213 protein-coding genes and 5 tRNA genes (2 of these 218 only partly in view) are annotated in these 222,723 nt (G+C 67.6%); 95 read left to right on the top strand and 123 right to left on the bottom strand.

From position 1 onward, the window contains the following. Nucleotide 1, bottom strand: a 1-nt sliver of a protein-coding gene (locus tag FB547_RS06020) for a LysR family transcriptional regulator (RefSeq protein ID WP_145740405.1). Its footprint begins 938 nt before the window's first position; a 1-nt sliver of its 939-nt coding sequence is all that appears in the window; only part of the start codon is in view: it crosses the left edge, with 1 base visible at nt 1; the stop codon falls past the left edge of the window. 121 nt (nt 2-122) lie between these two features. Here FB547_RS06020 and FB547_RS06015 point away from each other — a divergent pair, with 121 nt between their 5' ends. From FB547_RS06015 to FB547_RS05995, 5 genes are all read left to right on the top strand, one after another. Then, nucleotides 123-827 (top strand): type 1 glutamine amidotransferase domain-containing protein, encoded by a 705-nt coding sequence (locus FB547_RS06015; RefSeq protein ID WP_145740403.1) that lies wholly within the window; start codon nt 123-125, stop codon nt 825-827. A 70-nt stretch (nt 828-897) separates the two neighbouring features. Continuing rightward, nucleotides 898-1,692: an SDR family NAD(P)-dependent oxidoreductase gene (locus tag FB547_RS06010; RefSeq protein WP_145740401.1), complete on the top strand. Its 795-nt coding sequence runs from the start codon at nt 898-900 to the stop codon at nt 1,690-1,692. Nucleotides 1,693-1,706: 14 nt separating this feature from the next. Beyond that, a complete protein-coding gene (locus tag FB547_RS06005; RefSeq protein ID WP_410000791.1) occupies nt 1,707-2,930 on the top strand; it encodes an L-dopachrome tautomerase-related protein in 1,224 nt (407 codons plus the stop codon). Nucleotides 2,931-3,069: 139 nt separating this feature from the next. Next, nucleotides 3,070-3,516, top strand: a complete 447-nt coding sequence (locus FB547_RS06000; protein ID WP_145740399.1) for a universal stress protein — start codon at nt 3,070-3,072, stop codon at nt 3,514-3,516. Nucleotides 3,517-3,694: 178 nt separating this feature from the next. After that, nucleotides 3,695-5,701 carry an AsmA family protein gene (locus FB547_RS05995; protein ID WP_145740397.1) on the top strand — a complete coding sequence of 669 codons (2,007 nt, stop codon included), beginning with the start codon at nt 3,695-3,697 and terminating at the stop codon, nt 5,699-5,701. Between the two features lie 33 nt (nt 5,702-5,734). Here FB547_RS05995 and FB547_RS05990 read toward each other — a convergent pair whose 3' ends face one another. From FB547_RS05990 to FB547_RS33270, 4 genes are all read right to left on the bottom strand, one after another. Continuing rightward, nucleotides 5,735-6,001, bottom strand: coding sequence for a general secretion pathway protein GspL (locus tag FB547_RS05990; RefSeq protein ID WP_261380225.1), 267 nt, complete (start codon nt 5,999-6,001; stop codon nt 5,735-5,737). Nucleotides 6,002-6,021: 20 nt separating this feature from the next. Further along, nucleotides 6,022-6,267 (bottom strand): hypothetical protein, encoded by a 246-nt coding sequence (locus FB547_RS05985; protein ID WP_145740395.1) that lies wholly within the window; start codon nt 6,265-6,267, stop codon nt 6,022-6,024. After that, nucleotides 6,260-6,667, bottom strand: coding sequence for a hypothetical protein (locus FB547_RS05980; RefSeq protein WP_145740393.1), 408 nt, complete (start codon nt 6,665-6,667; stop codon nt 6,260-6,262). Before FB547_RS05980 ends, FB547_RS05985 begins: the two co-directional genes overlap by 8 nt. Nucleotides 6,668-6,767: 100 nt before the next feature. Further along, entirely contained in the window at nt 6,768-6,914 is a 147-nt protein-coding gene (locus tag FB547_RS33270) for a hypothetical protein (RefSeq protein ID WP_185738382.1), read from the bottom strand. Nucleotides 6,915-7,231: 317 nt separating this feature from the next. On the opposite strand from FB547_RS33270, the gene FB547_RS05975 reads away from it, so the two are divergent. Continuing rightward, on the top strand, nt 7,232-7,513 hold the full coding sequence (locus FB547_RS05975) for an HU family DNA-binding protein (protein WP_015867040.1): 282 nt from the start codon (nt 7,232-7,234) through the stop codon (nt 7,511-7,513). A gap of 17 nt (nt 7,514-7,530) precedes the next feature. On the opposite strand, the gene FB547_RS05970 is transcribed toward FB547_RS05975, so the two are convergent. From FB547_RS05970 to FB547_RS05875, 20 genes are all read right to left on the bottom strand, one after another. Then, complete coding sequence (locus tag FB547_RS05970) at nt 7,531-10,938, bottom strand: efflux transporter outer membrane subunit (protein WP_145740391.1); 3,408 nt, start codon at nt 10,936-10,938, stop codon at nt 7,531-7,533. Beyond that, entirely contained in the window at nt 10,926-12,263 is a 1,338-nt protein-coding gene (locus FB547_RS05965) for a hypothetical protein (protein WP_145740390.1), read from the bottom strand. Before FB547_RS05965 ends, FB547_RS05970 begins: the two co-directional genes overlap by 13 nt. 42 nt (nt 12,264-12,305) lie before the next feature. Further along, the gene (locus FB547_RS05960; RefSeq protein WP_225612651.1) at nt 12,306-13,544 is read right to left on the bottom strand and encodes an HlyD family secretion protein; all 1,239 of its coding nucleotides are present in this window, start codon (nt 13,542-13,544) and stop codon (nt 12,306-12,308) included. A gap of 553 nt (nt 13,545-14,097) precedes the next feature. After that, complete coding sequence (locus FB547_RS05955) at nt 14,098-15,039, bottom strand: class I SAM-dependent methyltransferase (RefSeq protein WP_225612650.1); 942 nt, start codon at nt 15,037-15,039, stop codon at nt 14,098-14,100. Between the two features lie 138 nt (nt 15,040-15,177). Further along, nucleotides 15,178-15,936 carry an enoyl-CoA hydratase gene (locus FB547_RS05950; RefSeq protein WP_145740385.1) on the bottom strand — a complete coding sequence of 253 codons (759 nt, stop codon included), beginning with the start codon at nt 15,934-15,936 and terminating at the stop codon, nt 15,178-15,180. After that, nucleotides 15,933-17,114 (bottom strand): CaiB/BaiF CoA transferase family protein, encoded by a 1,182-nt coding sequence (locus tag FB547_RS05945; protein ID WP_145740383.1) that lies wholly within the window; start codon nt 17,112-17,114, stop codon nt 15,933-15,935. Before FB547_RS05945 ends, FB547_RS05950 begins: the two co-directional genes overlap by 4 nt. Before the next feature lie 4 nt (nt 17,115-17,118). Continuing rightward, on the bottom strand, nt 17,119-18,093 hold the full coding sequence (locus FB547_RS05940; protein ID WP_145740382.1) for a Bug family tripartite tricarboxylate transporter substrate binding protein: 975 nt from the start codon (nt 18,091-18,093) through the stop codon (nt 17,119-17,121). 131 nt (nt 18,094-18,224) lie between these two features. Continuing rightward, nucleotides 18,225-19,115 carry a LysR family transcriptional regulator gene (locus FB547_RS05935; protein WP_145740380.1) on the bottom strand — a complete coding sequence of 297 codons (891 nt, stop codon included), beginning with the start codon at nt 19,113-19,115 and terminating at the stop codon, nt 18,225-18,227. A gap of 19 nt (nt 19,116-19,134) precedes the next feature. After that, complete coding sequence (locus FB547_RS05930; RefSeq protein ID WP_145740378.1) at nt 19,135-19,842, bottom strand: GntR family transcriptional regulator; 708 nt, start codon at nt 19,840-19,842, stop codon at nt 19,135-19,137. Nucleotides 19,843-19,905: 63 nt separating this feature from the next. Continuing rightward, entirely contained in the window at nt 19,906-20,661 is a 756-nt protein-coding gene (locus FB547_RS05925) for an aspartate/glutamate racemase family protein (protein ID WP_145740376.1), read from the bottom strand. A 27-nt stretch (nt 20,662-20,688) separates the two neighbouring features. After that, entirely contained in the window at nt 20,689-22,116 is a 1,428-nt protein-coding gene (gene hydA, locus FB547_RS05920) for a dihydropyrimidinase (protein ID WP_145740374.1), read from the bottom strand. Nucleotides 22,117-22,170: 54 nt separating this feature from the next. Next, nucleotides 22,171-22,899, bottom strand: a complete 729-nt coding sequence (locus FB547_RS05915; RefSeq protein WP_145740373.1) for an aspartate/glutamate racemase family protein — start codon at nt 22,897-22,899, stop codon at nt 22,171-22,173. A gap of 8 nt (nt 22,900-22,907) precedes the next feature. Then, the gene (locus FB547_RS05910; protein WP_145740371.1) at nt 22,908-24,110 is read right to left on the bottom strand and encodes a serine hydrolase domain-containing protein; all 1,203 of its coding nucleotides are present in this window, start codon (nt 24,108-24,110) and stop codon (nt 22,908-22,910) included. A 29-nt stretch (nt 24,111-24,139) separates the two neighbouring features. Continuing rightward, nucleotides 24,140-25,459, bottom strand: a complete 1,320-nt coding sequence (locus tag FB547_RS05905; protein ID WP_145740369.1) for an MFS transporter — start codon at nt 25,457-25,459, stop codon at nt 24,140-24,142. Between the two features lie 678 nt (nt 25,460-26,137). Then, a tRNA-Ser gene (locus tag FB547_RS05900) sits at nt 26,138-26,225 on the bottom strand. 32 nt (nt 26,226-26,257) lie between these two features. Next, nucleotides 26,258-27,517: a radical SAM family heme chaperone HemW gene (hemW, locus tag FB547_RS05895; protein WP_145740368.1), complete on the bottom strand. Its 1,260-nt coding sequence runs from the start codon at nt 27,515-27,517 to the stop codon at nt 26,258-26,260. A gap of 3 nt (nt 27,518-27,520) precedes the next feature. Next, on the bottom strand, nt 27,521-28,120 hold the full coding sequence (rdgB, locus tag FB547_RS05890) for an RdgB/HAM1 family non-canonical purine NTP pyrophosphatase (RefSeq protein ID WP_145740587.1): 600 nt from the start codon (nt 28,118-28,120) through the stop codon (nt 27,521-27,523). Nucleotides 28,121-28,133: 13 nt separating this feature from the next. Beyond that, nucleotides 28,134-28,865: a ribonuclease PH gene (rph, locus tag FB547_RS05885; RefSeq protein WP_025569633.1), complete on the bottom strand. Its 732-nt coding sequence runs from the start codon at nt 28,863-28,865 to the stop codon at nt 28,134-28,136. Nucleotides 28,866-28,929: 64 nt separating this feature from the next. Then, complete coding sequence (locus FB547_RS05880) at nt 28,930-29,844, bottom strand: PP2C family protein-serine/threonine phosphatase (RefSeq protein WP_145740366.1); 915 nt, start codon at nt 29,842-29,844, stop codon at nt 28,930-28,932. Next, nucleotides 29,841-30,848: a serine/threonine protein kinase gene (locus tag FB547_RS05875; RefSeq protein ID WP_015867097.1), complete on the bottom strand. Its 1,008-nt coding sequence runs from the start codon at nt 30,846-30,848 to the stop codon at nt 29,841-29,843. The genes FB547_RS05880 and FB547_RS05875 overlap by 4 nt, the downstream gene beginning before the upstream one ends. Nucleotides 30,849-30,939: 91 nt before the next feature. On the opposite strand from FB547_RS05875, the gene FB547_RS05870 reads away from it, so the two are divergent. The 4 genes from FB547_RS05870 to FB547_RS05855 all read left to right on the top strand — a co-directional run bounded on the left by FB547_RS05870 (nt 30,940) and on the right by FB547_RS05855 (nt 35,076). Next, the gene (locus FB547_RS05870) at nt 30,940-31,854 is read left to right on the top strand and encodes a YicC/YloC family endoribonuclease (protein ID WP_025569636.1); all 915 of its coding nucleotides are present in this window, start codon (nt 30,940-30,942) and stop codon (nt 31,852-31,854) included. Nucleotides 31,855-31,862: 8 nt separating this feature from the next. Continuing rightward, a complete protein-coding gene (gene gmk, locus FB547_RS05865) occupies nt 31,863-32,483 on the top strand; it encodes a guanylate kinase (RefSeq protein ID WP_015867099.1) in 621 nt (206 codons plus the stop codon). 30 nt (nt 32,484-32,513) lie between these two features. After that, nucleotides 32,514-32,717: a DNA-directed RNA polymerase subunit omega gene (gene rpoZ / locus FB547_RS05860; RefSeq protein WP_015867100.1), complete on the top strand. Its 204-nt coding sequence runs from the start codon at nt 32,514-32,516 to the stop codon at nt 32,715-32,717. A 100-nt stretch (nt 32,718-32,817) separates the two neighbouring features. Continuing rightward, nucleotides 32,818-35,076: a RelA/SpoT family protein gene (locus tag FB547_RS05855; protein ID WP_145740364.1), complete on the top strand. Its 2,259-nt coding sequence runs from the start codon at nt 32,818-32,820 to the stop codon at nt 35,074-35,076. Between the two features lie 16 nt (nt 35,077-35,092). Here the strand turns inward: FB547_RS05855 and greB are convergent, their stop codons facing one another. From greB to hrcA, 5 genes are all read right to left on the bottom strand, one after another. After that, nucleotides 35,093-35,674: a transcription elongation factor GreB gene (gene greB, locus FB547_RS05850; RefSeq protein WP_145740363.1), complete on the bottom strand. Its 582-nt coding sequence runs from the start codon at nt 35,672-35,674 to the stop codon at nt 35,093-35,095. Nucleotides 35,675-35,725: 51 nt separating this feature from the next. Beyond that, entirely contained in the window at nt 35,726-36,172 is a 447-nt protein-coding gene (locus tag FB547_RS05845) for a hypothetical protein (protein ID WP_145740361.1), read from the bottom strand. Between the two features lie 187 nt (nt 36,173-36,359). Then, nucleotides 36,360-36,436, bottom strand: a tRNA-Arg gene (locus FB547_RS05840). Nucleotides 36,437-36,500: 64 nt separating this feature from the next. Beyond that, nucleotides 36,501-36,577, bottom strand: a tRNA-Ile gene (locus tag FB547_RS05835). A gap of 32 nt (nt 36,578-36,609) precedes the next feature. Next, a complete protein-coding gene (gene hrcA, locus FB547_RS05830; RefSeq protein WP_145740359.1) occupies nt 36,610-37,617 on the bottom strand; it encodes a heat-inducible transcriptional repressor HrcA in 1,008 nt (335 codons plus the stop codon). Between the two features lie 28 nt (nt 37,618-37,645). On the opposite strand from hrcA, the gene FB547_RS05825 reads away from it, so the two are divergent. Genes FB547_RS05825 through rapZ form a run of 3 tightly spaced genes read left to right on the top strand, consistent with a single transcriptional unit; the run spans nt 37,646 to nt 41,116 of the window. Then, entirely contained in the window at nt 37,646-38,557 is a 912-nt protein-coding gene (locus FB547_RS05825; RefSeq protein ID WP_145740358.1) for an NAD kinase, read from the top strand. 1 nt (nt 38,558) lies between these two features. Further along, a complete protein-coding gene (gene recN, locus FB547_RS05820) occupies nt 38,559-40,238 on the top strand; it encodes a DNA repair protein RecN (RefSeq protein WP_145740356.1) in 1,680 nt (559 codons plus the stop codon). Next, nucleotides 40,238-41,116 (top strand): RNase adapter RapZ, encoded by an 879-nt coding sequence (gene rapZ, locus FB547_RS05815; RefSeq protein ID WP_145740354.1) that lies wholly within the window; start codon nt 40,238-40,240, stop codon nt 41,114-41,116. The genes recN and rapZ overlap by 1 nt, the downstream gene beginning before the upstream one ends. 15 nt (nt 41,117-41,131) lie before the next feature. On the opposite strand, the gene mutY is transcribed toward rapZ, so the two are convergent. The 3 genes from mutY to mutM all read right to left on the bottom strand — a co-directional run bounded on the left by mutY (nt 41,132) and on the right by mutM (nt 45,067). Continuing rightward, on the bottom strand, nt 41,132-42,193 hold the full coding sequence (mutY, locus tag FB547_RS05810; protein WP_145740353.1) for an A/G-specific adenine glycosylase: 1,062 nt from the start codon (nt 42,191-42,193) through the stop codon (nt 41,132-41,134). A 7-nt stretch (nt 42,194-42,200) separates the two neighbouring features. Further along, nucleotides 42,201-44,165 carry a dynamin family protein gene (locus FB547_RS05805; RefSeq protein ID WP_145740352.1) on the bottom strand — a complete coding sequence of 655 codons (1,965 nt, stop codon included), beginning with the start codon at nt 44,163-44,165 and terminating at the stop codon, nt 42,201-42,203. A gap of 89 nt (nt 44,166-44,254) precedes the next feature. After that, entirely contained in the window at nt 44,255-45,067 is an 813-nt protein-coding gene (mutM, locus tag FB547_RS05800) for a bifunctional DNA-formamidopyrimidine glycosylase/DNA-(apurinic or apyrimidinic site) lyase (RefSeq protein ID WP_145740350.1), read from the bottom strand. Nucleotides 45,068-45,138: 71 nt separating this feature from the next. Here mutM and FB547_RS05795 point away from each other — a divergent pair, with 71 nt between their 5' ends. The 8 genes from FB547_RS05795 to FB547_RS05760 all read left to right on the top strand — a co-directional run bounded on the left by FB547_RS05795 (nt 45,139) and on the right by FB547_RS05760 (nt 51,682). Next, complete coding sequence (locus FB547_RS05795) at nt 45,139-46,995, top strand: tetratricopeptide repeat protein (protein WP_145740348.1); 1,857 nt, start codon at nt 45,139-45,141, stop codon at nt 46,993-46,995. Continuing rightward, nucleotides 46,992-47,519 carry a lipoprotein insertase outer membrane protein LolB gene (locus FB547_RS05790; RefSeq protein WP_145740346.1) on the top strand — a complete coding sequence of 176 codons (528 nt, stop codon included), beginning with the start codon at nt 46,992-46,994 and terminating at the stop codon, nt 47,517-47,519. The genes FB547_RS05795 and FB547_RS05790 overlap by 4 nt, the downstream gene beginning before the upstream one ends. Next, complete coding sequence (gene ispE, locus FB547_RS05785; protein WP_145740344.1) at nt 47,516-48,406, top strand: 4-(cytidine 5'-diphospho)-2-C-methyl-D-erythritol kinase; 891 nt, start codon at nt 47,516-47,518, stop codon at nt 48,404-48,406. Before FB547_RS05790 ends, ispE begins: the two co-directional genes overlap by 4 nt. A 66-nt stretch (nt 48,407-48,472) precedes the next feature. After that, nucleotides 48,473-48,549 (top strand) — tRNA-Gln (locus FB547_RS05780). 140 nt (nt 48,550-48,689) lie between these two features. After that, nucleotides 48,690-49,661 (top strand): ribose-phosphate pyrophosphokinase, encoded by a 972-nt coding sequence (locus FB547_RS05775; RefSeq protein WP_145740342.1) that lies wholly within the window; start codon nt 48,690-48,692, stop codon nt 49,659-49,661. Nucleotides 49,662-49,758: 97 nt separating this feature from the next. After that, nucleotides 49,759-50,427, top strand: coding sequence for a 50S ribosomal protein L25/general stress protein Ctc (locus FB547_RS05770; protein WP_145740340.1), 669 nt, complete (start codon nt 49,759-49,761; stop codon nt 50,425-50,427). Between the two features lie 74 nt (nt 50,428-50,501). After that, a complete protein-coding gene (gene pth, locus FB547_RS05765) occupies nt 50,502-51,134 on the top strand; it encodes an aminoacyl-tRNA hydrolase (RefSeq protein WP_145740337.1) in 633 nt (210 codons plus the stop codon). An 83-nt stretch (nt 51,135-51,217) separates the two neighbouring features. After that, a complete protein-coding gene (locus tag FB547_RS05760) occupies nt 51,218-51,682 on the top strand; it encodes a hypothetical protein (RefSeq protein ID WP_261380223.1) in 465 nt (154 codons plus the stop codon). Here FB547_RS05760 and FB547_RS05755 read toward each other — a convergent pair. Beyond that, a complete protein-coding gene (locus FB547_RS05755; protein ID WP_145740335.1) occupies nt 51,668-51,967 on the bottom strand; it encodes a YfhL family 4Fe-4S dicluster ferredoxin in 300 nt (99 codons plus the stop codon). The two genes, FB547_RS05760 and FB547_RS05755, sit on opposite strands and share 15 nt — an antisense overlap. Nucleotides 51,968-52,030: 63 nt before the next feature. On the opposite strand from FB547_RS05755, the gene FB547_RS05750 reads away from it, so the two are divergent. The 7 genes from FB547_RS05750 (at nt 52,031) to FB547_RS05720 (ending at nt 60,409) form a co-directional block, all read left to right on the top strand. Then, on the top strand, nt 52,031-52,981 hold the full coding sequence (locus FB547_RS05750) for an ABC transporter permease (RefSeq protein WP_145740334.1): 951 nt from the start codon (nt 52,031-52,033) through the stop codon (nt 52,979-52,981). Continuing rightward, a complete protein-coding gene (locus FB547_RS05745; RefSeq protein WP_145740333.1) occupies nt 52,978-53,853 on the top strand; it encodes an ABC transporter permease in 876 nt (291 codons plus the stop codon). The genes FB547_RS05750 and FB547_RS05745 overlap by 4 nt, the downstream gene beginning before the upstream one ends. Before the next feature lie 5 nt (nt 53,854-53,858). Further along, the gene (locus tag FB547_RS05740) at nt 53,859-54,848 is read left to right on the top strand and encodes an ABC transporter ATP-binding protein (protein WP_145740332.1); all 990 of its coding nucleotides are present in this window, start codon (nt 53,859-53,861) and stop codon (nt 54,846-54,848) included. Further along, a complete protein-coding gene (locus FB547_RS05735; protein ID WP_145740331.1) occupies nt 54,845-55,675 on the top strand; it encodes an ATP-binding cassette domain-containing protein in 831 nt (276 codons plus the stop codon). Before FB547_RS05740 ends, FB547_RS05735 begins: the two co-directional genes overlap by 4 nt. Nucleotides 55,676-55,810: 135 nt before the next feature. Then, nucleotides 55,811-57,304, top strand: coding sequence for an ABC transporter substrate-binding protein (locus FB547_RS05730; RefSeq protein ID WP_145740329.1), 1,494 nt, complete (start codon nt 55,811-55,813; stop codon nt 57,302-57,304). A 205-nt stretch (nt 57,305-57,509) separates the two neighbouring features. Further along, nucleotides 57,510-58,997, top strand: a complete 1,488-nt coding sequence (locus FB547_RS05725; RefSeq protein WP_145740327.1) for an ABC transporter substrate-binding protein — start codon at nt 57,510-57,512, stop codon at nt 58,995-58,997. Continuing rightward, nucleotides 58,994-60,409 (top strand): amidase, encoded by a 1,416-nt coding sequence (locus FB547_RS05720; RefSeq protein ID WP_145740325.1) that lies wholly within the window; start codon nt 58,994-58,996, stop codon nt 60,407-60,409. Before FB547_RS05725 ends, FB547_RS05720 begins: the two co-directional genes overlap by 4 nt. 36 nt (nt 60,410-60,445) lie before the next feature. On the opposite strand, the gene FB547_RS05715 is transcribed toward FB547_RS05720, so the two are convergent. Both FB547_RS05715 and FB547_RS05710 read right to left on the bottom strand, forming a co-directional pair. Beyond that, nucleotides 60,446-61,072: a YitT family protein gene (locus FB547_RS05715; RefSeq protein WP_145740323.1), complete on the bottom strand. Its 627-nt coding sequence runs from the start codon at nt 61,070-61,072 to the stop codon at nt 60,446-60,448. Between the two features lie 37 nt (nt 61,073-61,109). After that, nucleotides 61,110-61,979 carry a LysR family transcriptional regulator gene (locus FB547_RS05710; protein ID WP_145740322.1) on the bottom strand — a complete coding sequence of 290 codons (870 nt, stop codon included), beginning with the start codon at nt 61,977-61,979 and terminating at the stop codon, nt 61,110-61,112. A gap of 112 nt (nt 61,980-62,091) precedes the next feature. Here FB547_RS05710 and FB547_RS05705 point away from each other — a divergent pair, with 112 nt between their 5' ends. The 3 genes from FB547_RS05705 (at nt 62,092) to FB547_RS05695 (ending at nt 65,589) form a co-directional block, all read left to right on the top strand. After that, complete coding sequence (locus FB547_RS05705; protein WP_145740320.1) at nt 62,092-62,490, top strand: tautomerase family protein; 399 nt, start codon at nt 62,092-62,094, stop codon at nt 62,488-62,490. A 31-nt stretch (nt 62,491-62,521) separates the two neighbouring features. Beyond that, nucleotides 62,522-63,880 (top strand): tetratricopeptide repeat protein, encoded by a 1,359-nt coding sequence (locus tag FB547_RS05700; protein ID WP_145740318.1) that lies wholly within the window; start codon nt 62,522-62,524, stop codon nt 63,878-63,880. A 113-nt stretch (nt 63,881-63,993) separates the two neighbouring features. Next, nucleotides 63,994-65,589: an N-acyl-D-amino-acid deacylase family protein gene (locus tag FB547_RS05695; RefSeq protein WP_145740316.1), complete on the top strand. Its 1,596-nt coding sequence runs from the start codon at nt 63,994-63,996 to the stop codon at nt 65,587-65,589. A gap of 6 nt (nt 65,590-65,595) precedes the next feature. Here FB547_RS05695 and FB547_RS05690 read toward each other — a convergent pair whose 3' ends face one another. Continuing rightward, nucleotides 65,596-66,288, bottom strand: a complete 693-nt coding sequence (locus tag FB547_RS05690) for a histidine phosphatase family protein (RefSeq protein ID WP_145740314.1) — start codon at nt 66,286-66,288, stop codon at nt 65,596-65,598. Nucleotides 66,289-66,414: 126 nt separating this feature from the next. Here FB547_RS05690 and FB547_RS05685 point away from each other — a divergent pair, with 126 nt between their 5' ends. Further along, nucleotides 66,415-67,116 carry an alpha/beta fold hydrolase gene (locus FB547_RS05685; protein ID WP_261380222.1) on the top strand — a complete coding sequence of 234 codons (702 nt, stop codon included), beginning with the start codon at nt 66,415-66,417 and terminating at the stop codon, nt 67,114-67,116. Here FB547_RS05685 and pcp read toward each other — a convergent pair. The 7 genes from pcp to FB547_RS05650 form a co-directional block, all read right to left on the bottom strand. Beyond that, nucleotides 67,104-67,763, bottom strand: coding sequence for a pyroglutamyl-peptidase I (gene pcp, locus FB547_RS05680; RefSeq protein ID WP_145740311.1), 660 nt, complete (start codon nt 67,761-67,763; stop codon nt 67,104-67,106). The two genes, FB547_RS05685 and pcp, sit on opposite strands and share 13 nt — an antisense overlap. A gap of 16 nt (nt 67,764-67,779) precedes the next feature. Beyond that, the gene (pxpA, locus tag FB547_RS05675; protein ID WP_145740309.1) at nt 67,780-68,520 is read right to left on the bottom strand and encodes a 5-oxoprolinase subunit PxpA; all 741 of its coding nucleotides are present in this window, start codon (nt 68,518-68,520) and stop codon (nt 67,780-67,782) included. A 71-nt stretch (nt 68,521-68,591) separates the two neighbouring features. Further along, nucleotides 68,592-69,590 carry a biotin-dependent carboxyltransferase family protein gene (locus FB547_RS05670; RefSeq protein WP_145740308.1) on the bottom strand — a complete coding sequence of 333 codons (999 nt, stop codon included), beginning with the start codon at nt 69,588-69,590 and terminating at the stop codon, nt 68,592-68,594. Further along, complete coding sequence (gene pxpB, locus FB547_RS05665) at nt 69,587-70,234, bottom strand: 5-oxoprolinase subunit PxpB (RefSeq protein ID WP_145740584.1); 648 nt, start codon at nt 70,232-70,234, stop codon at nt 69,587-69,589. Before pxpB ends, FB547_RS05670 begins: the two co-directional genes overlap by 4 nt. A 10-nt stretch (nt 70,235-70,244) precedes the next feature. Beyond that, nucleotides 70,245-70,748: a pantetheine-phosphate adenylyltransferase gene (coaD, locus tag FB547_RS05660; protein WP_015867138.1), complete on the bottom strand. Its 504-nt coding sequence runs from the start codon at nt 70,746-70,748 to the stop codon at nt 70,245-70,247. 43 nt (nt 70,749-70,791) lie between these two features. After that, a complete protein-coding gene (locus tag FB547_RS05655) occupies nt 70,792-71,460 on the bottom strand; it encodes an RsmD family RNA methyltransferase (protein ID WP_145740306.1) in 669 nt (222 codons plus the stop codon). Between the two features lie 30 nt (nt 71,461-71,490). Further along, complete coding sequence (locus FB547_RS05650) at nt 71,491-72,126, bottom strand: LysE/ArgO family amino acid transporter (protein WP_145740304.1); 636 nt, start codon at nt 72,124-72,126, stop codon at nt 71,491-71,493. Nucleotides 72,127-72,207: 81 nt separating this feature from the next. On the opposite strand from FB547_RS05650, the gene FB547_RS05645 reads away from it, so the two are divergent. Continuing rightward, nucleotides 72,208-73,125, top strand: a complete 918-nt coding sequence (locus FB547_RS05645; protein WP_145740302.1) for a LysR family transcriptional regulator ArgP — start codon at nt 72,208-72,210, stop codon at nt 73,123-73,125. 12 nt (nt 73,126-73,137) lie between these two features. Here the strand turns inward: FB547_RS05645 and FB547_RS05640 are convergent, their stop codons facing one another. Together FB547_RS05640 and FB547_RS05635 are read right to left on the bottom strand one after the other, a co-directional pair. Next, on the bottom strand, nt 73,138-74,484 hold the full coding sequence (locus tag FB547_RS05640) for a M16 family metallopeptidase (RefSeq protein WP_145740300.1): 1,347 nt from the start codon (nt 74,482-74,484) through the stop codon (nt 73,138-73,140). A 17-nt stretch (nt 74,485-74,501) separates the two neighbouring features. Beyond that, nucleotides 74,502-75,953 carry a M16 family metallopeptidase gene (locus tag FB547_RS05635; RefSeq protein ID WP_261380221.1) on the bottom strand — a complete coding sequence of 484 codons (1,452 nt, stop codon included), beginning with the start codon at nt 75,951-75,953 and terminating at the stop codon, nt 74,502-74,504. A gap of 29 nt (nt 75,954-75,982) precedes the next feature. Here FB547_RS05635 and ftsY point away from each other — a divergent pair, with 29 nt between their 5' ends. After that, nucleotides 75,983-77,227 (top strand): signal recognition particle-docking protein FtsY, encoded by a 1,245-nt coding sequence (ftsY, locus tag FB547_RS05630; protein WP_145740298.1) that lies wholly within the window; start codon nt 75,983-75,985, stop codon nt 77,225-77,227. Nucleotides 77,228-77,251: 24 nt separating this feature from the next. On the opposite strand, the gene FB547_RS05625 is transcribed toward ftsY, so the two are convergent. The 3 genes from FB547_RS05625 to FB547_RS05615 all read right to left on the bottom strand — a co-directional run bounded on the left by FB547_RS05625 (nt 77,252) and on the right by FB547_RS05615 (nt 80,921). Beyond that, a complete protein-coding gene (locus FB547_RS05625; protein ID WP_145740297.1) occupies nt 77,252-78,295 on the bottom strand; it encodes a hypothetical protein in 1,044 nt (347 codons plus the stop codon). 108 nt (nt 78,296-78,403) lie between these two features. After that, nucleotides 78,404-80,197 carry a hybrid sensor histidine kinase/response regulator gene (locus tag FB547_RS05620; RefSeq protein WP_145740295.1) on the bottom strand — a complete coding sequence of 598 codons (1,794 nt, stop codon included), beginning with the start codon at nt 80,195-80,197 and terminating at the stop codon, nt 78,404-78,406. Between the two features lie 10 nt (nt 80,198-80,207). Then, the gene (locus FB547_RS05615; protein ID WP_145740294.1) at nt 80,208-80,921 is read right to left on the bottom strand and encodes a response regulator; all 714 of its coding nucleotides are present in this window, start codon (nt 80,919-80,921) and stop codon (nt 80,208-80,210) included. 165 nt (nt 80,922-81,086) lie between these two features. Here FB547_RS05615 and FB547_RS05610 point away from each other — a divergent pair, with 165 nt between their 5' ends. Then, nucleotides 81,087-81,551, top strand: a complete 465-nt coding sequence (locus FB547_RS05610) for a DUF962 domain-containing protein (protein ID WP_145740292.1) — start codon at nt 81,087-81,089, stop codon at nt 81,549-81,551. Between the two features lie 146 nt (nt 81,552-81,697). Continuing rightward, nucleotides 81,698-82,639 carry an RNA polymerase sigma factor RpoH gene (gene rpoH / locus FB547_RS05605; protein WP_145740290.1) on the top strand — a complete coding sequence of 314 codons (942 nt, stop codon included), beginning with the start codon at nt 81,698-81,700 and terminating at the stop codon, nt 82,637-82,639. A 52-nt stretch (nt 82,640-82,691) separates the two neighbouring features. Here the strand turns inward: rpoH and FB547_RS05600 are convergent, their stop codons facing one another. From FB547_RS05600 to FB547_RS05575, 6 genes are read right to left on the bottom strand one after another with little or no spacing between them, the layout of a single operon-like run. Continuing rightward, nucleotides 82,692-83,531, bottom strand: coding sequence for a DNA alkylation repair protein (locus FB547_RS05600; protein ID WP_145740289.1), 840 nt, complete (start codon nt 83,529-83,531; stop codon nt 82,692-82,694). A 25-nt stretch (nt 83,532-83,556) separates the two neighbouring features. Next, nucleotides 83,557-84,174, bottom strand: coding sequence for an SCO family protein (locus FB547_RS05595; protein ID WP_145740287.1), 618 nt, complete (start codon nt 84,172-84,174; stop codon nt 83,557-83,559). Between the two features lie 24 nt (nt 84,175-84,198). Further along, nucleotides 84,199-85,104: a heme o synthase gene (gene cyoE / locus FB547_RS05590; protein ID WP_145740285.1), complete on the bottom strand. Its 906-nt coding sequence runs from the start codon at nt 85,102-85,104 to the stop codon at nt 84,199-84,201. Then, nucleotides 85,101-86,321 (bottom strand): COX15/CtaA family protein, encoded by a 1,221-nt coding sequence (locus FB547_RS05585; RefSeq protein WP_145740283.1) that lies wholly within the window; start codon nt 86,319-86,321, stop codon nt 85,101-85,103. The genes cyoE and FB547_RS05585 overlap by 4 nt, the downstream gene beginning before the upstream one ends. Nucleotides 86,322-86,327: 6 nt before the next feature. Continuing rightward, the gene (locus tag FB547_RS05580) at nt 86,328-87,011 is read right to left on the bottom strand and encodes a hypothetical protein (protein WP_145740281.1); all 684 of its coding nucleotides are present in this window, start codon (nt 87,009-87,011) and stop codon (nt 86,328-86,330) included. Then, nucleotides 86,995-87,804 carry an SURF1 family protein gene (locus FB547_RS05575; protein ID WP_145740279.1) on the bottom strand — a complete coding sequence of 270 codons (810 nt, stop codon included), beginning with the start codon at nt 87,802-87,804 and terminating at the stop codon, nt 86,995-86,997. Before FB547_RS05575 ends, FB547_RS05580 begins: the two co-directional genes overlap by 17 nt. Nucleotides 87,805-87,840: 36 nt before the next feature. On the opposite strand from FB547_RS05575, the gene FB547_RS05570 reads away from it, so the two are divergent. Beyond that, nucleotides 87,841-88,062: a twin transmembrane helix small protein gene (locus FB547_RS05570; RefSeq protein WP_015867156.1), complete on the top strand. Its 222-nt coding sequence runs from the start codon at nt 87,841-87,843 to the stop codon at nt 88,060-88,062. Between the two features lie 74 nt (nt 88,063-88,136). On the opposite strand, the gene FB547_RS05565 is transcribed toward FB547_RS05570, so the two are convergent. From FB547_RS05565 to FB547_RS05535, 8 genes are all read right to left on the bottom strand, one after another. Next, nucleotides 88,137-89,018: a cytochrome c oxidase subunit 3 gene (locus FB547_RS05565; RefSeq protein WP_145740277.1), complete on the bottom strand. Its 882-nt coding sequence runs from the start codon at nt 89,016-89,018 to the stop codon at nt 88,137-88,139. A 70-nt stretch (nt 89,019-89,088) separates the two neighbouring features. Then, a complete protein-coding gene (locus FB547_RS05560) occupies nt 89,089-89,298 on the bottom strand; it encodes a DUF2970 domain-containing protein (protein ID WP_145740275.1) in 210 nt (69 codons plus the stop codon). Beyond that, nucleotides 89,295-89,921: a cytochrome c oxidase assembly protein gene (locus FB547_RS05555; protein ID WP_145740273.1), complete on the bottom strand. Its 627-nt coding sequence runs from the start codon at nt 89,919-89,921 to the stop codon at nt 89,295-89,297. Before FB547_RS05555 ends, FB547_RS05560 begins: the two co-directional genes overlap by 4 nt. A 28-nt stretch (nt 89,922-89,949) precedes the next feature. Next, entirely contained in the window at nt 89,950-90,075 is a 126-nt protein-coding gene (locus FB547_RS33475) for a cytochrome oxidase small assembly protein (protein ID WP_370878952.1), read from the bottom strand. Between the two features lie 23 nt (nt 90,076-90,098). Next, nucleotides 90,099-91,730 carry a cytochrome c oxidase subunit I gene (ctaD, locus tag FB547_RS05550; RefSeq protein WP_015867161.1) on the bottom strand — a complete coding sequence of 544 codons (1,632 nt, stop codon included), beginning with the start codon at nt 91,728-91,730 and terminating at the stop codon, nt 90,099-90,101. Nucleotides 91,731-91,776: 46 nt separating this feature from the next. Continuing rightward, nucleotides 91,777-92,955 (bottom strand): cytochrome c oxidase subunit II, encoded by a 1,179-nt coding sequence (gene coxB, locus FB547_RS05545; protein WP_145740272.1) that lies wholly within the window; start codon nt 92,953-92,955, stop codon nt 91,777-91,779. Between the two features lie 60 nt (nt 92,956-93,015). Further along, on the bottom strand, nt 93,016-93,492 hold the full coding sequence (locus FB547_RS05540) for a DUF2244 domain-containing protein (RefSeq protein ID WP_015867163.1): 477 nt from the start codon (nt 93,490-93,492) through the stop codon (nt 93,016-93,018). A 168-nt stretch (nt 93,493-93,660) separates the two neighbouring features. After that, nucleotides 93,661-94,575, bottom strand: a complete 915-nt coding sequence (locus FB547_RS05535; protein ID WP_145740270.1) for a class I SAM-dependent methyltransferase — start codon at nt 94,573-94,575, stop codon at nt 93,661-93,663. Nucleotides 94,576-94,598: 23 nt separating this feature from the next. On the opposite strand from FB547_RS05535, the gene FB547_RS05530 reads away from it, so the two are divergent. After that, complete coding sequence (locus FB547_RS05530) at nt 94,599-95,315, top strand: ComF family protein (protein ID WP_145740268.1); 717 nt, start codon at nt 94,599-94,601, stop codon at nt 95,313-95,315. Nucleotides 95,316-95,334: 19 nt separating this feature from the next. Continuing rightward, nucleotides 95,335-95,796 carry a tRNA (uridine(34)/cytosine(34)/5-carboxymethylaminomethyluridine(34)-2'-O)-methyltransferase TrmL gene (gene trmL / locus FB547_RS05525; RefSeq protein ID WP_015867166.1) on the top strand — a complete coding sequence of 154 codons (462 nt, stop codon included), beginning with the start codon at nt 95,335-95,337 and terminating at the stop codon, nt 95,794-95,796. 8 nt (nt 95,797-95,804) lie between these two features. On the opposite strand, the gene FB547_RS05520 is transcribed toward trmL, so the two are convergent. Together FB547_RS05520 and FB547_RS05515 are read right to left on the bottom strand one after the other, a co-directional pair. After that, nucleotides 95,805-96,275: a MaoC family dehydratase gene (locus FB547_RS05520; RefSeq protein ID WP_145740266.1), complete on the bottom strand. Its 471-nt coding sequence runs from the start codon at nt 96,273-96,275 to the stop codon at nt 95,805-95,807. 52 nt (nt 96,276-96,327) lie between these two features. Further along, nucleotides 96,328-96,948 carry a ParA family protein gene (locus FB547_RS05515; protein ID WP_145740264.1) on the bottom strand — a complete coding sequence of 207 codons (621 nt, stop codon included), beginning with the start codon at nt 96,946-96,948 and terminating at the stop codon, nt 96,328-96,330. A 92-nt stretch (nt 96,949-97,040) separates the two neighbouring features. Here FB547_RS05515 and FB547_RS05510 point away from each other — a divergent pair, with 92 nt between their 5' ends. Beyond that, entirely contained in the window at nt 97,041-97,703 is a 663-nt protein-coding gene (locus tag FB547_RS05510) for an NAD(P)H-dependent oxidoreductase (RefSeq protein ID WP_145740262.1), read from the top strand. Nucleotides 97,704-97,705: 2 nt separating this feature from the next. Then, nucleotides 97,706-99,556 carry a glutathione-regulated potassium-efflux system protein KefC gene (gene kefC, locus FB547_RS05505; RefSeq protein WP_145740261.1) on the top strand — a complete coding sequence of 617 codons (1,851 nt, stop codon included), beginning with the start codon at nt 97,706-97,708 and terminating at the stop codon, nt 99,554-99,556. Between the two features lie 28 nt (nt 99,557-99,584). On the opposite strand, the gene FB547_RS05500 is transcribed toward kefC, so the two are convergent. Then, nucleotides 99,585-100,451 (bottom strand): amidohydrolase family protein, encoded by an 867-nt coding sequence (locus FB547_RS05500; protein ID WP_145740259.1) that lies wholly within the window; start codon nt 100,449-100,451, stop codon nt 99,585-99,587. Between the two features lie 104 nt (nt 100,452-100,555). Between FB547_RS05500 and FB547_RS05495 the strand changes: the two genes are divergently transcribed. Genes FB547_RS05495 through FB547_RS05470 form a run of 6 tightly spaced genes read left to right on the top strand, consistent with a single transcriptional unit; the run spans nt 100,556 to nt 107,302 of the window. After that, complete coding sequence (locus FB547_RS05495; protein ID WP_145740257.1) at nt 100,556-101,329, top strand: crotonase/enoyl-CoA hydratase family protein; 774 nt, start codon at nt 100,556-100,558, stop codon at nt 101,327-101,329. Continuing rightward, a complete protein-coding gene (locus FB547_RS05490) occupies nt 101,326-103,179 on the top strand; it encodes a feruloyl-CoA synthase (RefSeq protein ID WP_145740254.1) in 1,854 nt (617 codons plus the stop codon). The genes FB547_RS05495 and FB547_RS05490 overlap by 4 nt, the downstream gene beginning before the upstream one ends. Before the next feature lie 25 nt (nt 103,180-103,204). Continuing rightward, nucleotides 103,205-103,969 (top strand): SDR family NAD(P)-dependent oxidoreductase, encoded by a 765-nt coding sequence (locus tag FB547_RS05485; protein WP_145740252.1) that lies wholly within the window; start codon nt 103,205-103,207, stop codon nt 103,967-103,969. A 46-nt stretch (nt 103,970-104,015) separates the two neighbouring features. Beyond that, nucleotides 104,016-105,005, top strand: a complete 990-nt coding sequence (locus FB547_RS05480; protein WP_145740250.1) for a Bug family tripartite tricarboxylate transporter substrate binding protein — start codon at nt 104,016-104,018, stop codon at nt 105,003-105,005. Between the two features lie 7 nt (nt 105,006-105,012). Continuing rightward, nucleotides 105,013-106,770, top strand: a complete 1,758-nt coding sequence (locus FB547_RS05475; RefSeq protein ID WP_145740249.1) for an acyl-CoA dehydrogenase family protein — start codon at nt 105,013-105,015, stop codon at nt 106,768-106,770. Nucleotides 106,771-106,810: 40 nt separating this feature from the next. After that, nucleotides 106,811-107,302 (top strand): MarR family winged helix-turn-helix transcriptional regulator, encoded by a 492-nt coding sequence (locus tag FB547_RS05470; protein WP_145740247.1) that lies wholly within the window; start codon nt 106,811-106,813, stop codon nt 107,300-107,302. A gap of 15 nt (nt 107,303-107,317) precedes the next feature. Here the strand turns inward: FB547_RS05470 and FB547_RS05465 are convergent, their stop codons facing one another. Next, nucleotides 107,318-107,980 (bottom strand): TetR/AcrR family transcriptional regulator, encoded by a 663-nt coding sequence (locus FB547_RS05465; RefSeq protein WP_145740244.1) that lies wholly within the window; start codon nt 107,978-107,980, stop codon nt 107,318-107,320. Nucleotides 107,981-108,110: 130 nt separating this feature from the next. Between FB547_RS05465 and FB547_RS05460 the strand changes: the two genes are divergently transcribed. The 4 genes from FB547_RS05460 (at nt 108,111) to FB547_RS05445 (ending at nt 110,964) form a co-directional block, all read left to right on the top strand. After that, nucleotides 108,111-108,554 (top strand): VOC family protein, encoded by a 444-nt coding sequence (locus tag FB547_RS05460; RefSeq protein WP_145740242.1) that lies wholly within the window; start codon nt 108,111-108,113, stop codon nt 108,552-108,554. Between the two features lie 38 nt (nt 108,555-108,592). Further along, entirely contained in the window at nt 108,593-109,012 is a 420-nt protein-coding gene (locus FB547_RS05455; RefSeq protein ID WP_145740241.1) for a VOC family protein, read from the top strand. Between the two features lie 40 nt (nt 109,013-109,052). Next, nucleotides 109,053-110,540 (top strand): DHA2 family efflux MFS transporter permease subunit, encoded by a 1,488-nt coding sequence (locus FB547_RS05450; RefSeq protein WP_145740239.1) that lies wholly within the window; start codon nt 109,053-109,055, stop codon nt 110,538-110,540. A gap of 64 nt (nt 110,541-110,604) precedes the next feature. After that, complete coding sequence (locus FB547_RS05445; RefSeq protein WP_145740238.1) at nt 110,605-110,964, top strand: DUF1428 domain-containing protein; 360 nt, start codon at nt 110,605-110,607, stop codon at nt 110,962-110,964. Nucleotides 110,965-110,979: 15 nt separating this feature from the next. On the opposite strand, the gene FB547_RS05440 is transcribed toward FB547_RS05445, so the two are convergent. After that, entirely contained in the window at nt 110,980-111,738 is a 759-nt protein-coding gene (locus FB547_RS05440; protein ID WP_145740236.1) for a sulfite exporter TauE/SafE family protein, read from the bottom strand. Between the two features lie 227 nt (nt 111,739-111,965). On the opposite strand from FB547_RS05440, the gene FB547_RS05435 reads away from it, so the two are divergent. Beyond that, nucleotides 111,966-112,445: a DoxX family protein gene (locus FB547_RS05435; protein ID WP_145740234.1), complete on the top strand. Its 480-nt coding sequence runs from the start codon at nt 111,966-111,968 to the stop codon at nt 112,443-112,445. A gap of 6 nt (nt 112,446-112,451) precedes the next feature. Here FB547_RS05435 and FB547_RS05430 read toward each other — a convergent pair whose 3' ends face one another. Further along, nucleotides 112,452-113,195: a Crp/Fnr family transcriptional regulator gene (locus tag FB547_RS05430; RefSeq protein ID WP_145740580.1), complete on the bottom strand. Its 744-nt coding sequence runs from the start codon at nt 113,193-113,195 to the stop codon at nt 112,452-112,454. A 28-nt stretch (nt 113,196-113,223) separates the two neighbouring features. Between FB547_RS05430 and FB547_RS05425 the strand changes: the two genes are divergently transcribed. Continuing rightward, nucleotides 113,224-114,867, top strand: a complete 1,644-nt coding sequence (locus tag FB547_RS05425; protein ID WP_145740232.1) for an adenylate/guanylate cyclase domain-containing protein — start codon at nt 113,224-113,226, stop codon at nt 114,865-114,867. A 28-nt stretch (nt 114,868-114,895) separates the two neighbouring features. Here the strand turns inward: FB547_RS05425 and rtcA are convergent, their stop codons facing one another. Genes rtcA through FB547_RS05400 form a run of 5 tightly spaced genes read right to left on the bottom strand, consistent with a single transcriptional unit; the run spans nt 114,896 to nt 119,581 of the window. After that, on the bottom strand, nt 114,896-115,933 hold the full coding sequence (gene rtcA, locus FB547_RS05420) for an RNA 3'-terminal phosphate cyclase (protein WP_145740230.1): 1,038 nt from the start codon (nt 115,931-115,933) through the stop codon (nt 114,896-114,898). Next, nucleotides 115,930-116,775, bottom strand: coding sequence for a nucleotidyltransferase domain-containing protein (locus FB547_RS05415; RefSeq protein WP_145740229.1), 846 nt, complete (start codon nt 116,773-116,775; stop codon nt 115,930-115,932). The genes rtcA and FB547_RS05415 overlap by 4 nt, the downstream gene beginning before the upstream one ends. 41 nt (nt 116,776-116,816) lie before the next feature. Then, on the bottom strand, nt 116,817-117,164 hold the full coding sequence (locus FB547_RS05410; RefSeq protein WP_145740227.1) for a zinc-ribbon domain containing protein: 348 nt from the start codon (nt 117,162-117,164) through the stop codon (nt 116,817-116,819). Between the two features lie 3 nt (nt 117,165-117,167). After that, nucleotides 117,168-118,391, bottom strand: coding sequence for an RtcB family protein (locus FB547_RS05405; RefSeq protein ID WP_145740224.1), 1,224 nt, complete (start codon nt 118,389-118,391; stop codon nt 117,168-117,170). Between the two features lie 38 nt (nt 118,392-118,429). Further along, nucleotides 118,430-119,581, bottom strand: a complete 1,152-nt coding sequence (locus FB547_RS05400; protein WP_145740222.1) for a slipin family protein — start codon at nt 119,579-119,581, stop codon at nt 118,430-118,432. 703 nt (nt 119,582-120,284) lie between these two features. On the opposite strand from FB547_RS05400, the gene rtcR reads away from it, so the two are divergent. The 5 genes from rtcR (at nt 120,285) to FB547_RS05375 (ending at nt 124,514) form a co-directional block, all read left to right on the top strand. Further along, nucleotides 120,285-121,895 (top strand): RNA repair transcriptional activator RtcR, encoded by a 1,611-nt coding sequence (gene rtcR, locus FB547_RS05395; RefSeq protein WP_145740220.1) that lies wholly within the window; start codon nt 120,285-120,287, stop codon nt 121,893-121,895. A gap of 52 nt (nt 121,896-121,947) precedes the next feature. Beyond that, nucleotides 121,948-122,286, top strand: a complete 339-nt coding sequence (locus FB547_RS05390; protein WP_145740218.1) for a VOC family protein — start codon at nt 121,948-121,950, stop codon at nt 122,284-122,286. 54 nt (nt 122,287-122,340) lie between these two features. After that, a complete protein-coding gene (locus FB547_RS05385; protein ID WP_145740216.1) occupies nt 122,341-123,177 on the top strand; it encodes an alpha/beta hydrolase in 837 nt (278 codons plus the stop codon). Next, complete coding sequence (locus FB547_RS05380; protein ID WP_145740214.1) at nt 123,174-124,121, top strand: ornithine cyclodeaminase family protein; 948 nt, start codon at nt 123,174-123,176, stop codon at nt 124,119-124,121. Before FB547_RS05385 ends, FB547_RS05380 begins: the two co-directional genes overlap by 4 nt. A gap of 141 nt (nt 124,122-124,262) precedes the next feature. Next, nucleotides 124,263-124,514: a hypothetical protein gene (locus tag FB547_RS05375; RefSeq protein WP_145740213.1), complete on the top strand. Its 252-nt coding sequence runs from the start codon at nt 124,263-124,265 to the stop codon at nt 124,512-124,514. 44 nt (nt 124,515-124,558) lie between these two features. On the opposite strand, the gene FB547_RS05370 is transcribed toward FB547_RS05375, so the two are convergent. From FB547_RS05370 to FB547_RS05360, 3 genes are read right to left on the bottom strand one after another with little or no spacing between them, the layout of a single operon-like run. Next, nucleotides 124,559-126,349 (bottom strand): cytochrome c biogenesis protein DipZ, encoded by a 1,791-nt coding sequence (locus FB547_RS05370; RefSeq protein ID WP_145740211.1) that lies wholly within the window; start codon nt 126,347-126,349, stop codon nt 124,559-124,561. A gap of 26 nt (nt 126,350-126,375) precedes the next feature. Continuing rightward, entirely contained in the window at nt 126,376-127,755 is a 1,380-nt protein-coding gene (locus FB547_RS05365; RefSeq protein WP_145740210.1) for an ATP-binding protein, read from the bottom strand. Nucleotides 127,756-127,802: 47 nt separating this feature from the next. After that, nucleotides 127,803-128,222: an organic hydroperoxide resistance protein gene (locus FB547_RS05360; protein ID WP_015867198.1), complete on the bottom strand. Its 420-nt coding sequence runs from the start codon at nt 128,220-128,222 to the stop codon at nt 127,803-127,805. Nucleotides 128,223-128,424: 202 nt separating this feature from the next. Here FB547_RS05360 and FB547_RS05355 point away from each other — a divergent pair, with 202 nt between their 5' ends. Both FB547_RS05355 and FB547_RS05350 read left to right on the top strand, forming a co-directional pair. After that, on the top strand, nt 128,425-129,165 hold the full coding sequence (locus FB547_RS05355; RefSeq protein WP_145740209.1) for a response regulator: 741 nt from the start codon (nt 128,425-128,427) through the stop codon (nt 129,163-129,165). Nucleotides 129,166-129,229: 64 nt separating this feature from the next. Then, a complete protein-coding gene (locus tag FB547_RS05350) occupies nt 129,230-129,481 on the top strand; it encodes a hypothetical protein (RefSeq protein WP_145740578.1) in 252 nt (83 codons plus the stop codon). On the opposite strand, the gene soxR is transcribed toward FB547_RS05350, so the two are convergent. Genes soxR through FB547_RS05325 form a run of 5 tightly spaced genes read right to left on the bottom strand, consistent with a single transcriptional unit; the run spans nt 129,462 to nt 133,555 of the window. Beyond that, nucleotides 129,462-129,944, bottom strand: coding sequence for a redox-sensitive transcriptional activator SoxR (gene soxR / locus FB547_RS05345; protein WP_145740208.1), 483 nt, complete (start codon nt 129,942-129,944; stop codon nt 129,462-129,464). The genes FB547_RS05350 and soxR overlap by 20 nt on opposite strands. A 47-nt stretch (nt 129,945-129,991) precedes the next feature. Next, nucleotides 129,992-130,966, bottom strand: coding sequence for a Bug family tripartite tricarboxylate transporter substrate binding protein (locus FB547_RS05340; RefSeq protein ID WP_145740206.1), 975 nt, complete (start codon nt 130,964-130,966; stop codon nt 129,992-129,994). Further along, nucleotides 130,966-132,171: a 3-oxoadipyl-CoA thiolase gene (gene pcaF / locus FB547_RS05335; protein ID WP_145740205.1), complete on the bottom strand. Its 1,206-nt coding sequence runs from the start codon at nt 132,169-132,171 to the stop codon at nt 130,966-130,968. Before pcaF ends, FB547_RS05340 begins: the two co-directional genes overlap by 1 nt. 35 nt (nt 132,172-132,206) lie before the next feature. After that, nucleotides 132,207-132,857: a 3-oxoacid CoA-transferase subunit B gene (locus FB547_RS05330; protein ID WP_145740203.1), complete on the bottom strand. Its 651-nt coding sequence runs from the start codon at nt 132,855-132,857 to the stop codon at nt 132,207-132,209. After that, entirely contained in the window at nt 132,854-133,555 is a 702-nt protein-coding gene (locus tag FB547_RS05325) for a 3-oxoacid CoA-transferase subunit A (protein ID WP_015867205.1), read from the bottom strand. The genes FB547_RS05330 and FB547_RS05325 overlap by 4 nt, the downstream gene beginning before the upstream one ends. A 158-nt stretch (nt 133,556-133,713) precedes the next feature. Here FB547_RS05325 and FB547_RS05320 point away from each other — a divergent pair, with 158 nt between their 5' ends. Further along, nucleotides 133,714-134,499, top strand: coding sequence for an IclR family transcriptional regulator C-terminal domain-containing protein (locus tag FB547_RS05320; RefSeq protein ID WP_145740201.1), 786 nt, complete (start codon nt 133,714-133,716; stop codon nt 134,497-134,499). Between the two features lie 94 nt (nt 134,500-134,593). Then, nucleotides 134,594-136,066: an esterase-like activity of phytase family protein gene (locus FB547_RS05315; RefSeq protein ID WP_145740199.1), complete on the top strand. Its 1,473-nt coding sequence runs from the start codon at nt 134,594-134,596 to the stop codon at nt 136,064-136,066. Between the two features lie 30 nt (nt 136,067-136,096). Here FB547_RS05315 and FB547_RS05310 read toward each other — a convergent pair whose 3' ends face one another. Together FB547_RS05310 and FB547_RS05305 are read right to left on the bottom strand one after the other, a co-directional pair. Next, complete coding sequence (locus FB547_RS05310; RefSeq protein ID WP_145740198.1) at nt 136,097-137,113, bottom strand: Bug family tripartite tricarboxylate transporter substrate binding protein; 1,017 nt, start codon at nt 137,111-137,113, stop codon at nt 136,097-136,099. 148 nt (nt 137,114-137,261) lie between these two features. Beyond that, nucleotides 137,262-137,975 carry a helix-turn-helix transcriptional regulator gene (locus FB547_RS05305; RefSeq protein WP_261380219.1) on the bottom strand — a complete coding sequence of 238 codons (714 nt, stop codon included), beginning with the start codon at nt 137,973-137,975 and terminating at the stop codon, nt 137,262-137,264. Between the two features lie 361 nt (nt 137,976-138,336). Here FB547_RS05305 and FB547_RS05300 point away from each other — a divergent pair, with 361 nt between their 5' ends. The 16 genes from FB547_RS05300 (at nt 138,337) to FB547_RS05225 (ending at nt 154,939) form a co-directional block, all read left to right on the top strand. Continuing rightward, nucleotides 138,337-139,521 carry a tetratricopeptide repeat protein gene (locus FB547_RS05300; protein ID WP_145740196.1) on the top strand — a complete coding sequence of 395 codons (1,185 nt, stop codon included), beginning with the start codon at nt 138,337-138,339 and terminating at the stop codon, nt 139,519-139,521. Next, entirely contained in the window at nt 139,521-140,948 is a 1,428-nt protein-coding gene (locus FB547_RS05295) for a murein L,D-transpeptidase family protein (protein WP_145740195.1), read from the top strand. Before FB547_RS05300 ends, FB547_RS05295 begins: the two co-directional genes overlap by 1 nt. Before the next feature lie 414 nt (nt 140,949-141,362). After that, on the top strand, nt 141,363-141,557 hold the full coding sequence (locus FB547_RS05290; RefSeq protein WP_145740193.1) for a Flp family type IVb pilin: 195 nt from the start codon (nt 141,363-141,365) through the stop codon (nt 141,555-141,557). Nucleotides 141,558-141,570: 13 nt separating this feature from the next. Next, nucleotides 141,571-142,068, top strand: coding sequence for a prepilin peptidase (locus FB547_RS05285; protein WP_145740192.1), 498 nt, complete (start codon nt 141,571-141,573; stop codon nt 142,066-142,068). A gap of 66 nt (nt 142,069-142,134) precedes the next feature. Next, complete coding sequence (cpaB, locus tag FB547_RS05280) at nt 142,135-143,118, top strand: Flp pilus assembly protein CpaB (RefSeq protein WP_145740190.1); 984 nt, start codon at nt 142,135-142,137, stop codon at nt 143,116-143,118. 49 nt (nt 143,119-143,167) lie between these two features. Beyond that, complete coding sequence (locus FB547_RS05275) at nt 143,168-144,535, top strand: type II and III secretion system protein family protein (RefSeq protein ID WP_261380218.1); 1,368 nt, start codon at nt 143,168-143,170, stop codon at nt 144,533-144,535. 35 nt (nt 144,536-144,570) lie between these two features. Beyond that, nucleotides 144,571-145,854, top strand: coding sequence for a CpaE family protein (locus tag FB547_RS05270; RefSeq protein WP_145740573.1), 1,284 nt, complete (start codon nt 144,571-144,573; stop codon nt 145,852-145,854). 9 nt (nt 145,855-145,863) lie between these two features. Then, nucleotides 145,864-147,180, top strand: coding sequence for a CpaF family protein (locus FB547_RS05265; protein ID WP_145740188.1), 1,317 nt, complete (start codon nt 145,864-145,866; stop codon nt 147,178-147,180). Further along, on the top strand, nt 147,173-148,153 hold the full coding sequence (locus tag FB547_RS05260) for a type II secretion system F family protein (RefSeq protein WP_145740186.1): 981 nt from the start codon (nt 147,173-147,175) through the stop codon (nt 148,151-148,153). Before FB547_RS05265 ends, FB547_RS05260 begins: the two co-directional genes overlap by 8 nt. Continuing rightward, nucleotides 148,150-149,115, top strand: coding sequence for a type II secretion system F family protein (locus FB547_RS05255; protein ID WP_145740184.1), 966 nt, complete (start codon nt 148,150-148,152; stop codon nt 149,113-149,115). The genes FB547_RS05260 and FB547_RS05255 overlap by 4 nt, the downstream gene beginning before the upstream one ends. Next, a complete protein-coding gene (locus tag FB547_RS05250; protein ID WP_145740182.1) occupies nt 149,112-150,044 on the top strand; it encodes a hypothetical protein in 933 nt (310 codons plus the stop codon). The genes FB547_RS05255 and FB547_RS05250 overlap by 4 nt, the downstream gene beginning before the upstream one ends. Continuing rightward, nucleotides 150,041-150,463 carry a DUF3613 domain-containing protein gene (locus tag FB547_RS05245; protein ID WP_145740180.1) on the top strand — a complete coding sequence of 141 codons (423 nt, stop codon included), beginning with the start codon at nt 150,041-150,043 and terminating at the stop codon, nt 150,461-150,463. The genes FB547_RS05250 and FB547_RS05245 overlap by 4 nt, the downstream gene beginning before the upstream one ends. A gap of 30 nt (nt 150,464-150,493) precedes the next feature. After that, nucleotides 150,494-150,964, top strand: a complete 471-nt coding sequence (locus FB547_RS05240; protein ID WP_145740178.1) for a TadE/TadG family type IV pilus assembly protein — start codon at nt 150,494-150,496, stop codon at nt 150,962-150,964. Nucleotides 150,965-150,969: 5 nt separating this feature from the next. Further along, a complete protein-coding gene (locus tag FB547_RS05235; RefSeq protein ID WP_186454110.1) occupies nt 150,970-151,461 on the top strand; it encodes a TadE/TadG family type IV pilus assembly protein in 492 nt (163 codons plus the stop codon). 13 nt (nt 151,462-151,474) lie between these two features. Continuing rightward, the gene (locus FB547_RS05230) at nt 151,475-153,484 is read left to right on the top strand and encodes a TadG family pilus assembly protein (RefSeq protein WP_145740174.1); all 2,010 of its coding nucleotides are present in this window, start codon (nt 151,475-151,477) and stop codon (nt 153,482-153,484) included. Nucleotides 153,485-153,502: 18 nt separating this feature from the next. Next, nucleotides 153,503-154,939 carry a sigma 54-interacting transcriptional regulator gene (locus tag FB547_RS05225; protein WP_145740172.1) on the top strand — a complete coding sequence of 479 codons (1,437 nt, stop codon included), beginning with the start codon at nt 153,503-153,505 and terminating at the stop codon, nt 154,937-154,939. A gap of 27 nt (nt 154,940-154,966) precedes the next feature. Here FB547_RS05225 and FB547_RS05220 read toward each other — a convergent pair whose 3' ends face one another. The 7 genes from FB547_RS05220 to FB547_RS05190 form a co-directional block, all read right to left on the bottom strand. Continuing rightward, nucleotides 154,967-156,520, bottom strand: a complete 1,554-nt coding sequence (locus FB547_RS05220; protein ID WP_145740170.1) for a TolC family protein — start codon at nt 156,518-156,520, stop codon at nt 154,967-154,969. After that, nucleotides 156,517-157,833, bottom strand: coding sequence for an HlyD family type I secretion periplasmic adaptor subunit (locus FB547_RS05215; protein WP_145740168.1), 1,317 nt, complete (start codon nt 157,831-157,833; stop codon nt 156,517-156,519). The genes FB547_RS05220 and FB547_RS05215 overlap by 4 nt, the downstream gene beginning before the upstream one ends. 37 nt (nt 157,834-157,870) lie before the next feature. Further along, a complete protein-coding gene (locus FB547_RS05210; RefSeq protein WP_145740166.1) occupies nt 157,871-159,715 on the bottom strand; it encodes a peptidase domain-containing ABC transporter in 1,845 nt (614 codons plus the stop codon). Between the two features lie 80 nt (nt 159,716-159,795). Then, nucleotides 159,796-160,092 (bottom strand): hypothetical protein, encoded by a 297-nt coding sequence (locus tag FB547_RS05205; RefSeq protein ID WP_145740164.1) that lies wholly within the window; start codon nt 160,090-160,092, stop codon nt 159,796-159,798. Further along, nucleotides 160,089-163,163, bottom strand: coding sequence for a glutamate ligase domain-containing protein (locus FB547_RS05200; protein ID WP_145740162.1), 3,075 nt, complete (start codon nt 163,161-163,163; stop codon nt 160,089-160,091). Before FB547_RS05200 ends, FB547_RS05205 begins: the two co-directional genes overlap by 4 nt. Before the next feature lie 78 nt (nt 163,164-163,241). Next, nucleotides 163,242-163,745: a peptidoglycan-associated lipoprotein Pal gene (gene pal, locus FB547_RS05195; protein ID WP_145740160.1), complete on the bottom strand. Its 504-nt coding sequence runs from the start codon at nt 163,743-163,745 to the stop codon at nt 163,242-163,244. 84 nt (nt 163,746-163,829) lie between these two features. Continuing rightward, nucleotides 163,830-166,949: a hypothetical protein gene (locus FB547_RS05190; RefSeq protein ID WP_145740159.1), complete on the bottom strand. Its 3,120-nt coding sequence runs from the start codon at nt 166,947-166,949 to the stop codon at nt 163,830-163,832. Nucleotides 166,950-167,234: 285 nt separating this feature from the next. On the opposite strand from FB547_RS05190, the gene FB547_RS05185 reads away from it, so the two are divergent. Continuing rightward, the gene (locus FB547_RS05185) at nt 167,235-167,669 is read left to right on the top strand and encodes a DUF1841 family protein (RefSeq protein ID WP_018906845.1); all 435 of its coding nucleotides are present in this window, start codon (nt 167,235-167,237) and stop codon (nt 167,667-167,669) included. On the opposite strand, the gene FB547_RS05180 is transcribed toward FB547_RS05185, so the two are convergent. Then, nucleotides 167,666-168,652: a LysR substrate-binding domain-containing protein gene (locus FB547_RS05180; protein WP_145740157.1), complete on the bottom strand. Its 987-nt coding sequence runs from the start codon at nt 168,650-168,652 to the stop codon at nt 167,666-167,668. The two genes, FB547_RS05185 and FB547_RS05180, sit on opposite strands and share 4 nt — an antisense overlap. A 107-nt stretch (nt 168,653-168,759) precedes the next feature. On the opposite strand from FB547_RS05180, the gene pcaH reads away from it, so the two are divergent. Then, on the top strand, nt 168,760-169,485 hold the full coding sequence (gene pcaH, locus FB547_RS05175; protein ID WP_145740155.1) for a protocatechuate 3,4-dioxygenase subunit beta: 726 nt from the start codon (nt 168,760-168,762) through the stop codon (nt 169,483-169,485). A gap of 20 nt (nt 169,486-169,505) precedes the next feature. Next, nucleotides 169,506-170,114: a protocatechuate 3,4-dioxygenase subunit alpha gene (pcaG, locus tag FB547_RS05170; RefSeq protein ID WP_145740154.1), complete on the top strand. Its 609-nt coding sequence runs from the start codon at nt 169,506-169,508 to the stop codon at nt 170,112-170,114. A 67-nt stretch (nt 170,115-170,181) separates the two neighbouring features. Here the strand turns inward: pcaG and FB547_RS05165 are convergent, their stop codons facing one another. Next, entirely contained in the window at nt 170,182-170,874 is a 693-nt protein-coding gene (locus FB547_RS05165; protein ID WP_145740152.1) for a c-type cytochrome, read from the bottom strand. A 162-nt stretch (nt 170,875-171,036) separates the two neighbouring features. Here FB547_RS05165 and FB547_RS05160 point away from each other — a divergent pair, with 162 nt between their 5' ends. The 7 genes from FB547_RS05160 to FB547_RS05130 all read left to right on the top strand — a co-directional run bounded on the left by FB547_RS05160 (nt 171,037) and on the right by FB547_RS05130 (nt 180,433). Further along, nucleotides 171,037-171,891 (top strand): AAA family ATPase, encoded by an 855-nt coding sequence (locus FB547_RS05160; RefSeq protein ID WP_145740151.1) that lies wholly within the window; start codon nt 171,037-171,039, stop codon nt 171,889-171,891. Next, nucleotides 171,888-172,139 (top strand): hypothetical protein, encoded by a 252-nt coding sequence (locus FB547_RS05155; RefSeq protein WP_145740149.1) that lies wholly within the window; start codon nt 171,888-171,890, stop codon nt 172,137-172,139. Before FB547_RS05160 ends, FB547_RS05155 begins: the two co-directional genes overlap by 4 nt. 25 nt (nt 172,140-172,164) lie before the next feature. Then, the gene (locus FB547_RS05150) at nt 172,165-172,761 is read left to right on the top strand and encodes a GNAT family N-acetyltransferase (protein WP_145740147.1); all 597 of its coding nucleotides are present in this window, start codon (nt 172,165-172,167) and stop codon (nt 172,759-172,761) included. Nucleotides 172,762-172,786: 25 nt separating this feature from the next. After that, complete coding sequence (locus FB547_RS05145; protein WP_015867239.1) at nt 172,787-173,974, top strand: vWA domain-containing protein; 1,188 nt, start codon at nt 172,787-172,789, stop codon at nt 173,972-173,974. Nucleotides 173,975-174,046: 72 nt separating this feature from the next. Next, nucleotides 174,047-175,966, top strand: a complete 1,920-nt coding sequence (locus tag FB547_RS05140) for an autotransporter assembly complex protein TamA (protein ID WP_145740145.1) — start codon at nt 174,047-174,049, stop codon at nt 175,964-175,966. Between the two features lie 14 nt (nt 175,967-175,980). Beyond that, nucleotides 175,981-180,054, top strand: coding sequence for a translocation/assembly module TamB domain-containing protein (locus FB547_RS05135; RefSeq protein WP_145740143.1), 4,074 nt, complete (start codon nt 175,981-175,983; stop codon nt 180,052-180,054). 76 nt (nt 180,055-180,130) lie between these two features. Then, nucleotides 180,131-180,433: a hypothetical protein gene (locus FB547_RS05130; protein WP_145740142.1), complete on the top strand. Its 303-nt coding sequence runs from the start codon at nt 180,131-180,133 to the stop codon at nt 180,431-180,433. On the opposite strand, the gene FB547_RS05125 is transcribed toward FB547_RS05130, so the two are convergent. Beyond that, nucleotides 180,430-181,284 (bottom strand): LysR family transcriptional regulator, encoded by an 855-nt coding sequence (locus FB547_RS05125; protein WP_145740140.1) that lies wholly within the window; start codon nt 181,282-181,284, stop codon nt 180,430-180,432. The two genes, FB547_RS05130 and FB547_RS05125, sit on opposite strands and share 4 nt — an antisense overlap. Before the next feature lie 114 nt (nt 181,285-181,398). On the opposite strand from FB547_RS05125, the gene FB547_RS05120 reads away from it, so the two are divergent. Then, complete coding sequence (locus tag FB547_RS05120; protein WP_145740139.1) at nt 181,399-181,635, top strand: hypothetical protein; 237 nt, start codon at nt 181,399-181,401, stop codon at nt 181,633-181,635. Between the two features lie 48 nt (nt 181,636-181,683). On the opposite strand, the gene oxlT is transcribed toward FB547_RS05120, so the two are convergent. Then, nucleotides 181,684-183,009: an oxalate/formate MFS antiporter gene (gene oxlT / locus FB547_RS05115; protein ID WP_145740137.1), complete on the bottom strand. Its 1,326-nt coding sequence runs from the start codon at nt 183,007-183,009 to the stop codon at nt 181,684-181,686. Nucleotides 183,010-183,514: 505 nt separating this feature from the next. On the opposite strand from oxlT, the gene FB547_RS33265 reads away from it, so the two are divergent. Continuing rightward, a complete protein-coding gene (locus FB547_RS33265; RefSeq protein ID WP_186454109.1) occupies nt 183,515-183,679 on the top strand; it encodes a hypothetical protein in 165 nt (54 codons plus the stop codon). Between the two features lie 42 nt (nt 183,680-183,721). Here the strand turns inward: FB547_RS33265 and FB547_RS05110 are convergent, their stop codons facing one another. The 11 genes from FB547_RS05110 to oxc all read right to left on the bottom strand — a co-directional run bounded on the left by FB547_RS05110 (nt 183,722) and on the right by oxc (nt 195,938). Beyond that, a complete protein-coding gene (locus FB547_RS05110; RefSeq protein WP_145740136.1) occupies nt 183,722-184,669 on the bottom strand; it encodes a LysR family transcriptional regulator in 948 nt (315 codons plus the stop codon). 68 nt (nt 184,670-184,737) lie between these two features. Next, nucleotides 184,738-186,153, bottom strand: coding sequence for a pyruvate kinase (gene pyk / locus FB547_RS05105; RefSeq protein WP_145740134.1), 1,416 nt, complete (start codon nt 186,151-186,153; stop codon nt 184,738-184,740). 78 nt (nt 186,154-186,231) lie between these two features. Further along, nucleotides 186,232-187,245, bottom strand: a complete 1,014-nt coding sequence (locus FB547_RS05100) for a 2-dehydropantoate 2-reductase (protein ID WP_145740132.1) — start codon at nt 187,243-187,245, stop codon at nt 186,232-186,234. A 38-nt stretch (nt 187,246-187,283) separates the two neighbouring features. Then, entirely contained in the window at nt 187,284-188,069 is a 786-nt protein-coding gene (locus FB547_RS05095; RefSeq protein ID WP_145740130.1) for a fumarylacetoacetate hydrolase family protein, read from the bottom strand. A gap of 40 nt (nt 188,070-188,109) precedes the next feature. Further along, nucleotides 188,110-189,009 (bottom strand): succinate--CoA ligase subunit alpha, encoded by a 900-nt coding sequence (gene sucD, locus FB547_RS05090; RefSeq protein WP_145740128.1) that lies wholly within the window; start codon nt 189,007-189,009, stop codon nt 188,110-188,112. Between the two features lie 315 nt (nt 189,010-189,324). Beyond that, nucleotides 189,325-190,503, bottom strand: coding sequence for an ADP-forming succinate--CoA ligase subunit beta (gene sucC / locus FB547_RS05085; protein WP_145740126.1), 1,179 nt, complete (start codon nt 190,501-190,503; stop codon nt 189,325-189,327). An 8-nt stretch (nt 190,504-190,511) separates the two neighbouring features. After that, nucleotides 190,512-190,895 carry a hypothetical protein gene (locus FB547_RS05080; protein WP_374710065.1) on the bottom strand — a complete coding sequence of 128 codons (384 nt, stop codon included), beginning with the start codon at nt 190,893-190,895 and terminating at the stop codon, nt 190,512-190,514. A 153-nt stretch (nt 190,896-191,048) separates the two neighbouring features. Next, nucleotides 191,049-192,299, bottom strand: a complete 1,251-nt coding sequence (gene frc / locus FB547_RS05075) for a formyl-CoA transferase (protein WP_025569425.1) — start codon at nt 192,297-192,299, stop codon at nt 191,049-191,051. Then, nucleotides 192,299-192,736 (bottom strand): PAS domain-containing protein, encoded by a 438-nt coding sequence (locus FB547_RS05070; protein WP_025569426.1) that lies wholly within the window; start codon nt 192,734-192,736, stop codon nt 192,299-192,301. Before FB547_RS05070 ends, frc (FB547_RS05075) begins: the two co-directional genes overlap by 1 nt. 73 nt (nt 192,737-192,809) lie before the next feature. Then, complete coding sequence (frc, locus tag FB547_RS05065) at nt 192,810-194,087, bottom strand: formyl-CoA transferase (protein ID WP_025569427.1); 1,278 nt, start codon at nt 194,085-194,087, stop codon at nt 192,810-192,812. 30 nt (nt 194,088-194,117) lie between these two features. Continuing rightward, complete coding sequence (gene oxc, locus FB547_RS05060) at nt 194,118-195,938, bottom strand: oxalyl-CoA decarboxylase (protein ID WP_145740124.1); 1,821 nt, start codon at nt 195,936-195,938, stop codon at nt 194,118-194,120. Between the two features lie 156 nt (nt 195,939-196,094). Between oxc and FB547_RS05055 the strand changes: the two genes are divergently transcribed. Then, a complete protein-coding gene (locus FB547_RS05055; RefSeq protein ID WP_025569429.1) occupies nt 196,095-196,703 on the top strand; it encodes a Crp/Fnr family transcriptional regulator in 609 nt (202 codons plus the stop codon). 15 nt (nt 196,704-196,718) lie between these two features. On the opposite strand, the gene FB547_RS05050 is transcribed toward FB547_RS05055, so the two are convergent. The 4 genes from FB547_RS05050 to FB547_RS05035 all read right to left on the bottom strand — a co-directional run bounded on the left by FB547_RS05050 (nt 196,719) and on the right by FB547_RS05035 (nt 200,787). Beyond that, entirely contained in the window at nt 196,719-197,555 is an 837-nt protein-coding gene (locus tag FB547_RS05050; protein WP_145740122.1) for a cytidylate kinase family protein, read from the bottom strand. Nucleotides 197,556-197,570: 15 nt separating this feature from the next. Continuing rightward, nucleotides 197,571-199,100, bottom strand: coding sequence for a tripartite tricarboxylate transporter permease (locus FB547_RS05045; protein ID WP_025569431.1), 1,530 nt, complete (start codon nt 199,098-199,100; stop codon nt 197,571-197,573). Between the two features lie 21 nt (nt 199,101-199,121). Continuing rightward, a complete protein-coding gene (locus FB547_RS05040) occupies nt 199,122-199,646 on the bottom strand; it encodes a tripartite tricarboxylate transporter TctB family protein (protein ID WP_145740120.1) in 525 nt (174 codons plus the stop codon). 115 nt (nt 199,647-199,761) lie between these two features. Further along, nucleotides 199,762-200,787, bottom strand: a complete 1,026-nt coding sequence (locus FB547_RS05035) for a Bug family tripartite tricarboxylate transporter substrate binding protein (protein WP_145740118.1) — start codon at nt 200,785-200,787, stop codon at nt 199,762-199,764. 314 nt (nt 200,788-201,101) lie between these two features. On the opposite strand from FB547_RS05035, the gene FB547_RS05030 reads away from it, so the two are divergent. The 3 genes from FB547_RS05030 to FB547_RS05020 all read left to right on the top strand — a co-directional run bounded on the left by FB547_RS05030 (nt 201,102) and on the right by FB547_RS05020 (nt 202,870). Continuing rightward, nucleotides 201,102-201,338 carry a hypothetical protein gene (locus tag FB547_RS05030; RefSeq protein WP_025569434.1) on the top strand — a complete coding sequence of 79 codons (237 nt, stop codon included), beginning with the start codon at nt 201,102-201,104 and terminating at the stop codon, nt 201,336-201,338. A gap of 52 nt (nt 201,339-201,390) precedes the next feature. After that, nucleotides 201,391-201,465: transfer RNA gene (locus FB547_RS05025), tRNA-Arg, on the top strand. A 175-nt stretch (nt 201,466-201,640) separates the two neighbouring features. Next, nucleotides 201,641-202,870 carry a tyrosine-type recombinase/integrase gene (locus FB547_RS05020; RefSeq protein ID WP_145740117.1) on the top strand — a complete coding sequence of 410 codons (1,230 nt, stop codon included), beginning with the start codon at nt 201,641-201,643 and terminating at the stop codon, nt 202,868-202,870. Nucleotides 202,871-202,898: 28 nt separating this feature from the next. On the opposite strand, the gene FB547_RS05015 is transcribed toward FB547_RS05020, so the two are convergent. From FB547_RS05015 to FB547_RS04970, 10 genes are all read right to left on the bottom strand, one after another. After that, a complete protein-coding gene (locus FB547_RS05015; protein ID WP_261380216.1) occupies nt 202,899-203,447 on the bottom strand; it encodes a PIN domain-containing protein in 549 nt (182 codons plus the stop codon). Nucleotides 203,448-203,474: 27 nt separating this feature from the next. Further along, the gene (locus FB547_RS05010; protein WP_145740113.1) at nt 203,475-203,939 is read right to left on the bottom strand and encodes a helix-turn-helix domain-containing protein; all 465 of its coding nucleotides are present in this window, start codon (nt 203,937-203,939) and stop codon (nt 203,475-203,477) included. A gap of 232 nt (nt 203,940-204,171) precedes the next feature. Continuing rightward, nucleotides 204,172-206,748 carry a DUF5682 family protein gene (locus FB547_RS05005; protein ID WP_261380215.1) on the bottom strand — a complete coding sequence of 859 codons (2,577 nt, stop codon included), beginning with the start codon at nt 206,746-206,748 and terminating at the stop codon, nt 204,172-204,174. Further along, nucleotides 206,739-207,860 (bottom strand): ATP-binding protein, encoded by a 1,122-nt coding sequence (locus FB547_RS05000; protein ID WP_145740112.1) that lies wholly within the window; start codon nt 207,858-207,860, stop codon nt 206,739-206,741. Before FB547_RS05000 ends, FB547_RS05005 begins: the two co-directional genes overlap by 10 nt. Nucleotides 207,861-207,903: 43 nt before the next feature. After that, nucleotides 207,904-209,841, bottom strand: coding sequence for a DUF4132 domain-containing protein (locus tag FB547_RS33840; protein WP_410000793.1), 1,938 nt, complete (start codon nt 209,839-209,841; stop codon nt 207,904-207,906). After that, complete coding sequence (locus tag FB547_RS33555; protein ID WP_261380214.1) at nt 209,753-211,732, bottom strand: hypothetical protein; 1,980 nt, start codon at nt 211,730-211,732, stop codon at nt 209,753-209,755. Before FB547_RS33555 ends, FB547_RS33840 begins: the two co-directional genes overlap by 89 nt. A 94-nt stretch (nt 211,733-211,826) precedes the next feature. Further along, nucleotides 211,827-213,920: an SWIM zinc finger domain-containing protein gene (locus FB547_RS04990; protein ID WP_261380213.1), complete on the bottom strand. Its 2,094-nt coding sequence runs from the start codon at nt 213,918-213,920 to the stop codon at nt 211,827-211,829. Further along, nucleotides 213,896-215,023 (bottom strand): VWA domain-containing protein, encoded by a 1,128-nt coding sequence (locus tag FB547_RS04985; protein WP_145740108.1) that lies wholly within the window; start codon nt 215,021-215,023, stop codon nt 213,896-213,898. Before FB547_RS04985 ends, FB547_RS04990 begins: the two co-directional genes overlap by 25 nt. 1,024 nt (nt 215,024-216,047) lie before the next feature. Continuing rightward, on the bottom strand, nt 216,048-218,363 hold the full coding sequence (locus tag FB547_RS04980; protein ID WP_145740106.1) for a TonB-dependent receptor: 2,316 nt from the start codon (nt 218,361-218,363) through the stop codon (nt 216,048-216,050). 451 nt (nt 218,364-218,814) lie between these two features. Then, a complete protein-coding gene (locus tag FB547_RS04970) occupies nt 218,815-219,828 on the bottom strand; it encodes an AraC family transcriptional regulator (protein ID WP_145740104.1) in 1,014 nt (337 codons plus the stop codon). A gap of 134 nt (nt 219,829-219,962) precedes the next feature. On the opposite strand from FB547_RS04970, the gene FB547_RS04965 reads away from it, so the two are divergent. Next, nucleotides 219,963-220,235, top strand: coding sequence for a DUF4242 domain-containing protein (locus tag FB547_RS04965; protein WP_145740102.1), 273 nt, complete (start codon nt 219,963-219,965; stop codon nt 220,233-220,235). A 56-nt stretch (nt 220,236-220,291) separates the two neighbouring features. Here FB547_RS04965 and FB547_RS04960 read toward each other — a convergent pair whose 3' ends face one another. The 3 genes from FB547_RS04960 to FB547_RS04950 all read right to left on the bottom strand — a co-directional run. Then, a complete protein-coding gene (locus FB547_RS04960) occupies nt 220,292-220,525 on the bottom strand; it encodes a hypothetical protein (protein WP_145740100.1) in 234 nt (77 codons plus the stop codon). A 581-nt stretch (nt 220,526-221,106) separates the two neighbouring features. Beyond that, entirely contained in the window at nt 221,107-221,853 is a 747-nt protein-coding gene (locus FB547_RS04955; RefSeq protein WP_145740099.1) for a lysophospholipid acyltransferase family protein, read from the bottom strand. Between the two features lie 16 nt (nt 221,854-221,869). Next, nucleotides 221,870-222,723, bottom strand: partial view of a dihydroorotase gene (locus FB547_RS04950; RefSeq protein ID WP_145740097.1) — the 3' portion only. The gene runs 433 nt beyond the window's last position; the window shows 854 of its 1,287 coding nt (coding positions 434-1,287); its start codon lies off the right edge, out of view; the stop codon is at nt 221,870-221,872.

Raw genomic sequence — 222,723 nt, 5'->3', positions numbered from 1 at the left:
TTCTGACTTTTGAAGAACAAATGTTTTCCCTGAAGGCCAGTTTATCTCCTTAACAGCCATCAATACAGTCAAGCCATCCATCGGGCGATCCGGCCCGCGTTTTTTTCTTCAAGGAGCACACGATGACTTCAACCGCCGTATCCGGGCCAGTCCGCCCCGTCCTGATGGTGCTCACCAGCCACGGCACCAAGGGCACCACCGGCGAGCCGACCGGCTTCTATCTGGGCGAACTGACCCACCCGCTGGCCGAACTCGAGGCCGCCGGCATTCCGTTCGAGCTCGCCTCCATCCAGGGCGGCGAGCCGCCGGTCGACGGCCTGGACCTCGATGACGCAGTCAACGCGCGCTACTGGAACGACGGCGCGTTCCGCCAGGCTTTGCGCCACACGCGGCGCCTGGACGATGTCGACAGCTCGAAGTACGCCGCAATCTTCTTTGCCGGTGGCCACGGCGCGATGTGGGACTTCCCGGCAAGCCCTGCGGTGGCCCGCGTGACGCGCGAAATCCACGAGGCAGGCGGCGTGGTCGGCGCGGTATGCCATGGCCCCGCGGCGCTGGTCAACGTGACGCTTGGCAACGGCGCCTACCTGGTCGCGGGCAAGAACCTCAGCGCCTTCACCGACGACGAGGAACGCGCAGTCCAACTCGACAAGGTCGTGCCTTTCCTGCTCGCCAGCACGCTCACGCGGCGCGGCGCACATCACCATCCGGCGCCCGACTGGACGGCCAAGGTCGTCGTCGACGGCCGGCTCGTCACGGGGCAGAACCCGCAGTCGGCCGCAGGCGTCGGCGCCGCGATGCGCGAACTGCTGCTGCGCCAGGACTGAACGCGACGCGTCTTCAGCGTGGGCCTCGAGCTGCTCGAGCGCCTGAAATAAATCTATCAAGGAACCCATCATGGATCTGCAACTCAAGGGCAAGACTGCCATCGTCACCGGCGCGACGGCCGGCATCGGACTGGCCATCGCCAGCACCCTGGCGCGCGAAGGCGTGTCGGTCACGATCACCGGGCGCAGCCGCGACAAACTGGATGCCGCGGCGGGCCGGATCGCGGCCGCCGCGCCGGGCAGCAAGGTGACGGTCGTGGTCGCCGACCCGAGCACCACACACGGCGCGGCGCAGCTGATCGAGGCGCAGCCGGACACGGACATCCTCGTGAACAACCTGGGCTTCTACGAAGCCAAGCCCTTCGCCGAAATCACCGACGAAGACTGGCTTCGCATGATCGACGTCAACGTGATGTCGGGCGTGCGCCTGTCGCGCCACTATTTCCCGCGCATGCTGCAGAGAAACTGGGGACGGGTGATCTTCATGTCGAGCGAGGTCGGTGCATTCACACCGCCGGACATGGTGCACTACGGTGTCAGCAAGTCGGCGCAGCTCGCGGTGTCGCGCGGCATGGCCGAGTTGACCAAGGGCACCGGCGTCACCGTCAACAGCGTGCTGCCTGCCGCCACCCGCTCCGAAGGCATCGTGGACTACCTGCGGCAGACGGCGCCACGCGCCGGCATGAACGATGCCGAAATCGAAACCCATTTCTTCCAGACCTACCGGCCCAGTTCGCTGATTGCCCGCATGATCGAACCAGACGAGATCGCGGCCATGGTGGCGCTGCTGGCCAGCCCCCTGGGCGCTGCGTCCAACGGCGCCGCCGTGCGTGTCGAAGGCGGCACCTTCCGTTCAATCCTCTGACCCGGAGATTCACCGTGTCATCTCCTCTCGTTGTGCCCAAACTCGCTTCCATCGCGCTGGCCGTCCTGGCCATCCTCTCCACCACCACGGGTCACGCCACCGATACCGCGCCGCTCGAACGCTGGCGCAGCTACGCCGGCGTGAGTTGGGAAAAGCCGAGGGACGGCGCAGACCCGGCACCGTTCGCCGCATCGGTCGACGCACCGATCGCCGGGCTGCACTTCGATGCTCAAGGCACGGCCTACGTCAGCACGCCGCGCCTGGTGTCCGCTGGCGCGCTGGCAACGCTCAGCACACTGGACACCCGGGCGCAAAGCGGACCGGCGCGACTGACGGCATTTCCTTCGACCGCCGGCAACGCCGTGACGGGAGCGCCCGACCGGAGCCTGCGCAACGTGCTGGGCTTCCACGTCGACCGCAAGAACGGCTGGCTGTGGGCCCTTGACATGGGCTTCGTCGCCGGCGAGTCCGAGGCACCGGCGGGCGCGCAGAAGGTGCTGGTGCTCGACCTGCAAACCGGGCGAACAGTGAAGCGCATTGCGCTGGACGGCGTGGCGGACCGCAGTGGCAGCTTCCTCAACGACATTGCGGTGGACGAGCGACGCCGCGTCGCCTACATCTCCGACAGCGGCATGCGCAGCGCGCCGAACAACATGGTGGGCCTGATCGTGGTGGACTTCGCCTCGGGCCAGGCGCGACGCGTGCTGGACAAGCATCCGGCCCTGCAGATCGAACCTGGTGTGAAGGTCATGTCCCACGGCACCGAGGTGTGGCCTGGCAATCCGTTGCTGCTCGGCATCAACGGCATCGCGCTGTCGCCGGACGGCCTCACGCTGTACTGGACGGTGACAACGGGGACCCACGTCCGGTCGCTTCGGACCGCGATCCTGCGCAAGGCCGATGCAAGCGATCAACAGATCGCTGCCGCAATCCGCGACCTCGGCGCGGTGGGCGGCAACACCGACGGCATCGTGACCGACGCGAGGGGCCGCCTCTACATCACCGACGTGACGCGCAACGGCATCGTGCGCTACGACCCGCGCACGCAGGCGATGTCGCTGATCGCATCGGACGACGGCGTACGCTGGCCTGACACGCCCGCCATTCATCCGGACGGCGCCCTGGTCTTCACCTCGAGCGCGTTGAACGAACATTTCGCGAGTTCGGTCAAGAACGGGCAGGAGCGCTACGAACTCTGGCGCCTTCCACTCGGCGGCCGGAAGCTGAAAGCAAACTGATCGGGACATTGCGGCACAGGCCGCTCCCGTCGTTTGCGATTAGGGGCGGGAGCCCAGCTTCTTTGCTTGTAGCGCCCATGCCCGGGAACTAGACTGAAATGCGAAGGCACCCGCAGTGCCGGGGGCCAAGGAGCCGGCCATGTACAAGCGCATCCTCGTCCCCACCGATGGCTCTTCGCTCTCCGAGCAGGCGGTCGCCACTGCCATCGACCTGGCGCTGCTGGCGGGTGCCGAACTGGTGAGCGTCACCGTCGCGCACCTCCAGCCTTATGGCTATTTCGAAGGCTCGATGGTGCTGAACCAGCGCGAAATCGAAGCCTCGCAGGAACAGGTGGAGCAGTCCGCACAGCGCCTGGTCGATGCGGTCAGGAACGCCGCGGTCGCCAGAGGCGTGCGCAGTGCGCAGGCCATCGTCATGAAGTCCAACCAGGTGGCGGAAGCCATCATCGCCACGGCCAAGAACCAGGAGTGCGACCTGATCGTGATGGCCTCGCACGGCCGGCGCAGCCTGGCGCGGCTGCTGATGGGCAGCGAGACACTGCATGTGCTGACCCACTCGCACATTCCGGTGCTGGTGCTGCGGTAGAAGCCCGATCGAAGTGAAATTTTTCACGATCGGGCGCAGGCATCGGCCGCCCCTCGTGAACGCGCCGCTCCCGGGGCGACTCACCCCCTGACTGCCATTCGCAGCCCGCGCAGGGCTGCGGAAGGTACAGTGCCCTGCAATGGCTGCATTGCGCAAGGGCCGTTTCAAGGGAGTGAAAATGAAATCATCGATGTTTTCCCGCGCCGTGGGCTGGGGCCTGCTTCTGCTGTCGGCCCTGGCGGCGCTGTGCATCGCGGCCCTCCTGAGCTTCCACTGGAACCGCGCCAGGCCATGGATCAACCAGCGCGTGAGCGAAGCGACGGGCCGCCCGTTCGCGATCCGCGGCGACCTGGTCCTGCAATGGTCGAGCCCCGAAGCCGAAACAGGCTGGCGCCGCTGGGTGCCCTGGCCGAGGCTGAGCGCACAGGACATCACGCTGGGCAATGCCGATTGGGGCAAGACCGGCCCGCACCTGGCCGAGATCAGGCAGCTGAGCTTCTCGCTGAACCCGCTGCCCCTGTTGAACCACACGATCCGCATTCCCACGCTCGAGCTCGCCGGCCCCGTTCTTTCGCTCGAACGTACCGCGGACGGCAAGAACAACTGGACGCTGGCAGCCGGCGGCGCGGAGCCCTCGCCATGGAAGCTCGACCTGCAGCGGCTGGTGCTGAGCCACGGCACGGTGAAGCTTGCCGATGCAACCGCAAGGCTCGATCTCAAGGTCGACATCGACAGCCTGCCCGCGGAAAGCGCCGAGGGCTATGGCATCGGCTGGAAGCTCGGCGGGACCTTCCGCCAGGCGCCTGTGAAGGGAAGCGGCAAGGCCGGCGCGGTGCTCTCGCTGCAGCAGGACACGAAGCCCTATCCGTTGCAGGCCGGCGTGCAGGTGGGTGCCACGCGCATCGACATCGCCGGCACGCTGACCAAGCCCGACGCGCTGGCGGCACTGGACCTTCGGCTCAAGCTTTCGGGCGCGAGCATGGCGCATCTGTATCCCATCACCGGCATCACGCTGCCCAACACGCCGCCGTTCAGCACCGAAGGCCATCTGGTCGGCAAGCTCGACAAGGCCGGCGGGCGCTGGCTGTACGAGAACTTCAAGGGCCGCGTGGGTGCCAGCGACATTGCGGGCACGCTGGAATACGTCGCGCAGCAGCCGCGGCCGCTGCTGCGCGGCCAGGTGCAGTCCAACCAGCTGCGGCTGGAAGACCTGGCGCCGCTGATCGGCGCCGATTCGAACGCGAGCAAGGCCAAGCGGGGCGCCCCGGCCGTCCAGCCGGCGGGCAAGGTGCTGCCGGTGGAGAAGTTCGACACCGCAAGCTGGGGCAGCATCGATGCGGACGTCAAGTTTGCCGGCCGCAAGATCCTCCATGCGAAGGACCTGCCCATCGACAGCCTGGTGGCGGATCTTCATCTGAAGGACAGCGTGCTCTCGCTCACGCCATTGAGCTTTGGCGTGGCGGGCGGCACCCTGGCCGCCACGGTCAGGCTCGACGGCAGCCAGGACCCGATCCGCGCCAACCTGCAGCTGTCGGCGCGCCGGCTCAGGATCAAGGAACTCTTTCCAACGCTCGACACCTTGCAGGCCAGCCTGGGCGAAGTCGGCGGCGACGCAGCGCTTTCCGCCTCCGGCAACTCCGTCGCGGCCTTGCTGGGCACGTCCGACGGCGAGGTGAAGGCGCTGGTGAGCAAGGGCACGGTGAGCAAGTTCCTGCTCGAGGCCATGGGGCTGAACATCGGCAGCGTGGTGGCAACCCAGCTGTTCGGCGACAGGCAGGTCCAGCTGAACTGCCTTGCGAGCGACTTCAAGGTGACGCAGGGCGTCATGCAGGCGCGCTCCTTCGTGCTGGACACGGACGAATCGGTGGTCAACGTGACCGGGCTCATCGATCTTTCCAGGGAACAGCTCGCGCTGGAGATCCAGCCGCGGAACAAGGCGCTGCGCGTGCTGTCGCTGCGCTCGCCGCTGTACGTCAAGGGCACGTTCAAGAACCCCGACGTCGGCGTCGACAAGGGCGCCGTGGCGCTCAAGCTGGGCTCGGCGATTGCGCTGGGCGCGGTGGCGCCCGCTGCCGCGCTGCTGCCGCTGTTGAACATGGGCTCGCAGGAGTTCGCGCAATGCGCGCCGCTGGAGGCTGCCGCGCGCCAGAAGCCGAAGGCCGGCAGGCAGCCCAAGGCACGCTAGGGCGCCGCGGACCTGCGGACCTCAAGGCACTTTCTATTTTGCGAGATTGGCCTGGACCGCACGCTGCGCCAGGCAGGCCTGCGTGGCGCGATGCATTGCGAGTCCGAAGCAGTGCGCCTCGGCCCGGCGGGCAAGCGCCTCGAGCGAGCGGCGCTCCTGCGCCGCCGAAACCTGGAATTCGACCAGCCACTTCATGACCACGGCCATCACGATCAGGAGGCCGACCAGGGCGGCAATCAAGGTTCCGCGCCAGTCCTGGATGCGGAAGATCGACGGTTCGGGCTTCTTGATCGTTGTCATTGCGAAGCGGCAGAAGAACACTAGCGCGGAAGCTCCGGGAAGAGCCACAGGCTCAAGCCGAGCATGAGGCCCGCCCCGAGCGACACGATGGCCGCGGTCACGAACAGGGCCGCGGCAACGATGTTCGGCACACGCATGGCCAGGGCCAGGAAGCAAATGGCCGCCAGAACGTACAGGAGCACGGGCAGCAAGGCCAGCCAGACCGGCCGCTCGGGCGGTGGAGGCGGCTCGTCCGGACTCAGGTCTCCGAGGAACGGACTACGCATGAAATCCCTTGCCATGAAAGACGGCGCGCAATTCGGCATCGCTCGCAGGGGAAAGAATCACCTGCGAACGCCATCCGCTGACAGCCGAGCGCGAAAGCGCCTCCCGCACGTGGGGCAGTTCGGTCGGATGCGCCATGAAAAACACGTGAACACGCTGGCCGAGCGCGCTCCACACGTCGGCAATGAGCGCCACGACCGGCGCTGCATCCGCGTGCAGTCCAAGAAGAATCGCATCGAAGCGCCGCCCTTCACGGGCGGCGTCGATCAGGCCATGAAGATGCTCGAAGGAGGCGTGGTCGATGCCGATGGCTTTCAGCGAACTGCCGGTGCACAGGCGCTGCAGGGCGTCGGAGTCCACGAGCGCGATCCGGTTCTGGCGGAGCGTGTATGCAGAAGTCATGAGGTGGCGGCTTCGTGTTCCCGGCCCGGATCGGGCTTTCGATTCAGGCAGGCCTGGCGCGCGGCACTGCCGCCCGCGCAGGCTGCACAAGAACACCGGGTCAGCAGTTGCCCTTCTTGGCTTGCCCAGGAGGGCAGAAACCGCCCTTGCCCGGCCCTGGCCCCGGATCCACCACGGGGTAGACGCAAGCGCTCAGGAGCAAGGTCATCGCAAACGAGAAGATCACGGTGGCGGCTGTTTTTTTCATGCGGACTCCTTGGTTGAAATTGTCTGGCGCTGCTTGGGATGGGCGCCCTGGCCGTCAGCGAGGCCAGAAGATATGTGAATTACTAACATTTAGACAGGAAATGCTTCACGATCAGCTTTGGTTTACGTGAGAAACAGTAACCAGCCTCCTGTTCTGCCCAGTACTTCACGAATGCGCGAAGCGGACATCCGTCACAGGTCCGCAGATTTAGAAGCACATCTGCAGGCCGAGGCGGGAATCCGGCCGCCGCATTCGGTCAAACTCGGGTACGACCCTCCGTGGTTTTCACAAATGTTCTATCGAAAGGAATTCCTGTTTTGAACAAGACCGAACTCATCGCCGCCATCGCAGAAGACACCAACCTCAGCAAGGCCGACGCTGGCCGCGCCTTCGACTCGGCGCTCGAACAACTCTCGCGCGCCCTGGTGCGCGGCGAAACCGTGCAGCTGATCGGCTTTGGCACCTTCAGCGTGGCCGACCGTGCAGAGCGCACCGGCCGCAATCCGTCGACCGGCGAGCAGATCACGATCAAGGCGAGCAAGAGCGCGAAATTCGCGGCCGGCAAGGCGCTGAAGGACGCCATCAACCAGGTGGGCTGATCATCCCTGGGGGCGGCTCAGGCCTGTGCGCCCTGCCACCCTCCGCCTAGCGCCTTGTAGAGGTTGACCATGTTCACGGCCTCCTTGAGCTGCAGCTCGATCAGCTGCTGCTGCTCGGCATAGAGCTCGCGCTGGGCATCCTGGCTCGCGAAGTAGTCTTCCAGGCCGCTGCGAAAGCGCGTGCGCGCAATGTTCGCCACCTTCTCCAGCGCCTGCACGCGGGCCTGCTGCGCCTCCAGCTGCGGGCGCAGGTGGTCATCGGCAATCAGGGCGTTGGCGGTTTCGCGGAATGCCATCTGCGCTGCGTGCTCATAGGACGCCATGGCCGCTGCCAGCCGCTCCTCGTTGGCCGTGATGTTGGCCGAACGGCGGCCCCAGTCGAACAGCGGCAGCGACACCCCCAGCACCCCGGCCCAGCTGCTGTTGCCGCTCGCCAGCAGCGTCGACAGCTCCCGGCTCACGCCGCCCGCGAGCGCCGTGAGCGAGATGGTCGGCAGCATTGCGGCCTTGGCCGCGCCCACGCCCGAATTGGCGGCTTCGACACGCGAATAGGCCGCCAGCAGATCGGGCCGGCGCTGCAGCAGGCTGGACGGCAGGCCCGCCGCCACCTGCGCGGTGGAGCGCTGCGGCCAGGGCCGGGCGCTGCCCGTGTCGGGCGAGACCGGCTGGCCGACCAGCACGTTCAGCCACTGAAGATCCTGCGCGACACGCATGCGGAATTCCTCCTGCTTCACGCGGGCGTTCTGCAGCAGCGACTGCGCGCGGTAGACGTCCAGCTGCGCCGCGCCGCCCACCGCCTTGGCGCGCCCGATCATGTCGGCATTGGCGGCCAGGCCCGATTCGTTGGCATTGGCCAGGGCGAGCAGGGCGCGGTCGGCGCGCAGCGTGAGGTAGGCATTCGACACCTCTCCCACCAGGTTCATGTGCGCAGCCGCAAAGTCCTTGTTGCCCGCCTCGGCCAGCGCACCGGTCTGCTGGGTCGCGCTCTGCTGGCGGCCGAAGAAGTCGAGCTCGTACGAGGTGACGCCAGCCTGGATGTCGAAACTGCTGGAAGCCCGGCCGTCGGTCGGCACGTTGCCCAGCGGGCTGAGCGAACCCTGCGTGGTGGTCTGCGCCCGTTGCGCATGGCCCGACAGGCCGATCTGCGGAAACAGCGAGGCGCGGCTGCCGGCATACACGGCCCGGGCTTCGCGGGCACGGGCGGCATAGACGCGCAGGTCGCGGTTCTGCGCGAGGGCGGTGGTGATGAGCCCGCGCAATTCGTCGTCCTGCACAAAGCTGCGCCAGTCGACGGGTTCCGCATTCGGCGCCGTCGTGCCGGCCGGCCACTGCGAGGGCACCGTCAGGTCGGGCTGCTTGAGCGGCGGCGTCAGATTGCATCCGCTCACCACCAGCACCACGCAGGTCGCCAGCACCAGCAGCAGCAGCCGCAGGGCCAGCCGCACGAAGCCCGCGCCGGGAGATCCGAAGCCCGCGCTCGCCAGCAATGCCGACGCGGCCTTCCATGGCCGCACCTGGACCGCGACGTGGCTCGGCGGCACGTTGAAGACGTGGCTCACCAATTGCTCGCGCTGGGCCTCGGTGCCGGCGAAGCGCAACTCGGCGCCCGCGGAGCTTCTGGCGGCCAGGCGGGCCGGCAGCCATCCCACCGGTTCGACGTAGACCTCCAGCGGCTGTCCCACGCGCAGGCGCTTCAGCGGGGCCTTGGCTTCCAGCAGCGCGCCGTCGGCCGCGATGTTGACGAAGCGTGATTCGCCCTCGCCCGCCGCGGTGCGCACCCGGGTGCGCGCACGCCAGGGAAAGCGCTCCTCCTGCTCCGGCCGCGGCAGGTCGACGCAGGCCATGAGCGCAGCCAGGCAGAGCAGCAGTGCGATGCCGGTCCACACCAGGTTGAGCTCGTCGCCCGGCGTGAGCGCCTCGCCGCTCAAGGCGACCGACGCGCCGCCGAGCTGCAGCGCCACCAGGAGCCCGCCGAACATGGCGACCAGCTTCCAATGCACGACCGTCTTCGAGCGGTCGAGCCCCTTGTTCGTCACCTTGAAAGGCCGGCCGAAAGGCCGCAGCACGGCGCTCGCGAGCGTGCTGGTGACGGCCATGGCCGCCACCAGCTGGCTCACCTCGCTGAACACGGGCAGGCAGCGCCGCCCGCTGATCCAGTAGCTGTAGGCCCAGAACATGACGAGCGGCGGCAGTCCGAAGGAAGCAAAGGCCTGCGGCGTGGCATGGAACACCGAGACCCCGGCATACCAGTAGAGCGCGGGCGCCAGCATGACCATCGCCATGAACGGCTTGCCGAGCCAGTGCAGCAGCCCGTGCAGGAAGTGCATCCGCGCCGGGAAGCTGAAGCCCCGGCCGCGCAGCGGGCCGTCGGGCAGCAGCGCGAGCTGCACCGTGCCCAGGCACCAGCGGCTGCGCTGGTTGATGTAGTCGACGATGCTCTCGGCCGACAGGCCGTTCGACAGCCGCTCGCCGAGCCAGCGCGTGATGTGGCCGTGCCGCAGCAGCAGGTAGGTGGTGTGGATGTCTTCGCACACGCTGCCGACCGGAAAGCCGCCCGCGGCGGTGATCAGGTCGCGCCGCACGATGAAGGAGGTGCCCACGCAGAAGGCCGAATCGACGGCATCCTTGGCGGGCTGCAGCACGTCGAAGAACACGCGCTGCTCGTCCACCCAGCTGTCGGTGGCGCGCAGGTTGTGCTGGATGGGGTCGGCGTTGTAATAGAACTGCGGCGTCTGCACCAGTCCGACCTTGCGGTCCGCGAACAGGCCCAGCATGCGGTAGACGATCTGGCGCTGCGGCGCGAAGTCGGCGTCGAGCACCAGGATGTAGGGCGCATTGGTCACGCCCGCCGACAGCCGCAGGCCGTTGTTGAGGTTGCCGGCCTTGGCATGGCTGTTGTCGGGCCGGCGCGCGTAGTGCACGCCCTTGCGTTCGCAATACTCGCGCAGCCAGTCGCGCCGGGTGTCGTCGAGCACCCACACGTTCAGGTTCGGATAGTCGATGGCCTGCGCGGCGATGATGGTCTTCTCCAGCACCGCCAGCTCTTCGTTGTACGTGCAGATGAAGACGTCCACCGCCGGCACCTGCGCGCCGCGGCCGCGCAGCAGCGCCTCGCCGCGGTCGGCCAGCTGGTGGTTGTCGCGCCGCCGGACCAACATGTGGATGGACATCAGCGTGTAGACGATGGCCGTCAGCTCGAAGCACAGGAACACCCAGGCGAACAGGGTCTCGAAGCCCAGGTCCGAAGGCGGCATGGTCGCAACCACGCGCCAGACGGCATAGCGCATCAGCAGCAGCGCGGTCAGCGCGCCGAACAGCGCGCGGTGGGAGATGCGGTCGATCCGCCCCCACGTCATCAGGAGGAGGGCCAGGCCCGCAACGAGTGCGTTGAGCTGGAACTCCGGTGTGGCGATCAGGTGGGACATGGTGACGTAGCTCCTGTTGCGGCGGTCTTGCCGGTGAAGGGGTTGAACCCCGTGGCGGCCAGCGCGATCCAGGCAGTCGCGCCCAAGTGTGGCCAGCGGTAGTAGAAGAAGTCGGCCCCGGCCGAGTCCGGGCCGATGGCCAGCCCGGTCGATATGCGGGCACTGGGAGTGGCGTAGTAAAGGCCGTTGCCGGCGCGCTGCGACGCCAGCAGCTGCCACAGGGCCTCGGGCGCCGCGCCCTTGCGCGCCACCAGCGTGGCGGCCGCCTGGGCACTGCCCTCGGTCCAGATGCCGTCGGGGCTGCGCGAGAAGCCGTAGCCTTCGCCGAAGCGATGGTGCTTCTCCACCCAGTCGAGCCCCCTCATCCAGGGGCAGGAACCTTCGGGCGCCGCCAGCAGCGGCCACAGCTGGGCGTCGAGGCCGGAGCCATCCGTTGCGATGGTGGCGCCGTCTTCCTTGGTGCCGATGTTGAAGCGCTGCTCCGATGCGTTCCACATGCGGTTGACGAAGTCGAGCGCGGTGCGCGCCTGCTGGCGTTCGGCTTCGGCCTGCCCACCTGCGCTCTTCGCCGCCCAGGCGGCCGCCACCGCGATGTCGATGTTGTGCTCGGTGGATTTCCAGGTCTGGGCGCGCTGCGCGTTGTCCCAGCCGTACCAGCCGCCGTTGTAGCCGTCGGGTGCATTCCTGGCGCGGGTGCGCTGTTCGATCCAGCCGAGCAGCCGGCGCGCGCCCGCGAGGTAGGCGGGCGACGGTTCGGCCTCGTTCAGGTTCAGCAGCAGCAAGGCGGCCCAGGCCACGTTGCCGGTGGCCGTGCTCACCTGGTAGGCGTCGGCGATCCACTGGTTCCTGGCCGCATCCCAGCGCCCCGGCAGCGCGGCCTTTTCCTCGGTCATCGGGCCGGCGCGGTAGGCGTTGCGCACACGCCCGTCGGCCGTGTTCGGGTCGCGCTCCATGGCGCGCACCACGGCATCGCCGATGCGCCGGGCCGAGGCCGCGTCGCCGCAGGCCAGCAGCGCGATGCCCGCGAGCGCGTTGTCATAAGTGAAGGCGGCGCCCGCCAATGCAGGCTCCAGCGGCGCACCCTGCTTCGGGTCGGCGACGCGGTAGCTGGCCAGGAACAGCGGGCCGGAAGCCGCGCCCTTCTGGTCCTCGGCAACCGCGCGCCGCAGCCCCTCGCAGCTTTGCCGCGCCAGCGCTTGCTGCGTGGCGCTGGCGGCCTGCCGGCCCGGAGATGGCTGGGCAAGGGCAGCGGACATCGGCAAGGCCAGTGCCATCGATGCGGCAAGGCAGGACGCCAGGGGCCGGGAAAACGGGAAGACCGACATGGTTCTGTTCCGATGCGGACGGGGTTGCCTTTGCGCCTGCGCTCAGGACCTGAGGCTGGCCGACACCACCTTGCCGGGCGCGCACATGTTGCCGCCGCCGTCCGGCGGAGCCTCCTGCGGCTCCTTGCCTTCGATGCGGGCCACGGCGTAGATGGAACCCTGCTCGGCAAACGGGAACGGCACGCTGTAGGTGCTCTGCAGCGCGTCCGAGGCCACGGGCAGCAATTGCTCCACGCGCGCCGGCACGGGCCTCGCGGATTCAGCGAGCTTCACGTCGAGCACGGAGCCGATACCCAGCCGCTTGGCCACCCGCGCCGGAAACACCGCCACCACGCCGAGCCGGCTGCAGTCGGTCACCCGCACCAGCGAGGCACCCGCCGTGACATACGCGCCTTCGGGTGCGAGCACGGAATGGACCTGCCCCGCCTGCGACGCCTTGATTTCGTAGAAGGAGAGCTTTTCGACCCGGCGGCGCTCCTCTTCCTCGAGGTCCCTGACCTCCTTGAGCTGCTTGAAGATGGCGGCGGCGTCCTGCTGGGCGCGGCCGACGCTGTTGCGCAGCGCCTCGCGGCGGCTGGCGAGCGTCTGGAACAGGTTGCTGCCGCCGGTGCCCACGAAGGCGCCCTGCCCGGCGCTCGCCACCGTCTGGGCCTGGCCGGCAAAGGACTGTTCCGCCACCGCGGCATTGGCGCGCGCCGTGTTCAGTTGCGCCATGGAGGCGTTCATCACCTGCTCGCTGATCGCGCCCTGCTCCAGCAGTGCCTGGTTGGTGCGGACCTTGTTCTCCTGCTCTTCCACCACGCTGTGCGCCACGTCGCGCTGGCGCCGCGCGATCTGCCAGGCCTCCCAGGCCTGGGCCAGCGAGGCTTCGCGGTGAACGCCGGCTTCCTGGCCGACGGACCGCATCTCCTGGTTGTCGGACTTGTACTGGTTGCCGAGCTGGGCCAGCTGGCTTTGCAGCGAAAGACGCTGCGACCTCAGGGTGGTGAGGATTTCCTGGCTCACCGTCGGGTTGCGCACCGTGGCCACGATGGTGCCGGGCTCCACCTTGTCGCGCGCATGCACCACCATCTGCGACACCACGCCGTTGATCGGCGAAGTGATCAGGCCCACCGGCGCCTGCAGGACGGCGCGGGTGGCCTGCGAAGACAACAGCGGCTGGACCAGCGTGGCAACCATCAGCCACAGCACGAAGGCCAGCAGCGCATAGGCCGCGAGCTTGGGAACGAAGGCGCCCGATTGCCGGCGCCGGCAACCAGCGCCGGAAACGCGGCCGCCCATGGCACCAGCGATGCGCCGCTGGCACTGAGGAAAGAGAACCGAACCCGGTTTTGACACACGCATAGCCACCTCTCGTGAAAACCAAATCGCGCCGCATGAAGCGGCGCGATATCAAATTGAAGGACCTGCCCGCAGCACACGGACGCCGAGCCACGAACTCGCGTCCGCATGTTGCGGTGCAATATCAAGGTACGTCCAAACCCTGGTCAGGACTGCTTCGGTGCGAAACAAGATGTGCTGAATTCACATTCCGGCAACACCGAAGGTCGAGAAAAAGTCCTACATTGCTGTCGGATTGCGCGCAATTGACCACCAAAGGCCGCATTGGGCATGCAGAGCGGCGCAAGGGCCGGGTTTTCCCTCGGAGAGGCCGGGGCGAAAGATGCCGCAAGCCGGCACGGCGGGGCACCTCGTCATTTGACCGCGAAGCCGCGGAAATGTGGCTGCGGGGAAGATTCAGTAACGATACCGATCGTGTCCGGGGCTGTTCAGGCCGCCTGGCGCAGCCATCGCAACAGGGATGCAGCCGGAAACGGCCCGGCCGGATGCGAGGTCATCCTGGTGTTCGCTGTTCCGGCACGGCCGCCGCAACCGATGCGGGCTCGCCGCGGCGCCGAGCCACGCACATCAGCGACAGCGCGCTCGTAGGCGACGAGGGCCGCCGGCCGGACAGCATGTTGCCCAGGCGGTATTTCCATTGCGCCGGCCCCACCACGCCGCGCAGCGCATCGGCGCCGATCTGGTGGTTGTGCGGGTAGACGCGCACCTCGAAACCCAGCGGCTCCAGCGTCGAATGGAAGAATTCCTTCGTGACCCCGTCGCCCGGCTGGTGATGGACCTCGGTCCGCAGCCCCCACGACTGCTGGCTGCCGGTCTTGTGGAAGCCATGCCCGATCGCCCGGTAGACCCACAGCCGCGCATCCCACATCAGCCTGGCGAGGCCCCTGTAATCCCAGGCGGTGAGCTGCGGATCATGATCGGTGACCAAAAGTCCATGCGGCTTCACCAGCCGCGCCCCCTCCCGCAGCACCGCGGCCATGTCGTCGCAATGGTGCAGCGACGCATTGATGGCGACGATGTCCGCCACCTGCGAGCGGAAAGGCGTGTAGGCCGCATCGGCCAGCACCGCCGTATAGCCCAGCTTGGCCGCCAGCTCCAGCGAGCCGGGCGCGACGTCCACGCCGATCAGGAGCCGCGGCTTTCCACCGAGGGTGGCAAAGATGTTGCCCGGCCCGCAGCCCAGGTCGATGACCACCTTGTCGGTCCAGTCGCCGGCGGCCGCGAGCCACCGGCTCTTGAAATGCGCATCGCGGTGGCAGAAATCCAGGTATTCCTGGGCCCACTGCGCGTTTCCAAAATAGGTGGCATTGGCGGTAATGGCGTCGGTTTTGCGTTCGAGTCCCGATTCGAAGTAAGCCCCCGAGCGTTTCAAGCTCGCATGCGGCAATAAGATGTCTCCAATCATCTTGAATCCTTCAAAAAACCGGGCCGGCATTGAGACAAGTTATGCTTAAGAATTACATGACTTTGGATTCCGCTGTCAGTATTTTTAATACGTTTACAAGCTGCGCGATTTAAAAACTGACCTGTTGGTTACCTCATTTGGGTCATCTCAGGCATCGATATTCGCCTGTCATCGGCCAATGAAAGCGGCCACCCCGTCGCGGAATGCCTGGCTGCCATACACCTCGTCGATCAGGTCATCGTCGTCCAGCCGCTGCTCGGCGACGATGCGGCGGATGCTCTCCTTCACGGCCTTGTGCGTGACCGGCGACAGCGCCATGAGCCGCCCTGCCAGCGCATGGGCTGCGGCATCCAGCTCGCCCGCCGCACAGGCCGCATGCACATAGCCGCAGGTCAGCGCTTCCTGTGCCGTCAGGTGGTCGGCGAGCAGCAGCATCCGCTTGACCCGCGGCACGCCCAGGGCGGCCTGCAGCCGCGCGATGTTGCGCGACGACAAGGTGTTGGACAGCGTCCTGGCAATTGGCGCACCAAAACGCGATGCGTCGCTGCAGACCCGGAAATCGCAGGCCGTGGCCAGCGCCAGGCCACCGCCAACGGCCCAGCCGTCGACCACGGCCACGGTGGGCAAGGGCATGCGCTCGACCGCATCGATGACGCGCTCCACGAAAGCCTCGTAGGCAATGCCGTCGCGGCCGCTTTGGAAGTCCTTGAAATGGGCGATGTCCGTACCCGAGATGAAAGACTTGCCGCCCGCCCCCTTGAACAGCACGCTGCGCACCGCCGGGTTGCGCGCGCACGTGCCGATGTGCTCCAGCAGCGCCTCGTACATCTCCCGCGTCATCGCGTTGTGGCGTTCGGGGCGATGGATCACGATCTCGGCCACGCCCGACGCATGGACGCCGAGCTGCACGCATTCAGCAGGACTCATGAGGCCACCGCCGCGCCGGCCGGCGCGTTGATCTCGGCCAGGATTTCCTCGTTGTGCTCGCCCAGCAATGGCGGGTGCCGGCGCACCTGCTGCGGCGTACCCAGCAGCTTGACGGGAAAGCCGATGTTCCTGACCTTGCCCTCGATCGGGTGGTCGATCTCCATGCACATGCGGCGGTGCGTGCCGTGCTCGCCCTCGAAGGCCTCCGGATACGACAGGATGGGCCCGGCCGGGATGCCGGCGGCCAGCATGGCGTCGATCCAGTCGGCGCTGTCGCGCCGGCCGAACTCCCGTTCCAGCACCTCGATCAGCGCCTCGCGGTTCTTCAGGCGCAGCGAGACGCTGGCGTAGTCCGGGTGCGCGGCGAGGTCCGCCCGCTGCAGCAGCTCGCACAGCCGGGTCCAGAGCTTCTGGTTGGTCGCGCCCATCACGAAGTAGCCGTCGCGCGCCTTGACCGCCTGGTAGGGCGCGCTCATCTTGTTGCTGGTGCCCAGCGGTGCCGGCGGCACGCCCGTGCCCCAGTACTCGGACATGTCCCAGACCGAGAAGGCCATGGCCGCGTCGAACAGCGAGGCGTCGATGTGCTGCCCCACGCCCGACTTCTGTGCGCCGATGTAGGCCGCGAGCAGCGCGTAGGTGGCAAACAGCGCGCAGCCGATGTCGGCCACCGGCACGCCGGCCTTGACCGGTTTCTCGCCGGGGTAGCCGGTCACGCTCATCACGCCGGACATGGCCTGCGCCATCAGGTCGAAGCCCGGCCGCTCGGCCCACGGGCCGCTCTGGCCGAAGCCGGAGATGCTGACGTACACGATCTTCGGATGGATCTTTTTGATCGACTCGTAGTCGATGCCCAGGCGCTGCACCGCGCCGGGACGGTAGTTCTCGACGATCACGTCGGCGGTCCGGGCCAGCCTGTAGAAGGCCGCGCGGTCCTCCTCGCTCTTGAGGTCCAGCGTCAGCGAGCGCTTGTTGCGGTTCATGTTCAGGAAGCCCATGCTGTCCGGCCCCTTCATCTTGAAGCCCATGGCACCGCGGGTCTGGTCGCCGCCCGGCGGCTCGACCTTGATCACATCGGCCCCGAGGTCGGCCAGCAGCATGCAGGCGAACGGCCCGGCCATGACCTGGCTCACGTCCAGCACCCGGATGCCCTGCAGCGGCAGTTGTCTTGCCTGGTTCATTTTTTCAGCCCTCCTCGGTGACCTTGGCGGTGCGCACCACCTCGCCCCATTTCCTGAACTCGGCGGCCATGAAGGCCGCGAACTTGTCGACCGATCCGCCGCCGTCCTCCACGCCATAGCCGTCGAAGCGCGCAACCACATCCGGCAGTGCCAGCACCTTGTTGATGTCGGCGTTGATCTGCAGAGCCAGGTCCCTGGACATGTCCTTGGGACCGACCACGCCATACCAGCTGGAAACGTCGAAGCCCTTGAAGCCCTGTTCGTCCATGGTCGGCATGTCGGGAAAGCCCTTGGCCCGCTGCAGGCGCGTCTGCACGATGCCCGCCATGCGCCCGGCCTTGACCTGCGCCGTGGCCGCCGTCATGGTGTCGAAGCTGTAGTCGATCTGCCCGCCGATCAGGTCCGTCTGCATCGGACCCGAGCCCTTGTAGGGCACGTGGATGCTCTTGACCTCGGCGGCCATGTTGAACATCGCGGCCGCCAGGTGCTGCACCGATCCCGTGCCGGAGGAGCCGAAGCTGATCTTCCCCGGGCTTTGCCTGCATTGCTCGACCACCTCCTTGACCGAGCCCGCGGAGTTCTTCGCGCGGGTCACGAGGATGTGCGGCGTGGCGCCGACCATGGCAACGGGCGCGAAGTCCTTCAGCGGGTCGTAGCTGATGCTCTTGAAGATGTGCGGCGAGATGGCATGGGTGTTGACGTGGGCCATCAGCAGGTTCACGCCCTCGGTGAAGCGGGTGCGCGCAAAGAAGTCCGCGGCCAGCGCGCCGGTGGCGCCGGGCTTGTTCTCGACCACCACCGAGCGGCCCCACAGCTGCGAGAGCTGCTGGCCCACGATGCGGGCGAACACGTCGGTGCCGCCGCCGGGCGCCCAGCCCACGTAGATCTTGACGATGCCCTTGGGCAGCTCGGTGGCTCCCAGGGCCCAGGGTGCGGTCAGCGCGCCGGCGCTGGCCGCGATGAAGTCTCGGCGTTTCATGTCGTGCGTCCTTTGTCTCTGCTGTAGTCGTGCCGCTACTCTCCCGTAGCGCAGAGGACGTCGCAAGAACGTGGAAGGCATGCCTGGCTTCGTGATCCGCGAAGCCGTGGCCGCAGGAGCGCTGCTTTCTTCTAGGTGCTGGCGCCGATCAACTGGGCCACCACGTTGCGCAGCGTCTGCGCCTGCGCATGGCCTTCGACACAAGACAGCACATAGGCGCGCTGGTGCCAGTCGCCCTCGATCTCGGCCGAACCCAGGTCGTCTTCGGGGTGGAAGCTGCGCAGCACCTCGGGCGGCATCAGGCCCACGCCCAGGCCGTGGCGCACCAGCGCGAGCATGGTGTCGAAGCCGCTGGTCGAGAAGTTGTTCGGAAACGATCGGCCGCGGCTGCGGTAGGCCCCCTGCAGGGCGGACAGGATCGCCGAGCCCTTGCCGAGGCTCACGACCGGCAAGTCCAGGAAGTCGTCGATGCCAACAGCCGCATCCGCAAACCGGAAATGCCGGCGGCTGTACACGAGCACCAGCCGGTCCTGCCGGTAGTCGAACTTCGGCAGGTCCAGGAATCCGCTCTTCTTCTCGTAGATGCCGACGTCGATCACCTTGTCGCGCAGCAGCTGCTGCACGATCTTGCTGTTCTCCTCCAGGATCTTCAGCGTGATCTGCGGATAGGCGTCACGCAGCCGGGCGATGTCATTCGCAAGGAACTGGATGATGGCCGCCTTCGGCGCGCCGATGAGGATGCGCCCGTCCTGGCCGCGGCCCAGCGCCTGGGCATCGCCTTCGAGCCGGCCGATGAGGTTGTCGATCTGCCGGATGTGCGCCATCAGCCGGCTGCCGGCCTCGGTGATCAAGACGCCGTGCGGCACCCGCTTGAACAGCCTGGCGCCCAGCTGCGCCTCCAGGTCCGTCACGCGCTTGGAGGCAGCCGCCACCGCCAGGTTCAGCTTGTCGGCGGCCCGCGAGATGCTGCCTTCCTCGGCGATGCAGAGGACCAGCTGGACGGTGGTGGAGTCGAGCTTCATGGCGCCGCTCGCCGCACCATCAGCTGAACACGCTCTCCAGATCGGCTTCTTCCGCGCTGCTGTCCAGCTTCAGGCTCTGCTCGATGTGGTCGAGGTGATGGAGCATCAGCTTCTCGGCGCGCTGGACGTCGCCGCGGTTCACCGCGGCGACGATTTCCTCATGCTCGTCCGCGCGGCAGCTGGTGGCGGTGGGCGCGTCGTACAGCGAGATGATCAGGCAGGTCAGCGCCGAGAGCTCGCGCATCGAGCGGGCCAGCGCGGAGTTGCCGGCGAGCTCGGCCAGCAGCACGTGGAATTCGCCCGAGAGGCGCACGATGGCACGCTTGTCGTCGCGGCTGCGCGCGTCAGCCTCCAGGTCGATGTGGCGGCGCAGGCGCTGGCGCTTCACGTCGTCGAGCGTGCGGACGAGCCGGCGCAGAACGCCCGGTTCGATCAGCCGGCGCGCCTCGAACACGTCCTGCGCCTGCTCGATGGTCGGCTTGGCAACGAAAGCACCCTTCTGCGGGACCAGCTCGACGATCTGCTCGTGCGCCAGCCGGGCCAGCACTTCGCGCACCTTCGCGCGGCTGGTGGCAAAGATCGCGGCCAGCCTGTCCTCGCCGAGCTTGGTGCCCGGCGCAAGCCGGTGCTCGAGGATCGCCGCCGAGATCTTCTCGGCAATCTCGTCGACGCTGTGCTCGCGGGAGTTGGCGGCACTGGCCTTGCGTACTGAAGCTTTGGTGGACATCGCAGCCGATTCTATCGACGAGCCCTCCCCGCGGCCGGGTGGCGCGCGGCGTCCGCTGCGGCCTCAGGCGCGGGCGGCATCGCGGGCCAGCAGGCGCGCCAGCGCATCGGGCAGCCCCTGGTTCGGCTTGAGCGGCGGCGGCGCGAAACTGCCCAGGCGTGCCGGCGCGGGTGCCAGCGATGCGAGCGTCTGCGCATGGCAGACCGCGCTGGACACGCCGTCCACCACGGGCACCGGGATCCGGTCCTTGATCGAGCGCGCAAGGCCCGCCAGCGGCGCGCCGGCGATGATGATCACGTCCGCGCCGTCATCCTCGACGGCCGACATGGCGAGCGCCTGCAGACGCTCGCCATGGTCGTCCTGCACGCGCCCGATATCCTTGAGCGGCCCCTCCAGGCTGCGGATGCTCGCGAGCCGCTCCAAAAGGCCATTGGCCTGCACGCACTCGCGGTACCAGGCCGTGATGCGGCGCGAGATCGCGATGATGGAGAAGCGCTTGCCGAGCAGGCAGGCGCTCATGAGCGCCGCCTCGGTGAGGCCGACCACCGGAATGTCGAGCGCCTCGCGCAGGCCGTCGATGCCGGGGTCGCCGAAGGCCGCAACCACGATCGCATCGTGCCGCGCGTGATGCTCCGCGGCCAGCGTGGCGGCCGCATAGGCGCCGATCAGCGACTCGAACCGGGTCTCGATGTAGGCCACGCCGAAGGGCGCCGTCAGCACCTCGATGCGTGTGTCGCTCGCGGCGGCGCGCCGGGCCTCGGCCGCGATCAGGTCCGAGACGCTTTGCGAGGTGTTGGGGTTGATCAGCAGCAGGTTCATGGCGGGGGCCTCCAGGGCGTTCGGGTTTCAGTGGGTCCGGCGTGCCGGCAGCAGCGTCGGTTGCGCACGGCGCAGGAACTCGCCGCGCCCGGCGCGCGGATGGAAGCGCTCGCCGTCCCACACGACTTCGCCGCGCGCCAATGTCAGCGCGGGCCATGCCTTGACCTCGATGCCTTCGTAGGGCGTGTAGTCGACCGCATGATGCAGGTCGGCATTGCGGACCGGCCGCGGCGTGGTGCCCCAGACCACGAGGTCGGCGTCGGCGCCGACGGCGATCGTGCCCTTGCGCGGATGCAGCCCGTAGGCCTTGGCGGGATTGGTGGAGGTGAGCTCGACGAAGCGGTTGATCGTGATGCGCCCGTCGAGCACGCCGTGCGAGAACAGCAGCGGCAGCCGCGTCTCGATGCCCGGAATGCCGTTGGGAATGTGGCGGAAGGCCACCTCTTCGCCGCCGGGCTTCTTGCCCTCGGGCGCGTCGTAGCGAAACGGCGCGTGATCGGACGAGAAGATGGTGAACAGGCCATCGGACAGGCCGTTCCAGATCACCTGCTGGTTCTCGCGGTTGCGCGGCGGCGGGCTGCAGACGCAGCGCGCGCCCTGGTAGCTGTCGTCTAGCCCCAAGTCCTCGGCCGTCAGGAACAGGTACTGCGGGCAGGTCTCGGCAAACACGCTCAGGCCGTGCGCACGTGCCCAGCGGATCTGCTCGACGGCCTCGCGGCCCGACACGTGCACGATCATGATCGGCACGTCGACCAGCTCCGACAGCGCGATCGCGCGGTGGGTCGCCTCGCGTTCCACCAGCATCGGCCGCGCATGCGCATGGAAGCGCGGTGCGGTGCGGCCGCTGGCTTCGAGCCGCCTGGTCAGCCATTCGATGCAGTCGGCGTTCTCGGCATGGATCATGGCCATTGCGCCGTGCTCCCTGGCCACCGCCAGCACGTCGAGGATCTGGCCGTCGTCGAGCTTCAGGTCGTCGTAGGTCATGTAGATCTTGAAGGAGGTGTAGCCCTCGGCGATCAGCTGCGGCAGTTCGTGCTTCAGCACCTCCTCGGTCGGGTCGCTGACGATCAGGTGGAAGGCGTGGTCGACGTGGGCACGGCCTTCGGCGCGCTGGTGGTAGTCCTGCACGGCGGCGCGCAGCGACTGGCCCTTGTGCTGCGCTGCGAACGGGATCACCGTGGTGGTGCCGCCGCAGGCCGCGGCGCGGGTGCCGGTGTCGAAGTCGTCGGCCATGCGCACCGGCGGCTCCATCGGCTGGTCGAGGTGGCAATGGGCGTCGACGCCGCCCGGCGTTACGTAGCGGCCGGCGGCGTCGATCTCGCGCCGCCCGGCGGGCAGCGCGAGGCCCAGCTGCACGATGCGGCCGTCGCGAATGCCGATGTCCGAATCGAAGGTGTCGCTGGCGGTGGCAACGCGGGCGTTGCGCACCACGAGGTCGAGGTCGCGGAAGGTCATGTTCTTTCTCTGTGGGTCTGTCGGTGTCTTGTCTGCGCGGCTGCGCGAAGGCGCTCAGGCCGGCGGCCCGAACAGCCGGCCCCAGCCCCGCACGGCGCCGGGATCGATGCCGACGGTTTTCAGCGCCCGCCACACCACGGTGGCGACGGAGTCGTAGATCGGAATGCCGAGCTCGCGCTCCATCTCTTCCACCAGCTGCGCGCCGTGCAGGTTGGTGCACATGATGGTGATCGCGTCGGGCCGCTGCTGCGCCACCTCGCGCAGCATGCGGCGCAGCGTGTCGGGCTCGACCTCGCTGAATGCGAAGTTCACCGTCAGGCCGAGGTGCCGTTCGGCCACGCAGTCGATGCCGATGCCCGCGTAGTTGGCGACGATGCGCTGCTGCACGTCCTCGACATAGGGCGACACCAGGCCGAGCGTGCGCGCGCCCTGCGCGGCCAGCAGCTCGTTGAGCGCCAGCACCGAGGTGCTGGCCGCAATGCCGGTGGCCTCGGTGATGCGCGCGCACAGCGCCTCGTCCTTCTCGAAGCCGAGCCAGCTGGCCGAGGTGCCGCTCCAGCAGATGGTGTCGACGCGCGCGTCGGCCAGCAGCCGCGCGGCCTCGAGGATCTTGCTGTCGTCGAACTGGCTGAGCGAAGCGTCGCGCATCGAGATCTCGGTGACGGTGAAGCGCGAGAAGTGCGCCGAGACGCCGGGCACGCCGCTGACCATCGCGCTGGTCAGCGGCTCGAGCGCGGTGTTCGAGGAGGGCGTGAGCACGCCGATGAGTTTGCGTGGGGTCATGGTCGTCTTCAGAGGCGAGGGGTGTCGGTCGGGTCGGCCGGTGCGCCGGGCTTTCCCTGGTGGCGAGAGGCCAGGTCGAGCTCGTGCGCCAGGGCCTTGCGGCGGGCGGGCGTCGGCGCGGCGTGCGAGGGATTGTCGAGCGCTGGCAGCACGAAGTCCTTGACCATCTTGCGGATCGCCAGCACGTTCTTCGACTCGCGCAGGCCGCCTTCGATGGGCAGCATGCTGGTCATCACGACCACCGCGTTGCGCTCCGGCAACGCCACGATGAACTGGCCCTTGAAGCCCATGGCATGCACCTCGGGCTCGGTGGCGACGATGTCGTTGATCCACCAGAACTGCCCGTACCACGGCGCCGACGACGGCGCGGTCATGGTCCGCATCCAGGCCTGCGACACGATCTGCCGGCCGTTCCAGCGGCCGCCCGAGAGCACCAGCATGCCGAGCTTGGCCATGTCGACGGCACGCAGCCGCAGACCCCAGCCGGCCGACACCAGCCCCTTGCCGTCGGCGCGCTCCCAGGCGTAGTGCGTCATGCCCATCGGCTTGAAGATCTTCTGCTCGGCAAGGGCCTGCAGCGGCATGCCGGCATCGGCGCCCAGCGTCGCGCTCGCAAGAATCGGGTTGACGTCGGTGTAGTCGAAGGCTTCGCCGGGCGGGCGCCTGGGCGTGGTCTCGGCGGCGAGCTTCAGGCGATCGGGCGCGCCGTAATAGATCGGATCGTCGGTTGGCTTGAAGTCGTAGAACAGGCCGGTCGACATCGACATCACATGCCGCAGTTCGATGGCCTGCTTGTCCGCGAGCGCCGCCTGCAGGTCCGGGCGCGCCTTGGCCAGCACGGGCGCCACCTTCTCGTCGAGGCGGCTTCGGCCTTCGTCGATCAGCACGCCGGCGGCCAGCGCGGTGACGTTCTTGGTGATCGAGTACAGCTCGTAGTTGTGGTCGCGGCCGAGCCCCCGGCTGTAGCGCTCGAAGACCAGCTTGCCGTCCTTGACCACGAGGAAGCTGCGCACGTCGAGATCTTCCTTGCGGATCCACTCGGACAGCCGCACGAGCGGGCGCGAATCGACGCCGGCGGCCTCGGGCATTGCGGCGGCGATCGCGGGCCGGGCGTCGTCGGCCGGGGCCACGGACTGGGCCAGCGCGCTGCCGGCCAGGGCCAGATGCAAGGCCAGCGCGATGGCCGCAGGGCGGACATGGAACATGGACATGGTTGTCTTCTCCTGGAGGGTTGCGTGCCTCAGACCGGCAGCTTCCTGCTGTAGTCGATCAGCATCGTCGAGCAGACGAACAGGCCCGCGCCCGCGGCCGTGAACAGCATCAGCGCCATGAAGTACGAGCCGGTCGCCTGCACGATCAGGCCCACCACGATCGGCACGCCGATGCCCGCCACGTTGCCGCCCAGGTTCATCGTGCCGCCCAGGAAGCCGACCCGGGCGCGCGTGCCGAGGATCGAGGGCACGCACCAGAACAGGCCGCACCAGCGCAGGAAGAACAGCGTCACCGACAGCAGCACGACCACCGCAACCGGATCCTTGATCTGCGTCACCATGAAGATGGCGATGGTGGCGATGATCGACGAGATGCCGAACAGCGTACGCAGCACCTTGCTCTGCGAGGCGCCGGCCGCCTGCCATTTGTCGGCCAGCCAGCCGCCGAACATCTCGCCCACGAAGCCCGAGAAGAACATGATGAACACCGCACCGCCCATCTGCTTGATGTCGAAGCCGTGCACCTTCGACAGATAGTTCGGCATCCAGGTGAGCAGGCCGTAGAACAGCGCGTTGAAGCACATCCAGCCGAAGAACATGCCCCACACCGAGCGGAAGCGGAAGAAGTCGAGCACCCGTCCGCTCGCGTCCGCCGATTCCTTTGCGGCGTCGGCTGCATGGCTGGCCTCGATGTAGCGCGCCTCGGCCTCGTTCACGCCGGGATGCTGGCGCGGATGATTGCGGATGTAGCGCCAGGCGAAGTAGCCGGCCAGCACGGTCCCGCCTCCGGCAATGGCGAACGCCATGCGCCAGGAGCCGAGCACGGCGATCAGCCCCGAGATCAGGATCGCGCCGAGCGCGGCGCCCAGCGGCGCGCCGCCATCGAGCAAGGTGGCGCCGCGGCCCCGTTCGGTCTGGGTCATCCAGATGCCGTTGAGCTTGCCGCCCGCCGGGTAGATCGGCGCCTCGGCCGCCCCCAGGCCCAGGCGGGTCAGCAGCAGCGGAACCCAGCCGGTGCAGGCGGCGGCAATCGCCTGGAAGAAGCCCCAGCCCAGCGTCGCGCCGGCAATCACCACGCGCGGGCCATAGCGGTCGGCCAGCATGCCGCCGGGAATCTGCATCAGCGCATAGGTCCAGAAGAAGGAACTGAGCAGCAGGCCCTGCACCGCGGGCCCGATGTCGAACTCCTTGGCAATCAGCGGCATGGCCACCGACAGCGAGGCGCGATCGATGTAGTTGATCGAGATCAGGAACAACATCATCAGGAAGATCTTCCAGCGCACCTTCGTGGGCTGGTGGGCTGGGTTGGCGGACGCCGCGGGCGCCGATACCGTCGTTGTCGATTGCATTGGTTGTCTCCTTGAAGGCGCACTGCCGCAGGGCCCGGAGCCCGGCGCAAAGGCGCACCCCCATCGCATGGTTGAAGCACGGCAGGCCGCTGTGCAAGGAACGCCCGTGCGCTCTTCGGCGCATCCGGCTTCCGCGGCCCATCGGCGGGAATGCAGCCTGCGTCGCTGCCGTTCTTCAGCAATCGACCGCAGGCTGTGGAGCGAATCTAAGTTTCGTCGACATCATTGTCAACAATGATGTTGATATTTTTATCGACACTATCGTAAACACTTAATTGCGAGCAGCCAGGTGCTTCAAGACCAATGCGCGGTCTGCGGGACAGAAAAGCGGCCTGAGCTGCAGCCTCCAAACACACCGCAGTTAGTTATGGTCGATATGTACTACCAAATGTGTACAACCTCGCCGGGGGCCGCCCTCGATTGGGCCATTCATCGAGGGAAAGTTCTCCACCATTGCGGTGGATAAGACGGTGGAGAACCACGCTCGAATCGCCGCCGAGCGTTGCTACGCCTGCGTAGCGACGCTACGCCTGTAAAAGCGGCACCCGCCGAGATCCCTGAAACTTCTGATGGTGCTTCCCCGGGGCCGAGCAGCGGGAATAGGGATGCCTCCCCCCAATGAAAAAGTCCCGTCGCATGAACTGCGCGGGACTTCAAGAAACTGCCAAAGATCGATTCTGGCGGAGAGTGTGAGATTCGAACTCACGGACGGTTGCCCGTCGGCAGTTTTCAAGACTGCTGGTTTAAACCACTCACCCAACTCTCCGGAACCGTCGATTTTATGCTGGCCCCGGCCGCTCACTCCTCGGGCAGGAAGAGCGACTGCAGGTCGCTCAGAAAATCGAGTCCGCGCTCGGTGGGCCACACGCGATAGAGGTCGCGCGCGACGAGGCCCTTGCGCTCGGCTTCCTTCAGCCCCTTTTGAATGCTGGTCATGGCAAGCCCGGTGCGCTCGCTGAACTGGGGCAGCGTGAAGCCTTCCTTCAGGCGCAGCGCATTGAGCATGAACTCGAACGGCAGGTCGGCCAGCGCCACTTCGTCGCTTTGCGCCACGGCGGCGCCGGCGCGGGCGTTGTTCATGTACAGGCGCGGCTCTCGAAATCGCACCTGGCGCACGATGCGGTGCGCGAAGCTCAGCTTGCTGTGCGCGCCCGCGCCAATGCCCAGGTAGTCGCCGAACTGCCAATAGTTGAGGTTGTGCGCACAGGTGTGGCCGCTGCGCGCATAGGCCGACACCTCGTAGCGCGACATGCCGCTGGCGGCGGTTCGCTCGGTGATGCGGTCGAGCATGGCGTAGGCCAGGTCGTCTTCGGGCAGGGCCGGCGGAAACTTGGCGAACCAGGTGTTGGGCTCGATGGTCAGGTGGTACACCGAGATGTGCGGCGGCGCGAGCGCCAGCGCCTGGGTCAGGTCGGCGTCCAGCCCCTCGAGCGTCTGGCCCGGCAGCGCATACATCAGGTCGAGGTTGAAGGTGTCGAACGCGCTCGCGGCTTCTTCCAGGGCGGCAATGGCCTGGGCACGGTCGTGCACGCGGCCCAGCGCCTTCAGGTGCTCGTCATTGAAGCTCTGCACGCCCACCGAAAGCCGCGTGACGCCCGCGCTGCGGTAGGCGCGGAAGCGGTTGCGCTCGAAGGTGCCGGGATTGGCTTCGAGCGTGATCTCGCACTCGGGCGCCAGCTTGAGGCGGGCGCGCACGTCGCTGAGCAGGCGGTCGATGGCCTGCGGCGAAAAAAGGCTCGGCGTTCCGCCGCCGATGAAGATGGTGTGGACGGTGCGGCCCCAGATGAGCGGCAGCGCGGCGTCCAGGTCGGCAACGAGCGCGTCGACGTACGCCGCCTCGGGAATGCCCTCAGCCTCGGCCTCGCTGGTGGCGCGCCACTCGTGCGAGTTGAAGTCGCAGTACGGGCACTTGCGCAGGCACCAGGGCAGATGGATGTAGAGCGACAGCGGCGGCAGCGCCGCCAGCTGCAGCGGGCCGGGCCGCATCCAGTGCAGCACGTCGTTGGCCTGCGGTGCGCCGGCGGGCTGCGCAGGCTGGATCGGAACGACAGAGGCCATCGCTCAGAACCAGCGTTCGCGCATCAGGGCCAGCATGACCTTGGCCGCCTGGCCCCGGTGGCTGTTGGCGTTTTTCACCTCGGGCGGCAGCTGGGCAAAGGTCTTGCCGAAGTTGGGCAGGTACATGACGGGATCGAAGCCGAAGCCGTTGTCGCCGATGGGCGCGTGCGTGATTTCACCGACCACGCGACCGACTGCGATGAGCGGCTCGGGGTCATCGTGCCCGCGCAGCGCAACCAGCGTGCTGACGAGCGCGGCGCGCCGGTTGGCGACGCCGTCGAGCTGCTCGAGCAGCGCCTTGACGTTGTTGGCATCGCCTTTGGCATAGCCGAACTGCGTGGCATAGAACGCGGTGTCCACGCCCGGCAGCCCGCCGAAGGCGTCGACGCAAAGCCCCGCATCGTCCGCAATGGCCGGAAGCCCCGTCGCGGCGCTGGCATGGCGCGCCTTGGCCAGCGCGTTTTCGACGAAGGTGCGAAACGGCTCCTCGGCCTCGCCCACGCCCAATGCCGACTGGGGCACGAGCGTCACGGCCAGCTCCGCAAACAGCTGCTGAAGTTCGGCAAGCTTGCCGGCGTTGTTGGAGGCCAGGACCAGTTTCATCGCCATCGACCGATCACTTCGAAAGGAGGGACTGCTGCTGCAGCACGATCAGTTCGCCAATGCCTTTCTCGGCCAGGCCGAGCAGGAGGTTCATCTCTTCGCGCGAGAAGGCCGCGCCCTCGGCGGTGCCCTGCACTTCGACGAAGTGGCCGGCACCGGTCATCACGACGTTCATGTCGGTATCGCAGGCGGAGTCTTCGGTGTATTCGAGATCGAGCAGCGGCGTGCCGGCAACGATGCCGACGGAAATGGCGGCCACGTGGCCCCTGATGGGCGACGCGGGGATCGTGCCGGCGGCCAGCAGCTTGTTGACGGCGTCCTGCGCGGCAACGAAGGCGCCGGTGATCGCGGCGGTGCGGGTGCCGCCATCGGCCTGCAGCACGTCGCAGTCGAGGTGGATGGTGCGCTCGCCCAGCGCAGCCAGGTCGAACACGGCGCGCATCGAGCGGCCGATGAGGCGCTGGATTTCCTGCGTGCGGCCGCTTTGCTTGCCGCGGGCGGCCTCGCGGTCGCTGCGCGTGTGGGTGGCACGCGGCAGCATGCCGTATTCGGCCGTGACCCAGCCTTCACCGCTGCCGCGCTTGTGCGGCGGCACGCGCTCTTCGACCGAGGCGGTGCACAGCACGCGGGTCTGGCCGAATTCGATGAGCACCGAACCCTCGGCGTGGATGGTGAAGCCGCGGGTGATGCGCACCGGGCGCAGCTGGTCGGCGGCACGGCCGCCGCTTCGTGTGAAAGCAGTCATTTTTTATGAGAGGTATGTGGAACAAAAAGCGCAGACGGCTACGCAAGCCGAAGCAGCCTGGGGATCAGGTTTTCTTGGCGGCAGAGCGGCGAATGGCTTCGTTGATTTCGGCAATCGAGCGCTCGATGGCGTCTTCGTCGAGGTCGTCGAGCGCATCAATCTCGCCGTCCGCGGGCATGCCGGCCTGGATGGTGGAGGCAAAGACGCCGTCGTCGATGGTCTCGGTGGAAACGCCGCGGTCTTCACCCGTCGAATCGGGCATCTCCCATTCGAGGGCGATGAGCGTGACGTTGTCGCTGTGCGCGCCACCCTTGCGCAATGCCATTTCGGCCAGGTCGGGCGCGGCATCGGACACCGGCTTGTCGGAGGACAGCGTGTGCACGATGACGGCGTCGTCGAGCACGCCCCAGACGCCGTCGGAGCACAGCATGATGCGGTCGCCGCGCTGCAGCTGCAGCGGGGCCGAAATATCGAACAGCGGCGTGGTCGGCGAGCCCAGGCAGGTGAGCAGCAGGTTGCGGTTGACCGGCATGTCCGCGCCATGCGGACGCGGGCGCTCGGCATGCGAATGGTCGCGCGTGCGGGTCAGCAGGCGGCCGTCGCGCACCACGTAGAGGCGCGAGTCGCCGCAGTGCATCCAGGTGGCCGTGGTGCCCTGGAGCAGCGCCGCGACGACGGTGGTGCGCGGCGTGTCGAGCATGGCCTTGTGGCTGGCATAGCGCATGATCTGCTGGTGCGCCGCCATGGCCGATTCGGCCAGGAAGGCCTTGACGTCCTTGACGGTGGGGCGCGCTTCGCGCTGGTAGAGGGCCGCAATGGTCTGCAGCGCCAACTGGGCCGCAACCTCGCCCTCGGGGTGGCCGCCCATGCCGTCGGCCAGCACGAAAAGGCCCGATTCCCGCGTGTAGCAGTAGCCCATGCGGTCTTCGTTCTTGAGACGGCCGCCCTTGCGGCTGACCTGGAATACCGAGAATTTCATGCCGGGCGCGTGGTAGGTGCCGCCGCCCTGGGCAGGGCCTTCTTGTCGAAGGAGCGGATGTTGTCGAATGAAAGCCGCACCTTTTCGCCGACGGTGAGCTTGGTGTAGCGGCGCTCGCCTTCGCGGCTGAGTTCCTTTTGCAGCGCAAAGACCGACTGCGGGCGCGAGAGCGGGTCGAGCGACATGCACCATTCGACCACCTCGATGAGGTTGTCGGAGTACACGCCGCGCAGGCGCGACAGCGACAGGCTGAGCCGGTCTTTCTCGATGCGGCGCGGGGCGTCGTTGGGCGGGTAGCCCTGCATGCAGGCGTAGATGCAGGCGCCAATGGCGTAGATGTCGGTCCAGGGGCCCATCGACGAGTCGCGCCGGTACATCTCGGGTGCGGCAAAGCCGGGGGTGTACATGGGGCGGATGAAGATGCCCTCCTTGCTGAGCACCTCGCGCGCGGCGCCGAAGTCGATCAGCACCGCCCGGTCGTCGTCGGTGACGAAGATGTTGGCGGGCTTGATGTCCAGGTGCAGCATCTTGTACTGGTGCACGATGCGAAGGCCGCGCAGGATCTCGTCGAACAGCGAGCGGATCGTCGATTCGCGGAAGACCTTGGGCCTTTTCAGGTCGCGCGCGGTCACCACGAAGTCCTGCAGGGTGGCGCCCTCCAGGTAGTTCATGACCATGTAGACGGTTTCGTTCTCGCGAAAGAAGTTGAGAACGCTGACCACCGAGGCATGCGAAATCTGCGCGAGCGAGCGCCCTTCCTCGAAAAAGCTCTTGAGGCCGAGCCGATAGAGCGAGAGCTTTTCGGGCGCGACTTCAGGCGTGAGCTCGCCCGGCCCGCGCGTGGCCAGCGAAGATGGCAGGTATTCCTTGATGGCAACCTGCTGTCCGCTGGGGTCGATGGCGAGGTAGACAACGCCAAAACCGCCTGCGGAAAGCCGGCGAACGATGCGGTAACCGCCAATGACCGTATCGGGCAGCAGGGGCGAAGGCTTGACCTTTGACATAATCCGGGAGTTTCGCCCGAAGGCGATGGTGCGGCAAGCGAACGCCATGCCGACGCCTCGGTGCTTGCAAGCAAAACCATAGTGAGGCGCAATGCCAGTTTACAGCATGACCGGCTATGCCAGTGGCCAGAACGGGCCCGCCGGCAGCCACTCCGAAGCCGAAGCACGGCCTGCCGCCGCGGGCCGCCTCGGGGTCGAAATCCGCTCGGTCAACAGCCGCTTCCTCGACCTCACCTTCAAGTTGCCGGAGGAACTGCGCCAGCATGAAACCGCGCTGCGCGAGCTGCTCACGGGCAAGCTCAAGCGCGGCAAGGTCGAGGTGCGCGCCGCCATCGAGAACACCGCCCAGGCGGGCGTCGTCGAGCCCTCCGTCAAGCTGCTGCAGCGGCTCAACGGCGTGCAGGACGGCATCAAGGCCTGGCTGCCCGGCGCCCGCGAACTGAGCGTGGCCGACGTGCTGCGCCTGGCCGGCGGCGACAGCGCCATGCGCGGCGACTGGGGCAGCGACCTGCTCGAGGTGGCCGGCAAGGCGCTGGATGCGCTGATGTCGGCCCGCCAGCGCGAAGGCGCGCGGCTCGCCAAGATGCTGGAGGCCCACCTGGCCCAGTTGCGCACCCTGGTCGAACAGGCCGGTCCGCTGATCCCGCAGCTGGTCGAGCAGCAGCGCGCTCGTTTCCTGGAGCGCTGGCAGGAAGCCATGGGCCTGACCGGCGGCACCCTGCCCGAGGCGGCCCAGGACCGCGCGCTGACCGAGGCAACCGCCTTCGCCATCCGCATCGACGTGGCGGAAGAACTCACGCGCCTGAATTCGCACCTCGACGAGATCGAGCGGCTGCTCAAGAAGGGCGGCGAAATCGGCAAGCGGCTGGACTTCCTGATCCAGGAGCTGCATCGCGAGGCCAATACACTGGGCTCCAAGTCGGCGGCGCTCGAGCTCACCCGCATCGGCGTGGACATGAAAGTGCTGATCGAGCAGATGCGCGAACAGGTACAGAACATCGAATGAGCGAGCGAATGGACTATCCAGGCAACATCTTTGTCGTGGCGGCACCGAGCGGTGCCGGCAAATCGAGCCTGGTCAAGGCGCTCATGGAGCTGGACACGGCCGTCCAGCCCTCGGTTTCCCACACCACCCGGCCGCCGCGCGGGCAGGAAAAGCACGGCCGGGAGTACTTCTTTACCTCGCCCTCCGAATTCGACGCCATGATCGCGGCGGACGGCTTCGTGGAATGGGCCCACGTGCACGGGCACCGGTATGGCACCTCCAAGAAGGCCATCGAGGAGCGCATTGCCCAGGGGGCCGACGTCATCCTGGAAATCGACTTCCAGGGCGCCATCCAGATCCGCAAGACCTTCGCCAATGCGGTCATGATCTTCATCCTGCCGCCCAGCTGGGAAGAACTGCGCTCCCGGCTGGAGCGGCGCGGCGAAGACAGCGCGGCCGTCATCGAGCTGCGCCTCAAGAACGCCGCCGAAGAAATGGCCCGGGCGGGGGAATTCGACTTCGTTATAATCAACGAGTTATTTGAGCGCGCGCTTTTCGATCTCAAGGCGATCGTCCACGCTCAGCGGCTTCGGTATTCTGCACAGCGCCGCGCACGTGCCGACACATTCGCCGCCCTGAACATCCCCTGATTTCCTGCTCACCGACCGAAAGATTCCATCATGGCCCGCATCACCGTCGAAGATTGCCTGCTTCAGATCCCCAACCGCTTCCAGCTGGTCCTGGCCGCCACCTACCGTGCGCGCATGCTGAGCCAGGGCCATGCACCCAAGATCGAGAGCAAGAACAAGCCCGCCGTCACGGCCCTGCGCGAAATCGCCGAAGGCAAGATCGGCCTCGAAATGCTCAAGAAGGTGCCGGGCTGATCGTTGTTCTGACGCAGCCCTGCAACGAAAAGGCACCGCCGAGCGGTGCTTTTTTTACGTCTGGACGCGTCCATAGAGCGGTCACGCTAAAGTGGTAGCCATGAGCGCGGTTGCCAAACATCAGTCCCATGCCCCCGCGGGGGGCACGCCCAAGCCGAGTCCGGCGGCGCTGAATGCGGCTGCCGCGAGCTTTGCCGCGCTGACCGCCAGGCTCGACTACCTGAGCCCCGAAGACACCGAGCTGGTCCGCCGCGCCTACCGCTTTGCCGACGAAGCCCACCTGGGCCAGCTGCGCAACAGCGGCGAGCCCTACATCACCCACCCCATCGCCGTGGCGGCGCAGTGCGCCGAATGGAAGCTCGACGCCCAGGCGCTGATGGCCGCCCTGCTGCACGATGCCATCGAGGACTGCGGGGTCACCAAGCCCGAACTGATCGAGCGCTTCGGCGCGCCGGTGGCCGAACTGGTCGACGGGCTCACCAAGCTGGACAAGCTGCAGTTCAATACCCGCGAGGAAAACCAGGCCGAATCATTCCGCAAGATGCTGCTGGCCATGGCGCGCGACGTGCGGGTCATCCTGGTCAAGCTGGCCGACCGCACGCACAACATGCGCACGCTCGACGATGCGCCGCGCGAGAAATGGGCCCGGATCTCGCGCGAAACGCTCGAGATCTACGCGCCCATCGCGCACCGGCTGGGCCTGAACCAGACCTACCGCGAACTGCAGGAGCTGTCGTTCCGCCACCTGAAACCCTGGCGCTACGCCACCCTGTCCAAGGCCGTGGCCAAGGCGCGCGGGCGCCGCCGCGACCTGATCCAGAAGGTGCAGCGCGAGGTCGAGACCGCCTTTGCCAACGCCAACATGACGCTGCGCATTGCCGGACGCGAAAAAACGCTCTATTCGATCTACCGCAAGATGGAGGAGAAGCACCTGAGCTTCGCCCAGGTGACCGACATCTACGGCTTTCGCCTGATCGTGCCGAACGTGATCGCCTGCTACACGGGCCTGGGCATCCTGCACCAGATGTACAAGCCGCTGCCGGGCAAGTTCAAGGACCACATCGCGATCGCCAAGCTCAACGGCTACCAGTCGCTGCACACCACGCTGGTGGGCCCGGCCGGCGTGAACGTGGAATTCCAGCTGCGCACCGAGGCCATGCACGTGGTGGCCGAATCGGGCGTGGCGGCGCACTGGCTCTACAAGGCGGCCGAGCCGAATGCGGCCAGCAACGACCGGCTCGGCACCAAGTGGCTGCAGTCGCTGCTCGACATCCAGGACGAAACCCGCGATGCCGCCGAGTTCTGGGACCACGTCAAGGTCGACCTGTTTCCGGACGCGGTCTACGTCTTCACGCCGAAGAGCCAGATCCTGGCACTGCCGCGCGGCGCCACGGTGGTCGACTTTGCCTACGCCATCCACAGCAACATCGGCGACCACACCTCCGCGGCACGCATCAACGGCGACCAGGTGCCGCTGCGCACGGAGCTCAAGAACGGGGACGTGGTCGAGGTCATTACCGCGCCCGTGTCCACGCCCAATCCCGCGTGGCTCGGCTTCGTGCGAACCGGCCGGGCGCGCTCCAAGATCCGCCACTACCTGAAGACCCTGGCCCATGCCGAATCCGAAGGCCTGGGCGAGAAGCTGCTGGCCCAGGCGCTGCGCGCCGAAGGCCTCAGCAAGCTGCCGGCCGAGGACGCCGAGCACCAGGCGCTGTGGGAAAAGCTGCTGCGCTTCACGGGCAACCGCACGCGCGCCGAGCTGCTGACCGACATCGGCCTGGGCAAGCGGATTGCCAGCATCGTGGCAAAGCGGCTGGTGGCCATGCTGTCCGAACTCGGCGAGCGGCCCGATGCGCTGCTGCTGAGCCGCGAGCGCTTCATCTCGCACGAAACCATTTCCCAGGGCGCCGTCACGCTGGACGGCAGCGAGAACTCGTCGGTGCGCTTTGCACTGTGCTGCCGGCCGATTCCGGGCGACGAGATCATCGGCTACCTCGGCCATGGCGAAGGGCTGGTCGTGCACACCGAGTCCTGCGGCGTGGGCCAGCGCCTGCGCCACAAGGACAGCGAGCGCTTTTTCGCGGTCGAATGGGCGGACGAACCGACCCGCACCTTCGAAACCGGCGTGGTCATCACGGTGCGCAACGACAAGGGCGTGCTCGCGCGCGTGGCCGCGACCCTGGCGGACGCCGAAGCCGACATCACGCACGTCGAAATGGCCGACGAGACGCCGCAGGATTCGACCGACCTGCGCTTCGTGATTGCCGTGCGCGACCGCACCCACCTCGACAGCGTGCTGCGCGCCGCGCGGCGCACGGCCTCGGTGCTGACCGCCGCAAGAACGGTTCCCGCGCCCTGACCGGCGGGCAGGAAGGCTAGCGCGCCGTGCCCGCGCCCGGTGGCGCCGGATAGCTGACCGACAACAGCTCGACCTCATGGGCACCGCCCGGCGTCACGAGCTTCACCACGTCGCCTTCACGCGACTTGAGCAGCGCGCGGGCGATCGGGGAAATCCAGCTGACCTGCGACTGCGCGCTGTCCGCCTCGTCGATGCCCAGGATCGTCACGCTGCGCTCGTCGCCGGTCTCGTCGACATAGCGCACCGTTGCGCCAAAGAACACCTGGTCGCTGCCATGATGGACCGAGGGATCGGTCACTTCGGCAATTTCGAGCCGCTTGGTGAGAAAACGGATGCGCCGATCGATCTCCCGCAGCCGCTTCTTGCCGTAGAGATAGTCGCCATTCTCGGAGCGGTCGCCGTTCTTGGCGGCCCAGTGCACCGCCTCGACAACCTTCGGCCGCTCTTCGTCCATCAGCTGAAGCAGTTCGTCGCGCAGCCGGGCATAGCCGGCCGGCGTCATGTAGTTCTTGCTGCCGCTCGGCAGCGCGGGCGCGGTGCTTTCGCCGCCGTCGTCGTCACCGTCGCTCTCGGTTTCCTTGGTGAATGCTTTGCTCAAGGCAGAACCCCTGAATTTAGAAAGGCTCGCAACGCCAGACTCCCATTTTCTTCAACCCATGTCCGAACGCTTGCAGTCGAAGACCACACCTTGCTCGACGGCTCGCACGGCAGGCACCTTGTTCACGAAGGCTACATCGGCACTCATCAGACGCCACTCGGCTGCCTTGAACAATTTGAAAAGACTCGTGACTTCAACGCCTGCTGCCGGGATGGAATTGAAGACATAGACGGGCTCTCCGGACTGACTGTCCTCCATGCTCACCAGATCCGCTCGCAGCTTGCCCATGGTTTCCGTGTCCTTTGTCCTGAAGCGCACGACGTCCATGTTGACGGTGCGAGAGTGCTCGTCGATCGCAATCCTGCGGACCCGGTTGAAAGGCGCTGCGGCCCCACTGCCTGCGGCCGGGACACAGGTAATGGTCCCTGCCGATGCAGAGCCAGCTGCCAGGGACAGCAAGAGGAGCTGGAATACAAGCCGCTTTACCCGAATACCCATGGTCGCTGCGCCGTTTGATGATGGCCGAGCCCGGACTCTAGCGCCAAGCGGCTGGGCCCGCATTCCACAGGCCACAGCCGTCATTGAGGAACACGAAGAACAAGAAGCGCGCTGCAGGCAGGTCTGACCCGACTCTCCAAAAGAAAATGGCCTAGAAGGGATAAACCTTCTAGGCCATTCAAGAGAGTGGTGCGGCTGGCAGGAATTGAACCCACGACCCCTTGGTTCGTAGCCAAGTACTCTATCCAACTGAGCTACAGCCGCACAGCTATCGATTATAGCATCCATTTTTGGCCCTTGGCGGACCAAGCTCAGAAATGAATGCAGGTGGTAGGCCGTGATGGGCTTGAACCATCGACCAACGGATTATGAGTCCGCTGCTCTAACCAGCTGAGCTAACGGCCCACGAGAGGCCACGATTCTATTCGCGGCGCCGCTCACTTGCGGTGGCTCAGCGCATTGCTGACCAGCCGCGAGGTGATGTCGACGATCTGGATCATGCGCTCATAAGGCATGCGGGTCGGGCCGATCACGCCCAGCGTGCCCACCACCTGCCCGTCGACCTCGTAGTTGGCGCTGACGATGGAAAGCTCCTCGATCGGCACCACCTGGCTCTCGCCGCCGATGAAGATGCGCACACCCTCGGCCTTGCTCGACACATCGAGCAGACGCATGAGCTGCGCCTTCTGCTCGAAGAGCTCGAAGGCACGGCGCAGCTGCCCCATGTCGCTCGAAAAATCGGTGACGGAAAGCAGGTTGCGCTCGCCGGATATCACCACGTCGTCTTCCTGCGCCTCGGTGAGCACTTCAGAACTGACCTTGACCGCCGCCTGCATCAGCGCGGCAATCTCGCCACGCAGTTTTTCGACTTCGGACTGCAGGCGGTCGCGCACCTGCTCGATGGTCAGGCCCGCGTAGTGAGCATTGATGTAGTTGGATGCTTCCACCAGCTGCGACTGCGTGTAATCGGCCTCCGGAAAGATCACGCGGTTCTGCACGTCGCCGTCGGGCGAAACGATGATCACCAGCAGCCGCCGGTCCGAAAGCCGCAGGAACTCGATCTGCTTGAAGACCGAAGCCCGCCGCGGCGCCATGACGACGCCGACGAACTGCGACAGGTTGGACAGCAGGTTGGCCGCGTTGGCAATCACCTTCTGCGGCTGGTCGGGCGCAAGGCTTGGTGTGTTCATCTGCTCGCGCTGCGCCGTGAGCATGGTGTCGACGAACAGCCGGTAGCCGCGCGCGGTGGGAATGCGTCCGGCCGAAGTGTGCGGGCTCGCGATCAGCCCCAGCGACTCCAGGTCGGACATGACGTTGCGGATGGTCGCAGGAGACAGGTCAAGGCCCGGGGCGCGCGACAAAGTCCGCGACCCGACCGGTTGGCCTTCGGCGATATAACGCTCGACCAGCGTCTTGAGGAGCAACTTGGCACGGTCGTCCAGCATTGCAAGATTTTAGTGTTGTAATTTGTAGATGACTTCCCGCTTTCGTCACGTCGCGCTGATCGGCAAATACCAGGCTTCAGGCGCCCGGGCGCAGGCCGATGCCCGCGACGGCGTGATGGAAGATATCGGCGCCTTCCTGGAATCGCAAGGGTGCGAGGTGTTCGTCGAAAAATCGGCGGCCGAGGAGGCCGATGCACACGCCAGCGTCGGCGGCCGCTACCAGCCGCTGAGCGTCGAGGAAATCGGCCAGCGCTGCGATCTGGGCCTGGTGGTGGGAGGCGACGGAACCATGCTGGGCATCGGCCGGCAGCTTGCCTGCTACGGAATCCCGCTGATCGGCATCAACCGCGGCCGGCTCGGGTTCATCACCGACATTCCGCTGGACAACTACCAGGCCACGCTGATTCCCATGCTGGCCGGCGAATACGAGGAAGACCACCGCAGCCTCATGCATGCGCAGGTGATGCGCGACGGCGCCTCGGTGTTCGATGCGCTGGCCATGAACGACGTGGTGGTCAACCGCGGCGCCACCTCGGGCATGGTCGAGCTGCGCGTTTCGGTGGGCCGGCATTTCGTGGCCAACCAGCGCGCCGACGGCCTGATCATCGCGTCGCCCACGGGTTCGACGGCCTATGCGCTCTCGGCCGGCGGGCCGCTGCTGCATCCGGCGGTGCCGGGCTGGGTGCTGGTGCCCATTGCGCCGCACACGCTGTCGAACCGCCCGGTGCTGCTGCCCGACGCCGACGAGATCGTGATCGAACTGGTGGCGGGGCGCGACGCCAGCGCCAATTTCGATATGCAGTCCTTGGCATCGCTCGCGATCGGCGATCGCGTGGTGGTGCGCCGCTCCGACTTCCGCGTGCGCTTCCTGCACCCGCGCGGGTGGAGCTATTTCGACACGCTGCGCAAGAAACTTCACTGGAACGAAGGGGGCTCCTGACATGGCGCTGCGACGCATCGCATTGCGCGACTTCGTGATCGTGCGATCACTCGAACTCGACCTGTCGGCAGGCTTCACGGTATTGACCGGCGAGACCGGCGCGGGCAAGTCGATATTGATCGATGCGCTCCAGCTGGCGCTCGGCAACCGGGCCGACGCGGGCGCGGTGCGCGAAGGCGCCGAACGGCTCGACGTCAGCGCCGAATTCGACGCCGACCCGGCGCTTGCGGCCTGGCTCGATGAGGGCGGATTCGAAAACGGCGACGCCCTGCTGCTGCGCCGCACCGTCGACCTGCAGGGCCGCAGCCGCGGCTGGATCAACGGCAGCCCGGCCACCGCCACCCAGCTGCGCGAGCTCGGCGACCGCCTGCTCGACATCCATGGCCAGCATGCATGGCAAAGCCTGACGCGCCCCGAAGCCGTGCGCGGCCTGCTCGACGCCTATGCCGGCGTGCGCACCGATGCGCTCGATGCCACCTGGCAGAGCTGGCGCCAGGCACTTTCCGCGCTCGACCACGCGCGCTCGGCCCAAGACTCGCTGCTGCGCGAACGCGAGCGGCTGCAATGGCAGATCGCCGAAGTCATGAAGCTGGCGCCGGCCGAAGGCGAGTGGGAAGAGCTTTCGACCCAGCACGCGCGCGTCTCCAATGCACAGGCGCTGATCGACGCGGCGCAGGGCGCGAGCCAGGCGCTCGAAGACGACGACAACGGCGCCCTCGCCGCGCTGTCGCGCGCCGTCACGCTGCTGCAGAACTGCGAGCACATCGAGCCCGAATTCCGCGCCCTCGGCGAGGTGCTGGCCTCCAGCGTCGCCCAGGCTTCCGATGCCGCCCACACGCTGCACAGCTACCTGCGCGACGCCGAGGCCGATCCCAACCAGCTGGCCGAACTCGACGAGCGCATGGGACTGTGGATGTCGCTCGCGCGCCGCTACAAGCGCACGCCGGACGACCTGCCGGCGCTCCTGGCCGGCTGGCAGGCCGAGCTGCAGGCGCTCGACGCGCAGAGCGATCTCGCAGGCCTGGAGCGTGCCGAACAAGGCGCGCAGCAGGCTTACATGAAGGAAGCCAAGGCGCTCGCCAAGGCGCGCAAGCTGGCCGCCCCGCGGCTGGCCGACGCTGTCACGCAGGCGATGCAGGGGCTTGGCATGCAGGGCGGGCGCTTCGAGGTCGAGCTGCAGCCGCTGGCACAGCCGGGCCGCGCGGGTCTCGAAGACGTTGCCTTTCTCGTGAGCGGCCATCCCGGGAGCACGCCGCGCCCCATCGGCAAGGTGGCTTCGGGCGGCGAACTCTCGCGCATCGCCCTGGCCATCGCGGTCACGACCAGCCAGCTCGGCGCCGCGCAGACGCTGATCTTCGACGAGGTCGATGCCGGCGTCGGCGGGGCCGTGGCCGAGACCGTGGGCCGCCTCATGAAGCAGCTCGGGCGCGATCGCCAGGTGCTGGCGGTCACCCATCTGCCGCAGGTCGCCGCCTGCGCCGACCACCACCTCGTGGTGGCCAAGCGCCAGACCACGGCCATCGGCCAGGACGGCCCGCGCACCGAAAGCGGCGTCTCGCGGCTCGACGACGACACCCGCGCCCGTGAAATCGCCCGCATGCTCGGCGGCGAGAAACTTTCCCAGACCTCGCTGGCGCATGCCCGTGAAATGCTGGGCCACAAGACTTCGGCGGCGCTGTGATGGACCTCGACCTCGTGCTCATCACCGGCATGTCGGGCTCGGGCAAGTCGGTGGCGCTGCATGCGCTGGAAGACGCCGGCTACTACTGCGTCGACAACCTGCCGCCCGAGCTGCTGACGGCCTTTATCGCACTGCAGCACGAACAGCAGGCCACGCGCGTGGCCATTGCCATGGATGTGCGCAGCGGCGTGTCGCTGCCGATCGTCCCGCAGCAGCTCGAGGCCTTGCGGCAGGACGGCGTGTCGCTGCGCTCGCTTTTTCTCGACGCGACCACCGACGCACTGCTGCGGCGCTATTCAGAAACCCGCCGGCGCCATCCGCTGTCGCGCCAGGAGGGCCGCAACGACGTGCCCGAACAGGAGCGCGTGCTGGTGCAGGCCATCGAACTCGAGCGCGAGTTGCTGGCCGACCTGCGCGACGGCGCCGACGTGATCGACACCAGCCTGATCCGGCCGGCCCAGCTGCAGAGCTACATCAAGGCGCTGATCTCTGCGCCGCAGAGCAGCGCATTGACGCTGGTGTTCGAATCCTTCGCCTTCAAGCGCGGCGTGCCGCTGGATGCCGACTACGTGTTCGACGTGCGCATGCTGCCCAATCCGCACTACGTGCCCGCGCTGCGGCCGCTCACGGGGCGCGATGCGCCGGTGGTCGAATGGCTGCGCGAGCACGACGACGTCGCGCGCATGTACGACGACATCGAGCAGTTCCTCTCGCGCTGGCTCGATGCGCTGGCGCGGGACCATCGCAGCTACGTGACCGTGGCCATCGGCTGCACCGGCGGCCAGCACCGCTCGGTGTTCCTGGTCGAGCAGCTCGCGCGGGCCTTCGGAGCCCGCTGGGTCGCCCTCAAGCGGCACCGCGAACTCGACGCGGGCTGAGCCCGTGTCCGCCGGCTAGTCCGCGCTGCTCTCGAGCAGCTTGCGCATCGGCGCCGGCAGCCCCAGCCGGCCCCACTCCTGGGCATCCACCCAGCGTGCGGCATCGCCTTGCGGCTGGCTGTCCTGAAGCAGCACCGGGTGCAGGTGCAGGTCCTTGTGGGTCAGCACATGCACGAAAGGGGGCAGGTCCCGGGCGCCCGCCAGCGCCGCCGGCGGCAGCGCGGCCAGCAGCGCTTCGCGGCTCTCGAACACGGGCGGGCAGTAGAGCCCGGCCCAGATGCCCTTGGCCGGCCGCTTCTCCAGCCAGACCCGGCCTTGCGCATCGCGCGCGAGCAGCGCCCAGAGCGACTGGGCGCTGCGCTTGAGCTTGCGCGTCTTGACCGGGTAGCGCTCCGGCTGGCCTTCGCGCAGCCCCACGCATGTCTTGTTCAGCGGACAGATCATGCAGCTTGGCTTGCGCGGCAGGCAGACCGTGGCGCCCAGGTCCATCACGCCCTGCGTGTAGCTCGCGATCGCTTCCTTCTGTTCGGCCGGCGGCAGCAGCTGGGTGGCCCGGTCCCACAGTGCGCGTTCCTGCGCCGACGAAGACATGTCGCCGCCGAAGCCGAGCACGCGCGTCAGCACGCGCTTGACGTTGCCGTCGAGAATCGCGACCCGCTCGCCGAAGCAGAAGGCCGCGATCGCCGCGGAAGTGGAGCGGCCGATGCCGGGCAGGGTCTCGAGCTCGGCGGCCGTGCGCGGAAATTCGCCGCCGAAGCGCGCCACCACCTCCTGCGCACAGCGGTGCATGTTGCGGGCACGGCTGTAGTAGCCCAGGCCGCTCCAGAGCCCGAAGACCTCGTCCTCGGTGCCTTCGGCCAGCGCCCGCACGGTCGGAAAGCGTTCGAGAAAGCGCGCGAAGTACCCGAGCACGGTCGAGACCTGGGTCTGCTGGAGCATGACCTCCGACAGCCACACGCGGTAGGGATCCCGCGTGTTCTGCCAAGGCAGCGCGCTGCGCCCGTGGCTGCGCTGCCAGGCCACGACGCGCTCGGCAAAATCGGCCGGCGCCTGCGACTGCACGGCCGCAGCCGGCACCGGACGATCAGGCCGCCGCACGCAGCTCGCCGACGGCGGCAGCGGCTGCCGGCCTTCCCTGTTGCGCAATGGCCGAGGTGAATTCATGGAGCCGAAGCTGCAGCTCGGCCAGGCTGCTTTCTTGCTGGGCCAGTTCGAGCAGGCGTTCGTCGAGGTTGCCGGCCGCATTCTGGATGCGCTCGATCGCCTCGATGCGCTTGCTGAAATTGCGGCGGCGCTCCTTCAGCTGCGCATCGATCTGGGCGCTGGCGCCCTTGCTCCAGCGCTCGACCTCGGTCATGGCTGCTTCGTTGACCAGCCGCAGGCGACTCGCGAGTGCCCGCACCAGCTTGTCGCAGAAGTCCGCCTGCGCGAGCTTCAGCAGATTGCCGACGCCCAGGTAATGGATGTGGCTGCGCTCGATCTGGCTGAGCTCCTGCTCGAAGCTCGTCAGGTCGGGCTCGGCGGGCGCCTGCAGGGTAAAGCCCTGCTCCGCGTTGAGCTGGCGGAAGGTGGCGTGCAGCATCGACTGGATCTCGGCCGTCGTCGCCTGCACTTCGCGCAGGTTGTTGCGCAGCGAGTCGAAGGTCTCGCCGTACACCTTGCGCACGTTGAACTTGACGCCCGGGCGCTTGAGCGCAGCCGAAAGCCGCACCATGTCTTCCTTCAGCGCAGTACGGCCGAGCACGGCGTACACCTCGCGCAGCAGCTTGCCCTGCACGGAACGCAGCGCAAGGATGCGCGTGTTGCTGCCCTCGAACTCGGTCTGTTCCTGGTCGATGCGCGCGCGCATGTGCCGGATGACCGACACGTTCTTGCCGCGCAATCCCTGCAGCTCGAGCGCCTGCTCCGACAGGTCGCGCTGGCGCACTTTCAGGATGCGCTCGGCCTCGGTCCGCAATGCCACCATGCCGGCATCCACCGCGAGCCGCAGCATGGTTTCGCGCTTGCCGAGCACGCCTTCCGCGAGCAGCGCCTCGAAGGCCGGCAGCCGGCTCGCGTCGAGCAGCCGCGCATCGCGCTGGATCTTTGCCTGCAGGCCCTTCTGCGCCGACACCGGCAGCACCTGCACCAGCGGCACCTCGAGGAACTTGGCCGCGACCTCGCGCTGGCGTTCGATCTGCAGTTCGATCTGCGCGGGCGTGCTCAGCGAGTCCCACATCGTGTCGATCTTGTTGAGCACCACGAAGCGCGTGTCGCTGCCTTCGCTTTCGGTAACCAGGTGCTCGCGCCAGATCGACAGGTCGGAGCGCGTGACGCCGGTTTCGGCGCCCAGGATGAAGACCACGGCATGCGCCTGCGGGATTAGGCTCACCGTGAGTTCGGGCTCGGCGCCGATGGCGTTCAGGCCCGGGGTGTCGAGAATCACCAGCCCCTGCTCCAGCAGCGGATGCGGCATGTTCAGGATGGCATGGCGCCAGCGCGGAATCTCGACCCGGCCCTCGGCGTCCTGCACGGGGTTGTCGTCCGGCGTCTCCTCGTTCCAGAAGCCCAGCGCGTGCGCCTCGTCCTTGCTGACCCAGCGCACCTCGGCCACCTTGCTCATGGCCTGGGCCAGCTGGTCGGCATTGGCCACGTCGATCGCGATTTCGGTCCAGCGCGCGGCCTTTTCGCGCCAATGCGTGAGCGAATGGGGCTCCAGGCGGGTCTCTATCGGCAGCAGCCGCAGCTTGGGCGACAGCGCGGCGTCGTAGCCCAGCTCGGTCGGGCACATCGTGGTGCGCCCGGCGCTGGCCGGCATGATGCGGCGACCGTAGGCCGCGAAGAAGATCGCGTTGATGAGTTCCGACTTGCCGCGCGAGAACTCCGCCACGAAGGCCACCATGACCTTGCTGGTGCGGATCTGCAGCTCGAGGCCGCGCAGGCGCTCGGCCACCGCCTGGTCGAGCAGCTCGTTCTCGGTCAGCCAGCGGGACAGCCACTGCAGGCGGTGCGCGAAATTGCTTCGCCAGGCACCGTGCTGATCGAGTTGTTGATTGAAAGAGCGGCTCAAGGGGAATATGTAAGAAATAACTTACAAATATAGCATTGCAAACTGGGAAGCAGGCGATTGCAGGATATGCCAACCTGGCGGCTAAGACACTATTTTTGACAATTCGGACAATAGTAAGTGGAACGCTGCCCTTGTCGCAGCAGCCGGATCGGCGTTGCGCAGACCCGACAGGGCTCGCCGGCCCGCCCGTAGACGGTGGCCTCGAGCTGGAAATAGCCGTTCTGCCCGTCCACATTGGAAAAGTCGCGCAGCGTGCTGCCGCCTTTCTCGACCGCCCTGGCCAGGATTTCGCGCACGGCCGCATGGAGCCGGGCCGCCCTCGGCCGGCTGATGCGCGCAGCCGAAAGCGTGGGCCGGATGCCGGCCTGGAACAAGGCCTCCGACGCGTAGATGTTTCCAACGCCCACCACCACGTCGCCCGCGAGCAGCACCTGTTTCACCGCGGCCTTGCGCTTGCGAAGGCCTGCGTGGAACGCGTCCAGGTCGAAAGCGTCGCCCAGCGGCTCCATGCCGAGGCCGCCGAGCAGCTTGATGGCCCATGGCGCGGCCTCGTCCTCCACGTAGACCACGGCGCCGAAGCGGCGCGGATCGTTCAGCCGCAGCGTGCCGAGTTCGGTCACCAGATCGAAGTGATCGTGAACGCCCGGCGGAGGCAGCGCCGCATCGAAGCGCAGGCTGCCCGACATGCCCAGGTGCAGCAGCAGCAGGCCGCGGTCCAGGTCGATCAGCAGGTACTTTCCGCGCCGGCGCACCTGCAGCACGCGGCGCCCGACCAGCGCCTCGGGCACCACCATCAGCGCCCAGCGCAAGGGCTTGCCGATGCGGACCGCAGCTATGCGTGCACCGGCGATGCGTTCGGCAAAACCGCGCCGCGTCACTTCGACTTCAGGAAGCTCAGGCATGAAATAAAAACTCCGGGCTGCGACGAAGCCCCACGCGGTGCTCGCTCAAAAGCTTGGATTATTATGGTTCGATGATTCCATCGCTCCGCCGACACCGCCTTGCGGCGGCCGCGTCTTTCGTCGTGTTGCTGGCTTGTGCCGCCCAGGCACAAAGCTCCGATCCCGCCACGCCCAAGAGCCCGACGCCCGCCATCGAACGGCCGGCACCATCCCGCCCCGGGACCAGGCCGGCGCCGGCCGCAGCCGCAGCCGCAGCCGCCGCGAAGCCGGCCGGCGACCCCGAGGCCCAGCCCTCCGCACTGACGGCCGAGCTGTTCTACGAAATCCTGATGGGCGAGATGACCGCGCGCTCCGGCGATCCCGGATCGGGCTACGCACTGGTGCTCGACGCGGCCCGGCGGCTGCGCGACGGCAAGCTGTTCCAGCGCGCGGTCGAGATCGCGCTGCAGTCGCGCTCCGGCGACGCGGCGCTCGCGGCCGCTCGTGCCTGGCAGGAGACGCTGCCCAACTCGCGCGATGCACGGCGCATCGAGCTGCAGATACTGATCGCGCTCAACCGCATCGGCGAAACGGTGGAGCCGCTGCGGGCCGAGATCGCCGCCACGCCGCAGATCGAGAAGCCGATGCTGATGGCGGTGATCGCGCGCAACTACTCGCGCGCCTCCGACAAGAAGCAGGCCGCCTCGGTGGTCGAGCAGGCGCTGTCCGACGAACTCAAGAGCCCGGCCACCGGCGCGCTGGCCTGGGCCACCATCGGCCGCATGCGCCTGAATGCCGGCGACACCTCCGGCGCCCTGGACGCCGCGTTCAAGGGCCAGCAGATGGACCCCGCCTCCGATGCACCGGCCGCGCTCGCGCTCGAGATGATCGACCCCGGCCAGCCGCTCGCGGAGCCGATCGTCACGCGCTACCTGGCCAACAACCCCAAGGCGCCACCCGACCTGCGCATCGCCTACGCGCGCGTGTTGGTCGAGAACCGGCGCTATGCGGATTCCACCGCGCAGCTGCAGGCGCTCACCGCGGCGCGGCCCGAACTGGCCGAGCCCTGGCTGCTGCTCGGCAGCCTGCAGGCGCAGGCCCGTCAGGACGCGGCGGCCGAAACATCGCTCAAGCGCTACATCGAGCTGGCGGCCAACCAGAAAGACCCGGACGACCGCCAGCGCGGCACCACGCAGGCCTACCTCGTCCTATCGCAGCTGGCGGAGCGCCGCAAGGACTTCACGGCCGCGGAGCGCTGGCTCGCACGCGTCGACAGCACCGACGACCTCGTGGTCGCGCAGACGCGCCGCGCGGGCCTGCTGGCGCGCCAGGGCAAGCTGCCGCAGGCGCGCGAACTCGTGCGCGGCCTGCCCGAGCGCACGCCCGAAGACAAGAAGCAGAAATTCCTCGCCGAAGTACAGCTGCTGCGCGATGCCAAGCAGTACCAGGCGGCCTACGACATGCTGGCGCAGGCTTCCGCCGCCGCCCCGAACGACAGCGACCTCGTCTACGACCAGGCCATGGTGGCCGAAAAGCTCAACCGCCTCGACGAGATGGAGCGGCTGCTGCGCAAGCTGATCGAGCTCAAGCCCGAGAACCAGAACGCCTACAACGCGCTCGGCTACTCCTTTGCCGATCGCAAGATCCGCCTCGACGAGGCCCGCACGCTGATCCAGAAGGCCGTGCAGCTGGCGCCTGAAGACCCGTTCATCGCGGACAGCCTGGGCTGGGTGGAATTCCGGCTGGGCAACACGACCGAGGCCATTCGCATCCTCGAGACAGCCTACAAGACCCGGCCCGACCCGGAAATCGGCGCGCATTTCGGCGAGGTGCTCTGGGCCACCGGCCAGAAGGACCGTGCGGTCACGATCTGGAAGGAAGCCCTGCTGAGCGATGCCGAGAACGAGACCCTGCAGGAAACGCTCAAGCGCCTGCGGGTCAAGCCGTGAGCGTGCCCGCCCCCCGCCGCCTTGCCGACGGGGGCCGCCGCGCCCTCCTGCTCGCGGGCGGGGCCGCGCTGCTCTCGATCGCCGGCTGCGCCCAGCTGGCAGGCGGCTCCTCCGCACCCCGAAGCGCGGACAGCTGGAGCGGCCGCATGTCGCTGCGCATCGACAGCCAGCCGGTACAGACCTTCTCGGCATTGTTCGAATTGCGCGGCTCCCCCGAGGCGGGCGAGCTCTCGCTCACGAGCCCGATCGGCAGCACCCTGGCCCAGCTGCACTGGTCGCCCGGCGAAGCCCTGCTCAAGAACGGCAGCGAGATCCGGCGCTTCGACTCGGTCGATGCACTGATCGAGGCCGCCACCGGCGCGGCCATACCGGTCGGTGCGCTGTTCGGCTGGCTCGCGGGCCGCGACGAGCGCGTGCCGGGCTGGCGCCCCGACCTCGCGCAGGTTGCGAACGGCCGCCTGCAGGCCACCCGCGAGTCTCCCGGGCCCACGGCGGACCTGCGCATCGTCTTCGAGCGGTCATGAAGGCGATCTACGACCTTCCCGCACCGGCCAAGCTCAACCTCTTCCTGCACATCACCGGCCGGCGCGAAGACGGCTACCACCTGCTGCAGTCGGTCTTCATGCTGATCGACTGGTGCGACACGCTCCACGTCGAACTCCGCAGCGACGGCCAGCTCAGCCGCGAAGACCTCACGACCGAACTGCCGCCCGACGACCTTGTGCTGCGCGCGGCGCGGGCGCTGCAGGCGCATGCGGCGCCCGGCCAGGGCGCCCACATCGGCGTTGCCAAGCAGGTGCCGGCGCAGGCCGGCATGGGCGGCGGCTCCTCGGACGCCGCCACCTGCCTCTTGGCGCTGAACCGCCTGTGGGGGCTGAACCTGCCGCTCTCGCGCCTGGCCGAGATCGGCGTGAAACTCGGTGCCGACGTGCCCTTCTTCCTGGGCGGGCGCAATGCCTGGGTCGAGGGAATCGGCGAGAAAATCAGGCCCGTGGACATCCCTTCCGCACGGTTCGTGGTGGCCAAGCCACCCCAGGGACTCGACACAAAGCTAATTTTTTCTGCGCCCGACCTTCAACGTGCCACTCCTGTTGCTATAATCTCGGGCTTTGCTGCAGATAGCGAACAGCTTGAAGCTCCAAACCCCGAAAGCAGCGCTTTCAAGGTTTTCGACTTCGGCCACAACGACCTGCAGCCGGTTGCCCAGCGGCTTTGCCCCGCGGTCACCGACGCCATCGAATGGCTCGGCGCCCAAGGATTGAAAGCCCGGATGACCGGCTCGGGAAGTTCGGTTTTCGCGAAAATGCCGCAAGCGCCGCAGGAAGCGGAACTGGCAAAAGCCCCACCGGGCTGGCAGGTTCGCCAATGCAGCAACCTGGCCGTTCATCCACTTTGGGGATGGGCGACCTGAAGATAGTCGGACTCTCATGGGTCCGATGCGACATATCGGTTTGTGGCGAAAGCCATCGACCCGTGTAGGGGAGTCGCCAAGCTGGTTAAGGCACTGGATTTTGATTCCAGCATGCAAAGGTTCGAATCCTTTCTCCCCTGCCAAACTCTTCAAACTGCGGCCCACCGGCCGCAGTGCTTCTTTTGCAGCATGCCCGCTGCAATAATCGGTGGCCCTCGGGCTGCCACGACTCGAACTCTTTGGCGGCTTCCTAAAAGCCAATTCGCACTGCCGGGACGCGCTCATGCAGGCTAATCACCCTGATTTCATGGTTTTCACCGGCAACGCCAATCCTGGCCTCGCCGCAGAAATCGCGCAGAACCTCGGTACCTCGCTGGGTGCCGCGCGCGTTGGACGTTTCTCCGACGGCGAAGTCACCGTCGAGATCAATCAGAACGTCCGGGCGCGCGATGTGTTCGTGGTGCAGTCGACCTGCGCTCCGACCAACGAGAACCTGATGGAACTGCTGATCATGGTCGACGCGCTCAAGCGCGCCTCGGCCGAGCGGATCAGCGCGGTGATTCCCTACTACGGCTATGCCCGCCAGGACCGCCGCCCGCGTTCGAGCCGCGTGCCGATCTCGGCCAAGGTGGTGGCCAACCTGCTCGAAACCGTGGGCGTCGAGCGCGTGCTCACGATGGACCTGCACGCCGACCAGATCCAGGGCTTCTTCGACATCCCGGTCGACAACATCTATGCCTCGCCGGTGCTGCTGGGCGACCTGCGCCAGAAGAACTACGAAGACCTGATCGTGGTCTCGCCCGACGTCGGCGGCGTGGTGCGCGCCCGCGCGCTGGCCAAGCAACTGAACTGCGACCTCGCCATCATCGACAAGCGCCGCCCGAAGGCCAACGTGAGCGAGGTGATGAACGTGATCGGCGAAATCGACGGCCGCAACTGCGTGATCATGGACGACATGATCGACACCGCCGGCACGCTCGTGAAGGCGGCCGAAGTGCTCAAGGAGCGCGGCGCGAAAAGCGTCTACGCCTATTGCACGCACCCGATCTTCTCGGGCCCGGCCATCGAGCGCATCACCCACTCCGCACTCGACGAAGTGGTCGTGACCAACACCATTCCCCTCTCCGACAGCGCCCTGGCGTGCGGAAAGGTCCGCCAGCTCTCGGTGGCACCGCTGATCGCCGAGACGATCCAGCGCATTGCCAAGGGCGAGTCGGTCATGAGTTTGTTCTCGGACCAGGACAACCTGTTCTGATCCAGGCAAAAAGCGGGCGCCGCCTTCCTTTTTTCGGAATGGCGCCCTTGTTGAACCGGAGTCGCACTGGTCGCGGTGGACTCCTACAGGAGTAGTTATGAAATTCGTCGCTTTTGAGCGCGCCAAGCAGGGCACGGGTGCGAGCCGCCGTCTCCGCATCTCGGGCAAGACGCCCGGTATCGTCTACGGTGGTGAAGGCAAGCCCCAGCTGATCGAGCTCGATCACAACGCGCTGTGGCACGCCCTCAAGAAGGAAGCCTTCCACTCGTCGATCCTCGAAATGGAACTCGGCGGCGCCACCAGCAAGGTGCTGCTGCGCGACGTGCAGTACCACCCGTTCCGCCAGCTGGTGCAGCACATCGACTTCCAGCGCGTCGACGCCAAGACCCGCATGCACATGAAGGTGCCGCTTCACTACAAGGGTGAAGAAGAGTCCGACGCCGTCAAGCTCGACCACAACCTCGTGACCCACGTCATGAACGAACTCGAAGTCAGCTGCCTGCCGGCCGACCTCCCCGAGTTCATCGAGGTGGACCTCTCGAGCCTCAAGAAGAACGCCACGCTGCACGTGAGCGACATCAAGCTGCCCAAGGGCGTGAAGTTCGTGAGCCACGGCAAGCTGAACCCCGTCATCGTGTCGGCCGTGCCGCCGCTGGTCTCCGAAGAGCCGGCCCCCGCCGCCGAAGGTGCAGCACCTGCCGAAGGCGCAGCAGCAGCCGGTGGCAAGCCTGCCGCCAAGACGGCAAAGCCCGCCGCGAAGAAGTAATTTCTCTCGCGTCCCTGCAGAAGGCCCGCCTCGTGCGGGCCTTCTGCTTTTTGGGCGGCGAGATAATTCCCCTCATGATCAAGCTGTTTGTCGGCCTCGGGAATCCGGGGCCTGAATACGAAGCCACCCGGCACAACGCCGGCTTCTGGTGGATCGACGCCCTGGCGCGCGACTGGAAGCTCAACCTCGTGCCCGAGCGCAGCTACCACGGCCTTGCAGCGCGCGCGAACATCGACGGGCAAAGCGTCTGGCTGCTGGAGCCGCAGACCTTCATGAACCTGTCGGGCAAATCGGTGGGCGCGCTTGCGCGCTTCTTCAAGATCGCGCCCGAGGAAATCCTCGTGGTGCACGACGAGCTCGACGTGGTGCCCGGCCAGGCCAAGCTCAAGTTCGGCGGCAGCCATGCGGGCCACAACGGCCTGCGCGACATCCATGCGCAGTTGGGCACCGGCGACTACTGGCGCCTGCGCCTGGGCATCGGACACCCCGGCGTGAAGTCGGAGGTCATCAACTGGGTGCTCAAGAAGCCGCTCAAGGAACAGCGCGAAGCCATCGAGGACGCGATCGTGCGCACGCTGCACGCGGCGCCCGCGCTGGTGGCGGGCGAAATGGAAAAAGCCACCTTGATCATCCACACGAGCAAACCGCCCCGGCCCAAACCGCCGCGGCGGGAGCCCGGCGACGGAGGCACACCCGCTACAGCCTAGTCAGCCGGCCAAGAGAGCGCGGGAGAGCAAAGAAAAAAGGGAGAGAAAAAGAAATGACAAATAAAACCAGGGCCAGGAAAGCAATGGGTGCCGCCTTGCTTTTGGCGGCCTGCGGCACTTTCTGGATGCCCGCCGCGGCGCAGGGAAGGTCCGAGACCTACCGCTGCGGCAACACCTACACGGACCGTCCCTGCGAAGGCGGAAAGCAGCTGGCGCTGGACGACGCGCGCACCGAGGCGGACCGCCGCGCGGCCGATGCCGCCACGCGCCGCGCCGAGCAGCGCGCCGACCAGCTCGAGCGCATCCGCCTGTCGCAGGAAAAAGAGGCCTACGAGCGCAGCCGCCGCTCGGCGCACGATGCCCGGCAGGCCGCCATGGCCGAACGCCGGCTCGCGTCTTCCGAACAGCTGGCGCGCGCACGGGCCCAGAGACTCGGCGCGGAACCCCGCAAATCGAGCCCGCGCTTCAGCGGTGCGGCCAACGACAGGCCTGCCGCCGCGCAAGGCAACAGCCGCAGGAAAAAGCGGAATGATTCAGGTGCCGGCTGAGGGCGCCTGAGGCGGCTCGGCGGCCGCGGCCTTTGCCTTGGCCGCGGCGAGCCGCTCGAACTTCTGCCAGAGCGTTTCGCGGCTTTCCACGTGCGCCGGGTTGATCGGAATGCACGCCACCGGGCAGACCTGCACGCACTGCGGCTCGTCGAAGTGGCCGACGCATTCGGTGCACTTGTGCGGGTCGATCTCGTAGAACTCCGCGCCCATGAAGATCGCATCGTTCGGGCACTCGGGCTCGCAGACATCGCAGTTGATGCATTCGTCGGTGATCATGAGAGCCATGCCCCGATTATCGCGAACAAGGCACGGTTGTTGCACGAGTCGGGTTATGCTGCGCCCCGCCCCATGAGCCTGTTCATTTTCAAGCGCCTCGCCACGCTGATCGGTACGCTGATCGGCGCCTCGGTCATCGTCTTCCTCGTCCTGGAGATCCTGCCCGGCAATGCCGCGCAGATGCTCATGGGGCCCGACGCCGCGCCCGAAGCGGTCGCCGCCCTGGCCACCAAGCTCGGGCTCGACCAGCCGGCCTGGACGCGCTACTGGCACTGGATCGCGGGCCTCCTGACCGGCAACCTGGGCGACAGCTACGCCTACAGCTCGCCGGTGCTCGACCTCATCCTCGAACGCCTCGCGCTGACCGTGCCGCTCGCGCTGCTCGCGATGGCCTTCACCACGGTGCTCGCGCTGCTGGTGGGCGTGACCGCCGCCGCGCGCCACAACAAGCTCGGCGACGTGGGCCTGATGGGGCTCACGCAGGTGGGCATCGCCATTCCCAATTTCTGGTTCGCGATCCTGCTGATCCTGGTGTTCTCGGTTCAGCTGCAGTGGTTCTCGGCCGGCGGCTTCGAGGGCTGGGGCGAAGGCATCTTCGCGGGCCTCAAGTCGCTGCTGCTGCCGGCGCTGTCGCTGGCGGTGGTGCAGGCCGCGATCCTCGCGCGCATCACGCGCTCGGCGGTGCTCGAGGTGATGCGCGAAGACTTCGTGCGCACGGCGCGGGCCAAGGGCGTTTCGCAACGCGCGGTGCTCTGGACCCATGTGCTGCGCAACGCGATGATCCCGGTGGTCACCGTCATGGGCATGCAGTTCTCCGAACTGCTGGCCGGCACCATCGTGGTGGAGAACGTGTTCTACCTGCCAGGCCTGGGCCGGCTGATCTTCCAGGCCATCAGCAACCGCGACCTGATCGTGGTGCGCAACTGCGTGATGCTGCTCGCGGCCCTGGTGGTCATCGTGAACTTCGTGGTCGACGTGCTCTATGCCGTGATCGATCCGCGCATCAAGGCGAGCGACATATGACCGCGATAACCGCTCCGAGCGCAGCGGCGCTCAAGGTGCCGGGCTTCTGGCGCCGCGCGCTCAGGCACCGCAGCTTCGTGCTCGGCGGCGTGCTCACGCTGCTCCTGCTGCTGGCCGCCGCCGTCTCGCTGGTGTGGACGCCCTGGTCGCCCTACGAGATGGACATGGCCAGCAAGCTCAAGCCGCCCTCGGGCGCGCACTGGCTGGGCACCGATACCTTCGGGCGCGACGTGGCTTCGCTGCTGCTGGTGGGAGCGCGCGCATCCATCCTCGTGGGCGTGATCGCGGTGGGCATCGGCCTCGTCGTGGGCACCGCGCTGGGCCTGCTGGCCGCGGCGCGGCGCGGCTGGGTCGAGGAAGCGATCATGCGGCTCACCGATTTCTCGCTCGCGTTTCCGGCCATCCTGTCGGCCATCATGATGACGGCGGTGTTCGGCGCCGGCATCGTCAACGCGATCATCGCGATCGGCATCTACAACATCCCGACCTTTGCGCGCATCACGCGCGCCTCGGCCAATGCCATCTGGTCGCGCGAATACGTGGCGGCCGCGCGAGCCTGCGGCAAGGGCTCGTTCGCCATCACGATGCAGCATGTGCTGCCCAACATCTCGGCCGTGCTGATCGTGCAGATCACGATCCGCTTCGCGATCGCCATCCTGGCCGAGGCCGCCCTTTCCTACCTCGGTCTGGGCACGCAGCCGCCGCAGCCCTCGTGGGGCCGCATGCTCAGCGAGGCGCAGACGATGATGTTCCAGTCGCCGCTGCTCGCGGTGTTCCCCGGCATGGCCATTGCCATGGCGGTGCTCGGTCTCAACCTGCTCGGCGACGGGCTGCGCGACCTGCTCGATCCGCGCCTTGCGCGCGCCCGCTAAGCGATATGCCTCTTCTCGAAGTCCAGGACCTGCATGTCGAACTGCAAACGCAGCGCGGCCCCGCCGAGGCCGTGCGCGGCATCGGCTTCACGCTCGAGCGCGGCGAAACGCTGGGCATCGTGGGCGAGTCGGGCTGCGGCAAGTCGATCACGGTGATGTCGCTGATGGGCCTGTTGCCGTCGACCGCCAAGGTCAGCGGCAGCATCCGCTTCGACGGCACCGAGCTCGTGGGCCGCGATGAAAAAGCCATGTGCCAGATCCGCGGCAACCGCATCGGCATGATCTTCCAGGAGCCGATGACGGCGCTGAACCCGGTGCACACCATTGCGCGCCAGGTCGGCGAGCCGCTGCGGCTGCACCGCGGGCTCACGGGCGCCGCAGCGCGCAAGGAAGTGCTGGCGCTGCTCGAGCGCGTGGGCATTCCCGATGCGGCTTCGCGGCTCGATGCCTATCCGCACCAGTTCTCGGGCGGGCAGCGCCAGCGCATCGGCATCGCCATGGCGCTGGCCTGCGGCCCCGACCTGCTGATTGCCGACGAGCCCACCACGGCGCTGGACGTCACCATCCAGAAGCAGATCCTCGAACTGATCCAGGGCCTGGTCGCGGAGCGCGGCATGGCACTGATCCTGATCTCGCACGACCTGGGCGTGATTGCGCAGAGCGTCTCGAAGATGCTGGTGATGTACGGCGGCAGCGTGGTCGAGAGCGGTCCGACCGAAACCGTGTTTGCCGAGCGCGCGCATCCCTATACGCAGGGCCTGTTCGCGGCGCGGCCGGCGCTCGGCGCGCCGCGCGGCATTCGCCTGGCCACCATCCGGGGCAGCGTGCCCGAACTGGTCGACCTGCCGCCGGGCTGCCCTTTTGCGGGCCGCTGCAAGTACACGGTCGATGCCTGCCACACGATGCGGCCGCCACCCACCGTGCTGCGGCACGCGCACGCGGTGCGCTGCATCCGGCTCGAGGAAATTGCCGCGGAAGGCGCGCTCGAATCATGAATCAACCCGCCAGCACGCAGCCCCTGCTCGAGGTGACCGACCTTGTGCGCCACTACGCCCTGCCGCGCGAAAAGCTCTTCGGGCCGCCGCCGCTGGTGAAGGCGCTCAACGGCGTCAGCTTCAGCGTCGCGGCCGGCCGCAGCCTGGGCATCGTGGGCGAATCGGGCTCGGGCAAGTCGACCATCGCACGCCTGGTGATGGCGCTCGACACGCCCACCTCGGGCAGCGTGCGCATGCTGGGCCGCGACCTGCACAGGCTGCCCAGGGGCGAGCTGCGCACGGCGCGGCGCGACTTCCAGATGGTGTTCCAGGACCCCTACGGCTCGCTCGATCCGCGCCAGACCGTGGCGCGCATCGTCGCCGAGCCACTCGAAGCGCTGGCCGAATCCAGCCGCGCCGAGCAGCGCGAGCGCGCCTCCGAGGCGCTGGCCGCCGTGGGCCTGCGCACCACCGACATGGACAAGTACCCGCACGAATTCTCGGGCGGGCAGCGCCAGCGCATCGCGATTGCGCGCGCGCTCATCACGCGGCCCAAGCTCATCGTGGCCGACGAGCCCGTGAGCGCGCTCGACGTGTCGGTGCAGGCCCAGGTGCTCAACCTCATGCAGGACCTGCAGCAGCAGTTCGGCGTGAGCTACCTGCTCATCAGCCACGACCTTGCGGTGGTGAACCATCTGTGCGACGAGGTCTGCGTGGTGTGGAAAGGCAAGATCGTCGAGCAGGGCCCGCCCGGCGAGCTGTTCCGCCATGCGCAGCATCCGTACACGCGCACGCTGCTCGAGGCGGTGCCGCGCACGCCCGCCGGCGGCACGCTGCTGGCCGCCTGAACACTCCGCCGGGCGGTGGCCTGACATCGAAGCTTCGCGCGCCGACTCTAGGATGAGTGGGTCATAAGCATCTGGTTGCGCGGCCGCCCTCTCTCGCGCAAGATGCCTGCCCCCTTGTTCCGAGGACACCGCTTCATGCTCAAACGACGCACCCTGCTGGCCACCGGGGCCGCAGCCCTGGCCCCTCTCGCGCTGCTGACGACCGCCTTCGCGCAGAGAAAAAAGGACGCGCTGGTGCTGGCGCTCACGCTGGAGCCCACCGGGCTCGACCCCACGGCCAAGGCCGGTGCCGAGATTGCAGAGGTGGTTCTCTACAATGTCTTCGAGACGCTCACGAAGATCAATTCCGACGGCAGCGTTTCGCCCCTGCTGGCCGAGCGCTGGGAAGTCTCGCCCGACCTCAAGACCTGCACCTTCCAGCTGCGGCGCGGCGTGAAGTTCCACAACGGCGAGCCCTTCGACGCGAACACCGTCAAGTTCTCGTTCGACCGCGCCGCTGCGGCCAACAGCACCAACAAGGACAAGCGCACCTTCACCAACATCGCCACGCAGGTGGTCGACCAGCACACGGTGGTGCTGATCAGCAAGGAGATCGAGCCCGAGCTGCTCTTCCTGCTGGGCCAGGCCTCGGCCATCATGGTCGAGCCCAAGACGGTGGAGACGAACGCCGTCAAGCCCGTGGGCACCGGCCCCTACCGGCTCGACGGCTGGGCCAAGGGCTCGGCCATCGTGCTCGCCAAGTGGGAGGGGTACCGCAACGCCGACGCGGTGCAGATCCGCAAGGCGAGCTTCCGCTTCATTTCCGAGCCGGCCGCACAGGCGACGGCATTGCTCTCGGGCGACGTCGACCTGTTCCCGCACGCCTCGGTCTCGCGCAGCCTGCCGCAGTTCCAGAACGACAAGCGCTTCCAGGTGCTGTTCAATGCCTCGCGCGGCAAGACCATCCTGGCCATCAACAACAGGCGCAAGCCGCTCGACGACGTGCGCGTGCGCCGCGCGATTGCCGCGGCCATCGACCGCAAGGCGGTGATCGAGGCCGCCGCGGACGGCCGCGGCGTGCCCATCGGCAGCCACTACGTGCCGGGCGCGCCGGGCTACGTCGACACCACGGGCATCAACCCCTACAACGTCGAGAAGGCGAAGCAGCTCCTGGCCGAGGCAGGCGTGAAGACGCCGTTCGAACTCGAGCTGGTGCTGCCGCCCCCGCCCTATGCGCGGCAGGGCGGCGAGCTCATTGCCGCGCAGCTGGCCAAGGTGGGCATCGTCGCCAGGATCCAGAACGTCGAGTGGGCGCAGTGGATCAGCGGCACCTACGGCAACAAGAACTACGACCTCTCGCTGATCCTGCACGTGGAACCCTTCGACCTCGTGAACTACACCAAGCCCGAGTACTACTGGGGCTACCAGTCGGCCAGGTTCAACGAGGTGTTCGACAAGGCGCGCAACAGCGCGCGCACCGCCGACCGGCTGCGCTACCTGGGCGATGCGCAGCGCCTGCTGGCCGAGGACGCGGCCAATGTCTTCCTCTACCAGCCGCAGTTCATCACGGTGGCGGCGCGCGGCCTGCGCGGGCTCTGGAAGGACACGCCGATCTTCGTCAACGACATCGCCGCGCTCTCCTGGAGCTGAGGTTCGGCATCCGGGAACGTCCCGAGGAAAAAGCCCCTGCGCGGCCCAGCGCCAAAGCCTGCGCTGCGAGAGAATGGCTCGCTGCCCGCGCGTGGCATCTTTCGTGCTGCGTGTCCTTCCTTCGTGCCGCCGCGCCTCCAATCGGGGCGCGCCGCGCATGGGAAGCAGCCATTCGCACCCATCGTTTTTCCGGAGATCACAACGTATGTTGAACCGTCGCACCCTCCTTGCCACCGCTGGCGCCACCGTGGCGCTGGCCTCTCCCATCGCCGGCATGGCGCAGGGGCGGAAGGACGCCATCGTGATCGGCATGGCGCTCGAGCCGCCGGGGCTCGATCCGACCGCCGGCGCCGCAGCCGCCATCGCGGAGGTGGTGCACTACAACATCCTGGAGACGCTCACCAAGATCAACGCCGACGGCAGCGTCGCGCCGCTGCTGGCCGAGAGCTGGGAAGTCTCGCCCGACCTGAAGACCTACACCTTCAAGCTCCGCCGCGGCGTCAAGTACCAGAACGGCGAGCCCTTCAATGCCGCCACCGTGAAGTTCTCCTTCGACCGCGCCGGCGGCGAGAAGAGCACCAACAAGGACAAGCGCACCTTCGCGAACCTGAGCACGCAGGTGGTGGACGACTACACGGTGGTGGTCATCAACAAGGAAATCGACCCCGACCTGCCCTTCGTGCTGGGCCAGGCCACGGCCGTGATCGTCGAGCCCAAGAGCGCCGACGGCAACGCCACCAAGCCGGTCGGCACCGGCCCCTACAAGCTCGACAGCTGGGCCAAGGGCTCGTCGATCACGCTGAGCAAGTGGGAGGGCTTCCGCAGCCCGGCCACGGCCAAGATCAACAAGGTCACCTTCCGCTTCATATCCGACACGGCCGCGCAGGCCGCCGCGCTGATGGCCGGCGACGTCGACGTGTTCACGCGCATCGGCACCCGCGCGGTGCCGCAGTTCAAGATGAATCCGCAGTTCCAGGTGATCCTGGCCGGCTCGCGCGCGAAGACCATCCTGTCGATCAACAACAAGAAGAAGCCGCTCGACGACGTGCGCGTACGCCGCGCCATCCTCGCGGCCATCGACCGCAAGGCCGTGATCGAAGGCGCGGCCGACGGCTTCGGCGTGCCGATCGGCAGCCACTACGTGCCGGGTGCCGCAGGCTATGTCGACACCACGGGCCTCAACCCCTTCGACGTCGAGAAGGCCAAGAAGCTGATGGCCGAGGCCGGCGTGAAGACGCCGCTCGAACTCACCATGACGCTGCCGCCGCCTCCCTACGCGCGCCAGGGCGGCGAGGTGATCGTGGCGCAGCTCGCCAAGATCGGCATCACGGTCAAGGTGCAGAACGTCGAGTGGGCGCAGTGGCTCAGCGGCACCTACGGCAACAAGGACTACGACCTGTCGATCGTTTCGCACGTCGAGCCCTTCGACCTCGGCAACTATGCCAAGCCCGACTACTACTGGGGCTACCAGTCGAAGGCCTTCAACGCGCTGTTCGACAAGATCAAGACCACGGCCAATGCCGCCGAGCGCAACAAGCTGCTCGGCGAAGCGCAGAAGATGCTGGCGGTCGACGCGGCCAACGGCTTCCTCTACCAGCCGCAGTTCCCCACCATCGCGAAGAAGAACGTGAAGGGCCTGTGGAAGGAGAACCCGATCTTCGTGAACGACCTCTCGGCGCTGTCATGGGGATGAGTGCCGACGTGTCGTCTTCTTCACTGAACGAGCTTTCCGCCCAGGAACTCTCCGCCGCCTACCGCGACAGGCGCCTGTCCCCTGTCGAGGTCACGCAGGCCGTCATCGCGCAGATCGAGCGCTGCGAGCCCAAGCTGCAGGCCACCTGGCTTTTCAGGCCCGAAGCCGCGCTCGAGCAGGCGCGCGCTTCGGAAGCGCGCTGGCAGCGCGGCGATGCGCTCGGTCCGCTCGACGGCGTGCCGGCCACCATCAAGGAGAACATCGCGACCCGCGGCGATCCGATGCCGGCCGGTACGGCCGCCGTCGACCTGAAGCCCGCGCCCGCCGATGCACCGCCCGCCGCGCGCCTGAAGGAAGCCGGCGCGGTGATCGTGAGCAAGACCACCATGCCGGACTACGGCATGCTGTCCTCGGGGCTCTCGAGCTTTCACACGCTGGCGCGCAACCCCTGGGACCTGAGCCGGACCCCCGGCGGCTCGAGCGCCGGCGCCGGTGCGGCGGCCGCCGCGGGCTATGGCCCGCTGCACATCGGCACCGACATCGGCGGGTCGCTCCGGCTGCCCGCGAGCTGGTGCGGCATCTTCACGCTCAAGCCGAGCCTGGGCCGCATCCCGATCGATCCGCCCTACATGGGCCGCGCGGCCGGGCCGATGACGCGCAGCGTGGGCGATGCCGCGCTGATGATGCAGGTGCTTTCGAAGCCCGATGCGCGCGACAGCATGAGCCTGCCGCCGCAGGACATCGCCTGGGAGAGCTTCGACGTATCGCCCGACCACCTGCGCGGACTGCGCATCGGGCTGCTGCTGGACGCGGGCTGCGGCCTCGCGGTCGAGCCCGAGATCCAGGCGGCGGTCGAACATGCGGCGCGCCTGTTCGAAAAGGCGGGCGCCATCGTCGAACTCATGCAGCCATTCATGTCGCAAGCCATGCTCGACGGCATGGACCACCTGTGGCGCATGCGCTCGCTGGTGGACATGAAGGCGCTGCGCCCCGACCAGCGCGCCAAGGTGCTGCCCTACATCCGCGAGTGGGCCGAGAGCGCGGCCGAATTCAGCGGCGAGCATGTGTTCCGCGGCTTCAGCCAGTTCCATGCGACGCGCGTGGCCACGGTACAGGCCTGCGCGCGCTTCGACTACGTGCTCTCGCCGGTGTCGCCGAACATGCCCGCGGCCGCGGAGGCGCCTTCGCCCACCAACGATCCGCTGCGGCCCCTGGAGCACATCGGCTTCACGGTGCCGTTCAACATGTCGGAGCAGCCGGCTTCGTCGGTGAACTGCGGGTACTCGGCGGGCGGATTGCCGATCGGGCTGCAGATCGCAGGGCAGCGCTTCGACGACCTTGGCGTGCTGCGCGTGTCGCGTGCGTTCGAGCAGATACGGGAGCCGCAGCGGCCCTGGCCTGTGGCGCCTTGAACAACGGCGCCTGAACAAAACAGCAGCGCCAGAAAATCAAGTCGCGGCGTAGCGCCCCGGCTTGTGGTTGATCCACAGAAAAAGCCCCATCACCACCGCAGCCAGCACCGACCAGCCCACGCGCTGCGGCGGAATCACGAACAGCGCGAGCAGCACCACCGTGCAGTCGATGCCGATCTGCACCTTGCCGGCGGGCCAGCCGCGCTTTTCCTGCAGGTACAGCGTCAGCACCGTCGCGCCGCCCAGGCTCGCGCGATGGCGCGCGAGGAACAGGCAGCCGGTGCCCAACAGCAGGCCGCCGAGCACCGCTGCGAAAGCCGGGTGCAGCGAATCGATCGAGATGTAGCGCGGCGCCCAGTCGGTCATCACCGACAACAGCGCAATCGCCGAGAAGGTCTTGACCGTGAAGGCCCTTCCCATGTGGCGCCATGCGAACCAGTAGAACGGCAGGTTCACCAGGAAGAACACCTTGCCGAAGCTCACGCCCGTGGCGTAGTGCAAGAGGAATGCGACACCGGCCGTGCCGCCCGTGAGCAGCCCCGCCTGGCCGAACAACATCATGGCAATGGCAACGAACAGCGTGCCCGAAAAGATGGCCTGCGCGTCGTCGAAGCGGGAGTGACGCAGCAGTTCGGGCCGCGTGGTGGGTTGTGGCGCATCCATGGCGGACCTGACGCAAATCCCGCGCCACCCGGCGGCCTCAGACCAGGTGGGTTGCCAGCATCTCCCGCGCGCGCGTCACGAATTCGGTCTCTCCGCGGCGGGCGGGCAGGAACTGGAACGCGACCCGGGGCAGGGCCGGCAGGCCGTGCGGCGGCGCGAGCCGGGCGACCCCTTCGCACACCGCCGATTCGTTGAGGCAGGCCACCCCCAGCCCCGCGGCCAGCGCCGACTGCAAGCCCGCCACGCCCGAAGCCACGTGTGCCAGCACATACGGCACCCGGCGCCGCCGCAGCAGCGCCACGGTGTACTGATGCAATGAGCAGGTGTCCGGCAAGGCGAGCAGCCGGACCGGCTCGCCGCGCGCGAGCCGCATGCCGGCCGCGCCGAGCCACGCGAGCGATTCGCGCCGGATCACCGGTGCCTTCGCACCCTGCTCGGGCGATGGCGATGACCCGGCAATGTTCATCGCCAGCCCCACGTCGAAATCGCCGTGCGCATAGGCGGCCCGCAGCGCGTCGCTCTTCATGATGCTCACGTTCAGCCGCACCTGCGGATAGCTCTCGCCAAGGCGCCCCAGCAGCCGCGTGAGATCGCCGGGACGAAAGTAGTCGGTCACGGCGAGCCGCAGTTCGCCCTGCAGTGTCTCGCCATGCAGGTCGCGGAATGCCTCGTCGCTGAGCGCGAGGATGCGGCGCGCATAGGCCAGGAGCCGCGTGCCGGCCTCGGTCGGCGCCACGCCGGCCTTGCTGCGCGTGAGCAGAGACTGCCCCGCCCGCTCCTCCAGCTTGCGTATCTGCTCGCTGACCGACGACTGCGACAGGAAGACGCGCGGCGCCGCGGCCGTGAGGCTGCCGGCATCGATCACCGCGGCCAGGGTGCGAAGCTGTTCCAGGTGGAAGGTCTGCATGGCTTATCAATCCGTATTTCCGATGAATCTCATCATATCTTCCTGCTTTTCCGATGCCATAGGAATCCCCACAATAGCCCCATCGTTCACTCATTCCTTCAAGGAGTTCCAAATGCCGCACATCGTTGTCCACCTCTCGGGCGAACCCGACGCCCAGCTCACGCGCAAGACCGTCGACGCGGTCGCCGAACTGACCCAGAGCGTGCTCGGCAAGCAATTGCCGGTGATCGCCATCACGGTGCAGTACATCGCCGCCGACACATGGTTCATCGGCGGACAGTCGCTGGCCTCGCTCGGCAAGTCGGCCTTCCACCTCGACATCAGCATTACCGACGAAACCAACACCAAGGCCGAAAAGGCACGCTACCTGCGCGAGGTGCATGCCGCCATGGCGCGGCTGCGGCCCGATCTGCACGAGGTGTCGTACATCCATGTGATCGACGCCCGCGGCGCGGCCTACGGCTACGGCGGAAAGACGCAGGAGTACCGCCACCAGCAAGCGGGCGTTTGAAGCCTGTGGCGGGGCATGGCACCATCCGGCCATGCCCTCCGCCACCCTGCACGCCGACAGCTTCGGCAACCCGCTCACGCTCGACGATGCGGCCAGCCTGCCGCTGGTCGAGGACTTCGTCATGGGCTTCGTGTCGACCGAGGCGCGCGCGGTCAACCTGCTGGCCCTCGCCGGGCGCGACGCGAGCCCCATGGTGCAGGCCTACTGCGCAACGCTGCACCTCTTTGCGGAATCGCGCGACGCCGCAGCCAATGCACGCCCCTTCCTCACAAGGGCCCGCGCCGCGTCCGGGCGCGCCACGCCGCGCGAGCGGCGCTACATCGCAGCCATCGAGGCCTGGGCCGAGGGCGACATCGCCAAGGCCATCGCCCTGCACACCGAGCAGGCGCGGGAATACCCACGCGACCTGGTGTCGGTGAAGCTGGGGCAATACCACTGCTTCAACACCGGCGACTGCCCGGGCATGCTCCGGCTCGCGCTCGCCGCGCTGCCGGCCGCGTCCGAGGTGCCCTATGTGCACGGCATGGCCGCCTTCGGCTACGAGCAGTGCCACCTGATGCGTGAGGCCGAGGCCAGCGCGCGCCGCGCCATCGGCATGTGCCGCAAGGAGCCTTGGGCGCACCATGCGCTGGCGCATGTGATGCTTACCGAAGGCCGGCTCCGCGAAGGGCTGGCCTTCATGCAGGGCGTGAGCGACACCTGGAGCGGTCTCAATTCGTTCATGGTCACGCACAACTGGTGGCACGTGGCGCTGTTCCTGATCGAGCTCGGCCGCGACGAGGAGGCGCTCGCGCTGTACGACCGCGAGGTGTGGGGCGTGGTGAAGGACTATTCGCAGGACCAGATCGGCGCCGTCTCGCTGCTCGCGCGCTTCGAGCTTGCGGGCATCGACGTCGGCACACGGTGGGACGACGTGGCGAACCACCTGCTGCAGCGCACCGCCGACCATGTGCTGCCCTTCCTCGACCTGCAGTACCTGTATGGCCTGGCGCGCGCCGGGCGCCCTGAAGCCGATGCGTTGCTGCGCAACATCGAGGCCCATGCGCCGCGCGCGCCGCTCTCGACGCGCGCCGCCTGGCAGAGCGTGTGCGTGCCGGCCGCGCGCGGGCTCGCGGCCCATGCGCGCGGCGATTTCGCCTCCGCCGTCGAAGGACTCGGCAGCGCCCTGCCGCGCCTGGTCGAGATCGGCGGCAGCCATGCGCAGCGCGACCTGTTCGAGCAGGTGTACCTCGATGCGCTCATGCGCATCGGCAGCGAGGCCGCGCTCGCAGGCGCCCAGGACATCCTGCAGCAGCAGCTCAACGGCCAGCCCGAATCGCTGCGCCTGCGGCGCCAGGCCGGCGAGGTGTATGCGCGGCTCGGCCTCGGGCAGCTCGCTCCCCGTCCCTGAGGCACGGGCAAGGACCATGCATTCCGGTCATGGGAGGTGGCGCAAAAGGAATTAACGGACACGCGGGGGCGACTTCTAAACTGCCCGCTCCACATCGCTCCGGGCTCCCTCCCATGCAGAAATCAGTCGTCGTGCTCGCCATCTCCGCGGCTTTGGCAAGCCTCTCATCCGCAGCCCCCGGCGCAACCGATGCCCTCGTCGAGCTCGACCTGCTGCTGCGCGGAGGCACCGTCTACACCGGCGATTCGGACAAACCCGTGGTGGGCGACGTCGGCATCGCGGGCGACCGCATCGTCTTCGCTGGCCGGAAGGCGCCGCCACAGTTCAGCGCGCGGCGAACCATCGACGCGGCCGGCCTGGTCGTGGCGCCGGGCTTCATCGATGCGCACACCCACGCCGATGCCGACCTGCATTCCACCGATCCGCACAAGCGCCTGAACATTCCCTTTCTCACCCAGGGCGTGACCACCGCGGTCATCGGCAACGACGGCTTCGGCGGCTTCGACATCGCCGCGCAGACGCAGCGCCTGCGATCGGCGCCCGTTGGAACCAACGTCGCCATGTACGTGGGCTTCGGCCCCGTGCGCATCGACCAGCTCGGCGAAGCCAACCGTACACCCACGCCCGAGCAGCTCGACGCCATGCGCCGGCACGTGAGCCGCGCCATGTGCGACGGCGCGCTGGGGCTTTCGACCGGGCTTTTCTATCCGCCGCAGAATTTCTCGAAGACCGAGGAAGTGATCGAGCTCGCGAAGGTCGCGGCCCGCCACGGCGGGCTCTACGACAGCCACATCCGCGACGAGTCGATGTACAACATCGGGCTCAAGGGCGCCATCGAGGAAGTGATCCGCATCGGCCACGAAGCCCGCCTGCCGGTGCATGTGGCGCACATCAAGGCACTGGGCGTGGACGTGCAGGGCCAGAGCGGCGACATCATCCGCCGCATCGAGAAGGAGCGCGCTGCCGGCCTCGACATCACGGCCGACCACTATCCGTGGACGGCATCGAGCACGCGTTTCTCGGCCGCGCTCGTGCCGCCCTGGGCGGTCGATGGCGGGCGCGCGGCAATGCTCAAGCGCTTCGACGACCCGGCCGTCCAGGAGCGCCTGCGCACCGGCATGCGCGAGAACCTGCGCCTGCGCGGCGGTCCGGAGACCATCCTGTTCTCGGCCGGCAGCACCAGGTACGTGGGCAAGACGCTGGCCGACGTGGCCAAGGCCTCGAATGCCGATCCGGTGGATGCCGCCATCGCCGTGCTGCGCGACGGCGACCTGATGATCGCCTCGTTCAACCAGAGCGACGACGACGTGCGCGCGTTCATGAAGCGGCCGTGGGTCATGACCTCGTCCGACTCCTCGCTGGGCCATCCGCGCGCCTACGGCACCTTCGCGCGCAAGTACGACCAGTACGTGGTGAAGGAACACACGATCTCGATGGGCCAGTTCATCCGCAGCAGCTCGTCGCTGACCGCGGACACGCTGGGACTCCGACAGCGCGGGCACCTGCGGCCGGGCTACTACGCCGACGTGGTCGTGTTCGACCCCGCACGCTATGCCGCCAGGGCCACCTACACGCAGCCGGCACTGCTGTCGGAAGGCGTGGTCGCGGTGCTGGTGAACGGCCGCCTGGCGGTGGATGCCGGCAAGCCCACGGGCGTGGGCGCGGGCCAGCCGCTGCTGCGCACGCCGAAGGCCGGCAGCTGCACCTGAGGCGGCTCAGCTCTTCTTCAGATGCCGCCGCTGGTCGTAGGTCGGCTGCGGCGGCAGGTCGGCCAGGTGCCGCGTGTCGGCCCAGTCGAGAATTTCGATGGCATCGGGCATGGCGGGATCGGCAATGCGGATGCGGTTGAAGCCCGCGTTGGGAATGTCGCTCTGGCGCGGCCCGCTCAAACTGAGCCCGCGCGCGGTGCGCCACACCATGTCGAGCACGCCGCCGTGCGTGACGACCACCAGCCGCTGCCCCCGGTGCGCAGCAGCCAGTGCGCCGATGGCCGCGACGATGCGGGTGTGGAATTCGCGCGCCGTCTCGCCTTCGGGCATGGCGTGGTCCTCGCGGAACTCCAGCCATTGCTCCCAGGCACGCGGATGCAGCGCCTGGATCTCGTCGGCCCGCATGCCTTCGACGATGCCGAAGTACTGCTCGCGCAAGCCCGCCGACGTGACCACCGGCAGCGACAGCTGCAGCGCGGCCGGCGCGGCGGTCTGCTGCGCGCGCATGAGGTCGCTGCTGATGATGTGCTGCGCGGTTTCGCCCGCCAGGCGCAGTCCGAGGCGGCGCGCCTGCTCGTGGCCGATGTCGTTGAGCGGCACGTCGGCATGCCCCTGGAAGCGCAGCTCGCGGTTCCAGGCGGTCTCGCCGTGGCGGATCAGGATGAGTTCGGTCGCGGAGTCGGGTGGAGGCATGGGCATGGAGTGCCCATTCTCCACTGCGCGCGTGACGCTCGGGACCTGGGTGGCTGCATCTGTTGCAGGGCCGCCACCTGCAGCGCGAACGGCGCCGCGCTCGACGCGCCGGCGATGGCGCAAAATCCGGCCATGCCCCACCTTGTCCTGCTGCCCGGCCTTGCCTGCGACGAGCGCATCTGGGAGGCCCAGATTCCCGCGCTCGCGCCCCTGTTCGAAACGCGCGTGAGCGACGCCCACATGCGGCACGACACCATCGAAGCCATGGCCGCGGCCGTGCTGCGCGAGAACCCCGGCCCGCTGCTGCTCTGCGGCGCGTCGATGGGTGGCATGGTGGCAATGGAAGCCGCGCGGCAGGCGCCGGATCGCATCGCGGGGCTCGCACTGCTGGGCACCAACGCACGGCCCGAGGCGCCCGAGATGTACGAACTGCGCGAAAGCGCGATCGAACTGTTCGAGCGCGGCGAGCTGCGCGACGTGATCGAGCCCAACGTCGTGTTTGCGTTCCACCCGGCACAGGCCGCCGATGAGGCGCTGGTGCAGCGCTACGTCGACATCGTGCTGGATGCCGGGACGCAGCAGCTCATCGTCCAGAACCGCGCCGTGATGCGGCGTCCCGATGCGCGCATCCACCTGCCCTCCTTGCGCGCACCGGTGCTGCTGGTCTGCGGCGACACGGACCGGCTGACTCCGCCCGACTGCACGCGCGAGATCGCGGCACTGGTGCCGCATGCCGAGGTGGTGTGGGTGGCGCAATGCGGCCACATGCTGACGATGGAGAAGCCCGCTTTCGTGAATGCGGCGCTGCTCGGCTGGCTCACTCAGTGGAGCTGACCGCCGGTTTCGGCGACGTCCTTTTCAACGGCCAGCGCGGTCGCAACCGCAATGCGCAGCGCCTCGACCATGGTGGCCAGCGACATGCTCGGCGCGCCGGGAAAACGCGCCGCCTGCTCGGGCAGGTAGGGAATGTGGATGAAGCCGCCGCGCAGCCCGGCCGCCGGATGCGTGGCGATGCGATGCATCAGGCCGTAGAAGAGATGGTTGCAGACGAAGGTGCCGGCCGTGTTCGAGACCGACGCCGGAATGCCGGCCGCGCGCAGGTCGCGCACCATGGCCTTGATCGGCAGCGTCGAGAAATACGCGGCGGGCGCGCCGGGCACCACGGGCACGTCGATCGGCTGGCGGCCCGCGTTGTCGGCGATGCGGCCGTCGTCGATGTTGATGGCCACGCGCTCGGGCGTGATCTCGGCGCGGCCGCCGGCCTGGCCGATGCACAGCACCAGCCGGGGCTGCAGTTCGTCCATCGCACCCGCGAGCGCCTCGATGGCCTGGCCGAAGACGCAGGGCATCCGGCGCGCGTGCACGGTGGCGTGGCCGCACTGCCAGCCGTCGAGTGCGCGCACGGCCTCCCATGAGGGGTTGAGGGCTTCGCGTTCGAACGGATCGAATCCGGTCAGCAGGACATCGGTTCGCTGTGCCACGGCTTGACCCGGGCGCTCAGGCCGTCGCGCGAACCACGATGCCCTCTTGCTCCAGGCGCTCGCGAATGCGCCGCGCAAAGGCCAGCGCGTGGGCACCATCGCCATGCAGGCAGACGGTCTGGGCATTGACCGGCACGATGCTGCCGTCGATGGCCCTGACCTTGCGGTCGCGCACCAGCGAGAGCGTCTGGGCGAGCGACTGCTCCTCGTCCTCGATCAGCGCGCCGGGCTGGCTGCGCGGCACCAGGCTGCCGTCGGGCATGTAGCCGCGGTCGGCAAACACCTCTTCGACCGGCGTGAGCCCGGCGCGGCGCGCGGCATCGATCATGCCGCTGCCCGCAAGGCCGAAGAACCGCAGCGAAGGGTCGAAACGCCGCACCGCCTCGCAGAGCGCGTCGGCGAGTTCGGGCTCCTTCACCGCCTGGTTGTAGAGCTGGCCGTGCGCCTTCACGTGCGAGAGCTGGCCGCCCTCGGCCTTGGCGATCGCGGCCAGCGCGCCGACCTGGTAGAGCACGTTGGCCACGATCTCGTCGGGCGGCAGGTGCATGGTGCTGCGGCCGAAGTTCTCGCGGTCCGGGAAGCTCGGATGGGCGCCGATGGCCACGCCGCGCTCGATGGCCCAGCGCACGCATTGCCGCATGGTCCTGGCGTCGCCCGCATGCCAGCCGCATGCGATGTTGGCCGAGCTCACGAGGCCGAGCAGTGCTTCGTCGCTGCCGGCGCCTTCGCCGAGGTCGGCATTCAGGTCGATTTGCATGGGGTTGATTCCTTCTTCAAGACGGGCCGGCACGTCGGGGCGAGCCGGCGCGCCTGCGCTGTTTGCACAGTCTATGCCGGTCTCGTCCAGCCCGCTGCCGCCAGTCCTTGCGCGACCTGCGCGAGATAGCGCTGCTGCTCGGCCCAGGCCTCGAGCGCGGCGGCCATGTCGACCTGCACCAGCCGCAGCCGGCCATCCAGCGGCGCCTGCGCGAGCTTCCACAGGTCGGCGCGGATCACCACGCCGATGCGCGGATAGCCGCCGGTGGTCTGCGCGTCGCCCATCAGGATGATCGGCTGGCCCGAGGGCGGCACCTGGATCGTGCCGGGAATGACGCCCGACGAGAGCATGTCGGCGCTGCGCCTGCGCTTGAGCTCGGCGCCCGCGAGCCGGCTTCCCATGCGGTTGCTCTGCGCGGTGATGCGCCAGCGCTCGCTCCAGAGCAGCGCGTGCGAAGCCACGGTGAACTGGTCGAACTCGGGGCCGGGCAGGACGCGCAGGGCGATGGCCGAATCGCTTTCCTCGGGGCCCCAGTCCGGACCGCGCAGGCCGAACGGGCGCCGGGCGAGCTGGGCGGCATCGAGCGGCGTGGCGCCCAGCGGGAGCCGGTCGCCCTTGCGCAGCGCGCGCCCCTGATGGCCGCCAAAGCCGGCCTTCAGGTCGGTGCTGCGCGAGCCGAGCACCGGCGGCACGTCGATGCCGCCCGCCACCGCGAGCCAGCTGCGCAAGCCGGCCTTCTTGGCGCCGGCTGCGTTGGCGCCCGCGAGCTTGAGCGTTTGCCCGGCAGCGACAGGCATGCTCCAGCAGGGCCAGAGCGGCGCGCCGTCGAGCCGCGCGCCGAAGCCGTCGCCCACCAGCGCGATCCGGGTGGCGGTCTCGAAGCGGATCTCGCTACCGCCCATGGTGAGCTCGAGGCCGGCCGCGCCGTCGGCATTGCCGACCAGCCGGTTCGCCAGCGTGAGCGCCAGCACGTCGAGCGCGCCGCCGGGACAGATGCCGAGCTGGCGGTGCCCATGCCGCCCCAGGTCCTGCACCGAGGCCAGCATGCCGGGCTTCTGCACCAGCATCATGCCTGCACGCTTTCGACGACGAAGCGGACGTGGTCGCCCGGCCGCAGCAGGGTGGGCGGCTCGGCCGACGGATCGAAGAGTTCGAGCGAGGTGCGGCCGATCAGCTGCCAGCCGCCCGGCGACACCAGCGGATAGATGCCGGTCTGCTCGCCGCCGATGCCGACCGAGCGCGCGGGCACCGCCGTGCGCGGCTCGGCGCGGCGCGGCGTGGCAAGCTCGGGCGGCAGCCCGCCCATGAAGGCGAAGCCGGGCAGGAAGCCCAGCAGGTAGACCACGTAGTCGGCCCCGCTGTGGCGCCGCACCACCTCGGCCGGCGTGAGCCCGGTGTGGGCCGCGACATCGGCCAGGTCAGGGCCGTGCTCGCCGCCATAGGCCACCGGAATCTCCACCCTCCGGCCCTCGATGGCCGTGGCCGCGAGCCGCGGCCAGGCCTCGTTCACGCGCGCCATCAGCGCCTCGATCTCGATCGAGGTCGGATCGAAGGTCAGCGTGAGGTTGTTCATGCCCGGCAGCACCTCGCCCACGCCGGCCCATTGCTGCACCTCGGCGCCCAGCGCCCAGATCTGCTGCTGCTGCGCCAGCGTGGCAGGCGGCGGCAGCTCGCAAAGCAGCGCCGCATCGCCGAGCGGATGCAGGCGCGGCAAGGGAAACCGGCTACTCACGGCCCAGGCTGCGCACCTTGGCCGCGAGCTGCTTCTCCACGTCGGGCGAAACGAACTTGTGGACCTCGCCGCCGAGCATGGCGATCTCGCGCACGAAGGTGCTCGAGATGAACTGGTACTTGTCGCTGGGCGTGAGAAACACGGTTTCGACGTCGGGCATCAGCGAGCGGTTCATGCCCGCGAGCTGGAACTCGTAGTCGAAGTCGGTCACGGCGCGCAGGCCGCGCACCATGGCCTTGCCGCCGCGCGCCACCACGAAGTCGCGCAGCAGGCCCGAAAAGCTCTCGACCGTGACCTGGTCGCTGTAGGGCTTCACGGCCTCGCGCGCCATCTCGATGCGCTCCTGCAGGCTGAACAGCGCCTTCTTGTGATGGCCCGCCGCCACCGCGACGATGACCTTGGAGAAAAGCTGGGTTGCACGCCGCACCACGTCCTCGTGGCCGAGGGTGATGGGATCGAAAGTGCCGGGATAAACCGCGATCACGTTGCTGGCCATGGTTGCTTCTTCCTCATGCAGCCGGTGCGGCTTGTTCGGCGGATTATGCAGTCCCGTTTGCGGCCTGCCTCAGCAAGTGCGCATGCACGGCCCCGGCCTTGAGGTAACGAAAACCTACAAGGCCGAGCGTGGCCAGCTCCTCGTCGCTCCAGCGACGCGGTGCCTCCAGGTAGATCGCGCCCCCGGCTTTCACGGCACGCGCGGCGGCGCGCAGCGCGGGTTCGTAGAGGGCGGGGCTGTCGAAAGGCGGGTCGAGAAAGACCGCATCCAGGCTGCCCGCGGGCGCGCGCTCGAGCGCGGTGAGCCCGTTGCCGCGCTCGATGCGCACGGCCTCGGCCGAAAGCTTGGCCTTGGCGGCCTGCAGCTGGGCCGCCAGCGCGGCGTCCTGCTCGCAGAGCAGCACGCTCGCGGCACCGCGCGACGCGGCCTCCAGGCCGAGCGCGCCGGTGCCCGCGAAAGCATCGACGCAATGCCAGCCCGGCAGCTCGCCGCCGCCGGCGCCCGCGATGCTCGCGAGCCAGTTGAACAGCGTCTCGCGTACGCGGTCGGGCGTGGGGCGCAGGCCCGGCTTGTCGGCCACGGAAAGGCGGCTGCGCTTCCACAGGCCGCCGATGATGCGCACCTCGCGCGGCAGCGATTTCGATCTTGGTGATGGCGACGGCGACGGCGTCGAGGGGGAACGCCTGGCGGCTGCGGCTTTCTTCTGGGGCATGCGGCAAGCTTAACGCCGCCGCATGCGAGCTCAGGTGCCAAGCAAGGCCCGCCGCGCCAGCAGCGCGGCAAGCAGCAGCATCGTGCCGCCAATCAGCGCGTCGAGCATCTGCCAGGCGCGCGGCCGCGCAAACACCGGTGCCAGCCAGCGCGCACCGAAGCCCAGCGCCGAGAACCACAGCGCGCTCGCCATCGCCGAACCGGCGACGAACCAGGCCTTGAGCGCGCCGCCGTACTGGGCGCCGGTGCTGCCCACGAGCAGCACGGTGTCGAGGTAGACATGCGGATTCAGCAGGGTGAAGCCCGCCGCCTGCGCCAGCACCGCGGTGCGCGAGAGCGATGCGCCCTGGGCCTTTGCGTGCAGCGCGCCGGGCTGCCGGGCACGCCACAGCGCGCGCAGCCCGTAGGCCCCCAGGAACAGCGCACCGAGGCCGGCGAGTGCGGTGGCGAATGCGGGCCGCCCTTTCAGCGCCTGCGCCATGCCAGCCACGCCTGCCGTGATCAGGATGGCATCGCTGGCCGCACAGAACAGCACCACGGCGCTCACATGCTCGCGCCGCAGCCCCTGGCGCAGCACATAGGCGTTCTGCGCGCCGATGGCGACGATGAGCACCAGGCTCATGAGAAACCCGTTGACGAATGCGGTGGAGATTTGTTCGATGACCATGGCGTCAGCTTGCCGCTTCAGTTCTATTAACTCAAACTAAACTTCCTAAGCCATATTCAGTTTTTCTAATTCCCGCGAACCATGCTCGACTACGCCGCCCTGAATGCATTGGCCGCCGTGGTGCGCGAAGGCAGCTTCGAGCGCGCGGCCCGCGCACTGAACGTCACGCCGTCGGCCGTCTCGCAGCGCGTGAAGCTGCTCGAGGAGCGCACGGGCGGCGCGCTGCTGGTGCGGGGCCAGCCTTGCGTGGCGACGGAAGCCGGGGAGCAGCTCTGCCGGCACTTCGAGCGCGTGGGCATGCTGGAGCACGAGCTGCGCGAGGCGCTGCCCGCGCTCGGCACGGGCGGCAGGAATGGCAAGAGGGTAGAGCGCGTCACGGTGCGGGTGGCGGTGAACGCCGACAGCCTGGCCAGCTGGTTCATGGCCGCCGCCGCGGCCTTTGCAAGGCAGGAGGAATCCGCCCTGCTCGACCTGACCGTGGACGACCAGGACCATACCGCCGAGCGCCTGCGCAGCGGCGCGGTGCTGGCGGCCGTCACCGCGCTGGCTCAACCCGTGGCCGGCTGCAACAGCGAGGCGCTGGGCAGCATGCACTACGTGGCCGCCGCGAGCCCGGAGTTCGTCGAGCGTTACTTCGCCAGGGGCGTGGGCGCGCGCACATTGGCCCATGCGCCGAGCCTGGTGTTCGACCGCAAGGACCGGCTGCAGGCACGCTGGGTGCGACGCATCTGCCATCGCAGCATCGAGACGCCGCGGCACTGGCTGCCCTCGGCCCAGGGCTTCGTCGACGCGGCGCGCGCCGGCATGGGCTGGGGGATGCTGCCGGCCAGCATGGCGGCCGAGGCGATGCGCACGGGTGCGCTGGTGGAATTGGTGCCCGGATCGGGGCTGCAGGTGCCGCTCTACTGGCAGCAGGCGCGCGCGGCGCCGCAACTGCTCGAACGCCTCAAGGCGGCGGTGCACGCAGCCGCCGGAAGCGGCGCACACGCCCTGCGCTGAAAGCGCTGCCTGCTACTTGCCGCCCACCACCACAGTCACCATGCGTTCGGGCTGCAGCTTGCGCGCATAAGCGGCCCGGATGTCGGCCGCGGTGACAGCGTTCATGCGCGCGGTCCAGGTGTCGAGATAGTCGAGCGGCAGGTCGTGCCAGGCGATGTTGGCCACGTTGCCGATGAGCTTGCGGTTGCTGTCCAGCAAGAGCGGAAAGCCGCCGATCAGGTTGTCCTTCGCGGCCTTGAGCTCGGCGGCGGTCGGGCCTTCGGCCACGAACCTGGCGAGCACGTCGCGCGAGACCTTCACCGCTTCTTCGGCCTGGTCGGGACGCGTCTGGAAGCCCACGCGGAACGCCCCGGCGTCCAGGCCCGGCGCAAAGCCGCTGTAGACGCTGTAGGCCAAGCCGCGCTTCTCGCGCACTTCGTTGGTCAGCCGCGAGACGAAGCCGCCGCCGCCCAGCACGTAGTTGCCGAGCGTGAGCGCGAAATGGTCGGGATCCTTGCGCGGGTAACCGGGCTGGCCGATCAGCACGTGGGCCTGGGCCGAGGCGAACGGAATGCGCTCGTCCTTGGGCGCGGTGAGCGCGGCCACCGGTGCGATCGCCGGGAGCGGCGTGCACGCCTCGGGCCCGGGCAGCCGGGAGAGCAGCGCGGTGGCCATGGCTTCGGCCTCGGCGCGGGTCACGGCGCCCACGATGCTGAGCTTGGCCCGGCACGGCACGATCAGCTCCTGGTAGCGCTGCCGCATCGCGGCGGTGTCGATCCGCGCGAGCGTGGCTTCGGTGACTTCCTGCCCGTAGGGATGGCTGCCGTAGACGGCCTTCGCGAAGGCACGGCCCGCGATGGTCGCCGGCTTGGTGTTGGCCTCTTTCAGCGAGGCATTGATGCGCTCCCGCTCGCGCTGCCAGACGTCGTCGGGAAAGGCCGGCTCGCCGATCTCGCGCGAGGCCAGCGCCACCACCTTGGCCAGCAGCGCCGGATCGGACAGGGTGCGCAGCGAGTAGCTGGCGCGGTCGGTGCCGGCGCTGGTGCCGAACTCGGCGCCCAGGTCGGCCCAGGCTTCGCCGAGCGCGTTTTCGTCGAGCGCGAGCTCGCCGTTCCTGCCGGCGCGCACGCCCTTCTCGACCATGGTCGCGGTCGCGCTGGCCAGGCCGGCCTGGCCTGCCGGATCGCGCCGGCTGCCGGCGTCGAAATCGATCTGCACGTCGACGATGGGCAGCGCCTGGGTCGACACCAGGTAGATCTTGGCGCCGCTCGCGAGCGTCCAGTGCTCGATCGGCAGCGCAGCCTGTGCGGCGTTCAGGCCTGCGAAGGCCGTGGCGGCCGCGAACAGCGCGGAGCGCAGGATTTTTGTCATGGGGGTCATTGAAGAATCCGGGCCTTTCAGCGCAGCTCGCCCTGCGGGGCGGCAAAACCGCGGCCGCGCGGCCTGGCTTCGAGCGGCAGGGGGCGCAGGGTGGCCACGGTGAGCTGGTCGTCGCCGAAGTACTTGCCGGCCATGGCCTGCACCTGGGCCGGGGTCACGGCCTGCAGCTTCGCGACGATGCGCGCGCTGGTGTCCAGCGGCAGCCCCTGCACCCAGTTGCTGCCGAGCTCGCGGGCCTGCGCCATCACGGAGTCGCGCTTGTAGGTCTGGCTGGCCACCCACTGCGTCTTGACGCGCGCGAGTTCGGCTTCGCTCACGCCTTCCTTCGCCACGCGCGCCACCTGGGCGCGAAGCGCCGCCTCCACCGCTTCGGCGCTCTTGCCGTGGGCCGGCACGCCCACCAGCGTGAACAGCTGAGGCCCGCGGCCGGCCAGGCCGGAATAGGCACCGACCGAATCGGCCACGCGGTCGGGGCCCTGGGTCAGGGCACGGTCGAGCCGTGCGCCCGTGTAGCCGTCGAGCACGGCCGACAGCACCTCGAGCGCCCACACGTCGCTGTCCGCGGCATCGATGCTCTCCAGCTGCGGAATGCGGAAGGCGAGCGACACGTAGGCCTGCTCGGCCGGCGCCTTGAATTCGATGCGGCGGATGCCGCGCTGCGCGGGCTCGGTGCGCGGCTTGCGCGCCGGCACGGCGCGCGCGGGAATGCGGCCGTAGTACTTCTCGGCCAGCGCGCGCACCTGGGCCACGTCGACGTCGCCCACCACCACCACGGCGGCATTGGCGGGCACGTACCAGCGGCGGAAGAAGGCGCGCGCGTCGTCGGGTGTCATGGCGTCGAGGTCGCTCATCCACCCGACCACCGGGCGGTGGTAGGGCGAGGCCATGAACACGACCGCGTTCTGCTGCTCGCCGAGCAGCGCGCGCGGCTGGTCTTCGGTGCGCAGGCGGCGCTCTTCCTTGACCACCTCGATCTCGCGCCTGAACTCGTCGTCGGACCACTGGTTGTTGGCGAAGCGGTCCGATTCGAGCTTCATGACCTGCTCCAGGCTGCCCACGGGAATCTGCTGGTAGTAGCCGGTGTAGTCGCGCGTGGTGAAGGCGTTCTCCTGGCCGCCCAGCGCCGCCACGCGGCGCGAGAACTCGCCGGGCTTGATGTCCTTGGTGCCCTTGAACATCATGTGCTCGAGCACGTGGGCCACGCCCGAAGTGCCGTCGACCTCGTCGACCGAGCCCACGCGAACCCAGAGCATCTGCACTGCGGTGGGCGCGCGCCTGTCGGGCTGCACCAGCAGCGTCATGCCGTTGGCGAGGGTGAATTGCTGGGGTGCGGATGCGGCCGCGGCAGTGTCGGATGGAGCGGCGGAAACCGGTGTGGACTGGGCCTGCGCAGGCATGGCCCACGGCGCGCAAAGCGCCATTGCCAGCACCGCACCGGACGCAGCACGGCGTGGCGAGGGGTGTTTCATAGAATGGGTCGGATTGTAAAAAGCTCCCGATGTTCAGTTTCTTCAAGAAAAAACCGCCTGCCGAATCCCCGGCCGCGCCGGCGCCCTCACGGGCCGTCGAGCCGGTACCTGCACCCGAGCCCGCGCCTGCGCCCGCTGCCGCACCGGCGCGCTCGGTGTTCTCTCCGTCGAGCTGGTTCGGCTCCAAGCCTGCCGCAGAGGAAGCGGCGCCGCCGCCTGCAGCGCCAGACCCGGCGCCCCCGGTCGCGCCCCCTCCGGCGCCAGCCGCGGCGCCGAACCTCGCCCCCGTGCCTGCTGCACCGGTACCCACGCCGGCCGTTCCGACCGTACCCCCGCCCCCGCCCACCCTCGCCACCGAGGCCGCCATGCCGGCCGAGCGCAAGGGCTGGTTCGACAAGCTCAAGACCGGCCTGCGCAAGACCGGAACCGGCATCCAGGCGGTGTTCGTCAACGCTCAGATCGACGAAGCGCTGTACGAGGAACTCGAATCGGCCCTGCTGATGGCCGATGCCGGCGTCAAGGCCACCGAGTACCTGCTCGAGGACCTGCGCGGCCGCGTCAAGCGCCAGATGGCCACCGACGCGGCGCAAGTGAAGCGGCTGCTGGCCGATGCCATCACCGACCTGCTCCAGCCGCTCGAAAAGCCGCTGGTGATCGGCCAGTTCACGCCGACGGTGATCATGGTGGCGGGCGTCAACGGCGCCGGCAAGACCACCTCGATCGGCAAGCTCACCAAGCACCTGGCCAGCGAGGGTGCCTCGGTGCTGCTGGCGGCGGCCGACACCTTCCGGGCGGCGGCGCGCGAGCAGCTGCTGGTCTGGGCCGACCGCAACACGGTCGAGATCGTGAGCCAGGAAGGCGGCGACCCGTCGGCCGTGAGCTTCGACGCCGTCACGGCCGGCAAGGCGCGCGGCAAGGACGTGGTGCTGGTCGACACCGCAGGCCGACTGCCGACGCAGCTGCACCTGATGGACGAGCTCAAGAAGATCAAGCGCGTCGTCACCAAGGCCGACGCCAGCGCGCCGCACGAGGTGCTGCTGGTGATCGACGGCAACACCGGGCAGAACGCCCTGGCGCAGGTCAGGGCCTTCGACGAGACCCTGGGCCTCACTGGCCTGGTGGTGACCAAGCTCGACGGCACCGCCAAGGGGGGTGTGCTCTGCGCGATTGCGCGCGAGCGGCCGATTCCGGTCTACTTCATCGGCGTGGGCGAGAAGCTCGAAGACCTCGAGACCTTCAACGCACGCGAGTTCGCCATGGCGCTGCTGGGCTGACGCGCCAGCAGCAGAACGCGCCGCTCAAAAGCCGAAGAGCGAGCGGGTATCGCAGAAAAAGCCGCTGCAGTTGGCGGGCCGGACGTAGAGGGTCCTGATCTGGCCACCCGGCAGCATGTAGTCGCCCACCAGGGCGTTGCCCTTGGCACCTTCGGCATTCGCCTGCGCGATGTAGCCCGCGCTGTTGGCCGCGGGCTGCAGGTTCTGGTAGCTGAACGTGGCCGATTGCGACAGATCTTTCTCGTAGAGCAGCTTCGTGCCGTCCGAAAAGACATAACCGGTCTTGAACCGGAAGCCCTGGGCGCCCTTCGCCTCGAGCTGCGCCAGGAAATCGGCGTCGCTGCCGGGCTGGTCCAGCGCTTCATAGCCGTAGGTGGCGCTGCCTTGCGCGTCCTTTTGAAAGACCAGCACCGTGGCTCCGCCAACCATGTAAGCACCGCCGACGCTGTAGTAGCCGTTGCCGCCCTGCGCATTGATCTGGGCCAGATAGGCGGCGCTGTCGGTGGGTGCCGCCAGCACGGCATAGGTGTAGGTCGATGCCGAGCTGTTGTCCTTGCGGTAGAGCGTTCGGATCTGGCCGCCGACCACATAGGGCCCGCCCCACTTGAAACCTCGGGCGCCCTGGGCGTTGAGCTGGGCCTGCAGGTCCGCCACGGAGCCGGTGTCTGGCAGCAGCTCGAAGGCATAGGTGGTTCCGGCGTCCTTCACGTAGGCCTCGACGACTTCCGCACCGGTCGGGCTGGTGGGGAAGGCCAGGCCGCTGAAGAAGCGGAAGGCCCTGGCGCCCTGTGCATTGAGCTGATCGAGAAACGCCGCAGCGTCGGCGGCAGGCGGCAAGGCCTCGTACATGAAGGTGCGGGTGGCCGGGGCGGGCGCCGGTGCTGGTGCGGGCGCTGGGGCCGGTGCGGGCGCCGGAGCCGGCGCGGGTGCGGGAGGCGGCGGAACGCCGTTGCCCCAGCCGATCGGCAATGCGGCACCCCCTCCGCCTCCGCCTCCCCCGCCACCGCAGGCCGCGAGGGCCAGTGTGGCGGCCACTGCGGCCGCAACCGCTGCAAGCTTGAAACGCATTTGGAATCCTCCCTGATCGATGTGTGCGACCCATGGAAGGTATGTCGGGGGGCCTGAGGGCCACCAGTGCCAAAAGTCATGACATTGCCGGCAACGAGCTCAAAAGTACTAAATCCTGCGGCGTTCCGAGCTTGCCGCTGTGACCATCATCCGGAACAGCGAATCGGTGGCCACGGGCTTGAACAGCACGGGAACGCCCGATTCCCGGACACGCTGCAGCCTGTCGGGCGAGGTCTCGCCTGTGATCAGCAGCAACGGGGTCGCGGGCCCGCCTTGTCCTCGGCCGCTCAGGCGCAGGCCGACATCCAGCCCATCGACACCATCGGCCAGGCGGTAGTCGCACATCAACAGGTCGAAGGCCCGCCCTTCTCTGCTCGCCTGCTGCAAGGCCGCGGCGGCGGCGGCTTCATCCGCGACGGCGAGCGCGTCGATCGAATGCGAGCGCAGCAGGCCCGTCATGGCTTCCCGGATTTCCGATTCATCGTCCAGCAGCAGCACCCGCGCGGGCAGTGCCGGCGCCGCTCGCCCGGGCCGCTTTTCCTGCCGTGGCGCCGCAGCGTCGGGCGGGAAGTGTCCGGCCAGCGCGCCGGCCTTCGGCGCAACGGCCGGCAGCACCACGCGGAAGTGGGTGCCGCGACCCAGCCGCGAATGCATTTGCACCGGATGGCCCAGCAGTTGCGAGAGCCGCTGCACGATCGACAGGCCGATGCCCAGCCCGCGCGAGCGGTCGCGCCCCGGATTGTCGATCTGATAGAACTCCTCGAAGATCCGGCTCGACTGCTCGGGCGCAATGCCGATGCCGGTGTCCCGCACCTCGATCCACACGAACTCCCCTCGTTCGCGGGCCGTCACCGTCACTCCGCCGCGCGCGGTGTACTTGAGGGCGTTGTCCAGCAGGTTGGACAGCATCCGATGCAGCAGCTGGGGGTCGCTGCGCACCCACAAGCCGCTGGCGCGCACGCGCAACTGCAACTGCTTTTGCTCGGCCTGGGCCGAGAAGGTGTGATTGAGCGGCAGGAACAGGGCATCGAGCTGAACGGCCTGAAGCACGGGCGTGACCACGCCGGCATCCAGCCGGGAGATGTCGAGCATGATGTCGAGCGAGGCGCCCAGCGCATTGACGGCGCGCATCAGGCGCTGCGCATTCACTTCCTCCGGCCGGCCGCGCAGCTCGTTCTCGAGCGCGGCGCCGAACAGCGCGATGGCATGCAGCGGCTGGCGCAGGTCATGGCTGGCGCTGGCCAGGAAGCGGGTCTTTTCCTGGCTGGCGCGCTCGGTGGCGGCAATCTGCTCCTCCAGCCGCACGGCCAGGGCTTCCTTTTCGAAGCGCAGGACCAGCGAGTCCGCCAGCAGCCTGTGCTCCTGCACGCCGACGCGCAGCATGAGAAAAAGGTAGATCGAGGCGAAGGCCGCGAGAAAGAGATGGATGGAATCGCGCTGCCACGCCAGCGCAACGATCAGCCCGCCCATCATGGGCAGCGTGTGGCCGAACAGCGCCGCCTTCAGCGGCCGCAGGGACTGCACGGCCCGGGCGCAGTTGCCCATCATCACCACCATCAGCGCGGCGGTGACCGGCAGGTTGCCCGCGGGCACGAAGATCCACGGCGCCAGCGCATCGGCAAACCCGAGCAGGGTCACGATGCGGGTGATCCTGCGCGCCCACCAGGCACTGTCCGCCGCCGGGACCGACGGATTCCAGCGCGGCGTGAAGTACATGCACAGATACAGCGTCAGGTGCAGCACGACGAAGGGCAGCACCATCGGGTCGCCCAGCTGCAGGTACATGAACGCACCGAGCACCAGCACGAAGACGACGCGGGCCAGGAAGGTGGCGTTGTAGTTGAAATAGACCGACGCCACGTGCTCGCGCAGCACGCGCTGGTTCAGCGGCGTGTCGGCCATGCGCGGCGGCTCAACGCAGGCTGCTGATCAGCTGCGCACGCGAACGCACGCCGAACAGCAGCAGGATGGTCGATACATGGTTCTTCACCGTGCCTTCGCTCAGGTTCGCGAGCTGGGCGATCTCCTTGTTTGCCTTGCCGTCGAGCACCCATTGCAGCACCTGCATCTGGCGCGGCGTGAGCTCCTGCCAGGCGCTGGCCTGGGCCGATTCGGCATAGCTGCCGGGCGCCTTCGGCACGGTGGCGGGAGGGGGAGCTTTAGACGCGCCGGGCTCGAGCAGGCCGCAGGCGCGGATGAATCCCACCACCTCCTTCAGGTCCGCCGACTTCGGAAGAAAGGCGCTCGCGCCCAGTGCCACCGCTCCCTGTGCCAGGGAGGTGTTGCCAGTGCCCGACAGCACCACGATGCGGGCGGACGGGTGGCGCAGGCGAAATTCCGCGAGGCCGCTCAGGCCGTGGGTATCGGGCAGCGCCAGATCCAGCAGCACGAGGCGGATCGATTCGCGGTGCTTTTCGTAGAGCGCCAGCGCATCGGCCGCGCTGGCGGCCTCGAAGACCTCGATGCCCGCCCCCGACGCAGCGGTCTGCGCCTCGATCAGCGCGCGCACGCCGAGCCGCAGCAGGTCGTGGTCGTCCACCACCAGGATCGCGCCGGGCGGATGCGCGGGGATGCCGCCCTCCAGGGTCGGCGGCAGCGGGTTGGAGGGAGATTCGAGCGAAGCCACGCGGTCGATCTTAGCGACGCGCCCGGCGCGCAACAGTGCACTAAGTCATGGGGTAGCCGCCGTTTCGGGGCAGCGCTTGCTCTTCTTTTCATAGCACTTGCCATCCACTGCGCGCGGGAGCACCATGCGCTACCCGCCGCATCGAACGGCGTTTTGGAGACAAGCATGATGCACACCGCCGATGTCCCGCTGGCAGCGGGCGAGCGCAAGGTCGACCGGCTGCTGGCCCACTATGGCGAAAGCCACCGCCATCCGACCAACGAGCTGATTCACTTCGCCGCGATCCCGGCCATCATGCTGAGCCTCGTCGGCCTGCTGTATGCGCTGCATCCCTGGGCCGCCTACGTCTTCGTGGCCGCGAGCCTGGTCTACTACGCCACCCTGCGCTCCCCTGCCTTCCTGGCCGCCATGCTGGCCGGCACGGCCCTCGTGCTGGCGCTGGTTCATGCCATGGGAAGCCTTGTACTGCCTATTTCCGCCGCCATCTTCGTGGTGGCCTGGATCTTCCAGTTCATCGGCCACAGGATCGAAGGCAGGAAACCTTCTTTCTTCGAAGACATCCAATATCTTTGGGTGGGGCCGCTGTTCGTACTTTCGAAGCTGTTTTTGCGCCTCGGTATCCGCTGGTGATCCCCAGGTCGGACGCCGCCGCGGGCCGTATCGCCGTCCGGCTGACAGCTTTGGCTATCGGTGCGATAGAAACTTAGGGGGAACCCTTGGTTTAGCACTCCCTCTAATCGAGTGCTAATATGCCCAATACAAAGGAGTTTCCCCTGATGACCACGCTGTCTGGAGCCTCTGCCAACCAGCTCGCCGTCGCCAATCCATGGTCGATGGTGCCGCCGCTGGGCAACCTGGATGCTTATATTTCGGCCGCCAACCGCCTGCCGATGCTCACGCTCGAAGAAGAGCAGGGCTTCGCACGCCGTTTGCGCGACCACAACGACCTCGAAGCGGCCGGTGCGCTGATCCTCTCGCACCTGCGCCTCGTGGTGTCCATTTCGCGCCAGTACCTGGGCTACGGATTGCCGCACGGCGACCTGATCCAGGAAGGCAACGTCGGCCTCATGAAGGCCGTGAAGCGCTTCGACCCCGACCAGGGCGTGCGGCTCGTGAGCTACGCCATGCACTGGATCAAGGCCGAGATCCACGAGTACATCCTGAAGAACTGGCGCATGGTCAAGGTCGCGACGACCAAGGCCCAGCGCAAGCTGTTCTTCAACCTGCGCTCGATGAAGCAGGGCTTCAAGGCCGACTCGGCTGCGGCCGACAACGGCACGCACCGCGACACGCTGAGCCCCGACGAGGTGTCGCAGATGGCGACCCGGCTCAACGTCAAGCCCGAAGAAGTGCTGGAAATGGAAACCCGCCTGTCGGGCGGCGACGTGCTGCTCGATCCGGGTCCGTCGGACGACGGCGACGAGGCCTTCGGTCCGATCGCCTACCTGGCCGATGCCACGCAGGAGCCGACCGCCCTGCTCGAGTCGCAGCAGCGCGACCGGCTCTCGAGCGACGGCATCGCCACCGCGCTCGAAGCGCTGGACGACCGCAGCCGCCGCATCGTCGAAGAGCGCTGGCTCAAGGTCAACGACGACGGCTCGGGCGGCATGACGCTGCACGACTTGGCGGCGGTGTACGGCGTGAGCGCCGAGCGCATTCGCCAGATCGAAGTCGCGGCCATGAAGAAGATGAAGAAGGCGCTGGCAGATTTCGCCTGAGCCCCGTCCCTGCGCTTCACCCGAACAAGCCCGGCCGCGCGCCGGGCTTTTTTCATGCCTGCTTGGCCAGCGTCCGCAGGGCCCGCCGGGCGATGTAGCGGGTGGCGGGTGTGTCCGACTCGGCCACCCAGCGCGCGCAGAGCCGGTCGACCCACTCCGGCTCGGTCTTGCTCGCGTCGTTGAGCCAGTTGGCCACCGAGTTCTGCACGTAGCGGCTGGCGTCGGCCCGCAAGGGCTCGATGAGCGGCAGCGCGCGCCAGGGTTCGGTCTTGAGCGCATCGATCTGCGCGCACCAGACGCCGCGCGGGCGCGTGAGCTCGCTGGCGAAGCGGCGGATGTTCGGATCGGCGTCGGCCGTCCACGGCTGCAGCAGCGCAAGCGACTCGTCGAGCGAGCCGATGACCGCATCGCGCACCGCCATCCAGGCGATTTCGCGCACGCCGAAGTGCGGGTCGGCGGCAAAGCGCCGCACCGCCTCCAGCTGCGCCGCCAGCGGCAGGCCCGAGAGCGTGACCCACTGCGCGGCCCAGCAGCGCGCGACGTCGCTTGCGTGCGTGGCCAGCCGGTGGGCAACGGCGTCGCGCTCGGCATGCAGCGCCGCCAGGTCGTAGAGCGCCCGCGCAATATGGCCGTGCCGCTGCATCGGCTTGAACGCGCCGAGCATGGCGATGGTGTCGGCCAGCCGTTCGCTCGCCGGATCCAGCCCGATATGGGCCGCCACGCTGCGCGCGAGCTGCGGCAGTTCGAGCGCCATGAATTCGTTGAGGTTGACGGTCTCGAGCAGCCCGTCGTTGAGCGCGCGCAGCACCTCGGGCGGGATGAGAGCGATGCGGAAGGCGCCCCGGCGCGCCTTCAGGTGCTCGACGGAGGCCACGGCGACGGCGGCGTCCATGGGAGGCAGATAGGTCACGGCCCGGTCAGGACTTGAGCAGCGCCTTGACGTCCGACACCATGGGCGCCGCGCCGGCGCCATAGCGCGCGTAAAGCCGCAGCCGGCCGTCAGTGTCGTAGACGAAGCTGGCGGCCGAATGGTCCATCGAGTAGCTGGTGGGGGTCTTGCCCTCGACCTTCTTGTAGTAGACCTTGAAGTCCTTGGCGAGCTGGGCGAGCTGGTCGGCCGTGGGAATCAGCGCGACGAAGGCCGGGTCGAATGCGCCCATGTAGGCCTTGAGCACCTCGGGCGTGTCGCGCGCCGGGTCGACCGTGACGAACAGCACCTGCAGCTTGTCGCCATCGCTGCCGAGCTGCTGCTTGACCTGCGCCATCTCGGTCATGGTGGTGGGGCAGACATCGGGGCACTGCGCATAGCCGAAGAACAGCACGACCACCTTGCCCTTGAAGTCGGCCAGCGTGCGAAGCTTGCCGTCGGCGTCCTTCAGCGAGAAGTCGCGGGCGTAGTCGGCGCCTGTGATGTCGACCGCATTGAAGCTGGGCTTGGCTTCGCTGCAGGCCGAAAGACCGAGGCCAAGAGTGGCGGCCACGCCGGCCCATCCCGCACCGCCGGCAATCAGTTTCAGGGCATTTCGCTTGTTCATGGGCACGGGCGTCCGATCAGTCAATCAACGGAGGTAATGGTCGACGAGCAGTGCCGCGAACAGCACGCTCAGGTGGATCAGCGAGAACCGGAAGGTCTTGCGCGCCAACGCATCGGAGTAGTTGCGCCAGAGCGCGAAGGCGTAGCCCGTGAAGCCGATGCTCACGCCCACCGCCACCGCCAGGTAGAGCCAGCCGCTCATGCCGTAGATGAAAGGCATCAGGCAGGCCGCGAACAAGATGAAGGTGTAGAGCAGCACCTGCAGCCGCGTGAACTCGTTGCCGTGCGTGACGGGCAGCATCGGGAGGCCGGCCTTGCGGTAGTCCTCGACGCGGTAGAGCGCCAGCGCCCAGAAATGCGGCGGTGTCCACAGGAAGATGATCAGGAACAGGATCAGCGCCTCGGGGCCCACGTCGCCGGTCATCGCGGCCCAGCCCAGCACCGGCGGCATCGCGCCCGAGGCGCCGCCGATCACGATGTTCTGCGGCGTCAGCGGCTTGAGGATCACGGTGTAGATCACTGCGTAGCCGACGAAGGTGGCAAAGGTCAGCCACATGGTGAGCGGATTGACCTGGAACCACAGCAGCGCCGAACCGGCCGCGCACAGCAGCGCCGAGAACACCAGCGCCTGCAGGTCGCTGAGCTGTCCGCGCGCCGTGGGACGCCAGGCAGTGCGCTTCATCTTGGCGTCGATGCCCTTCTCGACCAGGCAATTGAACGCCGCCGCCGCGCCCGCCACCAGCCAGATGCCGATGCAGGCCAGCGCGGCGCGCTGCACGTCGGCCCACGAGGGCAGCCCGGGCACGGCCAGCACCATGCCGATGAGGGCGCAGAAAACGATCAGCTGCACCACGCGCGGCTTGGTCAGCGCATAGAACTGGCGCAGCACATTGGCAGTACTTGTCTGCTGCACGGAAATCGGCGTGCTCACGCGGCGGCCTCCCTCTGGTTGTTGTGTGGGGCGCCAGGCGCCTTGTCTCTGTCGTGTGCGAAAGCAGCCGCAGCCCCGCGACGGCTCTCGCACAGCGCCCATGTCAGCACCACGGCCAGCGCCGCAGCGCCCCCGGTGTGCAGGACCGCAGCGAGCAGCGGCCAGCCGAGCAGCACATTGCCCAGGCCCGTGGCCAGCTGGAGCAGCGCGAGCCCCGCGAGCCAGCGCGCCTGCGGCCGCAGCGGCGGCGTGCGGCGCAGCTGCCACGCGAGCACGCCCAGCGCGGCGAACACGGCGTACGCCATCAGCCGATGCACGTAGTGGATGGCAGTGAGCGCGGAAAAATCGAGCGGCACGCCACTGCCGGTCACGCCCAGGTGACGCCAGATCTCGAAGCCCTGCGCAAAATTCATTGGCGGCCACCAACTGCCCTGGCAGGTCGGGAACTGGGTGCAGGCCAGCACCGCATAGTTGGTGCTGACCCAGCCGCCGAGTGCGATCTGCAGCAGCAGCAGGGCCGAGGTGGCGATCAGCCCGTTGCGCAGCGCGGGCGACACGGCCGTGGGCAAGCGGTCCGCGGCGGCCTGCCGGTAGCGCACCGCCTGGATGCACAGCAGCACCAGCAGCACCACGGCGCCCAGCAGGTGCAGCGTGACGATGGCGGGAAAGAGCTTCCAGGTGACCGTGAGCGCGCCGAACGCGCCCTGCAGGCAGACCCAGGCCAGCGTGAGCGCGGGCCACCAGGCGCTGAGCGTGGCGTGCTCGCCGTCCCCCGGCGCGGGCGGCGCGCGGCGTTGGCGCCGCCGCACGACCCAGGTGGCGCCCGCAAGCGCGAGGATCAGCACGCCGACGCCGGTGGCCAGGTAGCGGTGCACCATCTCGACCCAGGCCTTGCTGTGCGTGACCGGACCGGTCGGCTGGGCCGACTGCGCCATGGCGATCTCGTGGCGCGCGCCCACCGGGCTCGCGTTGCCGTAGCAGCCCGGCCAATCGGGGCAGCCCAGGCCCGAATCGGTGAGCCGGGTGAAGGCGCCGAACAGCGTGAGGTCGAAGGTGAGGAACAGCGTCAGCACGGTGAGTGCATGCAGCCGGCGCGCCGGTCCGGCGCCCGCGTTGCGGCGCCACACCCACAGCAGCGGGCCGAGCGCGATCAGCACGCCGGCCGCCATCAGCCAGGCGACGGGGGTGAGGTCGTAGAGCGAGCCGGTGTCCATCATGCGGTGCTAGCGGCCGGGCTCGTCCCAGGAGGCAGAAGCGCGCAGCAGGCGGTCGAGGTCGCGCTTGGCGCGGCTGGCGCCCGCGGCGTCCATGCGGGCCGGAAAACGCATCATCCAGTTGCCCATCGGATCGACCACGTACAGGTGCTCGGCCAGCCCATGGCCCGGAACCGGCGCGAGCCACCTGGCGAGCTGCTCGGGCGGCACGCGCAGCACGGTGGCGCCGCGCAGGCCGTTGTCCAGCCGCGCCGGAACGGGCGCCGCATCGCTCACGAGCCAGACGCGGTCGAGCCGGTCTTTCTCGCGGCCCAGGCTTTCGCGCAGCTGGCGCTGCAGGTAGAGCTGCTGTTCGCAGAGCGCGTCGCAGGCTGCGTCGGCCACCGCCACCAGCAGCCACTGGCCCTTGAGCGTGGCCAGGTCGACCGGCGCACCGCTGCGGTCCGTTGCGGTGAATGCCGGCAGCGTGCGCTGCGGATCGATGAGTTCGCCGTAGACGCTGCGCCCCTCGGGCCGGATCACGTAGTAGGTGAAGTAGGACGCGATGACGGGCGCGGCGCACATCAGCATCACGGCAATCATCTTCCAGCGCCCGGCCACCGTGCGGCGGCCCTCGGCGCCGTCGAGCGCCTGGTTGGGCGACGGCATCGAGTGCACCGTCAGGCCCAGCGGTTCGTCAGAGGCTGCGTTCATCGCGTGCGCGGCGCCGCGAGCGGCGGTAGGGGGAAATGATTTGGAACCAGACATAGAGGATGACCACGAGGGCCGAAAGCCCGAACCACTGGAATGCATAGCCGTAGTGCTTCTCCAGACCCAGAGCGGGGGCCGGCCAGTCGCGCTGCAACCCCTCGGAAGCGGGGCCGACCTGCTGCAGCGACACATCGGTCCGCAGCGGCAGCTTGGTTTCGGCGCGGAACGCTTCCAGGTCGAGATTCTGCCGGATGGGCGAAGACCCCGCGGATTCCGGTGCCGAGGCCGCCGCAGCCGGCTTGCCGAGTTCGAACAAATGGCCCGGCGGCGGCTCGATCAGGCCCGTGACCTCGACGATGCCCGGCGGCGTCTCGACCGCGCCCAGCTGCGTGCGGTCGTTGAAGTTGCGCTGCACCCAGCCGCGCTGGATCATCACGGCCTGGTCGCTGCCTTCCAGGGCGAACGGCGTCAGCACGTAGAAGCCCGGCACGCCATGCATCTGACGGTTGTCCAGGTAGACCGTCTGGGGCGTCAGCCAGAGGCCGCGCAGCCGCACGGGCCGGTGCAGTTCGCCGGCCGGCGCCTCGAGCGCCAGGAACTCGGCCTGGGCCAGCGGCGGTTTCTGCTTCTGGGCCTCGATCTCGGCCTGCAGCGCCTCTTTCTGCGCGGCGCGCGACAACTGCCAGCGGCCCAGCGACACTGTGGCGGAAAGGGCCAGCACCGCGGCCAGCGTGACCACCAGGAAGCGGCCCCGCCTGGGCCTCGGGCGGGCGGAATGAAGGGGTTCCGGCGTCACTGGAGTGGATGAGGCGTGCGGCCGATAATCGGGGTCATGAAATATTTCGTCGCCCTGGTTTTCGTGGGCATCTTCGCGAGCCTTGCCTTCGCGCTCTTCTACATGCTGAAAGACGGGCGCAACGGGCGCGCCAAGAGCGGCGGCATGGCGCGCGCGCTCACCTTTCGGATCGGCCTGTCGGTGTTTTTGTTCCTCTGCATGCTGCTGGCCTGGAAATTCGGCTACATCCAGCCCACCGGGCTCCCGCTCGGCAAGTAGATGGTGCTCGTTCCACGAGAACCATGAAAAAGGCGCCTTCCGGCGCCTTTTTTTCTGCATGCCGCGGAGGTCGCTCAAAGCCAGTACACCAGCATGTAGAGGCCGAGCCACACCACGTCGACGAAGTGCCAGTACCAGGCCGCGCCCTCGAAGCCGAAATGGCGCTCCGGCGTGAAGTGGCCCTTCTGCAGGCGCAGCGTGATGAACAGCAGCATCAGCATGCCGATGAACACATGCAGGCCGTGGAAGCCGGTCAGCATGAAGAAGGTCGAGCCGTAGGCACCGGAGCTGAGCTTGAGGTTCAGGTCCGTGTACAGGTGGTGGTACTCGTAGCCCTGCACGCCCAGGAAGAGCACGCCGAGCAGCACGGTGAGCCACATGAAGCGGATGGTCTGGGCACGATGGCCGGCGCGCAGCGCGTGGTGGGCAATGGTGAGCGTCACGCCCGAGCTCAGCAGCAGCGCGGTGTTGATCGTGGGCAGCCAGAACGGGCCGACGGTCTGGAAGGGCTCGACGATGTCGGCCGGCGAACCGGTGGCGCCGGCGGCAACGCTGGGCCAGACGGCCTTGAAGTCGGGCCAGAGCAGTGCGTTGTCGAGGCTGCCGAGTGCCGGCAGCGAATGGGTGCGGGTCCACCACAGCGCGGTGAAGAAGGCGCCGAAGAACATCACTTCGGAGAAGATGAACCAGCTCATGCTCCAGCGGAACGAGAGGTCGATCTTGTGGCCGTACTGGCCGCTTTCGCTTTCGCCGATGGCGGTGCGGAACCAGACGAACAGCGTGGCGAGCCACGCGACCATGCCCGCCAGCAGGGACCAGGCGCCCCACTGGTGGCCGTTGATCCACTGGCCCGCGCCGAGAATCACGAAGAACAGGCCGGTCGCGGCCATGACCGGGTAGGCGGACGGCCCGGGCACAAAGTAGTAGGGCGTGGTGCCGTGGGTGGTTGAACTCATATCAGCTCCTGGCTTTCTTTCTTCTCTCGATTCGATGGGTTCTGGATGTCGTGGGCCATGCGGACCGGGTTCAGGGTGCAACCACGTAGCGCACCAGCAGCACCAGGCCGACGATGAAAACGATGACCGCGGCAAAGGCCACCGCGATGATGTGCAGCGGGTTCAGCTTGGCCAGGTCGTCCTGGTAGGCGCTTTTCTTGCGCACCCCGAAGAACGACCAGCACACGGCCTTCACCGTGTCCCACAGCGTGGCCTTGGGTGGCGTGTCCGGCGCGGTCACGAACGGGACTCATGGGCAGCATTCGAAACAGCGGCCACCGGCGCCGCGGGCGTCTTGCCGCCGACTTCGAAGAAGGTGTAGGACAGCGTGATGGTCTTCACGTCCCTGGAGATCTTCGGGTCGATCACGAAGGCGACGGGCCACTGCTTCTTCTCGCCCGGGTCGAGCGTGTACTGGTTGAAGCAGAAGCACTCCAGCTTGTTGAAGTACGGCGCGGCCTGCTGCGGCGCATAGCTCGGAATGGCCTGCGCCGCCATGCGGCGGTTCTGCACGTTCTGGAATTCGTAGAGCACGGTGTTGAGCTGGCCGGGGTGCACCTGCATCGTCCGCTCGGCGGGCTTGAAATCCCAGAGGCCGCCGCGCACGTTGGAGTCGAACTCGACCGTGATCGTGCGCGTGGTGTCGACCTGCGTGTTGTCGGGCACGCGCACGTTCTTGCCGCCGCTCGCGCCGCCCGGCACCTCGAGCTCGTTGAGCGCGAGGATGTTGATGCCGGTCATTTCGCAGATGGCGCGATAGAGCGGCACCAGGGCATAGCCGAACGCGAACATGCCGCAGGTCACCACGGCCAGCTTGCCGACCATGCGGACATTGGCGCGCTTGATGCGTTGACCGAGGCTCATGACGTGGACGGCTCCGTTGGCGTCTGCTTCAGCGTCCGCCGAACCAGATCATGCGGACCAGGAATCCGAGAAAGAACAGCACGGCAATGGAGGCCAGCGTGAGCCCCATGCGGCGGTTGTTCCTTTTTTGTTCGGGCGTGGTCATCGTGGTCATGCAAGCCGGCGGCCTGGTGCCGTTCAGCCGATCACCTTGGTCGCGGTCGCATCGAGCTTGGGCGGGTTCTCGAAGGTGTGGAAGGGCGCCGGCGACGGCACTTCCCACTCGAGGCCTTCAGCCGCTTCCCAGGGCTTCTGCGCTGCCTTCTCGCCCTTGCCGAGCATGGTCGGCAGCACGATGAAGAAGAAGAAGTACACCTGCGCGAGACCGAAGGCGAACGCACCCACCGAAGCCACCGCATTGAAGTCGGCGAACTGCATCGGGTAGTCGGCATAGCGGCGCGGCATGCCCGCCAGGCCGAGGAAGTGCATCGGGAAGAAGGTGACGTTGAACGAGATCAGCGACCACCAGAAGTGGATCTTGCCGCGCGTTTCGTTGTACATCACGCCGGTCCACTTGGGTGCCCAGTAGTAGTAGCCCGCGAACATGGCATAGAGCGAACCGGCCACGAGCACGTAATGGAAGTGGGCCACCACGTAGTAGGTGTCCTGCAGCTGGATGTCGATCGGGGCGATGGCCAGGATGAGGCCGGTGAAGCCGCCCATCGTGAACACGAAGATGAAGCCCACCGCGAACAGCATCGGGGTTTCGAAGGTCATCGAGCCCTGCCACATGGTGGCGATCCAGTTGAAGATCTTCACAGCCGTGGGCACTGCGATCAGCATGGTCGCGTACATGAAGAACAACTGGCCCGTGACCGGCATGCCGGTCGTGAACATGTGGTGCGCCCAGACGATGAACGACAGGATCGCGATCGACGAGGTGGCGTACACCATCGAGGCGTAGCCGAACAGCCGCTTGCGCGAGAACGCCGGCACGATCTGGCTGATGATGCCGAAGGCCGGCAAGATCATGATGTAGACCTCGGGGTGGCCGAAGAACCAGAAGATGTGCTGGTACATCACCGGGTCGCCGCCGCCGGCGGGGTTGAAGAAGCTGGTGCCGAAGTGGCGGTCGGTCAGCGTCATGGTGATGGCGCCGGCGAGCACGGGCATCACGGCGATCAGCAGGTAGGCGGTGATGAGCCAGGTCCAGCAGAACATCGGCATCTTCATGAGCGTCATGCCGGGGGCGCGCATGTTCAGGATGGTGACGATGATGTTGATCGAGCCCATGATCGACGAGGCGCCCATGATGTGCATCGCGAAGATGCCGGCGTCCATCGAAGGGCCCATCTGCAGCGTGAGCGGTGCGTAGAGCGTCCAGCCCGCGGCGGGCGCGCCGCCGGGCATGAAGAACGAGCCCACGAGCATCAGCGCGGCGGGGATCAGCAGCCAGAAGCTGAAGTTGTTCATGCGCGCGAACGCCATGTCGGATGCGCCGATCTGCAGCGGGATCATCCAGTTCGCGAAGCCGACGAAGGCCGGCATGATGGCGCCGAACACCATGATCAGGCCGTGCATGGTGGTGAACTGGTTGAACAGTTCGGGGTTCACCAGTTGCAGGCCGGGCTGGAACAGCTCGGCGCGGATCAGCAGCGCAAGCACGCCGCCCACCATCAGCATGGTGAAGCTGAACAGCAGGTAGAGCGTGCCGATGTCCTTGTGGTTGGTGGCAAACACCCAGCGGCGCCAGCCGGTGGGCGCTGCGTGGTGCTCGTCGTGTGCGTGGCCGTCGTGGGCGTGACCGTGGGGGTCGAGGACTGCACTCATTTCGTTGTTCCTTGCAATTTCTTCGTCGCGGGGCGCTTGGGCACGGTCACTTGCCGCGCAGGGCCAGAACTTCGGCCGGCTGCACCAGCTGGCCCGTCTTGTTCGACCAGCTGTTCTTGGTGTAGGTGGCGACGGCCGCGAGGTCGGTGTCGCTCAGCTGCTTCCAGGAGGGCATCGCACCGTTGTTCTGGCCGTTGAGCAGCACCATCAGCTGCACCTTGTGGTCCGCATCGAGCACCTTGGGGCTGGCGTCCAGAGGCTTGATCGGGCCGGCGCCCTTGCCGTTGGCCTGATGGCAGGCCGCGCAGTTGGCAGCATAGACCTTCTCGCCGCGCGTCAGCATCTCGGGCAGGGCCCAGACCTTGCCTGGATCGTCGAGCTTGGCCGCGGCTTCCTTGCGCTTGCCATCGACCCAGGCCGTGTAGTCGGCAGCCGAGACCACCTTCACGTGGATCGGCATGTAGGCGTGTTCCTTGCCACAGAGTTCCTGGCACTGGCCGTAGTAGTCGCCCACGGTCTCGGCGCGGAACCAGGTGTCGCGCACGAAGCCGGGAATCGCGTCCTGCTTGATGCCCAGCTGGGGCACGGCAAACGCGTGGATCACGTCGTTGGCGGTGGTGATGATGCGGACCTTCTTCTGGACCGGAACCACCAGCGGGTTGTCGACCTTGAAGAGGTAGTCGTCGGGCATGGCACCCTTGGCGCCGGCGTCGGACATGGCGCGCTGCGAGCTGTCGAGCGTGGAGATGAAGGCCAGGCCCTCGCCTTCGCCGTTCAGGTAGTCGTAGCCCCACTTCCACTGGTAGCCGGTGGTCTTGATGGTGAGGTCGGCGTTGGTGGTGTCCTTCTGGGCCACCAGCACCTTGGTGGCGGGCAGCGCCATCACGATCACGATGATGAAGGGCACGATGGTCCAGATGACCTCGACCACCACCGATTCATGGAAGTTGGCCGCCTTGTGGCCGACCGACTTGCGGTGCTTCCATATCGAATAGAACATGACCGCGAACACGGCAACGAAGATGACCGTGCACAGGATCATCATCACCGTATGCAGGAAATGCTGTTCCTGCGCAATCTTGGTGACGCCCAGCGGAAGATTCAGCTGGCGCACCGACGGACCGCCGGGCAGATCGTTGACTGCGTGCGCCGCGCCGCTGAAAGCCGCGCCGGCCGCCAGCAACAGATTCGCCGGCCTGTACTTATTGCGCCAAATGCTCTTCATCGTGTTCACGTTTCTTCAATTTTTTTCAACAAACCCAACCGTGCAGCGCCGCGCGAGCCCTCAGGCGCCACGCAACGCCATGCGAATCTCGCGCGCCAATGCGGCTCGCAACTCCGGGCGTACATAGCGCCCCACCCTGACCGATCGACCCTGACCCGAGACCTCGATCAGCGAACGATCGCTGGCCTGCGGTTCGATCCGCACCTGGTGCGGCAGAAATTCCGTGCGCTCGTAGTCTCCACCGTTCTCGAGCTCCACCACCAGCCGGCCGCCCTGCAGCGCAATCCGTTCTCCATCGGTTGCGTGCCGTGCGTACAGCATGAACGCGAAACCCACCGCGGCCAGTTCGAGCCAGGCAAAAGGCAGAACCAGCGGCGCACCGAGCATCCAGAAGACCGCGCCGATACCGAGCGATACCACGCACAGCGAGGCGTAGAGCCAGCCCAGCTGGCTCGGCGTCACCGAGCAGTTGCGCTTCAGGAACCAGTGGATGTTCTGGCCTGAAACGGTGGCAAAACGAAACACGGAATTCGACACGGGCGAGTTCAGCAAATCGGTGCGTCGACGGCTGCCCAACCCCTTGTCTCCACAGGATCGGACAGACCTCGTTCGCGGAACACTACCCGCGAGTTTCACGCAACGGCGGATTGTAGCGGGTAGACACAGGCGCCCAGTCGCGGATGCGCAGCCGGCCGGGCGCGCCGGTCAGGCGCCGGGCCGTCCGCGCTGCAGCATCGAACGCATCTCGCGCAGCGACACCGCGCTCTCGGCGGAAAGCGCCACGCGCGGCGCGGGCTTGAAGGCATGGCCGTAGATGACCTCGAAGGTCAGCGCGATGCGCCCGCCGCCCTCCTGCGCCGGCGCCAGCTCGGGCAGCGCATGCTTGAGCGCCCGGTGCCATGCCTTGCCGCGCAGCGCCGGGAAGCGCGCCGGATGCAGGTTGCGCCCGAGCGTGCGCAGTTCGGACAGCGCCGCCTCGGGCGTGGCCCAGGTGAGCACGATGCGCTCCATGTCCATCACCGGCTCGGCGAAGCCGGCATGCACCAGCATGTCGCCCCAGTCGTGCATGTCGGTGTATTCGTGGCCCGCGGCCGGCCAGCCCAGGCGCGCGTGCAGTGCCCGCAGCTCGCGGACCGTGTCGGGGCCCAGGCACGAGAACATCAGGAAGCCGTCGGTCGCCACCAGCCGGTGCCAGCGCGCGATGAGCGCCTCGGGGTCGGCCGCCATGTGCAGCGACATGTTGGCCCAGAGCAGGTCCACGCCGTCTTCGGGCGGTGCGTCGAAGCGCAGCTTGCTGCCCTGCCAGCGGCGCGCACTCCACCAGGGCGCGGCCAGCGCCTCGCCGGCCGCGGCGGCCAGGTTCGCCTCGGGTTCGATCACGAAGCAGGCGGCTTCGCGGTAGCGCCGGGCCACCAGCTCGTGCGCCTCGAGGCCGCCGCGCAGCGGCGCCCAGTCGGCCCAGGTGCGCGGCTGCGCCTTGATCCATTGCAGCCGGTCTTCCATGCGGCGGCCGATTTCCTCGTGCAGCCAGGGCGAGCCGTCGGCAGGCGCGAGCCGGCTCCAGCGCGCGGCCGCCGTGGGATCGATGGTCGGCGGTCTTCTTGCGGGGTCGGTGGCCATGGGGCCGTGAGTATATTGAGCCCATGTTCAGCCGTTGGGCCGACCGGCCTTTGACCTCTCTGCTCGCACGGCTGCCCAGCCAGTGCGAGGTGTGCCGCGCATGGCCTTCGCGGCGCGTCTGCGATGCCTGCGTGGCGCGCTTCGCGCCGCCGGCCGCGCGCTGCGGCAGCTGCGCCCTGCCGGTGCCGGAGGGCGTGGCCCGGTGCAGCGAATGCCTGCGCGATCCGCCGCCGCTCGACGCCTGCTTCGCAGCCTGCGCCTATGTGTGGCCCTGGCCCGATTGCATTGCTCAATTCAAGTTCCATGGCGAGGCCGGCTGGGCCGGACCGCTCGCCACGCTGATGCGCAGCGTGCCGTGGGTGGAGCCGGCGCTGGAACAGTGCGACCGGGTGCTGCCCATGCCGATGGCGCCGGCCCGGCTGCGCGAGCGCGGCTTCAACCAGGCGCTCGAACTGGCGCGCCGGCTCGCGCCCGGCAAGACCGACGCGGCGCTGCTCCTGCGCACCCGCGAGACGCCGGCGCAGAGCGGTCTTGCGCGCGCCGAGCGCCTGCGCAACCTGCGCGGCGCCTTCGCGGTGGAGCCCTTGCGCGCCCACGAGCTGCAAGGCCGGCGCGTGGTGCTGGTCGACGACGTGATGACCAGCGGCGCCTCGCTGTTCGCGGCCGCCGCGGCGCTGCGGCTGGCGGGCGCGGCGCATGTCGCGGCCATCGTGTTCGCGCGCACCGATCCGCCGCATTGAGCACCGCGACAATCGGCGAATGTTCCATATCGTCCTGGTCCAGCCCGAAATCCCGCCGAACACGGGCAACGTGATCCGCCTAGCCGCCAACACCGGCTGCACGCTCCACCTGGTCGAGCCGCTGGGTTTCTCGATGGACGACCGCCTGCTGCGCCGCGCCGGGCTCGACTATCACGAATATGCCGAAGTGAAGCGCCACGCCGGCTGGCAGGCGCTGCTCGAGGCCGAGCGGCCGGCCGCCGAGCGCATGTTCGCGCTCACCACGCGCGGCACGCGGGCCGTGCACGATGTGCGCTTCCAGCCGGGCGACTGGCTGGTGTTCGGCTCGGAAACCAGCGGCCTGCCGCCCGCGGTGCGCGAGGGCTTTGCCGAACCGCAGCGCCTTCGGCTGCCGATGCGCGAGGGGCAGCGCAGCCTGAATCTCTCGAACGCCGTGGCGGTGACCGTCTTCGAGGCCTGGCGCCAGAACGGCTTCGGCTGAGCCGAGCCTTAGCGGTAGCGGCGCACCACCGATTCGGCCACGCAGGCCGGCTTGGCCACGCCTTCGAGTTCGATCGTGGCTTCCCAGGTCATCTGGATGCCGTCGTCGGCGATCGGCTCCGCCGTGAGCAGCTTCATGCGCGCGCGCAGCCGCTTGCCCACCGGCACCGGCGACATGAAGCGCACCCGGTTCAGGCCGTAGTTCACGCCCATGCGCGATTCGACCACCTCGAGCGCCGTCTCGAAGAAGCGCGGCAGCAGCGACAGCGTCAGGAAGCCATGGGCGATCGGCCCGCCGAAGGGCCCGGCCTTGGCACGCTCGATGTCGACATGGATCCACTGGTGGTCGCCCGTGGCCTCGGCGAACTGGTTCACCTGCTCTTGCGTGATGGCGATCCAGTCGCTCACGGCAACTTCCTGGCCGACGCAGGCCGCAAGATCCTGAAGCGTCTGGAATGTCTTTTTGGTCATGCGGGGCATTCTGGCGCGAAGGCCGGCGGCCTGGCTGTCGGCCTTGCGACAGCCACGGTCCTCAGCCTTCCAGCCAGTCGCAGATCGGCTGCCACTGCGCCAGGTCGCGCTGCACCCGGCCCGGCGCGATGTCGAACAGCGTGAGCCCGCGCGCCGCGAGCTGCACGTAGTTCTGCGTGTCGCGCAGCTCGCCGAGCACCGGCACGCCGAGGCTGGCGATGAACTCGTGCAGCCGGTCGGCCGCCAGGGTGCGGGCGTTCACGCGCATGCCCACGAGGCTGATCCTCGTCTTTTCGGCGCGGCGCTGCTCCTTGAGCCGGTCGAGGAAGTCGCGCGTGGCGTAGATGTCGAAGATGCTCGGCTGCAGCGGCACGATCACCCGGTCGGCCAGCGCCAGCACCTCCTTGAAGCGCCAGCCGTGCAGTCCGGCGGGGGTGTCGAGCACGGCGTGCGTGGTGCCGCGCGGCGGCCGCACTACGGCGCTGTCGCCGGTGGCTTCCCAGGTGGCGATGGGGCGCGCCTGCGGCGGGCGCAGGCCGAGCCAGAGGCGCGAGGACTGCTGGCGGTCCACGTCGCCCAGCATCACCGCATGGCCGCGGCTCGCAAAGTAGCCCGCAATGTTCGTTGCGAGCGTCGATTTGCCCACGCCGCCCTTGGGATTGGCGACCAGAACCACCGGCATAGCATCTCCTCCAGAGCTGGAAACCCCCGCATCGTAGCGACACGGGATGCGCCCGGTCCCGGCAAGCGCCAAACCTGCGCTATGTTCGCGGCATGACGACAACAACATCGGCCGCCGGCGACACCGGCGGCATCTACGTGCTCGCGGCCCACCCGCACTGGCGCGACTCGCGCGTGAACCGGCGCATGCTGGCCGCCGCGCGCGGCGTGCCAGGGGTCGAGGTGAACGACCTCTACGGCAGCTACCCCGACTTCGCGATCGACGTCGAGGCCGAACACGCTCGGCTCGCCAGGGCCAGCCTGGTGGTGCTGCTGCACCCGATCCAGTGGTATTCGATGCCGGCGCTGCAGAAACTCTGGCTCGACGACGTGCTCAGCTACGGATGGGCCTACGGTCCTGGCGGCACGGCCCTGCAGGGCAAGGACTGCTGGCTGGTCGCCACCACGGGCAGCCCAGAGCCGAGCTACCACCCCCAGAGCTACCACCGCTATTTCTTCGACGCCTTTCTGCCGCCCTACGAGCAGACCGCGGCGCTGTGCGGCATGCGCTTCCTGCCGCCGCTGGTCTTGCACGGCGCACGCAGCGCCGCCGAGGACGAGGTGGCGGCGCACGTCGACGTGTTCGCCCAGCGGCTCGGCAGCTATCCCCAATGGCCCGAGCTCGAGGAGCTCGAAGCCTGCGTGGCCTGCCCGGTGCCCGAAACCGACCGCCCGGCCGACGCCGAAGAACAGAACGACGAAAAAGGCATGGCCTGAGCATGGAACACGCACCCGCCTGGCTGACCAACAGCCTGATCTACCTGGGCGCCGCCGTGCTGGTGGTGCCGCTGTCCAAGGCGCTGGGCCTGGGCTCGATCATCGGCTACCTCGTGGCCGGCATCGCGATCGGCCCCTGGGGGCTCGGGCTCGTCTCCAGCGTGGAAGACGTGCTGCATTTCGCCGAGTTCGGCGTGGTGCTGATGCTGTTCCTGGTGGGCCTGGAGCTCGAACCCAAGCGCCTGTGGAACCTGCGCCGGCCGATCTTCGGCTGGGGCACCGCGCAGGTGCTGAGTTGCGCGCTGGCGCTGTTCGCCGTCGGCTTTGCCGCGGGCGTGGCATGGCGCGTGGCGCTGGTGGCGGCGCTCGGCCTGGCGCTGTCTTCCACGGCGATTGCGCTGCAGGTGCTGGGCGAGCGCAACCTGCTGAAGACGCCGAGCGGCCAGGCGGGCTTCTCGATCCTGCTGTTCCAGGACGTGGCGGCCATCCCGATCCTCGCGCTGCTGCCGCTCCTGGCGGGCGCCACGGCGGCCGAACAGTCGCTCGGCGGGCTGGACCGCACGCTCGAGGGCCTGAAGATCGTCGGCGTGATCGCCGGCATCATCCTCGGCGGCCGGCTGGCCCTGCGGCCGCTGCTGCGCTGGATCGCGCGCAGCGATACGCCCGAGATCTTCACCGCCGCGGCGCTGCTGCTGGTGGTGGCCATCGCCGCGCTGATGCAGTTCGTGGGCCTGTCGATGGCGCTGGGCGCCTTCCTTGCCGGCGTGCTGCTGGCCGAGAGCGAATACCGGCGCGAGCTCGAGACCGACATCGAACCCTTCAAGGGCCTGCTGCTGGGCCTGTTCTTCATTGCCGTGGGCATGTCGATCGACTTCGGCGTGCTGATCGCGAGTCCCGGGCTGATGGCGCTGCTGGTGGTCGGCTTCATGGCCATCAAGCTGGCCGTGATCTACGCGCTGGCCAAGGCCATGGGCCTGGCCTACCAGGAGCGGCCGGTGTTCACGCTGCTGCTGGCGCAGGGCGGCGAGTTCGCGTTCGTGGTGTTCCAGGCTGCGGGGCCCGACGTGCTGCCGCCCGAGACCACCTCGCTTTTGATCGGCGCGGTGGCGCTGTCGATGCTGCTGTCGCCGCTCCTGCTGGTGCTGCTCGACAAGTTCGTGCTGCCGCGCTACAGCCGCAGCAACGGCACGCAACTGGAAGAAATCTCGGAGCAGCAGGACGCCAAGGTGCTGATCTGCGGCTTCGGGCGCTATGGCCAGATCGTGGGCCGCATGCTGATGTCGCAGGGCCTGCGCGTGACGGTGCTCGACCACGACGCCGACACCGTCGAAGGCCTGCGCCAGTTCGGCTTCCGCGTGTTCTATGGCGACGCGACGCGGCTCGACCTGCTGCGCACCGCGGGTGCCGGCACGGCCAAGGCCATCGTGGTGGCGGTGGACGACATCGAGCAGTCGCTGGAGATCGTCGACCTCGTGAAGGAGCACTTTCCGAAGGCCCGCATCATCGCGCGGGCCCGCAACGTGAACCACCTCTTCCAGCTGCGCGACCGCGGCGTGACGGATGTGGAGCGCGAGGTGTTCGAATCGTCGCTGCGCAGCGCGCGCAGCACGCTCGAGGCGCTGGGCTGGCCGGCGCACGAGGCGCGCGAATCGGCCATGCGTTTTCGCCGCCGGAACCTCAAGCTCAGCGACGAGATGTACCCGCACTACAAGGACCGCGCCAAGCTGATCGCGGCCAGCAAGGCCGGCCGCCAGCAGTTCGAGGAACAGATGGCGCGCGAACGCGAGGAACGGCAGCGCCGCTCGGGCCTTGACTGGAACCTGATCGAGGACAAGGAAGAGGCGGACGCGTAGCCCGCCCCTTGGGCCCGCCTCCGGGCGCTCAGCCCTCCAGCTTCAGCAGCCTGACCGCATTGCCCTTCAGGATGCCCGGCATCACCTCGGGCTTGAAGCCGGCGGTCTCGAAGTCCTTCAGCCAGCGGTCAGGCGTGATCAGCGGATAGTCGCTGCCGAACAGGATGCGGTCCTTCAGCAGCGTGTTGGCGTATTGCACCAGCTGCTTCGGAAAGTACTTGGGGCTCCAGCCCGACAGGTCGATCCAGACGTTCGGCTTGTGCGTGGCCACGCTCAGCGCCTCGTCCTGCCAGGGGAAGCTGGGGTGCGCCATCACGATCTGCATGTCCGGGAAGTCGATGGCCACGTCGTCCAGGTGCATCGGATTGCTGTACTCCAGCCTGAGGCCGCCGCCGCAGCGCATGCCCGAGCCGATGCCGCTGTGGCCGGTGTGGAAGATGGCCGGCAGCTGGTGCTCGGCAATCACCTCGTAGAGCGGCCAGGCCATCTTGTCGTAGGGATGGAAGGCCTGCACCGTCGGGTGGAACTTGAAGCCCTTCACGCCGTGCTCCTCGATGAGCCGGCGCGCCTCGCGCGCACCCATCTTTCCCTTGTGCGGATCGATGCTCGCGAAGGCGATCATCATGTCGCTGTTCTTCTGCGCGGCTTCGGCGATTTCCTCGTTCGGGATGCGGCGGCGGCCCATGTTCGATTCGGCGTCGACCATGAACATCACCAGGCCGATCCTGCGTTCGCGGTAGTAGGCCACGCTCTCGGCAATGGTGGGCCGGCCGCTGGAGCCGAAGTACTTGTCGGCGGCGCGGTCGTATTCCTCGCCGTAGTTGTCGAAGGGGTTCCAGCAGCTCACTTCGGCGTGGGTGTGGATGTCGATGGCGATCAGGTTCTGGTGGTCCATGTCGTTGTCTCCAGTACGGGTAAGTCCCTAGGGATCGGGGGGCTCAAGTGCCTTGAATTGATTATTTATCATAACCATAATCCAACTCACACACGAATGTAATCATGACCAATCCCGACCTCCAACTCGACATCCGCGACGACGTGGCCATCGTCCGCCTGACGCGCGGCGCCAAGCGCAACGCACTTTCGGACGGCCTGATCCTCGCGCTGCGCAACACCTTCGAGACGCTGCCTTCCACGGTGCGCGCCGCGGTGCTCGACGGCGAGGGCCCGCATTTCTGCGCCGGCCTCGACCTGAGCGAGCTGAAGGAGCGCGACGCCGGCCAGGGCATGCAGCATTCGCGGCTGTGGCACGGCGCACTCGACCTGATCCAGCACGGCCCGGTGCCGGTGATCGCGGCGCTGCACGGCGCGGTGGTGGGCGGCGGCCTCGAACTGGCGAGCGCCTGCCACATCCGCGTGGCCGACCGCAGCACCTTCTACGCACTGCCCGAAGGCTCGCGCGGCATCTTCGTGGGCGGCGGCGGCTCGGTGCGCATTCCCAAGCTGATCGGCGTGGCCCGCATGACCGACATGATGATGACCGGCCGCGTCTACAACGCCGAGGACGGCGAGCGTGCCAATTTCGCGCAGTACCTGGTCGACGAGGGCGCGGCCTTCGACAAGGCCTTCGAACTCGCGAAGCGCGTGGCCACCAACGCCCCGCTGACCAACTACGCGCTGATGCATGCGCTGCCGCGCATCGCCGAGCAGTCGGCCGACCACGGCTTCTTCACCGAAGCGCTGATGTCCGGCATCGTGCAGAACGCGCCCGAAGCCAAGGCCCGCGTGCGCGACTTTCTCGAAGGCCGCGGCGCGAAAGTGAGCAAGGAATGACCACCATCCGATACCGTCCGCTGGCTTTCGGCGTCACGCGCGCCGTGCTGCGCCAAGGTGCGCCGGGCACGCAGTACCTGCGGGCCGAGACAGCGCTCGGACCCTACCGCGACCGCATGACCGACCGCCTCGCGCACTGGGCCGAACAGGCGCCCGAGCGCACCTTCATCGCCCGCCGCGAACGGCTGGCCGACGGCAGCACCGGCGACTGGCAGCGCGTGAGCTACGCCGAGGCGCTGCAGAAGGCGCGCAGCATCGGCCAGGCACTGCTCGACCGCGGGCTGGATGCGGAGCGCCCGGTCGCGATCCTCAGCGAGAACGGTATCGAACACGCCCTGATGGCCCTCGGCTGCCTTTATGCGGGCGTGCCGTACTGCCCGGTGTCGCCGCCCTACTCGGTGGTGAGCCAGGACTTCGAGAAGCTGCGCCACGTGCTGGACACCCTCACGCCGGGCCTGGTGTTCGCCGCCGACGCCGCGCGCTTCGGCCGCGCCATCGCCGCCGCCGTGCCTGCCGACACCGAAGTCGTGATAGCCGAAGGCACGCCCGAAGGCCGCGCGGTCACAGCGTTCGATGCGCTGGCCGCCACGCCCGCCACGCCCGCCATCGACGCCGCGATGCGCGCCACCGGCCCCGACACCATCACCAAGTTCCTCTTCACCTCGGGCTCCACCAAGATGCCCAAGGCGGTGATCAACACGCACCGCATGTGGTGCGCCAACCAGCAGCAGCTGCGCCAGTCGATTCCCGCCCTGGGCGAGGAGCCGCCGGTGCTGGTCGACTGGCTGCCCTGGAACCACACCTTCGGCGGCAACCACAACGTGGGCATCGTGCTTGACAACGGCGGCACGCTCTACATCGACGACGGCAAGCCCACGCCAGGCGGCATGGCCGAGACGCTGCGCAACCTGCGCGAGATCGCGCCCACCATCTATTTCAACGTGCCGACCGGCTTCGAGGCCATTGCGCACGCCATGGAAACCGATGCGGTGCTACGGCGCAACCTGCTGTCGCGCGTGAAGATGTTCTTCTACTCGGGCGCCGCGTTGTCGCAGCCCGTGTGGGACAGCCTGCACCGCACGCAGGAGTCCGAGGTCGGCGAACGCATCGTGATGGGCACGGGCCTGGGCATGACCGAGTCCGGCCCGTTCGCGCTCTACGTCACGGGGCCCGAGGTCAAGTCGGGCGACGTGGGCCTGCCCGCGGCCGGCATCGAGCTCAAGCTGATCGAGGTCGACGGCAAGACCGAGGTGCGCTACCGCGGCCCCAACATCACGCCCGGCTACTGGCGCGCCCCCGAGGCCACGGCCGAAGCCTTCGACGAAGAGGGCTTCTTCTCGACCGGCGACGCGGTGAAATGGATCGACGAGTCGAACATCCACCGCGGGCTGCGCTTCGACGGCCGCATCGCCGAAGACTTCAAGCTGGCCACCGGCACCTTCGTGAGCGTGGGCCCGCTGCGCGCCAAGATCATCGCGGCCGGCGCGCCCTATGTGCAGGACGCGGTACTGACCGGCATCAACCTGAAGGAAGTCGGCGCGCTGGTCTTCCCGACGCAGAAGGTGCGGGAGCTGGCCGGCCTGCCCGGCAGCGCCACCATGCAGCAGGTGCTCGAAAGCGCACCGGTGCAGGCGCACTTCCAGCAGGTGGCCAACGCGCTGGCGGCCATGGGCACCGGCAGCGCCAACCGCATCGCACGGCTGCACCTGATGGCCGAGCCGCCCTCCATCGACAAGGGCGAAGTGACCGACAAGGGCTCCATCAACCAGCGCGCCGTGCTCAAGCACCGCGCCGAAATCGTCGAGGCGCTGCATGCCGACACCCTGCCCTTCACCCTGAAGCCCCGCTGAACCACCACCCGAGGAGACATACACCATGAAGATCGAAGGACAAGCCGCACTCGTGACCGGCGGCGCATCGGGCCTGGGCGAAGCCACCGCGCGCGAACTGGCGCGCCTGGGCGCCAAGGTGGCCGTGCTCGACCGCAACGCCGAGCTGGCCGAGAAGGTGGCCGCAGAGATCGGCGGCGTCGCCTGCGTCTGCGACATCACCGACACCGACAGCGTCAATGCCGCGCTCGACAAGGCCGAGGCCGCCCACGGCACCGCGCGCATCCTGATGAACGTGGCGGGCATCGGCAGCGCCAAGCGCATCGTCGGCAAGGACGGCAACCCGGCGCCGCTCGAAGACTTCGTGCGCGTGGTCAACATCAACCTGATCGGCGGCTACAACATGGCGCGCCTCTTTGCGGCCCGCTGCGCCAAGCTGGAAGCACTCGACAACGGCGAGAAGGGCGTGATGCTCTTCACCGCCTCGGTCGCGGCCTTCGACGGCCAAGTGGGCCAGCAGGCCTACAGCGCCTCCAAGGGCGGCCTCGTGGGCATGACGCTGCCGATGGCACGCGACCTCGCGCAGCATGCGATCCGCGTCTGCACGGTGGCGCCGGGCCTCTTCGCCACGCCGCTCCTGATGGAACTGCCCGAGGCCGTGCAGCAATCGCTGGCCGCATCGATCCCGTTTCCGCCGCGCCTGGGCAAGCCTTCGGAATTTGCCGAGCTGGCCTGCCACATCGTGACCAATGGCCACCTCAACGGCGAAGTCATTCGCCTCGACGGCGCCCTGCGCATGGCGCCGCGCTGATTTTCAGCCCCAGCAAACAGAGCCCGGAAGACAAGGAGACAACACCATGACCAACAGACGCCAATTCGTGCAGGCACTCGGCGGCGCAGCCGCGCTCAGCGCCCTGCATCCGCTTGCCGCACTCGCCCAGGCCGTGCAGCAGGCCAAGATCTACTACGGCTTTCCGGCCGGCAGCGCGGGCGACAGCGTGGCGCGCCGGGTGGCCGAGAAACTGGGCGACACGCCCTATTCGAAGATCAACGCGGTGGTCGAGAACAAGCCCGGCGCGGGCGGGCGCATCGCGCTCGACACGCTCAAGACCTCGCCGGCCGACGGTTCGGTGCTGTGCCTCGCGCAGGCCTCGGCGCTCTCGACCTACCCGCACATCTATACCAAGCTGAGCTACGGCCTTGCCGATTTCGCGCCGGTTTCCATCGGCGCCGTGATGACGCACGGCCTGGCCGTCGGCCCGATGGTGCCGGCCAGCGTGAAGACGCTGAAGGACTACATCGCCTGGGCCAAGGCCAATCCCGGCCAGGCCAGCTACGGCTCGCCGGGCGCGGGCTCCACGCCGCACTTCCTGGGTGCGCTGCTGGGCCTGAACACCGGCACCGACCTGCGCCACGTTCCCTACCGCGGCTCGCTGCCGGCCATCAACGACGTGGTGGGCGGGCAGATCGCCTCGAGCATGACGCCCGTGGGCGACTACCTGCCCTTCGCCAAGGCCGGCAAGCTGCGCGTGCTCGCCACCTCGGGCGCCCTGCGCGCGGCCTACCTGCCCGACGTGCCCACCTTCACCGAACAGGGCTTCCCGGAAATCGTGGCCGACGAATGGTTCGGCTTCTTCGCGCCGGCGAAGACGCCCGCCCCCGTCATCGCCGCCGCGAGCACGGCGATCCAGGCCGCGCTCAAGGACAAGGCCGTGGCCGACGGCCTGCTGTCGGTCGGCCTGGTCGCGCACGGCTCCTCGCCCGAGGACATGAAGAAATCGCTCCAGTCCGAATACGAGCGCTGGGGTCCGCTGGTCAAGAAGATCGGCTTCACCGCCGAGTCCTGAGACACCGATGGATTACCGCCCCCGCCCCGAGGACAGCCGCTTCATCCTGAACGCGGTGCTCGATGCACCTTCGAGGCTGCGTGCGCTCGCGCCCTTCGCCGAGGTCGACGAAGCGCTGCAGGCACAGGTGCTCGAGGAAGCCGCGCGCTTCGTGGCCGAGGCGGTGGCACCCATCAACCGCGGCGGCGACGAAATCGGCTGCCGCTTCGCCAACGGCGAGGTCGCCACGCCGCCCGGATTCCGCGCGGCCTACCAGGCCCTGGTCGATGGCGGCTGGCCCGGCCTGTCGGCCGCGGTCGAAGACGGCGGCCAGGGGCTGCCGGCCGTGCTCGAAGCCATCCTCTACGAATGGCTGAGCGCGGCGAACCACGGCCTCACGATGGCGCCGGGGCTGCTGCACGGCGCCTATGCCTGCCTCAAGCACCACGGCAGCGACGAACTGAAGGCGCTCTACCTCCCGAAGATCGCCACCGGCGAATGGCTCGCCACCATGTGCCTGACCGAAGCCCACGCGGGCAGCGACCTGGGCCAGGTGCGCACGCGCGCCGTGCCGCAAGCCGACGGCAGCCTGCGCGTGAGTGGCGGCAAGATCTTCATCTCGGGCGGCGAACACGACCTCACGCCCAACATCGTGCACCTGGTGCTGTGCCGCATGCCCGATGCACCCGCCGGTCCCAAGGGCCTGTCGCTGGTGCTCGTGCCCAAGGTGCTGCCCGACGGCACGCGCAATGCGGTGCACTGCGAGCGCATCGAAGAGAAGATGGGCCTGCACGGCAGCCCCACCTGCACGATGCGCTTCGACGACGCCACCGGCTGGCTGGTCGGCGAGCCGGGCCGCGGCCTGGCCGCGATGTTCGTGATGATGAATGCGGCGCGCCTGCATGTGGCGCTGCAGGGTATCGGCCTGCTCGACGCCGCCTGGCAGAAGGCCGAGGCCTATGCGGCCGAGCGCCGCCAGATGCGTGCGCCCGGCGCCGTGCCCGCCAGCCGCGGCGCCGAAGCCGCGGACCTGATCGCCGAGCACCCCGCGATCCGCCGCATCCTCGACACCCAGCGCGCCTGGATCGACGGCGCGCGCACGCTTGCCTACCGCAGCGCACTGATGCTCGACGTGGCCGCGCACGACGCCGACCCCAAGGCGCGCGAACGCGCGCAGCACTGGTGTTCGCTGGTCACGCCCGTGCTCAAGGCCGCCTGCACGCAGCAGGCCTTCCATGGCGCGAGCGAATGCCTGCAGGTGTTCGGCGGCCACGGCTACGTGCGCGAATGGGGCATCGAGCAGATCGTGCGCGATGCGCGCGTGACCATGATCTACGAGGGCACCAACGAGATCCAGGCCATCGACCTGCTGGTGCGCAAGGTGCTGCCTGACGGCGGCGCCGCGATGTCGGCCGTGCTGCTCGAACTGCGCGACGCGCTCGACGCCTCGCGCGAGGCCGATGCCGACGTGCAGCGCCGGCTTGCGCAGCTGCGCTACCTGGGCACCACCATCGCGATGGCCGCGCATGCCAACCCCGTGCTGTCCTACGAAGTGGCCGACGACTACCTGCGCGCGGTGATGCTCGCGATGCTGGCCTGGGCCTGGGCGCGCATCGATGCGGCCGAGGCAACGCCGGCCGAGCGCGCCGCCAGGGCCGGCCCGGCGGCCGCGCTGCGGCGCTGGGTGCTGCCCGAATTCGACATGCGGCTGGCCATCGTCAAGCGCGCCTGCGAAGGTGTCGCGATGACGCACGACGCCGCAAAAACTCCCGCCGCCGCGCGCTGACGGAAGCCCGGCCGGGCCGGCCACGAGTTACGCTCGGGCCATGCCCCGTCCATCCAAGAACAGTCCCGCCAAAGCAGAGCCGGCCGCAGCGCCAAGCGGCAAATCGGAGCGGCTCGACGCCCGCATGCTGGAAGCCCTGGTCGGCTACAACGCGCGCCGCGCCTGGCTCATCGTGAGCAGCGTGTTCGCCGAGCGCATGGCGCCGTACGGCCTCAAGCAGATCGACTTCTCGGTGCTGTCGCTGCTCGCGCACAACCCGGGCGCCACCTCGCGCCAACTGTGCAACACGCTCGACATCCTGCCGCCCAACCTGGTGAGCCTGGTCGCCACGCTCGACAGCCGCGGACTCATCGAGCGCCGCCCGCATCCGCACGACGGCCGCGCGGTGGGCCTGCACCTCACCGAGGCCGGCGAAAAGCTGATTCGCGAGGCCGAGCAGACCGTGACGCAGCTCGAGGCCGACGCCAGCGCCCGGCTCACGGCACGCGAGCGCGAAACGCTGATCCGGCTGCTGCAGAAGATCTATCTGTAGCCGAGGCCGCCCAGGCTAGAGCCCCCGCTCCACCATGTCGATCAGCCGCTGCCCCAGCGCGTGGCTGGCTTGCGCATCCATGCCCTTGAGCGGTCCTTCGATGATCAGCAGCGCCAGGCCGTGCACGGCCGACCAGGCCAGGTATTCGGCGTTCGGGCGGTGCGAAGGGTCGAGCGCACCCGCTTCCAGGAGCCGGTCGATCGCGGCGCCCAGCAGCTGGAACGGGTCCTTGCCGCTGGCGCCGGCCCTCGCCGGCCCCACCTCCCCTTCGGCGTCTTCCGACGACACCACGAAGGCGGTGCGGAACAGGCCCGGCTCGGCCTGGGCAAAGCGCAGATAGGCAGTACCGATGGCCCGCACCTGGGCCCGCGCGAAGTCGACGGGCGGCTGGTCGCAGGGCAGCACCGCCAGTTCCTTCTCCATGGCCCCGGCTGCCGCCGACAGCGCGGCCGCGCGCACCGCCAGCAGCAGCTCGCGCCGGCTCGCGAAATGGCGGTAGGCCGCATTGGGCACCACGCCCGCGCGCCGCGTCACTTCGCGCAGCGCCACCGCCTCGGGGCCGCCGTCGCGCGCCAGTTCGATGCCTGCGTCGAGCAGCGCGCGGCGCAGGTCGCCGTGGCGGTAGGTGCTGCGAGCCGCGGGCGGGCTGGGGGCTGGCGGGACGATGCGGGGGCTCATCAAAGAAATCTCCATGTGGACAGTGTCCATTATGTCTGCTATTCTTTGTGGACGGTGTACACAAACTTAGTTATTCCGTATGCGCGCAGGTCCCTGCGCATCCTTTCATCCTCAGTCCAAAGGAAATGCCATGAAAGTCCAGTCCTATCTGTCCTTCGAAGGCCGCTGCGACGAAGCGCTCGGGTTCTACAAGAAGGCGCTCGGCGCCGAGGTCGTGCAGCTCATGCGCTACAGCGAGGCGCCCGAAATGCCGCCCTCGTCCGATGCCGACGCCAGCTGCGGCGGCGGCGCGCCGGCGGCCGACAAGGTGATGCACGCGGTGGTGCGCATCGGCGAAACCGAGCTGATGGCCTCCGACGGCCGGTGCTCGGGCCAGCCGGAGTTCAAGGGCATCATGCTGGCCCTCACCGCCTCCACCGACGCCCAGGCGCGCCAGTGGTTCGATGCGCTGGCCGACGGCGGCCAGGTGATGCAGCCGCTCACGCCGACCTTCTTCAGCTCCAGCTTCGGCATGCTCGCGGACCGCTTCGGCGTGGGCTGGCTGCTGGTGGTGGCGCCCGCCGCCTCCGCCTGAAAGCAGGGCTCGGCAAGAAAACAACCAAGGAAAACCTCATGTCTCCCATCCACGCTTATCTCTCGTTCGACGGCAATGCGGCCGAGGCCATGCGCTTCTATGAAAAGACGCTTGGTGGCACCATGCAGATGATGATGACCATGGGCGAAGCCCCGGGCGCCGGGCAGTTTCCGCCCGGCGCCGAAAAACGCATCATGCATGCAGCCCTGGCCTACGGCGACGGCATGCTGATGGCCTCCGACACCATGCCCGGCCAGCCCTATGAAGGCATGAAGGGCTTCGGCGTGGCACTGACGATCGAGACCGTCGCGGAAGCCAGGCGCGTGTTCGACGCCTTCGCCGAAGGCGGCAAGGTCACGATGCCTTTCGAGAAGACCTTCTGGGTCGAGGGATTCGGCATGGTGACCGACCGCTTCGGCACGCCCTGGCTCATCAACGGCGGCAAGCCGCTGGTCTGACCCCGCCCCTCCCATCCGCAACCCGCAGGAACCGCTCTTCATGACCGACACACTCGACAACAACCGAAAGCGCTGGCTCGCACTGATGGTGCTGTGCCTCGGCGTGCTGATGATCGTGCTCGACACCACGATCGTGAACGTGGCACTGCCCTCGATCCGCACCGACCTCGGCTTCACCGAGACCTCGCTGGTCTGGGTGGTGAATGCCTACATGCTGACCTTCGGCGGCTTCCTGCTGCTGGGCGGGCGGCTGGGCGACCTGTATGGCCACCGCAGGCTCTTCCTGATCGGCCTCGTGCTGTTCACGCTGGCCTCGCTGGCCTGCGGCCTCGCCAATTCGCAGGTGCTGCTGGTCGCGGCGCGCGCGGTGCAGGGGCTGGGCGGCGCGGTGGTTTCGGCCGTTTCGCTCTCGCTCATCATGAATCTGTTCACCGAGCCGGCCGACCGTGCCAAGGCGATGGGCGTCTACGGCTTCGTCTGCGCGGGCGGCGGCAGCATCGGCGTGCTGCTGGGGGGGCTGCTCACGAGTTCGCTGAGCTGGCACTGGATCTTCCTGGTGAACCTGCCGATCGGCGTGGCCGTGTATGCACTGTGCATGGCGCTCTTGCCCAGCGCGCGCGGCCACGCGCATGGCGAGAAGCTCGACGTGGCCGGCGCCGTCACTGTCACGCTGTCGCTCATGCTCGCGGTCTACGGTGTGGTCAACGGCAACGAAGCCGGCTGGGGCTCCGCGCAAACGCTGGGCCTGCTCGGCGCTGCCGTGGTGCTGCTCGCGATCTTCATCGCCATCGAGGCGCGCGTGCAGCACCCGCTGATGCCGCTGGGTCTCTTCCGCCTGCGCAGTGTGTCGGTCGCCAACGTGGTGGGCGTGCTGTGGGCGGCGGCGATGTTCGCGTGGTTCTTCATCTCCGCGCTCTACATGCAGTTGGTACTGAACTACACGCCGATGCAGATCGGCCTCGCCTTCCTGCCAGCCAACATCATCATGGCGGTGTTCTCGCTCGGCCTCTCGGCCAGGCTGGTGATGCGCTTCGGCATCCGCAAGCCGCTCGCGGCCGGACTCTGGCTCGCGGCCATCGGCCTTGCACTCTTCGCGCGCGCCCCCGTCAACGGCAGTTTCGTCATCGACGTGCTGCCCGGGATGATGCTGCTCGGCCTGGGTGCCGGCATGGCGTTCAACCCGGTGCTGCTCGCGGCCATGAGCGAGGTCGACCCGGCCGATTCGGGCCTCGCCTCGGGCGTGGTCAACACCGCCTTCATGATGGGCGGCGCACTCGGGCTCGCCGTGTTGGCCAGTGCCGCCGCGGCGCGCACCAGTTCGATGGAAGCGGCCGGGGCGCAGATGCCCCTTGCGCTCACCGGCGGCTACAACCTCGCGTTTCTTGTCGGCGCCGTGTTCGCGGCGCTGGCAGGTTTGCTTGGGGCGCTGCTGCTTCGCACCGCATCTCCGGGGTCCACTCGGAACGACAAGAACAACAAGGGAGCCGCGGCATCCGCAAGCACGGCAAACCGTGCAGCGGCGTCTTGAGGGCCCGCCCATCCGGCGACCCGCTTTTCTTTTCTATTTTCCGTTTCTTTCAAGGAGACTTTCAATGGCTCGCTATGTCGACGGCTTTCTCGTCCCCGTTCCCTCGAACAACGTCGAGGCCTACCGCAAGCTGGCCCGCAAGGCCGGCAAGATCTGGATGGAATACGGCGCGCTCGAATATGTGGAATGCATTGCAGACGACGTGAAGCCGGGAAAATTCACCTCGTTTCCGCAGAGCGTGAAGCAGAAGGCCGACGAAACCGTGGCCTTCTCGTGGATCGTCTACAAGTCGCGCAAGCACCGCGACGCGGTCAACGCCAAGGTCATGGCCGACCCGCGCATTGCCGCGATGGACCCCAAGACCCTGCCTTTCGACGGAAAGCGGATGATCTTCGGCGGCTTCAAGTCGATCGTCGAGTTCTGAGCGAAAGCTCCGGCCTCAGGCGAAGAATCCGTCGTAGACGAGCTTGAGGCCTGTGAGCAGCATGCCCAGGTACACGAAGCGATAGAACCAGGTCGCATCGATGCGCCGGGCAATGCGGATGCCCACCCACACGCCGAGCGGCGCCAGCGGCATCAGCGCCGCCGATGTGGCCAGCGTGCGCAGGTCGATCAGGCCGAGCCATGCGTAGGGAATCCACTTGCTCAGGTTCACCACGAAGAAGAAATACGCCATGGTGGCGGTGAACACCACCGGCTTGAGCCGCAGCGGAATCACGTAGGCATTGATCGGCGGCCCGCCGGCATGCGCGATGAAACTCGTGAACCCCGAGACCGCGGTGAGCGCCGCGCCCACCGCGCGCGAGGGCAGCGGATCGTCCGGCCTGGGCGGAAACGCGAGCCGCTGCGCAAGGAACAACAGCGTGAACACGCCGACGATGCCGGCCACGGTGTGGGCCGAGAGCGTGCGGAAAAGCAGCGTGCCGATCACCGTGCCGAGCAGTCCGAAAGGAATCAGGAACTTGAGCAGCGCGCGGTCGAAGTCGTTGCGGAAGGCGGCCAGGCCGAGCAGGTCCATCAAGAGCAGCAGCGGCATCAGGATGGCCGCGGCCTGCGGCACGGTGACCGCCAGGGCCATCAGCGGCACCGCCAGTGAACCGAAGCCGGCGCCGAAGCCGCTCTTGCTGATGCCCAGCAGCAGCACGGCGGGAACGGCCACCGCATAGAAATGCGGATCGGTGATGAGGGGAAAGACCATGGGAAAGGAAGCGGCGCAGAAAAAAGCCCGCCGTGTCGGCGCTGGCGGGCCACCCGAGCGTAGCAGGATGGCGCGGGCCCTGCAGGCGCTTCGGCACGGCACTTTGCGGCCATGGACCGTCTTCGGAAACTGTGCGTAAACGCACATACCGCCAGGCAGCGGCTGCGCACACTGGAACCGCAACCGCCGCGCTCCGCGGCCGCCCTCTCATTTTTCAAGGATCCGCCATGAACACCCAGGCCGTAGCCGCCAACGCCGCGCGTGCGCCGATCGCACCTTCGCAGGCTTCCTCCGCCTTCTCCCCCGCCACGCCGGACGACGCCGGCAAGCTGCTGCTGCGCCTGGCGATCGGCGTGCTCGTGCTGCTGCACGGCATCTTCAAGATCTCGGCCGGCGTGGGCTTCGTGAGCGCGATGCTGGCGAAGGCCGGCCTGCCGGGCGGGCTGGCCTACCTGGTGTACGTGGGCGAGATCGTGGCGCCCCTCCTCATGATCGCCGGCTTCTGGACCCGCGCCGCGGCCGGCGTGGTCGTCATCAACATGCTCGCGGCCTTCGGCCTGGTGCACATGGCCGACCTGTTCGCGCTGACCAAGCAGGGCGGCTGGGCGCTCGAGCTGCAGGGCCTGTACCTGTTCGGCGCGCTCACCGTGGTGCTGCTGGGCGCGGGCCGATTCAGCCTTGGCGGGCTGCGCGGCCGCTGGAACTGATCCGGCTCAGCCGGCGTCGCCCCGCACCTGCGAGACCATCGCCTCGAGCCGGGCGACGTCGGCCACCCGCAGGGCCTTGCCGTCCTTCTGCAGCACGCCGCTGCGCGCCAGCACGTTGAGTTCGCGGGTCACCTGCTCGCGGTTGGTGCTGATCTGGCTCGCCAGCGCCGCATGCCTGGGCGCCGGCTCCAGCCGCGCCTGGTTGTGCGCCACGCCCGCGGCCCGCGCGAGGCGCAGCAACTCGGCATGCAGCCGGTTCTGGACCCCCAGCGTGCTCAGGTCGATCACGCGCTCCGACAGCTGCCGCACCAGCGAGGCCAGCCGCTGCATCACCCGCTCGGCCACCAGCGGCTCCTCGCGCAGCAGGGCCAGGAAGGCGGCGCGGTCGAGGCTCGCAAGCACGCTCGGCAGCAGCGTGACCACGTCGGCCGAACGCGGCCCGCCGTCGATGGCGGCAATGTCGCCGAAGTGCTCACCGGCTTCCGAATCCCTGAAGGTCACCTGCCGACCGTTGGCCGCGTAGGTGGTCACGCGGACCCGGCCCGAGACCAGCAGGAACACCTCGCCCTGCTGCTCGGCACGCAGCAGCAAGGGCTTGCCGGCCTCGACGCTGTGCCACAGGCATTGCTGCGCGAGCAGGTCGAGCCGCTGGTCTGAAAGGCCTTCGAACAGCGCGATGCGGCGCAGCGCGAGGCTGGAACGGGGAATGTCTGGAGTGAGGGCCATGCCGGTGGAGAAGGGCGGGCGCATTATGCTCGGGTGCCCTTCGAAGCCATTCATGGACAGACGCTCCCCACCCATCGCCCGGCTGCCGAAACCGCCAACCCGGCGCAACCTCCGATGGACCAGCGGACTGGTGCTGATGGCCTATGTCACGGCGCACCTGCTGAACCATTCGCTGGGCATCGCCTCCTTCGCGGCGGCCGAGGCGGTGCTGCGCAATGTGCAGCTGTTCTGGCACAGCCTGCCGGGCACCGTGCTGCTGTACGGCGCGGCCGGCGCGCACCTGGCGCTGGCGGTGGCCGCGCTGTGGGAGCGCCGCACGCTGCGCATGCCGCCGCTCGAAGGCCTGCGCGTGCTGCTGGGTTTTGCGCTGCCGCTGCTGCTGGCCACCCACCTGACCGCCATGCGCGGCGCCTATCTGGCCTACGGCATCGAGGGCTCCTACGTTCGCGTGGTCCGGGGCCTGTGGAGCCTGCCGGGTGCCGGCGCGCAGTTCACGATGCTGCTCGCGGCCTGGGCCCACGGCTGCCTCGGCATCCACTTCGCGCTGCGGGCGCGGCCGGCCTACCGCCGTTTTTCCTATCTGCTGCTGGCCATTGCCGTCGTGCTGCCGCTCGCGGCGATGATGGGTTTCGTCTCGATGGGTCGCGAGTTCCAGTGGACCGGCGTGCCGCCCGCGGTGCTGCCGACCCCTGCCCAGGGCCGGGCGCTCGACACGGCGGAAGGCCGCATCAAGCTCTTCTATGCGCTCGGCCTGGCCGCCCTGCTGGCGGCCTACGCGGCGCGCAACTGGTTCGCGCGCCGCGCGCACGGCGCGTCCATTGCGCTGCGCTACCCCGGCCGCACGGTGCACGTGCCGCGTGGCTGGAGCGTGCTGGAAGCGAGCCGCTCGCACGGCATCGCCCATCTCTCGGTGTGCGGCGGGCGGGCGCGCTGCTCGACCTGCCGCGTGCGCGTGCTCGGCCCCGCACAGCACTGGGACCCGCCCGACCGCGACGAGCAGCGAACGCTCGACCGCGTGCGCGCCCCGGGCGGCGTGCGGCTGGCCTGCCAGCTGCGCCCGCGAGGCGACATCGAGGTCATCCCGCTGTTCGCGCCGGCAAGCCACGGAAGGCAGCCGGCGCCGGCCAGCAGCTTCGGCCGCGAGCGCGACGTGGCCATCCTGTTCGTGGACCTGCGGCGCTGGTCGGGTTTGTCGGAAGGGCAATGGCCCTTCGACCTGGCCTATGTGCTCGACCGCTACTTCGCCACCGTGGGCGCCGCGGTGCGCGAATGCGGCGGCGTGCCGAACCAGTTCATCGGCGACAGCGTGATGGCGATCTTCGGCCTCGGCACCGACCTTCCCACCGCCTGCCGGCAGGCGCTGCGCGCGACCGAACTGATCGGCCAGCGCATGGATGCGTGGAGCGAAGGCTTCGAAGCCCAGTTCGGCCAGCGCCTGGACTTCGGCATGGGCCTGCACGCCGGACGCGCGGCCGTGGGCGAAGTGGGCTACCTCGACACCACCACCTTCACCGCGATCGGCGAAGTGGTCAACACCGCGAGCCGGCTGCAGGACCACGCCAAGACGGCCGCGTCGCGCCTGGTGGTCTCGGTGTATGCCGCGCAGCAGGCCGGCTTCGCGCATGCCGGAGGACAGGTCGAGATGCTGGCCGTGCGCGGCCGCTCCGAGCCGATCGCGGTGATCTGCTCCGACTAGCAGCATCAGCCGGCCGACGCGGCCTGCTTCAGGCCGGCGCCACCGTCACGGTGGCCGCGTCCGGCGCTTGCGCGATGGCGTAGCGCACCGGCAGGAAGCGCTCGATCACCGCGCAGTTGGTGCGCGTGTGCCCGGTCACTTCGCTGCAGGTGAAGCTGCCGCCGCGGCCGCTTCGCCATGCCGCCAAGCCCTGCAGCAGCGCCAGCTGATCCGCAAGATGCGGCCCCACGGCCGCCTGGCTTTTCTGGAACCCGCGCAGTTCCTTCACCAACCCGTGCGCCACCTGCTCGGCGCTCAGCGACTTTTCGCCGAAAGCCGTGAAGACCTCGGTGACGTATTCGTACGCCAGCGTGGCAAGCAGCGCGTTGCCGGGCCCTTCGTTCTGGCGCGCGGTACCGATACGCAGCTGCTCGCCGGACCATCCCATGGCCTTGCCCAGCGTCTCCAGCTCGCGCGCGGCGACGTGGCGCGCAAGCCCCGGCGCCAGGCACTCCGCATGGGCCGACAGGAGCGCGCCGCGGCCCATCAGATCGAAAGACCGCAGCCCATCAACGGCCGGCACGATGACCGCTTCGACCTCGCCGCCGCCGGCAGGGTAGAAACCGCAGCGGCGCAGCACCAGCTGCAGGTCCGCGCCCAGGCGGCGCACCAGCGGTGCGAAGGCGCGCTCCAGAAAGTGGAAAGGCGGCGCCATCGGGTTGTGCGTGCCGCCGCTCAGATGCAGACGGCTCGGCGCACCGGCCAGCAGCAGCGGCGGCAGCACCGTCTGCAGAACCAGCATGCAGCTGCCTGCGCTGGCAATCGCGAAGCGGTACTCGCCCGCGCGCACCGGCCCGGGCACGAAGCGCAGCGACTGCGAGCCGAGCTCGGCCCCTTCGACCTGCGCGCCGCTGATCTGCGCCGCGGCATTCACGCAGGCCAGGTGCTGGCGCATCAGGCCCGGCTTGGCGCGGCCTGCGCGGATCTTCTCGATGGCCACGGGCTGGCCCGTGGCGACCGACAGGGCCAGGCTGGTGCGCAGGATCTGCCCCCCGCCCTCGCCCTGCGAACCGTCGAGTTCGATCATGCGCGGCCTCCTTCGATGCGCAGCACCGTCTCGTACAGGAATGCATCGAGTCCCGCGTTCTCGGCCTGCGGCAGCGGCGTGATCGGCTCGGCCGCATGGGCCGCGAGTTCGGCCTCGATGAATGCATGGATGCCGGGCCAGCGCGGGCTGGTCGCGGCCTCGCCGGCGCGCATCTTCACTGCGAGCAGCGCGTTGATTTCCTCGATCAGCGCGGCGTCGTGCACGGCGTGGAGCGTGCGCTGCGCCAGCTCGGCGAAGCGCATCGGCGGCACGCCGGCCTGCGTGCGGATCCATCGCGCGGCCAGGAGCGGACGCAGCACATAGAGGTATTTCTTGTAGCGCACCTCGTCGGCCTGCAGATGCTCGCGGAAGTTCTTCTTCGCCATCGAGGTGTAGTGATGCCAGCCACGCGCGTTGGAGAACACCGCCTCCGAGAGCGCGCGGAAACGCGGCATCGCGGCCGCATCGTCGCGGTACACCACGGGCGAGCGCAGCCATTCGAGCAGCGTGGGGTTCGACTCGCGCATCAGGCCCAGCGCCTTGCGCAGGTCCCAGCCGTTCACGTCGAGCTCGCCGCTGATCGGCAGCTCGATCACATCGCGCCGCGGCGTCACCGTGAGGTACCAGGGCAGTCGGTTCACGTAGATGAAGCGCACGTCGTAGTCGCTGTCGGGCGAGGCAAAGCCCCAGCCGCGGCTGCCGGATTCGCAAGCGAACAGCACCGTGACGTCATGGCGCGTTTCGATATCGCGCAGGGCGTGCATGATCTGCGCGCGCATGGCGGGGTCGATGGGATGGGCAGAGCGCAGGAGCTCGCCGGATTTTTCTTCTTGTGCAGTCATGGAATCAGCGTCGCCGCTTCGTCTGGTTTTATTCGTTCATTTCAGGCCTGCCGCAAAAGCGCGCGCCTTGCGATCCGGCAGGCACGGCAGCGCACCGCCGTGCTGTTGATGTTGCCCAGCGCCACCTCGTACCACCACTTCTGCTGCTTGGCCGTCCACACTTCGTCGGCGCCGCAGTCGCGGCAGGTGAAGGCCTTGTCCACGTAGAACGCGGGCAGCGGCCCGTAGGTATTGTTGTGCGCGGCCAGCAGCGCCGTATCGGCGACCACCAGGCCGGCGCCCTCCACCGGCCGCACGTCGGCACGCAACCGCAGCTCGGCCAGCCGGCGCGCGGCGCGTTCGAGGCGGTGCGCCTTGATCTCGGCGCGGCGCTGCTTGTTGCTTTTCATGGCCTATCCCTTCACGCACACCACCTGCTTGAGCGTGTGGACCACCTCCACCAGGTCGCTCTGCGCCTCCATCACCGCGTCGATGTCCTTGTAGGCCATCGGAATCTCGTCGATCACGTCGGCGTCCTTGCGGCATTCCACGCCTTCGGTCGCGGCGATCTGGTCGGCGATGGTGAAGAGCTTCTTCGCCTTGGTGCGGCTCATCTTGCGGCCCGCGCCGTGGCTGCAGCTCATGAACGACTCGGGGTTGCCCTTGCCGCGCACGATGTAGCTCTTGGCCCCCATGCTGCCCGGGATGATCCCGAGCTCGCCGGCCTTGGCGCTCACCGCGCCCTTGCGCGTGACGAGCACGTCTTCGCCGAAGTGCGTCTCGCGGTTCACGTAGTTGTGGTGGCAGTTCACCGCTTCCACGTGCGCCTCGAAGGGCTTGCTGATGACCTTGCGCGCGGCCGCGACCACGCGCTGCATCATCACTTCGCGATTGGCACGCGCGAACTTCTGGGCCCAGCCCACCGCGCGCACGTAGTCGCCGAAGTACCTGGCGCCTTCCTCGAAGTACGCCAGGTCCTGGTCGGGCAGGTTGCGCTGGTGCAGTTCGGCATCCTTCTTCGCGAGTTCGATGAAGTGCGTGCCGATGGCGTTGCCCACGCCGCGCGAACCCGAGTGCAGCATGAACCACACGGCGCCCGCTTCGTCGAGGCAGACCTCGATGAAGTGGTTGCCGGTACCCAGCGTTCCCAGGTGCTTGTGGTTGTTCGTGTTCCTGATGCGCGGGTAGTCCTCGCAGATCAGGTCGAACTCATCCACCAGTTTGACCCAGGCGGCATCGGTTTCGTCGGGCGGCGTTTCCCATGCGCCCTTGTCGCGGCCCATGCGCCTGGGATTGCTTCCGTGCGGCACGGCCTTTTCGATGGCCGAACGCAGCGGGCCCAGGTTGTCGGGCAGGTCGCGCGCATCGAGCGTGGTCTTGCACGCCATCATTCCGCAGCCGATGTCCACGCCCACCGCGGCCGGGATGATGGCCTTGAAGGTCGGGATCACCGAACCCACGGTGGCGCCGATGCCGTAGTGCACGTCGGGCATGGCCGCGATGTGCTTGAACACGATGGGCAGGCGCGCGGCGTTCTCGAGCTGCTTCTGCGCCTCGTCTTCCACAGGCACGCCGTTCGTCCACATCTTCACGGGGACGCCGTTGGCCACTTCATGCAGTTTGTAGTTCTGTTCCATTTCTTTTCTCTCTTCCATCGTTCGTTCTTCAATGCGCCTCAGGAACCGTTCGGCCGCAGCGTCACCAATCCGTTGAGCACCTGGTCCAGGCCGCCGACCACCGAGATCTTGTCGATCCGTTCGGCCACGCGTTCCAGCGTCTCGAGCTCCTTCATCCGCAACGCGACAGGGTTGCCCTCCATCACCTTGGCGGTGTTCAGCAGCGAGCGCGTGGCCGCGGTTTCCTCGCGGCGGCGGATCACGTTGGCCTGGGCCGACTTCTCGGCCTCCACCACCTGGGCCAGGATGGTCTTCATCTCGCCCGGCAGGATGATGTCCTTCACGCCCACGCTCTCCAGCACCACGCCCGAATCCTTCAGCCGCTCGCGCATCTGCGCCAGCACCGTCTGGTCGATGGCCGCCTTGTTCTCCAGCAGCGCGTCCAGCGTCTGCTCGCCCACCGCGGCACGCAGGCCGAACTGCAGTTCGCGATAGACATGTTCGGCCGGCTTGGGCATTTGCGCCAGCGCCTGGCGCACGTCGGTGAAGCGCCATACCGCAGACAGGTTCAGCCGCAGCCCCACCTTGTCGCGGGTCAGGATCTCCTGGCCGCTCACCTCGGCGATCTGCGAACGCAGGTCCACGCAAGTCACGGCCACCTGCCGGTTGAAGCGCCAGAAACCGTGGTTTCCCGGCGGCAGCATCGCCTGCATCTGCCCTTCGAGCGTCAGCACGCCGGCATGGAATTCGGGCACCTGCACCAGCAGCACGCCGTCGAGCCCCTGCACCGCGCGTGGACGCAGGGCCACGCTCTGCAGCTTTGCCAGCAGCCCCGCCGGCAGGCGCGCATCGGCCGCCACGTCGACGACGTCCACGCGCTGCTCGCGCAGGCCGCGCCAGTACAGCTTGCGCGTGGCGGGCGGCAGGATCTGCACCAGCACGCCGTCTTCATGGCGCAGGCCGACCTGCGTTTCGCCGAGCGACACCTGCACGAACTCGCGCTCGACCAGTTCGGGCTCGCGCGCCAGGAAGTAGTCGGCCAGTTCGTGCTCGAACGCCGGCTCGGCCAGCGAGAAGCGCTCCAGCTTCAGGGTATCGAAGCCCGAGAACACCCGGTGCTTTCCCGGGCCGAGCAGTTGCTCGAAGTCGCCATTGCGCAGCAGCAGCGCGCGTTCGTTCTTCTTGACGGTGTATTGATTGAAACCCAGCATTTTTTCTCCCACTCGTTGTTCGGTTCAGTTGTTCGTGTCGTGTCGTTCGTTCATTCGATCCAGGCCCTCGAAAGGGCAGGCGGCGGGCACTGCGGTGGGGCCAGGTTTTCGTGCAGCGGTCGTCGGGTCCGGTCGGTGCCCGGCGCCGCATGGGCAACGCCGTCACTTCCCTCGCCGTCCGATGGCGGCACGCAGTTCCTTGCCGCACGCACGGTGCGCAAGCCGCCTGCGCTTGGCACGGTGTCGCGCACCCGCAAGGCCTCTTCGCCTTGCGCCGCACGCTCCGGTGTGCCGGGGCGGGGGGCTTTCGCCCCATCAGATGGCAGTGCAAGCACTGCCAGGTTTTTTCGCGGGAATCGAACCCGCAACGCCATGTGGTTAGCACGGTGCTCAACCATGAGCAGAACTGAATCAAGTTCAGTCGCCAGCCAGTTCAACAGCGGCATACCGCGGACCCAAGACAGGATCTGGCCTGCGGCACCGGGCCGCTTTCATGCGGCACCTGCGAGCGGATGAACTGCATCCGGACGGTTCATCCATTGCAGCCGCCGTGCCAGGTGATGAGGATCCGCACCGGAATCCTCCCGCGAGCAGTGCAAGTCATTGATATTCAACAGGAATTTTTCTTCCGGCGCGCGTACCGCTTCGCCTTCGGCCCTGATAGGATCCTAATAAATATAGAAATTCAGCTAGTCTTTTATCCATGAAACCAGTCGTCGTCATCGGCTTCCTCGGCACCCAGCTCGACGCCGGCCAGGGCGCGGGCCGCTGGAACAAGTGGCGCCCCACGGTCTCGCTCGCGCAGCACGACGACATGGTGGTCTCGCGCATGGAGCTGCTCTACACGCTCAAGCACAAGGCGCTGGCCGAGGTGGTGAAGGCCGACATCGAGGCCGTGTCGCCCGAGACCACGGTCAACCTCGTGCCTTTCGACCTCGCGGACCCCTGGGATTTCGGCGAGGTCTACACGCGCCTGTACGACTGGGCGCGCGCCTACACCTTCGACACCGAGCGCGAGCAGTACTGGACGCACATCACCACCGGCACGCACGTGGCGCAGATCTGCATGTTCCTGCTGTCGGAATCGCGCGTGGTGCCGGGCGTGCTCGCGCAGACCTCGCCGCCCCGGAAGCAGCGCGAAGGCGAGGCCGGCAAGTGCACCTTGATCGACCTCGACCTGTCGCGCTACGACGTGATCGCGCGGCGCTTCGATGCGGAGCAGCGCGACGCGGTCGCCTTCCTGAAGAGCGGCATCGCCACGCGCAATGCGCGTTTCAACGCGCTGATCGACGAGATCGAGCGCGTGGCCGTGCGATCGCGCGCGCCGATCCTGCTGGTGGGGCCGACGGGCGCGGGCAAGTCCTTTCTCGCGCGGCGCATGTTCGAGCTGAAGCAGGCGCGGCACCAGATGAGCGGGCCCTTCGTCGAGGTGAACTGCGCCACGCTGCGCGGCGACGGCGCGGCCTCCACCTTGTTCGGCCACAGGAAGGGCTCCTTCACCGGCGCGGCAAGCGACCGGGCCGGACTGCTGCGCACGGCGAACCAGGGCGCGCTGTTCCTCGACGAGATCGGCGAGCTCGGGCTCGACGAGCAGGCCATGCTGCTCAAGGCCATCGAGGAGAAGCGCTTCTTCCCGGTCGGCGCCGACAAGGAAGTGGAGAGCGACTTCCAGCTGATCGCCGGCACCAACCGCGACCTGCGCAGCGACGTGGCCGAGGGGCGTTTCCGCGAGGACCTGTTCGCGCGCATCAACCTCTGGACCTACGGCCTGCCCGGCCTCGCACAGCGGCCCGAGGACATCGAGCCCAACATCGACCACCTGCTGGCCATCCACGCGGCCGAGAACCACCGCGTGGTGCGCTTCAACGCCGAGGCGCGCGCGGCCTACCTGCGCTTTGCGCAGAGCGGCGAGGCGCTGTGGTGCGGCAACTTCCGCGACCTCTCGGCCAGCGTGACGCGGCTGGCCACGCTGGCGGATGGCGGACGCATTCCGGTGGCGCTGGTCGAGGCGGAGATCGAGCGGCTGCGCTGGCTCTGGAACCGCGAGGGCCCGGCAAGGCCAAGCGCAGGCGCTGCCGACGTCGGCCTCGGCAGCCTGCTCGGCGATGACCGCGCGGCCGCGCTCGACCTGTTCGACCGGCTGCAGCTCGAAGCGGTGGTGCGCGTGTGCCGCGAATCGCGCAGCCTGTCGGATGCGGGCCGGCAACTCTTCCAGGCCTCGCGCACGCAGCGCAGCGTGGTGAACGATGCCGACCGGCTGCGCAAGTACCTGGCCAAGCACGGGCTCGAATGGAGCCGCATTACCGCGGGCTGAGCGCGGGCTGAGCTATCCTGCGCCGGAACTGCCGCATTCCACGGAGAAACCCATGCCGCTGACACTGCTCCTGCGCTGCCACGATCTGGCCCAGACCCGGCGCTTCTACGCCGATGTCCTCGGCTTCGCGGCTGAGGATTCGGCAGAAGGCACGTTGACGGTCGAGAAGCAGGGCGGCAAGCTCATCTTCACGCAGCAGGATCTCTGGAAGAGCCCGCCCAGCTGCTCCGGCACCTTCTATTTCGCCGTGGCGGATGCGGCGGCCTGTTACGCCGCCGTCAAGGACAAGGCCTCCATTGCGTGGCCGCTGCAGCACATGCCTTACGGCTCCACGGAGTTCGGCGTGGTGGACTGCAACGGCTACCACCTTGCATTCCGGCAGCAGGCCTGAGCGGCCGATCCGGAAGACGCCCCACCGGCCGGGCGCCACGGAAAGCACTCCCCCATGAACTGGAAGCTGGCCTTGTTCGCAGCCCTGTCCCCCTTTCTCACCGGCTGCGTCCAGTCGATGTTCTATTACCCCGACCGCGTGCGCTACGAAACGCCCGACGCGCTCGGGCTGCGCTACGAGGCGGTGCAGTTCGCCAGCGCCGACGGCACGCGCCTGGCCGGCTGGTTTCTTCCTGCCGCGGGCCGCAGCAATCCGAAGGAGGCCAAGGGCACGGTGGTCCACTTTCATGGCAACGCCCAGAACATGAGCACGCACTGGCGCTTCGTGGCCTGGCTGCCGAAGCAGGACTTCAACGTGTTCGTGTTCGACTACCGCGGCTACGGCGAATCGGCCGGCAAGCCGGAGCCCAAGGGCGTGTTCGAGGATTCCAGCGCCGCGCTCGACCACGTGCGATCGCGCGGCGACGTCGACCCCGAGCGCCTCCTCGTCTTCGGCCAGAGCCTGGGCGGCGCCAACGCGATTGCGGTGCTGGGCTCGGGCAACCGGGCCGGCGTGAAGGCAGCGGCCATCGAATCGACCTTCTATTCGTATTCCTCGATTGCGAACGAGAAGCTCCCCGGCGCCGGGCTGCTGGTGGGCGACGACTACGCCGCATCGAAATACGTCGCCGCCGTCGCGCCCATCCCCCTGCTGCTGATCCACGGCACGGCCGACCGGATCATTCCGGATTCCCATTCGCGGCGCCTGCTGGAGGCCGCGCGCGAGCCCCGGCGCCTGCTCGAGGTGCCCGGCGCCGGCCACCTCGAGCCGATGACCGAGCGCTTCGGCGCCACCTGCCAGCAGGCGCTGGTGCAATTCTTCGACGCCTCGCTGCGTCCACGCCAGCCATGAAGCATTTCGACGAAACCGCCACCCGCGAGCCGCTGGCCTTCGAGCGGCTCGTGCCCGCGCTGCGCGCAGCCTTCGCGGCCGAAGCTCACGTGCCGCCGCGCCATGTGCACAGCATCGAAACCGCCGGCGCCGACAAGGGCACCGTGCTCATCATGCCGGCGTGGAGCGACGCGGGCTTCCTGGGCATCAAGACCATCAATGTCTTTCCGGGCAACAGCGCACGCGGCCTGCCCGGCCTTCATGCGACCTATGTACTGTACGACGCGCGCACCGGCGTGCCGCTGGCCATGATGGACGGCAACGAGCTCACCGCGCGCCGCACGGCCGCGGCATCGGCGCTGGGCGCCTCGTTCCTGGCACGGGCCGATGCGCACCGCCTGCTGGTGCTGGGCACCGGCCGCATCGCGCGGCTGCTGCCCGCCGCGCATGCGGGCGTGCGGCCCATCGACGAGGTGCTCGTGTGGAACCACCGGGCCGAAGGCGCCCAGGCCCTGGCCGCGCAATGGCGGGCCGAAGGGGTCAACGCCCGGGCCGCCACGGACCTCGAAGCGGCCGTGCGCCAGGCCGACATCGTGAGCTGCGCCACGCTGGCCACCGCGCCGCTGGTGCGCGGCGAATGGCTGGCGCCGGGCTCGCACCTGGACCTGATCGGCAGCTTCACACCCGCCATGCGCGAGGCCGACGTGCGCTGCTTCGACGGGGCGCGCACCTTCGTCGACACCACCGAGGCATTGCAGAAGGCCGGCGAACTGCTCGACGCCATTGCGGCCGGCACGCTGCGCGCCGATGCGGTGCAGGGCACGCTGGCCGCACTCTGCCGGGGCGAACGCGCGGGCCGCACGGGCAGCGAAGAGCGCACCGTCTTCAAGGCCGTGGGCAGCGCGCTCGAAGACCTGGCGGCCGCCACGCTGGTCTGGCAGCACGCCGAATCGACGCCGGCCTAAGGCTTAAGGCCTAGAAAACTGCGGCCGCGGCGCAGCGGGAGCGTCACTTACCGACAGTCACATACGTCATGCAGCGGATGGCACGCCTCTTGCGCCAACGCTAACCTGATGCCCATACCCAAAGGCCAGGAGGCCCGCCCCATGCTTACCATTTTTCAGAAAGCCACCATCCTCAGCAAAGCCGGCTTCGAGGTGCCCGCCTGTCCGGCCGAGGATGCCTCGGCCACCTCGACCAGCGCGGTGTCCCAGAAGATGCACGACTGGGCCAAGGCCATCGAGACGCTGTACGTCAGCTACGTGGCCGCCCGCGCCGCCAAGAGCCTGCGGGATGCCGAGGAATCGCGCCAGACCGACATGCTGCGGCGGCTTTCGCTGAGCGCCTGGGCCGCCTGACAGCCACCCTCAGGCACCCTCGCCCGCCCGAGCCGCGTCAGCGCTCAACCGAAAGTGAACGCGTAGGCTTGCGCGCCGGCGTCGAGAAACTCGATCTCGAACAGCCGCTCCCGTCTGCCCTCCGCCTGCCGCACCAGCTGATAGAGCTTCTGCGCATCGATCACGCCGTGGCCCTGTGCATCGGTGTCGGCACCATGGTCCGCGAGTGGCGGCTTTCCATCCACCAGCACCCTGAAGCGCACCGGCCTGCCATTGGCCGCCGGGCCCAGCACCAGGTGCAGGTCGCGTGCCTGGAAGCGATAGGCGATCCGGCCATTGGCGCTGTTCAGCACCGCGCGCTCGGCCTCCACCGTCCAGTCGCCCGCCAGCGACCACTGGTTGGTGCGCAGCGCCGAGGCGGCCGGCCGGTAGACCGTCGCGCGGTCCCGCGCGATGCCGCCGGGCGAGGCAAAGCCGTGCGCGCGTTCGTGGCCCAGGTAGGTTTCGCCGGACAGCGGCGGCTCGGCGCCGGGCGCGGCCTGGGTGCCCTGCCCGAGCGGCGCCACCAGCCCGGCGGCGATGCGGGTCTGCCCGGCCTCGGCCAGCAGCTGCTGGATGACCTGCTCGGCCTTGTCGTAGCGGTTCTCGCCGAACTGGTGGTGGCGGATGCGGCCCTCGGCATCGATGAAATAGAACGCGGGCCAGGCCTGGTTGTCGAAGCCGCGCCAGACTGCGAAGTCATTGTCCAGCGCCACCGGAAAGCCGATGCCCAGGTCCTTGACGGCCTTGCGCACATTGGCCGGCTTCTTCTCGAACGCGAACTCCGGCGAATGCACGCCGATGACCACCAGCCCCGCGTCCTTGTACTTTTCGGCCCATGCCCGAAGGTAGGGCAGCGTGCGCAGGCAGTTGAGGCACGAATAGGTCCAGAAGTCGACCAGCACCACCTTGCCGCGCAGGGCCTCGGGCGCGAGCGGCACGGAGTTGATCCATTCGGTGGCGCCCGCCAAGGAGGGAAAGCGGCCTTCGACCTTGAGTTCGCGCGCGGGCGGCGGGGCCGTTCGGTTGCCCGACACGCGCATCAGGCCCGGGGCTTCGCGCAGCGCGACCGGCTCCGCGTGCGGCTTGCCTGGCTTGATTTTGTCCACCAGCGCCTGCTCCAGCGCCGAGGTGGTGCCCAGGGAAAGGCGTGCGAGCAGGCCCGTGTCCAGCCCCAGCGCAATGGCGCCCACGCCCGCCAGCACGGCCGCGCCGGCCGCGCGCCGCACCCATTCGCCAGTATGCAGCGAACGCTTCATGATGGAGAACAGCCGCCCACCGAACAGCAGCGCGGCCGCGAGCGAGGTGCACGCGCCGGCCGCATAGGCCAGCAGCAGCAGCGAGGTGCCGACGCTCGCGCCATTGAGCGCCGCGCCCGTCAGGATCAGGCCGAGGATCGGCCCCGCGCACGGCGCCCAGAGCAGCCCCGTGCCCACGCCCAGCAACAACGGCGAGAACACCGAGGCCGCTGCCGCACCGCCATCGCCGCGCGGCTCGGACATGCGGATGCCCAGCGCGACCAGCGGCCGGCTCATGCGGTCGGCAACGCTCGGGAACAGCAGGCTCACGCCGAACAGCGCGAGCACGGCAATGGCGGCCTGGCGCCCGTACTCGTTGAGCGTGACGATCCAGCCGCCGCCCACCGCCGCCAGCGTGGCCACGGCGGCAAAGGCCAGCGCCATGCCCAGCAGCATCGGCAGGCCGTGCGAGCGGAACGGACGGTCGGCGCGCGCGAACACGAAAGGCAGCACCGGCAGGATGCAGGGGCTCAGGATGGTGAGCACCCCGCCCAGGTAGGCAATGAGGAGGACGAGCATGATGTTTGGGGGTTGTCGGTGGCGAATCAGCCCTGGAGGACAGTGCGGACGGGCGCGGCGTCCAGCGCGAGCCGGGCCTCGAGCCCGCCTTCGGCGCGGTTCTTCAGCGTGAGCTCGGCGCCCATGGCCATGGCCAGCTGGTGCGCAATCGCCAGGCCCAGGCCGGTGCCGCCGGTGCTGCGGTTGCGCGAGCTTTCGACGCGGTAGAAGGGCTTGAGCACGGCGTCGAGTTCGTCCGGCGGAATGCCCGGGCCGTTGTCGAGCACGCTCAGCACCAGGCGGCCGTCTTCTTCGGCCTGCACGTGCAGGCGCACCTCGCTGCCGAACTTGAGCGCGTTGTCGATCAGGTTCATCAGGATGCGGCGCAGCGCATGAGGGCGGCTCACGATCGGCGCGCCGGCCTTGCCTTCGAGCCGCACCTGCTGGCCCACGTCTTCGTAGTCGGCCACCATGCTCTCGAGCAGCGCGTCGGCATCGATGCGCAGTGGCGGCTCCGCGGCGCCGTGGAGCGTGCGCGCATAGGTCACGCCTTCGCGCACCAGCGAGTGCATGGCGTCGAGGTCCTGGCGGAATTTCTCGCGGTCGCGCTCGTCGTCCATCAGGTCGGTGCGCAGCCGCATCCGCGTGATGGGTGTCTGCAGGTCGTGCGAGATGGCTGCGAGGATCTCGACGCGCTCGGACATGTAGCCGGCAATGCGCTGCTGCATGGCATTGAAGGCGCGCGCCGCATGCGCCACCTCGGTGGGGCCCTCTTCCGCGAGCGTGCGGCCCTTGAGGTCGGGCCCGAGCCCGTCGGCCGCCTCGGAAAGCTGCGCGAGCGGCCGCGTCACGAGGCGCACCGCATACCAGGCGCACACGGCCAGCACCAGCAGCTGGGCCGCAAGCAGCCACATCACCCAGCCCGACACCGGCATGCCCACGCGCATCGCATGAACGACCACGGAAGACCCGTCGCCCAGGCGCACCTGGATCTGCAGGCCCTCGGGCGGCCAGGCCACCTCGCCGACCTTGACGATCGGGAACGGGCGCATCGCATCGACGATGGCCGCGGCAAACTGCCGCGACTGCTCCGAGGCCGGTTCGGTGCCCTCTGCGCTGCCGCCCAGCACGAAGCGGTAGTTGCGCCGCTCCAGCCGGTCGAGCCAACCGGCGCGCTCGGCCGCGGGCAGGCGGTCGAGGATGGCGACCGAACTCGCGATGTCGCGCTCGATGCCGATCATCATCAGCTCGCGCAGCGCCATGTTCCGCTCGTAGCGGATCGCCGCGAAGGTGAGCAGCTGCGCGATCGCCAGGCCCACCACGATGATCAGCGTCACGCGGGAGAACAGCGAGCCGGGCAGCAGCCGGTGCCAGCCGCGCACAGCGCCGGCCGGGTTCGCAGGAGGATTCGCGGAAGTCGAGGACATGGACACCTTCTTGTTCATGCGGCGTGGCTCTGCACGCCGCCGCTGGCTCACACCAGGTGGATGGAAACGTCGATATTGCCCCGGGTGGCCTTCGAATAGGGACAGGTCTGGTGCGCCGCATCCGTCAGGGCCTGCGCCACTTCGCGGTCCAGGCCCGGCAGGCTCACGTTGAGGCGCGCCTGCAGGAAGTACTCGCTGCCCGCTGTGCCCAGATCGACTTCGGCATCGACGGCCAGGTCAGGCGGCAAGGCGACCTTCATCCTGCCCGCCGCCTTGCCCATGGCGCCGATGAAGCAGGCCGACCAGCCGGCCGCGAACAGCTGTTCCGGGTTGGTGCCGCTGCCGGCGCTGCCGGGCGACGAGAGCTTGATGTCCAGGCGGCCGTCGGAGCTGCGCGCCTCGCCGTCGCGGCCACCCGAAGAGGTGCGGGTCTTGCCGGTGTAGAGAACTTTTTCGATGCGGGTCATGGTGGTTTCCTTGGGAAGGGTTGGTTCGGGAACGCACGGATTGTTGGGCCGCCCTCCCCCTGCCCGCGCAGATCGCGTATGCCTGTGTACCGCGCCCGCCGCCCCAGATACTTGCGAATACAAAACCGCCGGCCGGCAGCGGGCGGGAGGCTACATTGCGTCTGCGGGGCGCCTCCCGCACCCACCCTTTTTGCTCACTGCCATGACGCCAAAGACCTCCGACCACATCCTCATCGTCGACGACGACCGGGAAATCCGCGAACTGCTCACCACCTACCTGGTGAAGAACGGCTTGCGCGTGGTCGCGGTGCCCACCGGCCGCCACATGCGCGCCGCGCTCGAAGAGTCGGGCCCGTTCGACCTGATCATCCTCGACCTGATGCTGCCGGGCGAAGACGGGCTCACGCTCTGCCGCGACCTGCGCACCGGCAAGTACAAGGCCACGCCCATCCTGATGCTGACCGCGCGCAGCGAGGAGGCCGACCGCATCCTGGGCCTGGAGATGGGCGCCGACGACTACCTGGCCAAGCCCTTTTCCGCACGCGAGCTGCTCGCGCGCCTGCGCGCCGTGATGCGCCGCACGCGCATGCTGCCGCCGAACATGGGCGCGGTCGAACCCTCCCAGAAACTGGCCTTCGGCGAATGGCAGGTCGACACGGTGGCGCGCCACCTGATCGACGACAGCGGCACGATGGTGGCGCTGAGCGGCGCCGAATACCGGCTGCTGCGCGTGTTCCTCGACCATCCGCAGAAGGTGCTGAGCCGCGACCAGCTGCTGAGCCTCACCCAGGGCCGCGAGGCCGAGCTCTTCGAGCGCTCCATCGACCTGCTCGTGAGCCGGCTGCGCCAGCGCCTGCGCGACGATGCGCGCGAGCCCCGCTACATCAAGACCGTGCGCAGCGAAGGCTATGTGCTCGCTTCGGCCGTCGCAGCCATGGACTGACCGCGAACCAGGGCTTTTCATCCCGCTTGACCTCAAGTTAGGTTGAGGCTGCACATTGCGCAGCATGAACCATGACCCGCAACCCTCCGCCCGCGTCGCGCAGGCGCTCCAGATCCATCGAAGCATCGCGGCATGCCATGCACACCTTGCGCAGAACGACGGCGTCCATGCGCTGACGGCCACGCTGATGCTGCCCTGCTACCGCGCCGAATTCGAGCGGCTGATGCTCGCAATGTCTGCGGCGGAAAGAAACGAATTGATGCCGATGCTCCCCCTCGGCGAAGTGCGGCAGTCCCTCAATCTTCCGCGCGCCTGATCACCAGGCGGCGGGCGCCGGACCCTTCCGACGACAGCTTGTCGGCCGGATTGCGCAGGCGGCAGCGGTCGATCGACAGGCAGCCGCAGCCGATGCAGTCGTCGAGCGTGTCGCGCAGCTTCTTGAGCTGGGCCATACGCTCGTCCAGCTCCGCGCGCCAGCCGGCGGAAAGCCGCGCCCAGTCCGCGCGGCTGGGCGCGGCCGAGGTGGGCAGCGTGGCCAGCGCATCGGCAATGTCGGCCAGCGCGATGCCCACCCGCTGCGCGACGCGGATGAACGCCACGCGCCGGAGCACGTCGCGCGCATAACGGCGGTGGTTGCTTGGCGCCCGGTGGCTCGCAATGAGGCCCTTGGCTTCGTAGAAGTGAAGGGTGGACACCGGCACCCCGCTGCGCTGCGCGACCTCGCCCACGGACAGCGTGGCGGGAAAATCGCGCGGTGGTTCTGCTGGCTTGGATTTCATCGAGACCTCTCAACCTCGACTTTAGTTGAGGTTGAGAGGCCGCGTGCTCACTCGACGGTGGCGCCGGAAGCCTTGACGATGCCGGCCCACAGCGCGCTTTCCTTCGCGATGAGGGCGGCGTATTCGGCCGGGCCGCCGAGCAGCGGCACGGCGCCTTCCACGCCCAGGCGCGACTGGAATTCAGCGCTGCCCGCCACCTGGAGCATCTGCGCCGAAAACTCCTTCACGAAGGCGCCCGGCGTGCCGCGCGGCGCGAGGATGCCGTAGGTGAGCGTGCTCTCGAAACCCGCGAGTTCGCGCAGGCCCGACTCGGCCACGGTGGGCACGTCGGGCAGCGAAGGCAGGCGCTTTGCGCCCGTGACCGCAATGGCGCGCAGCCGGCCGCCCTTGACCAGCGCGAGCGCGGGCGGAACGACGCTGAACATCATCTGCACCTGCCCGCCCGCCAGGTCGGTGAGGCCGGGGTTGGTGCCCTTGTAGGGGATGTGATTGATCCGAGTGCCGGTGCGCTCTGCAAAGAGCTCGCCGGTCAGGTGGCCGCCGGTGCCGCTGCCGCTGGAGGCGTAGTCGAGCAGGCCCGGCCGCGCCTTGGCTTCGGCGACGAGCTCGGCCACGCTGCGGATCTTCGATGCGGCGGGCACCACCAGCACCAGCGCGGACGAAGCGAACATGGCCACGGGCAGCAGGTCCTTGCGCGCGTCGAACTTCAGGCCCTTGTAGAGCGCCGGGTTGATCGACACGGTGCCCGTGTGGCCCAGCAGCAGCGTGCTGCCGTCGGGCGCGCTGCGCACCACCTGCTCGGTGCCGAGGTTGCCGCCCGCGCCGGGCTTGTTGTCGACGATGACGCCCTGCCTGCGCAGCTCGCCCAGGCCCTTGGCCATCTGGCGCGCGAACACGTCGTTGCCGCCGCCGGCCGCAAAGGGCACGACGATGCGGATCGGCCGGGCGTCGGCCTGCGCATGCGCGGGCAGCGCTGCCGCGGCCGCCAGCCCCAGCAGCAGGCCGCGTCGGGCGCGGTCCATCAGACGCGTTCCAGGATCACGGCAATGCCCTGGCCCACGCCGATGCACATGGTGCACAGCGCATAGCGGCCGCCGCCCTTGTGCAGCTGGTTGACCGCGGTGGTGGCCAGGCGGGCGCCGCTGGCGCCCAGCGGGTGGCCGAGCGCAATGGCGCCGCCGTTGATGTTGACGCGCGGGTCGTTGTCCTGCAGGCCCAGCAGGCGCAGCACGGCCAGGCCTTGCGCCGCGAAGGCTTCGTTGAGTTCGATCACGTCGATCTGGTCGATGGTGAGGCCGGTGAGCGCCAGCACCTTCTGCGTGGCGGGCGCCGGGCCGATGCCCATCACGCGCGGCGCCACGCCGGCCGTGGCCATGCCGACCACGCGGGCGCGCGGCGTCAAACCATGCCTGGCGGCGCTGGCTTCGTCGGCCAGGAGCAGCGCACAGGCGCCGTCGTTCACGCCGCTGGCATTGCCGGCCGTCACGGTGCCGTCGGGGCGCACCACGCCCTTGAGCCTGGCGAGCGATTCAAGGCTGGTTTCGCGCGGGTGCTCGTCCTTGTTGACGATGATCGCGTCGCCCTTTTTCTGCGGCACGGTCACCGGCACGATCTCGGCGTCGAAGAAGCCGGACTTCTGCGAGGCCACGGCGCGCAGCTGCGAGTTGAGCGCCATCAGGTCCTGCGCCTCGCGCTCGATCTTGTAGTCGGTGGCCACGTTCTCGGCCGTCTCGGGCATGGAGTCGACGCCGTACTGCGCCTTCATGAGCTTGTTGACGAAGCGCCAGCCGATGGTGGTGTCGTACACCGCGTTGTTGCGGCTGAAGGCGCTCTCGGCCTTGGGCATGACGAAAGGCGCGCGGCTCATGCTTTCGACGCCGCCGGCAATCATCAGGCCCGCTTCGCCGGCGCGGATGGCGCGCGCGGCGGTGCCCACGGCATCGAGGCCCGAACCGCACAGGCGGTTGATGGTGCCACCGCCAACCTCGAGCGGCAGGCCCGCGAGCAGCGCCGACATGCGCGCCACGTTGCGGTTGTCTTCGCCGGCCTGGTTGGCGCAGCCGTAGAGCACGTCGCCCACGGCCTGCCAGTCGACGTTCTTGTTGCGTTCCATCAGCGCCTTGAGCGGCACGGCGCCGAGGTCGTCGGTGCGCACGCTGCTGAGCGAACCGCCGTAGCGGCCGAAGGGGGTGCGGACGGCGTCGCAGATGAAGGCTTGGGTGGTCATGTGAGTTGTCTCTCTCTCTGATGGGTTGAATGGGATCAGGCGGCGATCGGCAGGCCGACCAGCTTCTCGAGTTCCTCGCGGCTCAGGCCCCCGACCAGGTCGACGAGCTTCAGGCCCTCGGGCGTGCATTCGAGCGTGGCCAGGTCGGAGTACACGCGCTTGACGCAGGCGATGCCGGTCAGCGGATAGCTGCATTCCTTCACCAGCTTGCTTGCGCCCTGCTTGGTCAGCAGGTCCATCATGACCCAGGTCTGCTTGGCGCCGATGGCCAGGTCCATGGCGCCGCCGACCGCGGGAATGGCGTCCTTCTCGCCGGTGTGCCAGTTGGCCAGGTCGCCGGTGGCCGACACCTGGAACGCGCCGAGCACGCAGATGTCGAGGTGGCCGCCGCGCATCATCGCGAAGCTGTCGGCATGGTGGAAGAACGAGCCGCCCGGCAGCAGCGTCACGGGCTGCTTGCCGGCGTTGATGAGGTCGTAGTCTTCCTGGCCGGCTTCAGGCGCAGGGCCCATGCCGAGAATGCCGTTCTCGCTCTGCAGGATGACCTCGCGGCCCTTGGGCAGGTGGTTGGCCACCAGCGTGGGCTGGCCGATGCCCAGGTTGACGACGGCGCCGTCGAAGATGTCCTGCGCCACGCGGGCTGCGAGCTGGTCCTTGGTGCGACGTTGGTAGGTTGTCATGGTCATGCTGCCTTCTTGAAGCCGCCGGCCTGGGTGGCCACGCGTTCGATGCGCACCACCTGGTGCACGAAGATGCCCGGGGTCACGACGGTTTCGGGGTCGAGGGTGCCGAGCTCGGCGATGTCGTGCACGGTGGCAATGGTCTTCTTCGCGGCCATGGCCATCACCGGGCCGAAGTTGCGCGCGGCCTTGCGGTAGACCAGGTTGCCCCAGCGGTCGCCGCGCTCGGCCTTGATGAGCGCCACGTCGCCGTGGATCGGGTATTCGAGCACGTACTGCTTGCCGTCGATCTCGCGGGTTTCGCGGTTGCCCGCGAGCTGCGTGCCGTAGCCCGTGGGGCAGAAGAAGGCACCGATGCCCGCGCCCGCGGCGCGGATGCGCTCGGCCAGGTTGCCCTGGGGCACCAGTTCGAGTTCGATCTTGCCGCTGCGGTAGAGCCCGTCGAACACCTGGCTGTCGGCCTGGCGCGGAAAGCTGCAGATGATCTTGCGCACGCGGCCGGCCTTGAGCAGCGCGGCCAGGCCGGTTTCGCCGTTGCCGGCGTTGTTGTTGACGACGGTGAGGTCCTTGGCGCCCTGCTCGACGAGGCCGTCGATGAGTTCGCCGGGAATGCCGGCGGTGCCGAAACCGCCGATGAGAACCGTGGCGCCGTCTGGGATGCCTGCCAGGGCATCGGCGACCGAGCGCGCGATCTTGTTGATCATGAAGCCTGTCTCCGGGAGTGAGGGAAAGAAAGAGAAATCGAACCGTGCGAACGACCTGCCCGAACCATCCGACCCGACCGGCTGATTCTGCGAATCGCCGATTTGTTCGTATGAAGAACATTTGTTCGTATAATGAATTCTAAAGAGGATCGTTCCACATGGCAACCCATACCCCGCAAACAGAGACGCCCGCCCCCGGGGACAGCTACGTGCAGTCGTTCGCGCGAGGCCTGCAGGTGATCCGCTCGTTCAGCGAAAGCGCGCCGCGCCAGACGCTCAGCGAGGTGGCGGCCGCCAGCGGGCTCACGCGGGCCGGCGCGCGGCGCATCCTGCTCACGCTGCAGACGCTGGGCTACGTGGTGAGCGACGGCAAGCTCTTCACGCTCACGCCGCGCATCCTCGACCTGGGCTTTGCGTATCTTTCCTCGATGCCGATCTGGAACCGCGCCGAACCGGTGATGGAAGCGCTGGTGCAGCAGGTGCAGGAGTCCTGTTCGGCCGCGGTGCTGGACGCCACCGACATCGTCTACGTGATGCGCGTGCCCACCAAGAAGATCATGCACATCAGCCTGGGCGTGGGCTCGCGCCTGCCGGCCTACTGCACCTCGCTGGGCCGGCTGCTGCTGGCCGACCTGGGCGACGACGAGGTGCGCGCGCGGCTCGAGGCCTCCGACCGCCAAGCGCTCACCAAGCACACGGTGACCGACGTGGATGCCCTCATGGCCAAGGTGGCGCAGGCGCGCAGGCAGCAGTGGTGCCTGGTCAATCAGGAGCTGGAAGAAGGCCTGATCTCGGTGGCTGCGCCCATCGTCAACCGCCAGGGCCGCATGGTGGCCGCGCTCAACATCAGCGGGCAGGCCAACCGCACCAGCGCCAAGGTGATGCAGGAAACCATGCTGCCCGCACTGCGCGAAGCGGCGGACCGGATCTCGCGGTTGCTCTGAGCGCCCCCGATTCGCCCTGAGCGAAAGGACATTCACGGCCAGGTCACACCGGCTTTCTAGATTGCACCCTCACAACAAAACCGGAGGGTCAATCATGTCCAGTCGCTTCATCTCGTCCGCCTTGCCGCGCCATCTGGCGATCGCCGCCATTGCATCCGCAGTCCTCGCCGCGTGCGGCGGCGGTGGCAACAACGGCATCGTCTTTCCGCCCGTGGCGGGCACGCCCGCTCCTTCGCCGGCCCCTGCACCGGCGCCTTCGCCTGCGCCTGCGCCTCCACCGCAGGACCCCAGCGCCGGCCTGCCGCACAAGCTCACCGGCTGGGCCTCGCTGCCCGACAGCTTCCGCCGGCCCGGCCCGACCACCGGCCAGTTCATCACCAGCGCGCTCGGCGTGACGCCGCCCTTCGTCGACGGCCAGCCGCTGCCCGGCTTCTCGGCGCTGCTGAAGAACGACGACGGCAACTGGACCGCCATGCCCGACAACGGCTACGGCAGCAAGAGCAACTCCGGCGACTTCGTGGTCGGCTTCTACAACGTCAGCATTGACTTCCGCACGGTGGCCAACGGCACGACCGTTCCCGGCACCGTGAAGGCCAACAGCCACATCGCCTTCAACGACGCCAAGGGCTTCCTGAAGGACGGCAAGGGCGTGGACCTGAAGATCACCGCCGACTTCGCCAACTACCAGACGGTCTCGGGCAACAACCTCGTCGACAGCGGCAAGCCGGTGGACTCGCGCATCGTCAGCGGGCGCCTGCTGACGGGCTTCGATCTCGACGTCGAGTCGATCGCCCGCGCGAACGACGGCACCTACTTCGTGGGCGAGGAGTTCGGCCCCTACATCCTGCACTTCGACAAGGATGGCACGCTGATGGGCGACCCGGTGCCGCATCCCTTCCTGCGCAGTCCGTCCAACCCGCTGGTGATGAACGAAGGCGCCACCGCGACTTCGCTTTCGAGCCGCGGCTTCGAGAGCCTGGCCTTCAACGGCGACAAGACCCGCCTCTACGCGGTGCCCGAGGCAGCGCCTTCGCTGGCCTCGCTGCGCCCGGTGGCCGATGACGAGCGCTACCTGAACTTCTTCGAGTTCGATCCCGCCTCGATGCTCTACACCGGCAAGAACCCGGTCTACAGGAAGGACGGGCCTGCCAAGGACAACCAGATCGTCATCGGCGACATGACCAACATCGGCGGCAACAGGTTCGTGCTGATCGAGCGCGACAGCCTCTACGGCTCGAAAGCCGTGGTCAAGCGCCTCTACATGGTGGACCTGGACGTGAAGGACGCCGACGGCGCGCTCAAGAAGACGCTGCTGGTCGACCTGCTGAACATCTCCGACCCCGCCGACATCGGCGGTCCGCTGGCCAACGTCGCGAACGGCAAGTTCAGCATGCCCTTCGACTCCGTCGAGAGCGTCGAGGTGGTGGACGACTACACGCTCGCCGTCGCCATCGACACCAACTTCCCGAGCGAGGACGGCCGCGTGCCCGGCAAGCCGGACGACACCGAGATCATCACGATCCGCTTCGAACAGCCGCTGTTCAAGCGCGGCACGCCGAAGACCTGACGACGCCCCCGGTGCGGGCCCCGGAGGGCATCAGCCCTCCGACTGGATGCCCTTCATGATGATCACGCCGCCCAGGCGCGTGGTGTCGGCGCGCATGCGCTTGGCCAGCGCGTCGGGCGAGCCGGGCTGGGCCTGCCAGCCGGTCTTCAGCAGCGCCTGGCTCACGTCGGCCGAGCTGATGACTTCGACCAGCGCGGCATTGAGCCTGGCGATGGCCGCGGGCTTCATGCCCGCGGGCGCGGCCAGCGCGGTCCAGATTTCCAGGTCGGCGCCGCGCACGTCGGCGTCGCGGATGGTGGGCAGCTCGCCCGCCAGCGGGCTGCGCTCGGGCGAGGTCACGCCAATGGCCTTGATCTTTCCCGACTTGACGTGCGGCAGGGCCAGCCCGGGCGGCAGCAGGGCCAGCTGGATCTCGCCCGCCAGCAGGCCCGCAATGACCTGCGGGTTGCCCGTATAGGGCTTGTGCTGCGCGGTGATGGCGGCGCGGCTCTTGATGAGTTCCATGCCCAGGTGGCCCACCGTGCCCACGCCCGGCGTGCCGTACTTGCCGCCGCTGCCGAGGTTGCGCACCCACAGCAGCTGTTCGGCCGAGGTCTTGCCCGGGGCGTTGCCCGACACCGCCAGCACCAGCGGCGCGGTGCCGATCATGCCGACCGGCGCAAAGTCTTTCTCGGGGTCGAAGCTCAGCTTGGGATTGAGCAGCCTGGCAATGGTGAGATTGCCGTTGATCAGCGCTCCGATGGTGTGGTCGTCGGTCGCCTTGGCCACCTGGTCGGCCACCAGATTGCCGCTGGCGCCGGGCTTGTTCTCGACCGTGACCGGCTGGCGCAGGATCTTCGACAGCGGCTCGGCAATGGCGCGCGCCGCCAGGTCGGGCGATGCGCCGGCGGGAAATCCCACGAGGATGCGAACAGGCTTGGTCGGCCAGGCGGCGTCGCCGCCGGCAGCGGCGGTGCCGGCGCGCTGGGCCCACGAACCGGGTGCAAAAAGCGATGCGGCAACTGCTGCTGCGCCGCTTTCGAGCAAGCGGCGTTTGGTGATCTTCAAGATGGCTCCAGAAAGAGTGGGAGAGAGTCCGGCAACGTTGCTGACGTCGCACTTACAGAACGTTACAGGATCGTGCTGCATTGCGCAACCGTTGACCCTGTTGCAGGCACGCCCGCGCGCCAGCCTCCGCGCCTCGATCCGCGCCGTGTCAGTTGAAGAGGCCCTGCTGCGTGGCCTGGTGCACCGCCTGGGTCCGCGACTTGACGGACAGCTTGCGGTAGATGTTCTTCGCGTGAAACTCGATGGTGTTGACCGAAAGCGACACCGCCTCGGCGATCTGCTGGTTGCTCCAGCCCTGGGCAATGAGGCGCAGCACTTTCAGCTCGCGCGGCGACAGCAGCGGTTTGCCCTCTGCCGGGCCCGCGGGCATGGGCTGGATGGCGATCGGCTTCGGCTGGGCGGAGGCCGCGAACAGGCCGAGGATGCGGCGCGCAATGCGCGAATCCACCGGCGCGCCGCCGCGTTCGATGGAGCGCAGCAGGAACGCGAGTTCGGCATCGTCGGCCTCGGTCAGCACGTAGCCCACGGCACCCGCGGCAATGGCGGCGCCCACCAGGCCGTCATCGTCGGTTTCCGACATGGCGATGGCGTCGATGTGCGGATGGGCAATGCGCACGTGGCGGATCAATGCCGCGCCATCGCCCTCCGGCCCGTCCATGCCCACGAGAACGACGCTGAAGGCCTGCGCGGCCAGCATGAAGCGGGCCTCGGCCTGCGTCGAAGCGGCCGCCAGCTGCAGGCCGGGCGCTGCCATGGCAAGAATGCGCCGCATGCGCTCGGACACGCTCGGGCTGCCCTCGACGATGAGGGTGCCACCGCGCATGCCGGCACCAGGGCTGCCGGCGGATATCTGATTGGCCACGCGCACTTTCCTTTCGGCCGCACAAGGCGTGCCGAGATTGATCTTTGGCCTGAACATTGCATGAACGATGCCCGGCCGGGGAGGCCGTGTGGCGCCCGGCATTTCGATGCATGCAGGCACTTCGATCTTCATTGGCGAACCGGCTCCGGACCTGCTTTTCAGAGGCTTGGAAGGTGCGGCTGGAACGGCCGTTTTTGAGGCCTCGCGTTACGCATTTGCCACAGCGCCTGTTACGTAACGCACCCCTCGGCCACACAGGTTTGAAGCGGTCAATTCGGGTGCCCGCACTGTGTCCGAAGGTTACTCCCCCACTTACAATCCCTGCCGCATCATTCCTTCCCCCTACCAGGTCTCGTCCGCAATGCCAAAGAGCCCCCTGCCGCGCACGCGCTTCAGCTTTTCACCCACCGTGCGTGCCCTGCTCCTGGCCGCCGCCTGTGGCATGGCGTTGCCGGTGCTCGCCGCGATTGAGCATGATGAAGTCGACCGGCTCATGCAGGCCGGCAAGCTCGACGAGGCCATGACCCGCGCCGATGCCTTCCTGAAGGACAAGCCCAAGGACCCGCAGATGCGCTTCCTCAAGGGCGTGATCCAGCTCGACACCGGCAAGCGCGCCGAGGCCATTGCCGCCTTCACCCAGCTCACGCAGGACGCCCCTGAACTGCCCGAGCCCTACAACAACCTCGCCGTCATCTACGCGAGCCAGAACCAGTTCGACAAGGCGCGCAGCGCGCTCGAGAGCGCCATCCGCACCAACCCGAGCTATGCCACCGCGCAAGAGAACCTCGGCGACGTGTATGCGCGGCTGGCCAGCCAGGCCTACAGCAAGGCGCTGCAGCTCGACCAGAACAACACCGCGGTGCAGCCCAAGCTCGCGGTGATCCGCACCCTGTTCACGCCCGCGCCGGCCGGCGGCAAGCCCTCCGCCGTTGTCGCGGCGGCAGCGCCCGATGCCACGTCCCGCGCGGCGCCGGCTGCGAAGGCTGCGGCACCTGCTCCGGCGCCCGCTCCCGTCGCGAAGGCGCCTGCCGCTCCGGCGCCCGCGCCCACGCCTGCACCGGCACCCGTCAAGGCAGCAGCGGCTCCCGCAGCCACACCAGCGCCTGCAGCACCGCCACCGCCCCCCACGGTGGTGGCCAAGGCACCCGAGGCTGCTCCGGTGCCCGCGGCGCCCGCGCCAGCACCGGCCGCCGCGCCCTCTTCCACCTCCACCGCCGAAGTCGAATCGGCCGTGCGCGGATGGGCTGCCGCATGGGCCGGCCAGGACATGGACCGCTACCTTGCCTCCTACGGCGCCGACTTCAACCCCGGCGGCGGACAAAGCCGCAAGAGCTGGGAAGAAGAACGCCGCGCGCGCATCGTCGGCAAGTCGAGCATCAGCGTGAACATCGAGAACCTCGTGATCAGCGTCAACGGACAAGCCGCGACCGCCAAGTTCCGCCAGATCTACCGCGCCGACAACCTCAACATCTCGAGCCGCAAGACGCTCGAACTGCAGCGCGCCGGCAACCAGTGGCACATTCGCAAGGAAAGCGTCGGCGGCTAGTGGCAGACATCGTCCGGCGCAGCCGGCTTCGGAACCCCGCGCTGCGGCGTGGCGCGAACATGCTTGCCGCGCTCATGGCGGCATCGGCCCTGCTGTTGGCAACACACGGCGCGGCCGCATCGACCAAGTCCGCGAACGCCAAGACCAGCGGCGCCAAGGCCAAGGCTTCGGCCGGCCGTCCAGCCGCCCGGGAAGCCAAGACCAGGACGGCAAAAAAGGCTTCCGCCGCAGACGCAAGAACCGCTGCGGCAGCCAAGGGCGCCCCGCGCAGCAAGACGGCAGCCGCATCTTCCCCCGCAGCCCTTCAGCAGGCCAGCAGCGCCGAAGCCCGCCTGATCGCGGTCTACGAACTGTTCGGGCGCGGCCAGCCGCGTCCCGCGCTGGCCAAGGCCCGCGACCTGGTGCGCGACTATCCCAACTTCCAGCTCGCGCAGCTCGTCTATGCCGACCTGCTCGCCACGCAGGTGCCGCCCGCGCACGCCTTTTCCGACGCCACCGGCATCGCGCGGCTGCGCAGCGACCCCGCCATGGCCGACCTGCGCGAGGAATCCCGCCGCCGCCTGCAGGCTCTGCGCGACAGGCCGCCGGCCGGCACCGTGCCTTCGCAGTTCCTGGCGCTGTCCACGCGCAGCCGCTATGCCATTGCGGTCGACGCCTCGCGCTCGCGGCTCTACCTGCTCGAGAACTCCGACAAGGGGCTGCAGCTGGTGGCCGACTACTACGTTTCGGTCGGCAAGTCGGGCATCGGCAAGGCCACCGAGGGCGATGCGCGCACGCCGCTGGGCGTGTACTACGTCACCAGCAGCCTCGACCCGAAGTCGCTGCGCGACTTCTACGGCGCCGGCGCGCTGCCCATCAACTACCCCAACCCCTACGACGTGCGGCGCGGCAAGACCGGCAGCGGCATCTGGCTGCACGGCACCCCGCCCCAGCAGTTCTCGCGCGCGCCGCTGGCCAGCGACGGCTGCGTCGTCATGGCCAACCCCGACCTGAAGCAGCTGCTGCGCAAGGTGCAGATCGGCGCCACCCCCGTCGTCACCGCGCCCAGCCTGCAGTGGATTCCGCGCCCGCAGGCCGAAAAGGAAGCCCAGACCTTCACCAGCGCAATTTCGGCCTGGAAAGATGCCAGGGCCAATGGCAATGAAGCGCAATTGAAGAAATTCTATTTGCCCGATTTCCAGCGCAACAGCAGCAACAAGAAAAACACCGACGGCTTTTCGGTGCTCCACGACGAAGTGGAATACGCCCAGGGCAAACGCGTGCAGTTCAAGGACATGTCTTTCCTGCATTGGCGCGACGGCGACGACACCATGGTCGCCACCTTCGGCGAAGTCTTCGAAGGCGAGAAAAGCGGGCGCACCCGGCGCCAGTACTGGCTGCGCCAAGGCAGCGAGTGGAAGCTTTTCCACGAAGAAATCCTCGGCTGAGACCCTCTTCGGCAGAGGGGTAGGTACCCCATAGGTGTGACTTTTTGCACAAGCAAAGCACCTATCTTGGGCGTTACATCTACCGTTACAACCGCGTGCTACGTAACACGTAACGACTTTGTTCCCGTAACAAACACCGGTTGAATGTTCCCAAGGAACGTAACGTTGTTCACTCATTCATGGGATGCGCATACACCGTGTCAGAGGGAAAAATGTGTTCCAGGACTGTTACTCATGCTTCCGGGCGAGGGCTTCCTGGGGACGGCGAGGGGCTGGCCGCCTTCCTGCTTAGACCATACGGCCTAGCACAGGAAGGCCTTGAACCCACGGGTTACTGTTGTTGATACACGGAGTTACGCTGTATAACATCCACCTGGCCAGCCTCACTTGTTAACACTTTTTTAAGGGGAAATCATGCTTCGCTCTATTACTCGTTTTCTGCGCGATGAAGAAGGTGCTACTGCAATTGAATATGGAATTATTGCGGGGTTGATTTCGGTGGCAATTATTTCCTTCCTCCCTGGCATTGGCACAAAGCTCGGCGTTATTTTTCAGAAAATCGACACTGCCATCACGTCGGCAGGAACCCCTGCAGGACCGACGCAATAAAGCACTTCTATCTATGGCGCTCGCGCTGCTGCTATGGCTCATTCTTGCCATCGTCTATGACCTTCGCGAGCGCCGAGTCCCAAATTGGCTCGTGTTATTTGGCGGTGTCTTCGCGCTGGCGGCACTTGCCACCTCACAGCCATTCGATATCGGATGGTCTGAAGCGGGCTTGGGCGCTGCAGTGGGCTTCGGTTTTCTGCTGCCTTTTTATGCCACCGGCCTCATGGGAGCAGGCGACGTGAAGTTCGCAGGCGCCTTGGGGTTGTGGGTCGGTTTGTCGGATTTGATACCGATCTGGGTCGTGGCCAGCCTGATGGCTTTCGCCCACGCAGTTCTTTGGCGAAAGCTAAGAGACTGGCCCGTTTTTCCGCGACTTACCTCGATGCTCGTCGGGCCGTTGCGCGATTCCGAACCCGACGTCCCAACTCGGCGGGTTCGCATCATTCCTTATGCGGCCTATCTCGCGCTGGCCGCCGCGGTGTGGATGGTTTGGGGTCGACAGAGTAGCTAATCGCTCCGCCGCCACGAGCTGTTCATCGATAGCTCTCGCATTGCTCCTTCCTCGACACGCCGCCCAATGATCAATCTGACCAAAGTCATCGCCGCCATCCTCGTGCTCCTGGCCCTCGCGCTCGGGAGCTATGCATGGATGCTCAGCCGCCAGCCTCCACCTCCCGTTGCGGTCGCCCCCTCCGCCTCTCCCGGCAAGGCAGCCCAGGCACAGACCTTCCCGGTTGTCGTTGCAGCCAAGCCGCTGCCCGCGGGCCAGGCGATCCCCGCCGACGCGCTCCGCATCGAACGCCTGACGATCAATCCCGTGGGCGCCTTCCAGGACACCGCACCGCTCGCGGGGCGTGTGCCCGTGATCGATTTGAGCGAAGGCACGCCGCTTTTCGAGGGCCAGCTTGTTTCCGGTCTGGCCCTGCGCGTCGCCGAAGGCGAGCGTGCGGTCGCCATCAAGGCCGACGAGATCATGGGTGTGGGCAACAAGGTTCAACCCGGCGACTTTGTCGACGTGTTCCTGATGCTCAAGTCTGACGCAAAGGACATCGACCGCAGCCAGGCACGCCTGCTCCTGTCGCGCAAACGCGTGCTGGCCTACGGTAGCGCCTCCGTCGACGGTTTGCCTTCCAAGATGGACAAGAACGGCGGCGCACAACAGGCCCAGCGGTCCGAGCCGGCCCGGACCGCAGTGCTCGCGGTGCCGGTGGACGACATCAACCGACTCACGCTGGCCGAGAACAGCGGCCGCTTGCTGCTCGCGCTGCGCAACCCGACTGACATGTCGGAGCCCGATCCGAAGCTCTTTGCCGAGTTGCCCACCGCCCTTCAACCACCTCCGCCAAAAGCCGGCGAACCACGCCGCCCCCCACTCGAAGGTTTGGACCGCGCTCAAGCCGGCGTCACAACCGCAGATTTCGTGACCGGTGGCAAGCCAGGCACCTTGCGCGCCCCGGCCATTGCTGCCGCGCAGACTCCGGCGACCCGCACCGGTGATTCCCGCGGCGGGCTCAAGGTCGAAGTCATTCGCGGCGACCGCAGCGAAACCATCAACTACTGACCAGCAAACAAGTGGCACGCCCATGCACGCCACGCAGGAAACGAACACCATGACGATCGCCTTTCGCGCGAAAACAACCGGTCCGGCACGTCCTCTGCGTCCCACACTCGCGGTGCTGTGCTTGCTGGCATCGGGCGTCTGGCCCGGAGTGTCCGCCGCCGCAGAGGCGGCAGAGGCGGCATCTGCCCGCCCCGCGCTGCAACTGCGGATCGATGCCGGCACGCAAAAGGAATTGCTGATCAGCAAGGGCATCGAGCGCATGGCCATCGCCGACGAGGCAGTGGCCGGTGTCGCACTCACCCGCCAATCACCCAACTCACCGGCCGCGCGGCTCATCGTCACCGGCAAGGCTGCGGGCCGGACCACGCTGATGATCTGGGAAAAGGGCCAATCGACTGCCACGGTCTATGCGCTTGAAGTGCGGCGCCGCGCCTCCACGCTCTCCGGTTCCCTCAACAGCATGACCGCGCACCAGGAAGCACGCGACGCGGCCATGGCCGCCGGCGGAGAAAAAACGGCGTTGATCGACCGTTCCGTCGTCAACGTGCGAAGCAGCACCGTGCAGGTCGAGGTCAAGATTGTCGAGTTCAACCGCAGCGTGCTCAAGCAGGCCGGCCTCAACATCTTCAGCACGCGCGCCAATTCCAACGGCTTCAGCTTCGGCGTGTTCACGCCGTCGTCGCTGGGTTCCACAACTTTCAGTAGTAACGGCTCGATCAGCGGTGAATACAACAACCCGCTCGCCCAAGCCTTCAGCCTGCTGTTCAACTTCGGCAAGGCCGGCATTGGCCTGAACGTCGGCTTCCTCGAAGGCAACGGCATGGCCCGCGTGCTTGCCGAGCCCACGCTGGTGGCGCTGTCGGGCCAGAGCGCGAGCTTCCTGGCCGGCGGCGAACTGCCCGTGCCCGCACCCCAGGGCCTTGGGACCACGAGCATCGAATACAAGCCGTTCGGCATCGGTCTCACGCTCACGCCCACCGTGCTGTCGAACGACCGCATCGTGCTGAAGGTGGCGCCTGAAGCGAGCGACCTGGACTACACCAACTCGCTCAGCATCGGCGGTGTGGCAGTGCCCGCCATCAGCACGCGCCGCGCCGACACCACGGTGGAGCTCGGCGATGGCGAGAGCTTCATCATTGGCGGCCTCGTGAGCCGCACCACAACTTCGAATGCCGACAAGGTTCCGCTTCTCGGCGACATTCCGGTGCTCGGAGCCTTCTTCAAGCAGAACAAATACCAGATGAGCGAGAAGGAACTGGTGATCCTTGTCACGCCGCATCTGGTGAAGCCGATTGCGCGCGGTACGGATCTTGGTCCGTATTTGCCGGGTGGTGCCGAACAGCGCGATGGCCCCGTGTGGCGCGCGCATCTGCTGGGGCCGGCCTCGGGCACGACGGTGCCGGGCTTTTCGCGCTGACAGAACCGAACTACGCAAAGCCCTTGGCCCACGCCATGAACGCCCCACGCGACAGCCTTCCTGAAATCGGTGCAGAGACCTATCTCTTCGCATCGCAGAACAGCAGCCACATCACATGGCTGAGCGACGCGCTCAACCAGTTGGGCGCGGTGGTGATCCTTCCCTCCGAGCCCAAGTCGATCGACGAGCGGATCGCCATGCTCAGTCCGGCGGCGGTCTTTCTCGATTTCTCGGGCGACCACGCCGCGGCGGCGGGCGAACTTCACCAGCGACTCAAGCGCGAATGGCCGACACTGCCGGTGCTGGCGACAGGCATTTCAGCCGAGCCGGCTTCCATGCTTGCCGCGCTGCGTGCCGGCGTGGACGATTTCGTCGACATGAGCGCGCCGCCGACCGATGCAATCAACACGCTGCGCAAGCTGGTCGATCGTCAAAGCACGCTGCAAAGCCGCGCCCGTGGATGCACGCTTGCACTGCTTGGCGCCAGGCCAGGCATCGGCGTGACCACGCTCGCAGCCAGCCTGGCGTTGATGCTCAATGACCAGCCGTCTCAAACGGCCGCGCCTTCTCACAGCCGCAACACGCGCCGCGGCGTGGCGTTGCTCGATCTCGGGTTGCCGGCCCGCGACGGTCTTCTGTATCTGGACACCCAAAGCGGCTTCAGCTTTGTCGATGGCGTGCGCAGCCTGCGCCGCCTCGACCAAACGCTGCTGCACACCGCGCTGGCCCATCACACGAGCGGCGTGGCTGTACTTCCACTGCCCGCAAGCCTTGCGCAGGTGCGCGAGATCTCGCATGCCGATTCGATGGCGCTGATCAAGCGGCTCGGCGACTTCTTCGATTTTCAGATTGCCGACCTCGGCGGTTTTTCAACCCTCGATTTCGTTGCACAGACCGTGAAGATTGCCCAGCACAGCTGGGTGGTGTGCGACCAGAGCATCGGCGCGATCGTCTCTACCGCGAACATGCTCAAGGAACTGCGCACCCGAGGCATCGACACCGATCGGTTGTCGCTCGTGGTCAACAAGTTCGACAGCCATGTGGGGCTGCCGGCCAAGGACATTGCCGATCGTCTCGAACTGCCGCTGCACCATGTGCTGCCGGCGAGAGGAACGCAACTTCTGGCGGCAGCGAGCCGCGGCGAGATGCTGGTGCGCACCGCGCGCAACGACGCGTATTCGCAAGCCGTGGCCGGCCTCGCACGCGGATTGACCCAGCAATACATGTCCGACGCGGGCGAGCCGCCAGCCAAGGAGTCCAGTTGGTTGGCTCGAATGTCGCAAGTTGCCGGCTTCTGGAAAAGCTCTAGTCAAGGTTGAAACGCCTCTATGTCCAACGATCTCGAATTCGCCGACGACGACCAGGCGTTCGTCAACTCCCAGCAGTTCCAGGACATCAAGAGCTGGACGCATGACCATCTGCTGAGCCGCATCGAAGAACTGGGGGCGGAGTTCGGCCGCTGGTCGCGCGCTTCGATCCAGCAATTTGTCGAACTGGAGGTCGACAGCTTCGTCCGGCTGCGCCGCGTGCCAATCAACAACCGTGAGATGCAGCTCATCTCCGATGCGTTGACCAAGGAGCTTGCAGGCTTCGGGCCGCTCGAAGACCTGCTCAACGACCCTGCCGTCGAAGACATCCTGATCAACGGCTACCAAAACGTGTACGTGTCACGCCACGGCATGCTGGAGCGCGAGACCGTGCGCTTTGCCGATGCAGAGCACGTGATGCGCATCGTGCGCCGCATCCTGGCGCCGCTCGGCCGGCGCCTCGACGAATCCAATCCGATGGTCGATGCGCGCCTGCCCGATGGCGGCCGCATCAACGTGATCATTGAGCCGCTGGCCATCGACGGGCTCTCGGTCTCGATCCGCAAGTTCCGCAAGGAACCGCTCACGCCGGCCGATCTGGTGAAGCTCGGCACCTTCGACGCCGGCATGGCGCAGTTGCTGGAGATTGCGGTGCGGGCGCGCTGCAACATCCTTGTGAGCGGCGGCACCAGCTCGGGCAAGACATCGCTGCTCAATGCGCTCGCCACCTTCATCCCTGCGCGCGAGCGCGTCATCACCATCGAAGACACGGCGGAACTTTCGTTAGGCACCAGCCATGTCGTCCGGCTCGAAAGCCGCCCCGGTGGCTTCGACGGCACGGGCGTGGTGTCGATCCGCGACCTGCTGCGCAACAGCCTGCGCATGCGGCCGGACCGCATCATCGTGGGCGAGGTGCGCGGCGCCGAAGTGATCGAGATGATGCAGGCGATGAACACGGGCCATGAAGGTTCGATGGGCACCATCCATGCCAGCTCGCCGCGCGAATGCCTCTACCGGCTTGAGATGCTCGCGGGCTTTGCCGGCTACCAGGGCAGCGAAGTGAGCCTGCGCCGGCAGATTGCCAATGCCATCGATTTCATCGTACAGATCGGACGCCTGTCGAGTGGGCAGCGCCGCATCCTTTCATTGAGCGAAGTCACCGGCGTCAACGACAACGTGGTCGCAATGCAGGAGCTCTATCGCTACGAACCGATCACCTCGCCCGACGGCGAGGAGCGCGATCGCTGGATATCGCTGGGCATTGCGCCGCATTCACCCAAGATCACGCGCTTCCGCCAGTCGCTGGCACGAAGCCAGCAGGGAGACAGCCGTGGCTAAGGTCCTGCTGACGGTGGCTTGCGTCGCGCTGCTGCTTGCAGCCGCGGGGCTGCTGCTGTGGCAATGGGCGAAAGGGCGCCAGGCACGCCAGGCGGCGGGACGGCATCTGAACCAGCAGATTCTGGCCAGCACGGCGGCTGCTGCGTCGCTGCCAATACCTTTGCGGGATCTGCCCAGTGGCGGTCTCATGACTGACCCGTGGCTCGAGACCGATGCAAGCGCGGCGGCTTCCGCCCCCGTCGGGCTTCTTGAAAAAGCCTTGCCTGACTGGCTGATGGGCGTAATCGATCCACGCATGGCCGCGCTGGGCTTGGCCGCCATCGTAGCGCTGGCTGCGCTTGCGGGTCTGTTTGGCGGCTGGATCGCGGCGCTGAGTGCGCTCGCTTTGCTGGCGGTCCTCGCGATCTTCGTTATCTGGCTGCGGCTACAGAAGTTCCGCCGCAAGCTGGTCAGTCAGTTGCCCGCCTACATCGACGCAATGGTGCGATTGATCACTATCGGCAACTCCACGCAGGCGGCGTTCCAGCTTGCGATTGCCACCACCGAGGTTCCCTTGCGCGGCCTACTGGAACGCGCAGCATCGCTGGTGCGCGCTGGCATGGATCTGGACCGCGCCCTGCACCAGACGGCCCGCAGCGTACGCATCGACGAGATGTACCTATTGGCCTCCATCCTCGGCCTGGGTGTGCGTTATGGCGGCCGCGCTGATCTGCTGCTGGAACGTGTCGGCAACTTCATGCGCGACCGTGAGCAAGCAGGGCACGAGTTGGTCGCCATGTCGGCGGAAACCCGGCTCTCTGCCTGGATTCTGGGACTGCTGCCCTTGGGCGTGGGCACTTTCCTCATCATGACCAATCCCGCTTACTTCATAGGAATGTGGAATGACGGCACGGGTCGTATGCTGATCTTCTCCTCGGCAGGCCTTCAATTGATCGGCGTCGCCCTCCTTTATCGATTGGCAAGGCTGACATGACGTTCTCGCCCAATCAACTCGCCATCCTTGGCCTGGCGTTACTCGCGCTAGGTCTCATGGCTGGAGCAGGCGCCCTGATTGCGACCGAACTGCGTCGCGCGCGCAGTGGGAAGGTCATCGGCCGCGCCATCCACCAGGTCGTGGAAGCTCCGGATTTGTCGAAAGTTTCCGCTGATGCGGAAGAAGAGCCTGGCGCCTCGGCGAAACCTGATATCGAACTGCCGTTCCATTGGCTCGATTCGCGGCTTGGCCGGACGCTTGTAGCAGATGAAGACCGGAACCTCATTGACCAGTGCGGTCTTTCCTCGAAGCGAACACAGCTGATTTTTCTGGTGACTCGCGTTCTGCTCGCATTGCTTCTTCCTCTTCTGGCCTATATGACGTGGGGTGAGAAACACACGGGGCGCACCGTCGTCATCGTTCTTGCTGGCGCTTTTGTCATCGGCTTTATGGCGCCCAAATGGGTGCTCGGACGCTTTGCTGCCGCACGGCGCGAGCGGGCGAATCAGGAGCTTCCGCTCTTCATCGACCTGCTGCGTCTTCTTCAGGGCGTTGGATTGAGCCTGGACCAGAGCCTGCAGATCATGGCCAGCGATTTCTCGCATGTGTTACGCGTGCTCGGCTATGAATTGACCTTAGCCAACAACCAGTACAGCCGTGGTCGCAGCCGCGAGCATTCATTGCAGCGCCTCGCAACCTTGCACAAGAACGAGAACCTTCGAGGGCTCGTATCTTTGCTGGTGCAGGTCGATAAGCACGGCGGCGCTGTGCAGGAACCCTTGCGCATCTTCAGCGACCGGCTGCGCGAGCACCGGCGTTCCGAAATGAAGGAAAAAATCGGAAAGATCACCGTGAAGATGACCGCCGTGATGGTATCCACGCTGCTGCCGGCACTGGTCATCGTCACGGCGGGACCAGGCTTCATCGCGGTATTCCGATCACTGGGAGTTGTCGCCAAATGAAAACGCTGGACTTTTGCAACTGCTTGTCCGCAGTGCGCCGCATGCTGGCTTTCGCCTCCGCAGGCGCCGCGGCTCTCGTTGTCGCCGGCTGTGCCGGCATCAAGGATCAGTACGCCGCCAGCGCGGACGCGCAACAGCGCATGGCCGCCGAAGCCGCCGCGGACACGAAAGCAGGAGCAACCGTAGACACCCAAGCAACCTATCTCAAGCTCGTCGAGCAGATGCAGAAAGAAGACCTGTGGTTTGCATCGCTCGCACACATCGATGCGCTCGAACGACGATGGGGAGTCTCGCCCGAATCCACGCGCGTGCGCGCTGAAGCGCTGCGCCAAACAGGGCAGGCCGCCGCTGCCGAAGCCTCCTACCAGCGGCTGATGGGTACACCGCTTGAAGGGTTCGGCTATCGCGGATTGGGTCTCTTGGCTGGAGCGCGCGGCAACTATCCCGATGCCGTGCAGTTTCTGAGGCAAGCCCAACACCGGGCGCCAACGGATGCCCTGCTGCTGAGCGACCTCGGCTATGCCCAATTGCGCGCGGGCTCGATCGACGAAGCCCGGCTTCCGTTGATGCAGGCGCTGCAGCTTCGCCCTGACAGTACGCAGGCACAGGCGAATCTTGCGCTTTATCTCGAACTCAGCAATCAGCAAGAGCAGGCGGCGGCCATGATGGATGCGAACCGGATGTCCTCCGCCGCACGTTTGGCGATCAAGGAAGCCGCGCAGCAGCTCCGTCGTGGCAGAGCTGTGGCTCCCGCCTCGCCCCTCGCTACAGGGATGACAGTCCGCGAGGAACTTGCTCCGCCACTTGTGCTCAAGGCCTCGCGCTCGTCCAACCTGATCGGTGTGCGCACCGCCACTCGGTCGAATCCAGTGGCAAACGCCCCCTCAACACCCCCGTCACCGATTTCGACTTCGCGAGATACCCCATGAACAAGAAAATCGACATCGCTTTTCGCGCCCTGTCCGCATGCAGCTGGCTCGTCGCAGTCCTTGCCTTTCCGTCAGCGGCGATGGCCCAGGGCGCGGCAACTTCCGGATCGACTAGCTCGTCCACGGCCGAAAGCGCGCAGGCCACGGCTCAAGCTTCGACCAATCCGCCTCAGAACGAAGCCGCAAACGCAGAAGGAGCCGAGGAGCTTGGCTATGCGCCTTTACAAGTGGGTGACGCCACCCAGGGCTTGCTGGCTTGGCAGCGCGGTGGTGATATCGCGTCCAAAACACCGCGCCCAATCGGGGGAAACGTCGCGCAGCGCAGCTATGAGCGCTATCTGAAGAGTTTCGAATTTCCAATACCGGAACGGTTGAGTTCGACAGTCAAGAGCACCACCGGTAGCGGCAGCGCGAAGTAGTCCGCGACAACACCTGACTCATTGCGCCCAATGAAGACCATCCGCGCACTCTCAACACCACGCAATCAGCGCGGCGTGTATGCGATTGAGTTCGCGGTAGTTTTCATGGCCTTCTTCAGCATCCTCTATGCCGTCATCTGCTATGGGATGCTGTTCGCCTTCCGTCTCGGACTGCAGAACGCGGCCGAAGACGGCGCCAGAGCGGCACTGCAATATCAGAGCAGTCTGGATGCCCGAAAAAAACGCGCGACGGATGTCGCAACCTCTCAGAGCGACTGGATGCCGCAAGTGGTGAAGCCCACCGTGTCGGCGCAGATCTGCCGAGTTGAGGGAATCAACCAATGCTCGCCGATCACTTGCGGACCGTCATGGAGCCAACGATGCCAAGTCGAAGTTCTCGTACAAGCCGACAACCTTGGATCGCTGCTGCCTCCTTTGCCGAGCTTCGCCGTGCCGAACCAGATTGCCGGCAAAGCGAGCATGCTGCTTGAGTTGAGGTGAAAGCCGTGTCCGCCACAAGCATCCGACTGCGTACCAGAACCACCGCTCTCAGCATTCAGCGCGGTGTTGCCGCTATCGAGTTCGCCTTCGTTTTCATATTTCTCTTTCTTGTGATGTACGGACTGGTGAGCTTTGGCGCGATCTTCTACATGCAGCAAGCCGTCTCTCGCGCCGCAGAAGATGGCGCACGTGCGGCGATGCTGCTACCGCAACCACCGGATCAGGAGAGTGTGCGCCAAGTCGTTTTCGATTCGCTCGCGCGCTCACTTGTCGTTCCCTTCTCCGCCAATTCCGACACGGCGAGCAGAAAGCACTGGCTCTCGACCAATGTTACGGTCGCCTCCTGTTCGGCCGCACCGGGCGCTACAAGTTGCATGGTGACTGTCACCTACCTCTACAAGAACAATCGTATCCTGCCTTCTGTGTCGCTGTTGGATACCAGTTGGGTGCCGGACAACTTGCGGAGCAGCGCAACCGCTGCGCTTCGACCGTCGTGAGAGGTCCAACCAGATGACTACGAGATCCAGCGCCATCTTCCGCCGAGCGGCGCACCGGCGCAATCGGGGTTCAGTCCTCATTAATACTGCAATCGCGTTGAGCTTAATCATCATCACGTTGATCGGAACGGAGTTGGGTTACCTCTTCTACATGAAGCGCGAGTTGCAAAAATCTGCCGACTTGGCAGCGCTGGCCGGAGCGCAGTCCATTCAGCCGGACAGCTGTGCTGATGCCATTTCCGCTGCAATCAATAACGCTTCCCAGAATCTACCGACGGGCTTTTCGCTCACTGCGTCGGACATAACATGCGGCCGTTGGGATCCGTCGCTACGGCCTACGCCACCTCACTTCGGCGCTCCCATTGGTGGCGAGAAATTCAATGCCGTTCGCGTCAGCATCTCGCGAACACCACCACTTCTTCTCTCCGGAATCTCGGGAAATCAAGGCAAAACGATTAGTGTCGAAGCGCTCGCTGCACTGCGAGATCCCGCAGCATTGCTTTCGATCCGTAGCACCCTCTTGACTGTAGACCCGACGCGTTCGGCCCTACTGAACAATGTCTTCGGTGGTCTTCTCGGCGGCGGAAGCCTCGCCGTTGAAATCGGAGGGTGGCAAGGACTCGTTGATACGAATATCAAGCTGCTCACGTTCGTGGACCAACTCGGCATCGACCTTGGCATCGGTGTCGGCAAGTACGACCAAGTTCTTGGCACGGACGTCAGTGTTGGAGTGCTGATCAACGCAATGATCCATGCACTAGAGAAAAGCGGCGGTACGGCAACCGCGGCAATCCAGGCGCTCGGCGTGGTTCAACTCGCTGCAGAAGCCTCACCGGTCGTTGTCAAGCTCGGAGATTTACTCGGTGTGCAGACCGGTTCAACGGCCGCTGGGCTCGATGCCGACCTTCAACTATTCCAGCTGATTCAGGGAGTCGTTCAGATTGCGAACGGCAAGAATGCCCTGGTGGCGAGCGTCCCTCTCACCGTTCCGGGCGCCCTGACGGTCACAACCAATCTGCGGGTTATCGAACCTCCTCAAGTCTCTGCCATTGGCAATCCTGCGCTGGCCAAACTCGACCCGACAGGTCCCAATCAAATCTATGTACGAACAGCCCAGATCCGAACATTGATTTCCATTGAGTTACCTGCGCTCAACGATGTATCGAGTCTAGTTAATGCGGTAACGACGCTGGTCTCCCCCGTCACGGATCTTCTGAATAGCTTGTTGAGTCTGAAGCTGGATGTCCTTGCCGACGTTCTTGGATGCCTGTTCGCATGCACGAAGGACGTCACTGACATTGATATTCTTCCAGCACCGCTGCGCCTGGACATCAACCTCGATGCAGGAGGCGGCGAGTCTCGCGTCACAGATTTCAGCTGCCCTGCCGCAGCCAAGACTCTAGTGACCCAAACAACAACAGCAGCAGCCACGCTTCGCATCGGGAAAATGGGAGACTCTGCCGAAGATGCCAAAAGCAAGGTCTTTGCATCAAATGCTCCCCCGACGGTGAGTGCCGTTCCCATAATCGACATCGGGTCTCTCAAGTGCACGCGCCTTCTGGTTGGCCTAATTCCTGTGTCCTGCGACGAGGCGCATCGCAAAGCCTTTTATGGCGGTGGGCTCGGGATCAAAGCGGAAGTCCCTGTTGCCGAAACGACTACACCGCAAGTCTTTTCAGACCCCCCAGATCTCGCGGATCTGGAGCGGGAAACGCCATACCTCCCCATCTCATCGCAGAACATCATTAATAGCTTGAGTTCCAGCCTTGGAGGACTCAATCTTCTGAATCCTATTCCGCCAACGGGAAGTACCAGCGGCGGCTTGCAAAGCGTACTTGCGGGCCTGACCGATGTCCTGGGTACTGTCATTGGCGTCTTGCAGGGCGTGATATCCGGCGTGCTGACCCCCTTGCTCGATCCACTCGTCAATACTCTGCTTCGTGATGTGCTTGGAACAAACTTGGCACAAACCGAAGTGGGCTCGCGACTAACATGCGCCGGTAGTGCGGAGCTTGTTTACTGAAATGCTGATTGCTTCGAGATGAGCTCCCCCGCCAACTTCGACGAACTCGACCTCTTTGTCTGGGAAGGCAAGGCCGACATCCTCGACCGTATCGCGCGGTGCATGGCGAGCTTCGATGTGGAGGTGATCCGGGCCGATGGCTTGCCGCCTCCGCAGCAGGACCGCGGCACTGCGCTTCGGCCTTCGGTCGCCATCCTCAGCGTCACGGTCATCGACAGCGGCGGCCTGGCGCATGCCACCGAGCTGCTGCAGGGCATGCCGGTGATCTGGGTGGCGGCGGCCTCGCGGGAGCGGGACTCGCGCACCTATCCGCCCGAGTACCTGCACGTTCTGCCCTACGACTTCACCTGCGCCGAGCTGCGCACGATGGTGGCCAAGCTGGTGCGGCAGCTGCGCGCGCGCGACGTGGCGCCGCAGGCGCCCGATGTGCTGGTGGCGCATTCGGATGCGATGAAGTCGCTGCTGGCCGAAGTGGCGGCCTTTGCCGACTGCAACCACAGCGTGCTGGTGCGCGGCGAAACGGGCGTGGGCAAGGAGCGCATCGCGCAGCAGCTGCACCTGGGGCACCAGCACTACAGCAAGGGCGCGTTCGTGGCGGTGAACTGCGGCGCGATTCCTGATGGTCTCTTCGAGTCGCTCTTCTTCGGCCACACCAAGGGCTCGTTCACGGGCGCCGTGCATGCGCATCGCGGCTATTTCGAGCAGGCCACGGGCGGCACGCTGTTCCTCGACGAGATCGGCGACCTGCCGCGCTACCAGCAGGTGAAGCTGCTGCGCGTGCTGGAGGACAACGCGGTCACGCGGCTGGGTGCGACGGCGCCGATCCGGGTCGACTTCCGGCTGGTGGCCGCCACCAACCGCAACCTGCGCGAGATGGTGGCGAGCGGCGAATTCCGAGCCGATCTGTTCTACCGGCTCGCAGTGATCGAGCTGCACGTGCCCAGCCTGGAGGAGCGCGGGGAGATCGACAAGATCGCGATCTTCAAGGCGCTGCTGGCCAACGTGCTGGGCGACGAGCTCGAGGCGCTCGGCGAAACGCCGCACTGGCTCAGCGATGCGGTGGCCGAAACCTACTTTCCCGGCAACGTGCGGCAGCTGCGCAACCTGGCCGAGCGGGTGGGGGTGATCGCACGCCAGCTGCACAGCTGGGACCAGAACCTGATCCAGCGCGCCATCGCGCTCACGCGCGGCACGCCGACGCTGGCCTCGGGCGCTGCTGCGGAACGCAACGGCCACGGCGGCGGCGCAATGAACGGCGTGGCGCTGGACGGCAATGGCGAGCGCAAGGGATGGAACAGCAGCGAGCGCAACCGCATCATCGCGGCGCTGGAGATCAACGACTGGAAGCGCCAGGACACGGCACAGCACCTGGGCATCAGCCGCAAGGTGCTGTGGGAGAAGATGCGCAAGTACCAGATCCTCGACGGCGAGCCGGGCATCCCCGAGGATGTCTGAACTCGCTTCGATCCAGCCAACCAACGATCAGCGATCTGCCAGCCGCGCGGCCCGGCGCAGCGGCGGGTTCGCCGCGGTTGCGGTGGCACCGCGGTCGGCCACGGCCTCGCTCGCGCAGCTTGCGTTGCTCGAGATGCACAGCGCGGTGAGCAGGCCGTCTTCGCTCAGCGCGGGGCGGTTCGGCGGGCCGAAGATGCGGTCGATCCAGGCGTTGCTCGCGTCCGGGTCGATGCGCAGTTCGCCGGTGGTGCGCGCCAGGCGCAGCTCGGTGATGCGCAGGTCGAACACGGCGTCGACGTAGTCGAACAGCAGGTTGTAGTAGTCGAGCTGCGCGTCGAGCACGGCAGGCAGTGTTTCGCGGCCGAATTCCATCAGCCGGCGGCGCCCGCGGAAGGCCTGGCCCGATGTGCTGACGGCCTCCGCCAGCTGCCGCTCGCGCTCGCGTCCGGACACGGTGCGCGCCCATGAGGCCGAGGTGAGCTCCAGCAGGTTGAGCTTCACGCCTTCGAGCTTGGCTTCCTGGTTGGCGACTTCGGCCAGGGCCGATTTCAGGCGCAGCTGGCGGTCGAAGCCGTTGCCGAAGTTCCAGTTGAGCTCGAAGGCCGCGCGCGTCGGGTCTTGCGGCGACACGCCGCGCGGGTCCTTGCTCTTGACGACCACCGCGTCCACGGTCGGCCAGATGCTGGCCTCCTGCTGGTCGACCAGGGCCTGGGCGCGCGCCACGCGGCCCTTGGCTTCGGCGATCTCGGTGCTGCGCTCCTCGGCGCGGCGCAGGGCCTCCTCCTGCGAGGCGATGCGCCAGTACGCGGGCGCGGCCAGCACGGGCAGCGAATCGGTGTTGGGCGTGAACTTGAAGTAGGTGTTGAACTTGGCCAGCGCCTCGTCGCGCTGCGCCTGGAAGTCGGACTCGCGCGCAGCCACGCTGGCGCGGCGCGCGGCCGCCATGTTCAGGTCATTCTCGCCGGCGGCGCCCAGCGCCACGCGGCGGGCCTCGGCCTTCGAGAGCTCGGCCACCACCTCGGTGGACTTGCGCGCAATCTGCTTCTTGAGGTCGAAGCGCTGCACCTGCAGGTAGGCGGTCAGCGCATCGAGCACCACCTTCTGCGAGGTGGTGGCGACGGCCTCGTCGTCGGCCTGATTGCCGGCCTCGGCGGCGCGCACCGCGGCGCTCATGGCACCGCCGTCGATCAGGCTCAGGCGCGCCTCGGCGGTGAGCACGGTGTAGCTCTCGCTCTTGGCGTTGTCCGCGCCGCTGTTGTAGGTGCCGGAGGCGGTTCCCATCTTGAAGCGCGGGTAGCGGGCCTTCTTGGCGGCGTCCACGCCAAAGCTGCTGGTGTTGGCGGCGGCTTGCGCGGTCTGCACTTCGGGGTAGTCCTGCGACAGCGCAATGAGCGCCTGCTTGACGCGCTGCGCATAGCTGGCGGCGCCGATCGACGGCGCGGAAAGCCGGCGCGCCGGCACCAGCTGCGCGGGCGCCTCCTGCGCCAGGGCGCCAGGAGGAAGCGCGAAGCTCGCGCACAGCACTGCGCAAAGAACACCGGGGCCCGTTCGGCGCCGGCCAGCCAGATTGCGGCCCATCATGGTTCGCGGAAGGCTTCGCGCCGCAGCTTGAGCACGGGACGAAGGATGTACCAGATGAACGGATCGGTCCCCACCTTCAGGTCGACCTCCGACTCCATGCCGGCGGTGACGCGGTTTTCTTCGCGCCCCACGTAGGCCTGGTCGGTGCTGACGAGGATGCGGTAGTACGGCGCCGAATTGGCAATGGCCGGATCGCGGTCGGCATCGGCGGCCACCAGGGTGACCTTGCCTTCGACCGCGCCGTAGCGCAGGTAGTCGTAGGCCGTGATCTTCACGCGCGCCGCCTGGCCGACTTCGACGAAGCCGCGGTCGTTCGGATTCAGGCGCGCCTCGATCATGACCTCGTCCTTGTCGGGCACCACTTCCATGATGGCTTCGCCGGGCTTGATGACCCAGCCCGGGCTGGCGCTGCGCAGCCCCTTGACGATGCCGTCGGCGGGCGCCTTCACCATGGTGCGGGAACGCTGGGTGCGTGCACGCGCGAGGTCTTCGCTCAGGCTCGCGAACTGGCGCTCCACGGCGGCCAGCTCGTCGGACGCGCGGCGCCGGAAGCGGCCTTCGGCCTCGGCCATCTTGGCCTGCGCCTCGGTGATGGCGGCGCTCGCGGAAATGGCGCCCTGGCGCGCCACGGCCAGCTCGCTTCGCACGCCTTCGACCTGCCGGCGCTTCTCGAGCACCTCGACCTGCCCGACCAGCTTTTCATTGAGCAGCTGTTCCGAGATCTCGAGCTCCTTCTGCATCAGCGCGAGGCGGTCGTTCAGGCCCTTGACCTTGGCCTGCTGCTCGAGCTGCTTGCTGCGCGCGCCCTCCAGGCCCGACACCGCACCGGCCATCACGCCGCGCTGCTCGAGCGCGCGCGCCTCGTAGGCGCCGGTCTCGCCGTCGAGCACGCTCTCGTCGATGTCGGCGGCAAAGCTCTCGCGCCTGAGCGGCTGCCCGCGGCTCTCGGCCATGAGCCGGATGCGGGTGGCCTGGGTGGCGGCATAGCGCGCGGTGAGTTCCTCGAAATTGAGGCCGCTGCCGCCCAGGTCGATCTCCACCAGCGACTGGCCCTGCGTGACCCTGTCGCCTTCCTTGACCAGCACGTTGCTGACGATGCCGCCTTCCAGATGCTGGATCGACTTGACGCGGTCCGACGGGATCACGCGGCCCGGCGCCACCACCACGGTTTCCATCGGAAAGCCCAGGCCCACAACGGCCAGCAGCGCAACCGCGCCGCCAATGACCCACTTGCGGCGCCGGCCCTCGGGCGATGTCTGCGTGGCGCGCTTGTGATCCTCGTCCTGAAGTATCTGCGGCAAATCTGATTTCAAGTCGCGGTCCCCAATTACTCTTCGATCGATCGGCTGCTCAGGCCATGGAACGGTTGGCGGCGGCGCCCTGCTGCGGATGCGCCTCGGCATCGTCCTCGCCCGCGGTGGAATCGGGGAGCGCCACCAGCGCCTTCTTCACGCCGAAGAGCTTCGGCACCATGACGGCGGCCGTGCCCTGTTCGACGTTGCCCTGCCCGGTCACGTGGTAGACCACGCTGGCCGCCGACACGATGCGAAGCGAATGCGTGACCACCACCACGGTGCGCACCTTGGCCACCGCGAGCAGCGTGGCAAGCAGGGTGCGCTCGCTCTGGAAGTCGAGGTCGTTGCTGGGCTCGTCGAGCACCAGCACCGAGGGCTTGCGCAGGAAGCTCATGGCCAGCGCGAGCTTGCGCCGCTCGCCCACCGAGAGGCCGGTGCCGCCCTCGCCCACCACGGTGCGGTAGCCGTCGGGCATGCGCGAGATGAAGTCGTGCGCGCCCGAGAGCTTGCAGGCCGCCACCACCTGCTCGTCGCTCTGGCCCGGGGCCGTGCGGCGCATGGTGTCGATCAGCGGGCCGCCGAACCAGTACACCTCCTGCGACAGGTAGCTGATCCAGCGCGAGAGCTCTTCCCGGCCGAATTGCGAAAGGTCGTATTCGCCGATGCTGATGACCCCGCGCGTGGGCGTGTACAGGCCCGAGAGCAGCTTGACCAGCGTCGACTTGCCGGCGCCGTTGCGCCCGACGATCACGTGCAGCCCGCCCGGCCCGATGTCGAGGTCGACGTTCTCGAGCACCGGCCGGTGCGCGTCTTCCGTGAAGCTGAAGCTCACGTCCTTCAGCGTGACGCGGCCCAGCGGCTGCGGCAGCGTCATGCCGGTGGGTGCCTTTTCGACCGGCTCGCCGAGCACCGTCTCGAGCCGCTTGGCCGCTTCCTTGGCCGCGGCCAGCGAGCGCCAGCTCGACACCAGGCCGGCCACCGGCTGCAGCGCCTTGAGGGCCAGCATGTTGGAGGCGACCAGGCCGCCCACCGTCATCCATTGCTCCATCACCGAAATGGCGCCCACCGTGACCACGATGACCGAGAAGACCATCATCAGCACGGTGGTGCCGTCGCGCGCGGTTTCGATCTGCCCGTTCTTGCTGAAGCTTTCGCTCAGCCAGGAGTTATAGGACTGGCGCCACATCTCGATGGTGGGACCGTCGTTGGCCTGCGTCTTGAGCGTTTCGCGCGCGTTGCAGATTTCCGAGGTCATGCGGTCGAGGCCGCGGCCGCGCTGCACTTCCTCGACCCGCCCGCTGCGCACCTCGTCGGCCCACCACCAGGCCAGGAAGACCATGATGGCAAGGAACAGCACCACCACCGGCAAGACCGGCAAGGCCACGATGCCGATCACGGCCAGTGCGAAGACCGCCATCGGCAAGTCGAAGATCGATTGCGCCAGGCCGCCGGTGACGGTGCCGCGCACCGAGGCCACGTCGCGGAAGAACTGGTGCCAGATCGAGGCCGGGCGCGCTTCGAGCGCACGCAGCGGACGATTGAGCATCGAATGCAGCAGCGCGCCCGACACGCCGTGGTCGATGATGGCGCCCGCATTGCGCAATAGGCGCGAACGCCCCGAGCGCAGCCAGAACTCGATGCAAAGAAAGAACAGGATGCCGCACACCAGCGCGGCCAGCGTCGAGACGCCGCTGCGCGACAGCACGCGGTCATACACCTGGAGCAGGAAGATCGATGGCAGCAGGCCGAAGAGGCTGATGGGCAGCGAGCGCCAGGCCGCGCTCTTGACCAGCGGGTAGGCAGCCCGGAACGCGGTGTGCAGGGCACCCGCATACGGACTCGCACCTGGTTTTTCGGGCACCTCGGCCACCAGTTGGCTGGGCAAGAGAAACTTGATCATGGGAAAGGGCCGATCCGTCCGGCAATGACGCCTGCGCCATTATCGACTGTTACCCAGTTGTTACAAGACAAAATCTATGCTTACGAAGTGCTGCAGCGTGACATACGTCTCAGCGTGTGCGACACCGATTCGGCATGGGCCGCCGCAGCATCCTTGGCGGTCTCGACCCACAGGCTGCAGTCCGCCGCTTTTCTTGCCGCGACCGGCGCCGCCTCGTCTTTCGGCAGGCCCTGCGCCAGCACCAGCGCGACGTTGGCGCACAGCAACATGCAAAGCAGCCAGGCGCAAAGCAGCTGCAGCCAGCCCAGCCACCACCGGCGCTGCGGCGCCGCCTCGCGGCGGTAGGGCAAGGAGGCTTGGGCATTCAGTTTGATCATGGCAATGCTTTCAGAACCCGGGCCAGCCGGGACAGGCCGACACCGGCAGAACTCTTGGCCAGCACCCAGTCGCCGGGCTGCAGCAGACCGCCCAGCGCGGTCGACAGATCGGACACATCGACGAACCAGTGCGAGCGCACCTTGGTGCGGATGCGCGCATGCAGCGCCCGCATCAGCGGGCCGCACAGCAGCACGCGGTCGGGCTGCGATGCCAGCAGCTCGGGCTCCAGATCGAGGTGGTGGCGCTGCGCGGCGGGGCCGAGCTCCTGCATGTCGCCGAGGATCGCCACGCGCCGTGCCGGCTCGCAGGGCGCCTGCGACAGCAGCTCGAGCGCGGCGCGCATCGAACTCGGGTTGGCGTCGTAGGTCTCGTCGATCAGCTTGAAGCTGCCGCCGCCGATGTGGATGGTGTGCAGCGCGCCCCGTCCGCCCGGCGGCTCGAACTGCGCGAAGGGCTCGACCGCGGCGGCCAGCTTCAGGCGCATCGCCTGCAGGGCCGCCAGCGCCGCGACGGCGCTCGCGCCCATGTGGCGCCCCGGCGCATTGAGGCGAAGCTGGAACGGCTCGCCGAGCACCTGGGCCTGCACCTCGCCGTGGTCGAACGAGAGCAGCCGCACGTCGGCGTCCCTGTGCTCGCCATAGGTCACGATCTGCAGCTGGTGCGCCATGGCGGCTTCGGCAAAGGTCGCGAACTCGGGGAGGTCGCGGTTCAGCACCGCGCTGTCGCCGGGCGCCATGCCCTCGAAGATGCGGCTGTCCATGCGCGCGGCGGCTTCCGAGGGCCCGCGGTGCTTCTGCGAGGCGGCCGACAGCCCCGTCACCACGGCCAGCATCGGCCGCACCAGCTGGGTCGTGGCCAGCATGTGCGGCGAGCCCATCTCCAGCACCCAGTAGGCCGCATGCCGCGGCATGCAGGTCAGGTTCCAGGCCATGCCCGAAGGCAGGCTGACGTTGCCTTCAGGCCGGCCGACCTCGCCCCACACGGCCAGGGCGTCGGCCAGCATGGCGGCCACGGTGGCGCCGGCCGTGCCGCTGCCCAGCACGCCGCAGACGCGCCCCGTGAATTCGGTGCGCGCATGCGCGCCCAGCGCGAGCACGGCCTGCGGCACGTCCTCCACCTGGAGCACCGGCACTCGCTTGTCGAGGTGCGGTGCGGGATCGGTGCACAGCACGGCGGCCGCCGGCTGCAGCACGCCCTTGAGCGCCACCGCGGCCAGCGGCGTCTTCGAGGGCCGCGGCTGGTGCTCGAACACCACGCGGCCCTTGCGCAGGAAGGAGCGCTGCGTCACGCCGCTGGCGCGCCAGCCGTCTTCCGGGCGCACCACCCATTCGCCGCCGGTCACGCGCGCCATTTCGCTCGCGGTCCAGGCGGCGCCGCCGTCGTCCCTCGCGCTCCCCGCGCCGGGCACGGCCGGGCGCTCCAGCAGGTAGCGGCGATAGGCCACGAAGCCCGACACGTACTGCGCCACGTCGTCGATGCGCACCCGGAACGCGTGGTGCCGGATGAAGAAGGAGCCGACGATGGTGGAAGGCCGGCGGAAGTACATCGCCATCTCGGGCCAGAAGAAGCCGTTCTGCAGGTAGTGGGCGCGGTACTCCAGCGCGCGGTAGAACTTCTCGGTGTCGAGCTCGTCCAGCAGGTGCCGCATGGCGGGCGTGGCCTCGAGCCGCTGCAGCATCTGCTGGGCCGCGAGCATGAGCTCGAGCAGCGTCGGAAAGGTGGTCTTGCGGTCGAGCACGAAGTCCAGGTACCCGGCCACGTTCTGCAGGCCGAAGCGAAAGTACTTTTCCTGCGGGTTCCAGCGGGTGAGTTCGTTGACGCAGCAGCTCAGCCAGTGGTCGTGTGCCTGCCAGTGCTGGCTCGCGATGAAGTGGTCGAAGGCCTTCTCGACCACGGCGAGCCACCTTGCATCGCGCGTGAGGCCGTAAAGGCGCATGAGGCCGTAGGCCGCCTCGCCGTCGTAGTAGATGACGCGCGAGGCCTGCTTCACGCGCAGGTCGCCGGCATGCAGCACGTGGCTGAAGCTGCCGGTGGCGCCGTCCTGCAGCGACGCGATGCCCAGCGCCAGCTTTTCCAGCAGCGGCAGCCAGTCGCGCGTGTCCATGGCCTCGCAGTACTTGACCAGGGCCAGCACGCAGGCGGCATTGCCGCCCAGCCTGATCTCTTCGCCGGTGTCGACGAGGAAAGCGACCTCGGTGCCGTCGGCGAGCGTGTAGCTGCGGATGAGCGTGTTCGCGAGATGATCGAGCGCGCGGTCGATGGCCAGGCGCAGCTTGTCGTCGCGCACGAGCTCCCACGCCTCGATCATGGCGCCCAGCACGCTCGCGTGGCGCATCGCGTCATAGGTCGGAATGCGCCGGTCGAAGCACGGAAAGTAGCCGTACACGAAGAGCCCGTCGTCCTGCACCTGGCGCGCGAGGTACGACGCGCCGCTGCGCACCAGGTCGAGCGCCGACTGCGGAGTGAGGGCCGGCGCCTGGCGGCGTCCGGCATCGAGCCCCGTGCCCACGAGCTTGTGCACGACGCCGTCGGCCTGGCAGAAGACGCCCACCGTCGCCAGCAGGTAGACCCGCCGGTCGGCCGGCAGCTCGAGCGGGAGCGCACGTGCGAAGCGAGCCTGGCCGTAGGCCTCGAAGTTGCGCACATTCACCACCGCATGCGCAATGGTCGAATCGCCGCTCAGCATGGCGTTGGCGTTGAGTTCCTGCTCGGTGAACGCGGTCTCGAAGTCCTGGTCGAAGGCCAGGCCGAGGCGGAAGTAGTTGCGCTTGACGCCGGCGAGCTGGGCCTTGAACTGCGCCCAGTCCATCGGGCTTGCGCCCTCGACCCAGTCGATGCGCAGCCATGGCGAGACGATGCCGCAGTCGCGCACCCAGCGCTCCACGGCCTCGGCACCTTCGTGCCACGCGGTTTCGAAGTCGGCCGCGCGCGCGTGCACCACGTGCGCGCGCTGCGACCCGTCGCTCACCGAGAAGAAAAGCGTAAAGGCCGGATAAGGCGCCGGCAACGCCGCACACACCGAGACCAGGCGCTCGTGGCAGGCATGGAGCTGGTCGGAGAAGGACATCATTCGGCCCCAGTCGAATGCGGGAGGCCGGTCGCACCCGGACCGGGAACTCCCATCGAAGGCATCGCGTTTCTCCGTGTTTCAGCGGTAGCTGAATTCGGCTCGGCGATTGAGCTGATGGCCCTCCTCGGTGGTTTCGAGCGATGCAGGTTTTTCGATGCCCCAGCTGACGGCCTCGATCCGTTCGCCCGGCACGCCAAGCTGCGTGAGCGCGCGCTGCACGGATTCGGCCCTGCGCTGGCCCAGCGCGAGGTTGTATTCGCGGCCGCCGCGCAAGTCGGTGTGGCCCTCGATCACCACCTTGCTGGTGGGACGGTTCCTGAGATAGCTCGCATGCGCTTCCACCACGTTGCGGTACTGCGGCTTGATGTCGTATTTGTCGAAGTCGAAGTACACGATCTTCAGCGCGACGGGACCGTTCTGCACCGGTGCGGGCGGGGGCGGTTCCACCTTCGCCACCGGCGCCTTGTTCGAGTAGTAGTAGGTCGCGTCTTCGCGTCCGCTCTTGGAGGCAGTTCCACAAGCGGCAAGGCTTGCCGCGAGGGCGACGATGGTCAGTATCCGGTAGCTGCTGCTGTTCTTCATATCAAATCCTTTCTCGGGCCAGGCCGGTGGCGGCCTGGCCCTGGTGCGTTGTTTTTCTTCCTTCTCCTCTACTGCTCTTGTTCCTTAGCCCAGCAGGCCGTGCAGGATGTTCGTCACCGGGGTGAGCACGCTGCCGGTGCCGGCGGCCTGGTCCACCAGGCTGGTGATCGGGGTCACCACGTCGGTCACGATCGGCGCGGCGTCCTCCACGGTGTGCACCAAGCTGTTGTGGACGGTCTCGATCACCGGGTCAAGCGTCGGGGTTGCGCCGGCCAGGATGTCGGTCACGGGCTCTGCCACCTCGGACACGGCGGCCACCACGGGCTCCAGTGCCTCGCCGAGCGTGCTTGCGGTGTCGAGCACCGGCTCCAGGATGTTGGCCGCCGGACCGCTGCCGCCCAGCACGCCGCCGAGCAGGCCATCGCTGCCGAGCAGGCTGCCGACCAGGCCATCGTCGCCAAGCAGATCGCCACCGAGCAGGCCGCCGACGATGCCGTCTTCGCCCAGCACGCCGCCGAGCAGGTCACCGCCGAGCAAGTCACCGCCCAGCAGATCGCCACCGAGCAGGTTGCCGACCAGGCCGTCTTCGCCCAGCACGCCGCCCAGCAGATCGCCACCGAGCAGGTCACCGCCCAAGAGGTCGCCGCCAAGCAGGTTGTCGACCAGGCCGTCTTCACCCAGCACGCCGCCCAGCAGATCGCCACCGAGCAAGTCACCGCCCAAGAGGTCCCCACCGAGCAGGTTGCCGACCAGGCCGTCTTCGCCCAGCACGCCGCCGAGCAGGTCACCACCGAGCAGATCACCACCCAGGAGATCGCCACCGAGCAGGTTATCGACCAGGCCGTCTTCGCCCAGCACGCCGCCGAGCAGGTCACCGCCAAGCAGATCACCACCCAGGAGATCGCCACCGAGCAGGTTGTCGACCAGGCCGTCTTCACCCAGCACGCCACCCAGCAAATCACCGCCGAGCAAGTCACCGCCCAGGAGGTCGCCGCCAAGCAGGTTGCCGACCAGGCCGTCTTCACCCAGCACGCCACCCAGGAGATCGCCACCGAGCAAGTCACCGCCCAAGAGGTCGCCACCGAGCAGGCCGCCCAGCAGGCCGTCTTCGCCGAGCACACCGCCCAGCAAGCCCTCGTCGCCCAGCAGGTTGTCGACCAGGCCATCCTCACCGAGCACGCCGCCGAGCAGGCCGTCCTCGGCAAGCAGGCTGCCGATGGCGCCGCCGCTGCCGAGCAAGCCGTCTTCGCCGAGCAGCCCGCCGACCACGCCGTCATCGCCAAGCACACCGCCCAGCAGACCGTCTTCACCCAGCACGCCATCGGTCACGCCGCCGAGCAGGCCGTCTTCGCCGCCGAGCAAGCCGCCCAGCGGGCTGTCTTCGAGCAGGCCGCCCACCGCGCCGTCGGCGCCCAGGAGGTTGTCGACCACGCCGTCCTGGCCCAGCAGGCCGCCGGAGAGGCCGTCGCTGCCCAGCAGACTGGACAGCGCGCCGTCGCCGCCAAGCAGGCCGCCCACCACGCCGTCGCCGCCGAGCAGGCTGCCCACGGGGCTTCCTTCGCCGATCAGGCCACCCAGCAGGCCCTCTTCGCCCAGTACGCCGCCGAGCACGCCGCCAAGGGCGCCGTCGTCGCCGAGCAGGCCGCCGACGATGCCTTCGTCGCCGACCACGTTGTCCAGCAGGCTGCCGATGGCACTGCCTTCACCGATGAGGCCGTCCAGCGCGCCGCCTTCGGCGAGCAGGCCGCCCACCAGGCCTTCTTCGCCGACGAGTCCGGCGAGGAGGCTGTCCTGGCCGAGCAGCCCTTCGACCACGTTGCCGACCACGCCGTCGTCGCCCACGAGCTCCTCGAGCGCGCCGTCCAGGCCAAGGCTGCCGGTGAGGCCGCTCAGGATGCCTTCCTCGCCCACCAGGTTGTCCAGACCGTTCTGGAGGGCGTCGGTGACGTAGTCGACCTGCTTGACCAGCTGGTCGACCAGCGCACCCGTCGCGCCTTCGCCCAGCAGGCCATCGACGATCGGGCTGGCCACGCCGCCCACGCCTTCAGCCACGGTCTCGACGAAATCGTCCGCCGGATCGAGCTGGTTGGGATCGTTCTCGGAGAACTCGGAACCGAGCACCGGGGCCAGCACGTCGTCGACCACGTCGGTCACGCCGTCGACCACGCCCAGCACCGGGTCGAGCGAGTCGCCAAGACCCGCGGTGTCGCCGATCGAACCGACCAGGCCGCCGGCCGCGCCGTCGCCTGGATCGAGCAGGCTGTCGCCGCCATCGGAGTCTGCGTCTGCGTCTGCGTCTGCGTCGGCGTCGGCGTCGGCGTCGGCATCGGCATCTGCATCTGCATCTGCATCTGCATCAGCATCAGCATCAGCGTCAGCATCGGCATCGGCATCGGCATCGGCATCGGCATCGGCATCGGCATCGGCATCGGCATCGGCATCGGCATCGGCATCGGCATCGGCATCAGCATCGGCATCGGCATCGGCATCGGCATCGGCATCGGCATCGGCATCGGCATCGGCATCAGCATCACCGTCGGCATCCGCATCGGCATCCGCGTCGGCGTCTGCATCCGCATCGCCCTCACCGCCACCGCCGGCGAAGAACGGGATCACTCCGCCGCCGTCGCCACCGCCACCGCCGCCCAGCGCGGCGCCAAGCGCAGCTGCGCCCAGTGCGCCGAGCGCGAATTCGCCGAGGCCGAGGCCGCTACCGGCCGCGACCTTCTTGGTGACGGCCAGTGCGGCCGCGTCGGCGTCGCTGTCGGGCGGGGTCACCTGCAGGTCGCCCGAGGCGACATCCACATTCACTTGTTCGAGGCCGCCGGGCAGCTTGGTCGAGCCGATGGTGGCGTCGGTGCCGCCAGTGAAGACGCCGGCCAGCGGCGCCTTGTTGGTGGCCGAGCCGGGGAACAGGACGTTGGCCTGTCCGCCTTCGGGAACGATCACGCGGTCACCCGCGATCAGGGTCTGGTTGCCGTCCACCGGAATGCGGACACCCTCGCGCATCACCGCGACGCCCGGCGTAGCATTGGACAATGTGCCCACGCTGGCGGGTGCTGCCGCCGCGGCGGCAGGTGCCGAAGAGCTCATCGCGGCGGGTGCGCCGAGCGGTGTGCTGGTGGCTTGGGCGATGACCACAGGAGCAACGCCACTGGCGGCAAGTCCTTCGGTCGAATTGGTCGGTGCTTGTGGTGCGTTCATGACAGCCTCTGTGACAAAAGATGCATCTACAGGGGCAACTAGCGTGCCGTGCTGCCAACTCTTTTGAGCCACCGGGTCGTCAAGAACGCAAGCTATTGATTTCTATGGATATTTTTCTGAAAACCGGTGTCTGCACGATCGACCGAAACAGCGCTTTGGATGCTGTTTTGACCATTCGTTACGTTACGGCGTAACGTCCCGCTACCGGAACATCGGGCACCTTTCGAGCTGCAGGCGCGCGGTTTTCTCTTCCCTCTTTTTCCTTTCCAGCTTCTCCATACAGATATGTTCAATCCCTCCCAGGAAGACGTGCGCCGCTTCTTTTGCGACGTGTACGCCAAGCACCGCCAAGGCCTGCCGATGGAAGCGCTCGAGACGATTGCCGCGGGATGGATCGACGCGCACCCCGAATACCACGAGGACCTGGCCGACGCCGATGCCGCCGTGGCTCGCGTGTACGACGGTTCGAACGGCCGCGAGAACCCGTTCCTGCACTTGTCGATGCATCTTTCGATCAGCGAGCAGTGCTCCATCGACCAGCCGCGAGGCATCCGCCAGGCCGTCGAGCTGCTGGCTGCCCGCCGTGGCTCGCTGCTCGACGCGCATCACGAGGCCATGGAGTGCCTCGGCCAGATGATGTGGGAGAGCCAGCGCGCCGGCCGCCCGCCCGATGGCGACGGCTACGTCGCGTGCGTGCAGCGGCGTGCAACCAAGGACTAACCGGCCTTCCGGGAAGGCGGCGCGCCCTGCTGCCTGGCGCCTTCGCGCAGCAGCGCGGCCATGGCGCTGCGCAGCGCCGAGGGCTCGGCGTCGCTGCGCAGCAGCAGGCCCACCGGCTCGTCGGTGCCGGCGGTTTCGATGCGCAGCCGGACCAGCCGCTGGTCGGCCAGCTCGCCGCGCGCGGCGCCCAGCGGCGTGATCCAGACCGCATCGGACACCGCCACCAGGCCGCGCGCCACCGCAACGTCGAGCGTCTGCAGCGCGTGCGGCGGAAGCGCGAGGCCGCGGGCCGACAGAAAGCTTTCGGTGTTGTGGCGCGGGATGGTGCCCTCGCCATACACCACCAGCGGAAAATCAAGCACCGCCTGCACCGATACCGCCCGGGTCGACCGGCCCGCCAGCGGATGGCCGGGGCGTACCGCGAACACCAGCGGCTCGGTGTAGAGCAGCTCGAAGCTGAGCCCGCCCATCAGCCGCGGATCGCTCATGCGGCCCGCCACCAGGTCGAGCTCGCCGGCGCGCAGCTCATCGAGCAGCACCGGGTTGGCCGCGCTCTTCACCACCACCTGCACCGAAGGCCAGCGCTCGCGAAAGCGCGCGAGCGCCGCCGGCAGCAGCGCCGGCGCCACGCTCGGCAGCGCGCCGATGCGCAGCCGCTCGACGCGCTCGCCGGAAGCCGGCGCCACCGCCTGCGCGCTGGCGTCGATGGCCTCGAGCACGCGCAGCGCATGGACCAGCAGCTGTTCGCCCGCCGGCGCGAGCCCCTGCACGCCGCGCCGCCCGGCATTGCCGCGCTCGACCAGGCGCGCCCCGACGATGGCCTCCAGCTCGGACAGCGTCTTGGACACCGCCGGCTGGCTCAGCGACAGCCGCTCGGCGGCGCGCGCGAGATGGCGCTCCTGCGCCACCGCGACAAGGCAGCGCAGGTGGCGCAGCTGCACATTGCGCACAAAGTCCTGGCGAAGGTCGGCGGGAGTTTTCAATTACTGATGGTTATGCAAAACAGACCAATCTTCAATTTACATCATCGAACGGGACTTCTAAAGTTCAGCTTCCGAATTCGATTCGTCCCACGACAGGAGACAACGGCATGTTGACGAAAACCCAGGCCTCCCCCGCCATCCTCACCCCCCGCGACTGGAAGGCCCACCCTTCCTACATCTACCCCGGCTACAAGTCGACCGCGAAGCGCGGCCCCCAAAAGCCTCTGGTCCCGCTGAAGGCCTCGCTCGGCGAACTGCAGCAGCCGGTGTACGGCCACGACAGCATCGGCGAGCTCGACCACGACCTGACGCGCAATGCGCGCAAGAACGGCGAGCCGCTCGGCGAACGCATGATCCTCACCGGCCAGGTGCTCGACGAACGCCGCCGCCCGGTGGCCAACACGCTGGTCGAAATCTGGCAGGCCAACGCCGCCGGCCGCTACGTGCACAAGGTCGACCAGCACGACGCGCCACTGGACCCCAACTTCCTGGGTGCGGGCCGCTGCCTGACCGACAGCGAGGGCCGCTACCGCTTCCTCACCATCAAGCCCGGCGCCTACCCCTGGGGCAACCACCCCAACGCCTGGCGCCCGCAGCACATCCACATGTCGCTGTTCGGCCAGAGCTTTGCGAGCCGCCTGGTCACGCAGATGTATTTCCCCGGCGATCCACTGCTGCAGTACGACCCCATGGTCACCGGCACCCCCGAGCGCTACCGCAACCGGCTGATTGCCGACTTCAGCCTCGACATCACCGAGAAAGGCTACGCACTGGGCTACCAGTTCGACGTCGTGCTGCGCGGCGCCGACGAGACGCCGTTCGAAAACCGCTGAGCAAGAAGGAGACACACACCATGTTGATGACCGCACAGGAAGCCGACTTCGGCCAGACCCCCTCCCAGACCGTGGGCCCCTACTTCGCCTACGGCCTCACCGCCGCGCAATACGGCTACGACTTCGACCAGCCTTTCGACACCGTGGTAGCCCTGGACAACGCCTCCGGCGAGCGCATCCGCCTCGAAGGCCGCGTGATCGACGGCGACGGCAACCCCATCAACGATGCGCTGGTCGAGATCAGCCAGCCCGACGGCGAGGGCCGCTATCCGCAGACGCCCGCCGAAGCGCGCGAAATGGGCTTTCGCGCCTTCGGCCGCGCCGGCACGGGCACCGATGCCCAGAACCGCTTCGTGTTCCACACCGTGAAGCCGGGCGCCGAATCGCCGGGCGAAGCCCCGCACATCAATGCGATCGTGCTGATGCGCGGCCTGCTGCTGCATGCCTTCACGCGCGTGTATTTCAGCGACGAGGCCGAAGCCAACGCCAAGGACGCCGTGCTGGCCAGCGTGCCGGCCGAGCGGCGCCACACGCTGATTGCCGAGCGCGTGGAGCAAGGCGGCGCGGTGAGCTACCGCTTCGACATCCGCATGCAGGGGCCCCAGGAGACGGTGTTCTTCGACGTCTGAACACAGCCGGCCCCGCAAACAAGAAAGCCCGCTCGATGCGGGCTTTCTTCATGGAACGGGCCGACGCTTACTGCGCGGCGCGGTGGATGCGCGATTCCGGCACCGTCTTGAGGTCGCCGGGCAGCGAGCTGATGTAGCTGGCGAGGGTCTTGAGTTCGGCGTTGGTGAACTTCTTGGGTTCGACCTGCTGCGCCATCACCGCGTTCGAGCGGCCCAGGTGCAGGTTGTTCTTGACGCGGTACGACTTGAGCGCCACGAAGAGGTAGTCGGCATGCTGGCCGGCCAGCTTGGGCACGGTGCCGTCATTGGGCGTGTTGAAGTTGGCGCCGTGGCACTTGGTGCAGCTGTTGTCCTTGTCGCGCGACACCAGGGCCTGCACGTTGTCAGGCATGGGCTTGGCGAGCGCGGCCGGGGGCGCGTCGCCTTCCTTCAGGCCCAGCTGGCTGTAGTAGGCGGCCAGGTCGGCGATATCCTGCTCCTTCAGGGTGTCGGCAATCGCGCGCATGGTGGGGTGCTTGCGGTCGCCGCCCTTGTAGGCGGTGAGGGCCGAGGTGATGTAGCTGGCGCTCTGGCCGGCGATCATCGGAACCTTGTGGATCTCCGGAAAGCTGGCCTGGTAGCCGATGATGCCGTGGCAGCCCACGCACATGGCAACCTTCTTGGCGCCCTCCTGGGCATTGCCCGTGACTTGCTGGGCTTGCGCCGAGACCGTCACGCAAGCGACAGCGAAGGCAAACATCGTGGTCAACAACTTGTTCATTTTGCGCGCACAATCTCGTGGAGATACAGTTTTTCGAATCAACATTTGATTATATGCAAGGGTCCCCCGGGAACCCCTTCAAGCCGTCCAAGTGGCTGCGCGAAGCGAATCGAGTGTGTTCTTTTCTCCACCCCGCCTTCTCCACCTTGCTCGCGTTCACTCATGAAATTCAAGGGCTCAGACAACTACGTCGCCACTCAGGACCTGATGCTGGCCGTCAATGCCGCCATCACGCTCACGCGCCCGCTGCTCGTCAAGGGCGAACCCGGCACGGGCAAGACCATGCTGGCCGAGGAAGTGGCGCAATCGCTCGGGCTGCCGCTTTTGCAATGGCACATCAAGTCGACCACCAAGGCGCAACAGGGCCTCTATGAATACGACGCCGTGAGCCGCCTGCGCGACTCGCAGCTCAAGGACCTCGACGGCGGCGAGCGCGTGAGCGACATCAACAACTACATCGTCAAGGGCGTGCTCTGGCAGGCCTTCACGGCCGACCAGCCGGTGGCGCTGCTGATCGACGAGATCGACAAGGCCGACATCGAATTCCCGAACGACCTGCTGCGCGAAATCGACCGCATGGAGTTCTACTGCTACGAGACGCGCGAGCTCATCCGCGCCAAGCACCGGCCGGTGGTGTTCATCACCTCCAACAACGAGAAGGAGCTGCCCGACGCCTTCCTGCGCCGCTGCTTCTTCCATTACATCAAGTTCCCCGACGCGGAAACGATGAAGAGCATCGTCGCGGTGCACTTCCCCGGCCTCAAGCAGGAACTGCTCACGTCCGCGATGAAGACCTTCTACGACGTGCGCAACCTGCCCGGCCTCAAGAAGAAGCCCTCCACCTCCGAGCTGCTCGACTGGCTCAAGCTGCTGGTGGCCGAGGACATTCCGCTGGAGGCCCTGCAGAGCAAGGACGACAAGGTCGCCGTGCCGCCGCTGGTGGGCGCGCTGCTCAAGAACGAACAGGACGTGACGCTCTTCGAGAAGCTCGTCTTCATGCAGCGCAACAACCGATGAGCCAACCGCAAGCGCCGCATCCCGTGGGCCAGCTGCTCAAGCTGGGCGTGGCGCAGGCCGTGCTGTTCGTGGCGGGTGCGCTGCTCGGCCGCTGGATCGGGCTCCAGCTGGGGCTCGATGCCTTCGGCCCCAATGGCTATGGCAACCGCGAGATCTTCGGCATCCTGCTGATCGGCGTGGGCGGTGGCGGCGGGGTGCAGTTGGCGCGCGCGTGGTACGACCGCAAGTACGGCAAGCCGCAGCGCTGAAAAATTTCAGAAGGGTGTCTGGAAGATGGCGTTCGTCGAACCTGTCACGCTGAAGGCCCGCGACCTGGCGCTGGTGCCGCTGTCGCTCGCCCATGAAGAAGGCCTGCGCGCCGCCGCGGCCGACGGCGAGCTCTGGAAGCTGCGCGTCACCTCGGTGCCCGAGCCGCACGACACCCGCGCCTACATCGAAGCCGCGCTGCAGGGGCGCGAAGCCGGCCACCGCTTTGCGCTTGCCGTGACCGAGGCCGAAACCGGCACCGTGCTCGGCACCACGAGCTTTCACGACATCCTGCCGGCCGTGAAGCGCGTGGAGATCGGCTACACCTGGTACGCCAGGCGCTGCCAGCGCACCCACGTCAACACCACCTGCAAGCTGCTCATGCTCACGCACGCCTTCGATACCCTCGGCTGCAACGTGGTGGGCTGGCGCACCGACAATTTCAACTTCGCTTCGCAGCGCGCCATCGAGCGGCTCGGCGCCAAGAAGGACGGCGTGATCCGCGGCCACGCGATGCGTCGCGACGGCACCATCCGCGACACCGTCATGTACAGCCTTGCCGCGGGCGAGTGGCCCGAGGTGAAGGCCCAGTTGCTCTACCTGCTCGACAAGCCGCGAAGCTGAAGAGAAGTCCAAGGAAAGCCCGACCATGCTGATCGATTTCTTCTACACGCTGCGCTCGGCCAAGCTGCCGGTCTCGGTCAAGGAATACCTCACGCTGCTCGAGGCGCTGCAGGCCGACGTGGTGGGCCCCAACTCCGACGGCGCCTTCGGCCTGGACGACTTCTACTATCTCTCGCGCACAGCGCTGGTCAAGGACGAGAAGCACTACGACAAGTTCGACCGCGCCTTCGCCGCCTACTTCAAGGGCGTGGAGATGCTGGCCGACTTCACCAAGGAAGTGCCGCTCGACTGGCTGCGCAAGACGCTGGAGCGCGAGTTCACGGCCGAGGAAAAGGCCAAGATCGAGAAGATGGGCTGGGACGAGCTCATGGAAACGCTCAAGAAGCGCTTCGAGGAGCAGAAGGAGCGCCACGAAGGCGGCAACAAGTGGATCGGCACCGGCGGCACCTCGCCCTTCGGCCACGGCGGCTACAACCCGCAGGGCGTGCGCATCGGCGGCGCGGGCAAGAACAAGAGCGCCGTGAAGGTGTGGGACCAGCGCGCCTACAAGGACTACGACGACAGCCAGGAACTCGGCACGCGCAACATCAAGGTGGCGCTGCGGCGGCTGCGCAAGTTCGCGCGCGAAGGCCACGAGGAAGAGCTGGACCTGGACGACACCATCCACTCCACCGCAGCCAATGCCGGCTACCTCGACATCAAGATGCGGCCCGAGCGCCACAACAACGTCAAGGTGCTGCTGCTGATGGACGTGGGCGGCACCATGGACGAGCACATCCAGCGCGTGGAGGAACTGTTCTCGGCCGTGAAGACCGAGTTCAAGCACCTGGAGTTCTTCTACTTCCACAACTGCGTCTACGACTTCATGTGGAAGAACAACAAGCGCCGCTTCTCCGAGAAGTTCGCGACCTGGGACATCCTGCGCAAGTACAACAAGGACTACAAGCTCATCTTCGTCGGCGACGCGACCATGAGCCCCTACGAGATCCTGCAGCCCGGCGGCAGCGTCGAATACAACAACGAGGAAGCCGGCGCCGAATGGATCCAGCGCCTCACGCACACCTTCCCCAAGTTCGCCTGGATCAACCCCGAACCGCAGGGCGTGTGGCAGTACCGCCAGAGCATCGCGGTGATGCAGCAGCTCATGTCCAACCGCATGTACCCGCTCACGCTGCGCGGCCTCGAAGAAGCAATGCGAATGCTTTCTAAGTAAGGCGCGGCGCGAAGCCCGGAACTGTTTCCGGATGCTTACGGAAGCGGCACGCCTTGCTGTCAAAATCCGCCCATGCTCAGGGTGGTTCCAGTCATTGCGCCGGCGTGCTTGCCGGCCTTGCTTTTTTGCGGCGTCCTGCTTTTGCAGGGATGCAGCCTGCTGCCGAAGAAGGACAGCGCGCAGGACACGGCCACCCCCGCGCTGGTGCGCAGCGATGGCGCGGCCGCCGGCGAAGCACGCAAGGACGCGCCGCGGCGCGACGCCTTCACCGTCGAGGTGCGCGGGCCCGACGCGGTGCGCGAGTACCTTGCGCTGCACCTGGACATCCAGCGCTACCGCACGCTCGACGACCTGGGCGCCACCGAGATCTCGCGGCTCATGGTGGCGGCCGAAGGCAATGCACGCGAACTGCTCGGCACGCTGGGCTATTTCACGCCCACGCTGACGCTGGAGCTCAACGAGACGCCGGCCAGCTCCAAGGCGCCGCGCGAGATCGTCATCACGGTGCAACCGGGCGAGCTCACGCGCGTAAGCAATGTGCAGATCAGCTACGGCGGCGCGATTGCCGACGACCCCACGGCCGAGGCGCAGCGCGATTCGATCCGCACCGGCTGGACGCTGCGCCCAGGCCAGCCCTTCACGCAGCAGGGCTGGGACAACGCCAAGACCATTGCCCTGCGCAGCCTCACGGCCAAGCGCTTTCCGACCGGCAGCGTCGAAGTGAGCCGCGCCGAGATCGATGCCGACCGGCAGGAGGCGCGGCTCAGCGTCACCTACCAGTCGGGCCCGGCCTATCGCTTCGGCCCGCTCGTGCTGCGCGGCACCGAGCGCTACGACGCCGATGGTGCGCGCCGCATCGCGCAGCTTCCCACCGGCGCCGACTACGACCAGCAGAAGCTGCTCGACGCACAGCAGCGCCTGGCCAGCAGCGGCTACTACGACTCGGTGTTCCTCACGCTCGACACCGAAAGCGGCACGCCGCTGGCAGCCCCCGTGATCGCGCAGCTGCGCGAAGCGCCGATGCAGAAGGTGGTGCTGGGCGCCGGCTTCACCACCGACAACGGCCCGCGGCTGTCGGTGGACCACATCCACAACCGGCTGCCGCTGCTCGGCTGGCGCGCCGTGTCGCGCCTGTCGGTCGACAGCGACATCAAGTCGCTGGGCACCGAGTGGAACGCCATTCCCGATGACCGCGGCTGGCGATGGTTCGCGGGCGCCGGGCTCAAGAGCGAAACCTCGGGCAGCTACGTGGTCGACAGCGGCCGCCTGCGCAGCGGGCGCAGCAAGTCCAGCGGCCACATCGACCGCAGCTACTTCCTGCAGTACGACTACGCGCAGAACCGCGGCACCAACGCCCCGCCCTCGGCCTCTGCCGTGACCGCCAACTGGGGCTGGACCGGCCGCTATTTCGACGACAACGCCGTGCCCACGCGCGGCTTCGGCCTGGCGCTCGAACTGGGCGCCGGCTACACGCTGACCGGCGAGCGCCTGCCCTTCACGCGCACCTATGCGCGCTGGCTCGGCGTGCTGCCGCTGGGCTTCGCCGAAGACCGCGACGCCGCCACGCTGGCGCGCCGCAGCCGGCTGCAGCTGCGCGCCGAGGCCGGCGCCGTGGCCGCCAAGGACAGCGCGCAGATTCCCTCCACGCTGATGTTCCTCACGGGCGGCGACACCACGGTGCGCGGCTACAGCTATCGCCAGATCGGCACCGTGCGCAGCGACGGCCAGATCGTGGCGGGCCGCTACCTCGGCGTCGTGAGCGTCGAATGGCAGCGGCCCTTCGTCTACAACGACAAGCTCACCGAATGGGAGAGCGTGGTGTTCGCCGACGCCGGCGCCGTGGCCGACAAGCCCGGCGAGCTCAAGCCGAAGGTCGGCGTGGGCGTGGGCGCGCGCTGGCGCAGCCCGGTCGGGCCGGTGCAGGCCGACCTTGCCTACGGCGTGGACACGCGCAAGTTCCGCCTGCACTTTCGCCTGGGCTTCACTTTCTGAGCGCGCACCCATCGATGCAGACCGACGCCGAACCCCAGGCCACGCCACGCACACAACGCTCCCGCACGCGGCGCGCGCTGCGTGCGCTGGGCTGGACGTTCGCGGGCCTGCTCGCGCTGGTGCTCGTGATCGGCGCGGCCGCATGGTGGTGGATCGGCTCCAACCAGTCGCTGGCCTTCGCGCTGGCCAAGGCCGCGCGCTATTTGCCCGCCGGCCAGACGCTCGAAAGCCGCGAGGTCACGGGCTCGCTGCGCACCGGTGGGCGCATCGGCTGGCTGCGCTGGCAAAGCGAGAAACTGTCGGTCGAGGTGCAGGAGGCCAGCGTCGGCTGGCAGCTGGCGCCGCTGTTCCAGCGCAAGCTGCAGCTCGGCGAAGTGCATGCGGCACGGCTGCTCATCGAACGCCGCGGCCCGCCGAGCGACACGCCCACCGAGCCGCTCGAACAGCTCGCGCTGCCCATCGAGGTCGAGCTGCCGTTCCGCATCGACGAGCTGCGCTGGACCGGCCCGCCCGCGCTGCAGGCCAACCAGCTTGCGGGCAGCTACCGCTACACCGGCGCGGAGCACCAGCTGGAGGTCAAGGGCGTCGACATTGCCGACGGCCACTACAGCGCGCGCGTCAAGCTGCAGGGGCCCGCGCCGATGGCGCTCGACGCCGCGCTCGATGGCCGCGTGAAGGCGCCGCTGGCCGAGGGCCGCAGCATCGAGGTGCTGGCCCAGGCCGCCATCAAGGGCACTCTCGCGGGCACCGGCGCGCGCCTGCAGGTGGCGGCCGAGCTGAAGCCGGCCGAGCCCGATGCCGAAGCGCCCATGGAAGCGAAGCTGCAGGCGAACGTCGCGCCCTGGCTGCCGCAGCCCGTCATCGATGCCAAGGCCGATCTGCGCAACGTCGACGCGGCCAGCCTCTGGCCCGGCGCACCGCGCACCCGCCTGACCGGCACGGTCGAGCTGCAGCCCGACGCAGCCACCGGGCCCGCCGCCTGGCAGGCCTCGGTCAGCATCCGCAACGCGCTGCCCGGGCCCTGGGACAAGGGCGCGCTGCCGCTCGAGCAGGTCGAGGCGCGCGTGGGCTTCGACGGCACCAGCTGGACGATCCCCGAAGCCACGCTGCGCGCGGGCGGCGGTCGCATCGACGCCGAAGGCCGCTGGAGCCCCGCGCCCGCACCCTGGCAGGCGCGCGCCACCGTGCGCGGCGTGCGGCCCGGCCTGCTGCACAGCGAGCTGTCGGGCGCGCCGATCAACGGCACGGCCACGGCGCAGCAGCGCGAGGACACCATCGGCTTCGACCTCGCGCTGCGTGCCGCGGGCGGTGCCGGCAGTGCGGCCATGCCGGGCTTCGGCCTCGACCGCGTGCTCGCCCAGGGCCAGTGGAAGAACCAGGTGCTGGACCTGCGCACGCTGCGCCTCGAGGCCGAGCGCGCCAGCATCGCGGGCCGGCTCCAGGTGCGCGTGGCCGAGCAGGCCGCGAGCGGCAAGCTCGACCTGACGCTGCCGGGCGGCGGCGCGCAGCTCGAAGGCCGCATGGCGCCGGCGCAGGGGGCCGGCGAGATCAAGGCGCGCATCGACGACGCCGAAGCCGTGCAGCGCTGGATCGAAGGCCTGCCCGAACTGTCGAAGCTGTTCGCGGGCAAGACCGCCAAGGGCTCCGCGCGGCTCGACGCCAGCTGGCAGGGCGGCTGGCAGACCATCCAGCGCCGGCTCGAGAACCCCCATGCGCCGGTCCAGCGCGGCGTTGCGGAGCCCAGCCTCAAGGCCGCGCTGGGCGTGCCGCACCTGGAACTGCGCATGCCGGCTGCCGATGGCAATGCAGCGGCCACCACGGTCCAGCTGAAAGACCTGCGCGCGGACCTTGCCGGCAGCCTGGCGCAGGCCACGCTCTCGCTGCAGGGCGAAGCCAGCACCGGCACGCAGAAGCTCGCGCTCGACGCGCGCGCGAGCGGCGGCCTTGCAGGACCCAACCAGTGGCGCGCGGCGCTCGCCAGCCTGCGCCTGCAGGCCCAGGACAGCACGCGGCCCGCCACCGCCAGCGCGCCCTGGACGCTGGAGCTCGGCCGCGAGCTCACCGCCACCCTCAAGACCAGCGGAAGCGGCAGCAGCAGCCGCCTCGACCTCGAAGCCTCGGCCGCTGCCGCCACCTTGCGCGGGCCGGCGCCCGGCACCGTGCGCATAGAATGGCAGCCGCTGCGCTTCACGCAAAGCGGCGCGGCGCCCAACCAGGCCTTCCGCCTGCAGTCCAAGGGCAAGCTGCAGGGGCTGCCGATGGCCTGGGCCGAGGCCTTCGGCGCCAGCGCCACCTTCAACGAGATCGGCGTGAGCGGCGACCTCCTGTTCGACGGCGACTGGGACATCGATGCCGGCGACACCCTGCGCGCCCATGCGCGGATCGCGCGCCAGAGCGGCGACATCCGCGTGCAGGCGGGCGAGGCCGCGCTGGTCACGCGCATCACGAGCCGCGGCACCGGCACGGCCAGCGAGCGCACGATGAATTCCGCCACCGCGCAAGGCACCACGCCCAGCACGCCGGCCGGCCTGCGCCAGGCCGAGCTGCGGCTCGATGCGCAAGGCGAGGCCGTGCGCGCCACGCTGGCCTGGGACAGCGAACGCGCGGGCAGAATCAACGCCGAACTCGACACGCGCATGCAGCAGCGCGCAGGCGGCTGGCAATGGGCGCCCGATGCGCCGCTGGCCGGCAAGGTCAAGGCCACGCTGCCCAACCTTGGCGTGTGGTCGATGCTCGCGCCACCGGGCTGGCGCGTGGCGGGCACGCTGGATGCCGATGCCGCGCTCTCGGGCAACCGCGCGGCGCCGCGCTGGAACGGCGCGCTGGGCGCCGACAAGCTCGCGCTGCGCGCGCCGGTCGAAGGGCTGGACCTGCGCGACGGCCGGCTGCGCGCCACGCTCACCGGAGAGCGCGTCGAGATCACCGAATTCACGCTCAAGGGCGGCGCCGGCAGCACGGTGCGCATCGGCGGCCAGAGCGGCAACCGCAGCACCGCGGCCAGCCAGGCCGCGAGCGACGGCGGCTCGCTCTCGGCACGCGGCGACATGGCCTGGGGTGCGGCCGGCGCCGCGGGTACGGGCATCCGCATGGCGCTGCAGGCCGACCTGCGCGCGCTGCGCGTGCTGGTGCGCACCGACCGGCAGCTCACGCTCTCGGGCAGCCTGCAGGCGCGGCTCGACAACGGCCAGTTCAGCGTGCGCGGCAAGCTCAGGACCGACCGCGCGGTGATCATCCTGCCCGACGAGACCGCGCCGAGCCTCGGCACCGACGTGGTGGTGCGCTCCGCCGCCAAGGACCGCGAGATGGCCGAGCAGGCGCGGCGCGATGCCGCGCGCAACGAGGCGCAGGCCGCCAGGCCGCAGACCGCGAAGCCCCCCGACATCGTGGTGAACTTCGACATGGGCGACGACTTCGCGGTGCAGGGGCGCGGCATCACCACGCGGCTCGAGGGCGACCTCGAGATCCGCAGCACCCGCCTCGATGCGCCGCCGCGCATCACCGGCGAAGTGAAGACCGTGCGGGGCCAGTACCGCGCCTACGGCCAGCAGCTCGACGTGGAAACCGGCGTGGCGCGCTTCAACGGGCCCTTCGACAATCCTGCGCTCGACATCCTGGCCATCCGGCCCAACATCTCGCAGCGCGCCGGCGTGCAGATCACGGGCACTGCGCAGTCGCCGCGCGTCAAGCTCTATTCCGAGCCCGCGCTGTCCGACGCCGAGACGCTGTCTTGGGTGGTGCTCGGCCGCGCCTCGGCCACCAGCGGCGGCGAATCGGCGCTGCTGCAGCAGGCGGCGCTCGCATTGATCGGCCATGTCAGCAAGGGCACGAGCGGCGGCAGCCTGGCCAGCCGCTTCGGCCTCGACGAACTCGGCTTCAAGGGCCCCGGCAATGGCGGCGACCTGCGCGAGTCGGCCGTCACGCTCGGCAAGCGGCTGTCGAAGGATTTCTACCTCACCTACGAACGCAGCCTGGGCGGCACCTTCGGCACCATCTTCATCTTCTACGACCTGACGCAGCGCCTTACGCTGCGCGGGCAGGCCGGTCAGACCAGCGGGCTCGACCTGATCTACACGCTCAAGTACGACTGAGCTGCGGGTCTGCCGCCTTGACCGCGGTAATTCGCAGGGTTAAAAATCGTTAACGCCCTTCTAACAAGGAACGACGATGCACGGTGAAGGAGACAAGGGCGAGTGTTCCATGCTGGACCGTCAGAAGTACGACCCGCCGGGCTACTCGCGAACCACGTTCTTGCGCCACGCGCTCCAGTGCGTGATGGCAGTCATTGCAGCAGGCGCCGCGGTGGCGTCCATTCCCTATTGGGGAGGCGACGACTTTCCGCTGATGGGGCTGATCGTCTACGTCGCGGGCATGGTGTTCGTTGCCATGCCGCTGTGCCTGTACTACGAGTCGCTGCTGCAGTCGCATGAAGAGCGCGTGGAGCGTGCAAGGCACATGCTGGCTGCCTAGGCCTCCGGCTTCGCCTTGACCACCTGCCGCAGGCCCGCAAGCGCGGGATCGACGATGGCGGCGTCCGCTCCCACCGCATACACCGCATACGCCGGGTAGAGAAACTCCGGCGTGTGGGGCACGCGGCGCAGCCGGCCCGATTCGAGGTGGCTGCGCACCACGTCGTGCCGGAAGTAGCCAGTGCCGCCCGCGGCCAGCAGGAACTCGCGCCCGAGCGGCCCGAGCCCGGCGCTCACCGCGGCATTGGAAAGCTCGGGAAACGCCAGGCCGTGCTGCACCGCGAACTCCGGGCCCCAGTCCACGTACACATAGTCCGCGGGCCGCGGCACGCGCGGGCGCTGTGCGGTCGTGACCATGACCAGCTTCTCCTCGATGAGCAGTTCCACGCGCAGGCCGGGCCGCTGCTGCGGCGCGTAGGCGATGGCGATGTCGAGCACGCCCGCGGCCACCTTGTCGAGCAGGTCGTGCGGAAAGCCCACCTCGGTGCGGATGGCCAGCTCGGGCGCGGCCGTGCGCATCCACAGCAGCCATTGCAGCAGCAGCGGGTCCCACAGGCTGATCTCGCAGCCGATGGCGAGCACCGCGCGGCTGCCGCTGGGCACCGCGACCTGGTGGCGCGCGCGCTCCCACACCTGCACCAGCGTGGTCGCGTGCGGCAGGAACTGCTCGCCGGCCGCGGTGAGCACCGCGCCCGCCTTGTTGCGCACGAAGAGCGGCCGGCCCAGCAGTTCCTCGAGCGTTCGCACGCGCGCGCTCACCGAAGTCTGCGTGACGTGCAGCCGCTCGGCGGCGCGCCGGAAGCTGCGCGTCTCCACGATCTCGAGGAAAGTCCGGGCCAAGTTGATGTCCATGCCACATCCCGTTTGAGTGCATTAATTTTGCACTCAACTGGCAATTAATATCGTTTTACTTGATGCGAACGCGGGCCCAAGATGAAGGCATTCCAAGCAACCAGGAGTTGATCGATGCCCACCATTCGCGAACCCTTCCATGCCGGTGCCGCCGAAAGCCTTGCCGACGCCTTCAAGGGGCTCCTCGACGAAACCCTGATGCTCGTCGAGGCCCTGCTGAGCCCGAACAGGATCATCGGCGAGGTGGAGCAGATGCGTGCGCTGCAGGTTGCGGCGGACGACATCGAACCCACCGATCCGGCGCAGGCCGAGCTGCTGCGCATGCGCGCCTCGCGCATCGGCCTGCGCTGAGGCGGCGAGCGGCGCGGCTGCTGGCCTGCCGCGCGAACCATGGGCGGACTACGAGGAAAGCCGGCTCTGCTCGATATGCTTGCGCCGCATCGGGCGCAGCACGAACCAGGCCAAGAGCGCCGCGGCCGCATTGACCGCGCTCGCAGCAATGAAGACGGCCTGCCAGCTGCCCGTGGCTGCTGCGAGCACGCTGGACAGCGGCACCAGCAGCGAGGCCGTGCCCTTGGCGGTGTAGAGCATGCCGGCGTTGGACGCCGCGTACCTGGAGCCGAAGGTGTCGGCGCAGGTCGAAGGAAAGAGGCTGTAGATCTCGCCCCAGGCAAAGAACACGATGCCGGTAAGCACCACGAAGAGGATCGGGTTGTGGCCGTAGTGGTAGAGCATCAGGATGCCCACCGACTCGAGCGCGAACGCAATGAACATCGTCTGCTCGCGCCCGATCTTGTCGGACACCCAGCCGAAGAAGGGCCGCGTGAGCCCGTTGAGCACGCGGTCGATCGCCAGCGCGAAGGTCAGCGCGGGCAGCACCAGGCCCATGATGTTGACGGGCACGTCCATGATCTTGAAATCCTGCGCGATCGGCGCGAGCTGGGCCGTGGCCATGAGACCGCCCGCGGCCACCATCACGAACATCGCGTACATCACCCAGAAGACGGGCGAGCGCAGCACCTCGGAAGGCGCATAGTCGCGGCCCGCCTGCTGCACGTTGCGGCTGTTCGATGCCTTGGCGTGATGGGGCGCGCGGGTCAGCATCCATGCGAGCAGGAACACGATGAGCCCCTGCCCGATCCCAAAATACAGGAACGCCGCTTCGTAGCCGCTGGTGCGGATCATCGCGGAGATCGGAATGATCGTGAGCGCCGAGCCCGCGCCGAAGCCCGCGGCCGTCATGCCGGCCGCAAGGCCGCGCCGGTCTGGAAACCACTTGAGCGCATTGCCCACGCAGGTGCCGTACACGGCGCCGGCGCCGATGCCGCCAATGGCCGCCGCAATGTAGAGCAGCGGCAGCGTGGAGGCCACCGAATTGATCACCCAGCCGAGGCCGCACAGGATGCCGCCCACCAGCACCACCGGCCGCGGGCCGAAGCGGTCGACGAGGTAGCCTTCGATCGGCACGAGCCATGTTTCCGTGAGCACGAAGATGGTGAAGGCCACCTGGATGGCGGCGCGGCTCCAGCCGTGCTTCTCCGCAATCGGATTGACGAACAGCGTCCAGCCGTACTGGAGGTTGGCGATCATCGCCATGCACACGATGCCGATCAGCAGCTGGCCCCATCGGTAGGCCTCGGAACGGGTCGCGCTGGCGCCATAGGTTTCGGATGGGGGATATATCGCGGGGTTGGAACCTGCGATCGTGGAGGTGGGCCGAGTCATGGAGTTGTCCTAGGTGTTTTCGTTGAATTCCGACAGGCTGCGAATACGGAGCAATCGGTCGAGCGATCGATGCGCATCGACAGGCGACGAGGCTTCTTTGACATCGCTACGCGGCAGGGGAATCGCCAGTTTTCTGCGCGTGAATGACTGTCGGACCGAGCGACTCAAAAACTCTTGACCGCAGTCAAGTTCACACGAATCGCGCGCTCTCGCGTCCCCCGTGATATCCCTAGCACGAGGCCTCGGCGCGTGCGCGGCTCGCGTGCATACGCCGCGGCGCATGCGATGGCCTTCGCGTTGCGTGTGGCGCATCGCGCATTGCGCGCCCGCCCGCATCCGCTCGCGAAGCACTCCAGCAGCGCGCGGATGCAGAGACCTGTTTTGTGGCCAGAAAAATTGACCTCGGTCAAGAAACCCAAAAATGGCGTTTGCGCCCGTCTAGGGTAAACCCTAAAATCCAGGGTAATCCCTTCGGTCTTTTCGATTCAATCTTCCTGGAGCCCTCATGAGCCACACCACCCTGAATTCCAGCGCCTTCCGCACGCCGGCCTCGTCGACGACCGCCAGCAATGCCATGCGCGAACTGTTCTCCGCCATGCCCATCGTGATCTTCTACAAGGCCGCACGCGCCGCGCTGATGCAACGCCGTTCGGCGGCCGTGCAGCGTTGAGCCGCCGCAGCAGATTCACTCTCCATCAAGAGCGCGCGCGAGTCATTCGCCGCGCTCTTTTTCGTTGGGACTCTCGAACGGCACGATCTGCGAGATGAGCGCCGGCCCGTCGGCCAGCAGGAAGTCCTTGAAGGCCTGAGCCACCGGCGGCAGCCGCTTGCTGCGCCGGTGCACCACGTACCAGTTGAGCATCAGCGGAAAGCCCTGCACATCGAGCACGCGCAGGCTGCCGGCGCGCATCTCCTGGCTGATAGTGTGGGCCGACACGAAGCTCACGCCCATGCCCGCGATCACCGCCTGCTTGATGGTCTCGGTGCTGCGGATCTCCATCGCGATGTTGATGCCGCTGAGGTCGCCGCCAAAGCCCTCCTCCATCGAATGCCAGGTGTCCGAGGCTTTCTCTCGCACCACGAAGGGTTCGCGCATGAGCCGCGCGAGCGGGATGCGCGGCACGCCGACCAGCGGATGGTTGGGCGCCGCGACGATCACGTAGGGATGCGGCGCGAACGGCTGGTTGACGGTGTCCAGGTCCGTCGGTGGCCGCACCATGATCGCCAGGTCGGTGAGGTTCTCCGCGATGTGGGTCATGAGCCCTTCGCGGTTGTGCACCGTGAAGTTCAGCGTGACGCCGCGGTGCCGGCTCGCAAACTCCACCAGCAGGCGCGGAAAGAAGTAATCGCCCGCGCTGATCACGCCCACGTTGAGCTTGCCGCCCGAGACGCCGTTGAACTGCAGCATCGCGTTCTCGGCCGCCTCGAACTGCTGGATGATCGCGCGGCTGATCTGCAGCAGCTCGGTGCCGGCGGGGGTCAGGTAGATCTTCTTGCCGAACTGCTCGAACAGCGCATTGCCCGCGTGCTCCTCGAGCTTGCGCACCTGCGTGGAGACGGCCGGCTGCGTCAGGTGAAGCTCCTCCGCCGCGCGCGAGAAGCTCAGCAGCCGCGCCACCGCCTCGAAGACTTTCAACTGGCGCAGGGTCGCGTGCTTCATTCGGAAAAGGGTGGCTGCTGCAATCGAGCGGGCATCGTACTGCGCCCGGGGCCGCACTCAAGAGAAGGCTAGGGTATGCGCGCGACGTGCAGCAGGTTGGTCGTTCCCGAAAGCCCGAACGGCAGGCCCGCGACCACCACCACGTCCGTGCCGCTGCTCGCGAAGCCCTCGGTGCAGGCGTTGCGGCAGGCGCACTCGATCATCTCGGCCACGTCGTGCACGTCGTCGACCAGCACCGCATGCACGCCCCACACCATCGCCATGCGGCGCGCCGTGGCCACGTCGGGCGTGAGGCTGATGATGGGCACGGCCGGCCGCTCGCGCGCGGCGCGCAGGCTGGTGAAGCCCGACGAGGTGTAGGTGACGGTGGCGGCAGGCGCAAGCAGCGCGGCCACCTGCCGCATCGATGCGCACACCGCGTCGGCCGTGGTCGACAGCGACGCCTCGTGCGTGGCGTCGATGCCGATGCGGTACGAGGCATCGGCCTCCACGCGCGAGATGATGCGGTCCATCATGGCCACGGCCTCCAGCGGGTACTTGCCCGAAGCCGATTCGGCCGACAGCATCACCGCATCCACGCCGTCGTACACGGCAGTGGCCACGTCGGACACCTCGGCGCGCGTGGGCACCGGCGCGGCAATCATCGATTCGAGCATCTGCGTGGCCACCACCACCGGCTTGCCGCGCTTGCGGCAGGCACGCACGATCAGGCGCTGCAGCTCGGGCACGCGCTCGGGCGGCAGCTCCACGCCAAGGTCGCCGCGCGCCACCATGACGCCATCGCACAGGTCGACGATCGCGTCCAGGTGGTCGATGGCCGCGGGCTTCTCGAGCTTGGCCATGATCCAGGCGCGCTTGCCGATGATGGCGCGCGCCTCCTCGATGTCTTCGGGGCGCTGCACGAAGGACAGCGCCACCCAGTCCACGCCCATGGCCAGTCCGCAGGCCAGGTCGTCCAGGTCCTTGGGCGTCAGCGGCGAGATCGGCAGCACCACGCTCGGCACGTTGACGCCCTTGCGGTCGGAGATCGGGCCGCCGACCAGCACCGTGGTCTCGGCGAAGTCGGGGCCGAAGCTGTCCACGCGCAGCCGCAGCTTGCCGTCGTCGAGCAGCAGATCGGTGCCCACCTGCAGCGCCGCGAAAATTTCCGGATGCAGCAGCGGCGCGCGGCGCGCATTGCCGCTTGCGGCATCCATGTCGAGCCGAAAGCGCGACCCCGCATCGAGCTGCGCGCGGCCGCCTTCGAAGGTGCCCAGCCGCAGCTTGGGCCCCTGCAGGTCGAGCAGCACGCCGATGGGCCGGCCGAACTCCTTCTCGAGCCGCCGGATGGTGTCGAGGCGGCGCGCATGGTCATGCTGCGTGCCATGGCTGAAGTTGAGCCGGAACACGTCCACGCCGCGCTCGAACAGGGCACGGATGGCCGGCTCGTCGGTGGTGGCGGGGCCCAGTGTGGCCACGATCTTCGCGCTGCGTGTACGTCGCATCATCCGTTCCATTTCATCGATCGATCACAGCGCACGACCGGCGCCCCCTCGGCGCCGGATTGCGCAGCCTGAGTGGAGCTAGCCCGCCATCTCGTGAAGGCAGACGCGGCCGCGCTGTTCTTCCATCGTACGCGCCAGCAGCTTGACGAGGGAATACACGGTGTCGATGTGAGGCGTTGGCGTGTCGGTGAGCCGGGCCAGCTCGACCACCGCGCCCACCAGCGCATCGATCTCCGGCGCGCGCCCGGCCTCCACGTCCTGCAGCATCGAGGTCTTGTGCTTGCCCACCTTCTCGGCACCTGCAATGCGCTTGTCGAGCGTCACGCGGAACTCGATGCCCAGCTTGTGCGCCACCGCCTGCGCCTCGCGCATCATCGCGGCGGCCAGCTCGCGCGACGGCGGGTACTGGCAGATGTCGACCAGCGTGGAGTGCGAGAGGCTGCTGATCGGGTTGAAGGTCAGGTTGCCCCAGAGCTTGAGCCAGATCTCGGCGCGGATGTTGTCGAGCACCGGCGCCTTGAAGCCGGCCGCGCCCAGGCAGGCCGAGACGCGGTTCACGCGCTCGCTCGAAGAACCATCGAGCTCGCCGACCGGAAAGCGGTCGCCCTCGATGTGCTTCACCACGCCCGGCGCCGTCAGTTCGGAGGCGGGATACACCACGCAGCCGATGACGCGCCCGGCCGGGATCTTCGCGGCCACCAGGCCGGTGGGATCGACGCTGCGCACGGGCGTGCCTGCCAGCGCGCCGCCGTGGTTGTGGAAGTACCAGAACGGGATGCCGTTCTGCATCGTCACCACCACCGTCTCGGGCCCGAAGAGCTTGGGCACATCGTTCGCGACCGCCTCGACCTGGTGCGCCTTCATCGCGAGGATCACGATGTCCTGCGGGCCCGCCTGCTCGTAGCGGTCGGTGGCCCGGGCGTTGCGCGCCACCTGTTCCGTGCCATCGGCCCCGATGAGCTTGAAGCCGTTGGTGGCAATGGCGTCGAGATTCTTCCCGCGCACGATGAACGTCACGTCCTCGCCGGCCAGGGCGAGCTTCGCGCCCACCAGGCCGCCGATGGCGCCCGCTCCGATGACTGCTATCTTCATGTCGATCCCCAAGGTTGTTGATTCTTCCGGCGCGGGTTTCAACCGAAGCGGTTGCCGAGCCTGCCGATGCCGCCGATCTCCACTTCGACCAGGCTGCCGGGCTTCATCGAGCCGACGCCGATGGAGGTGCCGCACAGGATCACGTCACCGGGCTGCAGGGTCATGTCCTGGGAGATCAGGCTCACGAGTTGCTGGACCGAAAAGCGCATGTCGCTGATCGGATAGTTCTGCCGCAGCTCGCCGTCGAGCCGCGTGGTGACGGTGAGCGTGGCGGGATCGAGGCCGGTGGCCACCACCGGGCCCATCGGGCAGAAGGTGTCGAAGCCCTTGGCCCGCACCCACTGGGCGAACGAGGCGTCGCGGTTCAGGATGTCGGCCACGGTCACGTCGTTGGCGCAGGTGTAGCCGAACACATGGCCGAGCGCGTCGGCCTCGGACACGGCCGTGCACGCCTTGCCGATGACGATGCCGAGCTCGCCCTCGAACACCACCTTGCCCTCGCACAGGGGCTTGCGGATGGCCGCGCCGGGCGCAAGGTAGGAGTTGGGCGCCTTCAGCAGGTACAGCGGCTCGGCCGGCACCGCGAGCTTGAGCTTCTCGCCGAGCGCGTGGAAGTTGTTCCACAGCGCGATGACCTTGGTCGGCTCGGTGGGCGTGAGCAGCCGCACGCCGGAGAGCAGGAACACGCGGCCGGTCGGCTCCGGGCGGTCGAACATGTTGCCGCGGTGCTCGTGCACGGCATCGCCTTCGAGCGTGCCGAAGCCGGTTTCACCGCCGTGTTCGAAACGGACCCACCGTTGTTGTTGCTGCTGTTGCTGCTGCATGTCGCGCCTTCCTTTGCTTTCTGTTGGAGTGGTTCTGCGTTCAGTCGAAGGGCAGGTAGTCGGGGATCACCAGCGAGGCGAGCAGCTTTCCCATCTCGGCCGGGTTGTCGGTCACGTGGATGCCGCACTCCTTCATCACTGCCAGTTTTTCCCGCGCCGTTCCCTTGCCGCCCGAGACGATGGCGCCCGCGTGGCCCATGCGCTTGCCCGGCGGCGCGCTGGCACCGGCGATGAAGCCGACCACGGGCTTACGCATGTGCTCGCTGATCCAGCGCGCGCAGATTTCCTCGTCGCTGCCGCCGATCTCGCCGACCATGATCACGGCGTCGGTGCGCGGGTCGTCGTTGAACATCTTCAGCACGTCGATGTGCCGCAGCCCGCCGACCGGATCGCCGCCGATGCCCACCACGGTCGACTGCCCGATGCCGAAGCTCGCGAGCTGGCTCGCGGCCTCGTAGGTCAGCGTGCCGGAGCGCGATACCACGCCGATGCGGCCCTTCTGGTGGATGTGGCCGGGCATGATGCCGATCTTGATTTCCTCGGGCGTGATGAGGCCCGGGCAGTTGGGGCCGAGCAGCAGGGTCTTGCTGCCTTCCATGCGGTGGCGGGTGCGGATCATGTCGCGCACCGGAATGCCTTCGGTGATGCACACGACGAGCTCGAGCCCCGCATCCACCGCCTCGTCGATGGCCGCGGCGGCGAACGGCGGCGGCACGTAGATCACCGATACCGTGGCGCCGGTCTCGGCCTTGGCTTCCTCCACGGTGCCGAACACCGGAATGCCGTCGAAGGATTTGCCCGCCTTCTTCGGGTTCACGCCGGCGACGAAGCATTTCTGGCCGTTGGCGTAGTCGCGGCACATCGCCGTGTGGAACTGGCCGGTCTTGCCGGTGATGCCCTGGGTGATGACGCGGGTGTGCTTGTTGATGAGGATCGACATGTCAGCCTCGCTGTTGTTCTTGTTCAGGGCGCGTGCACAGGCCACCGGGTACTCCCCTCGGCGAATGTCCCCCGGCCTTCGGCCTCCTCCTTGATCTCGCTGCGGGGAGCACCCGATGCCCTGTGCCCGAGGGCACGATGCTCGTGTATCGCTGATCAACGACCGCTCTGTCCAACGATCCCGCCGATGGGGTGCCTTGCGCAGCGAAATAAAGGAGGAGCCGAAGGCGGGGGACATTCGCTTCGCCGCGTACCCCGTCGGCGGGAGCGCGCCCTGAACAGGGCAAGCCAAACACAACGCGATGCACAAAAGACTTCATGGTCCTATGCCCCCCCGCCGTGCCGCAGTCACGACCAGCCCGGCCGCCTCCGCCATGTCGTCCGCACTGATGATCCGCAGGCCCGACTGCCCGAGGATGGTCTTGCCCAGGCTCTCGTTGGTGCCCTTCATGCGCACCACCAGCGGCACGGCCAGCTGGACCTCGCGCGCCGCGGCCACCACGCCGCGCGCGATCACGTCGCACTTCATGATGCCGCCGAAGATGTTGACCAGGATCGCGCGCAGGTTCGGATTGCGCAGCATCAGCTTGAAGGCTTCGGTCACCTTCTCGGCCGTGGCGCCGCCGCCCACGTCCAGGAAATTGGCGGGCGATCCGCCGTAGAGCTTGATCGCGTCCATCGTGGCCATCGCGAGGCCCGCGCCGTTCACGAGGCAGCCGATGTCGCCGTCGAGCGCAATGTAGGAAAGATCGAACTTCGAGGCCTCGACCTCGGCCGGGTCCTCCTCGTCGAGGTCGCGCATCGCGGCGATCTCGGGCTGGCGGAACAGCGCGTTCGGATCGAAGTTGAACTTGGCGTCCAGCGCCAGCACGCGGCCGTCGCGCGTGAGCGCCAGCGGGTTGATCTCGGCCAGCGAAGCATCGCAGGCGTCGAAGGCCTGGTAGAGGTTCTGCACCAGCGTGCGCACCTGCGGCAGCAGCTTTCCGGAAAAGCCGATGTCGCGTGCCAGGCCGTCGGCCTCAGCCGCCTTCACGCCGGTGGAGGGATCGACGAAGAGCTTGCGGATCTTTTCCGGCGTGCGCGCCGCCACGTCCTCGATGTCCATGCCGCCTTCGCTCGAGGCCATCAGGGCCACGCGGCGCGATTCGCGGTCGACCGCCATGCCGAGGTAGAACTCCTTCTCGATCTCGACGCTCTCCTCCACCAGCAGCCGCTTCACCAGCCGGCCTTGCGGGCCCGTCTGGTGCGTCCGCAGGGTCATGCCGAGCAGTTCGTCGGCATGGCGCCGCACTTCGGCCGCCGACCAGGCCAGCCGCACGCCGCCGCCCTTGCCGCGGCCGCCCGCATGGATCTGCGCCTTGACCACCCAGGCCCGGCCGCCAAGCCGCGCGGCGGCATCGGCCGCCTCGTCGGGCGAAAAGCATGCATATCCACGCGGCGTGGGAACGCCGTACTTGCGCAATACGTCCTTGCCCTGGTATTCGTGGATATTCATGATGGCTTTCAGGTGCCGAGTTCGGCGCCGCGGGTTTCGGCCCAGTTGAAATAGCGCTTTTTCATGGCGCCGGCTTCGAGCTCGCGCTTTTGATGCTCTTCCTTTTTCTGCTCGATCACCTCGGCCAGGAATTTGGCGTCGTAGGCGCGCAAAAGATGAGGCTGGTGGGTGCGCAGGTAATGGCAGATCCGCTCGACGCCGTCCTGGCTTTCGCGCAGCAGCTGGCAATAGACTTCACGGTCCCAGTGCCAGCGGAACCCCAATTCGTAGAACGCCGCGTTGTAGGCGTTGCGCTCGGTTTCGCTGCTCCAGTATTGAATTGGCAAATCATCGATCATGAAATTTCTCCTAGAAATTGAATGCCGGGCGTCAAATGGTTTGCGGATCGGCATGATCAAAATGTAGATTCGATGATAGATAAATAATAGTTAAACTATTTTATTGAATGCATTCTTGATAAGTTATACATAACCGGCGACGAATTCCCATCGCAGGCGTATTACCGCCTGCGGTTTTACGGTGCCTTTAAAAAACCGCGCCTCAGTTCAGATGACGCCCTCGGCGCGCAGCGCCTCGACGTCGCCGGCGGTGTAGCCCAGCTGCATCAGCACCTCGTCGGTGTGCTCGCCAAGCAGCGGCGAGCGCGTGACCTCGGTCGGGCTGTCGGACATCTTGATGGGGTTGCCCACCGTCAGGTACTTGCCGCGCGTGGGGTGGTCGACCTCGACGATGGTGCCGGTCTCGCGCAGCGACGGATCGGCGGCGATTTCCTTCATCGAGAGAATCGGCCCGCACGGAATGTCGTACTGGTTGAGGATGTCCATGGCCTCGAACTTGGTCTTGGTCATGGTCCATTGCTCGATGCGCGCGAAGATCGGCTTCAGGTGCAGCAGGCGCGCGGCCGGCGTGGCGTAGGCCTCGTCGTCGATCCAGCCTTCCTCGCCGATGACCTTGCACACCGCGGGCCACACCGCGCCTTGCGTGATGAAGTAGATGTAGGCGTTGGGATCGGTCTCCCAGCCCTTGCACTTGAGGATCGAGCCCGGCTGGCCGCCGCCCGAGGCATTGCCCGCGCGCGGCACCGCGTCGCCGAACTTGCCGTCGGGGTACTGCGGGTATTCGTGCATGGTGCCGGTGCGCTCCAGCCGCTGCTGGTCGCGCATCTTCACGCGGCACAGGTTCAGCACCGCGTCCTGCATGGGCGCGAGCACCTGTTGGCCGCGGCCCGTGCTGTTGCGCTGGTAGAGCGCCGCCACGATGCCCAGCGCCAGGTGCAGGCCGGTGCCGCTGTCGCCGATCTGCGCGCCCGTGACGACCGGCGGGCCGTCCTCGAAGCCGGTGGTCGAGGCCGCGCCACCGGCGCACTGGGCCACGTTCTCGTACACCTTGCAGTGCTCGTACTTGCCGGGGCCGAAGCCCTTGACCGACGCCACGATCATGCGCGGGTTGAGCTCCTGGATGTGGGCCCAGGTGATGCCCATGCGCTCGAGCGCGCCGGGCGCGAAGTTCTCCACCAGCACGTCGCAGGTCTTGATCAGCGAATCGAGCACCTTCTTGCCCTTGGGCTTCTTGGTGTCGAGCGTGATCGAGCGCTTGTTGTGGTTGAGCATCGTGAAGTAGAGGCTGTCCACGCCGGGAATGTCGCGCAGCTGGCCGCGCGTGGCGTCGCCTTCGCCGGCGCGCTCCACCTTGATCACGTCGGCGCCGAACCACGCCAGCAGCTGGGTGCAGGTGGGACCGGACTGCACGTGGGTGAAATCGAGGATGCGAACGCCCTCAAGTGCCTTGCTGCTCATCAGCTGTCTCCTTTGATCGTGGCCTCTGCTTCTTGCAGACGAGCGCGCAATTTACGCTCTTCGGCGAAGCGGGTGGTTTCGTCGCGCACGATGGCGACGATGCCCGTGACTTCACGGCTCTGCGAGAACAGCATCGACACCGTGAAGGCGATCGACAGCGTGTGCCCGTCCTTGTGCAGCGCCGGCACGCGCAGCAAGTCCGCACCGTACTTGGTGATGCCGGTTTCCATGGTCTTCTGGTAGCCGTCCCAGTGGCGCTGGCGCTGCCGCTGGGGAATGATCATGTCGAGCGACTGGCCCAGCGCCTCGGCTTCGGTGAAGCCGAAGATGCGCTCGGCCGCGCGGTTCCAGAGCGTGATCGCCCCTTGCGCGTCGCACACCATGATCGCGTCGCCGGCGCCTTCGACGAGCTGCTTCAAATCAACGTTCGCTTGCATGTTTTCCTCTGGCGCTTCATGTCGATTTCCCGGCGCCGCCCGTACCTTCGAACGGGCGGCGCCAGGGGAGCCGCTACACGGCTTTTGCTTCTTTCAGGTTGTCGATCTGTTGCTTGGTGTAGCCCAGTTCCGCCAGCACCTCTTCGGTGTGCTCGCCCAGGAGCGGCGAGGCGGTGACCTCGGGCTTGAGGTCCGAGAACTTGATCGGGCTGCCGATGGTCCAGTAGCTGCCGCGCTCCTTGTGCGGCACTTCGACGATGGAGCCGCTCTTGCGCAGCGACTCGTCGTGCAGCAGTTCCTTCATCGACAGCACCGGGGCGCAGGGAATGTCGTGCTTGCGGAAGATGTCCACTGCCTCGAACTTGGTCTTGTCCTTGATGAAGTCCTCGATGGTCGCGAAGATCTGGTCGATGTGCGGCTGGCGGGCCTTGGGGGTCATGTAGTCGGGATCGGTCTTCCACTCGGGCTTGCCGAGCGCGTCGCAGATCGGGTCCCAGGCGTGGCCCTGCACCGTGAAGTAGATGTAGGCGTTGGGGTCGGTCTGCCAGCCCTTGCACTTCAGGATCCAGCCCGGCTGGCCGCCGCCGCCGGCATTGCCGCCGCGCGGCACCACCTTGTCCTTGAAGGCGTCCATCTCGTGCGGGTACTGCGGGTATTCCTCCAGGTAGCCCACGCTGTCCAGGCGCTGCTGGTCGCGCATCTTCACGCGGCACAGGTTGAGCACGGCGTCCTGCATCGAGCAGGCCACCTTCTGGCCCTTGCCCGTTTGCTGGCGGCCGATGATGGCCGTCAGGATGCCGATGGCCAGGTGCATGCCGGTGTTGGAGTCGCCCAGCGCGGCGGCCGAGATCGTCGGCACCGAGTTCTCGCCCTTCCACCAGCCGGTGGTGGAGGCGGCGCCGCCGGCGCACTGCGCCACGTTCTCGTAGACCTTCAGGTCCTCGTAGTGGTGGCCGTCGCTGAAGCCCTTGACCGAGGCGACGATCATCTTGGGGTTCAGTTCCTGGATGCGCGCCCAGGTGAAGCCCATGCGGTCGAGTGCGCCGGGGCCGAAGTTTTCCACCAGCACGTCGGATTCGCGGATCAGCTTTTCCAGCACGGCCTTGCCCTCGGGCTTCTTGGTGTCCAGCGTGATCGAGCGCTTGTTGCTGTTGAGCATGGTGAAGTACAGCGCGTCGACGTTCGGAATGTCGCGCAGCTGGCTGCGGGTGACGTCGCCGGCGCCGGGGCGCTCGACCTTGATCACGTCGGCGCCGAACCAGGCCAGCATCTGGGTACAGGCCGGACCGGCTTGCACGTGCGTGAAGTCGATGATCTTGATGCCGTTGAGGGGTTTGTTGTTGCTGCTCATGCTGCGTATCTCCTGATTGAATGGAAAGGCTTACTTCTTCTTGGCCGTGGCCGGATTGAGGCTGGTGATGCGGCCGCTTTCAGTGCCGGCGGTCTCGTCGATCACGGCGTTGATGAGCGTGGGACGGCGGGAAGCCACGGCTTCGGCCAGCGCCTTCTGCAGTTCATCCGCGGTGGTGGCGTTGACGCCCACGCCGCCGAAGGCTTCCATCAGCTTGTCGTAGCGCGCGTTCTTCACGAACACGGTGGGCGCCACATCGGATGTGCCGCTCGCGTTCACGTCGGTGCCGCGGTAGACGCCGTTGTTGTTGAAGACGACGATGCAGATCGGCAGGTTGTAGCGGCAGATGGTCTCCACCTCCATGCCGCTGAAGCCGAAGGCGCTGTCGCCCTCGATGGCGATCACTGGCTTGTCGGTGACCACCGCGGCGGCCACCGCAAAGCCCATGCCGATGCCCATGATTCCCCAGGTGCCCACGTCCAGGCGCTTGCGCGGCTCGTACATGTCGACGATGCTGCGCGCGAAGTCCAGCGTGTTGGCGCCTTCGTTCACCACGATGGCGTCGGGCCGGGCCTTGACCTGGTCGCGGATCACGCTGAGCGCGCTGTGGAAGTTCATCGGCGAGGGCCGCGCGGCCAGCGTCACGGCCATCTTCGAGAGGTTCTTGTCCTTGCGCTCGGCGATGGCGCCGGTCCATTCGGCCGGCGGCTTGGCCCACTTGCCATCGACGCCCGCGAGCAGCGCCGCCACGCAGGAGCCGATGTCGCCGATCACCGGCGCGGCAATGGCCACGTTGCTGTCGATCTCGGTCGGCGCGATGTCGATCTGGATGAACTGCTTGGCGCCCTTGTCCTGGCCCCAGGTCTTGCCCTTGCCGTGCGACAGCAGCCAGTTCAGGCGCGCGCCCACCAGCATCACGACGTCGGCTTCCTGCAGCACGTAGGAGCGCGCGGCCGCGGCCGACTGGGCGTGCGTGTCGGGCAAGAGGCCCTTGGCCATCGACATCGGCAGGTAGGGAATGCCGGTCTTCTCGACCAGCGCGCGGATGTCGGCATCGGCCTGCGCGTAGGCCGCGCCCTTGCCGAGCAGGATCAGCGGCTTCTTGGCGCCCTTGAGCAGGTCGAGCGCGCGCTTGACCGCGTCGGGTGCGGGGATCTGGCGCGGCGCGGGATCGATGACCTTGATGAGCGAAGCCCTGCCCTTGGCTGCATCCATGGTCTGCGCGAACAGCTTGGCCGGCAGGTCCAGGTACACGCCGCCGGGGCGGCCCGACACGGCCGAGCGGATCGCCCGCGCAATGCCCACGCCGATGTCCTCCGCGTGCAGCACGCGGAAGGCGGCCTTGCACAGCGGCTTGGCGATTGCGAGCTGGTCCATCTCTTCATAGTCGCCCTGCTGCAGGTCGACGATCTCGCGCTCGCTCGAGCCGCTGATGAGAATCATCGGGAAGCAGTTGGTGGTGGCATTGGCCAGCGCCGTGAGGCCGTTCAGGAAGCCGGGCGCCGACACCGTCAGGCAGATGCCGGGCTTCTGCGTGAGAAAGCCGGCCGCGGCGGCGGCGTTGCCCGCATGCTGCTCGTGGCGGAACGAGATGACCCGCAGGCCCTCTGCCTGCGCCATGCGCGTGAGGTCGGTGATGGGAATGCCCGGCAGGCCGAAGATGGTGTCGATGTCGTTCAGCTTGAGCGCATCGATGACCAGGTGGAAGCCATCGATCGTCGTGTCGTGCGCCTCCTCCGTGGGCTGCTTGAGGGCCAGCACGACCGCGTCGCCGTCGTTGGCCCTGTTCTTGGGCTTGAGGGCGTCGTCCAGGGTGGTGGATGCCTCTTTGTCCGTTCTTACTGAAGACATGTCTCTCCTTCTTGCTTGGGTGAATGGCCGAGGCCCGAGCCGGGACTATGATTCGGGGGCATGCTTTCGGGCGTTGACCTCGGTCAACTTTCCGGAAAACGGCACCGGCCAGATGAACCAGAAGTTGTTGTTGCGCATTCGAGCAAGACGGGACCCATGACGCTGTTGGAAAACCACCCGGAGAAAAACATCATTCGCGCGCAGCTCCGGCAGAACATCCTTCTCAAGGACCTGAGCGAGAGCGATCGCGCCGAGCTGGAAACCCATCTCGTCATCGTGGACGGCAACAAGGGCGACTTCCTGCTGCACCAGGGCGTGCGCGAGATGGAGCAGTACTTCATCCTCGACGGCATCCTCAAGCGGGTGGTGAGCAACCCCGAGGGCAAGGAAATGATCCTGCGCTTTGCCGATGCGCACGACATGGAAACCAGCTACGCGGCGCTGCGGCTGGGCACGCCCACGCCCTACGGCATCGTCTGCGTCACCAAGGCCCGCGTGGCCAGCCTGCCGCTGAAGGAGTGGATCGCTTTCCTGGACCGCCACCCCGAGACCAAGGAACTGTTCGAGTACTGCGTGATGCGCGGCATGAGCGAAATCATGGCGCACACCATCACGCTTCACCTGCTCGACGCGCCGGGCCGCGTGCACCGCTTCATGCGCAAGCACCCCGAGCTGGAAGACCGCATCCCCAGCAAGGAGCTCGCGTCGTATCTCAATCTCTCCGCGGAAACCCTGAGCCGGCTCCGAAAGCGCGGAAAAATCTAGCTCGCCTGTTCTTTTTCAGGTCTGCTTGGCGGACGCGAAGCGGCGCGGAACGGTCATCAGGCGCAGCGCGTTGTCGACGCCGCTCACGCCGTCGACCCTGGAAGCCACATCCTGCGTGAGCATGCGCTCCTGCGCATCGAGCACGATGCCGCTCAGCTTGACCTGGCCCTGGTTGGCCTCGACGGTCACGCGGATGTCGCCGGTCGCCTCGTTGTCCTTCAGTGCCGACTTCACCCGCGCCGCAAGCGCCATGTTGGCCAGCAGCGCGCGCGAGGCCGGTGTCTCGGCGAACTCCGGGCGCTCCACCAGCGCGCGGATCTGCGCCACGCAGCTGTCCACCGAGAGGCGGTCCGTGTTGAGCACCAGGTCGTAGAGCACCGGGTCGCCCCAGGTCACGCCGAACTGCGCATGCATGCGCGCCGCGTGCGCGTCGTCGCTGCGACGGATCTCGGCTTCGGCGAATTCGGCATCATCGGTTTCAAGGTGCGCCATCAGCCATTCAACGCGCTTCTTCATCGAGCGCGTGATGCGCACGCACACCACGTGCGGCACCGGCCGCAGCAGGCAGGTCGCGCCCCAGCCGCGCAGCACCACGTTGCCGCGGTCGGCCAGCGCGAAGAGCTCCTCGGCCGTGTAGAGCGCAAGGCTGCGCCGGTCGGCGGTGAGCCGTTCGACGAAGCCGGCCTTGCCGTCGCGCAGGCGGCCGATGAAGCTGGTCGGCACCTGCATGCGGTCGGCCACGCGCTCGATCGTCTCGTGGCGCATGACCTCCAGCCCGAGCGTTTCGGCAAGCCGAAGCGACACGTCCTTGGCAAGGGAACCCATCTCCTGGGTGAGTGCAATGACTGGCATGTGGTTGTTCTCCGTTCAGTCCACCGGGCGCTCGACGGCGAACTCGTCAGGCTTCTTGGGCTTGACGAACGCCAGCGCCTTGGAGATCAGCGGCCAGAACAGCAGCAGCAGCGCGAGGGTGGTGATGCCGCCGACCAGCGGGTTCGAGAACATGATCGTCACGTCGCCCTGCGAGACCAGCATGGCCTGGCGGAACGAGTCTTCCGCCTTGTCGCCGAGCACGAGCGCCAGCACCAGCGGCGCCAGCGGAAAGTCGAGCTTCTTGAACAGGTAGCCCACCACGCCGAAGCCGAGCATGAACCAGATGTCGAGCATCGCGTTGTGCACCGTGTAGGCGCCGATGGCGCAGATCACGATGATCACCGGCGCAATGATCGAGAACGGAATGCGCAGGATCGAAGCGAACAGCGGCACCGTGCTCAGCACCACGATCAGGCCCACGATGTTGCCCAGGTACATGCTGGCGATCAGGCCCCAGACGAAGTCCTTCTGCTCGACGAACAGCAGCGGTCCGGGCTGCAGGCCCCAGATCAGCAGGCCGCCCAGCAGCACCGCGGCGGTGGGCGAGCCCGGAATGCCGAGTGCCAGCATTGGCAGCAGCGCGCTGGTGCCGGCCGCGTGCGCCGCGGTCTCGGGGGCCACCACGCCCTCCATCTGGCCGGTGCCGAACTTGGAGCCGCGCTTGGACATCTTCTTGGCCAGGCCGTAGGCCATGAACGAAGCCGGTGTGGCGCCGCCAGGCGTGATGCCCATCCAGATGCCGATCAGCGAGCTGCGCAGCGAAGTCACCCAGTACTGCGGCAGCTGCTTCCAGGTCTGCAGCACCACCTTGGGATCGATCTTCGCGCTCTTGCCCGAGAACTTCAGGCCCTCTTCCATCGACAGCAGGATCTCGCCGATGCCGAACAGGCCGATCACCGCAATCAGGAAGTCGAAGCCGCGCATCAGCTCCGACTGGCCGAAGGTGAGCCGCAGCTGGCCCGTGACCGTGTCCATGCCCACGCTGGCCAGCGCGAAGCCGAGCGCCATCGACGCCAGGATCTTGAACGGCGAGCCCTTGCCCATGCCCACGAAGCTGCAGAAGGTCAGCAGGTACACCGCAAAGAATTCGGGCGAGCCGAACTTGAGCGCGAACTTGGCCACCAGCGGCGCCAGGAAGGTGATCATGATCACCGCCAGCAGCGCGCCGACGAACGACGAGGTGAAGGCCGTGGTCAGCGCGGCGCCCGCATTGCCCTGCTGCGCCATCGGGTAGCCGTCGAAGGTGGTGGCCACCGACCACGGCTCGCCCGGGATGTTGAACAGGATGGAGGTGATGGCCCCGCCGAACAGCGCCCCCCAGTAGATGCACGACAGCATGATGATCGCCGAGGTCGGCGACATCGTGAACGTGAGGGGCAGCAGGATCGCCACGCCGTTGGCGCCGCCCAATCCCGGGAGCACGCCGATCAGCACCCCCAGGATGATGCCGACGAACATCAGGCCGATGTTCATCGGCGTGAGGATTACCGAGAAGCCCTGCATCAGGGCACTGATTTCATCCATTTCGCATTTGCTCCGTGAGATTCAGTAGCCGAGAAACCGGAGAGGATCGAGCGCGCCCTTGAACAGCGGCACCTTGAACCACACCTCGAACATGCAGAAGAACACCACATTGACGACCAGCGCCGCAATGGCGCTCTTCACCCACGAGTACTTGCCCAGCAGCACCATGAACAGCGCGATGTAGATCGCCGATGCCACATAGAGGCCGAGCAACGAGATCGCCCCCACGTACACCGTGGCCGGCAGCAGCACCGACAGCACGCGCTTGAGCTGCACCGAGTCGACGAAGACCTCGGTCTTCCTGTGCTTGCCCAGCAATGCCTGGTACAGGATGCCGGCGCCGGAAATCGTGATGATCACGCCGATGTAGAAGGGGAAGTACCCCGCGCCGGGCCCGTCGCTGGTCCAGCCGGAGCCCAGCCGCTGGCTCTCGTAGATCACCAACAGGCCGATGGCCACCAGGACCAGTGCGACCACTGCCTCGACCACGTGGGTCGCTACGCCGGTGCGCACCGGACCGTCTGCAGAATTCTCTTCGTGCTCCATGGAGTCCCCATCGTTCGTGTGTATGCCGTGAAACCCAAAGTGCAGCGCTCCGCCCCGCCGCCCCTGCGGGCGGCCGTCTCGTCAGGCAAGGAGCGCCGCGCGACGCTCGAGATTGCTACTTGCTGCTGGCCAGGAAGCCGGCTTCCGTCATCAGCGTGCGGTGCGTGGCTTCCGCTTCCGTGAGCCATTTGGTGAACGCGTCGCCGGTCATGAAGGTCGGGTTGAAGGCGCCCTTCTCCATGTATTCCTTCCAGTCCGGCGTGGCAGCGATCTTGGTCAGCAGGTCCACGTAGAAGGCGAGCTGGTCGGGCGTCACGCCGGCGGGCATGAAGATGCCGCGCAGCATCGTGTACTTGGTGGGAACGCCCGCTTCCTTGCAGGTGGGGATATCGTTCCACGACTGCGTCTCCGTCACCTTGGCCTTGAACGGCATGCGCTGGTCGTCGAACACGCACAGCGCGCGCAGCTTGCCCGCACGCCACTGGGCCACCGCCTCGATCGGGTTGTTGACGGTCGACTGCACGTGGCCGCCCACCAGTTGCACCGCCACCTCGCCGCCGCCCTTGAACGGCACGTAGATGAACTTGGTGCCGGTGGCCTTCTCGAGCGCCACCGTGATGATCTGGTCTTCCTGCTTGGAGCCGGTACCGGCCATCTTGAACTTGCTCGGGCCCGCCGCCTTGGCCGCCGCGATGAACTCCGAGGCGTTCTTGTACGGCTGCTCGGCGTTGGTCCACAGCACGAACTGGTCGAGCGCCATCATCGCGACCGGCGTCATGTCCTTCCAGTTGAAGGGCACGCCGGTGGCCATGGGCGTGGTGAACAGGTTGGACAGCGAGATGATGATCTTGTGCGGATCGCCCTTGGCTTCCTTCACGGCAAGAAAGCCCTCGGCCCCCGCGCCGCCCGACTTGTTGACGACGATCAGCGGCTCCTTCATCAGCTTGTACTTGATGACGATGCCCTGCAGCAGCCGGCCCATCTGGTCGGCGCCGCCGCCGGTGCCCGCCGGGATCACGAACTCCACCGGCTTGGTGGGCTCCCATGCGGAGGCTGGCGCAGCGACCGCGAGCGCCAACATGGCTGCGGTGAAGACCTTGGCCCGACAAGCGCGGGTGCGCGAAAAGAAGTTCTTCATCATGTTGTCTCCTGTGTAAGGTGCGCTCTTTTTTTTGTGGATCTGAGCCGAGATGCGAACAGGGGCGATGGTGCGCGCAGGAAGAACTCAGCCTGCTTGACCATGGTCAACTTTTCCAAGATTTTGTCTTGGGGTTAGCCCGCGCCGATTGCCGGGCAGACACGGGCTTGGCGGCGGAGCCATCAAGGGAAACGGCATGCGGACGAGCGCATGCCACGGCACCGATCGCGTGCACTTTTTGCCTTGCATCCAGGTGGAATCCGGGTAAACCCTAAAATAGCCTCTGTTCCCGACCACCCCATTCCAGGAGTTCCCGTATGTCCACCCTTGACCGATCGACCAGCGCGAGCGCATCCGGTGGCTTGGCTGGCGCGCTCAAGGCGTTCGCCGAAGAGGCCAGCGTGCTCGTTCAGGCCTTGCTGAGCCCCGGCAAGGTGATCGAGGAAGTCGAACAGATGCGCGCGCTGCAGGTGCGCGCCAACCGCATCGAGGCCACCGACCCGCTGCGCGCCGACGTGCTGCGCTGGCACGCCTCGCGCATCGGCCTGCGCTGAGCCGGCCGCTGCGCGGCGGCGCGCCGAACTGGTAAAGTCCGGGCCGCCCTCCGTCTTCGTAGTTCAATGGATAGAACGGGGTCCTCCTAAGACTCAGATACAGGTTCGATTCCTGTCGAAGGCACCAAAGACCCGAATCACGGCGTCTCACCCCTCATCAGAAACCCGTACGCTCCAAGGCGTAGCGGGTTTTTCTTTGCCTCGCGACGACGCGCGGCGTAGCGATCCCATCGCACGGAAATACCGTTACTTTTGCCGGTATCCCGGAAATCCCCGTGACGAGATACCGTTGAGGAGTGGAGATGGCACTGACAGACACGTTTGTTCGGCAGGTGAAGCCCACCGGGAAGGCCATCGGCGACAAATATGCCGACGGCGCCGGCATGTACCTGCTGGTGAAGACGGCCGGGAAATACTGGCGAATGGATTACACCTTCGCCGGCAAGCGGAAAACGCTGGCGCTGGGAACCTACCCAGAGGTCTCGCTGGCCAAAGCTCGGGATCGCCGCGCCGCCGCCCGCGAGCTGCTGGCAGACGGGACCGACCCGAGCGCGGCCAAGCGCGAAGAAAAGAGAGCCAGAGCCGACGCAGCGGCGAATACGTTCGAGGCGGTTGCGCACGAGTGGCTGGGAAAGACTGCGGCCAAACGAGCGAGCGGAACGCAGCTCAAGGTCAAGACATGGCTCGAGAAGGACGTGTTCCCCTTCATCGGCAAGATGCCCATGTCCACCATCGGTCCGCGCGACATTCTGGAGCGAGTGGTCCGCAAGCTGGAAGCACGCGGCGCTATCGATACCGCCCACCGCGTCAAGCAGCTTTGCGGACAGGTGTTTCGCTTCGCAGTGGTGTCAGGCCTGGCAGAGAGGGACGTGACCGCCGATCTGAGCGAAGCTCTGGCCTCGAAAGCGACCAAGCACTTCGCCGCCATTACCGGGCCCAAGCGAGTCGGAGACCTGATGCGCTCGATCCATGCCTATAGCGGCCACCCCACCACCGTTGCCGCGCTGAAGCTTTCCCCCCTGCTGTTTGTCCGGCCTGGCGAGTTGCGCACCGCGGAATGGGCTGAGATCGACCTGGACGCGGCCGAGTGGCGCATCGCCGGCCCGAAGATGAAAATGAAGGTCGATCACGTCGTGCCGCTGGCAACCCAAGCGGTGGAGATCCTGCGGAACCTCCACCCGATCACAGGCCATGGACGGTTTGTGTTTCCCAGCATACGGACGGGTGAACGCCCCATGAGCGAGAACACGATCAACGCCGCTCTGCGCGGGATGGGCTACAGCGCCGAAGTCCACACGGCCCATGGCTTCAGGGCAACCGCGCGGACCCTCATGGATGAAGTGCTCGGCGAGCGCGTGGACTTCATCGAGCACCAGCTCTCCCACATGGTCAGGGATACCAACGGTCGTGCGTACAACCGCACCGCACATCTCCCCGCGCGTCGGGAAATGATGCAGCGCTGGGCGGACTACCTGGACAAGCTGCGCATCGGTGCCGACGTGCTTCCCTTGAAGCCGCGCCAGATGACATAGCCAAGTCCGCGATCTCCTGCCAAGCCAGTTAGAGGAGTGCCACGACATCGCGCAGGTGCGCCGCAGTCTGGGGCAACCCGCGCTTTTCGAGCAGGGCGACCAGCGCGATCGCGTCGACCTGCGGCCGGGCCCAGCGCTCGCGCATTCGCTTCAAAGCCGCGAGGGCGGTGAGCTTCTCCAGCATCAACTGGTTGAGGACGAATTCGTCAGGGGTCTGTACCTCGATGCCGAATGGGTCCAGCACTTCCCTGGGAAAGTCCTTCTCGTTCCACGTCACGATCGCATCCGCGTGTCCAGTGATCGCAGCCGCCAGCACATGGCGGTCATCGGGGTCCGGTAGCTTCAGGCCCTCGATCAGGTGTTCGTAGCCTGAGACGAGGCAGTCCGGAATGGCGTCCTCCATGGCTTGCGCGGCAGCGGCAATCTGGACTCCCATGCCGGGCCGGTCCCGCAGCAGGCTGCGCGTCCACTCATCACGGATGTGGACGGACCACTTCGCGCTATAGAGGTCCGCGTCGGCCAGGCTGAGCAGCACGTCGCGCAGCAACGCCGGATACAGGACGTTGGCATCGAGCACCGCTGTGTACCGGGCGCTTCCTGCCACTCACAGCTCCTCGCCCATCTCCTGGGAGAGGTCGTTCAATCGTTTGAGGGCGCCGGCCGACCGCTGCTTCTGCTCGTCCTTGTAGCGCATGAGCTCTTCGAACTCGATGCGGCGGTGCCGGTTGATCAGCCGGCACTTCAGCCGGCCAGCCTCGATCTCCTTGATCACGAAGGGGCGCGACACATTCAGGAGTGCCGCAGCTTGCTGCGTCGTGAGTTCCAGCTTCTGCGGGACGAGCATCATCGGCTCGCGCTTGGCCATCTGGCGCAACACGTCGGCAAGGAAGTGCAAGGCACGCGGAGGCAGGAGCAGAACCGGGGCTTCGCCCTTGCCGTCCCCGTCCACTTCGATGGTTATTTTGATCGCTTTTGCCTTCGAGTGACCCAGGGCCGCAACCAGGCACGCCGTCGCCGCACCGGCCATTTCCGCTTCCATTTCGCTGGCTGGGTCGAGTATCTGGGTCATGCTGGGTCCTTTCATAGCTGGCGCTACGCCGGCGCCTCAAGCGAAATATACGCATTAAACGCAATATTCGCAACTGATGGGCGCCGGAAAGAAGATGGCACGCTTGTCAGCGGGTGCCTTCATTCAGCGGCCGGATCCTGCGGCCACCAGTCTGGTGGCCATGCCTCCCAAGAGGGGCGTTTGAGCGTGCTGCTGCCGCATTCGCCGCACTTGAGCGTCTGGAGATCGATGGTCATGTCGCGCTCTCGATGTTGTTCTTCTTGTGCTCTGGGGCCGCCAGCCACGCGGCAAGCCCGTCGCGGCGCATGCACTCGACCAGCGCGAGCTGCAGTTGCGCGCCTTCGTGCAGGTCTTGTTCGGTGGTTTCGTAGTGCATCTGGTAGAGCGCCTGGCCCCCTGTTTCGCCCATGCCATGCAGCGCGGCAATGCGGCCGGCCAGGTCGGACGTCTCTTGCGGCTTGAGGCGCGTGAAGGCCTGCCGCAGATCGGGCAGATGCGCCACGAAAGCCTCGGCGTCCCAGCCCTGCACCAGGCCGTCGAGGCCTTCGAGCAGCGCGGGCAGGCGCAGCAGCAGTTCGGGCGCCGCGGCCATCACCCCGTTGAGAAAACGTACCGCGTCGCGCGGCTGCGCGCCCGCGCCGAAGCGTTGCCGCACCACGGTGTCGAGCGCGTTCTCGTCCCAGTGTCCATCGAGGTACAGCAGGGCCGAAGCAGCGCCGGCCACCGCGGGCGCGGCCGACGCGCCGGTCGCGAATCGTTCGAGTTGCGTACGCAGCAGGTCGAGGTCGATGGCACCGTCACCGGCTTCCCCCGGTTCGCCTTGCAGCGAGGCCAGCAGGCGCCCAAGCTCGCGCAGCGAAAGCAGTTGCTTCACCGCGCCCGCCTCACCTTCTTCTGGGCACCCGCCCACATCGGGCAGCAGGAACAGCGCCGCGGGCCATACCCGCTCCAGCAGGCTGCGCAGCTGCGGATGCTGCTGCACGCCCAGCGGCTCCCGCGCACGCCAGAGCGTGACGAGCCGATGCCCGCACTCGACCACCGAGCCGAGCGAGGCATCTTCGTCGAGGTGCGTGGAAAGCATCGAGAGCAGCTGGGGCAGGCGCGACTGCAGCCCGACCAGGCAGGCGCGCAGCAACAGCGCCACGGCCGCGCTCGCGCTGCGTCCGCGGCCCTCGTCGGACAGCGCGATCTCTTCCTTTCGCAGCTTGGCCATGCAGACGGCCTCCACGCTTGCGCCATCGCCCGCCAGTTCAATCAGCCGCGCCTCCACCAGCGGCGACCAGGCGGCGCGCCACTCTTCGAACAGCAAATGCAAACGGCTGTTGCCAAGAAAATCCGGGCCCGCGAGCCAGGTGCCGAGCCCCGTGTCGAGGTATGTCATGGCATGGAAGAAGCGGCTGCGCTCGCGGTGCGACGGCTTGCGATAGAGATCCAGCCGCGCTATGCGCGCGGTGCTGTCGTCCAGCCGCACGCCGGCCTGGCGGGCGAGCCTGCGCGCGTCCTCGATCAGCGGCGGCGAGCCTGCCGAAGGCGGCACGTCGCCGATGCGCGTGCCGCTCAAGAAGTTGCGCAGGTCGGCGGTAAAGCCGCGCGTGCCTTCGTCGATGGCGCCTTTGATGAAGCAGGAGCGGATTGCATCGAGCAGGTCTTGCCGGCCCGGACCGGCATTGCCGCGCAGCGCCGCGAGCCGCATGGCCTGCGCGGCGGCGGCCTGCACCAGTGCGGTAGACACCGCATCGGCATCGTCCTGCGCGCGGGTCTGGCGCGCAAAGCGGGTCAGGCTGTCGAGCGCCACTGCGGTGAAGGGGTCGGCCTCGCCGGCCTCGAGGCGTTCCCACACCTGCTGGTAATAGCCGGGCGACGGCATGCCCGAGGCATAGCCGTTGAGCGCGTCGAGCCGCTCGAAGCTGTAGCGGATCAGCCATGCGTTGTCTGGTGCGTCCTTGCCGGCGGGCGCCTTCGAGGGCTTGGCCTTTTGCCACTGGTTGACCAGCTCGAGTGTGTGGAAGCCGCCGGTGACGACCACGATCGGCCCCTCGACCTCGTTGCGCCAGCGACGGATATGCGCCGCCATGTGGCGCTCCCGCGGCAGGCTCAGCTCGGCCTCGAGCACCTCGGGCTCGTAGTCGAGCCGCGCCATGGCGCACCAGCTGAACACGTCGGAAAAGAAGGCACGCCAGTGGCCGAGAGCGGCCGACGTGCGCAGTTCGAACAGGCGGTCCCACAGCTCCTGATGGTCGACGCAGCCGATCTGGGCGGCCATGGCGTTGAGGTAGCGGCTGTGCGCGAAATGGCGCTCTTCCATCAGGCTGCGCGCTGCGTCGCGTGCATCGCCTTCGTCGCCCCCACCCTCGTCGCCTTCGTCGCGATGCCAGGCCTTGTCGCTCCAGGGAAGATCGATCAGCCCCAGGCGCGCGCCGAGCGCCGCCCCTTCGCGCACCGCAATCCACTCGGGGCTGTAGTCGCAAAAGGGAAAGAACGACGTGCGCGATCCCGTGCGCGTCTTCTCTTCCGAGTCGGGGTCATCGACCGGAACCTGCCGGGTGCTTTGGCACAGCCATGCAACGGGGGCGGTGGTTTGCGGGTGCTGCAGCAGCGGCAGCAGTGCGTCCAGGTCGTCCGGTCCTTCAATCAGCACAGCCGCCGGCCTGACCTCGCGCAGCAGCGCCCTCAATGCGAATGCACAGGCCGGGCTGTGGTGCCTCACGGGCACGAAGAACACGCCCTCGCCGCCCTCGCCGAACAGCCGGCCGCGCGCGGCCTCCAGCCCGGCAGGCAGAACGCTGCCGGCTTCTGCAACTACTGCCACAGCGCACGTGCCGCGTCGTGAAAGGCCTTCCATTGCGCGTCGCGCTTGCCGCGTTCGCGCACGACGGTGTCGAAGTAGTGGCGCACGCGCTTCACATCGTCGGTGCTGTCCTTCAGAACAACGCCTTGCAGCTGGCCTGCGATCTCGCGCACGGTGAGCCGGCCGCCGTTGAAATGGCGCGCCTGCAGGGCCGCCGCATAACCCACGTTCACGGCCTCGGCCGTGGACATCACGGCATCGAGGCCCTTGATGGCGGTGCCATCCTGCGTCTGGCCCGCGCGCAACTCCTGGAAGGTGGTAACCAGCAGCGCCACCACGTCGCGCGGCACATCGACCGGCGACTCGCCGCCGCCGTCGAGTTCGCGCTTCAGCTGGGCCATCACCAGTTCGACTTCGAACGAATGGTCCCGGATGGGCTTTACCGTTTCGAAGTTGAACCGGCGCTTCAACGCGGACGACATCTCGTGCACGCCGCGGTCGCGCAGGTTGGCCGTGGCAATGATGTTGAAGCCGCGCTGTGCATAGAGCCGGGCATCGTCGCCCAGCTCTGGAATCATGAGCTGCTTGTCGCTCATCAACGAAATCAGCACGTCCTGGATCTCGGGCGGGCAGCGCGTGATTTCCTCGAAGCGCACCAGCTTGCCCGCGCGCATGGCCTGGTAGAGCGCAGAAGGCACCAGCGCGCGCTGGCTCGGCCCCTCGGCCAGCAGCAGTGCGTAGTTCCAGCTGTACTTGATGTGGTCTTCGGTGGTGCCGGCGGTGCCCTGCACCGTGAGGCCCGAATCACCGCTGACGGCGGCTGCAAGCAGCTCCGAGAGCAGCGACTTCGCGGTGCCTGGCTCGCCCACCAGCATGAGGCCCTGGTGGCCCATGAGCGTCACGATGGCGCGGTCGACCAGCGGATCATCGCCGTAGAACTTGCGGCTCACCTGCAGCTTCTCGTCGCCGAGGATGAAGCGCCGCACCGCGCGCGGCGAGAGCTTCCATCCGGTGGGCCGCGCATCGGTGTCGGCCGCATGCAGCCGCGCGAGCTCGTCCGCATAGCGCGCCTCGGGGGCAAGGCGCACGGCCTGGGTCGCGGGGGAAGAAGACGGTGATGTGCCGGTGCTCATGATGATGTTGCTGCTGGTTTTTCTGCGGGGCGGCGCGGCGGGCTTACCACGGCATCTTCTTTTCCCAGCCCGCGTCGAACCCGGCGCAGGCCTGTGCGATGGCCAGGTAGTCCGCATAGGCCTCGGCCAGGAGCACTGGCGGCACGCTCGACAGCGGCAGCGCCCGGTCGCTGTAGCCGCGGGTCTTCATGTCCTCGAAGCCCAGCGTCTTGAGCGCCGCGGGCACGTTCTCTTCCGGCAGGGTGTTGCCCGAGAACTCGATGGCCACGCGCACGCCGGCCGACGAAAACTCCTTGGTGTACTGGTAGAAGAAGCCGCCGTCCTCGGCTTGGGCGCGCTGGTAGCCGAGCTTGGCAAAGCTGCCGCGCAGCGTGAAGGTGTCGCTGATCCAGCCCAGCCTGTCGTTGATTTCGCTCACCGGCTGGCCCTTGTCGTCGATAAACGCTACTGCAGGGGACTTGCGCGTCATCTGCGCGAAGAGCGGCACCAGCTTGTAGTCCTTGAAGTGCTTGTTCCACGTGGCCGCTGTGCCTTCGTCGACCAGCGAAGCGTGACCCAGGCGCAGCTGGCTGTCGGCCGCAAGCTCGACCTCGTCGTCTTGCGTGTCGATCAGGCTGCCGTCCTCGGTGGGCCGGAAGCTGCCGCGCACCGCGCCTTCCGCATCCAGTTCGAGCCACACGAGCCGCTGTATCAGACGCCCGGCAATCGGGTGCCGGTGCAGGTATTCGCGCCACTCGGCCTGCGGCCAGATACGGCCGGTGCACATGGCTTCGAACAGGCGCGCGGTCTGCAGGTCGATGACCTGCTTGAGCTCTTTCTTGCTGGTCGAGAACTGGGCCTTCGCATCCTTGATGAGCACGGGGTCGTCGTTCTGGCGCGGCTCGGGCAGGGCCTTGACGATCTTGCCTTCTGGGTTGCGCAGTTCGGGCTTCATCGCGGCGTCGAGCACCACGGTGAAGATGCGGTCGCCGTACGCGAGCTCGAGCTTGCCGGTGTCGTCCAGGCCCGCGGTGGGAATGGTGCGGTCGGCGAGCTGGTCCTGCGTCCAGCCGTTGCGGTCGGCAATCTGCTGCACCAGCGCGCGCGCCTTCTCCTGGACAGAGGCAGTGCGGTAGCGGCGCGATATGCCCAGCAGCAACTGGATCACCACTGGGTCGTTGCCCGGTGCCACGCCTTCGAGCATGGCTTCGATCTGCGAGCGGCGCTGGTAATGGTCGCGCATGTACTGCTGCAGCAGCGTGACGACCTCGTGCCCCGGCGCATGGGCGGTCAGGGCAAGAGTGCCTTTTTCGCCAATCGCGCTGCCGAGGTATTCGCCCATCTTCTCGCGCTTGCACTCCTCGAAGACCTGCTCCTGCGTCTTCTGGAAGTCGGCTTCGTAGTACTGCTTGTGCTCGGCCTTCGCGTTCTGGTAGCGCTGCTGGTTGCCCTGGTAGCGCTGCGGTGCATGGGCGTTGGCATGCGCAATGCCTTCGTCGAGCGTGGGGTGGCGCGTGTCGTGTGCGATGAACTGGCGCAGCACCAGGCTGCCGATGGCCTGGCGGCTGGCTGCATCGAGCAGGCCGAGGTAGCGCGTGAGCAGCGCGTTGCCGCCCGGCTCCTTGAGCTTGCAGGCGAGCACCACCCACCAGCGCACGATCTCGGGTTCTACCGGGCTGCCGTCCAGCCATTTGCAGGCGGGCAGCGCGTCGAGAGAGAACCACGCAAGGCCCGCCGGGGGCTTGGCCTTCAGGCCCTTCTTCGCCTCGGCCAGAAGAATCGCCGGTGCAAGGCGCGCGGAGATGTCGTCGCCCAGCGCCTCGAGCGCCGTGAGGTAGGCCGCGCGCACGGTCTCGCGGGTTTCCTTCTCGAGCGCCTTGGTAATGGCGGGCACGGCCTCGGCGTACCTGAGCTCAGCCAGCCAGTTGGCGGCCTCGATGCGCACCTCGCTCTTGGTGGCGCCGAGCGACTCGACCACGCGCCGGCCGATGTCGGGCAGCATCGACAGTGCCTTCTGCGCGGCCGCGCGGTGCGTCTTGCCTTCGCCGAGCGCCAGTTCCATAACCCGCGGCAGCCAACGTGCCTGCACGGTCGGAAAGACCGCCAGCGTGCGCAGCGTGGCGTTCAGGTCGAGCTGGGTCTGGCGGCCTTCCCGCTTTGGCGGCGCGACAAGGCCCAGGCCTTCGTCGATGTACTCGGGGTGCTCCGCGAAGAAAGGCCACACGCGGTCGGCCGGCAACACCTCGACCGCTGTGGCCTGGTTCCAATACTGGTAAAGCGCGGTGTGCGCCACATCGTCGATCGGCATGCCGGAGCGCTTGAGCAGCTCGGCCAGCGCGCGCAGGTCGACCGAGCCCACGGGCTGGCGGCCGAGCCACTTGTGAAAAGCCGTCGTCGAACCAGAAGCTGGTCCAGTGGCGCGACACGGCCAGCCAGCGGATCAAGTGCGGCATGCCGAACCCCGGCATCGACTGCAGGCGATTGCCGAAACCCACGACCTGCTGCAGCTGGCCGTTCTTCGCGCGGTTCTGGTCGTTCTTGCTGCCCTGTCCATTGAGCACGCGCACGGCCACGCGCATGTCCTCGTCGGTGAGCTTCTTGTGGGCGGCGTAGTTGTCCTGGCGCCACTTGTACCTGTAGGTCTGCTTGGAGGCCTTGTTCTCCTCGATCTCGGCCTCGGCCGCGACGCGGTTCTTCTCGAGCAGCTCGATGCGGTTGGCAATGAGCAACTGCACCGCCTCTTCACCAAGCGGAATGTCCTCGAAGGGTTGCCAGGCCGGCGGCTCGGGCAATTCGAGCTCGCCCGCGTCGCCCGCGGCGTCGAGCCGCGACATGGCCGAGCGGATGGCCTGCTGCACGGCCTTGCTGGTCTCGGTGCCGGCCGCCACGGCGAGCAACGCGCGCGCGGCGTCACCCGGCAGGCGCGCAAGCAGTTCGGCGGCCTGCGTGCGCTGGGTGGTGTCGCCGTCTTTGAGCAGTTGCCCCAGGAGTTCGAGCCGCTGTGCCTCGGCAATGCCCTCGAGGTGCGGCGTCGCCTCGGCGCGCACCGTCTTGCTGCCGTCGATGGCCAGGCGCAGGAACAGCGGCGCAAAGTCGTTCAAAAGCGCCTTGTCCTTGCCGATGCGCCTGGCCAGCAGAACTCGGCCCGCAGCCGACAGCTTTGCGGGCAACGCCTCGGCGGCATCGCGCTGGCTGCGCATGTAGTCGGCGACGGCAGGGGCCTCGACCAGGCCGTCGAGCCGGTCGTGGTACCAGCTGTCCAGTCCCTTGCGCTCGAAGACCTCTTGCAGGGCGACATGCGGATCGAGCCCTTCGTGCGCAAGCAAGGCTGCAATGAGATGCACGTTCCACGCGGGCCGGTGCTTGGCGAGATCGCGCTCGGCAGCGTTGCCGGAGCTGCTCTTGCTGAAGCTCGCGAACACCGCGTCGTTGATGAGGTACTGAAGCCAGTCGGGCACCGGCGCGCCGGGATGCTCGAGCGACTGTCCGCCGTCGGCTGCAGCCAGCAGCTTGCCCAGTCGCACCAGCACGTCGAGCGCAGGAGCACCGGCATCCACGCTGGCGTAGAAGCGGCCGCGCTGCTCGAGGCTCTGGTTGCCGATCTTCTCCAGCGCCTTGTTCTGGTGGTTGCTGAAACCCCAACGCAGGCGGCCGGGGGCTCCGAGCAGTTGCCCTGGCTCGAAGGACTTGGCAGCCTGCAGGTCGAGCAGCACGGTTTCCTGCGTGCCGTCGACCAGGAACGCGGTGCCCTTCTGGGGCAGCTCCTTGCCTGCTTTTTCGAGCGGCTCGAAGGCCTGCTTCAACAGCTGCGCCTGCTCGCGCGTCAGGCCGTTGGCGGCTGCGGTGCCGGCGCTGCCCGTGACGGCGCCCAAGATCTTGTCCAGAAATCCCATGCGTTCTCCTCGTTCTCCTGGGCGCTGATTTTGGCAGTTGGACGTGACGCTTCGGCCAGTTCGCGGCCTGCGGAAACAACCGAAGCCAAAGGTTCTAAGCCGGCTGCGCTTTCCTTTGCTCCGGCAAGCCGTCGAGTTCGCCAAGCAACTGGCACAGAAAGCCCAGCTTCAGCAACGGCACCGCAGCCGGCGCAGCGAGGTGCGCACGCAGCGCACTCGACAGCACCTCCAGGCCGACAGAGCTTGCGCGGTCGAGTGCATCGTGCAGGCGCTGCCGCTGCGCCGCCGTCAATGCCATGCGCCCGGTGGCGGCCTGCGTCTCGGTCACTTCTGTCAGGGGAGCGAGCAGGCGCGCCGCCAGCGTGGGCGCACCCACGGGCGCCGCCTGCCGCTGCTGCTGCCGCGCCTCGAGCATGCGCAGGATGCGGTTGGCGAGCGACGTGGTGCGCGCGGCCTCGTCGGCAAAGTCGAGCGACACCGTTTGCAGCGCCTTCTTCGCGTTGCTGCTCAGCACGGCGACGGGCATGAGTTCGGTGCTCGCGGCAGAGCGCTCGATACGCACCAGCACGGCATGCACTGGAGCACGGCGCGCGGCGAGGCGGTCGAGGTTGTCGACGCGCTGCCGGTGCTCCGGGCCGACGGGGATGCCAAGGCGCAGCCACTGGCCCGCATCGTCCTGCACCAGCCAGTCGAGGCGCTGTTGTGCTTCGTCGAGCACCGGCGGGCGCGTGTCGGACGGACGCAGCAGCACGGCGTCGAAAGGCTCGGCCGAAAGGCCGGTGGCGTCGCGCAAGCGCTCGCCGAGTTCGGACCAGTTGCCGCAGCCGATCGACTCCAGGCGCGGATCGTCCGCCGCCCAGGCAGGCAGAGGCTGGGCACGCGTGGCGCCGCCAAGCGCCAGGCGGCCGTCTTCGGCAAGGCGGGGTTGTTCGAGACGCAAGGCGGCTTCGCACACGCTCTGCGCGGCGCCCGCGCCGGACCACAGCGCGTTCGCGGACCATGCGCTGCTGCGCGTGAAGGCTGTGTCGCTTGCGTCGGGCCGGGCGAGCGAGGCCTGCAGCACGCGCGCACCGGCCAGGTCCCAGAACGCCACCGTGAGGCCGCGCGCGCCGCCGCGCGTCTGCCACCAGTGGGCACCGAGGGGCAGCAGGTCGAGGGCGGCCGATTCGTCGAAGTCGCGCTTGAGCCGGCCGCGCAACGCCGCGGCGAGGCCGCCCTCGGCCCGCGCAAGCGCGGCGCACAGCGCATGGATGCGCGCCATGAGTGCAAAAGCGTCGCGCTCCTCGGCGCGGTGATCGCGCCGCACCAGCAGGTCGACCGTGCCGCCCAGGTTGCGCAGCAAGGCCGCCAGGCGCGGCAAGCCCTCGCCGCGCGCGGACATGTTGAGTGCCAAGAGGCGCGCCGACGTCAGCTCGCTCACGTGCGAGAGGCCGCCCGTCAGCAGCTCTTCCAGCATCGACTCCACCTGCAGCAGGAACGCGCGCTCCCGCTCGCCGAGGCGCGCGGTGTCTTCGACCGGCGCGGGCCGCGCGCTCGCGGGCCATGCAAAGGGCCGTCCGTGCGCGCTGCGCAGCGCGGCAATGGCGATCAGGTGCACCGCCTTGCGTTCCGCGGCAGGCACCTCGGACACCATGCCCGTAAAACCCGCGCTTGCCACCCAGCGGCACGAGGCGCCGAGCTCGGGCAAGTCCATGACGAGCGCGCCTCCCTGCACCCGCCATTCGACAATGCTGCTGGCAGCGGCTGCGGCGCGCCGCACGGCCGCCACGCCCGCGGCCTTGAAAAGGGCCGCGGCATCGAGCGCGAGGATTTCCGCGAGCGGGTCGGCACCGGCCGGCGCGCGTGTCTCTTGCGGCCCGTCCGAAGGCACGCCGGCTGGCCTGCCTGGCGCGGCCGGCTCCAATGCACGCAGCCACAGCGCCGCGCCAAGTATGTGCTTGCAGATGCCCGGTGCCGGGCAGTCGCAACGCGCCTGCTGCGGGCCGCGTGCATCGAGCTGCACGCGCTGGCCGTCCGCCGTCACCACGCCAGCTTCGGTGCCGTACTCTGCCCATGCGATCTTGCCCGCCTCCACGTCCTTTGCGGCACGCCGAAGCAAGCCAGGGTTGGCGAGCGTGGCCAGTGTGTCGTCGTCGTAGGCGCGATAGCCGTCGTACCAGGCCATCAGTTCATCACTTCCGCGAGCCACTGCGCGAAATGCGTGGGCGTGAGGGCCGCCACGTGCATGCCCTTGTCGGCCAGGCGCTGCGCCATTTGCCGGTCGTACACGGGGTTGGCCGATTCGTCCAGCGCGGCCAGCCCGAGCAGCTTGACGCGCGACTGTGCCATGCGCTGCACCGCGGCCAGGAGCGGCCCGGGCGCGGCGCCTTCCATGAAGTCGCTGATGAGCGCGAACACCGTGCGTTGCGGGTTGCCCACCAGCGACTCGCAATACGCCACCGCACGGCCGATGTCTGTGCCGCCGCCGAGCTGCACCGTGAGCAGCACCTCGACCGGATCGTGCGCCAGGTGCGTGAGGTCGACCACGCTGGTGTCGAACACCACCAGCTTCACGCGCACCGCGGGCAGCGAGCTCATGATGCCGGCAATGACGGCGCTGTAGATCACCGAATCCATCATCGAGCCGCTCTGGTCGACGCAAAGCACCACGTCCCAGGGCAGGTTGCGCTTCACGCGCGCATTGAAGCGCGGATGCTCGATGACGATTTGCCTGCGCTCCACGTCGTAGTGCTTGAGGTTGGCCGCGATGGTGGCGCGCGCATCGAAGTTCTGCGCGCTCTTGATGTGCGAGCGCCGCATGCGGTTACGCCGGCCGACGAGCGCGTTGACGAAGTCGTTCCTGAGCTTGCGCGTGATCTCGTCGACGGTTTTCTGGATCACCTCGCGCACCGCGTCGCGCATCTGGCCCGACAGCCGCCCGCGCATGCCCAGCAGCGCCTTGGCGAGGCCGGGCGTGGCGTCGAGCGAGCGCAGCACCGCCGGGTCGGAGAGCAGGTCGGTCAGCTGGTAGCGATCGATCGCCTGCGTCTGCATGCGCTCGAACACCTCTTGTGGAAATAGACTCCGCGAGCGGTTGAGCCAGTCGACCGCGCGCAACTGGCTCGGGTCGAGCGAACCCGGCCCGCCATTGGGCCTGCCCAGGCCGCGGCCTTCGTATTCACGGCCGTAGAGATATTCGAGCGCCTGGTCGAGCCTCCAGTCGCCCGCCGAGAACTGCGTTTGCGACAGGGGTTGCGCCGCATAGCGGCCGAGGATCAGGCGCCAGCGGCGCAGGGTTTCTTCGGACGACATGCGCAATGTGTTCGCAAGGACGGGTGGAAGGAACAGCCGGGGGAGAGGAGCGCCGGCAGCTTATCAGACGGCAGCGCGCGTCATGCTCACGCCTTACTCGTCTCTTTTCCTCATGACCAGGCTTCATCCGTCTGTTGCACTGATCGCACCTCTGTCCGGGCAAGTGGCGGCCTACGCATTCACCTCGCCCGACGGCCGATACCAGACCGCGGAAGTCGGCGGCGACACAGTGATCGTCGATTTGCGGGAGCGGCGGCAGCGACGGGCATGTACGACCCGTTGCTGCCCTTGAAACAGTGCAGGAAATGCAAGCGACAAAGGCGCCGAGCGTGCCGCCGTCACCAACAGCGTTGGGGCCACAGGAAATCGCCACCCTGAAAGCTGCCATCGAAGCTTGTGTGCAGGTCCGCTGAGCCGCCCCACCCCCACAATTTTCAGATAGCTCGATGACCAAAGGCTTCGATGCCCACTCGGGCCCTAAGCGGCTGTACAGAATTCTCCAAAGCTGCCTTACGTTGAGCGCGATTTTTGCGTTCAACGAGCAAGCCGAAGCTACTCAGCCGTTTCACTCCGGGTCTGCAGAGGGTGGCGAGATACGCTTCCTGTTCGACGTACCACGCCGATGGGTAGTCTTCTCGAATCTAAGGGCTCGTCGCTCTTGTAAGTTCCTTGGCCATGGAAGTCGTAGTAGACGATCAAGCAAAGAGGACGCAGCAGCGGCAACATCGAGATAGATCGTGCGTGAGCCGCGAAGGAGCGTCCAAATTGGATGTAGCCGGCGACGTGGCACGAAACCGGCGGGCCTGGACCGCCGGCGTGGCAGGCCCGGCGCCCTGCCGACGCGGTTCAGAATCCAGGGCTTATGGAACTCTGATCGCTGCGCTACTTCATCGCCGGCGCATCGACCGCGGCCTTGGGAAGGGCCAAGCGCCTCACACAGGCGTTCTCACATCAATGCCTTCCGGCTGTCCGTGCAGCAGATTCGTGCAGGTACTGGGGTCAGAGATCGGCGGAATCCAACAGGTCAGTAGTCCAGCCGGACTGTCAGTCCCAGCGTGCGCGGCGTCCCGACCGATGCCACGTAGGCACCGTTCGCGGTCGCGGCCACGGTCGGGAAATACTTCTTGTCGAGCGCGTTGCGCAACCAAAGCGAAATGCTCCAGATTTCATTGCCCCGTGCGACCTTCCAACCGGTGGCGAGGTTCAGCAGGCCATAGGCCGGGATGCGCGAGTGGACCGACCCGTCGAGCGTGCCGTCCTGTGCGGACCGCCACGCGTACGCCGCTGAAACGAAGTGCTGGGTGGTGGGGCTCACGGACCTGCGGTATTCGGCGCCCACGTTGAATGTCCAGCGCGGCGTCCCGGCAACCTGCCGTCCGGTCAGGCTGCAGCGCCCCTGCGGCATGAACGCGCGTTCTGACGGACAAGGCGCGTCCTCATAGCGTCGATAGCGTGCATCGTTGAAGGCAGCGTTGGCCCACACGGTCAGCCCGCGCGTCGGTCGCGCAGTGGCATCCAGCTCCAGTCCCCGGCTACGGAGATCGCCCGCATTCGTGAGGATCTCGACGTAGTTGCCCGCGCCTGCGCCGGCGGGCACGAACATCGACGTCTGGTAGCCGCGCACGCCTGCCAAGAAGGCATTCAGGTTGAGTGTCAGGCGATCATTCCACAGGCTGCTCTTGACGCCGACGTCCAGGCTGTCAACACGTTCGGGCCCGATGATCAGCGACGAGGCGCCGAGCGGGCCGGGAGCGGCACCCGGCCCCGCCAGATTGATCCCGCCCGACCGCTCGCCGTGCGAAAAGCTCGCGTAGCCGATCGCATCGTCATCCAGCCGGTAGCTCGCACCCAGGAGCGCCGATGGGCTGGTCTTCCGGATGGCCAGGGGGCCTGTGTCGTAGGCACCAAGCACGATCGGACGATTGCGCAGGAACGCGGTGGCAGCGGCACCACCGGTCGAATCGCCGCGATGGGTGCGCCCGTCCTTGCGCTCCTGCGTGATGCGCAGGCCGGCCGTGAGGTCGAGCCTGGACGTGGCGTGCCAGGTGGCTTGGGAGAAGAGCGCGAAGCTCTCCGTGTCGAGCGCGCCGAAGCTCACGGTGCTCGCGTTGGCGAGCACCGGCAAGGACGTTCCCTGCAGAACGATGTCCGCCCGCGGACCGAACACGGTGAATATCTCGTTGCGCATGCGCTGGCGCATGTAGAACGCGCCCACCACATAGTCGACCGCACCGCCGGTGGGCCCCGCGTAGCGCAGCTCCTGCGAGAACTGCTGCTGGCGCACGCGGGAGCCGCCGTCGATCAGCACGGGGATATTGAGGTTGTCATTGGTCGTCGGCACGAACTTCCATGAGCGGCCGGCGGTGATGGACGTGACGGTGGCGCCGGACCCGAGCTTCCAGCTCGCTTCGGCCGACACGCCACCCTGGTCGAGATGGACCCGCTCTACGCCGTCGGTGTTGACCGCATAGCGCCGCGGGTCGGTGACGATGCCGGTGGCGCCGCCGGCCCGTGCGCGGGCTGCCGCCGGTCCGCTTCCCAGCGAGTAGATGACGCGGGTGCCGTACGTGGAGCGCTCGCGGTGCGCATCTGCGATCAGGCGCAGGCTGAAGGCGTCGCCACGGCGCAGCAGCCACTGGCCGCGAATGCCGGATCGATTGCCTCCGTTGACGCTGCCGCCATCGTAGATGTTCTCGATGTTGCCGCGTTCATGGGTGCCGTACACCAGCAGCCGGCCCGCCGTCTCTTCCGACAAGGCGCCCGAGAAGATGGCTTGCCCCTGCGCAAGGCCGCGCTGTCCGATCGAGAGTTGCAGGCTGCGCTCGGTCTCGCGGCTCGGCGGCCGCGTGTGCAACGCCAGCACGCCAGCGGTCGTGTTCTTGCCGAATAGCGTCCCTTGCGGCCCGCGCAGCAGGTCCACGCGCTCGATGTCGAGCAGGTCGAATGTCGCCATGCCCGCGCGGCCCAGGTAGACGTTGTCGAGGTAGATGCCCGTGCTGCCCTCGAGGCCGTCGTTCGATGGATTCCTGCCGACGCCGCGCACCGCGATGGCCGATTGCCGCGGATCGCCGAAGGTGATGCTGGTACTCGGCAACCATTGCTGCAGGTCTTCGAGCCGCCAGCTTTGCTGCGTCTCGAGGGCCTCGCCATCGATCGAAGTCAGCGGGATCGGAACTTGCTGGGCGGCTTCCGAACGGCCCCTGGCATCCACGGTGATGGCGGGGAGCGTTTCGCCATCGTCCAAAGGCGTCGGCTGTGCATGGGCCTCCACGGCGAACCCGAGGGCGAGCGCGCTGACGGCCAGGGAACGGGCGAGGAGATCGCATGGGCAGAAGGACATGCGCATACTCTAGTGAACGCGCGCTGATCACCGCCAGCCGCCAGCGCCTGGCCGGCGCGGTCAATGCCGAGCTCACCTGGCTGTACTGGACCGTCGGGCAGCGCCGCCCGGTGGCGGCGTCGACCCGGAGCAGGCCGAGCGGTTGGCGGCCGAGGAGGCGGCGCGGTCGTCTTCCGGAGCAGCGGCAACAGCGGTGGGGGCAAGCCGGCGGTGGCTGCTGCGGCATCAGCCGAGGCGCCTGCGTTAGCTGCGAGGAATCAGGCTTTCAGCAGATCGGCAGTTCGAAATGAACGCCGAAGATCAGTACAGCTTGATCTCGGAAGGCCCGTCGACCGCAGCGTCGACAAAATCGGCTCGAAGGGGTCCTCCTACGATGCATCCAAGCCATGGATTGAAATTCGACGGTACTTTTGTTGGTATCTTTTTTGTGCCAGCCCAAAGAATTCAATATTCATGCGGATTTTTGACATACCTGCGATTCCTGTCGAAGCACCGCATCCGGCACCGAGGCCCGCGCCCCGTTCTGCCGCCAAACCCCCGGCGACACGCCGTACTCGCGCTTGAATGCGCGGTTGAAAGCCGCTTCCGATTCGTAGCCGACCCCTTCGGCAATGCGCGCCAGGTTGCCCTGGTCCTTGCGCAGCATGCCGGCGGCCAGGATCATGCGCCAGCGCGCCAGGTAGTGCATGGGCGGCGCGCCTACCAGCTCGGTGAAGCGGTCCGCCAGCACGCTGCGCGAGACGTGACCCTCCTGCGCCAGCTCGTCGACCGTCCAGTTGCGTGCGGGTTCGCCGTGCATCAGCGCCAGGCAGCGGCTCACGTGGGGGTCGCGCAGGCCCGCCAGCCAGCCGGGATTGTTGGCGGGCATGGATTCGATGTAGCCGCGCAGCACTTCGGCGAACAGCACCTCCGCCACCTTGGCGGCGACCATCTCGGAACCGGGCGTGCGCGATGCCGCATCGCCCAGCACGTAGTTGACGGACTGCTCGATCCACGGGCCCGCCGGCCTGCTGCGCAGCGACGTGGTGAACAGGCGCGGAATGTTCGCCATGAGGGGGTTGGGCGCATCGCCTTCGTATGCGAACCAGCTGCACACCAGCACCGTGCGCTCACCATTGCCGCCGTAGCGGATGCGCTCCAGTTCGGGCGCGCGCGGGTTCACCACATGCGCCACATCCACCGCCGCCTGGAGCAGGCCGCTGCCCAGCACATGCGAGTCGCCATGCGGCACGGCGATCACGTCGCCGGCATGCGCGCGGATCGGTTCTCCGCCGTCGACCTGGGCCCAGCATTCGCCTTGCAGCACGAGGTGGCAGATGGCCAGCCGCTGCGCGCCGGGCCTGAGCAGTTGCGCCATGTGCGCGCCCTTGGGCACCTTGAAGCACCAGGGCGCATGCATGTCCCCGTTGAGGAACAGCGCGCCCTCCAGGCGGATGGTCCGCAGCACGTCCGACAAGACATCCATGGTCACCTCCCGGGGCAAGCGAGGGCGGGGTTTCGGTCAACAAGTCCGGCGCAGCGGGCAATACAACGGTGCTTCGCGTCGGCACCATAGGTCTTGGTCGCTCCGACCGATTTTATCCAGACAGGAGTATCGCCATGCCCAAATTCCTCATCGAACGGCACATCCCCGGCGCCGGCAAGTTCACGCCGGCAGACCTGAAAGCCATTTCGCAGAAGTCCTGCGGCGTGCTGGGCAGCATGGGCCCCGAGATCCAGTGGATCCACAGCTACGTGACCGACGACCGGATCTACTGCATCTACCAGGCGGCCAACGAGGCGCTGGTGCGCAGGCATGCGGAACTCGGCGGCTTTCCAGCCGACCGGGTGGACCGGGTGTACAGCGTGATCGACCCGGCCACGGCCGAGTGAGACTACTGAGCAGGGCGGCCGAACAAGGCCGCCGGATCAGCGCGAAGGCGCCGCCCTCATTCGGCCTGCTGCCGGCCTTCCGGCGCGGTCACGATCTGCAAGCCCCGCGACGACGCCTGCTGCTGGCTCTGCACCGGCCCAACCAGCAAGCCCGGTCCGGATTCGCCCAGCCCTCTTCGCCCGGTGCCTCTCACGAGGTGGCGTGGCAGGTGGTGTGTTCTTCGTATCAGCTCGAGGGCCTCGCTGCGCGCCGGTTCGGACGCCGGTAGAAACATCTGCAGTACGCTCATGATGTCATCCCGTGAAAGCCAGAAAAAATATGGCTGGCTCGTCCCGAATGGAGCGGAGCCGGGGGTATCCGATGCGGCCTCTGGCGCGGTCGCAGGCGGATTATGGGCGCCGAATGCCGGTGCGGTTGCACGGCCCCTCGGGCAGTAGTGTTGCTGTGCGCTTATCTACAAACCATAGTATTCATGCGGCCGGCGCGGCGAGTGCGCCCCCGCTTTTCAGGGGCCGGCAGGCCGCCTTCACAGGTGCCGGGCGACGAGCACCACTGCTCCCGCAAGGGAGATGGCACCGCCCACGATTTTCCTCAGCATTCTCATCGGGTTCTCCAGCGTAGAGCCTCGATGGTGCAACGCTTCGGCACCGGGCGGGTTTGGCAATTCTCATAGCCGGGATAGCCGGCACCCTCCAGCGAGCAGCCCTGTAGGCACTTGCCCACGCGCATGGATTGATTTCTCCCGCACGCGGTGGCCGCAGGCGCGGCCAATGTCGAGCGCACGAATCGCGGTTCCTCCTCACGACGCTCCGTGCGTCGTTAAGCGCTCCCTCGGGAGCGCTTTTTTTGCCTGCCGCCGGCGCCGTGCGGCTAGTGGGTCTCGCGGCGCAGCTGCTGCACGTCTTCGTGCAGCGCCTGGGCCCAGGCGCGGCGGTCGCGCCCGTGCGAGGGCTGCGGCTCGCCGAAGCGCACGATGGCCAGGAGCGGCGGCGCGCGCAGCGTGTTCCAGAGCGAGGTCAGCAGGTTGTCGTCGTCGATGTAGCGCGGCGCCTGGCTGGTTTCCCCGGTGGCCGCATCGGCAAAGCGCAGTGCGGCCGGCAGCACGGGCGCGCCCGACGAAATGGCGGCCTGCAGCAGGTTGGCATGGAAGGGCAGCAGCCCGCGCCCGTCGCTCGTCGTGCCTTCCGGGAACACCCCGATCAGGTCGCCGTTGCGCAGCGCCTCGGTCATGTGGTGCACCACGCGCAGCGCATCGCGGCGGCGTTCGCGCTCGATGTAGAGCGAGCCCGCGCCGGTGGACAGCGTACCGATCAGCGGCCAGTGCTTCACGCCCGCCTTCGAGACAAAGCGCACGTGGCAGGCGGCATGGATGGCCGTGATGTCGAGCCAGGAGAGGTGATTGCTGATGAGCAGCACCGGCCCCTGCGCGGGCGGGCTGCCCTGCACCTGGAGCGTGATGCCCATGATCTCGAGCAGGCGCTGCGACCACTGCTGCACGCGCAGGTTGCGCTCCGCCTGCGAAAGGCCCGGAAAGGTGAAACGGATCGTCCACCAGCCACCCAGCGCGTGCCCGACCGCATGCAGCAGGCGCCAGCAGGCCTTCAGTGAATGAACCATCGAGAAGCGGGTCCTTTCAGCCGTGGACCACGCGGCCGGCGACGAGGGTGTGGCGCGCGCGCCCCAGCAGTGGATAGCCCGAGAACGGCGTGTGCTTGCCCTGGCTCTTGAGCGCTTCGGGCTGCACCTGCCATTCGAGGCCCGGATCGAAGACGCACAGGTCGGCCACGCCGCCCTCGGCCAGCCGGCCGATGCCGGTGCCTGCATCGGTGGCCGCCAGCAGCCGCGCGGGCGCGGACGTGACGACTTCCAGCGCGCGCACGATGCCCGCGCCGCTGCGCTCGCCCCACTGCAGCGCGAGCGGCAGCAGCAGCTCGAGCCCGGTGGCGCCGGGCTCGGCCTCGGCAAAGGGCAGCGTCTTGGCATCGGCCTCGACCGGCGTGTGGTCGGACACCAGCGCATCGATGGTGCCGTCGGCCAGCGCGGCCGACAGCGCATCGCGGTCGCCCTGCTGGCGCAGCGGAGGATTGAGGCGCGCACGGCTGTCGAAGAAGCCGATGTCGGTGTCGGCCAGGTGCAGCGAGTTGATGCTGACGTCGCAGGTGAGCGGCAGGCCCTGCGCCTTGGCCGCGCGCACCAGCGCCACGCCCGCGGCGCTGGAGATGCGGCACAGGTGCACGCGCGCGCCGGTGCTCTTCATGAGCTCGACGATGGTGAAGATCGCGATGGTTTCGGCCGACACCGGCACGCCCGAGAGGCCCAGGCGCGTGGCCAGCGGGCCGCTGGCCGCCACGCCCTTGCCAAGGTCGCGGTCCTGCGGCCGCAGCCACACGGTGTAGCCGAAGGTGCTCGCGTAGAGCAGCGCGCGCTGCAGCACCTGGGTGTCGGCCAGCGGCACGTCGGCCTGGCTGAAGCCGATGCAGCCGGCTT

Source organism: Variovorax beijingensis (assembly GCF_007828835.1).
Taxonomy (GTDB): Bacteria; Pseudomonadota; Gammaproteobacteria; order Burkholderiales; family Burkholderiaceae_C; genus Variovorax; species Variovorax beijingensis_A.
Note: the sequence above shows the minus strand (reverse complement) of the source record. Positions and strands in the feature narration are given on the sequence as shown.

Excerpts from the sequence above, each read along its gene's own strand:
- FB547_RS06015 (WP_145740403.1), top strand. The coding sequence starts at position 123 with ATGACTTCAACCGCCGTATCCGGGCCAGTCCGCCCCGTCCTGATGGTG.
- FB547_RS06010 (WP_145740401.1), top strand. The coding sequence starts at position 898 with ATGGATCTGCAACTCAAGGGCAAGACTGCCATCGTCACCGGCGCGACG.
- FB547_RS06000 (WP_145740399.1), top strand. The coding sequence starts at position 3,070 with ATGTACAAGCGCATCCTCGTCCCCACCGATGGCTCTTCGCTCTCCGAG.
- FB547_RS05995 (WP_145740397.1), top strand. The coding sequence starts at position 3,695 with ATGAAATCATCGATGTTTTCCCGCGCCGTGGGCTGGGGCCTGCTTCTG.
- FB547_RS05990 (WP_261380225.1), bottom strand. The coding sequence starts at position 6,001 with ATGACAACGATCAAGAAGCCCGAACCGTCGATCTTCCGCATCCAGGAC.
- FB547_RS05985 (WP_145740395.1), bottom strand. The coding sequence starts at position 6,267 with ATGCGTAGTCCGTTCCTCGGAGACCTGAGTCCGGACGAGCCGCCTCCA.
- FB547_RS05980 (WP_145740393.1), bottom strand. The coding sequence starts at position 6,667 with ATGACTTCTGCATACACGCTCCGCCAGAACCGGATCGCGCTCGTGGAC.
- FB547_RS33270 (WP_185738382.1), bottom strand. The coding sequence starts at position 6,914 with ATGAAAAAAACAGCCGCCACCGTGATCTTCTCGTTTGCGATGACCTTG.
- FB547_RS05970 (WP_145740391.1), bottom strand. The coding sequence starts at position 10,938 with ATGTCCCACCTGATCGCCACACCGGAGTTCCAGCTCAACGCACTCGTT.
- FB547_RS05965 (WP_145740390.1), bottom strand. The coding sequence starts at position 12,263 with ATGTCGGTCTTCCCGTTTTCCCGGCCCCTGGCGTCCTGCCTTGCCGCA.
- FB547_RS05960 (WP_225612651.1), bottom strand. The coding sequence starts at position 13,544 with ATGGGCGGCCGCGTTTCCGGCGCTGGTTGCCGGCGCCGGCAATCGGGC.
- FB547_RS05955 (WP_225612650.1), bottom strand. The coding sequence starts at position 15,039 with ATGCCGGCCCGGTTTTTTGAAGGATTCAAGATGATTGGAGACATCTTA.
- FB547_RS05950 (WP_145740385.1), bottom strand. The coding sequence starts at position 15,936 with ATGAGTCCTGCTGAATGCGTGCAGCTCGGCGTCCATGCGTCGGGCGTG.
- FB547_RS05945 (WP_145740383.1), bottom strand. The coding sequence starts at position 17,114 with ATGAACCAGGCAAGACAACTGCCGCTGCAGGGCATCCGGGTGCTGGAC.
- FB547_RS05940 (WP_145740382.1), bottom strand. The coding sequence starts at position 18,093 with ATGAAACGCCGAGACTTCATCGCGGCCAGCGCCGGCGCGCTGACCGCA.
- FB547_RS05935 (WP_145740380.1), bottom strand. The coding sequence starts at position 19,115 with ATGAAGCTCGACTCCACCACCGTCCAGCTGGTCCTCTGCATCGCCGAG.
- FB547_RS05930 (WP_145740378.1), bottom strand. The coding sequence starts at position 19,842 with ATGTCCACCAAAGCTTCAGTACGCAAGGCCAGTGCCGCCAACTCCCGC.
- FB547_RS05925 (WP_145740376.1), bottom strand. The coding sequence starts at position 20,661 with ATGAACCTGCTGCTGATCAACCCCAACACCTCGCAAAGCGTCTCGGAC.
- hydA (WP_145740374.1), bottom strand. The coding sequence starts at position 22,116 with ATGACCTTCCGCGACCTCGACCTCGTGGTGCGCAACGCCCGCGTTGCC.
- FB547_RS05915 (WP_145740373.1), bottom strand. The coding sequence starts at position 22,899 with ATGACCCCACGCAAACTCATCGGCGTGCTCACGCCCTCCTCGAACACC.
- FB547_RS05910 (WP_145740371.1), bottom strand. The coding sequence starts at position 24,110 with ATGTCCATGTTCCATGTCCGCCCTGCGGCCATCGCGCTGGCCTTGCAT.
- FB547_RS05905 (WP_145740369.1), bottom strand. The coding sequence starts at position 25,459 with ATGCAATCGACAACGACGGTATCGGCGCCCGCGGCGTCCGCCAACCCA.
- hemW (WP_145740368.1), bottom strand. The coding sequence starts at position 27,517 with ATGGCCTCTGTCGTTCCGATCCAGCCTGCGCAGCCCGCCGGCGCACCG.
- rdgB (WP_145740587.1), bottom strand. The coding sequence starts at position 28,120 with ATGAAACTGGTCCTGGCCTCCAACAACGCCGGCAAGCTTGCCGAACTT.
- rph (WP_025569633.1), bottom strand. The coding sequence starts at position 28,865 with ATGACTGCTTTCACACGAAGCGGCGGCCGTGCCGCCGACCAGCTGCGC.
- FB547_RS05880 (WP_145740366.1), bottom strand. The coding sequence starts at position 29,844 with ATGAAATTCTCGGTATTCCAGGTCAGCCGCAAGGGCGGCCGTCTCAAG.
- FB547_RS05875 (WP_015867097.1), bottom strand. The coding sequence starts at position 30,848 with ATGTCAAAGGTCAAGCCTTCGCCCCTGCTGCCCGATACGGTCATTGGC.
- FB547_RS05870 (WP_025569636.1), top strand. The coding sequence starts at position 30,940 with ATGCCAGTTTACAGCATGACCGGCTATGCCAGTGGCCAGAACGGGCCC.
- gmk (WP_015867099.1), top strand. The coding sequence starts at position 31,863 with ATGGACTATCCAGGCAACATCTTTGTCGTGGCGGCACCGAGCGGTGCC.
- rpoZ (WP_015867100.1), top strand. The coding sequence starts at position 32,514 with ATGGCCCGCATCACCGTCGAAGATTGCCTGCTTCAGATCCCCAACCGC.
- FB547_RS05855 (WP_145740364.1), top strand. The coding sequence starts at position 32,818 with ATGAGCGCGGTTGCCAAACATCAGTCCCATGCCCCCGCGGGGGGCACG.
- FB547_RS05845 (WP_145740361.1), bottom strand. The coding sequence starts at position 36,172 with ATGGGTATTCGGGTAAAGCGGCTTGTATTCCAGCTCCTCTTGCTGTCC.
- hrcA (WP_145740359.1), bottom strand. The coding sequence starts at position 37,617 with ATGCTGGACGACCGTGCCAAGTTGCTCCTCAAGACGCTGGTCGAGCGT.
- FB547_RS05825 (WP_145740358.1), top strand. The coding sequence starts at position 37,646 with ATGACTTCCCGCTTTCGTCACGTCGCGCTGATCGGCAAATACCAGGCT.
- recN (WP_145740356.1), top strand. The coding sequence starts at position 38,559 with ATGGCGCTGCGACGCATCGCATTGCGCGACTTCGTGATCGTGCGATCA.
- rapZ (WP_145740354.1), top strand. The coding sequence starts at position 40,238 with ATGGACCTCGACCTCGTGCTCATCACCGGCATGTCGGGCTCGGGCAAG.
- mutM (WP_145740350.1), bottom strand. The coding sequence starts at position 45,067 with ATGCCTGAGCTTCCTGAAGTCGAAGTGACGCGGCGCGGTTTTGCCGAA.
- FB547_RS05795 (WP_145740348.1), top strand. The coding sequence starts at position 45,139 with ATGATTCCATCGCTCCGCCGACACCGCCTTGCGGCGGCCGCGTCTTTC.
- ispE (WP_145740344.1), top strand. The coding sequence starts at position 47,516 with ATGAAGGCGATCTACGACCTTCCCGCACCGGCCAAGCTCAACCTCTTC.
- FB547_RS05775 (WP_145740342.1), top strand. The coding sequence starts at position 48,690 with ATGCAGGCTAATCACCCTGATTTCATGGTTTTCACCGGCAACGCCAAT.
- FB547_RS05770 (WP_145740340.1), top strand. The coding sequence starts at position 49,759 with ATGAAATTCGTCGCTTTTGAGCGCGCCAAGCAGGGCACGGGTGCGAGC.
- pth (WP_145740337.1), top strand. The coding sequence starts at position 50,502 with ATGATCAAGCTGTTTGTCGGCCTCGGGAATCCGGGGCCTGAATACGAA.
- FB547_RS05760 (WP_261380223.1), top strand. The coding sequence starts at position 51,218 with ATGGGTGCCGCCTTGCTTTTGGCGGCCTGCGGCACTTTCTGGATGCCC.
- FB547_RS05755 (WP_145740335.1), bottom strand. The coding sequence starts at position 51,967 with ATGGCTCTCATGATCACCGACGAATGCATCAACTGCGATGTCTGCGAG.
- FB547_RS05750 (WP_145740334.1), top strand. The coding sequence starts at position 52,031 with ATGAGCCTGTTCATTTTCAAGCGCCTCGCCACGCTGATCGGTACGCTG.
- FB547_RS05745 (WP_145740333.1), top strand. The coding sequence starts at position 52,978 with ATGACCGCGATAACCGCTCCGAGCGCAGCGGCGCTCAAGGTGCCGGGC.
- FB547_RS05740 (WP_145740332.1), top strand. The coding sequence starts at position 53,859 with ATGCCTCTTCTCGAAGTCCAGGACCTGCATGTCGAACTGCAAACGCAG.
- FB547_RS05735 (WP_145740331.1), top strand. The coding sequence starts at position 54,845 with ATGAATCAACCCGCCAGCACGCAGCCCCTGCTCGAGGTGACCGACCTT.
- FB547_RS05730 (WP_145740329.1), top strand. The coding sequence starts at position 55,811 with ATGCTCAAACGACGCACCCTGCTGGCCACCGGGGCCGCAGCCCTGGCC.
- FB547_RS05725 (WP_145740327.1), top strand. The coding sequence starts at position 57,510 with ATGTTGAACCGTCGCACCCTCCTTGCCACCGCTGGCGCCACCGTGGCG.
- FB547_RS05720 (WP_145740325.1), top strand. The coding sequence starts at position 58,994 with ATGAGTGCCGACGTGTCGTCTTCTTCACTGAACGAGCTTTCCGCCCAG.
- FB547_RS05715 (WP_145740323.1), bottom strand. The coding sequence starts at position 61,072 with ATGGATGCGCCACAACCCACCACGCGGCCCGAACTGCTGCGTCACTCC.
- FB547_RS05710 (WP_145740322.1), bottom strand. The coding sequence starts at position 61,979 with ATGCAGACCTTCCACCTGGAACAGCTTCGCACCCTGGCCGCGGTGATC.
- FB547_RS05705 (WP_145740320.1), top strand. The coding sequence starts at position 62,092 with ATGCCGCACATCGTTGTCCACCTCTCGGGCGAACCCGACGCCCAGCTC.
- FB547_RS05700 (WP_145740318.1), top strand. The coding sequence starts at position 62,522 with ATGCCCTCCGCCACCCTGCACGCCGACAGCTTCGGCAACCCGCTCACG.
- FB547_RS05695 (WP_145740316.1), top strand. The coding sequence starts at position 63,994 with ATGCAGAAATCAGTCGTCGTGCTCGCCATCTCCGCGGCTTTGGCAAGC.
- FB547_RS05690 (WP_145740314.1), bottom strand. The coding sequence starts at position 66,288 with ATGCCCATGCCTCCACCCGACTCCGCGACCGAACTCATCCTGATCCGC.
- FB547_RS05685 (WP_261380222.1), top strand. The coding sequence starts at position 66,415 with ATGCCCCACCTTGTCCTGCTGCCCGGCCTTGCCTGCGACGAGCGCATC.
- pxpA (WP_145740309.1), bottom strand. The coding sequence starts at position 68,520 with ATGCAAATCGACCTGAATGCCGACCTCGGCGAAGGCGCCGGCAGCGAC.
- FB547_RS05670 (WP_145740308.1), bottom strand. The coding sequence starts at position 69,590 with ATGATGCTGGTGCAGAAGCCCGGCATGCTGGCCTCGGTGCAGGACCTG.
- coaD (WP_015867138.1), bottom strand. The coding sequence starts at position 70,748 with ATGGCCAGCAACGTGATCGCGGTTTATCCCGGCACTTTCGATCCCATC.
- FB547_RS05655 (WP_145740306.1), bottom strand. The coding sequence starts at position 71,460 with ATGCCCCAGAAGAAAGCCGCAGCCGCCAGGCGTTCCCCCTCGACGCCG.
- FB547_RS05650 (WP_145740304.1), bottom strand. The coding sequence starts at position 72,126 with ATGGTCATCGAACAAATCTCCACCGCATTCGTCAACGGGTTTCTCATG.
- FB547_RS05645 (WP_145740302.1), top strand. The coding sequence starts at position 72,208 with ATGCTCGACTACGCCGCCCTGAATGCATTGGCCGCCGTGGTGCGCGAA.
- FB547_RS05640 (WP_145740300.1), bottom strand. The coding sequence starts at position 74,484 with ATGACCCCCATGACAAAAATCCTGCGCTCCGCGCTGTTCGCGGCCGCC.
- FB547_RS05635 (WP_261380221.1), bottom strand. The coding sequence starts at position 75,953 with ATGAAACACCCCTCGCCACGCCGTGCTGCGTCCGGTGCGGTGCTGGCA.
- ftsY (WP_145740298.1), top strand. The coding sequence starts at position 75,983 with ATGTTCAGTTTCTTCAAGAAAAAACCGCCTGCCGAATCCCCGGCCGCG.
- FB547_RS05625 (WP_145740297.1), bottom strand. The coding sequence starts at position 78,295 with ATGCGTTTCAAGCTTGCAGCGGTTGCGGCCGCAGTGGCCGCCACACTG.
- FB547_RS05620 (WP_145740295.1), bottom strand. The coding sequence starts at position 80,197 with ATGGCCGACACGCCGCTGAACCAGCGCGTGCTGCGCGAGCACGTGGCG.
- FB547_RS05610 (WP_145740292.1), top strand. The coding sequence starts at position 81,087 with ATGATGCACACCGCCGATGTCCCGCTGGCAGCGGGCGAGCGCAAGGTC.
- rpoH (WP_145740290.1), top strand. The coding sequence starts at position 81,698 with ATGACCACGCTGTCTGGAGCCTCTGCCAACCAGCTCGCCGTCGCCAAT.
- FB547_RS05600 (WP_145740289.1), bottom strand. The coding sequence starts at position 83,531 with ATGGACGCCGCCGTCGCCGTGGCCTCCGTCGAGCACCTGAAGGCGCGC.
- FB547_RS05595 (WP_145740287.1), bottom strand. The coding sequence starts at position 84,174 with ATGAACAAGCGAAATGCCCTGAAACTGATTGCCGGCGGTGCGGGATGG.
- FB547_RS05585 (WP_145740283.1), bottom strand. The coding sequence starts at position 86,321 with ATGATGGACACCGGCTCGCTCTACGACCTCACCCCCGTCGCCTGGCTG.
- FB547_RS05580 (WP_145740281.1), bottom strand. The coding sequence starts at position 87,011 with ATGAACGCAGCCTCTGACGAACCGCTGGGCCTGACGGTGCACTCGATG.
- FB547_RS05570 (WP_015867156.1), top strand. The coding sequence starts at position 87,841 with ATGAAATATTTCGTCGCCCTGGTTTTCGTGGGCATCTTCGCGAGCCTT.
- FB547_RS05565 (WP_145740277.1), bottom strand. The coding sequence starts at position 89,018 with ATGAGTTCAACCACCCACGGCACCACGCCCTACTACTTTGTGCCCGGG.
- FB547_RS05555 (WP_145740273.1), bottom strand. The coding sequence starts at position 89,921 with ATGAGCCTCGGTCAACGCATCAAGCGCGCCAATGTCCGCATGGTCGGC.
- FB547_RS33475 (WP_370878952.1), bottom strand. The coding sequence starts at position 90,075 with ATGACCACGATGACCACGCCCGAACAAAAAAGGAACAACCGCCGCATG.
- ctaD (WP_015867161.1), bottom strand. The coding sequence starts at position 91,730 with ATGAGTGCAGTCCTCGACCCCCACGGTCACGCCCACGACGGCCACGCA.
- coxB (WP_145740272.1), bottom strand. The coding sequence starts at position 92,955 with ATGAAGAGCATTTGGCGCAATAAGTACAGGCCGGCGAATCTGTTGCTG.
- FB547_RS05535 (WP_145740270.1), bottom strand. The coding sequence starts at position 94,575 with ATGGCCACCGACCCCGCAAGAAGACCGCCGACCATCGATCCCACGGCG.
- FB547_RS05530 (WP_145740268.1), top strand. The coding sequence starts at position 94,599 with ATGTTCAGCCGTTGGGCCGACCGGCCTTTGACCTCTCTGCTCGCACGG.
- trmL (WP_015867166.1), top strand. The coding sequence starts at position 95,335 with ATGTTCCATATCGTCCTGGTCCAGCCCGAAATCCCGCCGAACACGGGC.
- FB547_RS05520 (WP_145740266.1), bottom strand. The coding sequence starts at position 96,275 with ATGCCCCGCATGACCAAAAAGACATTCCAGACGCTTCAGGATCTTGCG.
- FB547_RS05515 (WP_145740264.1), bottom strand. The coding sequence starts at position 96,948 with ATGCCGGTGGTTCTGGTCGCCAATCCCAAGGGCGGCGTGGGCAAATCG.
- FB547_RS05510 (WP_145740262.1), top strand. The coding sequence starts at position 97,041 with ATGACGACAACAACATCGGCCGCCGGCGACACCGGCGGCATCTACGTG.
- kefC (WP_145740261.1), top strand. The coding sequence starts at position 97,706 with ATGGAACACGCACCCGCCTGGCTGACCAACAGCCTGATCTACCTGGGC.
- FB547_RS05500 (WP_145740259.1), bottom strand. The coding sequence starts at position 100,451 with ATGGACCACCAGAACCTGATCGCCATCGACATCCACACCCACGCCGAA.
- FB547_RS05495 (WP_145740257.1), top strand. The coding sequence starts at position 100,556 with ATGACCAATCCCGACCTCCAACTCGACATCCGCGACGACGTGGCCATC.
- FB547_RS05490 (WP_145740254.1), top strand. The coding sequence starts at position 101,326 with ATGACCACCATCCGATACCGTCCGCTGGCTTTCGGCGTCACGCGCGCC.
- FB547_RS05485 (WP_145740252.1), top strand. The coding sequence starts at position 103,205 with ATGAAGATCGAAGGACAAGCCGCACTCGTGACCGGCGGCGCATCGGGC.
- FB547_RS05480 (WP_145740250.1), top strand. The coding sequence starts at position 104,016 with ATGACCAACAGACGCCAATTCGTGCAGGCACTCGGCGGCGCAGCCGCG.
- FB547_RS05475 (WP_145740249.1), top strand. The coding sequence starts at position 105,013 with ATGGATTACCGCCCCCGCCCCGAGGACAGCCGCTTCATCCTGAACGCG.
- FB547_RS05470 (WP_145740247.1), top strand. The coding sequence starts at position 106,811 with ATGCCCCGTCCATCCAAGAACAGTCCCGCCAAAGCAGAGCCGGCCGCA.
- FB547_RS05465 (WP_145740244.1), bottom strand. The coding sequence starts at position 107,980 with ATGAGCCCCCGCATCGTCCCGCCAGCCCCCAGCCCGCCCGCGGCTCGC.
- FB547_RS05460 (WP_145740242.1), top strand. The coding sequence starts at position 108,111 with ATGAAAGTCCAGTCCTATCTGTCCTTCGAAGGCCGCTGCGACGAAGCG.
- FB547_RS05455 (WP_145740241.1), top strand. The coding sequence starts at position 108,593 with ATGTCTCCCATCCACGCTTATCTCTCGTTCGACGGCAATGCGGCCGAG.
- FB547_RS05450 (WP_145740239.1), top strand. The coding sequence starts at position 109,053 with ATGACCGACACACTCGACAACAACCGAAAGCGCTGGCTCGCACTGATG.
- FB547_RS05445 (WP_145740238.1), top strand. The coding sequence starts at position 110,605 with ATGGCTCGCTATGTCGACGGCTTTCTCGTCCCCGTTCCCTCGAACAAC.
- FB547_RS05440 (WP_145740236.1), bottom strand. The coding sequence starts at position 111,738 with ATGGTCTTTCCCCTCATCACCGATCCGCATTTCTATGCGGTGGCCGTT.
- FB547_RS05435 (WP_145740234.1), top strand. The coding sequence starts at position 111,966 with ATGAACACCCAGGCCGTAGCCGCCAACGCCGCGCGTGCGCCGATCGCA.
- FB547_RS05430 (WP_145740580.1), bottom strand. The coding sequence starts at position 113,195 with ATGCGCCCGCCCTTCTCCACCGGCATGGCCCTCACTCCAGACATTCCC.
- FB547_RS05425 (WP_145740232.1), top strand. The coding sequence starts at position 113,224 with ATGGACAGACGCTCCCCACCCATCGCCCGGCTGCCGAAACCGCCAACC.
- rtcA (WP_145740230.1), bottom strand. The coding sequence starts at position 115,933 with ATGATCGAACTCGACGGTTCGCAGGGCGAGGGCGGGGGGCAGATCCTG.
- FB547_RS05415 (WP_145740229.1), bottom strand. The coding sequence starts at position 116,775 with ATGACTGCACAAGAAGAAAAATCCGGCGAGCTCCTGCGCTCTGCCCAT.
- FB547_RS05410 (WP_145740227.1), bottom strand. The coding sequence starts at position 117,164 with ATGAAAAGCAACAAGCAGCGCCGCGCCGAGATCAAGGCGCACCGCCTC.
- FB547_RS05405 (WP_145740224.1), bottom strand. The coding sequence starts at position 118,391 with ATGGAACAGAACTACAAACTGCATGAAGTGGCCAACGGCGTCCCCGTG.
- FB547_RS05400 (WP_145740222.1), bottom strand. The coding sequence starts at position 119,581 with ATGCTGGGTTTCAATCAATACACCGTCAAGAAGAACGAACGCGCGCTG.
- rtcR (WP_145740220.1), top strand. The coding sequence starts at position 120,285 with ATGAAACCAGTCGTCGTCATCGGCTTCCTCGGCACCCAGCTCGACGCC.
- FB547_RS05390 (WP_145740218.1), top strand. The coding sequence starts at position 121,948 with ATGCCGCTGACACTGCTCCTGCGCTGCCACGATCTGGCCCAGACCCGG.
- FB547_RS05385 (WP_145740216.1), top strand. The coding sequence starts at position 122,341 with ATGAACTGGAAGCTGGCCTTGTTCGCAGCCCTGTCCCCCTTTCTCACC.
- FB547_RS05380 (WP_145740214.1), top strand. The coding sequence starts at position 123,174 with ATGAAGCATTTCGACGAAACCGCCACCCGCGAGCCGCTGGCCTTCGAG.
- FB547_RS05375 (WP_145740213.1), top strand. The coding sequence starts at position 124,263 with ATGCTTACCATTTTTCAGAAAGCCACCATCCTCAGCAAAGCCGGCTTC.
- FB547_RS05370 (WP_145740211.1), bottom strand. The coding sequence starts at position 126,349 with ATGCTCGTCCTCCTCATTGCCTACCTGGGCGGGGTGCTCACCATCCTG.
- FB547_RS05365 (WP_145740210.1), bottom strand. The coding sequence starts at position 127,755 with ATGTCCTCGACTTCCGCGAATCCTCCTGCGAACCCGGCCGGCGCTGTG.
- FB547_RS05360 (WP_015867198.1), bottom strand. The coding sequence starts at position 128,222 with ATGACCCGCATCGAAAAAGTTCTCTACACCGGCAAGACCCGCACCTCT.
- FB547_RS05355 (WP_145740209.1), top strand. The coding sequence starts at position 128,425 with ATGACGCCAAAGACCTCCGACCACATCCTCATCGTCGACGACGACCGG.
- FB547_RS05350 (WP_145740578.1), top strand. The coding sequence starts at position 129,230 with ATGAACCATGACCCGCAACCCTCCGCCCGCGTCGCGCAGGCGCTCCAG.
- soxR (WP_145740208.1), bottom strand. The coding sequence starts at position 129,944 with ATGAAATCCAAGCCAGCAGAACCACCGCGCGATTTTCCCGCCACGCTG.
- FB547_RS05340 (WP_145740206.1), bottom strand. The coding sequence starts at position 130,966 with ATGGACCGCGCCCGACGCGGCCTGCTGCTGGGGCTGGCGGCCGCGGCA.
- pcaF (WP_145740205.1), bottom strand. The coding sequence starts at position 132,171 with ATGACCACCCAAGCCTTCATCTGCGACGCCGTCCGCACCCCCTTCGGC.
- FB547_RS05330 (WP_145740203.1), bottom strand. The coding sequence starts at position 132,857 with ATGACCATGACAACCTACCAACGTCGCACCAAGGACCAGCTCGCAGCC.
- FB547_RS05325 (WP_015867205.1), bottom strand. The coding sequence starts at position 133,555 with ATGATCAACAAGATCGCGCGCTCGGTCGCCGATGCCCTGGCAGGCATC.
- FB547_RS05320 (WP_145740201.1), top strand. The coding sequence starts at position 133,714 with ATGGCAACCCATACCCCGCAAACAGAGACGCCCGCCCCCGGGGACAGC.
- FB547_RS05315 (WP_145740199.1), top strand. The coding sequence starts at position 134,594 with ATGTCCAGTCGCTTCATCTCGTCCGCCTTGCCGCGCCATCTGGCGATC.
- FB547_RS05300 (WP_145740196.1), top strand. The coding sequence starts at position 138,337 with ATGCCAAAGAGCCCCCTGCCGCGCACGCGCTTCAGCTTTTCACCCACC.
- FB547_RS05290 (WP_145740193.1), top strand. The coding sequence starts at position 141,363 with ATGCTTCGCTCTATTACTCGTTTTCTGCGCGATGAAGAAGGTGCTACT.
- FB547_RS05285 (WP_145740192.1), top strand. The coding sequence starts at position 141,571 with ATGGCGCTCGCGCTGCTGCTATGGCTCATTCTTGCCATCGTCTATGAC.
- cpaB (WP_145740190.1), top strand. The coding sequence starts at position 142,135 with ATGATCAATCTGACCAAAGTCATCGCCGCCATCCTCGTGCTCCTGGCC.
- FB547_RS05275 (WP_261380218.1), top strand. The coding sequence starts at position 143,168 with ATGACGATCGCCTTTCGCGCGAAAACAACCGGTCCGGCACGTCCTCTG.
- FB547_RS05270 (WP_145740573.1), top strand. The coding sequence starts at position 144,571 with ATGAACGCCCCACGCGACAGCCTTCCTGAAATCGGTGCAGAGACCTAT.
- FB547_RS05265 (WP_145740188.1), top strand. The coding sequence starts at position 145,864 with ATGTCCAACGATCTCGAATTCGCCGACGACGACCAGGCGTTCGTCAAC.
- FB547_RS05255 (WP_145740184.1), top strand. The coding sequence starts at position 148,150 with ATGACGTTCTCGCCCAATCAACTCGCCATCCTTGGCCTGGCGTTACTC.
- FB547_RS05250 (WP_145740182.1), top strand. The coding sequence starts at position 149,112 with ATGAAAACGCTGGACTTTTGCAACTGCTTGTCCGCAGTGCGCCGCATG.
- FB547_RS05245 (WP_145740180.1), top strand. The coding sequence starts at position 150,041 with ATGAACAAGAAAATCGACATCGCTTTTCGCGCCCTGTCCGCATGCAGC.
- FB547_RS05240 (WP_145740178.1), top strand. The coding sequence starts at position 150,494 with ATGAAGACCATCCGCGCACTCTCAACACCACGCAATCAGCGCGGCGTG.
- FB547_RS05230 (WP_145740174.1), top strand. The coding sequence starts at position 151,475 with ATGACTACGAGATCCAGCGCCATCTTCCGCCGAGCGGCGCACCGGCGC.
- FB547_RS05225 (WP_145740172.1), top strand. The coding sequence starts at position 153,503 with ATGAGCTCCCCCGCCAACTTCGACGAACTCGACCTCTTTGTCTGGGAA.
- FB547_RS05220 (WP_145740170.1), bottom strand. The coding sequence starts at position 156,520 with ATGATGGGCCGCAATCTGGCTGGCCGGCGCCGAACGGGCCCCGGTGTT.
- FB547_RS05210 (WP_145740166.1), bottom strand. The coding sequence starts at position 159,715 with ATGATCAAGTTTCTCTTGCCCAGCCAACTGGTGGCCGAGGTGCCCGAA.
- FB547_RS05205 (WP_145740164.1), bottom strand. The coding sequence starts at position 160,092 with ATGATCAAACTGAATGCCCAAGCCTCCTTGCCCTACCGCCGCGAGGCG.
- FB547_RS05200 (WP_145740162.1), bottom strand. The coding sequence starts at position 163,163 with ATGATGTCCTTCTCCGACCAGCTCCATGCCTGCCACGAGCGCCTGGTC.
- pal (WP_145740160.1), bottom strand. The coding sequence starts at position 163,745 with ATGAAGAACAGCAGCAGCTACCGGATACTGACCATCGTCGCCCTCGCG.
- FB547_RS05190 (WP_145740159.1), bottom strand. The coding sequence starts at position 166,949 with ATGAACGCACCACAAGCACCGACCAATTCGACCGAAGGACTTGCCGCC.
- FB547_RS05185 (WP_018906845.1), top strand. The coding sequence starts at position 167,235 with ATGTTCAATCCCTCCCAGGAAGACGTGCGCCGCTTCTTTTGCGACGTG.
- pcaH (WP_145740155.1), top strand. The coding sequence starts at position 168,760 with ATGTTGACGAAAACCCAGGCCTCCCCCGCCATCCTCACCCCCCGCGAC.
- pcaG (WP_145740154.1), top strand. The coding sequence starts at position 169,506 with ATGTTGATGACCGCACAGGAAGCCGACTTCGGCCAGACCCCCTCCCAG.
- FB547_RS05165 (WP_145740152.1), bottom strand. The coding sequence starts at position 170,874 with ATGAACAAGTTGTTGACCACGATGTTTGCCTTCGCTGTCGCTTGCGTG.
- FB547_RS05160 (WP_145740151.1), top strand. The coding sequence starts at position 171,037 with ATGAAATTCAAGGGCTCAGACAACTACGTCGCCACTCAGGACCTGATG.
- FB547_RS05155 (WP_145740149.1), top strand. The coding sequence starts at position 171,888 with ATGAGCCAACCGCAAGCGCCGCATCCCGTGGGCCAGCTGCTCAAGCTG.
- FB547_RS05150 (WP_145740147.1), top strand. The coding sequence starts at position 172,165 with ATGGCGTTCGTCGAACCTGTCACGCTGAAGGCCCGCGACCTGGCGCTG.
- FB547_RS05145 (WP_015867239.1), top strand. The coding sequence starts at position 172,787 with ATGCTGATCGATTTCTTCTACACGCTGCGCTCGGCCAAGCTGCCGGTC.
- FB547_RS05140 (WP_145740145.1), top strand. The coding sequence starts at position 174,047 with ATGCTCAGGGTGGTTCCAGTCATTGCGCCGGCGTGCTTGCCGGCCTTG.
- FB547_RS05135 (WP_145740143.1), top strand. The coding sequence starts at position 175,981 with ATGCAGACCGACGCCGAACCCCAGGCCACGCCACGCACACAACGCTCC.
- FB547_RS05130 (WP_145740142.1), top strand. The coding sequence starts at position 180,131 with ATGCACGGTGAAGGAGACAAGGGCGAGTGTTCCATGCTGGACCGTCAG.
- FB547_RS05125 (WP_145740140.1), bottom strand. The coding sequence starts at position 181,284 with ATGGACATCAACTTGGCCCGGACTTTCCTCGAGATCGTGGAGACGCGC.
- FB547_RS05120 (WP_145740139.1), top strand. The coding sequence starts at position 181,399 with ATGCCCACCATTCGCGAACCCTTCCATGCCGGTGCCGCCGAAAGCCTT.
- oxlT (WP_145740137.1), bottom strand. The coding sequence starts at position 183,009 with ATGACTCGGCCCACCTCCACGATCGCAGGTTCCAACCCCGCGATATAT.
- FB547_RS33265 (WP_186454109.1), top strand. The coding sequence starts at position 183,515 with ATGAGCCACACCACCCTGAATTCCAGCGCCTTCCGCACGCCGGCCTCG.
- FB547_RS05110 (WP_145740136.1), bottom strand. The coding sequence starts at position 184,669 with ATGAAGCACGCGACCCTGCGCCAGTTGAAAGTCTTCGAGGCGGTGGCG.
- pyk (WP_145740134.1), bottom strand. The coding sequence starts at position 186,153 with ATGCGACGTACACGCAGCGCGAAGATCGTGGCCACACTGGGCCCCGCC.
- FB547_RS05100 (WP_145740132.1), bottom strand. The coding sequence starts at position 187,245 with ATGAAGATAGCAGTCATCGGAGCGGGCGCCATCGGCGGCCTGGTGGGC.
- FB547_RS05095 (WP_145740130.1), bottom strand. The coding sequence starts at position 188,069 with ATGCAGCAGCAACAGCAGCAACAACAACGGTGGGTCCGTTTCGAACAC.
- sucD (WP_145740128.1), bottom strand. The coding sequence starts at position 189,009 with ATGTCGATCCTCATCAACAAGCACACCCGCGTCATCACCCAGGGCATC.
- sucC (WP_145740126.1), bottom strand. The coding sequence starts at position 190,503 with ATGAATATCCACGAATACCAGGGCAAGGACGTATTGCGCAAGTACGGC.
- FB547_RS05080 (WP_374710065.1), bottom strand. The coding sequence starts at position 190,895 with ATGCCGATCCGCAAACCATTTGACGCCCGGCATTCAATTTCTAGGAGA.
- frc (WP_025569425.1), bottom strand. The coding sequence starts at position 192,299 with ATGAGCAGCAAGGCACTTGAGGGCGTTCGCATCCTCGATTTCACCCAC.
- FB547_RS05070 (WP_025569426.1), bottom strand. The coding sequence starts at position 192,736 with ATGCAAGCGAACGTTGATTTGAAGCAGCTCGTCGAAGGCGCCGGCGAC.
- frc (WP_025569427.1), bottom strand. The coding sequence starts at position 194,087 with ATGAGCAGCAACAACAAACCCCTCAACGGCATCAAGATCATCGACTTC.
- oxc (WP_145740124.1), bottom strand. The coding sequence starts at position 195,938 with ATGTCTTCAGTAAGAACGGACAAAGAGGCATCCACCACCCTGGACGAC.
- FB547_RS05055 (WP_025569429.1), top strand. The coding sequence starts at position 196,095 with ATGACGCTGTTGGAAAACCACCCGGAGAAAAACATCATTCGCGCGCAG.
- FB547_RS05050 (WP_145740122.1), bottom strand. The coding sequence starts at position 197,555 with ATGCCAGTCATTGCACTCACCCAGGAGATGGGTTCCCTTGCCAAGGAC.
- FB547_RS05045 (WP_025569431.1), bottom strand. The coding sequence starts at position 199,100 with ATGGATGAAATCAGTGCCCTGATGCAGGGCTTCTCGGTAATCCTCACG.
- FB547_RS05040 (WP_145740120.1), bottom strand. The coding sequence starts at position 199,646 with ATGGAGCACGAAGAGAATTCTGCAGACGGTCCGGTGCGCACCGGCGTA.
- FB547_RS05035 (WP_145740118.1), bottom strand. The coding sequence starts at position 200,787 with ATGATGAAGAACTTCTTTTCGCGCACCCGCGCTTGTCGGGCCAAGGTC.
- FB547_RS05030 (WP_025569434.1), top strand. The coding sequence starts at position 201,102 with ATGTCCACCCTTGACCGATCGACCAGCGCGAGCGCATCCGGTGGCTTG.
- FB547_RS05020 (WP_145740117.1), top strand. The coding sequence starts at position 201,641 with ATGGCACTGACAGACACGTTTGTTCGGCAGGTGAAGCCCACCGGGAAG.
- FB547_RS05010 (WP_145740113.1), bottom strand. The coding sequence starts at position 203,939 with ATGACCCAGATACTCGACCCAGCCAGCGAAATGGAAGCGGAAATGGCC.
- FB547_RS05000 (WP_145740112.1), bottom strand. The coding sequence starts at position 207,860 with ATGAGCACCGGCACATCACCGTCTTCTTCCCCCGCGACCCAGGCCGTG.
- FB547_RS33840 (WP_410000793.1), bottom strand. The coding sequence starts at position 209,841 with ATGCTGCCCGACATCGGCCGGCGCGTGGTCGAGTCGCTCGGCGCCACC.
- FB547_RS33555 (WP_261380214.1), bottom strand. The coding sequence starts at position 211,732 with ATGGGATTTCTGGACAAGATCTTGGGCGCCGTCACGGGCAGCGCCGGC.
- FB547_RS04985 (WP_145740108.1), bottom strand. The coding sequence starts at position 215,023 with ATGTCGTCCGAAGAAACCCTGCGCCGCTGGCGCCTGATCCTCGGCCGC.
- FB547_RS04980 (WP_145740106.1), bottom strand. The coding sequence starts at position 218,363 with ATGTCCTTCTGCCCATGCGATCTCCTCGCCCGTTCCCTGGCCGTCAGC.
- FB547_RS04970 (WP_145740104.1), bottom strand. The coding sequence starts at position 219,828 with ATGGATGTCTTGTCGGACGTGCTGCGGACCATCCGCCTGGAGGGCGCG.
- FB547_RS04965 (WP_145740102.1), top strand. The coding sequence starts at position 219,963 with ATGCCCAAATTCCTCATCGAACGGCACATCCCCGGCGCCGGCAAGTTC.
- FB547_RS04960 (WP_145740100.1), bottom strand. The coding sequence starts at position 220,525 with ATGAGCGTACTGCAGATGTTTCTACCGGCGTCCGAACCGGCGCGCAGC.
- FB547_RS04955 (WP_145740099.1), bottom strand. The coding sequence starts at position 221,853 with ATGGTTCATTCACTGAAGGCCTGCTGGCGCCTGCTGCATGCGGTCGGG.